The 228335-nt window shown below is 66.6% G+C and carries 198 protein-coding genes and 1 tRNA gene (1 of these 199 running past the window's edge); 124 read left to right on the top strand and 75 right to left on the bottom strand.

The features are described from left to right. From ACF8ML_RS14815 to ACF8ML_RS14765, 11 genes are all read right to left on the bottom strand, one after another. Positions 1-804 carry the 5' end (the start) of a pilus assembly protein gene (locus ACF8ML_RS14815; RefSeq protein ID WP_392407313.1) on the bottom strand. The gene continues 2733 nt to the left of window position 1, outside the view, so the window shows 804 of its 3537 coding nt (coding positions 1-804); the start codon lies at positions 802-804; its stop codon lies off the left edge, out of view. 16 nt (positions 805-820) lie between these two features. Next, positions 821-1591, bottom strand: a complete 771-nt coding sequence (locus ACF8ML_RS14810; protein ID WP_392407312.1) for a pilus assembly protein PilX — start codon at positions 1589-1591, stop codon at positions 821-823. Then, positions 1588-2490 carry a PilW family protein gene (locus ACF8ML_RS14805; RefSeq protein WP_209801646.1) on the bottom strand — a complete coding sequence of 301 codons (903 nt, stop codon included), beginning with the start codon at positions 2488-2490 and terminating at the stop codon, positions 1588-1590. The genes ACF8ML_RS14810 and ACF8ML_RS14805 overlap by 4 nt, the downstream gene beginning before the upstream one ends. Positions 2491-2514: 24 nt before the next feature. Beyond that, complete coding sequence (gene pilV, locus ACF8ML_RS14800) at positions 2515-3276, bottom strand: type IV pilus modification protein PilV (RefSeq protein ID WP_392407311.1); 762 nt, start codon at positions 3274-3276, stop codon at positions 2515-2517. Then, complete coding sequence (locus ACF8ML_RS14795; protein ID WP_392407310.1) at positions 3270-3857, bottom strand: GspH/FimT family pseudopilin; 588 nt, start codon at positions 3855-3857, stop codon at positions 3270-3272. The genes pilV (ACF8ML_RS14800) and ACF8ML_RS14795 overlap by 7 nt, the downstream gene beginning before the upstream one ends. 249 nt (positions 3858-4106) lie before the next feature. Continuing rightward, positions 4107-4532 carry a type IV pilin protein gene (locus ACF8ML_RS14790; RefSeq protein ID WP_026062047.1) on the bottom strand — a complete coding sequence of 142 codons (426 nt, stop codon included), beginning with the start codon at positions 4530-4532 and terminating at the stop codon, positions 4107-4109. Between the two features lie 8 nt (positions 4533-4540). Then, positions 4541-7027, bottom strand: a complete 2487-nt coding sequence (locus ACF8ML_RS14785) for a pilus assembly protein (protein WP_392407308.1) — start codon at positions 7025-7027, stop codon at positions 4541-4543. A gap of 15 nt (positions 7028-7042) precedes the next feature. After that, positions 7043-7807 carry a PilX N-terminal domain-containing pilus assembly protein gene (locus tag ACF8ML_RS14780; RefSeq protein ID WP_392407307.1) on the bottom strand — a complete coding sequence of 255 codons (765 nt, stop codon included), beginning with the start codon at positions 7805-7807 and terminating at the stop codon, positions 7043-7045. Then, positions 7804-8679 carry a PilW family protein gene (locus ACF8ML_RS14775; RefSeq protein WP_392407306.1) on the bottom strand — a complete coding sequence of 292 codons (876 nt, stop codon included), beginning with the start codon at positions 8677-8679 and terminating at the stop codon, positions 7804-7806. The genes ACF8ML_RS14780 and ACF8ML_RS14775 overlap by 4 nt, the downstream gene beginning before the upstream one ends. Next, positions 8676-9314, bottom strand: coding sequence for a type IV pilus modification protein PilV (gene pilV / locus ACF8ML_RS14770; protein WP_392407305.1), 639 nt, complete (start codon positions 9312-9314; stop codon positions 8676-8678). Before pilV (ACF8ML_RS14770) ends, ACF8ML_RS14775 begins: the two co-directional genes overlap by 4 nt. Next, positions 9305-9868, bottom strand: coding sequence for a GspH/FimT family pseudopilin (locus tag ACF8ML_RS14765; RefSeq protein ID WP_016451209.1), 564 nt, complete (start codon positions 9866-9868; stop codon positions 9305-9307). The genes pilV (ACF8ML_RS14770) and ACF8ML_RS14765 overlap by 10 nt, the downstream gene beginning before the upstream one ends. Positions 9869-10717: 849 nt before the next feature. Between ACF8ML_RS14765 and rpsO the strand changes: the two genes are divergently transcribed. The 27 genes from rpsO (at position 10718) to ACF8ML_RS14630 (ending at position 36759) form a co-directional block, all read left to right on the top strand. Further along, a complete protein-coding gene (rpsO, locus tag ACF8ML_RS14760; RefSeq protein ID WP_012206984.1) occupies positions 10718-10984 on the top strand; it encodes a 30S ribosomal protein S15 in 267 nt (88 codons plus the stop codon). 206 nt (positions 10985-11190) lie between these two features. Beyond that, a complete protein-coding gene (gene pnp / locus ACF8ML_RS14755) occupies positions 11191-13452 on the top strand; it encodes a polyribonucleotide nucleotidyltransferase (RefSeq protein WP_017404092.1) in 2262 nt (753 codons plus the stop codon). Positions 13453-13571: 119 nt separating this feature from the next. Continuing rightward, a complete protein-coding gene (locus ACF8ML_RS14750) occupies positions 13572-14573 on the top strand; it encodes an NAD(P)H-quinone oxidoreductase (protein WP_392407304.1) in 1002 nt (333 codons plus the stop codon). A 2-nt stretch (positions 14574-14575) separates the two neighbouring features. Beyond that, positions 14576-15322: a triose-phosphate isomerase gene (gene tpiA, locus ACF8ML_RS14745; RefSeq protein WP_017404094.1), complete on the top strand. Its 747-nt coding sequence runs from the start codon at positions 14576-14578 to the stop codon at positions 15320-15322. 58 nt (positions 15323-15380) lie between these two features. Continuing rightward, positions 15381-15773: a preprotein translocase subunit SecG gene (gene secG, locus ACF8ML_RS14740; RefSeq protein WP_016447712.1), complete on the top strand. Its 393-nt coding sequence runs from the start codon at positions 15381-15383 to the stop codon at positions 15771-15773. A 118-nt stretch (positions 15774-15891) separates the two neighbouring features. After that, a tRNA-Leu gene (locus ACF8ML_RS14735) sits at positions 15892-15976 on the top strand. Positions 15977-16049: 73 nt separating this feature from the next. Continuing rightward, a complete protein-coding gene (locus tag ACF8ML_RS14730; protein WP_012206979.1) occupies positions 16050-16409 on the top strand; it encodes an NADH-quinone oxidoreductase subunit A in 360 nt (119 codons plus the stop codon). Positions 16410-16432: 23 nt separating this feature from the next. Beyond that, positions 16433-16912, top strand: coding sequence for an NADH-quinone oxidoreductase subunit B family protein (locus ACF8ML_RS14725; protein ID WP_012206978.1), 480 nt, complete (start codon positions 16433-16435; stop codon positions 16910-16912). A gap of 10 nt (positions 16913-16922) precedes the next feature. Beyond that, positions 16923-17531: an NADH-quinone oxidoreductase subunit C gene (locus ACF8ML_RS14720; protein WP_026062051.1), complete on the top strand. Its 609-nt coding sequence runs from the start codon at positions 16923-16925 to the stop codon at positions 17529-17531. 32 nt (positions 17532-17563) lie between these two features. Next, on the top strand, positions 17564-18817 hold the full coding sequence (locus ACF8ML_RS14715) for an NADH-quinone oxidoreductase subunit D (RefSeq protein WP_016447710.1): 1254 nt from the start codon (positions 17564-17566) through the stop codon (positions 18815-18817). Continuing rightward, the gene (gene nuoE, locus ACF8ML_RS14710) at positions 18814-19305 is read left to right on the top strand and encodes an NADH-quinone oxidoreductase subunit NuoE (protein WP_016447709.1); all 492 of its coding nucleotides are present in this window, start codon (positions 18814-18816) and stop codon (positions 19303-19305) included. The genes ACF8ML_RS14715 and nuoE overlap by 4 nt, the downstream gene beginning before the upstream one ends. Further along, complete coding sequence (nuoF, locus tag ACF8ML_RS14705) at positions 19302-20660, top strand: NADH-quinone oxidoreductase subunit NuoF (RefSeq protein WP_016447708.1); 1359 nt, start codon at positions 19302-19304, stop codon at positions 20658-20660. Before nuoE ends, nuoF begins: the two co-directional genes overlap by 4 nt. A gap of 15 nt (positions 20661-20675) precedes the next feature. Then, positions 20676-22799, top strand: a complete 2124-nt coding sequence (nuoG, locus tag ACF8ML_RS14700) for an NADH-quinone oxidoreductase subunit NuoG (RefSeq protein WP_126310776.1) — start codon at positions 20676-20678, stop codon at positions 22797-22799. Next, the gene (gene nuoH, locus ACF8ML_RS14695) at positions 22796-23872 is read left to right on the top strand and encodes an NADH-quinone oxidoreductase subunit NuoH (RefSeq protein WP_016447706.1); all 1077 of its coding nucleotides are present in this window, start codon (positions 22796-22798) and stop codon (positions 23870-23872) included. Before nuoG ends, nuoH begins: the two co-directional genes overlap by 4 nt. 11 nt (positions 23873-23883) lie before the next feature. Then, positions 23884-24393 carry an NADH-quinone oxidoreductase subunit NuoI gene (gene nuoI / locus ACF8ML_RS14690; protein WP_016447705.1) on the top strand — a complete coding sequence of 170 codons (510 nt, stop codon included), beginning with the start codon at positions 23884-23886 and terminating at the stop codon, positions 24391-24393. A 34-nt stretch (positions 24394-24427) separates the two neighbouring features. Next, on the top strand, positions 24428-25096 hold the full coding sequence (locus ACF8ML_RS14685) for an NADH-quinone oxidoreductase subunit J (protein ID WP_012206970.1): 669 nt from the start codon (positions 24428-24430) through the stop codon (positions 25094-25096). Beyond that, a complete protein-coding gene (gene nuoK, locus ACF8ML_RS14680) occupies positions 25093-25401 on the top strand; it encodes an NADH-quinone oxidoreductase subunit NuoK (protein ID WP_016447704.1) in 309 nt (102 codons plus the stop codon). The genes ACF8ML_RS14685 and nuoK overlap by 4 nt, the downstream gene beginning before the upstream one ends. A 29-nt stretch (positions 25402-25430) precedes the next feature. Next, positions 25431-27479, top strand: a complete 2049-nt coding sequence (gene nuoL / locus ACF8ML_RS14675) for an NADH-quinone oxidoreductase subunit L (RefSeq protein ID WP_026062052.1) — start codon at positions 25431-25433, stop codon at positions 27477-27479. Positions 27480-27495: 16 nt separating this feature from the next. Continuing rightward, entirely contained in the window at positions 27496-28971 is a 1476-nt protein-coding gene (locus ACF8ML_RS14670) for an NADH-quinone oxidoreductase subunit M (protein WP_392407303.1), read from the top strand. A 24-nt stretch (positions 28972-28995) separates the two neighbouring features. Further along, the gene (nuoN, locus tag ACF8ML_RS14665; protein WP_016447701.1) at positions 28996-30489 is read left to right on the top strand and encodes an NADH-quinone oxidoreductase subunit NuoN; all 1494 of its coding nucleotides are present in this window, start codon (positions 28996-28998) and stop codon (positions 30487-30489) included. A gap of 55 nt (positions 30490-30544) precedes the next feature. Further along, positions 30545-30850 carry a DUF2818 family protein gene (locus tag ACF8ML_RS14660; RefSeq protein ID WP_016447700.1) on the top strand — a complete coding sequence of 102 codons (306 nt, stop codon included), beginning with the start codon at positions 30545-30547 and terminating at the stop codon, positions 30848-30850. A 38-nt stretch (positions 30851-30888) separates the two neighbouring features. Beyond that, entirely contained in the window at positions 30889-31398 is a 510-nt protein-coding gene (locus ACF8ML_RS14655; RefSeq protein WP_209801637.1) for a DUF1178 family protein, read from the top strand. 613 nt (positions 31399-32011) lie between these two features. Further along, the gene (locus ACF8ML_RS14650; RefSeq protein WP_016447698.1) at positions 32012-32782 is read left to right on the top strand and encodes an ABC transporter ATP-binding protein; all 771 of its coding nucleotides are present in this window, start codon (positions 32012-32014) and stop codon (positions 32780-32782) included. Position 32783: 1 nt separating this feature from the next. Further along, the gene (locus ACF8ML_RS14645) at positions 32784-33494 is read left to right on the top strand and encodes an ABC transporter ATP-binding protein (RefSeq protein ID WP_016447697.1); all 711 of its coding nucleotides are present in this window, start codon (positions 32784-32786) and stop codon (positions 33492-33494) included. A gap of 100 nt (positions 33495-33594) precedes the next feature. Continuing rightward, on the top strand, positions 33595-34791 hold the full coding sequence (locus tag ACF8ML_RS14640) for an ABC transporter substrate-binding protein (RefSeq protein WP_016447696.1): 1197 nt from the start codon (positions 33595-33597) through the stop codon (positions 34789-34791). Positions 34792-34848: 57 nt separating this feature from the next. Further along, the gene (locus ACF8ML_RS14635; RefSeq protein ID WP_012206960.1) at positions 34849-35733 is read left to right on the top strand and encodes a branched-chain amino acid ABC transporter permease; all 885 of its coding nucleotides are present in this window, start codon (positions 34849-34851) and stop codon (positions 35731-35733) included. A gap of 27 nt (positions 35734-35760) precedes the next feature. Next, positions 35761-36759, top strand: coding sequence for a branched-chain amino acid ABC transporter permease (locus ACF8ML_RS14630; protein ID WP_016447695.1), 999 nt, complete (start codon positions 35761-35763; stop codon positions 36757-36759). Positions 36760-36820: 61 nt separating this feature from the next. Here the strand turns inward: ACF8ML_RS14630 and ACF8ML_RS14625 are convergent, their stop codons facing one another. The 6 genes from ACF8ML_RS14625 to ACF8ML_RS14600 are packed head-to-tail and all read right to left on the bottom strand — an operon-like array spanning position 36821 to position 44568. Further along, positions 36821-37945, bottom strand: coding sequence for a lipocalin-like domain-containing protein (locus ACF8ML_RS14625; RefSeq protein ID WP_392407302.1), 1125 nt, complete (start codon positions 37943-37945; stop codon positions 36821-36823). Positions 37946-37948: 3 nt separating this feature from the next. Further along, positions 37949-39016: a PLP-dependent cysteine synthase family protein gene (locus ACF8ML_RS14620; RefSeq protein WP_046239121.1), complete on the bottom strand. Its 1068-nt coding sequence runs from the start codon at positions 39014-39016 to the stop codon at positions 37949-37951. Between the two features lie 16 nt (positions 39017-39032). Then, entirely contained in the window at positions 39033-41600 is a 2568-nt protein-coding gene (locus tag ACF8ML_RS14615) for an FtsX-like permease family protein (protein WP_392407300.1), read from the bottom strand. 19 nt (positions 41601-41619) lie between these two features. Beyond that, complete coding sequence (locus ACF8ML_RS14610) at positions 41620-42336, bottom strand: ABC transporter ATP-binding protein (RefSeq protein ID WP_013801071.1); 717 nt, start codon at positions 42334-42336, stop codon at positions 41620-41622. Positions 42337-42352: 16 nt separating this feature from the next. Beyond that, positions 42353-43342, bottom strand: a complete 990-nt coding sequence (gene miaA / locus ACF8ML_RS14605; protein ID WP_392407299.1) for a tRNA (adenosine(37)-N6)-dimethylallyltransferase MiaA — start codon at positions 43340-43342, stop codon at positions 42353-42355. Between the two features lie 29 nt (positions 43343-43371). Beyond that, on the bottom strand, positions 43372-44568 hold the full coding sequence (locus tag ACF8ML_RS14600) for a multidrug effflux MFS transporter (protein WP_312840762.1): 1197 nt from the start codon (positions 44566-44568) through the stop codon (positions 43372-43374). A gap of 214 nt (positions 44569-44782) precedes the next feature. Here ACF8ML_RS14600 and ACF8ML_RS14595 point away from each other — a divergent pair, with 214 nt between their 5' ends. From ACF8ML_RS14595 to ACF8ML_RS14580, 4 genes are all read left to right on the top strand, one after another. Next, positions 44783-45748, top strand: coding sequence for a sulfurtransferase (locus ACF8ML_RS14595; protein ID WP_288896355.1), 966 nt, complete (start codon positions 44783-44785; stop codon positions 45746-45748). Positions 45749-45921: 173 nt separating this feature from the next. Then, entirely contained in the window at positions 45922-47187 is a 1266-nt protein-coding gene (locus tag ACF8ML_RS14590) for a YeeE/YedE family protein (RefSeq protein ID WP_392407297.1), read from the top strand. Between the two features lie 333 nt (positions 47188-47520). Next, positions 47521-48276: a hypothetical protein gene (locus ACF8ML_RS14585; protein ID WP_047217353.1), complete on the top strand. Its 756-nt coding sequence runs from the start codon at positions 47521-47523 to the stop codon at positions 48274-48276. A 39-nt stretch (positions 48277-48315) separates the two neighbouring features. Next, positions 48316-49404, top strand: a complete 1089-nt coding sequence (locus ACF8ML_RS14580) for a type VI immunity family protein (RefSeq protein ID WP_160852130.1) — start codon at positions 48316-48318, stop codon at positions 49402-49404. A 68-nt stretch (positions 49405-49472) separates the two neighbouring features. Here ACF8ML_RS14580 and ACF8ML_RS14575 read toward each other — a convergent pair whose 3' ends face one another. After that, complete coding sequence (locus tag ACF8ML_RS14575; RefSeq protein ID WP_392407296.1) at positions 49473-51134, bottom strand: ankyrin repeat domain-containing protein; 1662 nt, start codon at positions 51132-51134, stop codon at positions 49473-49475. A 311-nt stretch (positions 51135-51445) separates the two neighbouring features. Here ACF8ML_RS14575 and ACF8ML_RS14570 point away from each other — a divergent pair, with 311 nt between their 5' ends. After that, the gene (locus tag ACF8ML_RS14570) at positions 51446-52885 is read left to right on the top strand and encodes an alpha/beta hydrolase family protein (protein WP_392407295.1); all 1440 of its coding nucleotides are present in this window, start codon (positions 51446-51448) and stop codon (positions 52883-52885) included. Positions 52886-52912: 27 nt separating this feature from the next. On the opposite strand, the gene ACF8ML_RS14565 is transcribed toward ACF8ML_RS14570, so the two are convergent. Continuing rightward, the gene (locus ACF8ML_RS14565) at positions 52913-53815 is read right to left on the bottom strand and encodes an alpha/beta hydrolase (protein WP_392407294.1); all 903 of its coding nucleotides are present in this window, start codon (positions 53813-53815) and stop codon (positions 52913-52915) included. 149 nt (positions 53816-53964) lie between these two features. Between ACF8ML_RS14565 and ACF8ML_RS14560 the strand changes: the two genes are divergently transcribed. Together ACF8ML_RS14560 and ACF8ML_RS14555 are read left to right on the top strand one after the other, a co-directional pair. Then, positions 53965-54837 carry a methylglyoxal synthase gene (locus ACF8ML_RS14560; RefSeq protein ID WP_016447679.1) on the top strand — a complete coding sequence of 291 codons (873 nt, stop codon included), beginning with the start codon at positions 53965-53967 and terminating at the stop codon, positions 54835-54837. A gap of 121 nt (positions 54838-54958) precedes the next feature. Continuing rightward, positions 54959-56293, top strand: coding sequence for a serine hydrolase domain-containing protein (locus ACF8ML_RS14555; RefSeq protein WP_392407292.1), 1335 nt, complete (start codon positions 54959-54961; stop codon positions 56291-56293). 84 nt (positions 56294-56377) lie between these two features. Here ACF8ML_RS14555 and gdhA read toward each other — a convergent pair whose 3' ends face one another. Both gdhA and ACF8ML_RS14545 read right to left on the bottom strand, forming a co-directional pair. Further along, the gene (gene gdhA / locus ACF8ML_RS14550) at positions 56378-57721 is read right to left on the bottom strand and encodes an NADP-specific glutamate dehydrogenase (RefSeq protein WP_016447677.1); all 1344 of its coding nucleotides are present in this window, start codon (positions 57719-57721) and stop codon (positions 56378-56380) included. A 351-nt stretch (positions 57722-58072) separates the two neighbouring features. Next, on the bottom strand, positions 58073-58987 hold the full coding sequence (locus ACF8ML_RS14545) for a LysR family transcriptional regulator (RefSeq protein ID WP_392407291.1): 915 nt from the start codon (positions 58985-58987) through the stop codon (positions 58073-58075). A gap of 175 nt (positions 58988-59162) precedes the next feature. Between ACF8ML_RS14545 and ACF8ML_RS14540 the strand changes: the two genes are divergently transcribed. The 4 genes from ACF8ML_RS14540 (at position 59163) to ACF8ML_RS14525 (ending at position 66276) form a co-directional block, all read left to right on the top strand. Next, the gene (locus ACF8ML_RS14540) at positions 59163-60023 is read left to right on the top strand and encodes an alpha/beta hydrolase (RefSeq protein WP_016451230.1); all 861 of its coding nucleotides are present in this window, start codon (positions 59163-59165) and stop codon (positions 60021-60023) included. A 121-nt stretch (positions 60024-60144) separates the two neighbouring features. Beyond that, positions 60145-61428 (top strand): efflux RND transporter periplasmic adaptor subunit, encoded by a 1284-nt coding sequence (locus ACF8ML_RS14535; protein ID WP_016447674.1) that lies wholly within the window; start codon positions 60145-60147, stop codon positions 61426-61428. Positions 61429-61514: 86 nt separating this feature from the next. Continuing rightward, positions 61515-64766, top strand: coding sequence for an efflux RND transporter permease subunit (locus tag ACF8ML_RS14530; RefSeq protein WP_016451232.1), 3252 nt, complete (start codon positions 61515-61517; stop codon positions 64764-64766). A gap of 28 nt (positions 64767-64794) precedes the next feature. Then, positions 64795-66276 (top strand): efflux transporter outer membrane subunit, encoded by a 1482-nt coding sequence (locus ACF8ML_RS14525; RefSeq protein ID WP_047326653.1) that lies wholly within the window; start codon positions 64795-64797, stop codon positions 66274-66276. A 7-nt stretch (positions 66277-66283) separates the two neighbouring features. Here ACF8ML_RS14525 and ACF8ML_RS14520 read toward each other — a convergent pair whose 3' ends face one another. Beyond that, positions 66284-67303 (bottom strand): LysR substrate-binding domain-containing protein, encoded by a 1020-nt coding sequence (locus tag ACF8ML_RS14520; protein WP_026062125.1) that lies wholly within the window; start codon positions 67301-67303, stop codon positions 66284-66286. 116 nt (positions 67304-67419) lie between these two features. On the opposite strand from ACF8ML_RS14520, the gene ACF8ML_RS14515 reads away from it, so the two are divergent. Together ACF8ML_RS14515 and ACF8ML_RS14510 are read left to right on the top strand one after the other, a co-directional pair. Beyond that, positions 67420-68643 carry a M20 aminoacylase family protein gene (locus ACF8ML_RS14515; protein WP_160852141.1) on the top strand — a complete coding sequence of 408 codons (1224 nt, stop codon included), beginning with the start codon at positions 67420-67422 and terminating at the stop codon, positions 68641-68643. 52 nt (positions 68644-68695) lie between these two features. Further along, the gene (locus tag ACF8ML_RS14510) at positions 68696-69700 is read left to right on the top strand and encodes a Bug family tripartite tricarboxylate transporter substrate binding protein (protein ID WP_392407290.1); all 1005 of its coding nucleotides are present in this window, start codon (positions 68696-68698) and stop codon (positions 69698-69700) included. Between the two features lie 43 nt (positions 69701-69743). On the opposite strand, the gene mutL is transcribed toward ACF8ML_RS14510, so the two are convergent. Together mutL and ACF8ML_RS14500 are read right to left on the bottom strand one after the other, a co-directional pair. Then, positions 69744-71789, bottom strand: a complete 2046-nt coding sequence (gene mutL / locus ACF8ML_RS14505) for a DNA mismatch repair endonuclease MutL (RefSeq protein ID WP_047326656.1) — start codon at positions 71787-71789, stop codon at positions 69744-69746. Positions 71790-71961: 172 nt separating this feature from the next. Beyond that, positions 71962-72252, bottom strand: a complete 291-nt coding sequence (locus ACF8ML_RS14500) for a glycine zipper 2TM domain-containing protein (protein ID WP_016451238.1) — start codon at positions 72250-72252, stop codon at positions 71962-71964. A 273-nt stretch (positions 72253-72525) separates the two neighbouring features. Here ACF8ML_RS14500 and ACF8ML_RS14495 point away from each other — a divergent pair, with 273 nt between their 5' ends. Beyond that, the gene (locus ACF8ML_RS14495) at positions 72526-73176 is read left to right on the top strand and encodes a DedA family protein (protein WP_016447666.1); all 651 of its coding nucleotides are present in this window, start codon (positions 72526-72528) and stop codon (positions 73174-73176) included. Positions 73177-73261: 85 nt separating this feature from the next. Here ACF8ML_RS14495 and ACF8ML_RS14490 read toward each other — a convergent pair whose 3' ends face one another. The 3 genes from ACF8ML_RS14490 to tsaE form a co-directional block, all read right to left on the bottom strand. Next, positions 73262-73486, bottom strand: coding sequence for a glycine zipper domain-containing protein (locus ACF8ML_RS14490; protein WP_016447665.1), 225 nt, complete (start codon positions 73484-73486; stop codon positions 73262-73264). Positions 73487-73697: 211 nt separating this feature from the next. Then, positions 73698-75194 carry an N-acetylmuramoyl-L-alanine amidase gene (locus ACF8ML_RS14485; protein WP_392407289.1) on the bottom strand — a complete coding sequence of 499 codons (1497 nt, stop codon included), beginning with the start codon at positions 75192-75194 and terminating at the stop codon, positions 73698-73700. Further along, positions 75191-75718 (bottom strand): tRNA (adenosine(37)-N6)-threonylcarbamoyltransferase complex ATPase subunit type 1 TsaE, encoded by a 528-nt coding sequence (tsaE, locus tag ACF8ML_RS14480; protein WP_016447663.1) that lies wholly within the window; start codon positions 75716-75718, stop codon positions 75191-75193. Before tsaE ends, ACF8ML_RS14485 begins: the two co-directional genes overlap by 4 nt. 12 nt (positions 75719-75730) lie before the next feature. Here tsaE and queG point away from each other — a divergent pair, with 12 nt between their 5' ends. The 3 genes from queG to ACF8ML_RS14465 all read left to right on the top strand — a co-directional run bounded on the left by queG (position 75731) and on the right by ACF8ML_RS14465 (position 81199). Beyond that, positions 75731-76786: a tRNA epoxyqueuosine(34) reductase QueG gene (gene queG / locus ACF8ML_RS14475; RefSeq protein WP_034399415.1), complete on the top strand. Its 1056-nt coding sequence runs from the start codon at positions 75731-75733 to the stop codon at positions 76784-76786. 115 nt (positions 76787-76901) lie between these two features. Continuing rightward, positions 76902-79949: a diguanylate cyclase gene (locus ACF8ML_RS14470; protein WP_209671979.1), complete on the top strand. Its 3048-nt coding sequence runs from the start codon at positions 76902-76904 to the stop codon at positions 79947-79949. Between the two features lie 224 nt (positions 79950-80173). Further along, entirely contained in the window at positions 80174-81199 is a 1026-nt protein-coding gene (locus ACF8ML_RS14465; RefSeq protein WP_193726196.1) for a helix-turn-helix transcriptional regulator, read from the top strand. Here the strand turns inward: ACF8ML_RS14465 and speB are convergent. Together speB and ACF8ML_RS14455 are read right to left on the bottom strand one after the other, a co-directional pair. Then, positions 81196-82266: an agmatinase gene (speB, locus tag ACF8ML_RS14460; protein ID WP_016451242.1), complete on the bottom strand. Its 1071-nt coding sequence runs from the start codon at positions 82264-82266 to the stop codon at positions 81196-81198. The genes ACF8ML_RS14465 and speB overlap by 4 nt on opposite strands. 14 nt (positions 82267-82280) lie before the next feature. Next, positions 82281-83669 (bottom strand): sodium:solute symporter, encoded by a 1389-nt coding sequence (locus ACF8ML_RS14455; RefSeq protein ID WP_392407288.1) that lies wholly within the window; start codon positions 83667-83669, stop codon positions 82281-82283. Between the two features lie 230 nt (positions 83670-83899). Here ACF8ML_RS14455 and ACF8ML_RS14450 point away from each other — a divergent pair, with 230 nt between their 5' ends. Then, positions 83900-84793: a LysR family transcriptional regulator gene (locus ACF8ML_RS14450; RefSeq protein WP_183020919.1), complete on the top strand. Its 894-nt coding sequence runs from the start codon at positions 83900-83902 to the stop codon at positions 84791-84793. A 21-nt stretch (positions 84794-84814) separates the two neighbouring features. Here the strand turns inward: ACF8ML_RS14450 and ACF8ML_RS14445 are convergent, their stop codons facing one another. Then, the gene (locus tag ACF8ML_RS14445) at positions 84815-85723 is read right to left on the bottom strand and encodes an AEC family transporter (protein WP_183020918.1); all 909 of its coding nucleotides are present in this window, start codon (positions 85721-85723) and stop codon (positions 84815-84817) included. 327 nt (positions 85724-86050) lie between these two features. Here ACF8ML_RS14445 and ACF8ML_RS14440 point away from each other — a divergent pair, with 327 nt between their 5' ends. The 3 genes from ACF8ML_RS14440 (at position 86051) to ACF8ML_RS14430 (ending at position 89204) form a co-directional block, all read left to right on the top strand. Continuing rightward, positions 86051-87013: a tripartite tricarboxylate transporter substrate binding protein BugE gene (locus ACF8ML_RS14440; protein WP_016447654.1), complete on the top strand. Its 963-nt coding sequence runs from the start codon at positions 86051-86053 to the stop codon at positions 87011-87013. 104 nt (positions 87014-87117) lie between these two features. Next, entirely contained in the window at positions 87118-88074 is a 957-nt protein-coding gene (gene xerD / locus ACF8ML_RS14435) for a site-specific tyrosine recombinase XerD (protein WP_392407332.1), read from the top strand. A 131-nt stretch (positions 88075-88205) separates the two neighbouring features. Continuing rightward, a complete protein-coding gene (locus ACF8ML_RS14430) occupies positions 88206-89204 on the top strand; it encodes a tripartite tricarboxylate transporter substrate binding protein (RefSeq protein ID WP_016447652.1) in 999 nt (332 codons plus the stop codon). A gap of 97 nt (positions 89205-89301) precedes the next feature. Here the strand turns inward: ACF8ML_RS14430 and ACF8ML_RS14425 are convergent, their stop codons facing one another. The 3 genes from ACF8ML_RS14425 to ACF8ML_RS14415 form a co-directional block, all read right to left on the bottom strand. After that, positions 89302-90591 carry an EAL and HDOD domain-containing protein gene (locus ACF8ML_RS14425; protein ID WP_016447651.1) on the bottom strand — a complete coding sequence of 430 codons (1290 nt, stop codon included), beginning with the start codon at positions 90589-90591 and terminating at the stop codon, positions 89302-89304. A gap of 58 nt (positions 90592-90649) precedes the next feature. Next, positions 90650-91927, bottom strand: coding sequence for an EAL and HDOD domain-containing protein (locus tag ACF8ML_RS14420; RefSeq protein WP_016451246.1), 1278 nt, complete (start codon positions 91925-91927; stop codon positions 90650-90652). Positions 91928-92115: 188 nt separating this feature from the next. Next, positions 92116-92922, bottom strand: coding sequence for a ferritin-like domain-containing protein (locus ACF8ML_RS14415; protein ID WP_046240924.1), 807 nt, complete (start codon positions 92920-92922; stop codon positions 92116-92118). A 54-nt stretch (positions 92923-92976) separates the two neighbouring features. Here ACF8ML_RS14415 and ACF8ML_RS14410 point away from each other — a divergent pair, with 54 nt between their 5' ends. Together ACF8ML_RS14410 and ACF8ML_RS14405 are read left to right on the top strand one after the other, a co-directional pair. Continuing rightward, complete coding sequence (locus tag ACF8ML_RS14410; RefSeq protein WP_392407286.1) at positions 92977-93501, top strand: gamma carbonic anhydrase family protein; 525 nt, start codon at positions 92977-92979, stop codon at positions 93499-93501. Positions 93502-93536: 35 nt separating this feature from the next. After that, positions 93537-94529, top strand: a complete 993-nt coding sequence (locus ACF8ML_RS14405; protein ID WP_017404370.1) for an Hsp33 family molecular chaperone HslO — start codon at positions 93537-93539, stop codon at positions 94527-94529. Between the two features lie 12 nt (positions 94530-94541). Here the strand turns inward: ACF8ML_RS14405 and ACF8ML_RS14400 are convergent, their stop codons facing one another. The 7 genes from ACF8ML_RS14400 to ACF8ML_RS14370 form a co-directional block, all read right to left on the bottom strand. Further along, a complete protein-coding gene (locus ACF8ML_RS14400; protein ID WP_235434593.1) occupies positions 94542-94796 on the bottom strand; it encodes a hypothetical protein in 255 nt (84 codons plus the stop codon). Positions 94797-95061: 265 nt separating this feature from the next. Next, the gene (locus tag ACF8ML_RS14395) at positions 95062-95784 is read right to left on the bottom strand and encodes a hypothetical protein (RefSeq protein ID WP_047326663.1); all 723 of its coding nucleotides are present in this window, start codon (positions 95782-95784) and stop codon (positions 95062-95064) included. 168 nt (positions 95785-95952) lie between these two features. Continuing rightward, positions 95953-96231: a cell division protein FtsB gene (gene ftsB / locus ACF8ML_RS14390; protein WP_012206908.1), complete on the bottom strand. Its 279-nt coding sequence runs from the start codon at positions 96229-96231 to the stop codon at positions 95953-95955. Between the two features lie 64 nt (positions 96232-96295). Further along, the gene (gene eno, locus ACF8ML_RS14385) at positions 96296-97582 is read right to left on the bottom strand and encodes a phosphopyruvate hydratase (RefSeq protein ID WP_012206907.1); all 1287 of its coding nucleotides are present in this window, start codon (positions 97580-97582) and stop codon (positions 96296-96298) included. Positions 97583-97820: 238 nt separating this feature from the next. Beyond that, positions 97821-98111 carry a DUF1330 domain-containing protein gene (locus ACF8ML_RS14380; RefSeq protein ID WP_016447644.1) on the bottom strand — a complete coding sequence of 97 codons (291 nt, stop codon included), beginning with the start codon at positions 98109-98111 and terminating at the stop codon, positions 97821-97823. Positions 98112-98114: 3 nt separating this feature from the next. Then, positions 98115-98972, bottom strand: coding sequence for a 3-deoxy-8-phosphooctulonate synthase (kdsA, locus tag ACF8ML_RS14375; RefSeq protein WP_017404374.1), 858 nt, complete (start codon positions 98970-98972; stop codon positions 98115-98117). Between the two features lie 41 nt (positions 98973-99013). Then, the gene (locus ACF8ML_RS14370) at positions 99014-100672 is read right to left on the bottom strand and encodes a CTP synthase (RefSeq protein WP_016447642.1); all 1659 of its coding nucleotides are present in this window, start codon (positions 100670-100672) and stop codon (positions 99014-99016) included. Positions 100673-100774: 102 nt separating this feature from the next. On the opposite strand from ACF8ML_RS14370, the gene coaBC reads away from it, so the two are divergent. The 4 genes from coaBC to ACF8ML_RS14350 all read left to right on the top strand — a co-directional run bounded on the left by coaBC (position 100775) and on the right by ACF8ML_RS14350 (position 103957). Further along, positions 100775-101998: a bifunctional phosphopantothenoylcysteine decarboxylase/phosphopantothenate--cysteine ligase CoaBC gene (gene coaBC / locus ACF8ML_RS14365; protein WP_047326664.1), complete on the top strand. Its 1224-nt coding sequence runs from the start codon at positions 100775-100777 to the stop codon at positions 101996-101998. Positions 101999-102015: 17 nt separating this feature from the next. Continuing rightward, positions 102016-102549 carry a hypothetical protein gene (locus tag ACF8ML_RS14360; protein WP_047326665.1) on the top strand — a complete coding sequence of 178 codons (534 nt, stop codon included), beginning with the start codon at positions 102016-102018 and terminating at the stop codon, positions 102547-102549. Between the two features lie 70 nt (positions 102550-102619). Then, positions 102620-103069: a dUTP diphosphatase gene (dut, locus tag ACF8ML_RS14355; protein ID WP_016447639.1), complete on the top strand. Its 450-nt coding sequence runs from the start codon at positions 102620-102622 to the stop codon at positions 103067-103069. A 63-nt stretch (positions 103070-103132) separates the two neighbouring features. Next, complete coding sequence (locus ACF8ML_RS14350) at positions 103133-103957, top strand: hypothetical protein (protein ID WP_047326666.1); 825 nt, start codon at positions 103133-103135, stop codon at positions 103955-103957. Between the two features lie 25 nt (positions 103958-103982). Here the strand turns inward: ACF8ML_RS14350 and ACF8ML_RS14345 are convergent, their stop codons facing one another. The 3 genes from ACF8ML_RS14345 to ACF8ML_RS14335 are packed head-to-tail and all read right to left on the bottom strand — an operon-like array spanning position 103983 to position 106412. Continuing rightward, positions 103983-105431: an ATP-binding protein gene (locus ACF8ML_RS14345; protein WP_047326667.1), complete on the bottom strand. Its 1449-nt coding sequence runs from the start codon at positions 105429-105431 to the stop codon at positions 103983-103985. Further along, positions 105428-106099: a response regulator transcription factor gene (locus ACF8ML_RS14340; RefSeq protein WP_047326668.1), complete on the bottom strand. Its 672-nt coding sequence runs from the start codon at positions 106097-106099 to the stop codon at positions 105428-105430. Before ACF8ML_RS14340 ends, ACF8ML_RS14345 begins: the two co-directional genes overlap by 4 nt. Before the next feature lie 7 nt (positions 106100-106106). Then, on the bottom strand, positions 106107-106412 hold the full coding sequence (locus tag ACF8ML_RS14335; RefSeq protein ID WP_016447635.1) for a PepSY domain-containing protein: 306 nt from the start codon (positions 106410-106412) through the stop codon (positions 106107-106109). A 280-nt stretch (positions 106413-106692) separates the two neighbouring features. Between ACF8ML_RS14335 and ACF8ML_RS14330 the strand changes: the two genes are divergently transcribed. Next, complete coding sequence (locus ACF8ML_RS14330) at positions 106693-107073, top strand: PepSY domain-containing protein (protein ID WP_043789865.1); 381 nt, start codon at positions 106693-106695, stop codon at positions 107071-107073. 145 nt (positions 107074-107218) lie between these two features. Then, complete coding sequence (locus ACF8ML_RS14325; protein ID WP_047326669.1) at positions 107219-107794, top strand: glycine zipper 2TM domain-containing protein; 576 nt, start codon at positions 107219-107221, stop codon at positions 107792-107794. Positions 107795-107861: 67 nt separating this feature from the next. On the opposite strand, the gene ACF8ML_RS14320 is transcribed toward ACF8ML_RS14325, so the two are convergent. Together ACF8ML_RS14320 and ACF8ML_RS14315 are read right to left on the bottom strand one after the other, a co-directional pair. Beyond that, positions 107862-108383 carry a peptidylprolyl isomerase gene (locus tag ACF8ML_RS14320; protein ID WP_043789867.1) on the bottom strand — a complete coding sequence of 174 codons (522 nt, stop codon included), beginning with the start codon at positions 108381-108383 and terminating at the stop codon, positions 107862-107864. Positions 108384-108535: 152 nt separating this feature from the next. Continuing rightward, the gene (locus tag ACF8ML_RS14315) at positions 108536-109987 is read right to left on the bottom strand and encodes an aldehyde dehydrogenase (RefSeq protein ID WP_047326670.1); all 1452 of its coding nucleotides are present in this window, start codon (positions 109985-109987) and stop codon (positions 108536-108538) included. 260 nt (positions 109988-110247) lie between these two features. On the opposite strand from ACF8ML_RS14315, the gene ACF8ML_RS14310 reads away from it, so the two are divergent. The 3 genes from ACF8ML_RS14310 (at position 110248) to ACF8ML_RS14300 (ending at position 113117) form a co-directional block, all read left to right on the top strand. Then, complete coding sequence (locus tag ACF8ML_RS14310) at positions 110248-111207, top strand: helix-turn-helix domain-containing protein (RefSeq protein WP_047326671.1); 960 nt, start codon at positions 110248-110250, stop codon at positions 111205-111207. A 103-nt stretch (positions 111208-111310) separates the two neighbouring features. Beyond that, the gene (locus ACF8ML_RS14305) at positions 111311-112441 is read left to right on the top strand and encodes a cupin domain-containing protein (RefSeq protein ID WP_047326672.1); all 1131 of its coding nucleotides are present in this window, start codon (positions 111311-111313) and stop codon (positions 112439-112441) included. Positions 112442-112826: 385 nt separating this feature from the next. Further along, positions 112827-113117 carry a hypothetical protein gene (locus tag ACF8ML_RS14300; protein ID WP_074920994.1) on the top strand — a complete coding sequence of 97 codons (291 nt, stop codon included), beginning with the start codon at positions 112827-112829 and terminating at the stop codon, positions 113115-113117. A 212-nt stretch (positions 113118-113329) separates the two neighbouring features. On the opposite strand, the gene bamC is transcribed toward ACF8ML_RS14300, so the two are convergent. From bamC to ACF8ML_RS14275, 5 genes are all read right to left on the bottom strand, one after another. Further along, positions 113330-114442: an outer membrane protein assembly factor BamC gene (gene bamC / locus ACF8ML_RS14295; RefSeq protein ID WP_016447628.1), complete on the bottom strand. Its 1113-nt coding sequence runs from the start codon at positions 114440-114442 to the stop codon at positions 113330-113332. Between the two features lie 41 nt (positions 114443-114483). Further along, entirely contained in the window at positions 114484-115380 is an 897-nt protein-coding gene (dapA, locus tag ACF8ML_RS14290) for a 4-hydroxy-tetrahydrodipicolinate synthase (protein WP_016447627.1), read from the bottom strand. Positions 115381-115455: 75 nt separating this feature from the next. Then, positions 115456-116025, bottom strand: a complete 570-nt coding sequence (locus ACF8ML_RS14285) for a bifunctional 2-polyprenyl-6-hydroxyphenol methylase/3-demethylubiquinol 3-O-methyltransferase UbiG (protein ID WP_047219397.1) — start codon at positions 116023-116025, stop codon at positions 115456-115458. Between the two features lie 67 nt (positions 116026-116092). Beyond that, entirely contained in the window at positions 116093-116242 is a 150-nt protein-coding gene (locus tag ACF8ML_RS14280; RefSeq protein WP_016447625.1) for a hypothetical protein, read from the bottom strand. A gap of 1 nt (position 116243) precedes the next feature. Further along, on the bottom strand, positions 116244-117470 hold the full coding sequence (locus tag ACF8ML_RS14275; protein WP_017404391.1) for an MFS transporter: 1227 nt from the start codon (positions 117468-117470) through the stop codon (positions 116244-116246). 170 nt (positions 117471-117640) lie between these two features. On the opposite strand from ACF8ML_RS14275, the gene ACF8ML_RS14270 reads away from it, so the two are divergent. The 4 genes from ACF8ML_RS14270 to ACF8ML_RS14255 all read left to right on the top strand — a co-directional run bounded on the left by ACF8ML_RS14270 (position 117641) and on the right by ACF8ML_RS14255 (position 124835). Further along, on the top strand, positions 117641-119623 hold the full coding sequence (locus ACF8ML_RS14270) for a DNA topoisomerase IV subunit B (RefSeq protein WP_016447623.1): 1983 nt from the start codon (positions 117641-117643) through the stop codon (positions 119621-119623). A 5-nt stretch (positions 119624-119628) separates the two neighbouring features. Continuing rightward, the gene (locus ACF8ML_RS14265) at positions 119629-120510 is read left to right on the top strand and encodes a lytic transglycosylase domain-containing protein (protein WP_277848830.1); all 882 of its coding nucleotides are present in this window, start codon (positions 119629-119631) and stop codon (positions 120508-120510) included. Positions 120511-120549: 39 nt separating this feature from the next. Next, positions 120550-122937, top strand: a complete 2388-nt coding sequence (gene parC / locus ACF8ML_RS14260) for a DNA topoisomerase IV subunit A (protein WP_016451257.1) — start codon at positions 120550-120552, stop codon at positions 122935-122937. 128 nt (positions 122938-123065) lie between these two features. Beyond that, positions 123066-124835 (top strand): methyl-accepting chemotaxis protein, encoded by a 1770-nt coding sequence (locus tag ACF8ML_RS14255; protein ID WP_392407284.1) that lies wholly within the window; start codon positions 123066-123068, stop codon positions 124833-124835. A gap of 40 nt (positions 124836-124875) precedes the next feature. On the opposite strand, the gene ACF8ML_RS14250 is transcribed toward ACF8ML_RS14255, so the two are convergent. Beyond that, positions 124876-125334 (bottom strand): RidA family protein, encoded by a 459-nt coding sequence (locus ACF8ML_RS14250; RefSeq protein ID WP_047326676.1) that lies wholly within the window; start codon positions 125332-125334, stop codon positions 124876-124878. 174 nt (positions 125335-125508) lie between these two features. Here ACF8ML_RS14250 and ACF8ML_RS14245 point away from each other — a divergent pair, with 174 nt between their 5' ends. From ACF8ML_RS14245 to ACF8ML_RS14235, 3 genes are all read left to right on the top strand, one after another. Beyond that, positions 125509-128028 (top strand): DNA internalization-related competence protein ComEC/Rec2, encoded by a 2520-nt coding sequence (locus tag ACF8ML_RS14245; protein ID WP_392407281.1) that lies wholly within the window; start codon positions 125509-125511, stop codon positions 128026-128028. A gap of 143 nt (positions 128029-128171) precedes the next feature. Then, the gene (locus tag ACF8ML_RS14240) at positions 128172-129641 is read left to right on the top strand and encodes a circularly permuted type 2 ATP-grasp protein (protein ID WP_016447617.1); all 1470 of its coding nucleotides are present in this window, start codon (positions 128172-128174) and stop codon (positions 129639-129641) included. Continuing rightward, positions 129642-130610: an alpha-E domain-containing protein gene (locus ACF8ML_RS14235; RefSeq protein WP_016447616.1), complete on the top strand. Its 969-nt coding sequence runs from the start codon at positions 129642-129644 to the stop codon at positions 130608-130610. Positions 130611-130672: 62 nt separating this feature from the next. On the opposite strand, the gene ACF8ML_RS14230 is transcribed toward ACF8ML_RS14235, so the two are convergent. Next, positions 130673-131215 (bottom strand): ureidoglycolate lyase, encoded by a 543-nt coding sequence (locus tag ACF8ML_RS14230; RefSeq protein WP_209671958.1) that lies wholly within the window; start codon positions 131213-131215, stop codon positions 130673-130675. A 216-nt stretch (positions 131216-131431) separates the two neighbouring features. Between ACF8ML_RS14230 and ACF8ML_RS14225 the strand changes: the two genes are divergently transcribed. The 3 genes from ACF8ML_RS14225 (at position 131432) to ACF8ML_RS14215 (ending at position 134974) form a co-directional block, all read left to right on the top strand. Then, positions 131432-132766 (top strand): MFS transporter, encoded by a 1335-nt coding sequence (locus ACF8ML_RS14225; RefSeq protein WP_016447614.1) that lies wholly within the window; start codon positions 131432-131434, stop codon positions 132764-132766. A gap of 86 nt (positions 132767-132852) precedes the next feature. After that, complete coding sequence (locus ACF8ML_RS14220; RefSeq protein WP_392407279.1) at positions 132853-133578, top strand: FadR/GntR family transcriptional regulator; 726 nt, start codon at positions 132853-132855, stop codon at positions 133576-133578. A 97-nt stretch (positions 133579-133675) separates the two neighbouring features. After that, a complete protein-coding gene (locus ACF8ML_RS14215) occupies positions 133676-134974 on the top strand; it encodes a sensor histidine kinase (protein WP_016447612.1) in 1299 nt (432 codons plus the stop codon). Between the two features lie 94 nt (positions 134975-135068). Here the strand turns inward: ACF8ML_RS14215 and bfr are convergent, their stop codons facing one another. Then, on the bottom strand, positions 135069-135545 hold the full coding sequence (gene bfr / locus ACF8ML_RS14210) for a bacterioferritin (protein ID WP_016447611.1): 477 nt from the start codon (positions 135543-135545) through the stop codon (positions 135069-135071). Positions 135546-135913: 368 nt separating this feature from the next. On the opposite strand from bfr, the gene ahpC reads away from it, so the two are divergent. The 5 genes from ahpC to ACF8ML_RS14185 all read left to right on the top strand — a co-directional run bounded on the left by ahpC (position 135914) and on the right by ACF8ML_RS14185 (position 142277). Continuing rightward, positions 135914-136477, top strand: coding sequence for an alkyl hydroperoxide reductase subunit C (gene ahpC, locus ACF8ML_RS14205; RefSeq protein ID WP_016447610.1), 564 nt, complete (start codon positions 135914-135916; stop codon positions 136475-136477). 103 nt (positions 136478-136580) lie between these two features. Beyond that, positions 136581-138137 (top strand): alkyl hydroperoxide reductase subunit F, encoded by a 1557-nt coding sequence (ahpF, locus tag ACF8ML_RS14200; protein WP_016451263.1) that lies wholly within the window; start codon positions 136581-136583, stop codon positions 138135-138137. A 309-nt stretch (positions 138138-138446) separates the two neighbouring features. Beyond that, positions 138447-140735, top strand: a complete 2289-nt coding sequence (locus ACF8ML_RS14195; RefSeq protein ID WP_392407278.1) for a TonB-dependent hemoglobin/transferrin/lactoferrin family receptor — start codon at positions 138447-138449, stop codon at positions 140733-140735. 70 nt (positions 140736-140805) lie between these two features. Next, positions 140806-141159: a hypothetical protein gene (locus ACF8ML_RS14190; protein WP_392407276.1), complete on the top strand. Its 354-nt coding sequence runs from the start codon at positions 140806-140808 to the stop codon at positions 141157-141159. Continuing rightward, entirely contained in the window at positions 141156-142277 is a 1122-nt protein-coding gene (locus ACF8ML_RS14185; protein WP_016447605.1) for a hemin-degrading factor, read from the top strand. The genes ACF8ML_RS14190 and ACF8ML_RS14185 overlap by 4 nt, the downstream gene beginning before the upstream one ends. A gap of 36 nt (positions 142278-142313) precedes the next feature. On the opposite strand, the gene ACF8ML_RS14180 is transcribed toward ACF8ML_RS14185, so the two are convergent. Continuing rightward, positions 142314-142595 (bottom strand): DUF2798 domain-containing protein, encoded by a 282-nt coding sequence (locus ACF8ML_RS14180; protein ID WP_016447604.1) that lies wholly within the window; start codon positions 142593-142595, stop codon positions 142314-142316. 144 nt (positions 142596-142739) lie between these two features. On the opposite strand from ACF8ML_RS14180, the gene ACF8ML_RS14175 reads away from it, so the two are divergent. Further along, positions 142740-143684, top strand: coding sequence for a LysR family transcriptional regulator (locus ACF8ML_RS14175; protein WP_043791855.1), 945 nt, complete (start codon positions 142740-142742; stop codon positions 143682-143684). 8 nt (positions 143685-143692) lie between these two features. Here ACF8ML_RS14175 and ACF8ML_RS14170 read toward each other — a convergent pair whose 3' ends face one another. Next, entirely contained in the window at positions 143693-144514 is an 822-nt protein-coding gene (locus ACF8ML_RS14170) for a pyruvate, water dikinase regulatory protein (protein WP_016447602.1), read from the bottom strand. A gap of 208 nt (positions 144515-144722) precedes the next feature. On the opposite strand from ACF8ML_RS14170, the gene ppsA reads away from it, so the two are divergent. The 4 genes from ppsA (at position 144723) to ACF8ML_RS14150 (ending at position 150283) form a co-directional block, all read left to right on the top strand. Continuing rightward, complete coding sequence (gene ppsA / locus ACF8ML_RS14165) at positions 144723-147113, top strand: phosphoenolpyruvate synthase (protein ID WP_016447601.1); 2391 nt, start codon at positions 144723-144725, stop codon at positions 147111-147113. Between the two features lie 17 nt (positions 147114-147130). Continuing rightward, a complete protein-coding gene (locus tag ACF8ML_RS14160; protein ID WP_313280739.1) occupies positions 147131-147493 on the top strand; it encodes a DUF4212 domain-containing protein in 363 nt (120 codons plus the stop codon). After that, on the top strand, positions 147486-149576 hold the full coding sequence (locus tag ACF8ML_RS14155; RefSeq protein ID WP_016447599.1) for a VC_2705 family sodium/solute symporter: 2091 nt from the start codon (positions 147486-147488) through the stop codon (positions 149574-149576). The genes ACF8ML_RS14160 and ACF8ML_RS14155 overlap by 8 nt, the downstream gene beginning before the upstream one ends. Before the next feature lie 191 nt (positions 149577-149767). Continuing rightward, positions 149768-150283, top strand: coding sequence for a hypothetical protein (locus tag ACF8ML_RS14150; protein WP_016451268.1), 516 nt, complete (start codon positions 149768-149770; stop codon positions 150281-150283). Between the two features lie 131 nt (positions 150284-150414). On the opposite strand, the gene ACF8ML_RS14145 is transcribed toward ACF8ML_RS14150, so the two are convergent. From ACF8ML_RS14145 to ACF8ML_RS14135, 3 genes are all read right to left on the bottom strand, one after another. After that, positions 150415-150768, bottom strand: coding sequence for an FKBP-type peptidyl-prolyl cis-trans isomerase (locus tag ACF8ML_RS14145; protein WP_012206859.1), 354 nt, complete (start codon positions 150766-150768; stop codon positions 150415-150417). Between the two features lie 79 nt (positions 150769-150847). Next, a complete protein-coding gene (locus ACF8ML_RS14140; RefSeq protein ID WP_012206858.1) occupies positions 150848-151153 on the bottom strand; it encodes a helix-turn-helix domain-containing protein in 306 nt (101 codons plus the stop codon). 220 nt (positions 151154-151373) lie between these two features. After that, the gene (locus ACF8ML_RS14135) at positions 151374-152450 is read right to left on the bottom strand and encodes a Bug family tripartite tricarboxylate transporter substrate binding protein (protein WP_392407274.1); all 1077 of its coding nucleotides are present in this window, start codon (positions 152448-152450) and stop codon (positions 151374-151376) included. 371 nt (positions 152451-152821) lie between these two features. On the opposite strand from ACF8ML_RS14135, the gene ACF8ML_RS14130 reads away from it, so the two are divergent. From ACF8ML_RS14130 to ACF8ML_RS14105, 6 genes are all read left to right on the top strand, one after another. Continuing rightward, the gene (locus tag ACF8ML_RS14130; protein WP_026062185.1) at positions 152822-153460 is read left to right on the top strand and encodes a PepSY-associated TM helix domain-containing protein; all 639 of its coding nucleotides are present in this window, start codon (positions 152822-152824) and stop codon (positions 153458-153460) included. A 20-nt stretch (positions 153461-153480) separates the two neighbouring features. After that, complete coding sequence (locus ACF8ML_RS14125; protein ID WP_016447595.1) at positions 153481-154008, top strand: DUF2271 domain-containing protein; 528 nt, start codon at positions 153481-153483, stop codon at positions 154006-154008. Between the two features lie 186 nt (positions 154009-154194). After that, on the top strand, positions 154195-155013 hold the full coding sequence (locus ACF8ML_RS14120; RefSeq protein WP_016451270.1) for a DUF4198 domain-containing protein: 819 nt from the start codon (positions 154195-154197) through the stop codon (positions 155011-155013). A 41-nt stretch (positions 155014-155054) separates the two neighbouring features. Beyond that, positions 155055-156131, top strand: coding sequence for an FAD:protein FMN transferase (locus ACF8ML_RS14115; RefSeq protein ID WP_016451271.1), 1077 nt, complete (start codon positions 155055-155057; stop codon positions 156129-156131). A gap of 45 nt (positions 156132-156176) precedes the next feature. Beyond that, the gene (locus ACF8ML_RS14110; protein WP_392407272.1) at positions 156177-157562 is read left to right on the top strand and encodes a sulfite reductase subunit alpha; all 1386 of its coding nucleotides are present in this window, start codon (positions 156177-156179) and stop codon (positions 157560-157562) included. Between the two features lie 229 nt (positions 157563-157791). After that, entirely contained in the window at positions 157792-159972 is a 2181-nt protein-coding gene (locus ACF8ML_RS14105; RefSeq protein ID WP_047326686.1) for a TonB-dependent receptor domain-containing protein, read from the top strand. Here ACF8ML_RS14105 and ACF8ML_RS14100 read toward each other — a convergent pair. The 3 genes from ACF8ML_RS14100 to gabT all read right to left on the bottom strand — a co-directional run bounded on the left by ACF8ML_RS14100 (position 159960) and on the right by gabT (position 163860). Further along, complete coding sequence (locus ACF8ML_RS14100; RefSeq protein WP_047326687.1) at positions 159960-160937, bottom strand: ketopantoate reductase family protein; 978 nt, start codon at positions 160935-160937, stop codon at positions 159960-159962. The two genes, ACF8ML_RS14105 and ACF8ML_RS14100, sit on opposite strands and share 13 nt — an antisense overlap. A gap of 105 nt (positions 160938-161042) precedes the next feature. After that, positions 161043-162500, bottom strand: coding sequence for an NAD-dependent succinate-semialdehyde dehydrogenase (locus ACF8ML_RS14095; RefSeq protein WP_392407270.1), 1458 nt, complete (start codon positions 162498-162500; stop codon positions 161043-161045). 31 nt (positions 162501-162531) lie between these two features. Then, entirely contained in the window at positions 162532-163860 is a 1329-nt protein-coding gene (gabT, locus tag ACF8ML_RS14090) for a 4-aminobutyrate--2-oxoglutarate transaminase (protein WP_392407269.1), read from the bottom strand. Between the two features lie 156 nt (positions 163861-164016). Between gabT and ACF8ML_RS14085 the strand changes: the two genes are divergently transcribed. Continuing rightward, positions 164017-165525: a PLP-dependent aminotransferase family protein gene (locus ACF8ML_RS14085; RefSeq protein ID WP_047218195.1), complete on the top strand. Its 1509-nt coding sequence runs from the start codon at positions 164017-164019 to the stop codon at positions 165523-165525. A gap of 78 nt (positions 165526-165603) precedes the next feature. Beyond that, entirely contained in the window at positions 165604-166110 is a 507-nt protein-coding gene (locus ACF8ML_RS14080; protein ID WP_244387914.1) for a GNAT family N-acetyltransferase, read from the top strand. A 114-nt stretch (positions 166111-166224) separates the two neighbouring features. Here the strand turns inward: ACF8ML_RS14080 and ACF8ML_RS14075 are convergent, their stop codons facing one another. From ACF8ML_RS14075 to ACF8ML_RS14055, 5 genes are all read right to left on the bottom strand, one after another. Next, positions 166225-166704 carry a CYTH domain-containing protein gene (locus ACF8ML_RS14075; RefSeq protein WP_016451277.1) on the bottom strand — a complete coding sequence of 160 codons (480 nt, stop codon included), beginning with the start codon at positions 166702-166704 and terminating at the stop codon, positions 166225-166227. A 151-nt stretch (positions 166705-166855) separates the two neighbouring features. Next, positions 166856-169291, bottom strand: coding sequence for an RNA polymerase sigma factor RpoD (rpoD, locus tag ACF8ML_RS14070; protein ID WP_016447584.1), 2436 nt, complete (start codon positions 169289-169291; stop codon positions 166856-166858). Between the two features lie 260 nt (positions 169292-169551). Next, complete coding sequence (dnaG, locus tag ACF8ML_RS14065; RefSeq protein ID WP_016447583.1) at positions 169552-171588, bottom strand: DNA primase; 2037 nt, start codon at positions 171586-171588, stop codon at positions 169552-169554. A 41-nt stretch (positions 171589-171629) separates the two neighbouring features. After that, positions 171630-173846, bottom strand: coding sequence for a sensor histidine kinase (locus tag ACF8ML_RS14060; protein WP_392407266.1), 2217 nt, complete (start codon positions 173844-173846; stop codon positions 171630-171632). Beyond that, positions 173843-174568, bottom strand: a complete 726-nt coding sequence (locus tag ACF8ML_RS14055) for a response regulator transcription factor (protein WP_016447581.1) — start codon at positions 174566-174568, stop codon at positions 173843-173845. The genes ACF8ML_RS14060 and ACF8ML_RS14055 overlap by 4 nt, the downstream gene beginning before the upstream one ends. Positions 174569-174834: 266 nt before the next feature. On the opposite strand from ACF8ML_RS14055, the gene ACF8ML_RS14050 reads away from it, so the two are divergent. The 3 genes from ACF8ML_RS14050 to ACF8ML_RS14040 all read left to right on the top strand — a co-directional run bounded on the left by ACF8ML_RS14050 (position 174835) and on the right by ACF8ML_RS14040 (position 179766). Continuing rightward, a complete protein-coding gene (locus ACF8ML_RS14050; RefSeq protein WP_016451278.1) occupies positions 174835-176172 on the top strand; it encodes an SPFH domain-containing protein in 1338 nt (445 codons plus the stop codon). A gap of 3 nt (positions 176173-176175) precedes the next feature. Continuing rightward, on the top strand, positions 176176-177648 hold the full coding sequence (locus ACF8ML_RS14045) for a hypothetical protein (protein ID WP_047326692.1): 1473 nt from the start codon (positions 176176-176178) through the stop codon (positions 177646-177648). A gap of 471 nt (positions 177649-178119) precedes the next feature. Continuing rightward, positions 178120-179766, top strand: a complete 1647-nt coding sequence (locus tag ACF8ML_RS14040) for an acyl-CoA synthetase (RefSeq protein ID WP_047326759.1) — start codon at positions 178120-178122, stop codon at positions 179764-179766. 27 nt (positions 179767-179793) lie between these two features. Here the strand turns inward: ACF8ML_RS14040 and ACF8ML_RS14035 are convergent, their stop codons facing one another. From ACF8ML_RS14035 to ACF8ML_RS14025, 3 genes are read right to left on the bottom strand one after another with little or no spacing between them, the layout of a single operon-like run. Further along, entirely contained in the window at positions 179794-180129 is a 336-nt protein-coding gene (locus ACF8ML_RS14035; protein ID WP_012206837.1) for an SMR family transporter, read from the bottom strand. A 2-nt stretch (positions 180130-180131) separates the two neighbouring features. Beyond that, entirely contained in the window at positions 180132-180938 is an 807-nt protein-coding gene (gene map / locus ACF8ML_RS14030; protein WP_046240831.1) for a type I methionyl aminopeptidase, read from the bottom strand. Beyond that, positions 180935-181210 (bottom strand): ParD-like family protein, encoded by a 276-nt coding sequence (locus ACF8ML_RS14025; protein WP_016447576.1) that lies wholly within the window; start codon positions 181208-181210, stop codon positions 180935-180937. The genes map and ACF8ML_RS14025 overlap by 4 nt, the downstream gene beginning before the upstream one ends. Before the next feature lie 397 nt (positions 181211-181607). Between ACF8ML_RS14025 and ACF8ML_RS14020 the strand changes: the two genes are divergently transcribed. Then, positions 181608-182930 carry an NAD(P)/FAD-dependent oxidoreductase gene (locus tag ACF8ML_RS14020; protein WP_016447575.1) on the top strand — a complete coding sequence of 441 codons (1323 nt, stop codon included), beginning with the start codon at positions 181608-181610 and terminating at the stop codon, positions 182928-182930. 16 nt (positions 182931-182946) lie between these two features. On the opposite strand, the gene ACF8ML_RS14015 is transcribed toward ACF8ML_RS14020, so the two are convergent. The 5 genes from ACF8ML_RS14015 to ACF8ML_RS13995 form a co-directional block, all read right to left on the bottom strand. Next, positions 182947-184560: a phospholipase D family protein gene (locus tag ACF8ML_RS14015; RefSeq protein ID WP_392407262.1), complete on the bottom strand. Its 1614-nt coding sequence runs from the start codon at positions 184558-184560 to the stop codon at positions 182947-182949. Between the two features lie 23 nt (positions 184561-184583). Next, positions 184584-185813 (bottom strand): sodium/glutamate symporter, encoded by a 1230-nt coding sequence (gltS, locus tag ACF8ML_RS14010; RefSeq protein WP_016447573.1) that lies wholly within the window; start codon positions 185811-185813, stop codon positions 184584-184586. A 137-nt stretch (positions 185814-185950) separates the two neighbouring features. Then, complete coding sequence (locus tag ACF8ML_RS14005) at positions 185951-187585, bottom strand: alkaline phosphatase (RefSeq protein WP_047326694.1); 1635 nt, start codon at positions 187583-187585, stop codon at positions 185951-185953. Between the two features lie 60 nt (positions 187586-187645). Next, entirely contained in the window at positions 187646-189244 is a 1599-nt protein-coding gene (locus tag ACF8ML_RS14000) for a GGDEF domain-containing protein (RefSeq protein WP_047326695.1), read from the bottom strand. 58 nt (positions 189245-189302) lie between these two features. Next, a complete protein-coding gene (locus ACF8ML_RS13995; RefSeq protein WP_016447570.1) occupies positions 189303-190283 on the bottom strand; it encodes an NADPH:quinone oxidoreductase family protein in 981 nt (326 codons plus the stop codon). A gap of 117 nt (positions 190284-190400) precedes the next feature. On the opposite strand from ACF8ML_RS13995, the gene surE reads away from it, so the two are divergent. From surE to ACF8ML_RS13835, 32 genes are all read left to right on the top strand, one after another. Further along, positions 190401-191204, top strand: coding sequence for a 5'/3'-nucleotidase SurE (gene surE / locus ACF8ML_RS13990; protein WP_016447569.1), 804 nt, complete (start codon positions 190401-190403; stop codon positions 191202-191204). Further along, entirely contained in the window at positions 191201-191989 is a 789-nt protein-coding gene (locus tag ACF8ML_RS13985; RefSeq protein ID WP_016447568.1) for a protein-L-isoaspartate(D-aspartate) O-methyltransferase, read from the top strand. The genes surE and ACF8ML_RS13985 overlap by 4 nt, the downstream gene beginning before the upstream one ends. A 13-nt stretch (positions 191990-192002) precedes the next feature. After that, positions 192003-192920, top strand: coding sequence for a peptidoglycan DD-metalloendopeptidase family protein (locus ACF8ML_RS13980; RefSeq protein ID WP_046984217.1), 918 nt, complete (start codon positions 192003-192005; stop codon positions 192918-192920). Continuing rightward, complete coding sequence (locus ACF8ML_RS13975) at positions 192920-194008, top strand: RluA family pseudouridine synthase (protein WP_016447566.1); 1089 nt, start codon at positions 192920-192922, stop codon at positions 194006-194008. Before ACF8ML_RS13980 ends, ACF8ML_RS13975 begins: the two co-directional genes overlap by 1 nt. 110 nt (positions 194009-194118) lie before the next feature. Continuing rightward, positions 194119-195045, top strand: coding sequence for an SMC-Scp complex subunit ScpB (gene scpB, locus ACF8ML_RS13970; protein ID WP_047326696.1), 927 nt, complete (start codon positions 194119-194121; stop codon positions 195043-195045). Beyond that, complete coding sequence (locus ACF8ML_RS13965) at positions 195042-196439, top strand: pseudouridine synthase (protein ID WP_392407261.1); 1398 nt, start codon at positions 195042-195044, stop codon at positions 196437-196439. The genes scpB and ACF8ML_RS13965 overlap by 4 nt, the downstream gene beginning before the upstream one ends. Before the next feature lie 124 nt (positions 196440-196563). Further along, positions 196564-196989, top strand: a complete 426-nt coding sequence (gene ndk / locus ACF8ML_RS13960; RefSeq protein WP_016447563.1) for a nucleoside-diphosphate kinase — start codon at positions 196564-196566, stop codon at positions 196987-196989. Between the two features lie 92 nt (positions 196990-197081). Further along, a complete protein-coding gene (gene rlmN, locus ACF8ML_RS13955) occupies positions 197082-198206 on the top strand; it encodes a 23S rRNA (adenine(2503)-C(2))-methyltransferase RlmN (protein WP_017404144.1) in 1125 nt (374 codons plus the stop codon). Between the two features lie 28 nt (positions 198207-198234). Continuing rightward, complete coding sequence (gene pilW / locus ACF8ML_RS13950; RefSeq protein WP_174538864.1) at positions 198235-199095, top strand: type IV pilus biogenesis/stability protein PilW; 861 nt, start codon at positions 198235-198237, stop codon at positions 199093-199095. Continuing rightward, positions 199088-200050 carry a RodZ domain-containing protein gene (locus tag ACF8ML_RS13945; RefSeq protein WP_016447560.1) on the top strand — a complete coding sequence of 321 codons (963 nt, stop codon included), beginning with the start codon at positions 199088-199090 and terminating at the stop codon, positions 200048-200050. The genes pilW and ACF8ML_RS13945 overlap by 8 nt, the downstream gene beginning before the upstream one ends. Before the next feature lie 2 nt (positions 200051-200052). Then, the gene (gene ispG, locus ACF8ML_RS13940; protein WP_016451290.1) at positions 200053-201336 is read left to right on the top strand and encodes a flavodoxin-dependent (E)-4-hydroxy-3-methylbut-2-enyl-diphosphate synthase; all 1284 of its coding nucleotides are present in this window, start codon (positions 200053-200055) and stop codon (positions 201334-201336) included. Between the two features lie 184 nt (positions 201337-201520). Further along, the gene (gene hisS / locus ACF8ML_RS13935; protein WP_235434603.1) at positions 201521-202780 is read left to right on the top strand and encodes a histidine--tRNA ligase; all 1260 of its coding nucleotides are present in this window, start codon (positions 201521-201523) and stop codon (positions 202778-202780) included. Positions 202781-202850: 70 nt separating this feature from the next. Beyond that, the gene (locus ACF8ML_RS13930) at positions 202851-203534 is read left to right on the top strand and encodes a tetratricopeptide repeat protein (protein ID WP_016447557.1); all 684 of its coding nucleotides are present in this window, start codon (positions 202851-202853) and stop codon (positions 203532-203534) included. 20 nt (positions 203535-203554) lie between these two features. Beyond that, positions 203555-204712, top strand: a complete 1158-nt coding sequence (gene bamB / locus ACF8ML_RS13925) for an outer membrane protein assembly factor BamB (protein ID WP_047326698.1) — start codon at positions 203555-203557, stop codon at positions 204710-204712. 15 nt (positions 204713-204727) lie between these two features. After that, entirely contained in the window at positions 204728-206074 is a 1347-nt protein-coding gene (gene der / locus ACF8ML_RS13920) for a ribosome biogenesis GTPase Der (RefSeq protein WP_016447555.1), read from the top strand. A gap of 102 nt (positions 206075-206176) precedes the next feature. Continuing rightward, positions 206177-206428, top strand: coding sequence for an RNA chaperone Hfq (gene hfq / locus ACF8ML_RS13915; RefSeq protein ID WP_012206813.1), 252 nt, complete (start codon positions 206177-206179; stop codon positions 206426-206428). Positions 206429-206495: 67 nt separating this feature from the next. Beyond that, positions 206496-207710: a GTPase HflX gene (gene hflX / locus ACF8ML_RS13910; protein WP_016447554.1), complete on the top strand. Its 1215-nt coding sequence runs from the start codon at positions 206496-206498 to the stop codon at positions 207708-207710. Between the two features lie 71 nt (positions 207711-207781). After that, the gene (gene hflK, locus ACF8ML_RS13905; protein WP_016447553.1) at positions 207782-209176 is read left to right on the top strand and encodes an FtsH protease activity modulator HflK; all 1395 of its coding nucleotides are present in this window, start codon (positions 207782-207784) and stop codon (positions 209174-209176) included. 12 nt (positions 209177-209188) lie between these two features. Continuing rightward, a complete protein-coding gene (gene hflC / locus ACF8ML_RS13900) occupies positions 209189-210079 on the top strand; it encodes a protease modulator HflC (RefSeq protein ID WP_016447552.1) in 891 nt (296 codons plus the stop codon). Between the two features lie 201 nt (positions 210080-210280). Then, positions 210281-211429, top strand: a complete 1149-nt coding sequence (locus tag ACF8ML_RS13895; protein WP_016447551.1) for an ATP phosphoribosyltransferase regulatory subunit — start codon at positions 210281-210283, stop codon at positions 211427-211429. A 39-nt stretch (positions 211430-211468) separates the two neighbouring features. After that, positions 211469-212845, top strand: a complete 1377-nt coding sequence (locus tag ACF8ML_RS13890) for an adenylosuccinate synthase (RefSeq protein ID WP_016451293.1) — start codon at positions 211469-211471, stop codon at positions 212843-212845. A 43-nt stretch (positions 212846-212888) separates the two neighbouring features. Further along, positions 212889-213413 (top strand): phosphoribosyltransferase, encoded by a 525-nt coding sequence (locus tag ACF8ML_RS13885; protein WP_012206807.1) that lies wholly within the window; start codon positions 212889-212891, stop codon positions 213411-213413. A gap of 287 nt (positions 213414-213700) precedes the next feature. Then, positions 213701-214837: a beta-propeller fold lactonase family protein gene (locus ACF8ML_RS13880; RefSeq protein WP_331428950.1), complete on the top strand. Its 1137-nt coding sequence runs from the start codon at positions 213701-213703 to the stop codon at positions 214835-214837. Beyond that, positions 214837-215655, top strand: a complete 819-nt coding sequence (locus ACF8ML_RS13875; protein ID WP_017404151.1) for a polysaccharide deacetylase family protein — start codon at positions 214837-214839, stop codon at positions 215653-215655. Before ACF8ML_RS13880 ends, ACF8ML_RS13875 begins: the two co-directional genes overlap by 1 nt. A gap of 39 nt (positions 215656-215694) precedes the next feature. Continuing rightward, the gene (locus tag ACF8ML_RS13870) at positions 215695-216675 is read left to right on the top strand and encodes a sterol desaturase family protein (RefSeq protein ID WP_016447547.1); all 981 of its coding nucleotides are present in this window, start codon (positions 215695-215697) and stop codon (positions 216673-216675) included. 15 nt (positions 216676-216690) lie between these two features. After that, complete coding sequence (locus ACF8ML_RS13865; RefSeq protein ID WP_016447546.1) at positions 216691-217590, top strand: EI24 domain-containing protein; 900 nt, start codon at positions 216691-216693, stop codon at positions 217588-217590. Next, positions 217587-218405, top strand: a complete 819-nt coding sequence (locus ACF8ML_RS13860) for a molybdopterin-binding protein (RefSeq protein ID WP_212646520.1) — start codon at positions 217587-217589, stop codon at positions 218403-218405. The genes ACF8ML_RS13865 and ACF8ML_RS13860 overlap by 4 nt, the downstream gene beginning before the upstream one ends. Positions 218406-218630: 225 nt before the next feature. Then, positions 218631-220046, top strand: a complete 1416-nt coding sequence (gene glnA, locus ACF8ML_RS13855; protein ID WP_016447544.1) for a type I glutamate--ammonia ligase — start codon at positions 218631-218633, stop codon at positions 220044-220046. A gap of 180 nt (positions 220047-220226) precedes the next feature. Beyond that, on the top strand, positions 220227-220730 hold the full coding sequence (locus ACF8ML_RS13850; RefSeq protein ID WP_017404153.1) for a hypothetical protein: 504 nt from the start codon (positions 220227-220229) through the stop codon (positions 220728-220730). Positions 220731-220760: 30 nt separating this feature from the next. Beyond that, complete coding sequence (glnL, locus tag ACF8ML_RS13845; protein ID WP_016447543.1) at positions 220761-221837, top strand: nitrogen regulation protein NR(II); 1077 nt, start codon at positions 220761-220763, stop codon at positions 221835-221837. Positions 221838-221882: 45 nt separating this feature from the next. After that, positions 221883-223451, top strand: coding sequence for a nitrogen regulation protein NR(I) (gene ntrC / locus ACF8ML_RS13840; RefSeq protein ID WP_392407259.1), 1569 nt, complete (start codon positions 221883-221885; stop codon positions 223449-223451). A gap of 143 nt (positions 223452-223594) precedes the next feature. Beyond that, positions 223595-224407 (top strand): hypothetical protein, encoded by an 813-nt coding sequence (locus ACF8ML_RS13835; RefSeq protein ID WP_227469501.1) that lies wholly within the window; start codon positions 223595-223597, stop codon positions 224405-224407. Positions 224408-224422: 15 nt separating this feature from the next. Here the strand turns inward: ACF8ML_RS13835 and xth are convergent, their stop codons facing one another. Beyond that, positions 224423-225199 carry an exodeoxyribonuclease III gene (gene xth / locus ACF8ML_RS13830; protein ID WP_133072403.1) on the bottom strand — a complete coding sequence of 259 codons (777 nt, stop codon included), beginning with the start codon at positions 225197-225199 and terminating at the stop codon, positions 224423-224425. Between the two features lie 132 nt (positions 225200-225331). Between xth and ACF8ML_RS13825 the strand changes: the two genes are divergently transcribed. Continuing rightward, entirely contained in the window at positions 225332-228178 is a 2847-nt protein-coding gene (locus ACF8ML_RS13825; protein WP_235434596.1) for a site-2 protease family protein, read from the top strand. Positions 228179-228335: the final 157 nt, after the last annotated feature.

The following is a 228335-nucleotide window of genomic DNA, read 5'->3' as shown; positions in this document are numbered from 1 at the left end:
GCTGATGGTTTGTTTTTTCGTGCCCCCACCATAGTTGTCTCGATATATCTTGGTCTGGTCGCTTGTCGTGCTATAGGTCAGTGTGGGACCATATTTCGATGCATCCGGCTGTGGAAGTGCCTTGCTTGTTCCATCTGAATTTCCAATGGCCTCCGCATGGGTGCTGATCATCTTGGTTTGAAAGTCGAAAGCATCAAAGCTGGTGCTTGGCAGATAACTGTTCCAGCCACCATCGGTCATGAAGACGTGGTATGCCCTGCGGCATGAAATGGGCCTGCTATCGGCCACGCCAGGAGTCGCATTCCACGGGCTATCCTTGCCAGTGGTCTTCATATATTGACCTGCATTCCACATCATCGTATGAGATGGTGTGCCACCACTGGCGGATATGGAGTCCACCCATGTGGAAAAATTTGTTTTGTGCGTGCCGGAGAAAACTGCCATGGCATTCTTGCCATCGCATCCTGACTGGCTGCTGGGGATATCATTGCATCGCCACATTGACTGCCATGCCAGACGAAACTGGTTGTCATACTTGCTGGTATTGATCAGGACATTTTTCAGACCGTTCTTCAGTGAAGAGATGCGTGACGGCTGACTGCTCGTTGCACTGCCTCCCGCATCATTCCAGGCCATACTTCCCGAATCATCAACCGACAACACCACGTTCGGTATGGGCATTTTGTGTGCCGAACCTGCAGGGTACTGTGCAAGCGGGATCTCTGCGGAAAATGCTGATGGATTCGTGAATGCGGAGATCAAGGCGCAGACGAGGGCTTGCTGTGGAAATGAAGGACGTTTCATGATTTTCTCCGTCTATTTATTCGGCCAAGCTGAGGGAAAGGGCAGATTGGAGTACAACCTCTGTTCCGGGTTTTAGTCCTCTGGCCAATGCCGTAATGCGATATACCCATCTTTTCTTCCGGGAGGGTGAAAATGTTTCCACGTTGGAGCCAGGTGGAACTCCACCTAGCAGGGAAATGTTGGGGTCTACATAGGGAAGGACTTCAACCCAATACCAGGCTCCACGCCTTTGCCTCATATCGCTTGGAGTGGCTGTGATGTTGAGTATCGGGTTTCCTGCGTCGCCAGTTTTTGCTCCCGTAAACTGTCCATAGCGTGCGCCAACATCTGCTGCAGTCATCTGAGCAAGGCGGTCAGGGTCATGCCAAAAATCCTGTGGATCTTTGAACTTCTGGCAGATGCCTTTGTAGCATTTTGAATCCTGGGTATCCAGGAAATTAATGAGCTTAGGGAGATCCTTTGTCTCTATGTCGAAATACGCGGAAGTTGTTCTGCGACAAATATCTCCTTTGGAAGAGTCTGGGACACAGAAGGAGCCGTCAGTGTTGACGCCGCGTATATCCATTTCTGCATCTTGCAGCATGGCTTGTGCTGCCTCGAATGCTCGACGGTAATCTGCATCATTGCCGACAATCATTTCGTTAAGTAATGTGGTTCGCGATGCCCACAAAGCCAAAAGCATGGATAGAAGAACCAGCACGATGATGACGTATAGCGAGATGCCCTGCTGCCTGGACCTTCGAAGAAGACCGGAGGGTGAATGGTGAGGATGGGGCGTGCCATTCATGATTGCACCTGGCCTTGGCTACGAATTTGAAAAGTGTTTTTGAAGACCATACGCAGGCGATTCCCTCGAGAAACAGAGCTGCCATCGCATTTCGTGTAGTTGGCTCCCGCTGTATCTAGGGTTTCTGTGCCTTCCAACTCCAGGCAGACTTCGATTGCATATACATCGCGCCAACCGTTAGGCGATGAAGAGGCTGTGGAGGCATTGGCATATATGGTTTTGGGAAACCCAGTTTTTGCACTGGTAGGTTCCTGTATGAGATAGCGAATCTTCATGTCTTTGACATTGCGGATTATTGGTTTTGCAGTGCCGCCGACACCTTCGCAGACAAGCTCGTTATCGCTAGATATTCGAAATTTGCTCTCTATAACATAGTTTGATGACACGCCCTTGTTTTCACCAAGGCAGTCTCGCAACTGATTCCCGGAAACCAGAGCCGTTGCAGGGGGAGGAGGTGTTATTTGTTCTTGATAATTTTGATATCCAATGCTCAAGGCATACTCGCTGCTGCTGGGGGTGTCAATGCCTTTAAGCATTTTCTCTCCTCTGCTAAACATCGGGCGTTGTCCAGCAGGATCTGGGGGGTCGAATGCTACGGGCAGCATGGCATAGGACGTCTCTGAAGGTGTGAATGCAGTGGCATCAAGGCTCAGTTGAATGGTGCCCGCTTGGCGAACCTGTGAGCCAATTACCCGAAAGGCATAAGCGGCTTGCTGTTGCATGTTACTGGCATCGCTGACTGTTCCTGAGACACCCCGAGAAATCATCAAGGCACCGATGCCTACTGCCACCGTCAAGAGTCCTATGGTGATGCCTACCAACAGCTCAAGAAGTGTAGCTCCCGCCTGAAGCAACGGAGGAGCTAATTTTCTGGTTGAGTGGTGTGTATTTGTTCTCATGAACTATCTCTTTAGTTTCTGGATTCAGCCTGGGCAATAAACGGGTACGTTGCCATTTAACGATCCCATGGGGAAAGGGGTGCAGCGCTGGTTAGGTTGAATATATTGGAGGTGGCATATCAACCCATCTGGGCAGCTTATGCGGGCACTCCCTGTATTGGCTGGTGCAAATGGCTCGGTATATTTTTCATCGTTGCTTCCATCGGCTGCCTTGTGTTCCTTTTCATTGGCCTTCCAGGCAACCATCACACCCAGTTGTCGGCGGTTTTCAGCGGCGCTGTCTACCGCGCTGATAAAAATGGCCGCGTCTCCCTTGGGGAGAGTTGCTTTGACAGCCTCTTTCCATTGTTTGACGTCGTAGGCACCCATCTCCGACAAGGCGCATCCGTCTGTTGCGCACGTGCCTGTAGGTGTGTCATTCCAGGTGCTTTCATATGCACTCAGACTGCCCAGTCCATTGGGGTTGGCTTGAATTTTCTCGCTCAAATCCTCTATCAGTCGAATGGCTTGGGCGCGGTTGAGGCTGGTTTGGGTATCTGCGAGATTTCGCAGTTGCAAGCCGAGAATCCCAAGAATGCCCAACGACATCACGACAATGGCAACAAGAGATTCGATCAGGCTGATGCCAGATTGAATATTGGCCGCACGTATTGTTTTCATGGTGGTTCTTGGTACTGTTGCTGCATCGCAGATCTGCAAGCCATGATGGATATTCATGGAAAGCAAAGGAGGTAGCCCGATTTTGGCAACGCGGGATTGAAAGAAGGATTTTTTGGGATTCAGCATGTGCCATCCCCCGTATTCAATCGGCGGATCATTCCTCCTGCTGCCACGCAAAGCGTTGCAGCGGCCGAGTTGGTGGCATTTGAGCCTTGGGGGAAGAGGCGGAAATTGAAACTGCTGCTTCCGGCGCTGGCAAGCTGGCCCCAACGGTCCACCGTGATATATCCGTTGCTGCTTGCGAGATTGATTTCCAGCTTGGTAGGGGCAGAAGATGTCTGAAGCGTCAGTTCACCGGAGTCCTGGGTGGCGTTGTTGTTGGCATCGATAAAGACAGTCCAGCCGCAACCCCACTGTGTATTGGCGTCGGCCGCGGTGCAGCCATTGCCACTGGCGATCTTTTTGAGGACGATCTTTCCACCGCGCTTGATGGCTTCTGAGCGCGCGTAATAGAGGGTGGATTGAAGGTCTTCGGTCGCTGCGCGTACACGCCATCGTTCGATGAGTGGCCGAAAGCTGGGTGCTGCCAACGCAGCCAGTATGGTGATGATGGCGATCACAACCATCAGTTCGATTGTGGTGAAGCCACGTGTGGCCAGCCTTAGTTGTTGGCTGGACAGGCTGGATGTGGGAGGGGCAGCGTACATTGGCGCATCCTAGATTTCTGGATGCGCGTTGGGAGTTCATTCCGGATGGATGGCTCAGGCAGCGGGATGAGTGGTGCGCTTTGTAAACCTCCGCTCAGTTCGTCTGGCAGTCACTTGCCGATTGCTGAGCGAGAGGGAGTGAAGGGGCGTAAATCTCCCAGTTAGACGCACTTGCTCGGATCTCCTTGGATCCTTGTGTCGCGGATGCGCAGCAACAGGTCAAGAAGCTGGCACTCTGAACTTGTAAGACTACCGCCCCCAGCACTCCACCGCAGTGGTATTCACACCCAGGCCGAGCGCATCACGCTCGCCCGTATGGGTCAGCGTGAAATCGCCACATCGGTCACCGAACTGGGAGCCGCGGCGTGTGGCGATCAGGGTGTAGGTGTCGTCGTCGTGGCCGCTGGTTGACAGGAAGTCGATGGTGTAGCGCTTGCTGGAGTCGTGGGCCCAGGTCAGGTCTGCAGGCAGCTCGGTGGGGTAGGTGCCGTTGGCGGTGGCGGCGCGCTCCAGCCATTGCTGGGCCTGGAGCAGGCCGGCGCGGGCGTCGGCGCGGTGGACTGCGCGGATGTACTCGTTGTAGCTGGGGACGGCGACCGTGCCGAGGATGACGATGACGGCCACGACGATCATGAGTTCGATGAGCGTGAATCCTGGGGATCGAGGGCGGCGCATGTGGTGCCTCATTTCATTTGGCGCCAGCTGGGGCGCAGGGATTGCTCCGGCATGCGGGCGAGTACATTGCGACGGCCTTCGGCGTCGTAGCCGATGGCGTGATGGCCCTTGTGGAGCAAGGCCTGGGATCCCCTGGCGACGCTTGCGCGCGAGACCTCCTCATCTGCCGTGCCGTAGACCCCATCGCCGTTGCTGTCCATCAACGGAACGCCGGGTCGCTTGCCATCCATGATGTTCATGAATGTCAGGAATTGGCGCTCCTCGCTCGCATTGCAGGCGTCGGGCGGGCTTGCGCTTTCGCCGGGGCGTCTGAGGGATCCTGCAGGTATCTGGCTGTAGATCGCGAGGATGTTGCTGCCGTCGTGGAAGCCCATTGGCTTGAGCAGGCGTTCGCCCGGCAGGGGCAGGTCCATGTACCAGCCTTTGTGCCGCGTCCAGTCGAGGTCGGTCGTGGAGTCAACGCGCCAGAAGCCTTGGCCGGCCGCCGCTGCCGGCTGATGGTTCACCGAGCGCCTGGCCAGTTCTCCGATGCCTGAAACGGGTGCCGCTCGCTGTCCGTCAGGCTGCCTGCAGTCCGAATCCTTGCCATCGAGGCAAGCTTGCACTCTGCCGTCCGCGAGCAGCCTGTAGCGGGTGCTGTCGAGGATGGAATAGATGCTCTGGACCGCTGTGTTGCCAGAATCCTGCCGCGTGATGTGGCGTCCGGTACCGAATGCCACCAGCATGCCGCCTGCCGTCAAGCGCTCGCGCCCTTCTTTGGCATTTTTGCTGGCCCTGCGCCGGTCATTGGCGCGTACGGAAGGAGGGGCGGTGATGGCTTGACGCAGGTTGCGAGTGGCCGATGGAGAACTGCCACCCCAGGCTGTGTACAGCGGCCGGCCGTCGAAGGCCACGCCCCAGCGGGAGGAGGCACCGCTGGCGATGAGGAATTTCCACAGATTGCCCTGGATGTCACCTGCGTAGACCACATCGGGCCGGCCGTCTCCATTGATGTCCACAAGGCGCGGGGCGGAGAGTCCGTTGTAGGTGGTCTCGGGGGTGGTGCCGGTTGGGGTATTGCCCGTGGCAACGAGGCGCAACAGCTCCTGGTTGCCATCGAGATACTGGATCAGCAACACGGGCCGCTGGTTGGTGCTGTGGTAGCCGTTGCCCGTCACCAGTGCCCAGCGGTGGTTGTTCAACTGCGTGATCTGAGTGCTGCGTTGCGGGTTGGCATCGTCCAGCACGGGCGCCGCCAAAATATGGCCCAGGTCTTTGTTTTCCTGGCAAGTGGCGCGCTGGCGCATGTCATCCAGGCTGGTGCAGTCGCCGGGATCGCTGTTGCGTGTCTGGGTTCGGTCAAGCAGGACCAGCGAGCTGGCACCGGACTCGCTGAAAGCCTCCGGATGGGTGATGTCCAGCACGAAGTAGCCCTTGGCTCCGGCGCCCGCCATGCCAGCCAGCACAGTGCGCCACTGCGAGGACGCAACGCTGCCCGAGGGGATGTCGCCGCTCATGGCGGAGCCGTCCACAAAGTAGCGATGCCGGGCGTCGTAGTCGGGGTCGGAAAGTCTTGCCAGTCCGGAGATCACGCCTCGTGGGATGTAGGCGATCTTTTCCCTGCCGTCGGTGGCCGAAAAGCCATGCAGCATGCCGTCATTGCCGCCTGCATAGATCATGGGCTGGCGGTTCTGCTGGGCGAGGGTATAGGCGGCATAGCCCGGCAGGGGCCAGTTGTCCACGGGATGACCGGTATGCCAGATCTGGGAGTTGACGATGTCGCCCTGGCGCGAGCTGCGCTGGCGAAAAGGACGGGTGGGGCCAACGCGCGGCGGTTGTCCCGGAGCTTCCATGCGGCGGTCGCCGCGTATGAAGTTGAGCCTGTGCTTGCCCAGGTTGTCTGCTCTTCCTTCGGCATCGATGCCCAGGGAGGCTTTCTGCAGGTGGTCGAGTTCATTCCACTTGAAGGACACGCCTCTTTGCAGTCTGTCGCTCCAGGTCAGGATCAGACGGTCATTGATTGCCTGTTCGTCGCTGAGTGCATCCAGGTGGCCGGCCGTGGTTTTGCCTTGCCAGCCGGCTGTTGCGGAGAGGCTGCCATCGGCCTGGACGGTTTCTGCGCTGATCCAGCCGCTCCAGGCCGCTTTTGCGCTGTAGCGGGCGCTGAATATGTCCGCGCCGGCCCGCGTAATCACGCTGCCGCTGGAGGCCATGGAGCTGCTGCGGCCCTTGGCATCTGCCTGTTGTCCGGCCGGGCAGTCTTCAATGGGCGCGGCGAATTCGGTGCCATCTGCCTGAACCCTGGCAACTGGAGTGTCTGCCTCCGAGACCTGCTGGACCTGGATGGGTGCCGGCAGGCCAGGCTTTATCGTGACCTTGACTCGGGGCCCAAGCGACGACTGAATCATGTCCATTGCCTGGCTGTTTTGCGCGGCCAGGACTGCAGCGGCCATGGCTGCGGCTGTCGGCGCTGGCAGCAGGATGCGCCGGAGCCAGGGAGGGCAGAGGTGGGGCATGTCAGGTGTCCTGAGTCAGTCGCGGCGTTTCTGCCGGGCGTAGGTCTGCTGCATCACCACCTGGGTGTTGCTCTTGCTGCCATGGGCAATGGCCGTGATGCGATAAATCACCTGGGGCTGCATGTAAAGGGCCAGTCGGGGTGAGCCGTTGGCGATGACGCCCGAGTTCCCTGCGTTGACGTCATAGGGCAGGATCTCTATCCAGTACCAGCCTCCCTTTCCTGCCTCACGATTTGCCAGGATGGAGTCGCTCTTTCCGCCAGCGATGGCGCCCGTGAACTGGCCGTAGCGTGCGCCGACGTCAGCGGCAGTCATCTGGCCCAGCGTGATCCCTTGGCCTTCGTCCGCGTTGTTCCAGAAGTCCTGAGGTCCCGTGCGCTTGGTGCACAGGCCATCGCGGCATCCAGTGGGTGTGGCCTCAGCGAGGCTGGCCAGCAGCAGGCCGACTTCCCCGGTTTCCCGGGGGAACTGTGCGATGCCTGCACCGCTGCGGCAGACGGATGGCTGGCTGCTGCTGGCGGCGCAGGCGGCGCCGCTGGCCTGTTCGCCCCGAATATCCAGTTCGGCATCCTGCAGCAAGGCCTGTGCAGCCTCCAGGGCACGCTGGTAGTCGGCATCGTTGCCCACGAACATTTCGTTGAACAGTGCGCTGCGCGACGCCCACAGGGCGAGCAGCATGGACAGCATGACCAGGACCACCACGATGAACAGGGCGATGCCTTTTTGGCGCTGCGCTGCGCAGGTGTGGGCATGTCGCATGCCTGCAGCCTTGTGCGTCATCCGGCCAACCCCTGGCTGCGCAACTGGTACACGCTGCGAAAGACCATGTGCAGGCGCCGCGTCCTGGGCGCAGGCAGCGTGGCCATGTGGATGGATTCGGCCGTACCGTCGCTGTCGGCGCAGTCGGTATAGCTGCTGTTGGCGGGCATGTCGATGGCCTCGTTGCCGAAGAGCACCAGGCAGACCTCGACGCCGACGACGCGAGGCCAGTCCTGGCCTACGGCGGCTGCGTTGACATACTGGATGCGGGCGGCGCCCCCCGGCGCCTGGATCAGGTAGCGCACCTGGAAGTTGGCGACGTTCCTGGCAAGGGGCTGGGCACCCGCGGAGGGCGCTCCGGCGCAGCGCAGGGTGTTTTTACTGGCGTCCAGGACAAAGCGGCTCAGGATGAGGCTGTCGCTGTTGGTCTGCCCCAGGCAATTGCGCTGCAGTGAGGTCTCGATGGCCGATGTGTGCAGCGGCTGCGTGTAGTTGCTGTAGCCCACGGCGAGCTTGTATTGGGAGCGCCCGGGTGCATCGAGGCCCTGGATGGTGTCGTGCGCGGGGTTGAAGTCCAGTGCGCCCGCCTCGAATGCAACGGGGTCTGCCACGTCAATGGCTTCTGTTGCCCTCTTGTGTGATGCAAGAAGCAGCCGCAGGGACCCCGCCTGCCGGATCTGCCGGCCCATGACACGGAAGAGATGGGAAGCCTGCTGTTGCAACTGACTGGCATCGCTGATGGTGGCGGACACGGCGCGTGACGCCATGAGTGCGCCCATGGCCACGCCGATGATCAGCAGTCCCAGGAAAAGTCCGACCAGCAGTTCGACGAGGCTCAGGCCGCGTTGGCGCGGTCTGGCCGCAATGGCGGTGGCGATGCGATGGGGATTCATGGGCCTGCGCAGAAGAGCTGGACTGCGTTGTTTGCAAGGTAGGGAGCGCAGCGAGCGCTGAGTGCGATGTATTGCAGGTGGCAGGTTCTGCCTGCAGGACAGGCCATGGCCTGATCGCCGTGCATGCGATCGCCATTGCCATCAAGCCCGATGGGGTCCTTGTAGTCGGCCTTGCCGGACTTTTCGTTCTCGCGCCAACTGATCATGATCCCCAGCTGGCGCCCATTGCCGGCGCTGGCGGCTGCCTCGTCTCCTGCGAGGAAGACCTTGGCGGCCCCGCCTGGCAGCAGTTGGCGAACGGATGCCTTCCATCGTGCGAGGTGGTAGCTGGCCATTGCGTCCGGGCCGCATGCGGCGGCACTGCAGTCGGCGACGGATTCGGGGGCGTGATTCCAGTCGGAAACGTAGCGGCCGATCTGTCCGAGGGAGTTGGGGTTGGCGTGCGTGCGCTCGCTGAGGTCCTCGATCAGCCGGATGGCCTGGGCGCGGCGCACGCCGCTTTGGTTGTCGGCCAGGGTGCGCATCTGCAGTCCCAGGATTCCCAGAACACCCAGGGCCGTGATGACGGTGGCGACCAGGGTTTCGATCAGGGTAAAGCCATTGGGATGCCGATTGCGGGTACGTGTCAGGCGCATGGAATACCCTCCTGGCCGACCACCCGGATGCGTCCGCCGGACGAGACGCAAATGCCTTGGGTTGCGGCGGAAGTGATTCCGGCCGGAGATGGCGCAATGGCGAAGCCCATGGCGGTGAGTCCGCCCAACTGACCCCAGCGGTCCACACTGATGATGGAGGCAGACCGGGAGCGGGTGACGAGGGTGCGGGCGGGCGTGTCGAAGCGCTGCAGCTCCTCCTTGGGATCCCAGTGCCTGTTGCCATTGCGGTCGACGAACACCACCCAGCCGCAGCCCCAGTCGGCGTGCTGCGCCGCCAGGGTGCAGCCCTTGGTGCCTTGGGGCAGTTTCTGGATGAAAACGCCGCCACCGCGCCGCACGGCTTCGGAGCGCGCGTACTGCAGCGTCGATTGCAGGGCCTCGACGGTCTGGCGAACACGCCAGCGCTCGATGATGAGGTTGAAGCTGGGAGCTGCCAGCGTGGTGAGCACGGCGAGGATGGCGACGACCACCATCAACTCGATGGCAGTGAAGCCTTCGGCGCCCGGGCGAGCCTGAGGCCTGGTCGATGACATGTCTTGAATCCCTCCCCGTCGATTGGCTTGCGCAACGCTGGTTGTTGCTGCTTGTTTCGTGCGCCGCTCAATCTATTGGGGTTGTTCGTGCATGTCTTTCAGACCAATCTGTTTCTTTGGTCAAAAAATAGGAGTTGTGCCGTGAATGGGGCTGAATTCAGGCGTGCCGAGGTACGAGAAAATCCAATGATGGCAAGGCCTTGCCGGATTTTTGGGTATTCGAGGCCGGCCTAGGACTGTTTCTGGGAGCGTGTCAGCGCTGGCGCCTGCCCGGCGGCTGCCCGGTGTATCCGGCGCATGCTCCGGCGTTGTGCCTGCCCTGGCATTCGCGGTAAAGCCGCTTGTCGCGTTGCTCGGGCGACTCGTCTGAGCTGCTGCGCTGCGCCGGCACCCGGACCCGCTGCCCGCCCTTTTTGCGCTTGGAGCCTTGCGCAGCCGATGCGTCGGCGCGATGGGACGCAGCCTGGGCAGGCAGGGCCAGGCCCAGGGCCGCGACCAGGCAGAGCAGGGCGCATTGCCGCAGCTGCGCTTGTCGGGTCGATGGAATGAATGAAAAACGCACTGCCATGGCGTGGCCCTCCCTTGGTGTATGGAATGCCTGCGCACCACATATCCGTGCTTCGTGACGGCATGCCTGTGGCGCGGGCTTTGCGGGATTCTGGGCGGCCAGCAGGCCGAAGTGGCAAAGGGCCGCAAATCAGGTGTGGATGCCGGTCCGGGCGTGCTTGTTATAATCCCAGGGTTTTGCATGGTGCAAGACGCACGTCGGGGCCTTTCCAGTCCCGGCGCAAGTAACCAAGGCTGCCTCCTTGCTTTTGTCTTTGAGGCGCCAATTTCCAAGGAAAAAAAATGATCGCATCTTCCGTGAAGGCTGAAGTCGTCAAGTCCAACGCACGCTCTGCCAACGACACTGGTAGCCCAGAAGTGCAAGTGGCCCTGCTGACCGCACGCATCAACGAGCTGACCCCTCACTTCAAGCAACACGCCAAGGACCACCACGGTCGTCGCGGCCTGCTGCGCATGGTGAGCCGCCGTCGCAAGCTGCTGGACTACCTCAAGTCCAAGGACGCTGATCGCTACACCGCACTGATCGCCAAGCTGGGCCTGCGCAAGTAAGCACGGTGGGAGATCGAAACGCCTGAGTTAGCCTGTCTAGCTCAGGCGTTTTTTACTTCGGAGAAAGCAAGACAGAGCGAAGCTGTGTCATTCCATTGCTGCGGATTTGATAGCAAGAAATCCAGCAATGGAATGGCATCGTGTTCTGAATTGCTCTCCATCATGGCTGGATGAGTGCATCTGGCCAACATTCCCTAGGAGCAACAATGTCCATCTTCAACAAAGTCACCAAGACCTTCCAGTGGGGCCAGCACACGGTCACCATGGAAACCGGCGAGATCGCCCGCCAGGCTTCCGGCGCCGTGCTGGTCAACATCGATGACACCGTGGTGCTGGCCACCGTGGTGGCGTCCAAGCAGGCCAAGTCCGGCCAGGACTTCTTCCCGCTGACCGTCGATTACATCGAGAAGACCTACGCCGCAGGCAAGATCCCCGGCAGCTTCTTCAAGCGCGAAGCCAAGCCCAGCGAACTCGAAACCCTGACCAGCCGCCTGATCGACCGTCCGATCCGCCCGCTGTTCCCCGAAGGCTTCTACAACGACGTGCATGTGGTCATCCACACCGTGTCGCTGAACCCCGAAGTCGATGCCGACATCGCTGCCCTGATCGCCACGTCGGCCGCCCTGTCCGTGTCGGGCATTCCGTTCAACGGACCCATCGGTGCCGCCCGTGTGGGCTACATCAATGGCGAGTACGTGCTCAACCCCGGCCAGACCCAGCGTAAGGATTCGCAGATGGATCTGGTCGTGGCCGGTACTGAAGCTGCCGTGCTGATGGTGGAGTCCGAGGCGCAGCAACTGCCTGAAGACGTGATGCTGGGCGCCGTGGTCTTCGGCCACGAGCAAGGTCGCATCGCCATTGACGCCATCCATGAACTGGTGCGCGAAGCCGGCAAGCCCGTCTGGGACTGGGTCGCTCCCGCCAAGGATGAAGAGCTGATCGCCAAGGTGGCCGCACTGGGTGACGAAGCCCTGCGCGCGGCCTACCAGATCCGCAACAAGCAAAGCCGCACGCAGGCCTGCCGCGAAGCCTACGCCGCCGTGAAGGCCGGCCTGACGGCCCAGGGCGTGGAGTTCGACGGCGTCAAGGTCGAAGGCATGCTGTTCGACATCGAGGCACGCATCGTTCGCAGCCAGATCCTGGCCGGCGAGCCGCGCATCGACGGCCGTGACACGCGCACCGTGCGCCCCATCGAAATCCGCAACTCCGTGCTGCCCCGCACGCACGGCTCGGCCCTGTTCACGCGTGGCGAGACGCAGGCCCTGGTCGTGTCCACGCTGGGCACCGAGCGCGATGCACAACGCATCGACGCGCTGGCCGGCGAGTTCGAGGACCGCTTCCTGTTCCACTACAACATGCCTCCCTTTGCCACTGGCGAAGTGGGCCGCATGGGCTCGACCAAGCGCCGCGAAATCGGCCACGGCCGCCTGGCCAAGCGCGCCCTGGCGGCCTGCCTGCCCAGCAAGGAAGAGTTCCCCTACACCATTCGCGTGGTGTCGGAAATCACCGAGTCCAACGGCTCCTCGTCCATGGCCTCGGTTTGCGGCGGCTGCCTGTCGATGATGGATGCAGGCGTTCCGATGAAGGCCCACGTGGCCGGCATCGCCATGGGCCTGATCAAGGAAGACAACCGCTTCGCCGTGCTGACCGACATCCTGGGTGATGAAGATCATCTGGGCGACATGGACTTCAAGGTGGCTGGCACCACCAGCGGCATCACTGCGCTGCAGATGGACATCAAGATCCAGGGCATCACCAAGGAAATCATGCAGGTCGCCCTGGCCCAGGCCAAGGAAGCGCGCATGCACATCCTGGGCAAGATGCAGGAAGCCATGGGTGAAGCCAAGGCCGAGATCTCGTCCTTCGCTCCCAAGCTGTACACGATGAAGATCAACCCCGAGAAGATCCGTGACGTGATCGGCAAGGGCGGCTCCACCATCCGTGCACTGACCGAAGAGACCGGCACGCAGATCGACATCGGCGAAGACGGCACCATCACCATCGCTTCCAGCGATGCCGCCAAGGCCGACGAAGCCAAGCGCCGCATCGAAGAGATCACGGCCGAAGTCGAAATCGGCAAGATCTACGAAGGCCCGGTCACCAAGATCCTGGACTTCGGTGCTCTCGTGAACCTGCTGCCCGGCAAGGACGGTCTGCTGCACATCAGCCAGATTGCCCACGAACGCGTGGAGCGCGTCGCCGACTACCTGCAGGAAGGCCAGATCATCAAGGTCAAGGTCATGGAGACCGACGAAAAGGGTCGTGTCAAGCTGTCGCTGAAGGCGTTGACCGAGCGTCCTGCCGGCATGGAGCGCAGCGAGCGCCCCGCGCCTGCCGAGCGTGAGTTCCGCCAGCCGCGTGAGCCCCGCCAGCAACGCGAGTACCGCGAGCCGCGTGAACCTCGCGAGCCCCGTGAAGGCGGTCGTCCGGCTGCCGAGGGCGAGCAGCAACAGCAACAGCAGCAGTAATGCCCGGCAAGGCCGTTCCCCAAAAAGGGGGTGGCCTTGCAGGTGCATGCGGTGACTGGAAAAAGCGCTGACCTGTTCAGCGCTTGTGGCATTTTTGACAGGGATTGCGAGGTCGAAAAATGGAAAAGCAAATCATGCGTGCCGTGGAACTCACGGACTTTGGTGGTCCCGAGGTCTTGCGCCTGGGCGAGCGTCCGCTGCCCGTGGCCGGCGCGCAGGAGTTGCTGATCCAGGTCTCGGCCAGCGGTGTCAATCGTCCTGATGTGTTGCAGCGCAAGGGGCACTACGCCCCGCCGCCCGGTGCCTCGGATCTGCCCGGGCTGGAAGTGGCCGGGGTGATCGTGTCGGGTGACGACGACGCCATGCGGCTGGCAGGCCTGCGCGTGGGCGACCGCGTGTGCGCGCTGCTGGCCGGTGGCGGCTATGCGGAGTACTGCGTTGCGCCAGTGGCCCAGTGCCTGCCCATCCCGGCGGGGCTCAGCGAGGTGGAGGCTTCGGCATTGCCTGAAACCTTCTTCACCGTCTGGAGCAATGTGTTCGATCGCGGCGCCTTGCAGGCGGGCGAAACCCTGCTGGTTCAGGGCGGCAGCAGCGGCATTGGCGTGACGGCCATCCAGTTGGCCAAGGCGCGTGGCGCCACGGTCATCGTGACGGCTGGCTCCGATGCCAAATGCGCCGACTGCCTGAAGCTGGGCGCCGACCATGCCATCAACTACCGTACCCAGGACTTTGCCGCGGAGGTGCAGCGCATCACCGACGGCAAGGGCGTGGACGTGATCCTGGACATGGTGGCGGGCAGCTATGTGGCGCCCGAAGTGCAGAGCCTGGCCGAGGATGGCCGTCTGGTCATCATTGCGGTGCAGGGCGGCATCAAGGCGGAGTTCGATGCGGGCCTGGTCCTGCGCCGTCGCCTGCTGGTGACGGGCTCCACGCTGCGTCCGCGTCCTGTCGCCTTCAAGGCGGCCATCGCCCAGGCGCTGCGGCGCGAGGTCTGGCCGCTCATCGAGGCAGGCGGTATCCGCCCTGTGATTCACAGCACCTTTGCTGCCGCTGATGCCGACAAGGCGCACGCGCTGATGGAGTCGAGTCAGCACACCGGCAAAATCGTTTTGACGTGGTAACCATGAAGAAGAAACTCATCGTCGGCAACTGGAAGATGAATGGCAGCCTGGCTGCCAATGCCGTGTTGCTCAAGGCCCTCAAGCAGGGGCTGCCCGAAGGTGGAAATGCGGGTGTGGCGGTGGCCGTGCCGGCCGCCTATCTGGCCCAGGCCCAGGCCGAGCTTGCAGGGTCGTCCATTGGCGTGGCTGCGCAGGATGTGTCGCAGCATGACTCGGGTGCCTACACGGGCGAGCTTTCGGCTGCCATGCTCCAGGATTTTGACGTGCGCTACACCTTGGTGGGGCACTCGGAGCGTCGCCAATACCATGGTGAAACCGATGCCGTGGTGGCCTTGAAGGCGCAGGCTGCGCTGGCCAAGGGCGTCACGCCCATCGTCTGTGTGGGCGAAACGCTGGCAGAGCGCGAGGCGGGGCAGACCGAGGAAGTCGTCAAGCGCCAGCTGGCAGCCGTGATCCATCAGGTGGGGCAGTGCATCAGTGAGCTGGTCGTGGCCTACGAGCCTGTCTGGGCCATCGGCACCGGCAGGACCGCAACACCCGAGCAGGCGCAGCAGGTGCATGCCGTGCTGCGCGCCCAGCTGGCGGCTGCCAGCCGGCAGGCTGACCGCATCCCCTTGCTCTACGGCGGCAGCATGAATGCCTCCAATGCAGCCCAGCTTCTGGCCCAGGCCGACATTGACGGTGGTCTTGTGGGTGGGGCGTCGCTCAAGGCGCCGGATTTCCTGACCATCATCGCTGCGGCCCAGTGAGCCGGAGCAGTTTCTCCATTCGCTTTTTTAGCTCTCGCGTTACTAGCAGGTACAACCAATGAATGCATTCGCAAGCGTGATCCTCGCCGTCCAGATGCTGTCGGCACTCGGCATGATCGGCCTGATCCTGATCCAGCACGGAAAGGGCGCCGACATGGGCGCCTCGTTCGGCAGCGGCAGCTCCGGCAGCCTGTTCGGTGCCTCGGGCAGCGCGAACTTTCTGTCGCGCTCCACGGCAGGCCTGGCCACGGTGTTCTTCGTGACCACGCTGGCGCTGGCCTATCTGAGCAATGCGCGCCCCGTCAGCTCGGGCAGCGTGCTGGAAGGCGCGGCCCCCATCACGGCACCGGCTCCCGCAGTCCCTGGCGCTGCTGGCGAAGTGCCTGCTCCTGCGGCAGGTCAGGCGCCTGCTGCCGGTGCTGAAGGTGCGGCCCAGATCCCCACGAAATAATTTCGAACAAAGCCCTCGGTCCTCCTGGTCCGAGGGTTTTTCAGAGTAGAATCTAGAGATTGTTCGGTAGGCGGAATCTTTGCAACGAAGATAAAGAGCCAGCCGAAATCGAGACGTAGCCGTCGTGGTGAAATTGGTAGACACGCTATCTTGAGGGGGTAGTGGCGAAAGCTGTGCGAGTTCGAGTCTCGCCGACGGCACCAAGATATAACTAAGAGCCTGCCCTGCTGATCAGGCTGATCGGTGCGGGCATGCCTTTCAAGGTAGCCGCACACGATGAACATCGACCAGTATCTTCCCGTTCTCTTGTTCATTCTCGTCGGCATGGGTGTCGGCGTAGTCCCCCTGGTACTGGGGTATGTGCTGGGTCCGAACCGGCCCGATGCCGCCAAGAACTCTCCCTACGAATGTGGCTTCGAGGCCTTCGAAGACGCGCGCATGAAATTCGATGTGCGCTACTACCTCGTCGCCATCCTGTTCATCCTATTTGATTTGGAAATCGCCTTTCTGCTGCCCTGGGCCGTTGCGCTTCGGGACGTGGGTGGGGCTGGTTTCGCCGCTGTCCTGATTTTCCTGACCGTTCTCGTCGTGGGCTTTGTCTACGAATGGAAGAAGGGTGCGTTGGACTGGGACTGATGCGGGTTCACTAAGGAAACACGATGATCGAAGGCGTGATGAAGGAAGGCTTCATCACCACGAGTTACGACTCGGTGGTGAATTGGGCCAAGACGGGCTCGCTGTGGCCCATGACATTTGGTCTGGCCTGCTGCGCGGTCGAGATGATGCACGCTGCGGCGGCGCGTTACGACATTGGCCGCTTTGGCTCGGAAGTCTTCCGTGCCAGCCCCCGCCAGTCGGACCTGATGATTGTGGCCGGCACCCTGTGCAACAAGATGGCGCCCGCCATGCGCAAGGTCTATGACCAGATGTCCGAGCCCCGCTGGGTCATCTCCATGGGCTCGTGCGCCAATGGCGGCGGCTACTACCACTACAGCTATTCCGTGGTGCGTGGCTGCGACCGCATCGTGCCGGTCGATGTCTATGTGCCTGGCTGCCCCCCCACGGCGGAAGCCCTGATCTACGGCATCATCCAGCTGCAGCAGAAGATCCGCCGCACCCATACCATCGCTCGCGTCTAAGGGCTAGATGATGACTGCTATTGCGATTCACCCCGAAGTGCTTCGGGATGTGGTGGCTGCTGCCTTGGGCGACAAGGCGCGCAGCGTGACCGTGGCCCTGGGCGAGGTGACGGTCGAAGTGTCCGCTGCCAACTATCTGGAGGCCATGCAGGTTCTGCACAGCGCCCCGGATTGCCGGTTCGAGGTTCTGGTGGACCTGTGTGGCGTGGACTATTCCACCTATGCGGAAGTCGGCCGCGAAGGGCCGCGCTTTGCCGTGGTGTCCCACCTGCTGTCGATCAGCCTGAACCAGCGCCTGCGCGTTCGCGTCTTCTGTACCGACGACGATTTTCCGGTGGTGGCTTCGGTCACTCCCATCTGGGCCGGCGCCAACTGGTTCGAGCGCGAGGCGTTCGACCTGTTCGGCATTGTCTTCGATGGCCATGACGACCTGCGCCGCATCCTGACCGACTACGGCTTCATCGGCCATCCCTTCCGCAAGGACTTCCCGCTGTCGGGCCATGTGGAGATGCGCTATGACCCCGAACAGCAGCGCGTGGTGTACCAGCCGGTCACCATCGAGCCCCGCGAGATCACGCCGCGGATCATCCGCGAAGACAACTACGGGGGCCTGCACTGAAGGCGCTGCAGGCGCCTTTTTGATGGACGACCATGGCTGAAATCAAGAACTATTCCCTGAACTTTGGTCCGCAGCACCCGGCAGCGCACGGCGTGCTGCGCCTGGTGCTGGAGCTCGACGGTGAAGTGGTGCAGCGTGCAGACCCGCACATCGGTCTGCTGCACCGCGCGACGGAAAAACTGGCAGAGAGCAAGACCTACATCCAGTCGCTGCCCTATATGGACCGGCTGGACTACGTGTCCATGATGTGCAACGAGCACGCCTACTGCCTGGCCATCGAGAAGCTGCTGGGCATCGAGGTGCCCATTCGCGCCCAGTACATCCGCGTGATGTATTCGGAGATCACCCGCATCATGAATCACCTGATGTGGCTGGGCTCCAGCGGCAACGATGCAGGCAGCTCCACGACGCTGATCTATACCTTCCGTGAGCGCGAAGACCTCATGGACATGTACGAGGCGGTCTCCGGCGCGCGCATGCACGCGGCCTATTTCCGTCCGGGCGGCGTCTACCGCGACCTGCCCGACACCATGCCGCAGTACAAGGCCAGCAAGGTGCGCAATGCGCGCTCGGTCGAGGTCATGAACCGCAACCGCCAGGGCTCGCTGCTGGACTTCATCGACGACTTCACGCAGCGCTTCCCCAAGTGCGCCGACGAGTACGAGACCCTGCTGACCGACAACCGCATCTGGAAGCAGCGCAACGTGGACATCGGCGTGGTGACGGCCGAGCGTGCCATGAACCTGGGCCTGACCGGCCCCATGCTGCGTGCCTCCGGCGTGGCCTGGGACATGCGCAAGTCGCAGCCCTACGAGGTCTATGACCGCATGGACTTCGACGTGCCCGTGGGCAAGACCGGCGACTGCTACGACCGCTACCTGGTGCGCGTGGCCGAAATGCGCCAGTCCAACCGCATCATCAAGCAGTGCGTGGACTGGCTGCGTGCCAACCCGGGCCCGGTGATCGTGGACAACCACAAGATCGCCCCGCCGCCGCGCGAAGGCATGAAGTCCAACATGGAAGAGCTGATCCACCACTTCAAGCTCTTCACCGAAGGTTTCCGCGTGCCCGAAGGCGAGGCTTACGCGGCCATCGAACACCCCAAGGGGGAGTTCGGCATCTACATCGTGAGCGACGGGGCCAACAAGCCCTACCGCCTGAAGATCCGTCCGCCGGGATTCGCCAATCTGTCCGCCATGGACGAACTGTGCCGAGGCCACATGCTGGCCGACGCCGTGATGGTGCTGAGTACCCTGGACATCGTGTTTGGAGACGTTGACCGATGATTACCGAAGCGACCAAGGAGCGCTTTGCGCGCGAGGTGGCCAAGTACCCGGCCGACCAGAAGCAGTCGGCCGTGATGGCCTGCCTGTCCATCGTGCAGCAGGAGCAGGGCTGGGTCAGTCCCGAGAGCGAGGCCGTGATCGCCGAGTTCCTGGGCATGGCCGAGATCGCGGTGCACGAAGTCACCACGTTCTACAACATGTACAACCAGCGGCCGGTGGGCAAGTTCAAGCTGAACGTCTGCACCAACCTGCCCTGCCAGCTGCGCGACGGCTACAAGGCGCTGCACCATCTGGAATCCCGCCTGGGCATCAAGATGGGCGAGACCACGCCCGACGGCATGTTCACGCTGCAGCAGTCCGAGTGCCTGGGTGCCTGCGCGGATTCGCCGGTGATGCTGGTGAACGACCGCTGCATGTGCAGCTTCATGAGCAACGAAAAGCTCGACGAACTGATCGACGGCCTGCGCGCCGCGGAGGGCAAGGCATGAACGCCGCCGCACAATCGGTCCTGGCCAGGTTTGCCGCCTCGGGCAGCGAGACCTGCTTCCACGACCGCCACATCAATCCCCAGATCTATGCCGATCTGACCGGCGCCAACTGGTCCATCAAGGACTACGAGGCACGCGGCGGCTACCAGGCGCTGCGCAAGATCCTGGGCAAGGACGGCAGCGAAGGCCTGACGCAGGATCAGGTGATCGCCACCGTCAAGGAGTCGGGGCTGCGCGGCCGCGGAGGCGCAGGTTTCCCCACGGGCCTGAAGTGGAGCTTCATGCCCCGCCAGTTCCCGGGCCAGAAGCATCTGGTGTGCAACTCGGACGAAGGCGAGCCGGGCACCTGCAAGGACCGGGACATCCTGGTGCACAACCCCCACATCGTGATCGAGGGCATGATCATCGCGGCCTACGCGATGGGCATCTCCCTGGGCTACAACTACATCCACGGCGAAATCTTCGAGGCCTATGAGCGCTTCGAGGCCGCGCTGGAGGAAGCCCGCGCTGCCGGCTACCTGGGCGACAACATCATGGGCAGCAGCTTCAGCTTCCAGCTGCACGCGCACCATGGCTTCGGCGCCTACATCTGCGGCGAAGAGACTGCGCTGCTGGAGTCGCTGGAAGGCAAGAAGGGCCAGCCGCGCTTCAAGCCGCCGTTCCCGGCCAGCTTCGGCCTGTACGGCAAGCCCACCACCATCAATAACACCGAAACCTTTGCGGCCGTTCCCTGGATCATCCGCAACGGCGGTGCTGCGTACCTGGAGTGCGGCAAGCCCAACAATGGCGGCACCAAGATCTTCTCGGTCAGCGGCGACGTCAACCTGCCCGGCAACTACGAAGTGCCGCTGGGCACGCCCTTCAGCAAGCTGCTGGAGCTGGCGGGCGGCGTGCGCACGGGCCGCAAGCTCAAGGCCGTGATCCCCGGCGGATCGTCCTCGCCCGTGCTGCCGGCCGACATCATCATGGAATGCACGATGGACTACGACTCCATCGCCAAGGCCGGCTCCATGCTGGGCTCGGGCGCCGTGATCGTGATGGACGACTCGCGCGACATGGTCGAGAGCCTGCTGCGCCTGTCCTACTTCTACCAGCACGAGTCCTGCGGCCAGTGCACTCCCTGCCGCGAAGGCACGGGCTGGCTGTGGCGCGTGGTCAACCGAATCGAGCACGGCGAAGGCCGTCCTGAAGACATCGAGCTGTTGGACTCGGTGTCCGTGAACATCATGGGGCGCACGATCTGTGCGCTGGGCGATGCGGCAGCGATGCCGGTGCGCGCCATGATCAAGCACTTCCGCCACGAGTTTGAAGCGAAGATCCAGAACGCTTCCAAGCAGACGGTCCACGCCGCCTGATCGCGAGAAAAGCATATGGTTGAAATTGAACTGGACGGAAAGAAGGTGGAGGTCGCCGAGGGCTGCATGGTCATGCATGCAGCCGAGAAGGCAGGCACCTACATCCCGCATTTCTGCTACCACAAGAAACTTTCCATCGCCGCCAACTGCCGCATGTGCCTGGTGGACGTGGAAAAGGCCCCCAAGCCCATGCCCGCCTGCGCCACGCCCGTGACGCAGGGCATGATCGTGCGCACCAAGAGCGAGAAGGCGATCAAGGCACAGCAATCGGTGATGGAGTTCCTGCTCATCAATCACCCGCTGGACTGCCCGATCTGCGATCAGGGCGGCGAATGTCAGCTGCAGGATCTGGCCGTGGGCTACGGCAGCTCCGCCTCGCGCTACGAGGAAGAAAAGCGCGTGGTCTTCCACAAGGACGTGGGCCCGCTGATCTCCATGCAGGAGATGAGCCGCTGCATCCACTGCACCCGCTGCGTGCGCTTCGGACAGGAAGTGTCCGGCGTGATGGAGCTGGGCATGATCAACCGCGGCGAGCACTCCGAGATCACCACGGTGGTGGGCGATACGGTGGACTCCGAGCTGTCGGGCAACATGATCGACATCTGCCCCGTGGGCGCGCTGACCAGCAAGCCCTTCCGCTACAGCGCCCGCACCTGGGAGCTGTCGCGCCGCAAGTCGGTCTCGCCCCATGATTCCACGGGTGCCAACCTCATCGTCCAGGTCAAGAACCACAAGGTCCTGCGCGTCGTGCCCTTCGAGAACGAAGAGGTCAACGAGTGCTGGATCGCCGACCGCGACCGCTTCTCCTACGAAGCCCTGAACAGTGACGAACGCCTGACCCGCCCCATGCTCAAGCAGGGCGGTGAGTGGAAGGAAGTCGACTGGCAGACGGCCCTCGAATACGTGGCCAACGGCCTGCGCCAGATCAAGAACGACCATGGCGCCTCCGCCATCGGTGCGCTGGTCAGCCCGCACAGCACGCTGGAAGAGCTGTTCCTGGCAGGCAAGCTGGTGCGCGGCCTGGGCAGCGAGAACATCGACCATCGCCTGCGCAATGCCGAGTTCACCGCCGCCCAGGGCGTGCAGTGGCTGGGCACGCCCATCGCCTCGCTGTCCAAGCTGCAAGGCGTCCTGGTGCTCGGCTCCAACCTGCGCAAGGACCATCCGCTGTTCGCGCAGCGCATCCGCCAGGCGGCCAAACAGGGCTGCACCGTGCTCGCCATCAATGAGCGTGTCTACGACTGGGCCATGCCGGTGACGGCGTCCATCGTGGCAGCCCCGGACTGGGCCCAGGCGCTGGCCGATGTGGCTGCCGCCGTGGCGCAGGAAAAGGGTGTTGCCGCTCCCGTGGCCGCCGCCAACGTGCATGCCGAGGCCCAGGCCATTGCCACCGCGCTGCTGCGCGGCGAGCGCAAGGCCATCTTGCTGGGCAATGCCGCTGCGCACCACGCACAGGCATCGACCCTGCTGTCGCTGGCCAACTGGATTGCCGAGCAGACCGGCGCCTCGGTCGGCTACCTGACCGAAGCCGCCAACACGGTGGGCGCGCAGTGGGTGGGCGCACAGCCTGCCGCTTCGGGCCTGAACGCAGGCCAGATGCTGGCCGGCGGCCTCAAGGCCGTGCTGCTGCTGAACAACGAACCCGTGTTCGACTCCGCTGCCGGCGCCCGCGCCGCAGAGGCACTGGGCAAGGCCGAGATGGTCGTGACCCTGAGCCCGTTCAAGGCCAACATGGAATTCAGCGACGTGCTGCTGCCCATCGCCCCGTTCACGGAAACCTCGGGCAGCTTCGTCAACGCCGAAGGCCGCCTGCAAAGCTTCCATGCCGTGGTCAAGCCGCTGGCCGAAGCCCGTCCGGGCTGGAAGGTGCTGCGCGTTCTGGCCAACCTGCTGGGCGTGCAGGGCGTGGACTACGAGACGTCGCAGGACGTGCTCGCAGCCGCCACCGCCGGCGCCACCAGCGTGCCGGCCAACCTGCTGGGCAATGGTGCGCCTGCCGTGAATTCCATCGCCAACGGCGCTGGCCATGCCGCGCCCGTGGTGGCCAGCATTTATCAGCTCGACAGCATCGTGCGCCGCGCGACGTCGCTGCAACTGACGGCAGATGCACGTCAGGCTCGTGAGGGAGGCGCCGCATGATTGACGCACTCAAGACGGCCGGTGCCGGCCTGATCGCCGCCCCCTGGTGGACCGACGTGGCCTGGCCCGTGCTCTGGATCCTGCTGGGCATCGTCGCCATCGTCGCCCCGCTGATGGGCGCCGTGGCCTACCTGACGCTGTGGGAGCGCAAGCTGCTGGGCTTCATGCAGGTTCGCATGGGTCCCAACCGCGTGGGTCCCTTCGGCCTGCTGCAGCCCCTGGCCGATGGCCTGAAGCTGCTGACCAAAGAACTGATCCAGCCCACGGCTGCCGCCAAGGGCCTGTTCTACGTGGGTCCCGTGATGGCCATCATGCCCGCCCTGGCGGCATGGGTGGCGATCCCCTTCGGTCCCGAAGTGGCGCTGGCCAACGTCAACGCCGGCCTGCTGCTGATCATGGCCATCACGTCCATCGAAGTCTATGGCGTGATCATTGCCGGCTGGGCCTCCAACTCCAAGTACGCCTTCCTGGGCGCGCTGCGCGCCTCGGCGCAGATGGTCAGCTACGAGATCGCGCTGGGCTTCTGCTTCCTGGTGGTGATCATGGTCACGGGCAGCATGAATCTGACGCAGATCGTGCTGAGCCAGGGCCAGGGCCAGTTCGCCAGCATGGGTGCCAGCGTCCTGTCGTGGAACTGGCTGCCGCTGCTGCCGATCTTCGTGGTGTACCTGATCTCGGCCGTGGCTGAGACCAACCGCCACCCCTTCGACGTGGTCGAAGGCGAAGCCGAAATCGTGGCCGGCCACATGGTCGAGTACTCGGGCATGGGCTTTGCCATCTTCTTCCTGGCCGAGTACGCCAGCATGTGGCTGGTGTCCATCCTGGCCGTGATCATGTTCCTGGGCGGCTGGCTGCCTCCGTTCGACTTCCTGTCGTTCATCCCCGGATGGATCTGGCTGGCGGCGAAGACTTTCCTGGTCGTGTCCATGTTCATCTGGATCCGTGCCACCTTCCCGCGCTTTCGCTATGACCAGATCATGCGTCTGGGCTGGAAGATCTTCATTCCCGTCACCCTGGTGTGGCTGGTCATCGTGGGTGGCTGGATGCACTCGCCTTGGAACATCTGGAACTGAGCGGAGCAAGAATGTCTGCGGTTGCTGCTACCCCATTTTCGATCAAAGATTTCTTCAAGAGCTTCATGCTCTGGGAACTGGCCAAGGGCATGGCCCTGACTGGCCGCTACACCTTCCGCCGCAAGGTCACGGTGCAGTTCCCCGAAGAAAAGACACCTCTGTCGCCGCGTTTTCGCGGACTGCACGCCCTGCGCCGTTATGACAACGGCGAAGAGCGCTGCATCGCCTGCAAGCTGTGCGAAGCGGTCTGCCCGGCCATGGCCATCACCATCGAGTCCGATGTGCGTGACGACGGCTCGCGCCGCACCACGCGCTACGACATCGACCTGACCAAGTGCATCTTCTGCGGCTTCTGCGAGGAAAGCTGCCCGGTGGATTCCATCGTCGAGACGCATATCTTCGAATACCACGGAGAAAAGCGCGGCGACCTGTACTTCACCAAGGACATGCTGCTGGCCGTTGGCGATCGCTACGAACCCGAGATTGCCGCCGCCAAGGCTGCGGACGCCAAGTACCGCTGAAGCGGCTCCTTGATCACTTGAAAAGATTCGATCCATGGACGCCAAAACTGGTTTCTTCTATCTGTTCTCGGTCGTGCTGCTGTTTGCAGCCTTCCGGGTCGTCACGGCGCGCAACCCCGTGCACGCCGTGCTCAACCTGATCCTGGCCTTCTCGCAGGCTGCCGGCATCTGGCTTTTGCTCAAGGCCGAGTTCCTGGGCGTGACCCTGGTGCTGGTCTACCTGGGCGCCGTGATGGTGCTGTTCCTGTTCGTGGTGATGATGCTGGACATCCGCATCGACGCCGTGCGCCAGGGCTTCTGGAAGCATTTCCCCTTCGCTGCCCTGATCGGCGCACTGATCGCCTTTGAAATGGGCATGGTGCTGATGGGCGGCTTCAGCGGCGTCGAGGAGCCCAAGGCCATTGCGGCCACGGTCAACGCTGCCGGCCAGACCGTGCAGTACTCCAACACCCAGGCCCTGGGCAAGCTGCTGTACACCGAATACCTGTACCCCGTCGAGATCGCTGCCGTGATCCTGCTGGTGGCCATGATCGCCGCCATCGCCCTGACCCTGCGCAAGCGCAAGGACAGCAAGGCAGTGAACCCGGCCCAGCAGATCCGCGTGCGCGCAAAGGATCGCCTCGAGCTGGTCAAGGTGCCGGTCACCCAGGCGCCGCAGGCACCGGCCGCCGAGGCAACCCCCGCCGTGGAGACAAAAGCATGACGCTGACTTTGGGCCATTACTTGACGCTGGGCGCCATGCTGTTCGCGCTCTCCGTCGTTGGCATCTTTCTGAACCGCAAGAACCTGATCGTGCTGCTGATGGCCATCGAGCTGATGCTCCTGGCCGTCAACATGAACTTCGTGGCCTTCTCCAGCTATCTGGGTGACATGCACGGACAGGTGTTCGTGTTCTTCATCCTGACAGTGGCAGCGGCCGAGTCGGCCATCGGTCTGGCGATCCTGGTGCTTCTGTTCCGCAACAAGACCAGCATCAATGCGGAAGATCTCAACTCCCTCAAGGGTTGAGTCCGCCGTAACTTGCAAGGTTCTTAAGAATGAGTCAAACACTCTCTGCATCCATGCTCCTGGCGGTGCCGCTGGCACCGCTGGCGGGTTCCGCGCTCGCGGGTATCTGGGGCACGGCCTTCGGCGGCAACAAGATCGGTCGCGGCGGCAGCCATTCCCTCACGATTTTGGGCGTGCTGATCGCCTTCATCCTGTCGGCCATCACCTTCAACAGCGTGATCTTCGACGGGGCGCGCTTCGACCAGTCCATCTACACCTGGATGGAAATCGGTGGGCTGAAGATGGAAGTCGGTTTCCTGATCGACAGCATCACGGCCATGATGATGTGCGTGGTGACCTTCGTGTCGCTGATGGTGCACATCTACACCATCGGCTACATGCAGGAAGATGACGGCTACAACCGTTTCTTCTCCTACATCTCGCTGTTCACCTTCTCCATGTTGATGCTCGTCATGAGCAACAACCTGCTGCAGCTGTTCTTCGGCTGGGAAGCCGTGGGCCTGGTGTCGTATCTGCTGATCGGCTTCTACTACAACAAGCCCTCGGCCATCTTCGCCAACATGAAGGCCTTCCTGGTCAACCGCGTGGGCGACTTCGGCTTCATCCTGGGCATCGGCCTGATCGCTGCCTACACGGGCACCATGAACTATGGCGAGATCTTCGCCAAGCTGCCCGAGATCCAGAACACCCTGCTGCCGGGCACCGGCTGGCTGCTGGTGACGGTGACGGCCATCTGCCTGTTCATCGGCGCCATGGGCAAGTCGGCCCAGTTCCCGCTGCATGCCTGGCTGCCCGATTCGATGGAAGGCCCGACCCCCATCTCGGCACTGATCCACGCCGCCACCATGGTGACGGCCGGCATCTTCATGGTCTCGCGCATGTCGCCGCTGTACGAGCTGTCGGACACCGCGCTGAGCTTCATCCTGGTGATCGGCTCCATCACGGCGCTGTTCATGGGCGTGCTGGGCATCATCCAGAACGACATCAAGCGCGTGATCGCGTACTCCACGCTGTCGCAGCTGGGCTACATGACCGTGGCCCTGGGCGCCTCGGCCTACTCGGTGGCCGTGTTCCACCTGATGACCCACGCCTTCTTCAAGGCCCTGCTGTTCCTTGGCGCCGGCTCGGTGATCATGGGCATGCACCACAACCAGGACATCCGCTGGATGGGCGGCGTGCGCAAGTACATGCCCATCACCTGGATCACGTTCCTGCTGGGCAACCTGGCGCTGATCGGCACGCCGTTCTTCTCGGGCTTCTACTCGAAGGACGCCATCATCGAGGCCGTGCACGCCACCAACCTGCCGGGTGCTGGCTTCGCCAACTTCGCGGTGCTGGCCGGCGTGTTCATCACGGCCTTCTACTCCTTCCGCCTGTACTTCATCGTCTTCCACGGCAAGGAGCGCTACGACCAGAATCCCGATGCGCACCACCATGGCCACGATGACCACCACGCCCATGACGACCACCACGGCCATGGCCACGATGCCAAGCCGCATGAGTCGCCGCTGGTCGTGACCGGCCCGCTGATGCTGCTGGCCATCCCCTCGGTGGTGATCGGTGCCCTGGCACTGATGCCCATGCTGTTCGGTGATTTCTTCAAGGGCGTGATCCACGTCGATGGCAGCAAGCACGGCGCCATGGCCGAGCTGGCCGAGAAGATCCACGGCTGGGTGCCCATGGCGCTGCACGGCTTCACGGCCGCGCCGTTCTGGCTGGCACTGGCAGGCGTCGTCGTCTCCTACCTGTTCTACATGGTCAAGCCCGAAGTGCCTGCCGCCATCAAGTCGTCCATGCAGAAGATCGGTGTCTACCAGGCACTGGAAGGCAAGTACGGCGTGGACTGGGTCTACGAGAACATCTTCGCCCGCGGCGCACGCGCCTTCGGCAGCTTCTTCTGGAAGGTCGGCGACCAGGCCATCATCGATGGCGGCATCGTCAACGGCTCGTGGAAGCTCATCGGCCGCATCGGCCAGTGGGTGCGCAAGCTGCAGTCGGGCTATCTCTATCACTACGCGTTGGTCATGCTGCTGGGCGTGTTCGCTCTCATGACGTATTTCGTGTGGCTCAACAAGTAGTAGGGGAAGAACAAAAATGCATTGGTTGAGTCTTTCAATCTGGGTGCCGATCGCCTTCGGCGCCCTCCTGCTGGCCCTGGGCCGCGAGGATCAGGTCAAGGCAGTGCGCTGGCTGGCCCTGGTCGGCGCGCTGGCAGGCCTGGCCGTCACGCTGCCGCTGATACAGCAGTTCGACAACAGCACGGCTGCCATGCAGTTCGTGGAGAAGGCGCTGTGGATCGAGCGCTTCAACATCCACTACCACCTGGGCGTGGATGGCATCTCGTTCTGGTTCGTGCCGCTGACCGCCTTCATCACCGTGATCGTCGTGATCGCGTCGTGGGAGAACATCACCGAGCGCGTGAACCAGTACATGGGCGCCTTCCTGATCCTGTCCGGCCTGATGGTCGGCGTGTTCAGCGCGCTGGACGGCCTGCTGTTCTACGTGTTCTTCGAGGCCACGCTGATCCCGATGTACCTGATCATCGGCATCTGGGGCGGTCCCAACCGCATCTATGCGGCCTTCAAGTTCTTCCTGTACACGCTGATGGGTTCGCTGCTGACCCTGGTCGCCGTGATCTACCTGTACACCCAGTCGGGTGGCAGCTTCGAGATCCTCGACTGGCACAAGCTGCCGCTGTCCATGACGGCCCAGACGCTGATCTTCTTCGCCTTCTTCGCGGCCTTTGCCGTGAAGGTGCCGATGTGGCCGGTCCACACCTGGCTGCCCGACGTGCACGTGGAAGCGCCCACCGGCGGCTCCGCCGTGCTGGCCGCCATCATGCTGAAGCTGGGCGCCTACGGTTTCCTGCGCTTTTCCATGCCCATCGCACCCGATGCCTCGCACAAGTGGGCCTGGCTGGTCATCGCCCTGTCGCTGATCGCCGTGATCTACGTGGGCGTGGTCGCTCTGGTGCAAAAGGACATGAAGAAGCTGGTGGCCTACTCGTCCGTGGCCCACATGGGCTTCGTGACCCTGGGCTTCTTCATCTTCAACCCGCTGGGCGTTGCTGGCGGCATCGTGCAGATGATTGCCCACGGCTTCGTGTCGGGCGCCATGTTCCTGTGCATCGGCGTGCTCTACGACCGCGTGCACTCGCGTGAAATCGCTTCCTACGGCGGCGTGGTCAACACCATGCCCAAGTTCGCGGCCTTCGCTCTGCTGTTCGCCATGGCCAACTGCGGCCTGCCCGCGACGGCCGGCTTCGTCGGCGAGTGGATGGTGATCCTGGGCGCCGTGCAATACAACTTCTGGATCGGCCTGGGCGCTGCCACGGCGCTGATCTTCGGCGCGGCCTATACGCTGTGGATGTACAAGCGCGTCTACCTGGGTCCTGTCACCAATGACAATGTGCGCGGCCTGACCGACATCGGCAACCGCGAGTTCCTGGTGCTGGGTCTGCTGGCCATCGCCGTGCTGTACATGGGCCTGTATCCCAAGCCCTTCACTGACGTGATGGATGTGTCCGTGGCCGAGCTGCTCAAGCATGTGGCCATGAGCAAGCTGCAGTGACCAGACTGAAACGAGAGAATCGAGATGATTGACAACATCAGCTGGCTGGCCATCTATCCGGAGATCCTTCTCCTGGTCATGGCCTGCGTGATCGCCCTGGTGGACCTGGGCGTCAAAAGCCCACGCCGCACGGGCACCTATGTTCTGACACTGCTGACCCTGGGCGTGGTGGCCGTGCTGCAAGGCATGTATGCCTCCAGTGGCAACACGTTCTATGGCTGGGGCAACATGGTCGTCTCCGACGCCATGGGCAACTGGCTCAAGTGTTTCGCCACCGTGGCCATGATGGTCACCCTGGTCTACGGCCGACCCTATGCCGCCGACCGCGACATGCTGCGCGGCGGCGAGCTCTTCACGTTGGCCATGCTCGCGCTGCTGGGCATGTTCATCATGATCTCGGGCAACAACTTCCTGGTCATCTACCTGGGCCTGGAGCTGCTGACGCTGTCCAGCTACGCCCTGGTGGCGCTGCGCCGCGACCACACGGCTTCGGTCGAGGCCGCGATGAAGTACTTCGTGCTTGGCGCCATGGCCAGCGGCTTCCTGCTGTACGGCATGTCCATGCTCTACGGCGCGACCGGTTCGCTGGACATCGGCCAGGTGTTCAAGGCCATCAACTCGGGCGAAATCAAGCACCAGGTGCTGGTGTTCGGCCTGGTCTTCGTGGTCTCCGGCCTGGCCTTCAAGCTGGGCGTGGTTCCCTTCCACATGTGGGTCCCCGACGTGTACCAGGGCGCTCCCACGGCCATCACCACCATGATCGGTGGCGCGCCCAAGCTGGCGGCCTTCGCCATCGTCATCCGCCTGCTGGTGGACGGCCTGCTGCCGCTGGCCATCGACTGGCAGCAGATGCTGGCCGTGCTTGCCATTGCCTCTCTGCTGGTCGGCAACCTGGCCGGCCTGCAGCAGACCAACCTCAAGCGCATGCTGGCCTACTCGACCATCTCGCAGATGGGCTTCGTGCTGCTGGGCCTGATGTCGGGTGTGGTCGACGGCAAGGTCGATCCGGCCACCGTCGAGAACGCCTACAGCTCGGCCATGTTCTACGTGGTGACCTATGTGCTGACCACGCTGGCCGCCTTCGGCGTGATCCAGCTGCTGGCCCGCGAAGGCTTCGAGAGCGAAGAGGTCGCCGACTTTGCCGGCCTGAACCAGCGCAGCCCGCTGTATGCCGGCGTGATGGCGATCTGCCTGTTCTCCATGGCCGGCATTCCGCCCCTGGTCGGCTTCTACGCCAAGCTGTCGGTGCTGCAGGCGCTGGTGGCTTCGGGCCACAGCCTGTACATCGCCCTGGCCGTGTTCGCCGTGGTCATGTCGCTGATCGGTGCCTTCTACTACCTGCGCGTCGTCAAGGTCATGTACTTCGATGAGCCCATCACCGCCACCAGCGTTTCCGCTTCGCTGGACGTGCGCGTGGTGCTGACCCTCAATGGCGCCCTGGTGCTGGGTCTGGGCATCCTGCCCGGCGGCCTGATGGCCCTGTGCGCCGACGCCGTCGTGCGCGCCCTGGCTTCCTGATCCACTTTCCCTGTGCAGGGCCTTGCGCGCAAGGCCCTGCGGTGAGGACATCGGCTTGTCGCAAACCGCTTCGATCTGGCTCGTGATATTGGCTGCCCTTGTGGCAGCCAATTTGCCTTTCTTCAACCCCCGCTGGCTGCAGCTGGGGCCGCTGCGCACCCAGCGCAAGCCGCTGGCCCTGTGCCTGCTGGAGATGGTGCTGCTGTACTTCATCGTCGGCGGCGTGGCGCTGCTGCTGGAGCGCCGCGTGGGGCAGATTGCACCCCAGGGCTGGGAGTTCTATGCCATCACGGGGGCGTTGTTCCTGACACTGGCATTCCCGGGTTTCGTCTATCGTTTCCTGATTCACCGCCGCGGCTGAGGCCGCGGTGCCGGTTGCTTCATGGATGAGGGTGCGCGATGAAAGTGCTCGACCTCCATTGCCCGCAGGGCCATCTCTTCGAGGGCTGGTTCGCCTCGGAAGAGGATTTCCAGAGCCAGCTGCAGCGCCAGCTGGTGCTGTGCCCCGTCTGCGGCCACAGCGACATCACCAAGCGCCTGAGCGCCCCCCGCATCAATCTTGGCGCCAAGCCTGCAAGCTTGCCCCCGGCTGCGGCGGCAGAGCCTGCTGCAGCCGCCTCGGCCGCCAGCTCGGCAGCCGCTGCTTCAACGGCCATGCCGCCCCAGGCGCGTGAGCAATTGCAGGCCATGCAGGCCGCCTGGCTGCAGTGGTCGCGCAAGGTCGCGCAGCAGACCGAGGACGTGGGCGAACGCTTTGCCGATGAAGCCCGCCGCATGCACTATGGCGAGACCGAAGAGCGCGCCATCCGCGGCAAGGCCAGTCCCGAGCAGGCCATGCAATTGCTGGACGAAGGCATTGCCGTGGTTCCATTGGCCTTGCCGCAAGGCAGCAAGGAAACGCTGCAGTAACTCGCTCCGGGCACATGCTGTCTTGGCGGCGACAATTGCGCTCATGGCGATCGATCGCCAATTCCCATGCCAGGCAATCACCTGGTGCTATTAATTGAATAGCGATTTGAGTCGCTTTGTCGCCATTCAATTGATGGGGCGACAAACCCAAGCATATCCGCGGCTTTTCGCATAGTGACTGAGCAGGCCACAGGGAGATTGCCCACCTGGGTGTTTCCCGTAAGGCAGCAGACATTGGTCGCTGTCTGCCAAGCCGCAAAAAGGGTAGTTTGCTATCTCTTTGGAAGCGCTCTGGCCTTCCGCGTGGGCGTCGCCGGGCCGAGGTGATGGAGAACCCTAGGGCCCGCCTGCAGCCGCGGCGCCTTGCAGCCCCGTGACTGCTTGATTATTTCAAGTGTGAGTGGTTGCTTCTTGTTTTTGCGGCGACTCGTCTTGATGCGCCATGCTGCAGTGCGGGGCAGGGCCTGTGCTTAGGAGCACCTACGTAGGCGTTTTCCCGCTGCGGTGCACAACGTCGGCAAGCCTACGATGCGTCCGACCCTGCACAACGCCCACCAGAGCCTCTGGCGACGCGTTGGCGGCTGGCAGCATCAACGGAGCAGGCGAAGCGCACATGAGCGACGTTATTCTCGAAACCCGGAACCTGACCAAAGAGTTCAAGGGATTTACGGCGGTGAGCAAGGTGGACCTTTCGGTGCGCCGCGGCTCCATCCATGCCTTGATCGGCCCCAATGGCGCAGGCAAGACCACCTGCTTCAATCTGCTGACCAAGTTCCTGGAGCCCACCTCCGGCACCATCCGTTTCAACGGCGAGGACATCACGCAGGAGGCGCCGGCGCAGATCGCGCGCCGTGGCGTGATCCGGTCCTTCCAGATCTCGGCCGTCTTCCCGCATTGCACGCTGCTGGAGAACGTGCGTATCGGCCTGCAGCGCAAGCTGGGCACCGAGTTCCATTTCTGGCGCAGCGAAAAAAGCCTGTCCATGCTCAATGACCGCGCCATGCAGCTGCTGTCCGAAGTCGGCCTGCAGGACCTGGCCGACGAGGTCACCGTCAACCTGCCCTATGGCCGCAAGCGCGCGCTGGAGATCGCCACCACTCTGGCCATGGAGCCCGAGCTGATGCTGCTGGACGAGCCCACCCAGGGCATGGGCCACGAAGACGTGGACCGCGTGACCCAGCTGATCAAGAAGGTCTCGGCAGGCCGCACGATTCTCATGGTGGAGCACAACATGAAGGTGATCTCCACCATCGCCGACCGCATCACGGTGCTGCAGCGCGGCGCCGTGCTGGCCGAGGGGCCATACGAGGAAGTTTCGCGCAACCCGCAAGTGATGGAAGCGTATATGGGCACCACCGACGGCCAGTTGCAGGGAGCGCATTGAGATGACTGCACCGGCATTGGAAATCAAGGGCCTGCAGGCCTGGTACGGCGAATCCCATGTGCTGCACGGCATGGACCTGGTGGTCCAGCCCGGCGAGGTGGTCACGCTGCTGGGACGCAACGGCGCGGGCCGCACGTCCACGCTGCGCGCCATCATGGGGCTGACGGGCGCACGCAAGGGCTCGATCAGGATCAATGGCGTGGAGGCCATCCACCTGCCCACGCACCGCATTGCCCACCTGGGCGTGGGCTACTGCCCGGAAGAGCGCGGCATCTTCTCCAGCCTCTCGTGCGAGGAGAACCTGATGCTGCCGCCGCCGCTCAAGACCGGCCAGCAGGGCATGAGCGTGGACGAGATCTACGCCATGTTCCCCAACCTGGCCGAGCGCCGCCACAGCCAGGGCACGCGCCTGTCGGGCGGCGAGCAGCAGATGCTGGCGGTGGCGCGCATTTTGCGTACCGGCGCGCGGCTGCTGCTGCTCGACGAGATCTCCGAAGGCCTGGCCCCCGTCATCGTGCAGGCGCTGGCCCGCATGATCACCATGCTGCGCACCAAGGGCTACACCGTGGTGATGGTGGAGCAGAACTTCCACTTCGCGGCGCCGCTGGCCGACCGCTTCTACGTGGTCGAGCACGGCCATGTGGTCGAGCGTTTCGGCGCGGCCGAGCTGCAGGCCAAGATGCCCGTGCTCAACGAACTGCTCGGAGTCTGACCCGGATATCCATCGTGGCTGGCGCCTGGGGCTCGCCGGCTGCATTCCTGCCATGGCCCTGTGACAAAAAACCCAAGACATCAACGCGAAGGAGACACCAATGAAAGCAAAACTGACCGCACTGTCGTGCATGCTGGCCGCCGCCGGCCTGGCCAGCCCGCTTGCCATGGCACAGGAGAAGGTGAAGATCGGCTTCGTGACCGACATGTCCAGCCTCTATGCGGACGTGGAAGGCAAGAATGCCGTCACCGCGATGCAGATGGCCATCGATGACTTCGGCGGCAAGGTGCTGGGCCAGCCCATCGAGCTGCTGAGCGCCGACCACCAGAACAAGGCCGACATCGCCGCCTCCAAGGTGCGCGAGTGGGTGGACACGCAGGGTATCTCGCTGGTGTTCAGCGGCACCAACTCCGGAACGGCCCTGGCGGTGTCGCAGGTGGCCAATGAGAAAAAGCGCGTGCACTTCAACAGCGGCGCAGGCTCGTCGGCGCTGACCAACGAGCAGTGCAATCCCTACACCGTGCACTACGCCTATGACACCGTGGCCCTGGCCAAGGGCACGGGCACGGCCGTGGTGGAGCGCGGCGGCAAGGACTGGTTCTTCCTGACGGCAGACTACGCCTTCGGCCACGCGCTGGAGAACGACACCACGGCGGTGATCAAGGCCAAGGGCGGCAAGGTGGTGGGCGGCGTCAAGCATCCGCTCAATGCCTCGGACTTCTCGTCCTTCCTGCTGCAGGCGCAGGCCTCCAAGGCCCAGATCCTGGGCCTGGCCAATGCCGGTGGCGACACCATCAACGCCATCAAGGCGGCCAAGGAATTCGGCATCAACAAGAGCATGAAGACCGTGGGCCTGCTGGTGTTCCTGACCGACATCCACAGCCTGGGCCTGAAGAACACCGAAGGCATGCAGTTCACCACCAGCTGGTACTGGGACCAGAACGACGCGGCGCGCAAGTTCGCCGAGCGCTTCTTTGCCAAGACCAAGCGCATGCCCACCTCCATCCAGGCCGCCGACTACTCGGCCGTGACCAGCTACCTCAAGGCCGTGCAGGCCGTGAAGTCCACGGATGCCGACAAGGTCATGGCCCATCTCAAGAGCACGCCCATCGACGACTTCTACGGCAAGGGCTCGATCCGTCCCGACGGCACCTTTGCCCACGACATGTACCTGGTCGAGGTCAAGAAGCCCGCCGAGTCCAAGAAGCCCTGGGACTACCTGAAGGTCGTGGCCACGCTGCCCGCCGACCAGGTCTGGACCACCAAGGCCGAGACCAAGTGCGCGCTGTGGAAGTAACGCCGCGCCGCCACTGACCCCCAACCGCCACCCGGCCAACCACGACAGCTGCATCCCATGGAAATCTTTGGTGTTTCCCTGCCAGGCCTGATGAGCCAGCTCCTTCTGGGGCTGGTCAACGGCTCGTTCTACGCCATCCTCAGCCTGGGGCTGGCGGTGATCTTCGGCCTGCTCAACGTGATCAACTTCGCCCACGGCGCGTTGTTCATGCTGGGCGCCATGGTCACCTGGATGGCCATGAGCTACTTCAACATCAACTACTGGGTGATGCTGGTGCTGTCGCCGCTGCTGGTGGGCCTGCTGGGGGTGCTGATCGAGCGCTTCCTGTTGCGCTGGATCTACAAGCTCGACCATCTCTACGGCCTGCTGCTGACCCTGGGCCTGTCGCTGCTGATCGAGGGGCTGTTCCGCTCGGTCTACGGCGTCTCGGGCCTGGGCTATGACACGCCCGAGCTGCTGGAGGGCGCGACCAACCTGGGCTTCATGATCCTGCCCAACTACCGCGCATGGGTGGTGCTCGCCTCCATCGTGGTCTGCGTGGCCACCTGGTTCATGATCGAGAAGACGCGCATCGGCGCCTACCTGCGGGCCGGCACCGAGAACCCGCGCCTGGTCGAGGCCTTCGGCGTCAACGTGCCCGTGATGATCACGCTGACCTATGCCTTCGGCGCGGCGCTGGCGGCGTTTGCCGGCGTGCTGGCGGCGCCCGTCTACCAGGTCACGCCGCTGATGGGGCAGAACCTCATCATCGTGGTCTTCGCCGTGGTGGTGATCGGAGGCATGGGCTCCATCATGGGCTCCATCCTCACCGGCCTGGGCCTGGGGGTGATCGAGGGCCTGACCAAGGTCTTCTGGCCCGAGGCATCGTCCACCGTGGTGTTCTTCATCATGGTCATCGTTTTGCTCATCCGCCCCGCCGGCCTGTTCGGCAAAGAGAAATAACAAGAACGAGGACAAGGGGCCGACCACATGAAATCCAAGACTCTCGTTCAACGCATTGCCCCCTGGGGCTATGGCCTGCTGCTGCTGGGCCTGCTGGCGGCGCCCCTGCTGGGCGCGTATCCGGTGTTCGTGATGAAGCTCATGTGCTTCGCACTGTTCGCCTCGGCCTTCAACCTGCTGCTGGGCTACACGGGCCTGCTGTCCTTCGGCCACGCGGCCTTCCTGGGCGGCGCGGCCTATGTGACGGGCTACGCCATCAAGGGCTGGGGCTTCACGCCCGAGCTGGCCATGCTGGCCGGCACGGCCGGCGGCGCGCTGCTGGGGCTGATCTTCGGCTGGCTGGCCATCCGCCGCCAGGGCATCTACTTTTCCATGATCACGCTGGCGCTGGCCCAGATGCTGTTCTTCGTGTGCCTGCAGGCGCCCTTCACGGGCGGCGAGGACGGGCTGCAGGGCGTGCCGCGCGGCAAGCTGTTCGGCCTCATCGACCTGGCCAGCGACATGACCATGTACTACGTCACGCTGGTCATCGTGGTCCTGGCCTTCCTGCTGATCGTGCGCACCATCCACTCGCCCTTCGGCCAGGTGCTCAAGGCCATCAAGGAGAACGAGCCGCGCGCGACCTCGCTGGGCTATGACGTGGCGCGCTTCAAGCTGCTGGCCTTCGTGATCTCGGCCGCGCTCACGGGCCTGGCCGGTTCGCTCAAGACCGTGGTGCTGGGCTTTGCCACGCTGTCGGATGTGCACTGGACCACCTCCGGCCACGTGATCCTGATGACGCTGATGGGCGGCCTGGGCACGCTGTCCGGCCCCATCCTGGGCTCGGCCGTGGTGGTCATGCTGGAGAACAAGATCGGCGAGTTCGGCCTCTTCCTGCAGCGCCTCACGGGCGTGGAGTGGTTCTCCACGCTGGGCGAGTCGGTGACCATCGTCACGGGCCTGATCTTCGTGGTCTGCGTGCTGCTGTTCCGCAAGGGCATCATGGGCGAGCTGATCGTCCGGCTGCAGAAAAAGCGTACCCCTTGAGAGCCGGGTTGGGACGGTTTCAAGGGGGTGGGCTACGTGCCCATGCTGTTGACTGCCATAGCTACAACTGCAGCGGCCGGGCGTAGCCCGTCATCTCCAGATATCCCTGACCGGCTCGCGCCTCCTGGCCCGGGCCGGTGGGCTTTTGCAGGCTGCACAGGCCCTCCCAGTAGATGGCGCCGGTGGAGGCGCTGCTGTCCAGCTCCTGGTCATCGACCAGGGCGTTCACCGAGAAACGGCCAGCGGGCGTGTCCACCTGCCATTGCACGGGGTAGCGCGCGCCGCTGACGGGGCTGCTCCAGTGGCGCCGTGGTGTGAACTGCACGGCATCGTGGGCGAAGACCTGTACCTTGCCATCGGCGCCGCGCAGCGAGCCTCCGGCCCACAGCGCGCTGCCATCGCTGCGGCGCACTCGGAAGGCCGTGAGCGCGCCGCCGTCGAACAGGTTCATGCCTATCCAGTCCCAGCCCACGGCCTCGGGGTGCAGCAGGGCCTGGCTCCATTCATGGTCCAGCCAGGCGCGGTTGTCGCCGGGCTCGCGTGCGGCTTCTATCGCCATGCGCTGGCCTGCCAGCTCCAGCGTGCCGCTCACCTGCAGTTGCGGGCGGCTGTAGTAGTAGCTGGCCTGATCGGGTTCGGGACCCTTGCGCGACAGGCCGGCGCGGCCCTGCAGCAGCGGGTGCTCGCGGGTCTCGAAGCGCAGGTCCAGTGCGAATGCGGTGCTGCGTATGCGGGTGGTGTAGCGTTCGGCCTCGCCGTTACCGGTGCCTTCATCGGTGCGCCGCAGCGACCAGTCCTGCAGCCGCACGTCGGCATCGGTCTCGCTGGCCTGGGCAATGCCAAAGCCTGCGCGCGCGATGCGCTGGTCGTGGTGCAGGCGGGCGCCCTGCACATCGCACAGCGCCGCATGGGCAAACAGCAGCTGGCGCGCCGCAAAGGCGGAGCGCAGCTCCTGCGTGGCCTGCACGCGCGAGCGGAAGAAGGTGATCTGGAAACCCCAGGCCCGGCCCGCCGCGCGTGCCTGGCCGGTGATGTACCACCACTCGGTGCGCAGCCCGGGGTGGCTGCCATGGTCGCGCGGGAAGACCAGCGTGCGTGGCGGCAGTGCCTGGGCGGGCAGTCCTGCCGCCGCCAGGCCCAGGCCGGCAGCCAGGCCCAGCAGATGGCGGCGGGGCAGGGCATGCATGGATCAGCCTTGCAGCTGCGCAATGCGTGCCTGGGCCGGGCCGCAGTCGCCGATGCGCTGCATCACCCAGTCCGCATCGTGGTAGGTGGGCAGGTAGCGTTCGCCCGCATCGCACAGCAGCGAAAGAATGGAGCCCTGCTCGCCGCGCTGGCGCATCTCGCTGGCCAGCCTGAGCATGGCCACGTAGTTGGTGCCCGTGGACGGCCCCACGCGCCGGCCCAGCAGTGCGGACAGGCTGCGCATGGCGGCCAGGGAATCGCAGTCCGCCACTTCCTCCATGCGGTCCACCAGCGTGCGCACGAAGCTGGGCTCCACGCGCGGGCGGCCTATGCCCTCGATGCGCGAGCCCGGCGCGGTGAGGGTGGCATCGCCCGTGCGGTGGTAGGCGGCGAACACCGAGCCCTCGGGGTCGGCCACGCAGATGCCCGTGGCATGGCGCTGGAAACGCACGTAGCGGCCGATGGTGGCACTGGTGCCGCCCGTGCCCGCGCCCACCACGATCCAGCGCGGCACGGCATGGCGCTCGCGCCGCATCTGGGTGAACATGCTCTCCGCAATATTGTTGTTGCCACGCCAGTCGGTGGCGCGCTCGGCATAGGTGAACTGGTCCATGTAGTGGCCGCCGGCCTGCGCGGCCACGGCGCGTGCCTCGTCGTAGACCTGGGCGGCGCTGTCCACCAGATGGCAGCGGCCGCCGTAGAACTCGATCAGTGCAATCTTCTCCACCGAGGTGCTGCGCGGCATCACGGCCACGAAGGGCAGGCCCAGCAGGCGCGCGAAGTAGGCCTCGCTCACGGCCGTGGAGCCGCTCGATGCCTCGACGATGGTCGAGCCCTCATGCACCCAGCCATTGCACAGCGCATAGAGAAACAGCGAGCGCGCCAGCCGGTGCTTGAGGCTGCCCGTGGGATGGGTGGATTCGTCCTTGAGGTAGAGATCGATCCCCAGGCCGGCAAAGCCGGGCAGGGGCAGCGGTATCAGGTGCGTGTCGGCACTGCGCTGGTAGTCGGCCTCGATGCGGTTAATGGCTTCATGCAGCCAGGGGGAGGTGGTGTGCGGCATGGTGGCCATTGTCGCAGGCTGCCTCTTACCAATCCTCCTTGACCGCCAGCACTGCCTCGCGCCCTGCAGCCGCACGCCCGGCCAGCCAGGCCGTCAGCGTGCCTGCCGCGATCACGCTGGCAGCCAGCGCCAAAAGGCGGGGCCAGGGCAGGGACAGCTCCATGGTCCAGTGAAAGCTTTGCGGATTCACCACATGCACCAGGATCGCGGCCACACCCAGGCCCAGCAGGCTGCCCGCGATGGCGCCCGCCGTGGTCCAGGCCATGCCTTCGCCGGCCACCACGGCCAGGATGTCGCGCCGCGTCAGGCCCAGGTGGGCGAGCAGGCCGAATTCCTTGCGCCGTGCCAGCACCTGGGCGCTGAAGCTGGCCGCGATGCCGAACAGGCCGATGCCGATGGCCACGGCCTGCAGCCAGTAGGTCACGGCAAAGCTGCGGTCGAAGATGCGCATGGAGCGCTCGCGCAGCGCGCCGCTGCTGGCGAACTCCAGTGCCTGCGCGGCGCCCGGCCCGGCCATCAGCGACTGGATGCGCGCCTGCAACTGCTGCGCCGTGGCCGTGTCGTCGCCGTCCGGCCAGATGGCGATTTCGGTGGGGCCTGCCGTGGTGGCGCTGCCGTCGGCAAGCCGTTGGTAGTCGTCCCAGTCCATGGCGATGGCGCCGAACTGGCGCACATAGTCGCGCCAGATGCCGGCCACAAACACGCGGGAATCTTCCGACGGCAGGGCCTGGGCCAGCAGCGGCCACTCCTGGCCCGGCCGCACGCCATAGAGTTGGGCCACGGCTTCACTGACATAGACGGGCGTGCTGCCAGCGGGCGCTTGCACGGGGCCTTGTATCCACGGCAACTGCTGGCCCTGGGGGCCATGCAGCGGACGCAGCAGCAGGCTGACGGCAGGGCGATCCGGGCTGAGCCACAGGCTGGTGCTGCGCATGGGCTGGGCGCGCTGCACGCCAGGCAGGGCGGCAATGCGCGCGGCCAGATCGGCGGGCAGGGGCGCGGCATCGGCACGGCCTGCGCTGCCGGCCGTGCGCAGGTACAGCGGGGCGGGCAGCACGGCATCCAGCCAGGCGATCATGCTGTCCCTGAAGCTGGCCACCATCACGGTCAGCGCCACGGCCAGGCTCAGGCTGGCCACCACGCCGCCCACGGCCACCGTGGTGCTGCGGCGCATGCGCCGTGCGCGTTCCACGGGCAGCAGGGCCAGCGGCTGGCGCAGCAGCGATTGCGGCACCAGGCGCAACAGCTGGCCCAACAGCCAGGGCAGGGCGGCCATGCCACCCAGAAGCAGCAGGGCCACGGCGACATAGGCGGCCAGGGGAATGCCGGCCACGGGCGGCACAAAGGCCAGGGCCACGCTGGCTGCCATCAGCAGCAGGGCCGGCAGGCCGCGCGCCGCGCGTTCGGAGCCCGCACCCTGGCCCTTGAGCGTGGCCGCAGGCGGCAACTCCATGGCCTGGCGCGCCGGCCACCAGCCGCCAGCCACGGTGGCGGCCACGCCCAGCAGGCCAAAGGTCAGCGCGGCGCTGGCGCTCCACTGCAGCGCGGGCTGCACGCCGGCAAAGTAGCCGCCGCCCAGGTCACCGCCCAGCAGGTGCAGGGCCAGCCAGGCCAGTCCCGCACCCAGCGCAATGCCGGCCGCGCTGCCCACCATGCCCAGCAGCAGCGATTCCAGCAGCACCAGGCCCAGGCGCTGGCGCGGTGTCAATCCCAGCACGGCCAGCAGGGCGAACTGCGGCGCGCGCTGGGCCACGCTGAGCGCCAGCACCGAGAACACCAGGAACGCCCCCGTGAACAGCGCCACCAGGGCCAGCACCGTGAGGTTGACGCGGTAGGCGCGCGACATCTCGGCTATGCGCTGCTGGTCGTCGCCGGGGCGGCTGGCCAGGGCCTGGGCGGGCCAGTCGGGCAGGCGGCGCAGTTCGGCCAGCAGGGACTCGCGCGTGGCGCCTTCGGCCAGCAGCACATCGATGCGGTCCACCTGGCCCCAGCGCTGCAGGCTGTCCTGCAGCGCACCGATGTCCATCACGGCCAGCGGCGGGCCGGATGCGGCCACCGTGCCCGCGATGCGCAGGGTCTGCGCGCGCCCGCCCAGTTGCCATGGCAGGGGCGTGTGCCGCGCCTGCTCCGGCGTCAGGCCCAGGGCTTCGAGTGCCGTTGCATTGAGGAAGACCGCATCGGGCGCGAACAGGTCCAGCCGCCCGCCGCCATCGAACAGCCGGGGCATGAGCGCAGGCGCCACGGGCGCCAGCCGCAGCGCATCGCCGCCCAGCACGCGCAACTGCACCGGCGTGGCGGTGCCGGCCAGGGCCGTGGCTTCGATCCAGGGTGCGGCCAGGCTGACCTGGGGCTGCTGCGCAACACGGCCATACAGCGATTCGGGCAGGCCGCCCTGCATGGCACGCAGCTCCAGGTCCGGCTGGCCGCTGACCGTGCGCACGGCGCGCGAGAACTCATCGAGCGCGGACTGGTTGATCACGTGCACGGCAAAGCCCAGGGCCACGCCCAGCATGATGGCCACCAGGGCGGTGGCCGTGCGCCAGGGATGCTGGCGCAGTTCCTGCCAGGAAAAGGTGCGAAGCAGGGCGAGCATGGGCGGATGGTCTCTGGCGCTAGGCGGGCTGCATGCCCTGCGCGGTCAGGCGCAGCACGCGGTCGGCACGGCGCGCGGCCTCGATGGAGTGCGTGACCAGCACCAGGGCGGCCTGGTGTTCCCGGGTCTGCTGCAGCAGCAGTTCCATGACCTGGGCGGCCGTGCCGGGGTCCAGGTTGCCGGTGGGCTCGTCGGCCAGCAGCAGGGCCGGGCCGTGGACCAGGGCACGCGCAATCGCCACGCGCTGCAGCTGGCCGCCGCTGAGCTGCCAGGGCAGGCGCTGCTCCAGCCCCTGCAGCCCGACGGCCTGCAGCAGTTGCTGCACGCGCTGGCGGCCCGCCGCATCCAGCCGCTGCAGCAGCATCAGCGGCAGGGCCACGTTGTGCCAGACATCCAGGTGCGGCAGCACATGGAAGGCCTGGAACACGAAGCCCACATGGCTGCGCCGCCACAGCGCGCGGCCGGTTTCATCCAGGGCCGACAGGTCCTGGCCTTCGTGCAGCACGCGGCCCTGCTGCCACTCATCGAGCCCGGCCAGGCAGTTGAGAAAGGTGGACTTGCCCACGCCCGAGTCACCCACGATGGCCACGAACTCGCCGCGCGCCACGCTGCAGTCCACGTTCTCGAAGACGGCGGTTTCCGTGCCGCCGTCGTTGCGGTAGCGCCGCGCCAGGCCCTGGACCTGAAGCAGCGGCGGCTGAGTCAGCGGCGTGTTGTCCCGGGGCGCGGCAGTCATGAAGGCGGTTTCCTGTTCAGCCGTTGCGGGCCTGGTTTGCTGCAGCCACCACGGCCATCGCTGCCTGCAGCAGTTGCTGCTGGGCATCGGGCGTATCGCAGGCAATGGCATGGCGGGCGGGCATGCTGCGCAGCCAGGTGATCTGGCGCTTGGCCAGCTGGCGCGTGGCGGCAATGCCGCGCTCGCGCAGCGAGTCCATGGGGTACAGGCCGTCCAGCGATTCCCAGGCCTGGCGGTAGCCCACGCAGCGGATGGAGGGCAGGTCCAGGTGCAGGTCGCCGCGCGCGCGCAGTTGCTGCACTTCGTCGATGAAACCGGCGTCCAGCATGGCGTCGAAGCGCTGGGCGATGCGCGAATGCAGCCAGGCGCGGTCCTGCGGCTCCAGCGAGAAGAAGCCGCCGGGGCTGACCAGTCCCTGTTCGGCATTCTTGCCACTGCGCGTATGAAAGCTGGACAGCGGCTTGCCCGACACCTGCCAGACCTCCAGCGCGCGCTGTATGCGCTGGCTGTCGGCCGGCGCCAGGCGTGCGGCCGTGGCGGGATCGACCTGGGCCAGCAGCGCATGCATGGCGGGCCAGCCGATCTCGGTGGCCTGGGCGTCCAGCCGCTCGCGCACGGCGGGGTCGGCGGCCGGCATGTCGTCAATGCCATCCTGCAGGGCCTTGAAATACAGCATGGTGCCGCCCACCAGCAGCGGCAGGGCGCCGCGCGCGTGAATCTCGGCCACCAGGCGCTGCGTGTCCTGCACGAATTCGGCCGCGCTGTAGGCCTGTAGCGGGTCGCGGATATCGATCAGGTGATGGGGGCACGCAGCCAGTTCTTCGGGCGTGGGCTTGGCCGTGCCGATGTCCATGCCGCGATAGACCAGGGCCGAGTCCACGCTGATGATTTCTGCGGCCTGGCCGCGTTCGGCCAGCAGCCTGGCCAGGGCCAGGGCGGCAGCGGTCTTGCCGGAAGCGGTGGGGCCGGCGATGGCCAGGCAGGGGAGCGTGGAAGCGGTGGACATTCAAAAAACGCAAACGCAGGAAATGAAAATCAGCGGTGGCCATCGACCCGGCCGTGGCGGCGCACCAGCCCCCAGGCGACCAGGGCCGTGCACACGCCCCAGAACCAGATGCCGAAGGCCATGGGCCGGGTGGACTGGCCGTCCAGGTGCAGGCCCAGCCAGTGTCCCATGGCAAAGGCGATGAGCATCATGGTGAAGCCGTTGAGCGCCGAGGCCGTGCCCGCCGACTGCGGAAAGGGCGCGATGGCATTGCTCTGGCCGCAGGGCATGTGCACGCCATGGGCGATCTGGAAGATATAGAAGGGCAGGGCATAGGCCCAGAGGCTGCGCGCATCGGCCAGCGCCGCAATGCCGATGGCCGTGGCCGACAGCAGGCTGGCCAGCCCGGCAATCTGCACGGCGCGCCGCACATCCATGCGCTGCAGCAGCCAGCGGCACAGGAAGGTGCCCGCGATGTAGCACAGCGCATTGCTGCCCATCAGCAGGCCGTAGCCCGTGCGGCTCACGCCCAGCACATGGATATAGGTGAAGGAAGATGCGGCCAGGTTGGTGAACAGGGCCGCATAGGTGCAGCAGGTCAGCAACTGGTAGGACTGGAATCCCGGGTGGCGCACGATGGTGATCCAGTTGCGCGCCAGGGCCAGCGGCTGCAGCGCCGTGGGATTGGTGCGGGCCAGTGTCTCCGTGAAGCGCAGGGCCACCAGCAGCAGGGCCAGCGCACCCATCACGGCCTGGGCCAGCATGGTCGAGCGCCAGCCCAGCGAATCCACCAGCAGGCTGCCGCTGACGGGGCTCAGGAAGGCGATCACGCCCAGCCCGGTCAGCGCCTTGGACATGACCTGGGCACCCAGGTGCGGCGCGAACAGGTCGCGCACCATGGCGCGTGCGCACATCACGCCGGCGCCCAGCGATGCCCCCTGCAGCGCGCGCCAGGCAATCAGCGATTCCATGGTCTCGGCGCTGGCGCTGCCCAGCGCGGCCAGCACATAGATGGACATGCCTGCCAGCAGGATGGGCCGGCGCCCGAAGCGGTCGGACAGCGGCCCCCAGGCCAGCTGCGAGCAGCCGAAGGCCAGCAGGAAGGCCGTCAGCGTGAGCTGCACCTGGGACACCTGGGTGGAGAAGGCCGTCTGTATCGAGGGCAGGGCGGGCAGGTACAGATCTGTGGCCAGCGGCTGAAGCCCCAGCAGCAGGCCGAGCAGGATGACGACCAGGACGGGGGACATGGCCGGCGGCGCTTGCGCGACGGCGGGAGACAGGGGCGCTGACATAGGCGCCCGAGGGTAGCAGAGAACCCGGGGTGCCGCTGTCCATGCCTTGGCGGCGCATATCCATCTGCGGATTGCGCAGTTGGGAACCGGCCCGCCCCTGCCTACATTGCATTGCAGAGCAACCCGACCCCAACCGAGCAATCAACGCAACTGCGAACAAAGGACCGTGATGGCAACGCCGACCGCTTTCTCCACCATCCCCGCCACCCTGCGCCAGGGTGCCTGCACCGTGCTGTACGTCGCGGCCCTGATCGGCGGCACGGCCCATGCCAATGCGCCCGTTCCCGAAGGTCCGCTGGTCAGCACCGAATGGCTGGCGGCCAACCTCAACCGCGCCGACGTGCGCATCGTCGAGGTCAGCGTCAACCCCGGCCTGTACGAGCGCTCCCATGTGCCGGGCGCGGTCAATTTCTCGTGGCACAACGATCTCAACGACAAGGTGCGCCGCGACATCGTGGGCAAGGAGCAGTTCGAGAAACTGCTGTCGCAGGCCGGCGTGAAGGACGGCACCACGGTTGTGCTGTACGGCGATACCAACAACTGGTTCGCGGCCTGGGGGGCCTGGGTCTTCGACATCTATGGCGTGCAGAACGTCAAGCTGCTGGACGGCGGCCGCAAGAAGTGGGAGGCCGAGAACCGCCCCCTCAACAACCGCGCCCCGGAATATGCGGCCACCACCTACCGCGTGGGCAAGGTCAACACCGCGCTGCGCGCGCGCCTGACCGATGCGCTGGCCTCGGCCGAAGGTCGCAGCGACGCCAGGCTCGTCGACATCCGCTCGTCCGACGAATACCAGGGCAAGGTCTTCGCCCCGGCCGGCGTGCCGGAGCTGGCCATCCGCGCCGGCCACATCCCCGGCGCCGTCAACGTGCCCTGGGGCCAGGCCGTGCGCGAGGACGGCAGCTTCAAGTCCGCCGAAGAACTCAAGAAGCTCTATGCGGGCGTGGGCATCGACGGCAGCAAGCCGGTCATCACCTACTGCCGCATTGGCGAGCGCTCCAGCCACACCTGGTTTGCGCTGTCCAAGATCCTGGGCTACCAGGTGCGCAACTACGACGGCTCGTGGACCGAATACGGCAACTCCGTGGGTGTGCCGATCAACAACCCGGCCGGCACGGTCTGGGCCGCGAAATGAACCTGCAGTCGATCAACCTGTCTTGAAGGCGGGGGCCGGGCGAGGGGTGTCGGTGCTCTTGGTTTGACGGATCAGGGGTGGTGACGAGTGGCTTTGGCAAAAGCTCGGCTCCTTTGGGGCCCGCAGACTGCGGGCCCCTTTTTTATGCGTGGATGACAACAAAGGGGGCAGGAATGACAAGCGTGACCGGTGAGCACACGCAGAACGTGAATGGCGGGCACAGGGCAAGGGACTGGACCAGATGGCTGCCCTTGGCCGCCGTGCTGGCCGCAGCCTGGCCTGTGGCGGCGCAGCTGCAGCTGCAAGGCGGCGGGCGCACCCTGGTCTTTGCGCTGGCGCTGGGCCTGCTGCTGGGGCTGGTGCTGCAGCGCTCGCGCTTTTGCTTTTACTGCCATGCGCGCGACTGGTTCGAGTTCGGCGACCCGCGCGGCGTGCTCTCCATCCTGCTGGCGCTGGCCGTGGGATCGGCGGGCATGACCGTGGTGCTGGGCAGCTGGGTGGCCGTGCCCCAGCCCGGGCAGTTGCCGCCCGACATGCACATAGGTCCCGTGAGCTGGGTGCTGGTCCTTGCGGGCCTGGCCTTTGGAGCGGGCATGTCGGTCTCGGGATCGTGCATCAGCGCCCACTGGTACCGGCTGGGCGAGGGCTCGCCCGTGGCGCCGTTTGCCCTGGTCGGCACGGGCCTGGGCTTCGTGCTGGGGTTTCGCAGCTGGAACCCGCTGTACAGCCTGGCCATTGCCGATGCGCCCGTCATCTGGCTGCCGGCCCATCTGGGCTATGGCGGCGCGCTGGCGCTGCAACTGGCCGTGCTGGGCCTGCTGGCGGCCTGGGTCTGGCGCATTCATGGGCGCTCGGGCCGCGCACGGCCCCGGCCTGCGGCAGAACCGGCGCAGCCACCGGGCCTGTGCCAGCTGTGGCTGTCACTGTGGCAAGACCGCTGGAACGCCGCGCTGGGCGGCCTGGCCGTGGGCCTGATCGCGGCCGCCGCCATCGTGCGCATGCGGCCGCTGGGCGTGACCACCACGCTGGGCAGCACCGTGCGTGGCTGGGCCCAGGCAGGCGGCTGGGTGCCCGAGCGCCTGCACGGCCTGGACACCCTGGGCGGATGCGCCACGGCCGTGCTCAACAGCCTGCTCACGCCCCATGCCGTGCTGCTGCTGGGCCTGGTGGCCGGTGCCTGGGGCGCTGCCGTGGCCAGCCGCCAGTGGACGCCACGCCGCCCCACCTGGCGCGATGCGGCACGCGGCCTGGCCGGTGGCGCCTTGCTGGGCTGGGGCGCCATGATAGGGCTGGGCTGCACCATAGGCACGCTGCTGTCGGGCAGCATGGCGGGCGCGCTGTCGGGCTGGGTCTTTGGCGCGGCCGTGTTCACGGCGCTGTGGCTGGGATTTGCGTTTCGGCGCTGGCTGCACGAGCGTGCGGGAGCGCAGGGGCTTTGACCTGCAGCAGGAGATGATGGCCGAGTGACAGGCGAGCGCGGCACCTGAAACAGGCTTTCTGGCCATTGCTTGTCCTAGGCTTTTTTCTGCCAGTTTTCAGAGGAGACCGCTGCCAATTGCGGGCAGCTCAGTCCTGGAAATCTCTGAAAAATAGGATTTACGTGCCCAATTCATTGCTCCTATTATTTTCCTTTCAGAAGGAAGGGAGCGCCTTTCACAGGCGAAGGAGCCAATGACATTCAGGATAGACATCCATGCGCCATTGAGCCGCGCAGGGCGTTTCCACGAGTTGAATGGGGCAGTGGAGCGGCCACCGGCCATCCGCTCGGATACATGAGCTGCGGGCAACTGGTTCCCGCCTTCATTGCCCTCAATCGCCTGAAGCGGTCCAGGGACCTGTGCAAGGCTGTCGTGCTTGTGGGCTTCAACAAGGTATGCGGCACCCGGGACTTCGACAACGAACTGGACCGCAGGGCGCTGTGCGAGCTGTTTTGCTGCTGCATGACCGGCGGCCTGGGCCAGCGCTGCGTGGCCGGCGTGGTCATGCAGGCCGATGGGTTTGAAGGCTACCGGGGCTACTACAAGCAGGAAGTGCCTTACCTGAACAGAGCACCTGTCATGTCGCGCAACGAGCCCGTGCGCCCCACGCGCAGCCGGCCTGCGGGCTCGCGCATTCCGGATGTGGTCGTGGTGAAGAACCCGCGCCTGCCGCCTGTGCTGGACAACGTGCAGCGGGTCTATGAGATGAAGTTTCCGGGGGATGGCTTTTCCAATGCGGAAGGGACAGACGGCAGGACACAGCATCAGGCCTATTCACATATTTTTGAAGACAAGTTTCTCAAGGATGCCTTGGACGCCGGAAGCTGCGCTTGCGACAGCGATGGAGAAAGTGCGAACGAAGGCGTGTTGAACCAGGCAGCGCGATGGCAGGCCAACAGGGAAAAGGCCATCTCTTTGGCAGAGCGGGTGAACAAGGATACGGCGGCGGCCGTCGGGGCTGCGGCCGGTGCATCCGCACTGGGGAGGGCACTGCGAGGTGTTGGTGCGGTAGGGAGCGCACTGGCGAGATTCCTCGGGTTGTCATTCTGAAGTTGATGGATTGGATTGAGTGAAATATGGAGGATGGATATGGCAAAAGACTTCAACAAACCTTTGAGCACCAGAGAACTGCAAAAAGCCACCGTGGCGACGATGGATATTCTCAAGGCGCTGGTATTACAGAATCAATTTGGACGTATTTGTGCAAGAGCAGGCTGGACGATCGAGATGGTGTTCCATGACGGGGATTCATTGGCCGTGCGTGAGCGTGCATGGGAAGTGGTCGATCTTTTTTGTGAGGCTGTAGGGAAGGAGAAACTGGTTTATTGGTACGACGGAATGCCTGCCATGCTGACCAGCGCGATAGCACAAAGAAAGTTGGCTGCAAAGAAGCAGAAAAGCTTTGATAACCCAAAAGGTTATGCCCTGATATTTCATATGGCTTCGGGTAAGCCAAATCCTCCTGAGGTGTGGGAGAATAATGCGCAAGACTTTCGCCTTTATTGCCGTATTGAGAATGATGAAGGTATTTGGTATCGTGAGAGATATGGGTCGATAAAAAAGGGCCCGGCCATGTCTTTCATTCGCATGGCATTTCCCGCGTGGTGGATTATGGATCAACCGCCAGAGCGCAATGTGGGCCGCCTCACCACCCAGATTGTGGAGTTGATGCAGCCCTATTGGGCCATTGCAGGTTGGGGCGTCATGCCCGCAGTGGAAGAACGCAATATCGGACCCGACGGCAAAGGGCAGCAAATACTGTATCCCTACCTGCAGCGTTTCCCGGGTTTGAATGCCCTGGGCAGTCTTGCGCTGATGAGCCATGACTTCAACAACGCCATGTACAGCATCAACTGGCTGAGTTTTGTGAGTGATGCCTTGCTGGAAAAGCTGGGTGGTCGGGATGCGGTGCGCAAGCAGGTTCAGGCCAGCCAGTATCTTTCGGCTGGGGATGTAGGCAACTGTCTGGGGATACGGGCAGGAGATTTCCCAGGACTGGGGGATATGGACCAGGGGCTGACGCTGCCCGCCTTTGGCGAGGCGGCACGCCTGCTCAAGCCTTTGCGCGCCAGATCCCGGCTCAACAACTTCATCGGCCCGCCGCCTTCGGGGTCCAATGATGAACATGCGTGGCTGCTGGCATGCGATGCCTACATGAGCCGGTTTGATCTGTTCTGACCCATGCAGGCACTGCAGCTGAATCCTGCCGGGCCAGCCGGCAGGACGGGTTTTCGGGTCGGGCGGACCTAGTCCGCGTCAACCCCTAGCAGCAGATCCGCGATCTCCTCCGGATACCGCTGCCGACGTCCGTCGATGAGCACGCAGCCGGGCGCCTCGGGGTCGGGCCTGGCCAGGGGCATGCCGTGGTCGATGAGGGCCTGGGCGCAGCCCAGCCACTCGCCGCCGCCGGGTTCCGTGGATTCGGGCCGGTTCAGCGATGCCCAGCACAGGGTTCCTGCGCAGTTGTCGCCATAGGCGTGGCGTTCGGTCCACTGTGCGCCGTGCTCCAGCAGGAAGCGCGCCATGGCGGCATCGCCACGGAAAACGGCCTGGTTCAGTGCGGATGCATCCCAGTCGCCGCCGCGCGCAGCGATGGGCCAGCCCAGTTCCACCATGCAGCGCACGGCCTCCATGCGGCCCAGGGCTGCCAGTTCGGGCAGCATGCGCAGCTGCTCGTGAGACAGTCCTTGCAGCAGACCCGGGTGGGACGCGAGAAGCCCTCCGGCCCGGGCCCGGTCGCCCATGGCGCAGGCGGCAACGAACTGTTCTTCGGGCGTGGCGGGTTCAGCGCCCGTGGCCTGTTCCAGCAGGACGGCCACGTCGGCCAGGCCAAAGCGCCGTGCCAGGCGGGCGGCGCCCAGGCCTTGCGGTGTGCGGGTGGCCGGGTCGGCTCCTGCATCCAGCAAGGCCTGCACGTGGGCGGGCGAGCGCAGCCGGCGTATGGCCCACAGCAGCGGGCGGCCCCATTCGCCCTGGCCGTTGTCCTCGTTCGGATCGGCGCCGTGGTCCAGCAGCAGGCGCAGGGCCTGCACATCGTCCATGTCCAGCACGCGGAACAGGGCATTGCTGCCCTCCACGCGCGCGCCCGCCTGCAGCAGCAGCCGCGTGCATTCGCGGCTGGCCGGCGTGCCTTCCAGAGAGTGGTAGAGCGATTCGCCGTCGTTGGGGTCGGCCCCGGCCTGCAGCAGCATCTGCGTCAGTTGCGCATCATGGTTCTGGCCTGCTGCGCCATAGAGTGCTGACAGCCGCTCGGTCTCGGAGGGCGCCTGCAGCGAGGCCGGCGGCCAGCGATTGCCCACGGTTTGCAGCGGGTCGGCTCCCGCGTCCAGCAGCCAGCGCGCGCAGGCGCGCAGCGGCTCGGCGAACTCGGGCAGGCGCAGCAGGCACGAGTGCGTGACGGCCACCAGCGGCGGCAGTCCCAGCGGCCCGCCTGCGCGCTGCAGCCAGCCGGGATCGGTGTGCGTGGCTTCGCGCAGCGCGGCCAGGTCGCCGATGGCGCAGGCCATCCAGGGATCATTGCCCGGCAGCTCCGGCCGCTCGTCCAGCAGGCGCCGGGCCAGCGCGGGCTGCGCGCGGTGCGTGCCGCCCGCCACATCGCCGGCATAGACCAGGGCCAGCCAGTGCAGCCGGGATGTCTCGGGGTCCGCTGCCAGGCGCTGGCATGCCTCGACGTAGCCTGACAGCTCGCTCCATGAGGCGAAACCGTGCTCGCGCGCCACGGCGGACTGGGCGTCGTGCAGCCGCAGGTCCATGGCGGCCAGCGCTTCATCCGTGCGGCCCCGGGCAGCGGGCAGGTGGGCGCGCAATTGCTCCATGGCCTGGGCCGAGCCTGCGCGATAGGCGGCCAGCAGTTGCTTGGCCTGTTTCTTGAGATGGCCCATGTCGGGCCGGGCGGGGATGCGTTTCACAGGGATACCTCCGTGCACGAAGGCCAATGACCTGCAGCTTGGCGCACAAAGGCATGTGGCAAGAGAAAAACGCCGAGAGGCGCATACAGGTGGGTTCAACCCTTCCCGCAGGTCCGGGTGCGGCCTGCACCGCAAGCGCGGATGTTAGCGCAAGGCGACAGTCATCTGGGTGACAGCCGGCAGCCCCTGCTTGCGGGTTCCTACCCGCATGGCGGGCCAGTTGTCTGGCATAGGCTGCGTCGGCACTCCCCCTTGAAACGGATTTTTTGCGCGCGTTCCCCTTCAAACCTTCATCCCAAGGAGACAGTCTTATGCGAGCCCTGCGTTGGAATCGTTGGAAGTATCTCGGTCTGCTGGCGGCCACGGGCCTTGCGGCCTGCGGCGGGGGGGACGGTGATGCGCCCGAGGAGACGCGGGCACAGGACAGCCGCAGCTTTGCGCCGGCCAATCCTTCGGCCACCAGCTTCGACGCGCTGGCCGCCGCTTCGGGCGATGTGGTCGACAACGCCAGCACCAGCCGCTGGGCCGGTGTGCTGGAAGGCGCGGCCTACCGCATCGAGGTGCCGGCCAACTGGAATGGCCGCCTGGTGATGTATGCCCACGGCTATGCGGGCGAGGGCAGTGCGCTCAACGTCACCAACCCGTCCATACGCCGGTACCTGATCCAGAACGGCTATGCCTGGGCGGCGTCCAGCTACAGCAAGAACTACTACGACGTGCGCGCCGGCGTAGAGGACACGAATGCGCTGGCGCTGGCCTTCAACCGCCTGGCCGCATCCCACGGCCGGCCGTTGGCGCAGCCGCAGCGCCTGTACATCACCGGCCATTCCATGGGCGGCCATGTCACGGCGGCGGCCATCGAGGCCGAAGCCCAATCAACGGCCCGCAACAAGGTGCGCTACCAGGGCGCCGTGCCCATGTGCGGCGTGATGGGCGATACCCAGCTGTTCGACTACTTCGCGGCAGCCCAGGTCACTGCCCAGGCCCTGGCGGGCGAGGCCCGGCATGCCGTCACCGACTGGGCGGCCATCCAGGGCAAGGTGACATCGGCCCTGTTCACGACCTTCCCGTCTGCACCTACCGCGACGGGCCGCGCCTATCTGTCGGTGATCCAGAATCTCACGGGCGGTCCGCGCCCGCTGTTCGACCTGGGGGTGGCCGTGGGTGGCTCGTTCGCTCCGGTCTGGGGCGTGTTCGGCAGCGACGGCTCGGTCAACGGCATCCTGAACCGCAACGTGACCGATACCAACCGCTTCACCTACCGCATCGATGGGGATGCAGCGGCCTCGGCCGCGCTCAATGCCGCCGCGCAAAAGCGCACGGCCGCGCCCGATGCCAACCGGCTGCGCCGCGACGGCCTGCGCTGGATTCCCGTGAGCCCAGGCGACATCGGCATTCCCGTGGTGACGCTGCACACGCTGGGCGACCTGTATGTGCCGTTCAGCATGCAGCAGATCTACCAGCGACGCGTGGCTGACAAGGGCAAGGACCGTTGGCTGGTGCAGCGCGCCATCCGCGGCGCATCGCACTGCGACTTCACCGTGGCCGAGCAGGTGGAGGCCTTCGATGCCATGGTGCAGTGGGAGCAGGGCGGCGCCAAGCCGGGCGGTGACGATGTGCAGACGGCCGCCACGGTGGCCGCGCCGACCTATGGCTGCCGCTACACGCGCAACACCCTGGGCCCGGATGACAGCACCACCACGCGGCAGTTGCGTGCCGTGATCTCGCAGAACGCGGCAAGCTGCCCGTAGCGCGGAAGGCGGCGCAGGCTGCGCCGCTCAGCGCGGGCTTGCAGGCGCGGTGGACGCCTGTGCGAGCAGGCGCAGCCCGAACAGCTCGTCCAGAGCCTGCCGGTACTGCTCCATGGCGCGCGACTGGGTGTTGTGGTGGTTGCCGCCTTCGATGAGCACGAAGCGCTTGGGCTCGCTGGCAGCGTCGAACAACTGGCGGCCCAGCGTGGCGGGGATCAGCGGATCGGCGCTGCCGTGCACGACCAGCAGCGGCGAGCCTATGCCGGCCACCTTGTCGATGGAGGCAAAGCGCTGGGTGATCAGCGGCCCCACGGGCAGCCAGCCCCAGCGGAAGCTGCGGACCACGTCGGGAATGCTGGTGAAGGTGGCCTCGACCATGACGCCGGCCTCATCCTGGACGCTGCGCGCCAGGTCGATGGCGATGGCGCCGCCCAGCGAATGGCCGAAGATGAAGCGCGGCCGGTCCGGAGCGTGCCGGCCCAGCCAGTCCCAGCCGGCGCGTGCGTCCTCGGCGGCCGATTCCTCGGACGGCAGGCCGGCGCTGCTCTTGCCGAAGCCCCGGTAGTCGATGGCCAGCACCGAAAAGCCCAGCTCGTGCAGCCGCCGGATGCGCGGCGAGGAGCCGGCAACGTTCCAGCGCGCGCCATGCAGGTACAGCAGCACGGGGGCGTTGCCGGCCGTGGCCGGCTGGGGCAGCCACAGCGCATGCAGGCGGGCGCCGTCCTGCGTTGGCATGTCGATCCAGACATCTTCCATGCCGGCCGTGTTGGCGCCGGGCCAGCTGCGGTCGCTGGGCTGGAAGATCCATTCGCGCTGCTTGGTATCCAGAACGGAGCAGCCGCTGGCCGCCAGCAGCGCGGCCACGCCCAGCGCTGCCGTGAGCCGGTGCAGGCGCCGTCGGGGCCACAGGTGGGAAAGCAGTGAGGGCATGACGCAACAATGGATGCACGGGTCGGCCAAAAGTTCAGCGCCGCCGCCGAGCCGGCCGGCGTTGTCATGGATTGGCGCTATTCTTGCCGCTGGTCCGCAGGCTGTCCTGGCTGCACGGGCCTCTCCCCACTGTTGATGAGTGAACCTGTATGCCGATACGCCTGGGCCTGGCCGCCAACCGAATCCACCACCAAACCGAGGATGCCGCACTGTTCGGCTGGCTGCGCGCCTGCGAGTCCGGCATCCGCGAGCTGCAGCTGGGCCTGCATGCCGTGGGCCGCACCTTCGATGCCATCCAGGCGGCCGGCATGCTGGCGTCCTATCGGGGCCTGCGCCGCTATCCCTATGGCCGCGAAGGCGGGCTGATGAAACTGGTGGCCGAGGTGGTGGGCGTGGAAGGTGACGAGCGCACCATCGACGGGGCCATCTATTTCACCGACCCGGTGGATCCGTCCTCCATCTTTCCCGAGGCCGTGGCGCTCAAGCGCCAGTGCGTGATCCATGGCAAGCCCTTCCTGTCCACCGTGGCCTCGGCGCGGGACTGGGTCGAGATGGAGCGCATCCAGGCAGGTCTGCCCAAGGATGCCGGTGCGCAGCGCTTTCACGACTACGCACAGCAGACGCTGGCGCTGATCGCCCACGATGCGCTCAAGCCCACCATGCTGGATTTCGCGGCGCGCAACTTCGAGCTGCTGTCGCGCTTTGGCCGGCGCGTGGGCACGGGCACCACGGGCCAGCGCCTCAACGAAATGGCCTGGAGCCGTGGCTGGCCCGAGGACCGGCCCTGGGTGGACCGCTACAACAGCGGCCCGCTGGGCGGCGATGCGCAGATCGCCGACCTGGTGCTGGACCGCCGCTGCCAGCGCGTGATCTTCTTCGAGGACCCGCATGTGGCGCGCCAGCACGAGGCCGACATCCAGCTGCTGGAGCGCGCCGTGACCACGGTGACGCACGACACGGTCTGCACCACTTCTCCGGCCGTGGCGCAGCGCTGGTGCGATGCGGCCTTGATGCGCCGCTGAATGCCCCACTAAAACCTTCGTCGCGCAGACGACAGCCTTGCGGCCTGCGGGCGGGCGAACACCCGTGACCGGCCGGGGGCTTTCTGCAAGACTGGCCGTTTCCAAAACCAAGGAGACAACGATGGTCAGTCCGCTCTTTCGGCGTTCCCGGCATGCCATGGCCCTGCTGGCCCTGCTGGCGCTACAGCCCGGCTGGGTGGCGGCCCAGGCACAGGCCCCCGCAGCGCCCGCGCTGCCGCCGCCCGACAGCGTGCGCCTGGAGCAGCTTGGGCTGATGCAGGGCTTTCCGCCGGCCGCCGACAAGCGCGTGGACGTGTCCAACGGCTACCGCTATCCACAGCTGCGCTGGGTGGTGCAGCACCTGCGCGAAATCCAGCCCACGCAGAACATCCGGCGTGGCGCGGCGGCGCCCTCGGCCCTGCCCGAAGCGCCCATGGCCCTGGGCGGCCTGCGCTTTGACGACGACAAGGGCCAGCCCGTCACCGTGGACCAGTGGCTGGACCGCACCTATACCGACGCCATCGTGGTGCTGCACAAGGGACGGGTGGTCTTCGAGCGCTACCAGAACCAGATGCAGGCCAGCTCGCCCCACCTGCTGTTCTCGGTCACCAAATCGTTCACCGGCCTGATGGCCGCGCAACTGGCCCACGACGGGCGCATCGACCCCCAGGCGCTGGTGACGAAGTACGTGCCTGAGCTGGAAGGCTCGGCCTGGGGCGACATGACGGTGCGCCAGGTCATGGACATGACGGGCGCCGTGCGCTTTCGCGAGGACTACACCGACCCCAGGACCGAGATCTTCGGCTACTCATGGGCCTCGGGCATGCTGCCGCGTCCGCCCGGTTACGCGGGGCCGACCAATGTCTACGACTTCCTCAAGACGCTGCCCCAGGAAGGCACGCATGGCGAGGGCTTTGTCTACCGCACCGTGCACTCCGAGGTGCTGGGCTGGATCGTCTCGCGCGTCACGGGCCGGCGCTGGAGCGATCTCATGAGCGAGAACATCTGGCAGAAGCTGGGCATGCAGGAAGACGCCTATGTGATGGTGGACAGCACCGGCACGCCGCTGCAGGGCGCGGGCCTGAACGCCACGGCGCGTGACCTGGCGCGCGTGGGCGAGATGCTGCGCCTGGGCGGCAGCTTCAACGGCCAGAAGATCTTCGACAAGGCGGTGCTGGACGACATTGCGCGCGGCGGCGACCGCGAGCAGTTCAAGTTCCGCGGCATCCAGGCCGCGCGGCCCGGCTACAGCTACCGCAACCAGTGGTGGGTACTGCACAACGCCGATGGCGCCTACGAGGCCGCCGGCATACACGGCCAGTTCATCCACGTGAACCCGGCCGCGCAGATGGTGGTGGTCAAGCTGTCATCGCACCCGGTGGCGGGCGCGGCCTTCACGCATGCGCTGACGCTCAAGGCCTGGGCGGCGCTGGCCGATGCGGTGCGCGACAGGTAAGGCGCGCGAATCCATCTCTTTCCATGAAAAAAGCCCATGCAGCAGGCTGCATGGGCATTCGTCAGGGGTGGGAAGCGCTGACGCTCAGATCACGCCCTGGGCCAGCATGGCATCGGCTACCTTGACGAAGCCGGCGATGTTGGCGCCGTCGATGTAGCTGACCGTGCCGTCCTCGCGCTTGCCGTACTTCAGGCAGGCGGCGTGGATGCCTTGCATGATCTGCAGCAGGCGGGCATCGACTTCCTCGGCGGGCCAGGACAGGCGGGCCGCGTTCTGGCTCATCTCCAGGCCCGAGGTGGCCACGCCACCGGCATTGCTGGCCTTGCCCGGTGCGTACAGCACGCCGGCCTTCTCGAAAGCCTTGGCGGCTTCGATGGTCGAGGGCATGTTGGCGCCTTCGGCCACGCAGACCACGCCGTTGGCGATCAGCACCTTGGCATCTTCCTCGGTCAGTTCGTTCTGAGTGGCGCAAGGCAGGGCCACGTCCACCTTCAGGTGCCACGGCGTCTTGCCGCGCAGGAACTCTGCGCCCACCAGCTTGGCGTACTCGTCCACGCGGCCGTAGCGGTGGTTCTTCACGTCCATCAGGATGGCCAGCTTCTCGGTGGTGAAGCCGTCCTGGTCATACACGGTGCCCGAGGAGTCGGAGACCGACACCACCTTGGCGCCCAGCTGCATGGCCTTTTCCACGGCGTACTGGGCCACATTGCCCGAGCCGGAGATGGAGACGGTCTTGCCTGCGAAGGACTGGCCGCGCGTGGCCAGCATTTCCTGGGCGAAGTAGACGGTGCCGTAGCCGGTGGCTTCGGGGCGGATCAGCGAGCCGCCGAAGGACAGGCCCTTGCCCGTGAACACGCTGGCGGCGCTGTTGGACAGCTTCTTGTACATGCCGGCCATGAAGCCCACTTCGCGGCCGCCCACGCCGATGTCGCCTGCCGGCACGTCGGTGTCCGGGCCCACGTGGCGGAACAGCTCGGTGACGAAGGCCTGGCAAAAGCGCATGACTTCAGCGGGGCTCTTGCCCTTGGGATCGAAGTCCGAGCCGCCCTTGCCGCCGCCCATGGGCAGCGTGGTCAGCGCGTTCTTGAAGGTCTGCTCGAACGCCAGGAACTTGAGCACGGACAGCGTGACCGAGGGGTGGAAACGCAGGCCGCCCTTGTAGGGGCCGATGGCCATGCTGTGCTGGATGCGGAAGCCGCGGTTGACCTGCACCTGGCCCTTGTCGTCGGTCCAGCTCACGCGGAACATGACCACGCGCTCGGGCTCGACCAGGCGCTCCAGCAGTCCGTGCTCGGCGTACTTGGGGTTCTTCTCGATGAAGGGCCACAGGCTTTCCATCACTTCGGTGACGGCTTGCAGGAATTCGGGCTGGCCGGGATTGCGTTGCGCGACTTCATCAAGGAACTGGCCGACGGACTCGTACTTCATGGAAAAAACCTCTGACTAAAAACGGCTGCGGGAAGGGGTGAGTGCAAACCAAGATTATGCCTAAAAGTTATGCCGTCATGCATCGTTTTGGTGAACGGCGCCCGAGCTTGGTGCCTTCGTGCCGTGTTTCGGTGCATCTTCAGAGGAGGTTGACGGTATTTGGTGCATGGCAGAAAGCTGCGTGCAGCAGTGGGCGGGCAGGCAGGCTCCTGGATCGGCCGTATCCGGTGGCGTGCATGGTCATGGCGAATGGGAATGGCTGGCGCCATGCCCGCTGACATGAAGAGTGGCTAGGAAGGCCTTGCAGCCGGACGGGGCTTGGGCCCGCCCAGCCATCCCATCGCCGGCCTTTCAGCTGCGCTGCAGCTGGGGATGGCGCGCGAACAGGTCGGCCGCCCAGTCCACGAAGGCCCGCACCTTGGCGCTGAGGTGGCGGTTGGGCGGGTAGACCACGTGAATGGGCAGCGGCGGCTGGGTCCAATCGGGCAGGACCTCGACCAGTGCGCCGCTGTCGATCAGCGGCTGGGCAAAGGCCGTGACCAGCTGCGCGATGCCAAAGCCCGCCAGCACGGCGGCAGTGTAGGCATTGCTGTCGTTGGCCGCGATGCGGTAGTTGCCCGCCACCTCGATGGATTCATCGCCCCGCTGGAATTCCAGCGGGTACATGCGCCGCGTATGGCCCGAGAAGAAGGCGACGATCTGGTGCTTCGTATCCAGCTCGGAAGGATGCTGGGGCACGCCATGGCGTGCCAAGTAGGCGGGCGAGGCCACGGTGACCCAGTTCATCGAGCCGATGCGCCGCGCCACCAGAGATTGGTCGCTGAGTTCGCCCCCGCGGATCACGCAGTCCACGTTGTCGCTGATCAGGTCCACCAGGCGGTCGCCCACGCCCAGGTCGATCTGTATGTCGGGGTAGCGTTCGCAGAATTCGGTCAGCGCCGGAATGATGATCAGCCGGGCCATGGAGCTGCCCACGTCCAGCCGCAGCCGCCCGCTGGGCGCGGTCTGGGTGTTGACCATGCTGGCTTCGAGATCGTCGAAGTCGTTGAGCAGGCGTGCCGCGCGTTCGTAGTAGGCCGCGCCATCGGGCGTGACGGTGACGCGCCGCGTCGTGCGGTTGAGCAGCTTGACGCGCACGCGCGCCTCCAGCGCCTGTATCTGTTTGGTGACCGTGCCCTTGGGCAGGTCCAGCGAATCGGCGGCGCGGGTGAAGTTGCCGGCTTCCACCACGCGAACGAAGACACGCATGGCCTGGATCTGGTCCATGGAAAGATGCTCCTGCAGCGCCCGGCAAGGGAATGCCGGCTCGGCGGAATTCTCACACGCGCCGTGTCGGGCGATTGTTCGTGAAACGGAAACAGAGCGATGGCTGCGTTGCTATTTCAGACATGGCCGGCGCCGCCTATATTCCAACCATCGACCATTGCCGCAGGTTCGCGCCATGTCCACTTCCTCGTCGCCTCCGAACGGCCCCGCCGTCGGGGCGCAGATTGCCGAAACAGAATTCTCCATCGAGCTGCCCGAGCACGGCACCGTGGCTGCGCGCGCCTATGGCCAGCGCAGGCCCGGCACGATTTCGCCTCTGGTGCTGCATTTCCATGGCGGCACCTTTGTCTGCGGCACGCTGGACAACGGGCGCTACATCGGCCGGCTGCTGGCCGAGGCGGGCGCCGTCGTGGTGTCGCTGGCCTATCCGCTGGCGCCCGAGCATCCGTTTCCCCAGCCCATCGAGGTGGGCTACGCCGTGCTGCAGTGGCTGTACAAGCACCGCGTGAAGATGGCGGGCAAGGGCGCGCCGCTGTTCCTCGCGGGTGAAGAAGCCGGCGGCAACCTGGCCGCCGCCGTGGCCGTGATCTCGCGAGACCGGGGCCACCCTCCGCTGGCGGGCCAGATCCTGGTGTCGCCCATGCTCGATCCCTGCACCGGCACCGCCTCGCAGCGCGAGGCCACGCCCGAGGCCGGCGAATGCCGCTGGGCCACGGGCTGGCGCGAGTACCTGAGCTGCCCCAAGGACGCCATGCATCCCTATGCCGTGCCCGGCAGCTCGCTGCGCCTGGCCCAGCTGCCGCCGGCCCTGGTGCTGGTGGGTGGCGACGACCCGCTGCGCGACGAGGCCCAGGCCTATGCGGCCCGCCTGCGCGCGGCCGGCGTGACGGCCAGCAGCCATGTGCTGCCCAGCGCGTCGAACTGGCCGCAGGCCCTGTCCGAGGCCGAGGCCTGTACGGCCTGCAGCGCCGCCGTGTTCCAGCATGTGCATGACTTCTTCGAGGCCACCATGAACAAGCCCGCAGCACCGGGCTAGGCCCCGCGCCGCCGCAGCCGGCGAACCTTGCTGCCCCCGTTTTCCCATTTCGATTCCGCCTTCCCGGCGCGTTCAGGCGCCGGGCGGGCATCGTGTTCCCTGAATTACGCAAAAAAACACCATGTCCACCCAATCCACCTCATCCTCCTCACCCTCTTCTTCCGCCTCGGCCCAGCGCAAGGGCTGGAAGCTGCCGGCCGCCGCTGCGGCCATCCTCGCCGTCAGCGCCGGCCTGTTCGGCCTGCACGGCTTCGATGCCAAGGCCGATGACGCGCCCGCCAGCGCCCAGCCCGCCGCCACGCCTGTGTCGGTGGCCACGGTCGCCGAAAGCGAGGTCACCGCCTGGGACGAGTTCTCGGGCCGCCTTGAAGCCGTGGAGCGCGTGGACATCCGCTCCCGCGTGGCTGGCGCCGTGCAGGCCGTGCACTTTCGCGAGGGCGCGCTGGTCAAGCAGGGCGATCTGCTGATCACCATCGACCCCGCACCGTATGCGGCCGAGGTCGAGCGTGCCGAAGCCCAGGTGGCCTCGGCCCAGGCACGCCAGTCCTATGCACGCAGCGAGCAGGAGCGCGCACGCCGCCTGTGGGACGAGCGGGCGATTGCCCAGCGCGAGCTGGACGAGCGCATCAACGCAGGCAGCGAGGCCGAGGCCAATCTGCGCGCGGCCCAGGCGTCCCTGCAATCGGCGCGGCTGAACCTGGGCTACACCCAGGTGCGCGCCCCCGTGTCGGGCCGCATCGGCAAGCGCGAGATCACCGTGGGCAACCTGGTGGCCGCAGGCCCGGGCGCGCCGGTGCTGACCACGCTGGTCTCGGTCAGCCCCATCTATGCGAGCTTCGATGCCGATGAGCAGGTCATCACGCGCGCGCTCAAGGAGCTGGGCGGCGGCGCGGGCAACCGCGCCAGGATCGACAGCATTCCCGTGCAGATGGGCACGGCCACGGCCGGCAGCACGCCCTTCGAGGGCCGGCTGCAGCTGATCGACAACCAGGTCGATGCCCGAAGCGGCACGGTGCGCGTGCGCGCGGCCTTCGACAACAAGGACGGCGCCCTCATGCCCGGCCAGTTCGCCCGCATCCGCATGGGCCAGGCGCGCGACAGCAGCATGCTGCTGGTCAGCGAGCGCGCCATCGGCACGGACCAGAGCAAGAAGTACGTGATGGTGGTGGGCGGCGACAACAAGGCCGTCTACCGCGAGGTGGTGCTGGGCGCCTCGGTCAACGGCCTGCGCAACGTGACCCAGGGCCTGCAGCCCGGCGAACGCGTGGTCGTCAACGGACTGCAGCACATCCGCCCCGGCGCCCTGGTCGCGCCCAAGGAGGTGTCCATGGATGCGCGGGCCGATGCCCGCCAGCCGGGCACCCGGCAGGCAGCCGAACAAGTGGCTGACGCAACCAAGTCCTGATCTAGCCGCACACCTTTCCTGCCTCTGAAATGCCGCCTGACCGCAGGCGGCATGGGCCGCGCTTTGCCGTGGCGGAGCCAAACACCATGAACCTATCCAAATTCTTCATTGACCGGCCGATCTTCGCGGGCGTGCTTTCGCTGCTGATGCTGATCGCCGGCCTGATCGCCATGGGCGGGCTGCCGATCTCGGAATACCCCGAGGTCGCGCCGCCATCCGTGGTGGTGCGCGCCCAGTACCCGGGCGCCAATCCCAAGGTGATCGCCGAGACCGTGGCCACGCCGCTGGAAGAGCAGATCAACGGCGTCGAAGGCATGCTCTACATGGGCAGCCAGGCCACCAGCGACGGCGTGATGACGCTGACCGTCACCTTCCGCCTGGGCACCGACCCCGACAAGGCGCAGCAGATGGTGCAAAACCGCGTCTCGCAGGCCGAGCCGCGCCTGCCCGAGGAGGTGCGCCGGCTGGGCATCACCACGGTCAAGAGCGCACCCGATCTGACCATGGTGGTGCACCTGGTCTCGCCCAACCAGCGCTATGACATCAACTACCTGCGCAACTACGCGGTGCTGAACGTGAAGGACCCGCTGGCGCGCATCGAGGGCGTGGGCCAGATCCAGATCTTCGGCGGTGGCGACTACGCCATGCGCGTGTGGCTGGACCCGCAGAAGGTGGCGCAGCGCGGCCTGTCGGCCAGCGATGTGGTGGCCGCCATCCGTGGCCAGAACGTGCAGGCTGCGGCCGGCGTGGTCGGCGCCTCGCCGGGACTGCCGGGCGTGGACATGCAGTTGTCCATCAACGCCCAGGGCCGCCTGCAAAGCGAGGAGGACTTCGGCGACATCATCGTCAAGAGCGGCGCCGACGGCGCCGTGACCCGCCTGCGCGACATCGGCCGCCTGGAGATGGGCGCGGCCGACTATTCGCTGCGCTCGCTGCTGAACAACGACCCGGCCGTGGGCATGGGCGTGTTCCAGGCGCCGGGCTCCAATGCGCTGGAGATCTCGGCCAACGTGCGCAAGACCATGGAGGCCCTGAACAAGAACATGCCCGAGGGCCTGGAGTACCGCATCGCCTACGACCCCACGCAGTTCGTGCGCGCCTCCATCGAATCGGTGGTGCACACGCTGCTGGAGGCCATCGTGCTCGTGGTGCTGGTGGTGATCCTGTTCCTGCAGACCTGGCGCGCCTCCATCATCCCGCTGCTGGCCGTGCCGGTGTCGGTGATCGGCACCTTTGCCGTGCTGCATCTGCTGGGCTTTTCCATCAACGCGCTGAGCCTGTTCGGCCTGGTGCTGGCCATCGGCATCGTGGTGGATGACGCCATCGTCGTGGTCGAGAACGTGGAGCGCAACATCGAGGCCGGTCTCACGCCGCGCAACGCCACCTACCGCGCCATGCGCGAAGTGTCCGGGCCCATCATCGCCATCGCCCTGGTGCTGGTGGCGGTGTTCGTGCCGCTGGCCTTCATCAGCGGCCTCACGGGCCAGTTCTACAAGCAGTTCGCGGTGACCATCGCCATCTCCACGGTGATCTCGGCCATCAACTCGCTGACCCTGTCGCCCGCGCTGGCGGCCCTGCTGCTGCGCGGCCACGATGCGCCCAAGGACGCGCTGACGCGCGGCATGGACCGGGCCTTCGGCTGGCTGTTCCGCGGCTTCAACCGCATGTTCCACCGGGGCTCCGAGGCCTACAGCGGCGGCGTGGGCCGCGTGATCTCGCGCAAGGCGCTAATGCTGGCCATCTACCTGGCGCTGATCGCCGTGACCTTCGGCCTGTTCAAGGCTGTGCCTTCGGGCTTCGTGCCCGCGCAGGACAAGCAGTACCTGATCGGCTTTGCCCAGTTGCCCGACGGCGCCACGCTGGACCGCACGGACGAGGTGATCCGCCGCATGGGCGAGATCATGAAGGACAACCCCAACGTGGAGGACACCATCGCCTTCCCGGGCCTGTCCATCAACGGCTTCACCAACAGCTCCAACTCGGGCATCGTCTTCGCCACGCTCAAGCCCTTTGACGAGCGCAAGCGCGCCGACCAGAGCGGCGGTGCCGTGGCCGGCCAGCTCAACCAGGCCTTCGCAGGCATCCAGGACGCCTTCATCGTCATGTTCCCGCCGCCACCCGTGGCGGGCCTGGGCACGACGGGCGGCTTCAAGCTGCAGCTGGAAGACCGCGCCTCCCTGGGCTATGACCAGATGGACGCGGCCGTGAAGGCCTTCATGGCCAAGGCCTACCAGACGCCCGAGCTGACCGGCATGTTCACCAGCTGGCAGGTCAACGTGCCCCAGCTGTATGCCGACATCGACCGCACCAAGGCGCGCCAGCTTGGCGTGCCGGTGACGGACATCTTCGACACCATGCAGATCTACCTGGGCAGCCTGTATGCGAACGACTTCAACAAGTTCGGCCGCACCTACAGCGTCCGCGTGCAGGCCGACGCGCCCTACCGCGCGCGTGCCGAGGACGTGGGCATGCTCAAGGTGCGCTCCAGCTCGGGCGAGATGATTCCGCTGTCGGCGCTGATGAAGGTGGATTCCAGCTTCGGCCCCGAGCGCGCCATGCGCTACAACGGCTACCTCACGGCCGACATCAACGGCGGTGCCGCACCGGGCTTCTCTTCGGGCCAGGCGCAGGACGCCATCAAGCGCATCGCGGCCGAGACCCTGCCCAAGGGCATCGACTTCGAATGGACCGACCTGACCTACCAGGAGATCCTGGCCGGCAATTCGGCGGTGCTGGTGTTCCCGCTGGCCATCCTGCTGGTGTTCCTGGTGCTGGCCGCGCAGTACGAAAGCCTGACCCTGCCGATTGCCATCATCCTGATCGTTCCCATGGGCCTGCTGGCGGCCATGACCGGCGTCTGGCTGTCGGGCGGCGACAGCAATGTCTTCACGCAGATCGGGCTCATCGTGCTGGTGGGGCTGAGTGCGAAGAACGCCATCCTGATCGTGGAGTTCGCACGGGAGCTGGAGTTCGAGGGCCGCACGCCCATACAGGCCGCCATCGAGGCCAGCCGGCTGCGCCTGCGCCCCATCCTGATGACCTCGCTGGCCTTCGTCATGGGCGTGCTGCCCCTGGTGCTGTCCACAGGCGCGGGCTCTGAAATGCGCCGCGCCATGGGCGTGGCCGTGTTCTCGGGAATGATCGGGGTGACGGCCTTCGGCCTGTTCCTGACGCCCGTGTTCTACGTGCTGATGCGCCGCCTGGCAGGCAACCGGCCGCTCAAGCAGCATGGGCCCGAGATGGAGCAAGAGGCCCCTGCACAGGCACCCGCCCACGGCCATGCCTCGGGTGGCGGCGCGCTGCCCATGCCCTCTGCTGCGCGTGGCGAGCATGAATGAGCCCACACCACAAGAACAGGAACCGATCATGAAGATCCCATCGCTTTCGAAACTGTCCAGGCGTCTGCTGCCCCTGGTGGCGGCGCTGGCCCTGGCCGGCTGCGCCAGCGTGTCCCAGAGCCTGCCCGAGCTGCCGGCCGCCCCCGCCTTCAAGGAGCAGGGCGCCGCGCCGCAGGCGGGCTGGACCCAGGCCCTGCCCGCCGAAGCCCAGGCACGCGGCCAATGGTGGCTGGCCTTTGCCGATCCGGCGCTGGACGCGCTGGTGGACAAGGCCACGCTGGACAACCAGAGCATCCAGGCCGCGGCCGCACGCCTGGCCGAGGCCCGCGCCCTGGCGCGCAGCGCCAATGCCGAGCGCCTGCCCCAACTGGGCCTGGGCGCAGGGGCCACGCGCGGCGCGGGGCTGGACAAGGCCTCGGGCACGCGGCCTGCCACCCTGGTCAATGCGGGGCTGAACCTGTCCTATGAGGTCGATCTGTTCGGCCGCATTTCCCAGGCGGCCGACGCATCGCGGCTGGACGCCGAGGGCCGCGAGGCCCTGCTGCAAAGCACGCGGCTGGCCGTGCAGGCCGAGGTCGCGCAGACCTATCTGCAGCTGCGCGCGCTGGACGCCGAGCGCGCCCTGATGCGCGAGACCGTGGAGGCCTACCGCGACACGCTGCGCCTGTCGGAGCGGCGGCTGCAGGCCGGCGACATTGCCGAGCTGGACGTGGCGCGCATCCAGGCCGAGCTGTCGGCCACCGAATCGGACGCGCTGGCGCTGGACCGCCAGCGCGCCCAGGTCGAGCATGCGCTGGCCGTGCTGGTGGGCGACTCGGCCTCGCGCTTCGGCCTGGGCGAAGGCGCCTGGACCACGGCACTGCCTTCTATTCCCGCCGGAGTGCCGGCCACGGTGCTCATGCGCCGGCCCGACATCTCGGCCGCCCAGCGCGCCGTGTTCGCCGCGCAGTCGCGCGTGGGCGTGGCGAAGACGGCATGGTTCCCCAGCATCTCGCTGACCGGCGCGGCCGGCCACGCCTCGCCCGAGGTCGGTGACCTGTTCAAGTGGTCCATGCGCTCCTGGGGCGTGGGCGCCCTGCTGTCGCTGCCGCTGTTCGACGGCGGCCGGCGCGAGGCCGGCGTGCAGGCCGCAGGCGCGCAGCTCGATGCCGCGCTGGCCGCCTACCGCCAGCAGGCGCTGGTGGCCTTCCAGGAGGTGGAGGACCAGCTGTCTTCCATCCGCATCCTGCAGGAGCAGTCCACCGTGCAGGGCCAGGCCGTGGTGGCCGCCCAGCGCGCCACCAGCCTGTCGGACACGCGCTACCGCAACGGCTACGTCAGCCAGCTGGACCTGCTGGATGCGCGCCGCAGCGAGCTGCGCAACCGCCGCCAGGCACTGCAGGTGAAGTCTGCGCAGTACCAGGCCGCCGTGGGCCTGATCCGCGCGCTGGGCGGGGGCTGGGATGTGCCGGCTGACGTGCCGGCCGGCGAATCGGCGAACGTGCCGGTGGCCCAGGCCACGTTGCGCTGAGGCACCCTCAGGCCAGCACGTCAATGGAGCGGAACACGCGCTGCAGCACCGGGTCTGGGCTGTGGCGGCAGGCGTGGACCTGCTCCATGAGGTGGTGCACGAAGCGCTCGGCCACCCAGGGCAGGGGGCCGTGGCCGCGCTGGACCACGCCCACCGTGTGGGGCTCGAACTGCTCGCGCAGGGACAGCGGCACCAGGGTGCCCTGGGGCACGCCCGATTCGATCAGCGGCCAGGGGCAGAACGAGAGCATGTCGCTGTGCGCGATCAGGTGCAGCAGCAGTGATGCCGAATGCACCAGGTGGATGTGGCCCACGGGCACGGGCAGGCCGTGGCGCAGGAACAGGCGCCGCACCAGGTCGTCTTCTTCAGGCGGCGTGTAGTTGAGCAGCCAGTCGCAGTCCATCAGCTCGGCCAGCGAGCGGGCGCCTGCCAGCGGATGGCCCGTGCGGGCCACGACGGTGGCGTCGTAGCGGAACAGCGGCGTGCCATGCAGGTCGCCGCCCGAGGGGCCCGAGGGCACGCGGCCGATCAGCAGGTCCAGCGTGCCTTCGCGCAGGCGCGGATGGGCCACGGCCGACAGGCCCTCGAACAGCTCCAGCCGCACCTGGGGCAGTTCGGCGCGGAAGGCGCGCAGCACATGGGGCAGCAGGCTCTGGCCCACCCAGGGCGTCACGCCCACGGACAGGCGCGCCACGGCGCAGGTGTCGCGCAGGCGGGCCATTTCATCCTCGGCCTGGGCCATCTGCCCGGTGATCAGCTGGGCATGGCGCAGCAGCGTGCGCCCGGCCGGCGTGAGGACGATGCCGCTGCTCTGGCGCTCGAACAGCGCAAGGCGGTGGCCTTCCTCCAGCTCGCGCAGGGCCTGGGTGATGGCCGACTGGGTGATGCCCAGCGCGCGTGACGCGGCGCGCACGCTGCCGCAGCCGGCCACGGCGACGAGGTAGCGCATCTGGTGCAGCTTCATGGCGGGACCGGCATCGAGGTGGGGCTGGGAATTCATGGGCCGATCTTGCAGGTTTCGTGCCATGGCCGCCATCCCTGCCATTGCTGTGATCGGCGCATGCCGGGGGATGACAGGCAATGCCTGGCAGGGCAGGCGCTGGCGGTCTTCCGCCCGCTGCCCACGCTTCCTAGACTGCGGGCATGAACATTGACCCGCCCGTTTCCACCACGGCCGAAGCCGCCGATCCGGTGCTTGCCGGCATTCGTGCCACGCAGGCCGAGATGGTGGCCCTGCGCCATCACCTGCATGCTCATCCCGAACTGGCCTTCGAGGAGTTCGCCACCAGCGACTTGGTGGCCGAGCGCCTGGCCTCCTGGGGCTATGAAGTGCATCGAGGGCTGGGAGGCACGGGCGTGGTCGGCACGCTGCGCTGCGGTTCGGGCACGCGCCGGCTGGGCCTGCGCGCCGACATGGATGCGCTGCCCATCCACGAGCAGACCGGCCTGCCCTACGCCAGCCGCCATGCGGGCCGCATGCATGCCTGCGGGCACGACGGCCATACCGCCATCCTGCTGGCCGCCGCGCGCGAGCTGGCCCAGGCACGCGGCTTCGACGGCACGCTGCACCTGATCTTCCAGCCGGCCGAGGAGGGCCTGGGCGGCGGCCGCAAGATGGTTGAGGACGGCCTGTTCGAGCGCTTCCCCTGCGATGCCATCTTTGCGCTGCACAACATGCCGGGCTTTGCCGAGGGGCAGTTCGGCTTTCGCGAGGGCTCGTTCATGGCCTCGTCGGACACGGTGATCATCACCGTGCGCGGCAAGGGCGGCCATGGCTCGGCGCCCCACCTGTCGGCCGACCCGGTGGTGGCGGCGGCCCACCTGGTGCTGGCGCTGCAGACCGTGGTCTCGCGCAATGTCGATCCGCGCGACATGGCCGTGGTCAGCGTGGGCGCCATCCATGGCGGCGATGCGCCCAACGTGATCCCTGGCGAGGTGGAGCTGCGCCTGTCCGTGCGCGCCTACCGGCCCGAGGTGCGTTCCCTGCTGCGCGAACGCATCACCGCGCTGGCCCATGCCCAGGCCGCCACGCTGGGGGCCGAGGCCGTGGTGGACTACCGCTGGCGCTATCCGGCCCTGGTCAACGATGCGGCCAGCACGGCCTTCGCCCGCGAGGTGGCGCGCGACTGGCTGGGCGAGCAGGCGCTGATCCCCGGCCTGCAGCCGCTGACGGGCAGCGAGGACTTCTCCTTCATGCTCGAACAATGCCCGGGCAGCTATCTGATCGTGGGCAACGGCGTGGGCGACACCCATGGCACGGGCGGCTGCATGGTCCACAACCCCGGCTACGACTTCAACGACCGCATCCTGCCGTTGGCCGCCACCTACTGGGTGAAGCTGGCCCGGCGCTTTCTGTCCGCCGCCTGAGGCGCTGCGCCCGCACCGGATTCCTTTCACGACTTCACCTGCGATTGCCACCATGCGCACTGCATTTCCTCTCTTCTCCGAGGCCCGCCAGGTCCTGAGCCGCCGCAGCCTCCTGGGCGCGGCCGCGCTGGGGCTGGTCCTGCCGGCCGCTGCTCAGGGCAGCTTTCCTGCCAAGCCCTTGAAGCTGGTCGTCGGATACCCGGCCGGTGGATCGGTGGACCTGGCGGCGCGCGTGGTGGGCGATGCGCTGGCCGCGCGGCTGCGCGGCACGGTGGTGGTGGACAACGTGGGCGGGGCGGCGGGTGCCATTGCGGCACAGCGCGTGACCTCGGCACCGGCCGATGGCTACACGCTGCTGGTGGGGGCCAGCAACGAGCTGGTGGCCACGCGCATCGTCAACCCCGCGCAGCGCTACGACGGCCGCCGCGATTTCACGCCGCTGGGCCTGGTGGCCACCGGCCCGCTGATCCTGGCCGCACGCCCGGGCCTGGGCGTGAAGACCCTGGCCGACTTGCTGGAGCTGGCGCGCCGCCAGCCCGGCAAGCTCAGCTACGGCAGCTCGGGCGTGGGATCGACCCTGCATTTCGCGGGAGAGCTGTTCAAGCAGCGCGCCGGTGTTTCCATCACCCATGTGCCCTACCGCGGCGTGGCGCCGTTGACCAGCGACCTGGCGGGCGGCAGCCTGGACCTGGCCATGCTCTCGCCCACGGCGGCGCAACCGTTTTTGCAGAGCGGGCGCATCGTGCCCCTGGCGGTCACCAGCGCGCAGCGCCTGTCCGCCTTGCCCCAGGTTCCGGCCATGGCCGAGCTGGCGCCGCTGCGCGGTTATGAATTGGTGGGCTGGTTTGCGCTGATGGCGCCGCGCGGGCTGCCCGCCGCCACCGCGCAGCACATCACGGCGGCCCTTCAGGAGGCGCTGGCCGAGCCCGCCGTGCGCAAGCGCCTGGAAGATGCCGGCATGGTGCCGGCCTCGGGCCGCGAGGACCTGGCGCGCCTGATCGCCGAGGAAGACCGCAAATACGAGCAGCTGGCGGCCTTCGCGAACATGCGCGACTGACGGTGTAGACGGCTCTGACGGCGCTGGCGGCAGCCTCGCAGGTTCAGCGACCGCGCAGGAACAGCGCGTCCAGTTCCTTCATGCTCATCTGCCGCCAGGTGGGGCGGCCATGGTTGCATTGGTCGGAGCGCTCGGTGACTTCCATCTGGCGCAGCAGGGCGTTCATCTCGTCCAGCGTCAGGCGGCGGTTGGCGCGCACGGCGCCGTGGCAGGCCATGGTGGCCAGGATCTCATTGCGCGCGCGCTGCACCACGGTGCTGGCGTCGTGTTGGGCCAGCTCGGCCAGCACGCTGCGCGCCAGCTCCACGGCATCGCCCTGGGCCAGGGTGGCGGGCACGGCACGCACGGCCAGGGTCTTGGGAGAGAAGGGCGAGACTTCCATGCCCAGCGCCTGCAGCGTGTCGCCATGGGCCTCGGCCGTGGCCACTTCCTCGGGCGTGGCGGCGAAGGTGGCGGGAATCAGCAGCGGCTGGCTGGGGATCTGTTCTGCCGCATTGACGGCATTCTTGAGCTGCTCGTAGACGATGCGCTCGTGCGCCGCATGCATGTCCACCACGACCATGCCCTGGGCGTTCTCGGCCAGTATGTACACGCCGTGGATCTGGGCGACGGCGCGGCCCAGGGGCCAGACGGGCTCGTCGGACGCTGCCGGGGCCGCTGCGGATGATGTGCGGGGCGCAGAGAAATCCGCAGGAGCAGGCTCGGCAACGGCAACAGTCGGGGACTGGACGGCCGGCGCGTAAGCCGGGGGCGCGTAGCTGACGGGGGCCAGGGCAGCAGTGGGCACAGCGGGTACAGCGAGCACGGCTGGCTGCTCGGCGGCCAAGGCCTGGGCCGGACTTGCAACCGTTGCGGCTGCGGCCTCGCGCATGGGGGCCCACAGCCCCGCCATATTGCTGACCTTGTGGCCGCCTTGCTCATCGCCAAAGCTCATGCGGGCCTGGGGCCAGGCGGGCATGGATGCCTTGGGCGCCGTGGCCGGCGCTGCCGCAGCGGTGGGCGCAAGCTCGGGCGTGCGCGCGGCCTCTTCGGCAGCCGCAGCGGCTGCTGCGGCGGCACGCGGTGCGGCCAGCGCGTTCTCTATGGCGTGGCGCACGGCCTGGTGCACCTCGCGGCTGTCGCGAAAGCGTACTTCGATCTTGGTGGGGTGCACGTTCACGTCCACGCGCGCGGGGTCGATCTCCACATACAGCGCATACACGGGCTGCTTGTGGCCGTGCAGCACATCCTCGTAGGCGCTGCGCGAGGCGTGGGTCAGCACCTTGTCGCGCACGAAGCGGCCATTGACGTAGCAGAACTGGTGGTCGGGCCGGGAGCGCGCCGCATCGGGAATGCCCGCGCGGCCCGTGACATGGACGGCGCCCGACCAGTGCTCCACGGTCACGGAGTTCTGCACGAAGGCGTCGCCCAGCACATCGCCCAGGCGGCGCGCAAGGGCTTCATCCGACATGCTGCCGGCGGCACGCCACTGCTCGACCAGCTTGCCTTCGTGCCAGATGGCAAAGCCCACGTCGGGCCGGGCCAGGGCATGGCGGCGCACGGACTCTATGCAGTGGGCCAGCTCCGTGGCATCGCTCTTGAGGAATTTGCGGCGGGCCGGCGTGGAGAAGAACAGCTCCTTGACCTCGACCGTCGTGCCCTGGTTGCGCGCGGCGGGGCGCAGCTCGCCGCTGCGCGCGTCGAGCAGATAGGCCGAGTCCTGGCCCGCAGGGCGCGAGAGAATGGACGCCTCCGACACCGAGCAGATGGCCGCCAGCGCCTCGCCGCGAAAGCCCATGGTGGCCACGGTCTCCAGGTCGTGCAGATCGGTGATCTTGCTGGTGGCATGGCGGCGCAATGCCACGGGCAGCTCATCGCGCGGGATGCCGCCGCCGTCGTCCTCCACCGAGATCAGCCGCACGCCGCCGGCCAGCAGCCGCACGTTGATCTGGCGGGCACCGGCATCCAGGGCGTTGTCCACGAGTTCGCGCACCACCGAGGCAGGACGCTCGACGACTTCGCCGGCCGCGATCTGGCTGATCAGCTCGTCGGGCAGGTCGCGGATGGGGCGGCGGGGAAGGGTGTCGGGGGAGGGGGTGGATGCGTTCACAGGGCAATTCTAGGGGCTCGCATCCACCGCTTGAGGCCTGTGGGAATGGGGTCGGAGTGCCTTGGGCACGCGCAAAAAAAGGAGCCGCACAGGCGGCTCCAAGAGGCGTCCCCGGCCACAAAGGCCAGAGCCGGGGGCACTCTTTGATGAGGGCGGCCGGGGCCGCGCGGCCTCAGCGGCGGCGGCCGGCACGGTCGCTGTTGCTGCCCATCTGGTTGCCGACCAGCGCACCGGCGGCCGCGCCGCCCACGGTTCCCAGCGTGGTGCCGAACAGGGCACTGCCCAGCACGCCACCGGCCACGGCACCCACGCCCGTGCCCAGCTGCGCGTTGTTGGGACGGTGGGCGCAGCCGCCCAGGGCCAGCGCGCCGGCCACAAGGGCGGCGACGGCCAGGCTGCGGCCCATGGTGGTGCCCGACTTGCGTTCAGTCATGCGCTCGAAGGTGCGAAGGGTCTTGTTCATGGCTTGCTTCCTTTTGTCCTGATGATGGTGGTGAGGCCGGGCCGGCGGTGCCGACGGCATGCAAGGACTTTGCCTGCAAAAAGCTGACGCACTCGTGAGTTTTTCGTAGAGTTTTATCAAGTTGTGTAACAAAACAGGCGCGATTCCAAGCATTTGTAGTTCCATGCAAGCGCCGGTGTGCGCGGCGGTGCGATCGGCTCTGGCTCGGCTGTGGGGGCATGCCGGCGAAGTACAGTACGGGCCGGTGCGGCGTCCGCCGCGGAGGACCTTCTTTTGGAAATCATTCAGTTCCTGATCGACTTCATCCTGCACATAGACAAGCACCTGGAGGCCTTCGTCGTGGCCTATGGACCCTGGGTGTACGCGCTGCTGTTTCTCATCGTCTTCGTGGAGACGGGCGTGGTGGTCATGCCCTTTCTGCCCGGCGACTCGCTGCTGTTCATCGTCGGCGCGCTGTGCGGCGTGGGGCTGATGGACTATTCGATCGCCTGCACCGTGCTGCTGGTGGCGGCCGTGCTGGGCGACCAGTGCAACTACACCATAGGCCGCTACATAGGGCCCAAGGTGTTCCAGTGGGAGGATTCGCGCTGGTTCAACCGGCGTGCCTTCGACCAGGCCCATGCGTTCTACGAGCGCTACGGCGGCATCACCATCGTGCTGGCGCGCTTCATGCCGTTCATCCGCACCTTTGCCCCCTTCGTGGCCGGTGTGGCTGCCATGGACCGAGGCAAGTTCACGGCGTTCAACGTGGGCGGAGCCATTGTCTGGGTGTTCGGCATCAGCGCCGCCGGTTATTTCTTCGGCAACCTGCCCTGGGTGCGCGAGAACCTGGAGAAGATCATCTGGGGCCTGATCCTGGTGCCGGGCCTGATCGCCATCTTCGGCGCATGGCGCGCGGGCCGCGCGCCCAAGACGGCTTCCTGAGCCTTCAGCGCACAGCAAAAAGCCCCTTGCGCCGTGATGGCGCAAGGGGCTTTTTCGTTCAGTGGCCGAACGGCGGCGGCAGGGGTCAGCGGCGGTCGTTGCGCTTGCCCACCTCGTTGCCGATGAGTGCGCCGGCGGCTGCGCCGCCCACGGTGCCCAGCGTGCTGCCGAACAGCGCGTCACCCACCACACCACCGGCCACGGCGCCGACGCCGGTACCGATCTGGGCGTTGCTGGGGTTGGTGGAACAGCCGGCAGAGAACAAGGCAATGGCGGCAGCGGCGGCAATGGAATAAAGGCGTGTCTTCATGTTCATCTCCTGTCGTGGCCTGCGTTGCTTCGGCGGATGGATGGTGGCGCAAGCATTGTGTGGAACATGTTGGCATGCTCTCATTCACGGCCTGCGGCCGTGGTAGGAGAGTTGCCCGAGCTGGGGCCGGGCGGTTTGGAAGCGTCCGGTCCTGCCTGTCCGACAGCGGCGGCGGACGGCATGCCGCCGTGCCTGTGGCAACCCTCGCGGCTCAGACGGAGCGGCTGCGGGCCAGCGGCGGGTTGTGCGCGAAGTAGTTGCGGATGCCGCGCATCAGCGCGTCGGCCAGCTGCACCTGGTAGGCGCTGCTGCGCAGCCGGGCTTCTTCCTCGGGGTTGCTGATGAAGGCGGTCTCCACCAGCACGCTGGGGATGTCGGGCGCCTTGAGCACGGCAAAGCCGGCCTGCTCCACGCGCGGCTTGTGCAGCTTGGCCATGTTGCCGATCTCGCCCAGCAGGGCGCCGCCGAGCTTGAGGCTGTCCTTGATCTGGGCCGTGGTGCTCATGTCCAGCAGCATGCGCTGCACGTGCTGGTCCTGCGAGCCCATGTTCAGCCCGCCCACGAGGTCGGACTGGTTTTCCTTGTTGGCCAGCCAGCGCGCGGCCGTGCTGGAGGCGCCCTTGTCGCTGAGCGCAAAGACGCTGGCGCCACGCGCAGCTGGCGTGGTGAAGGCATCGGCATGGATGCTGATGAAAAGGTCGGCCTGAACGCGCCGGGCTTTCTCGACGCGGGTGGCCAGCGGCACGAAGAAGTCGGCGTCGCGCGTCATGAAGGCGCGCATGGGGCTGCCGCCGATGCGGGTGTTGTTGATGCGGTCGCGCAGCAGGTGGGCGATCTTGAGCACCACATCCTTCTCGCGCGTGCCGCTGGGGCCGGTGGCGCCGGGGTCCTCGCCGCCGTGGCCCGGGTCCAGCGCCACGATGATGATGCGGTCGGTCTGGCGCGAGGTGGCGATGTTGGGCGCGGCAATGGGGGCAGGGGCCGGAACGGGCGCAGGCGCTGGGGCAGGAGGACGCGGCGCAGCCGCGGGAGCCGGCGCCTGCGCGATCACGGCAGGCGGCGGCGCAGGCGTCTTGCCGCCCGGGCCGCCGCTGTGCTGGGCGATCAGGTCGCCCAGGGGGTCGGGGGCCGGCGCCGCGGCGCCTGGGGGGCGGGGCATTGCGGGTGCAGGAGGTGGTGGAGGTGCCGCCGCCACGGCGGTGTCGTCGCTGGAGGCATCACGCAGGCGCTCGCTGATCAGCGCTTCCAGCGGGTCCACGGCCTTGGCCGGGTACAGGTCGAACACCAGCCGGTGCTTGTAGGCCGCCACCGGCTGCAGGGTGAAGACCTGGGGCTTGGCGGGCTGCTTGAGATCGATCACCAGGCGCACCACGCTGGGCGAGTTCTGGCCCACGCGGATGGATGCGATGTTGGGGTCGTCGGAGCGCACCTTGGCGACCAGCTCGCGCAGCGCGGGATTGAGGTCGATGCCTTCGATGTCCACGGCCAGCCGAGGCGGCTGGTCCACGAAGAACTGCTTGGCAGCCAGCGGCCGGTCGGACTCGATGGTCACGCGCGTGTACTCTGGCGCAGGCCAGACGCGCACGGCCACGATGGTGGCGCCGTGCGCAATGTGCTGGCGGCCCAGCAGCAGCACGATGGAGCCCGCCTGCAGCAGGTTGCGGCGCGACAGGCCGGACGGATAGGAGAAGGGTTGGGCGTCGCTCATGCCTTGAGTGCTTCGATCACGGCGCGTCCGACGGGCGTGCCGGCGATCAGGCTCACCTGGCGCTGCGTCTCGTCGATTGCTTCGATATGAATAGCTATATCTGCCGCAGGCGTAAGCGCTGCGGCCTTTTCGGGCCATTCTGCCAGCTTGAGACCGGGGCTGGCGAAAATATCGCGAAATCCTGCATCCTCCCACTCGCGCGGATCGTCGAAGCGGTAGAAGTCGAAATGCCAGATGGACAGGCCCGGCGCCTCGTGCGGCTCCACCACGGCATAGGTGGGGCTTTTGATGCGGCCCTGCACGCCCAGTGCGCGCAGCCAGTGCCGCACCAGCGTGGTCTTGCCGGCGCCCAGGTCGCCGTGCAGCGTGACGTAGGCATTGCGCAGCGCCGGATGGTCCGCGAGCTGCTGCGCAAACCGCTGCGTGTCTTCCTCGCTGCCCCATATCCAGCGATGGCCCGCAGTTTCCGCATCCTGCGGCCGGGCGCTTTCTACAATCGAGGGAGTATGTTGTGCAGCAGTCAATTGGTTCCTTTGATGCAAGGCTGGGCCCGCGAACTGGGATTTTCCCAAATTGGCGTGGCTGGCGTGGATTTGTCGTCTGCGGAGCCGGGTTTGATGCAGTGGCTGGCCCAGGGGTTCCATGGCGAGATGGACTATATGCAGGCCCACGGACTGCGCCGCGCGCGGCCTGCCGAGCTGGTGCCAGGCACCGTGAGCGTGATCACGGCCCGCATGGACTACCTGCCGCGCGACACGCCCGCCGACGCGCCCGGCGCCTGGCAGGCCATGGAGTGGGAGAGGCTGCAGCGGCCCGCCGAGGGCATCGTCTCCGTCTATGCCCGGGGCCGTGACTACCACAAGGTGCTGCGCAACCGGCTGCAGAAGCTGGCAGAGCGCATCGCCCAGGAGGTCGGCCCCTTCGGCCACCGCGCCTTCACCGATTCCGCTCCCGTGCTGGAGGCCGAGCTGGCCCGGCGCAGCGGCCAGGGCTGGCGTGGCAAGCACACGCTGGTGCTCAACCGCGAGGCAGGCTCCATGTTCTTCCTGGGCGAGATCTATGTGGACCTGGCGCTGGAGCCCACGGCGCCCGTGACCGCGCACTGCGGCAGCTGCGCAGCCTGCATCACGGCCTGCCCCACGGGCGCCATCGTGGCGCCGCACCGGGTGGATGCGCGGCGCTGCATCTCCTACCTGACCATCGAGCATGCGGGCGCCATTCCCGAGGAGTTGCGGCCGCTGATGGCCAATCGCATCTATGGCTGCGACGACTGCCAGCTGGCCTGCCCCTGGAACAAGTTTGCCCAGCCCAGCCGCCTGCCTGATTTCGATGCGCGCGAGATCCTGGCTGGCGGGCAGCTGGTGCACTTCTTTGCCTGGGACGAGGCGACCTTCCTGCGCCTGACCGAAGGCAGTCCCATCCGGCGCATAGGCCATGCGCGCTGGCTGCGCAACGTGGCCGTGGCGCTGGGAAACGCCTGGCGTGAAACCGGCGATACGGCACTGCGCCAGGCGCTGGCCAGCCGCGCCGAACATCCCGACGCCATGGTGCGCGAGCATGTGGCCTGGGCACTGTCGCAAAGATCGGATTGAGCTGATAAGACCAGGGCGCTTGTGTGTGAAACAATTGTTGCGCTCTGTCGGAGTGCCCCCCGGCGGCCTGTTGCGGGCCACTGCCCTTGAAGGCGCGGGGCCTGTGTGACTCAACATGATGTTTGATATGCGCGCAAAGCCTCCCCGCAGCCTGTCCCGCCTGCTGAACGCAGAACCGCTGACCCAGACCACGGTGGCCGTCTGGGTGGGCCTGTGCTGCGTGCTGCTGGCCACGGTGGCGTACTGGACGGTGCTGGTGGACAGCCACCGCACGCAGCGCAGCTTTACCGAGTCCCAGTCCTGGCTGCGGGTGGGGCAAATGTCGCATGCGGTGTCGGTGCAGGTGCAGACCCTGCTGTCCGGCCTGGACTACACCATGCGCGGCCTGGAGTCCGACTTTGCCGATGGCGATGTCGACGGGTTTCGGCGTGCCGTGCAGACCACGTTCGACGCCTACCCGGCCGGCACCTTACTGCAGATCGCCGTGGCCGACGAGAAAGGGGACATCGTGTACTCCAACCTCCAGCAGGAGGTGCAGACGCGGGCTGCCAAGGTCTCCATCCGGGACCGCGAGCATTTCCAGGTGCATGCCAACCGCGAGAACATGGGCATGTTCATCGGCCGCCCCGTGCAGGGGCGTGTCTCCCACAAATGGACCATACAGCTGAGCCGCGCGCTGTACCGCCAGGGGCAGTTCTCGGGCGTGCTGGTGCTGTCGCTGTCGCCCGAATACATTTCGCGCTATTTCCAGTCCATCTTCGATGGCGCCAAGGACGTGATCTTGCTGCTGCGCACCGACGGTGTCTATCTGGCGCGCTCTCAGGGACAGGACGAGGTGATGGGGCGTTCGGTCTCCGATGTGCGCGTGTCACAGTTCGCGCCGGCCATGGAGCGCGGCACCTACGAGGCCGAGTCCTCGGTCGATGGCGTGCTGCGCATGTATGCCTGGAGCAGGGTGGAGGGCTATCCGCTGATCGTCAGCGCAGGGCTGGACAAGAAGGCCATCTTCGAATCGCTGGAGGAATCGCTGGAGCGCGGCCTGCTGCGCAATGGCATAGGCACGGCGGTGCTGCTGCTGGCCGTACTGCTGACGTTGTGGCTGGCGCGCCAGCGCCAGCTCAGCGAGCGCATGCGGCTGCAGGGCGAGCGGCGCTTCGCGCGGCTGGCGCAGGAGGTGCCCGGGGGGCTGTTCCAGTTCCGCATCGGCGCGGATGGCCAGTTCCAGTTTCCCTTCACCAGCCCGGGGTTCTTCGAGCTGCATGGCGCAAGGGCCGACGCCGTCCGGTTCGCCGACCATGAACTGCTCAAGCGCGTGCACCCCGAGGATCTGCCCGCCCTGGCGACCTCGGTGCAGGACAGCGTGGGGCGCAAGGATGTCTGGGAGCACAAATACCGCGTCTACGGGCCTGGAGGCGAGCTGCGCTGGCTGCACGGCCACGCCCGGCCGCAGCAGGAGGAAGACGGCTCGCTGCTGTGGCATGGCTATGTGCACGACGTCACGCAGGACCAGGCCATACAGGAATCCATACGCCACAGCGAGGAGCGCCTGCGCCTGACGGTGGGCGCCGTGCGTGACGGCCTGTGGGAGTGGGACTGCCGCAGCGGCCATGTGGAGTGGGATGCGCGCTGCTACCAGATGCTGGGCTTCGAGCCAGGCCAGTTCCCCATGAACTACGACGCCTTCTGCGCGATGGTCCATCCCTCGGACAGGGCGCGCGTGCTGGCGCGGCTGCAGCGCCATGCCGAGGCCGGTGCCGACTTCCGCGTGGAGATGCGGCTGCGCAGCTCGGCCGACAGCTGGCTGTGGGTGGAGTCGCGCGGCGAAATCACCCAGCGCGATGCCGACGGCAAGCCCGTGCGCATGCTGGGCACGCACACCGACATACAGCAGCGCGTGGAGCAGTCCCGCCTGATCAAGGCCTTGCTGGACCGGGGAAGCGCCCTGATCGTCATGGCCGGTCCCCAGCGCGAAATCCTCTATGCCAACGAGCGCGCGGTGCAGACCTTTGAGATCGAGACAGACCGGCTGCCCGGTGGCGTGAACCTGCGCTCGCTGCATGTCAGCGACGAGAGTTTCGAACGCTTCGGCCAGCTGTACGGGCAGCTCAACGCACGCGGCACGGTGCGCACGGAATGGATCCTGCGCATGCCGTCGGGCTCGGGCCACTGGTTCGACATGCAGGGCTCGCTGCTGGACCCCGACGAGGACGACGGCCGCGTCATCTGGACCATGATCGATACCGACGCGCGCCGGCGCGCCGAGACCGCGTTGGCCGAGACCCAGCACCGGCTGGAGGCCATCATCGACCGCTTTCCCGCAGGCATTCTGGTCACCGACGCCCAGGGCCGCCAGGTGCTGGCGGCCAACCGCATGCTGGCCGCTGCCCTGCAACTGGACATGGCGCCTGCCGCCCTTGTGGGGCTGGGCATGCCGGCGCTGATCCAGCTGCTGCCGGCGTCGGTGGCAGGCGTGCTCAGCGCAGGGCCCGTGGCCGGCCGCTCCCTGCATGCGCTGCCCGATGGCCACTATGTGGAGATCGAGGGCATGCAGCTGCGCGACGGCGACCGCTCCATCGGCCATTGCTGGGTCTTCCACGATGCGACGGAGAGGCAGCAGCGCGAATCCCAGCTGGAAACGCTGGCGCTGACCGATGCGCTGACGGGCATTCCCAACCGCCGCGCCTTCCTGGAGCGGCTGGCGATGGAGCTGGACCATCTGCGCAGCGGCCTGGTCGCGCATTCCACGCTGATCATGCTGGACATAGACCACTTCAAGCAGGTGAACGACGGCTACGGCCACGCGGTGGGCGACATCGTGCTCAAGGAACTGCTGGCCTCGGTGGCGCAGGAGATGCGCAGGGAAGACATGGTGGGCCGGCTGGGCGGCGAGGAGTTTGCCGTGCTGCTGTCCGACACCGATGCCGAGGTGGGCCTGCGCCGCGCCGAAAGCCTGCGCGAAACCGTTGCCGCGCGCGCCATCGATGCGGGCCTGGCCGGCGACCTGCGCATCACCATCAGCCTGGGCGTGTACGAGCTGCAGCGCAGCGATGCCTCGGCCCAGGGCTGCCTGGAGCGTGCCGACGCCGCGCTGTACTACTCCAAGCGCAACGGCCGCAACCAGTCCACGCTGTGGAGCGAGCGGCTGCCTGCCATCGCGCGGTGATCCGGGCCGCTTTGGCGCAACGGCCTAGGAATTCATCCCGGTCGACTGCCGATTTTCAGAATGGTCCAATGGCCTGATGGCACCGGAATCCCGAAAATCCAGGGTTCATGCTGCCGCGTGGCCCTGTCGTCGGTCCGTCTGCCCGAGTCCCCGGGGCGCGATCGACTTCCCCGCACAGCCCCTCACAAAAACAGGCCGCGCGCTGCGCGCCGGGCGAGGAATGTATGACATACAACCGGTGGTCCACGATGCATGTCGCCCCCCTGGGGCGAGCGCAATTCTGGAGCGATGCCAGCCGTGAGGCGCAGATGCCGCACACGCCCCTGGTGGCGCGGCCCGAGCGCTTCGACGCCGTGCTCACATCGCGTGGCGTGGGCGCGGTGGTGTTCAACCGCATCCAGATGGCGGCGGGCCACGGCATGCAGCGCCTGCAGGCGGGTTGCCAGCGCGCGAGCCCGGCCAGCCTGCTGTGCCTGCTCTACCTCAAGGGTCGCGCCCGGGTGTCTGCGCTCGATGGGCCGGGCGCGGCGGTTGCGGGCGGCGAGTCGCATGCGCAGCCCGGCCAAATGTTCCTGCTGGACGAGCGGTGCGGCTACCGCATCTGGCAGGACGAAGCCGTGGACCTGCTCGTGCTGGCCGTGCCGCTGGCGCTGATCGATTCGTGCGCAGGCATGGCTTCGCAACTGCTGGCACGCAGCCTGCCTGACTGCGCGTCGTTGCAGCTGCTCGTCCAGCAGATGCAACTGATCCATGCATGGCAGGCGCCCCTGCCCGAGGGCGAGTCCGCGCAGCTGTCCGATCTGGTCATCAACACCTTGAAGACCGTGCTGCAGGCCGGGGCCGAAAGGGCTGCAGCCCGGCCTGACGCGCCCATGCACGTGCTGTTGTGCCGGGTGCGCCAATTGATCGCCCGCCAATATCCGGACCCGGCGCTGGGGCCGGAGCGCGTGGCATCGAGGCTGGGACTTTCCGTGCGCTCGCTGCAATCGCGGCTGTCGCGCGAAGGCACCAGCCTCAGCGCCGAACTCATGGACTATCGACTGGAGCGCGCCCATGCGCTGCTGCGCGCAGCGAAGCCGGGAACGCTGGGCGTCACGGAAATCTCGCAGCGCTGCGGCTTCAACTCGCTCGCGCATTTTTCCCGGCGCTTCAGGGCACGCTACGGCAGCACGCCGCTGGAGCTGCTGCGTGAGCCGGGGGCGGAGGGCATGGGGTCGTCCACCTGGCACGGGGACGGGGCGGGCACCTAGACAGGGCTTGCGGCGCCTCGGTCGGCGTGGCGTGCGCAGATCAGGCTGAGGATTTCGAACAGCATCTGCGCGCCCGCATGGGCGGTGTTGGTGGTGGCGTCGTAGGCGGGCGAGACCTCGACCACGTCACCGCCCACGATGTGGATGCCGGCCAGGCCGCGCACCATGGCCTGGGCTTCGCGCACCGTCAGGCCTCCCACCTCGGGCGTGCCCGTGCCGGGCGCAAAGGCCGGGTCCAGGCAGTCGACGTCGAAGGAGACGTAGACGGGCGCATCGCCCACCACCTCGCGTGCGCGGGCAATGACGCCGTCCACGCCCAGCGCGGGAAGGTCCTCTGCGTGGATCACCGTCATGCCCGACTCGTAGGAGAACTCCCAGAGATATTCGGCCGCACCGCGTATGCCGATCTGTATGGTCCGCGTGGGGTCGAGCACGCCATCCAGCACGGCCTGGCGAAAGGGGCCGCCGTGGTGGAAGCGGCTGCCGTCGAAGGGGCCGCCAGTATCGCAGTGGGCATCGAAGTGGACCAGGGCCAGTGGCCGGTCGCGGCCCAGCGCGCGCAGTATGGGCAGGGTGATGGAGTGGTCTCCGCCCGCAGACAGCGGAATCACGCCGGCCGCATGGATCTTCGCGAAGGCCGACTCTATGTCGCGGTGCGACTGCTCCAGGCTGTAGCGGCTGGACAGCGGCACGTCGCCGATGTCCGCCACGCGCAGCTCGCGCGTGGGCGCGGATCTGAGTACATGGTTGTAGGGGCCCACGCGCTCTATCGCGCGCAGCGCCCTGGGCCCGAAGCGGCAGCCGCTGCGGTTGCTGATGCCCAGGTCCATGGGCACGCCGATCAGCGCGGCCTGCAGTTCGCCGAAGTCCGGGCGGCTCCAGTCCATGGGGTGCATGGGGGCATCCAGCAGCGTGGGAATGCCTGCGTAGGGTGCGCTGCGCGTGCCGCTGGCGTCGATGATGTGGGCGGCCACGGTGCGGAAATGCGGATCGTGGATGACGGACTCGTTGTCTCCGCCGAAGCGCGCACGCAGCGCCGCCAGCCTGTCTGCAGTAAAGAGGGTCATGGGTGTCCCTTGGTTCAGGATTGGATGCCCGACAGGGAGCGCTGCTGCGAGCGCTGCGCCAGGCTGATGAGGATGAAACTGGCCGTGCTCATGGCCAGGCTGGCGTAGATCGGCGTGTTGGCGGCCAATCCGTCGCGGACCATGAAGACCACTGCCGTGGCGCAGCCCAGCAGCATGCTGGCGATGGCGCCGGCCGTGGTGGCCCGGCGCCAGTAGATGGCGCCGATCAGCGGCACCAGCATGCCGCCCACGAGCAGGTTGTAGGCGGTGGTCAGGGCGTTGAGCACGTCGTCCACCACCAGGGCGATGCCGAGCACGGCAAGGCCCACCAGCAGCGTCAGCAGCCGGTGCCAGCGCACATCGGCCAGAGGCTTGCCTTGCCGCAGCAGGGGCACGAGGTCTTCGGCCAGCACGGTGGAGCCCGCCAGCATGGCCGCGCTGGCGGTGGACATCATGGCGGCCAGCGCGGCAGCGATCACCAGGCCGCGGATGCCGTCCGGCAGGCTGGCCTGCACGATGGCGGCAAAGGCATTGTTGGCGTTGTCCAGGTCCGGCAGCAGCACGCGCGCTGTCATGCCCACCAGGGCGCCGACCAGTCCGTAGACCACGCAGTACACGCCGGCGAGGCTGCCGGCCACGGCGGCCACCCGTTCGCTGCGGGCCGTGAACACGCGCTGCCACACGTCCTGGCCGATCATGATTCCGAAGAAATAGATGACGAAGTAGGTGGCGATGGTGTCCCAGCCGATGTGGGTGACATCGAAGCTGGACGCAGGCAGCCGCGCTACCAGCTGGTCCCAGCCGCCCACGCGGTACAGGCAGATGGGCAGCAGGATCAGCATCAGGCCCGCGGTCTTGATCACGAACTGAACGATGTCCGTAAGCGTCAGCGACCACATGCCGCCCACGGCCGAGTAGATGACCACGACGCCACCGCCCACCAGGATGGAGATCCACAGAGGCAGGTCGAACAGCACCTCCATCACGGTGCCGATGGCGATCACCGACGTGGCCGCCAGCATCAGAGCATAGGCCAGCATCACCAGTGCGCTGGCCTGTTGGGTGCGGGCGCTGTAGCGCCGCTCCAGCACCTGGGTCACGGTGCAGATGCGCAGCCTGAGCAGGGGCTTGGCCAGGAACAGGTTCAGCACCAGCAGGCCCGCGCCCAGCGCCGCGCAAAGCCAGAATCCGGAGATGCCGTACACATAGCCCAGGCGCACCGTGCCCACGGTGCTGGCGCCGCCTATCACCGTGGCGGCCATGGTGCCCATGTACAGGCCCGGCCCGAGGTTGCGGCCGGCCACGAGAAAGTCCTCCTGCGTCTTCGCGCGGCGCATGCCGTACCAGCCCAGCAGCAGCATGGCTGCCGCGTAGATCACCACGACCGAGATATCGAGCAACATGGTTTGTCTCCCTTTTGTTGCGGCCCTGTTGGCAGGGGCCTCTTGAAACAGCGGTATCCATGGAAGTGAATTCCCTGGCCCGCCCCTCTTGTTCTGTATTGCAGTCCCTCTTTGTTCAATCCAGATGTGCTGCAACAGCCGTGGATGCTAGACAGCAGCCCGGATTGCATCCATTTCAAGTTCCATTTACAAACATCGATAAGAATCGATCTTTCCCGAGTGAAAACCCCATGCTCCATACCGTTTCAGATCTGGACCTGCGGCTGCTGCGCGTGTTTCTGGCCATCGTTGACGCGGGCGGCGTGTCGGCGGCGCAGGCCAGCCTTGGCGTAGGGCAGTCCACGCTCAGCAGTCAGCTGTCCACACTGGAGACGCGGCTGGGTTTCAGTTTGTGCGAACGGGGGCGCGGCGGCTTTCGCCTGACGGCCAAGGGCCGGCGCTTCGTCGATATGGCTCGCACGGCCCTGCAGGGACTGGAAGGCTTCAGTGCGCAGGCGCGCAACATGCACCGGCAGCTGGTCGGCAGCCTGGCCATCGGCCTGATCGGCAATGCACCCATGGAATACAACGCGTTGATGGGGCGGGCCATACAGCGCTTTCGCCAGCGCGACGAGGCCGTGCGCCTGTCGGTGCTGGTGCGCGGGCCGCGCGAGCTGGAGGAAATGCTGCTGCGCGACGAGCTCCAGGTCGCCGTGGGCTATTTCCTGCACCGTGCGCCGGCGCTGGAATACACGCTGCTGTTCAGCGAAAGGCAGGTGGCCTATTGCAGCGCCAGCCATCCCTTTGCCGCACGCGCGGGCCGCATCGGCGCGCAGGAGGCGGGCGAGGCCGACTGGACCTGGCGCACCTATCCACTGCCGCAGGCGCCGCTGACGGGGCGCCCGCGCCATGTCACCTCGGAGGCGGACAACATGGAGGCGGCCGCCATCCTCATCCTGTCAGGCGCCCACCTGGGCTACCTGCCAGAACATTACGCAGCGCCCTATGTGGCTGCCGGCCTGCTGCATGCGCTGGACGAATCCCTCTTCAGCTATGACGTGGACATCACCATGGTGGCCAGGAAGCGCGCACGCCAGGACGACATCACGGCCGCCTTCACGGACGACATGCGTGCCGTGCTGTAGGGGCGCCGCGGCACAGCGGCATCAGAACTGCAGCAGGCTCAGCGCAAAGGGCAGGCTGAGCACGCCCAGCAGCGTGGACAGCGTGACCAGCCCCGCCACATACGAGCCGTTGTAGCCCATGCGCGCGGCCAGCACATAGCATGACGATGCGGTGGGCAGGGCCGAGAAGGCCATGAGGATCAGCGCCTGCGCACCGCTGAGGCCAAATGCCCGCACCATGGCATAGGCGATCAGCGGCTGCACCAGATGCCGCACGGCCAGCAGGCACACGGCCAGCAGCTTGCCGGCGGCCAGCGCGCCGAACTGCATGCCGGCGCCGGCCGACATCAGGCCCAGCGCGATGGAGGCTGCGCCTATGCGGGAGATCGACGGCTCGATCAGCGCGGGCAGCTTCAGCCCCAGCGCGCTGAACACCAGGCCCGACAGCGTGCCCACGATCAGCGGATTGCGCACCAGTTGCCCCAGGAAATGCTGGTTGCTGCCGCGCGCCATGGGCCAGACGGCCGCGATATTGCACAGCGGCACGCTCACGCCGATCAGCACCGAGATGAACAGCAGGCCCTCAGGCCCTGCCAGACGGCTGGCCAGCGCCAGGCCGATGAAGGAGTTGAAGCGAAACGCCACCTGCACGGCGCCGGCATGCTCGCGCACATCGATGCGGCCGCGCAGGCCCGGCCACCAGGGCAGGCTGTAGGCCAGGCCGATGCCGACCAGGGCCGCACACACGCCAGCGGCCAGCAAGTGGGAGGTGGCACCCCAGTCCACCGGGCTCTTGACGATGGAGTGGAACAGCAGCACCGGAAACAGCAGGTAGTACACCAGCGCCTCCACCGCCTGCCAGACCGTGCGATTGAGCTGTGTGAAGCGGCACAGCACGTAGCCAAGCACGATGAGCGAAAAATCGGGGAAGAGCAGCACGGCGTAGTTCACGGGGGCTGAGCATAAGCGCAACCCCGCAGTCGCCGCGTCTCCCGAGAAACCATGGCGCGAGGCTAGGGGTAAACACCGGGAAATCAGTGCTGCGACAAACTGTGACAACCGGGCCCCGGGCCTTAGCATCGCTGGGGTCCACACAGCCGATCCGAAAGCGCAGGTCCTGACGACCGTCAAGCGCGCAGCGGGCTCCAGGCCCCAACATGGCTGTTCCGTGGCAGCGTTTGCGAGCCTTCATTTCGCAGACCATCCATCCGCAGGCACGGCCTTGCGGATGTCCATGAAAACCTCTTCGTCAACACGACCCCCAAAAGGAGATCCTGTATGAATCGTCGCAGCTGGATGGGACTGACCCTGGTCCTCGCAAGCACCGGAGCCCTGGCCCAGGCCTACCCCACCAAGCCGATCAAGCTGGTGGTGCCCTTCGCCCCCGGTGGCACGACCGACATCATCGCCCGCGTGATCGCCGAACCCCTGACCAAGGAACTGGGCCAGCCCGTGGTGGTGGACAACCGCGGCGGCGGCGGCGGCGTCATCGGCGCCATGGAAACCGCGCGCTCGCAGCCCGATGGCTACAGCCTGGGCATCGCCACGGTCTCGACCACGGCGACCAACCCCGCGATCAATCCCAAGATCTCGTACAACACGCTGACGGACTTCACGCCCATCATCAACGTGGCGGCCACGCCCAACGTGATTGCGGTGAACCCCAAGTTCCCTGCCAAGGACTACAAGAGCTTCGAGGCCGAACTCAAGAAGTCCCAGGGCAAGTACTCCTATGCGTCCTCGGGCACGGGCGGCATCCAGCACATGCTGATGGAGCTGTACAAGAGCCTGACCAACACCTTCGTCACCCACATCCCCTACCGCGGCGCGGGCCCTGCGCTCAACGACGTGGTGGCGGGCCAGGTGCCCATGGTGCTGGACAACCTGCCCTCGGCCCTGCCCTTCATCAAGGACAACCGCCTGGTGCCCATCGTGGTGGCCGCGCCCCAGCGCCTGGCCGTGCTGCCCAATGTGCCCACCTTCAAGGAAGTGGGCCTGGAGCCGGTGAACCGCATGGCCTACTACGGCATCCTGGGCCCCAAGAACATGCCCAAGGATGTGGTGGACAAGATCAACGCCGCCGTGCGCAAGGTGCTGCAGGACCCGGCCGTGCGCAAGCGCATCGAGGACACGGGCTCCCTGGTCATCGGCAACTCGCCTGAAGAGTTCGCCAAGCAGATCAAGGAAGAGTACGAGACCTACAAGAAGGTGGTTGCCCAGCAAAAACTCACGCTGGAGTAAGCACCGCCCAGAGCGGTTGGATCAGAACCCGAGGCTTCTTGCGGACCTCGGGTTTTTTTCGTTGTAGGCTTGATGGGATGTCCCAAGTGCCTGCCGCTTCCATCATGTCCCCCTCGGTTGCCGAAGCCGAACCTGCTGCCGATCCTGCATCCTGGCCCGCGCCGCTGCCGGCCAGCCTGGATGCGCTGGACCTGTTCATGGATGCGCTGCTGCTGGAAGACGGGCTGTCGCGCAATACGCTGGCGGCCTATCGCCGCGATCTGATGGCCTGGGGCCGGTGGCTGGCGCACCAGCGGCCGCCGCTGGCGCTGGATGCGGCGGGCGAGCTGGAACTGCAGGGCTATTTCGCGGTGCGGGTGGAGCAGACCAAGGCCAGTTCTTCCAACCGGCGGTTGACGGTGCTGCGCCGCTACTACCACTGGGCGCTGCGCGAGCAGCGCATTGCGGCCGATCCCACGGTGCGCATGCTGGCGGCACGGCAGCCGCCGCGCGTGCCGCATACGCTGACGCAGGCTCAGGTGGAGGCGCTGCTCAAGGCGCCCGATGTCGATACGCCGCTGGGCCTGCGTGACCGCGCCATGCTGGAGCTGATGTACGCCAGCGGCCTGCGCGTGAGCGAGCTGGTGGATCTGCCGATGCATGGCATCGATCTGCGCTCGGGCGTGCTGCGCGTGACCGGCAAGGGGCAAAAGGAAAGACTGGTGCCTTTCGGCCAGGAGGCGCACTGGTGGCTGGAGCGCTACATGGCCACGGCGCGCGGCGCCATCCTGGGCGGGCAGCGCAGCGATGCGGTCTTCGTGACCCAGCGCGGGGCTGCGATGAGCCGCGTGATGTTCTGGGTCATCGTCAAGCGCTGCGCGCAGGTTGCGGGTGTCACGGCACCGCTGTCGCCGCACACGCTGCGCCATGCCTTCGCCACGCATTTGCTCAACCACGGCGCTGACCTGCGCGTGGTGCAGATGCTGCTGGGCCATGCCGATATCTCCACCACCACCATCTACACCCATGTGGCGCGCGAGCGGCTCAAGGCGCTGCACGCTTTGCACCATCCGCGTGGTTGATTGGATGTGGTCGGTTCGCCGGATTGCCTATTTCTGGCGTTGAAACCGTCGAAGTGGCAAAGCCCGCCTCGGGGATATGCGCTTTGCACAACAATCACCGCCGTGTTCGATGTGTTTCTGCGGAGTTCTCGATGACTGATTTCCTGCGCCGGCATGTGCTGGTGACTTCCATGCTGGCGGCGACGGTGGCTGCCGCGGCCCTGCCGATGTCTGCGTCGGCTGCCGATGCGGCCTGGCCCAGCCGGCCCATCCGCGTGGTGGTTTCCTACCCGGCCGGCGGCGTCAGCGATGTGGTGGCCCGCGCCCTGGGCGAGAAGCTGGCCGCCCGCCTGGGCCAGCCCGTGGTGGTGGACAACAAGGCCGGCGCCGGCGGCGCCATCGGCCTGGACCTGGTGGCCAAGGCCGCACCCGATGGCTACACGCTGGGCTTTTCCTCCATCAGCCCGCTGACGCTGAGCCCGCACCTGGGCAAGCCCCTGTTCGATCCGCAGCGCGACCTGGTGCCCGTGACCAGCGTGATGTACTCGCCCGTGCTGCTGCTGGGCACGGCCCGCTCCACGGCGGCCGACTTCAATGCGCTGGTGGCCCAGGCCAAGGCGCAGCCCGGCGAAGTGCGCTGGGCCACGGCCGGCCTGGCCTCGCTGGGCCACATCATGCTCGAGCAGATCATGCATGCCTCGCAGGTCCGGATCACGCACATTCCCTACAAGGGCGGCGGGCAGCAGCTCAATGACGGCCTGAGCGCGCAGTTCGAAGTGCTGTCCACCAATGCCGGCCCGGCCGTTTTGCAGCACATCAAGGCGGGCAAGTTCAAGGCCCTGGCCGTGGGCGCACCCCAGCGCCTGGAGTCGCTGCCCGGCGTTCCCACGCTGGCCGAACTGGGCTACAAGAGCGCCAACATGACCTCGGTGTTCGGCATCTTCGCGCCCGCTGGAACGCCTGCGCCCGTGCTGCAAAAGCTCAATGCCGAGATCAACCAGGTGCTGGCCCAGCCGGACATGCGCGCCAAGCTGGAGGCCACCGACAACGTGGCCATGGGCGGCAAGGCCGAGGACTTTGCACGCCAGATCGAGGCCGAGTCCCAGTCCAACGCGCGCATCATTCGCGCAGCCGGCATCAAGCTCAATTGATGGAGCGCAGGGGCGCCACCGGCGCCCATGCAAAAAGGGCTTGCAGCCGTCATGGCCGCAAGCCCTTTGTCTTTGGTGCCGGATGTGCAGGGCCCGCCTATGCCATGGGTTCGTCCGCCGTGAGATTGTCGGCCCAGGCCAGGGCCTGCAGATGCGCCCAGTTGACCTGGTGGTTGGACAGCTGCAGTGCATTGGCTGCGCGCGCGAAGCCTTCGTCATCGCCGCTTTCGCAGGCACGCGTCAACTCCAGGAAGGGCGCGAACACGCCCTTGTTGTGCACCAGCGCATCGATCACGGGCTGGGGCAGGGCGATGGACTCCAGCGCCTTTTCCATGGGCTGGCCCAGCATCACGTCCAGCAGCGAGAACACGCCGACCACGAAGGCGTTGTCGCACTCCTCGGGCGAGAGCAGCTCGGCCGTCAGCAACTCCATCAGGCGCCCGCGCACCACGGCGGTCTGGCCCACGGCCGGCGGCGTGCCGCCCGCGCGCGAAGTGGTCAAAAGCAGGGCCGCCCAGCGGAACAGCTTCTTGAGGCCCAGGATCATCACCGCGTGGCGGAACGAGGTGATCTCGCACGACAGGCCGAAACCCGAGGAGTTGATGAAGCGCAGCAGGTTGAAGGACAGCGTGGGATCCTTCTTGAGCAGGGCTTCGATCTCGTCCGTGCTGGCCTGCTGGCGCACTAGATTGATCAGCTGGATGATGGTGGCCTGCGTGGGGCGGATGGTGCGCGCCTGCACGAGTTGCGGCTGGGCGAACCAAAAGCCCTGGAACAGCCGCACGCCCAGGTCGCGCATGCGCTCGAACTGCTCGGAGGTCTCGACCTTTTCGGCCACGATCTGGGCATTGGTATGGGCGCGCGCGAACTTCACCAGGGTCTCGGCATCGGCCAGTGCGAAGGTCTGCATGTCCAGCTTGATGAAGGCGGCCGCAGGCAGCCAGCTGGCATAGGCGCGGCGCAGCAGGTGCTGGTTGAAGGCCAGGCGGAAGCCGCGCTGGCGCAGGGCCTGGAAGGTGGGCAGGCGTTCCTCGATATCGGCAGCCGTGGCGTTCTCGCCCAGCGTGGGTACCTCCAGCACCACCTTGTCGGGGTGGATCAGTTCCAGGTGGCCGCCGGCCAGGCTGTCATGCGTGCAGTTGATGAAGACTGTCTTCTTGCCCACCAGCGCTTCGGCGCCCGCATACGACAGCGCGTTGAAGAGCAGGGCGGCATCGGAGGCAGCCGTGTGCGCATGCTGGGCCGTGGAGCGGTCGAAAAGCTCATAGCCGAAGACATCGCGCGCCTCGTTGACGATGGCCTGGCGCGCAATGACGGCCACCTGCCCGTCCTCCACCCCGGCTGGCAGGGGGGGCGGCGGAGCGGAGGAGTTGTCGTTGGTAGTCATTTGGAAGCTGAGAAAGATGGATGAGCGATGGCTTTCGATGGCGTTCTATAGCTTATAGCTATAGCGAGCTGTCTGCCAGTTGGTCGGTCCAGGCCAAGGCCTGCAGATGGGCCCAGTTGATCTGCTGGCTGCTCAGGCGCAGCGCGCCTGCGCTGCGGTGGAAGGCTGCATCGTCGCTGGCTTCGCAGGCCTGGGCCAGGATCAGCAGCTCGCCCAGCACGCCTTCGTGGCGCAGCACGGCGGCGGAGACGGCGTCGGGCACGGGGATCAGGCTCATGGCCACGTCCTGCGGCAGGTCCAGCATGCTGCCCAGCAGCGAGAAGATGCCGACGACAAAGGCCTGGTCGGAGTCTTCCTCGCTCAGCGATTCCTGGGCCAGCAGCTCCATCAGTCGCCCGCGGATCACGGCGGTCTGGCCGATGGCCGGCGGCGGGCCGCCGTTGCGCGATGCGGTCAGCAGCATGGCCGCCCAGCGGAACAGCTTCTTGAGGCCCATGAGCATCACGGCCTGGCGGAACGAGGTGATCTCGCGCTGCACGCCGAAGCCCACGGAATTGATCAGGCGCATCAGGTTGAAGGCCAGGCCCGCATCCTTCTTGAGCACATCCTCGATGGCATCGGTGCTGGCCTGCTGGCGCACCAGATTCAGCAGCTGGACAATGCTTTGCTGCGAGGGCGACAGCAGCTTGGTGCGCACCACCGTGGGCCGCGCGAACCAGAAGCCCTGGAACAGCTGTATGCCCAGGCGGCCCACCTGCTCATGCTGCTGGGCGCTTTCCACCTTCTCGGCGATCAGCTCGGCGCGCGTGTGGCGGCCGGCAAAATTGACCAGCACGGCCAACTGGTCAGGGGCCAGCACGGACAGGTCGAACTTGATGTAGTCGGCCAGGGGCAGCCAGGCTGCATAGGCGGACTCCAGCACCGTGTGATTGAAGGCCAGGTTGAAACCGCGTGCGCGCAGATTGCTGAGGATGGGCAGGCGGGCCTGTACCTCCTGCTGGGCGGCCAGGCCCAGCGGCGGTATCTCCAGCACCACCTTGTCGGGGTTGAGCAGCTCCAGATGCCCGCCGGCCAGGCTTTCATGCGTGCAGTTGACGAACATCAACTTGGTGCCAACCAGATCTTCTTCGCCCGCATGCGACAGGGCCGTGAACACCAGGGACACATCCGAGGCCGCCGTATGGTCCGGGTAGGCGCGCGAACGGTTGAAAAGCTCATAGCCGATGATCTGCTGCACCCCGTTGACGATGGCCTGGCGCGCAATCATTCCCCGATCCGTGGACGCGGGGCTGGCCACAGGGGCATCGTTGAAGAGATGGACAGGCAATTCGGTCATGGAGTGTTCGGTCGAAGGGACACGGGAAGCAGCAGATCTGATTGTAGGAATGTTCTGAATAAATATGCCGACAGGCAGTGTCTGCTGGGACAAGTCCGATTGCGGAGTCGGACCCATCCTAGTTTGTAAACCATTGTGTGGCTTCACGAGCGGCCTGGGCCTGTCCGCACGGCGCAGGCAGGCTTTCTTCAGACCTGCTGCAACCAGGCCAGTTCAGTATCGGTGAAGCCTGCGGCGCGGCGTGCGCGTTCGTTGAATGGCGGGCGCAGGCGCGGCGCCTCGTAGCGCAGGGTCAGCGCCTGGTAGTGGGCCTCGGGCTCCAGGCCTTCGCGCTCGCACAGCCAGCGGTACCAATGATTGCCTATGGCCACGTGGCCCACTTCCTCGCGCAGGATGATGTCGAGGATGTCCACCGCCGCCAGCGCATCGGGCGCACGCGTGTTGCGCAGCTTGTTCTGGATCTGGGGCGTGGCGTCCAGGCCCCGTGCCTCCAGCGTGCGCGGCACCAGGGCCATGCGGGCCACCACGTCATGGGCGGTCTTCTCGCACATGGTCCACAGGCCCTGGTGGGCCGGGAAATCGCCGTAGTCGTGGCCCAGGTGCGCGCGCAGATGCTCGCGCAGCAGGCGAAAGTGCTTGGCCTCCTCGGCGGCCACCTGCAGCCAGTCCAGGTAGTACTGCTGCGGCATGCCGTCAAAGCGCCAGACGGCGTCCAGCGCCAGATTGATGGCGTTGAACTCGATGTGGGCTATGGCGTGGATCAGCACGGCCCGGCCTTCCGGCGTCGCCGGCGAACGCCTTGCAACGGCGGTGTGGTGGCGCAGCTCGGGCCGCAGCGGGCGGCCCGGCAGGTCCGGCGCGGGATCCGGCAGGGCCGGTGCCTGCGGTGCTATTGAATAAAGCGCCTGCCGCGCATACATGTCCAACGCGGCGGCGGCCTTTTCTTCGGGGTCCGTGAGGCACAAGACCTCAAGGGCGCGGTGACGTAACTCCATCCCTACAATTCTAGGTTTCCTGCCATCACCAAATATTGACGGAGACAAAGACCCATGGCGATCTATGAACTGGATGGAGTGGCCCCTGAAGTGGCGGCGTCGGCCTGGGTGGCCAACAGCGCCGAAGTGATGGGCAATGTGCAGCTGGCCGAAGACGCCAGCATCTGGTTCGGCGCCGTGCTGCGCGGCGACTGCGAGAGCATCACCATCGGTGAGGGCAGCAACATCCAGGACGCGAGCGTGCTGCATGCCGACCTGGGCCAGCCGCTGGTCGTGGGGCGCCACGTGACCGTGGGCCACCAGGTCATGCTGCATGGCTGCACCATTGGCGACGAGTCGCTGATAGGCATCGGTGCCGTGGTGCTCAACGGCGCGAAGATCGGCCGCAACTGCCTGGTCGGCGCAGGCGCCCTCATCACCGAAGGCAAGGAATTTCCCGATGGCTCGATGATCATCGGCAGCCCGGCCAAGGCCGTGCGCCAATTGACGCCCGAGCAGATCGAGGGCTTGCGCCGCAGCGCCCAACACTATGTCGACAATGCGCGCCGGTTCAAGACCGGGCTGCGCAAGCTGGGCTGAGCGAGGCCCGGCACTTTTTTACGGAATCCATCAGCGTGTCTGAACTGCATAAATTCATCTTCGAAGGCCTGCCCGTGCGCGGCTCCATCGTTCGCCTCACCGATGCCTGGCAGGAAATCCTGCAGCGCCGCGCGGGCAACGGCGAGACCGGCGCCTACCCCGCTGCCGTGAGCGAACTGCTGGGAGAAATGGCGGCTGCGGGCGTGCTCATGCAGTCCAATATCAAGTTCAACGGCGCCCTGGTCTTCCAGGTCATGGGCGATGGCCCGGTCAAGCTGGCTGTGGCCGAGGTGCAGTCCGATTTCGGCCTGCGCGCCACCGCCACCCTGATCGGCGACCCTCCCGAAGGCGCCACGCTGGAACAACTGCTCAATGTGCACGGCGGCGGCCGCTGCGCCATCACGCTGGACCCCAAGGGGCGCCAGCCGGGCCAGCAGCCCTACCAGGGCGTGGTGCCGCTGCAGGATGCGCAGGGCCGGCGCTTCACCAAGGTGTCCGACGCGCTGCAGCACTACATGCTGCAGTCGGAACAGCTGGACACCGTGCTGGTGCTGGCGGCCGACGACCAGGTGGCCGCCGGCCTGCTGATCCAGCGCATGCCGGTCAAGGGTGAGGCCAACCTGGCCGCTGCCACCGAAAGCGAGCAGTCGGGTCAGGATGCCATCGGGCTGAACGAGGACTACAACCGTATCGCCACGCTGGCCTCCAGCCTCACGCGCGACGAGCTGCTCACGCTGGATGTGGAGACCATACTGCGCCGCCTGTTCTGGGAAGAGAAGCTGATGCGCTTCGTGCCCCAGCAGGACGAGGAGCATCCGCGCTTTGCGTGCACCTGCAGCCGTGACCGTGTGGCGTCCATGCTGGTGTCGCTGGGCTCCGAAGAGGTGGAGAGCATCCTGGAGGAGCGCGGCAGCATCGAGGTGGGCTGCGACTTCTGCGGCAAGCAGTACGAATTCGATCCCATCGACGCAGCCCAGCTGTTCACCGAGGCCGGCAAGCAGCCGCCGACCTCGACGAACGTCCAGTAAATACGCCCGGCTTCAGTCTCGCCCGCTGCGCAGCGCGTCGAACAATCGCCGCTCGCAGTCCGGGTCGCTGCATTGCTCGCAGCCGTAGGGGCGAAGGCGGGCGGTCTGACAAACGGGTTCATGGGGCAGCCAGGCCCAGTCCAAAGCAGGCGCCAGCGACCGCAGTGATCGCGTCAGCTGGTGCCATTGCTGCGCCGTGTCGCCATAGAGCACCACATAGTCCCTGGCCTCGGCATGCAGCAGTTCTCGCCAGTGATGATGTTGCATCGCAGAGTCCGGATTGTTGCAGCGCCAATCCCGTCCCAATAGATAGATTGCCGTATCTCTGGGCAAGGGCTGTCCTGCCCCAAGTATGAGGCATTTCCATACGGACTCGCTCCCATGCTTCCGCCAAGCTTGGTGTAGTGCTTCCGCCATGGAGTGGGCCTGCATGGGCATTGTTTCGACCAAGGTAATGCAGGGGTAAGAGGGGGAGGGGGGCAAGTGGACTCTGGATTCTTTTCCAAGGCCATTACCTGCTATGTGCAAGCTACTAATAGTCTTGACCGTTGCGTGTGAGTTTGGTAGTTGCCATGTCGATGTTTTTGCCATCGCCGCTGCTTTGAATGACAAAGCCTTTGTATATCCACTCATAGCCTGTGCTACTGCCGCTGCCGGTCTTGAATTTGCAGGCTGTGATGGTGCGGTTGCCAATGGTCAGGTTAGCGTCCTCCAGGTAGCTGGAGTTTCTGATAAATGTGTGGGGTGCAATGGTGCCAGGAGGCAGCATCCGCAAGGTGCCTGTGGCTTGAAGGCTCTGGGTTTGGCCAAGCTCCAGTGTCGCGCTCCGGTCTATCATGGGTGGAGAGTACGTATATTGCTGGAGCCTTGGCATAGTGCCGGAGAATGAGGTGACATTGGAACCGTATTCCTCATAGACATGTGCCGTCACTGGGGCGATATAGGTCTCTGTCTCCACATAGCTGGCGGATAACTGGCCGCTAGGCAGAATTTCTCGACTGATCTTCTTGTGCATGATCAAGTTGTCATGGCCGTTGAAGCTTTGGGGGATGTAGTTACTGTATGTGATAGAGTAGTTACGGTTGAGCGCTGGGAAGCTGTTTTCCTGCAGAAAAATATTGCCGCTCTGGTATTTTTTGTCATCAAAGCAGTGCTCTGCAGTCTGCGTCATTTTATCTCCGCCGCCGCAGGCAGTTAGCAGCACTGATATCCCCAGTGTGATGGAAGCAGTGGCAGTGGTTTGAATTGTTGCCATGGATATTCCTTGTTGATAGTTTGGTGACGAATACTTTTTAATCATATACCCCGTTCTTAAAAGAGTCCATCTGGACGTTTCAATGGTGTGGAGACTAGGCGTACCAAGACGTCATCAAAAAACTATGGGCCGGCATGAAGCCGGCCCTGATGCAAAGAATCCCAACCTTCAGCGCCGCACGATCTGCACAAAGATCTCGTTGGGCTTGACCATGCCCAGTTCGCTGCGGGCCTTTTCCTCGACCATGGCCAGGCCGTCCTTGAGATCGTTGACCTCGGAGGCCAGGCGGTCGTTCTCGGCTTTTTCCAGGGCATTGGCCACGTTCTGGTCGTGGATCTGCTGCTGCAGTTCCTTGACGTAGGCCACGCTGCCATGGCCCAGCCACAACTGCGCGTGCACGGCGGCGAGCAGGGCGAGCAGGACAAGGGGGACGACGCGGTTGACCATGGCAGCAGATGTTGCGGAAAGGAAAAAGGCTTGCAGGCCCGATGGCTTGCAAGCCTAACGCTTTTCAGCGCAGGTTGTAGAAAGCCTCGCGGCCGGGGTAGTGGGCGATGTCACCCAGGTCTTCCTCGATGCGCAGCAACTGGTTGTACTTGGCGATGCGGTCCGAACGGCTCAGCGAGCCGGTCTTGATCTGGCCGGCATTGGTGCCCACCGAGATGTCGGCAATCGTCGAATCCTCGGTTTCACCGGAGCGGTGCGAGATCACGGCCGTGTAGCCTGCGCGCTTGGCCATTTCGATGGCGGCGAAGGTTTCGGTCAGCGTGCCGATCTGGTTGATCTTGATCAGGATGGAGTTGGCGATCTTCTTGTCGATGCCTTCCTTCAGGATCTTGGTGTTGGTGACGAACAGGTCGTCGCCCACCAGCTGGACCTTGGCGGCCAGACGGTCGGTCAGGATCTTCCAGCCATCCCAGTCGCCTTCGGCCATGCCGTCCTCGATGGAGATGATGGGGTACTTGTCGCACCAGCCGGCCAGCATGTCGGTCCACTGGGTGGCGGTCAGCGTCAGGTTGCCTTCACCGGCCAGCACGTACATGCCGTCCTTGTAGAACTCGCTGGCGGCGCAGTCCAGGCCCAGGGCGATCTGTTCGCCGGCCTTGTAGCCTGCGTTCTCGATGGCCTGCAGGATCAGCTGGATGGCGGCTTCGTGGTTTTCCACGGAAGGCGCAAAACCGCCTTCGTCGCCCACGGCCGTGCTCATGCCCTTGTCGTGGATGATCTTCTTGAGCGCGTGGAAGACTTCGGCGCCCCAGCGCACGGCTTCGCGGAACGAAGGCGCGCCCACGGGGATGATCATGAATTCCTGCAGGTCCAGGCTGTTGTTGGCGTGCGCGCCGCCGTTGATGACGTTCATCATCGGCACGGGCAGCTGCATGCCGCCCATGCCGCCCAGGTAGCGGTACAGCGGCAGGCCGGCCTCTTCGGCAGCGGCGCGGGCCACGGCCATGGAGACGGCCAGCATGGCGTTGGCGCCCAGGCGGCCCTTGTTGTCCGTGCCGTCCAGGTCGATCAGGGTCTTGTCCAGGAAGGCTTGCTCGGAGGCGTCCAGGCCCAGTACGGCTTCGGAGATCTCGGTGTTGATGTGCTCGACGGCCTTGAGCACGCCCTTGCCCAGGTAGCGGCTCTTGTCGCCGTCACGCAGCTCGATGGCTTCGCGCGAGCCGGTGGACGCGCCCGAAGGCACGGCCGCGCGGCCCATCACGCCCGATTCCAGCAGCACGTCGCACTCGACGGTGGGGTTGCCGCGGCTGTCCAGCACTTCGCGGCCTACGATGTCAACGATTGCACTCATGGCATTTCCTTTGCGGTTTTTGAAATCGGTGTGCAGGCGGGTTCCGGTGAGGTTGCGCCCTGGTGCTTGCCGGGCAAGCGGTATGGGTGGTCGGTGGCGTGGCAGGCTGCCGCGCCACCGTGCACGGCCATGCTCCGCGGCGCAGTATCTGCGATCGGGCGGCGGCCATTGTGCACAAATTGGGTGGATGGCTTTGTATGCGCTGCGCTCTTGACGGGCCGGGTATCGCTGGCCGCGGTCAGACGCCCTCGACGCAGACCATGCGCATGATGGCCGCGCCTTCGCGGGCTTCGCGGGCACGCAGGTACTCGGGCGTGTCGTAGAAAGCCTTGGCGGCCTCGAAGCTGGGGAACTTGAGGATCACGGTGCGGCCGGGATTCCAGTCGCCTTCGAGCACTTCGACCTTGCCGCCGCGCACGCAGACTTCGGCACCATGCGCGCGCATGGCCTCGGTGCTCCACTTGCGGTACTCCTCGTACTGCTCGGGCTTGGTGACGGTGACGGACGCAATGATGTAGCCGCTGGCCATGGGTCAGACTCCAAAATCGTTTTCGAGGAAGCCGTTCTTCTTGGTCACGTCGTCGAGCGCGACCAGGGTTTCGAGCAGGGCCTTCATGTGCTTGAGCGGCACGGCGTTGGGGCCGTCGCTGAGGGCGCAGGGAGGATTGGGATGGGTTTCCATGAACAGTCCGGCCACGCCCACGGCCACGGCCGCACGCGAGAGCACGGGCACCATCTCGCGCATGCCGCCGCTGCTGGTGCCGTTGCCGCCGGGCAGCTGCACGCTGTGCGTGGCATCGAAGACAACGGGCGCACCGGTCTCGCGCATGATGGACAGGCTGCGCATGTCCGAGACCAGATTGTTGTAGCCGAAGCTGGCGCCGCGCTCGCAGGCCATGAAGCTGTCCTCGGGCAGGCCGGCCTCCTTGGCGGCGGCGCGGGCCTTGTCGATGACATTCTTCATGTCATGCGGGGCCAGGAACTGGCCCTTCTTGATGTTCACCGGCCGGCCCGACTGGGCCACGGCACGGATGAAGTCGGTCTGGCGGCACAGGAAGGCCGGCGTCTGCAGCACGTCCACGACCTGGGACACGGCCGGTATCTCGGCCTCGGTGTGGACGTCGGTCAGGATGGGGACCTGCAGGTCCTTCTTCACCTTGGCGAGGATCTCCAGGCCCTTGTCCATGCCCGGGCCGCGAAAGCTGGCGCCCGAGCTGCGGTTGGCCTTGTCGTAGCTGCTCTTGAAGATGAAGTGGATGCCCAGGGCCGCCGTGATTTCCTTGAGCTGCCCCGCCACGTCCATCTGCAGCTGCTCGGACTCGACGACGCAGGGACCTGCAATGAGAAAGAAGCGCCGGTCGAGGCCGACGTCGAAGCCGCAGAGTTTCATGGTGGGGATTCCTTGGGAAATGGTGGGCGGCGTTGCGGGGCTCAGGACTTGCGCGGTGCCTTCTGGCGCTCGATCGCAGCCTTCACGAAGGCATTGAACAGCGGGTGGCCGCTCCAAGGCGTGGACTTGAACTCGGGGTGGAACTGCACGCCGATGTACCAGGGGTGAACTTCCTTGGGAAGTTCGACGATCTCGGTCAGCTGCTCACGCTGGGTCAGCGCCGAGATCACCAGGCCCGCTTCGCGCAGCTGGTCCAGATACTGGACGTTGGCTTCATAGCGATGGCGGTGGCGCTCGGTGACCACGTCACCGTAGATGCTGTGGGCCAGCGTGCCGGCCTGCACGTCGGAGGACTGCGCGCCCAGGCGCATGGTGCCGCCCAGGTCGGAGTTCTCGTCGCGGGTCTTGACCGTGCCGTCGGCATCCTTCCACTCGGTGATCAGGGCGATCACGGGGTTGGCGGACTTGGGGTCGAACTCGGTGGAGTTGGCGCCTTCGAGGCCGGCCACATGGCGGGCGTATTCGATGGTGGCCACCTGCATGCCCAGGCAGATGCCCAGGTAGGGCACCTTGTTTTCGCGGGCGTAGCGGGCCGTGGAGATCTTGCCTTCCACGCCGCGCGAGCCGAAGCCGCCGGGCACGAGGATGGCGTCGTACTGCGAGAGCTTGTCGCGCGCATTGGCGTCGCTGATGGTCTCGGAGTCCACATGGGTGATCTTCACGGCTACATGGCTTTGCATGCCGGCGTGCTTGAGTGCCTCGTTGACGGACTTGTAGGCGTCCGACAGCTCGACGTACTTGCCGACCATGGCGATCTTGACCTCGCCCTGCGGGTGCTCGGTCTCGTGGACCAGGTCATCCCAGCGCTTGAGGTTGGTGGGCGGCGTGTTCAGGCGCAGCTTGTCGCAGATCAGGCCGTCCAGGCCCTGCTCGTGCAGCATGCGGGGCACCTTGTAGATGGTGTCCACGTCCCACATGGAGATCACGCCCCATTCGGGAACGTTGGTGAACAGCGAGATCTTTTCCTTTTCCTCGTCCGGCACGCGGTGCTGGGCGCGGCACAGCAGGGCGTCGGGCTGGATTCCGATCTCGCGCAGCTTCTGCACGGTGTGCTGCGTGGGCTTGGTCTTGAGCTCTCCAGCCGTGGCGATCCAGGGCAGGTAGGTCAGGTGCACGAAGGCCGTGTTGTTGGGGCCCTGCTTGAGGGCCAGCTGGCGCACGGCTTCGAGGAAGGGCAGGGACTCGATGTCGCCCACCGTGCCGCCGACTTCGCAGATGGCCACGTCCACGGCATCCGGCGTGCCGATGCCGGCGCCGCGCTTGATGTACTCCTGGATTTCATTGGTCACGTGAGGAATCACCTGCACGGTCTTGCCCAGGTAGTCGCCGCGGCGCTCCTTCTCCAGAACGCTCTGGTAGATGCGGCCGGTGGTGAAGTTGTTGGACTGCTTCATGCGCGTTTCGATGAAACGCTCGTAGTGGCCCAGGTCCAGATCGGTCTCTGCGCCATCGTCGGTCACGAACACTTCACCGTGCTGGAAGGGCGACATGGTGCCCGGGTCCACGTTGATGTACGGGTCCAGCTTGATGAGAGTGACTTTGAGGCCGCGCGATTCGAGGATCGCAGCAAGGGAGGCTGAGGCGATTCCCTTGCCCAGGGAAGACACCACACCGCCTGTGACGAAGACAAATTTGGTCATGTCTTTTATTGGTGGTGGTAAAGCAGGATTATAGATGCGCCGCCGAATTCGCCGCGCCGCGCGGGGCTGCTCGGACGTTGCGGCTCTGCTAAATTGCGCGCCATGACTGAAGTGTTCGCTGGTAAACATCTGGTGCTCGGCCTCTCCGGAGGCGTGGCTTGTTACAAATCTGCCCAGCTGGTGCGCCTGCTGGTACAGGCCGGGGCCACCGTGCAGGTGGTGATGACCGAGGCGGCCGAGCAGTTCATCACGCCGGTGACCATGCAGGCGCTGTCGGGCCGCCCCGTCTATGGTTCGCAGTGGGACGCGCGCGAGCCCAACAACATGCCCCACATCAACCTCAGCCGCGAGGCCGACGCGATGCTGATCGCGCCCTGCAGCGCCGACTTCATCGCGCGCCTGGTGCAGGGCCGCTCCGACGAGTTGCTGAGCCTGATGTGCTTGGCGCGCCCCATGGACCGCGTGCCCCTGCTGTTGGCGCCGGCCATGAACCGCGAGATGTGGGCACACCCGGCCACGCAGCGCAACCTGGCGCAGGTGGCCGCCGACGGCGCGCTGGTGCTGGGCGTGGGAACGGGCGACCAGGCCTGTGGCGAGGTGGGCGACGGCCGCATGCTGGAGCCCGAGGAAATCATGGAGGAGCTGGCTGCCTTCTTCACGCCCAAGCTGCTGCAGGGCCGGCAGGTGCTGGTCACGGCGGGCCCGACCTTCGAGGCCATCGACCCCGTGCGCGGCATTACCAACCATTCCAGCGGAAAGATGGGCTTTGCCGTTGCGCGCGCCGCACGCGAGGCGGGCGCCCAGGTGACCCTGGTGGCCGGGCCCGTGCACCTGCGCACGCCGCGCGGCGTGCAGCGCATCGACGTGCAATCGGCGCAGCAGATGTTCGATGCCGTGCAGCAGCAACTGCCCCAGGCTGGCGTGTTCATCGCCACGGCGGCCGTGGCCGACTGGCGCCCGGCCACGGCGTCAGACCAGAAGATCAAGAAGGACGGCTCGGGCCAGACCCCCACGCTGACCTTCGTCGAGAACCCCGACATCCTGGCGGCCGCCGCGCAGTCCGAGCCCGCACGCAGCGGACGGCTGTACTGCGTGGGCTTCGCCGCCGAAAGCCATGACCTGCTGCAGCACGCCAGCGCCAAGCGCCTGCGCAAGCAGGTGCCGCTGCTGGTGGGCAATATCGGTCCCGCAACCTTTGGGCGGGATGACAATGCCCTGCTGCTGATCGACGAGTCCGGCACCCAGGAGTTGCCGCACGCCTCCAAGTCCCTGCTGGCGCGCCAGCTGGTGGCCGAGATCGCCCGGCGCCTGCCGCCCGCCCCTTGACACCATCGAAGGCCCGCATGTCACAGAACACCTACGAAGGTCCCCGCCACGGCGACTATGTGCGCTATGTGGATGAGCTGCTGCGCGCCAGCCCCCTGTACCGCTCTGCGGCCCATGGCTGGATGGCGCAGGGACGCAGCGATTTCACCGACTCGGTGGCCACGCCGGGCGCGCAGTCCCAGTCCGTGGTCGAGCGCGTGCGCGAGCAGGTGCAGGCTGCGGCCGAGAAGGCGCGCATCGCCGCGCAGCAGGCTTCGGTGCCTGCCCTGCCGGGGCGCCCGCCGTCTGCAGGCGACAGGAACGGCGATAGAAATGGTGGCAGGGCCGATCGCGGCCGGCAGGCGGCGCGGGCACAGCAAGCCCAGGCCTCCTCCGCCGCCAAGGCTGTCAAGAAGACGGTCTTCAAGATAGGTCCGGGCCAGTTGCTGGGTATCGTGATCGGCCTGATCCTGGCCGTGGTGATTCCGGGCGTCGGCCCCTTCATCCTGCTGCTCACCATCATCAATGCCATCGTCAAAGGCTTTCGCAGCGGGCTCAAGTCGTCCGGGTGACGGCGCGGGGCACAATGCGCGCTTTGCTTTTCAAGAGAGCCTGCCGTGAGGCGCTCCCCAGATTGTTTCCATGAACGTTGATATCAAGATCCTTGACGCGCGCCTGCGCGAGAACATGCCCGCCTACGCCACGCCGGGAAGCGCGGGCCTGGACCTGCGCGCCTGCATCGATGCGCCTTTGATGCTGGAGCCCGGCCAATGGCAACTGGTGCCCACGGGCATGGCCATGTACCTCAAGGACCCCGGCTACGCCGCCATGATCCTGCCGCGCTCGGGCATGGGCCACAAGCACGGCATCGTGCTGGGCAACCTGGTCGGCCTGATCGACAGCGATTACCAGGGCCAGCTCATGGTCAGCGCCTGGAACCGCTCGGCCACGGCCTTCACGCTGCAGCCCATGGACCGCCTGGCCCAGCTGATCATCGTGCCCGTGGTGCAGCCCAGCTTCAATGTGGTCGAGGAGTTCGAGTCGGCTTCCGAGCGCGGCGCGGGCGGCTACGGCTCTACAGGCAAGCAATAAGGCGCTCAGCCAGAAAACGCCCGCAGCCGCGCTGCCCGGGCATCGCTCCAGGGAGGAATCCGCATGGCCAGGCCATCCCGGCGCACGCGCCACCGCCCATCCGCGTCATGGACGCGCGTGATGCTGACGCAGGAAGACCGCATGCGCCGCCGCCTGCAGCAGCGCCACTGGCTGCGCCTGCATGCGGCACTGACGGGCGGGTTGAGCCTGGCCGGCATGTCGCTGTTGAGCCTGGGCCTGCTGCACGCGGGCATGCACAGCATGGCGCTGCGCTATGGCGTGGCCTTGGCCTGCGGCTATCTGCTGTACCTGCTGCTGCTGCGCCTGTGGGCCGAATGCATGCTGCGCCGCGACTGGGAGGTGTCCGATGTTCCCGATGTGACGCCCGGCGGCAGCGGTTCTTCACCGGCCCGCACGCCGGAGGCTGGCGGATTCGACAGCGGGCAGGGCGGTTCGTATGGTGGCGGTGGCTCCAGCGGCAGCTGGGATGACGGCGGCGCCATGTCCGAGGCCGCTTCCTCGGCCTCGCAAGGCTTTGATCTGCCGGGCATCGATGGGCTGGACGAAGGCGCGGTCGTCCTGGTCCCCGTGCTGCTGGTGTTTGCGGCGCTGCTGGTCGCGGTCACGGGGGCAGGGTCGCTGCTGTGGCTGGTCTTTGGGGCCGACCTGTTCCTGGCCGTGGCGGTGGAGGTGGCCTTTGCGCTGCTGATGGCGCGCACGCTCTACGTGGTGGAGCGCGAAGGCTGGCTGCTGGCCGCGCTGCGCCTGAGCTGGAAGCCGGTGCTGGGCGCGCTGGTGGCCGCCGTGGCGCTGGGCGCTGCGGCCGACTGGCTGTTTCCCCAGGCAGACACCCTGGTGCAGGTGCTGCGTGCGCTGAGAGGGGGGTGAGCCGCTGCCCTGCGGCCTCCCGCGCTCATGCCTCTCGTCGCGCTCCGGGCAGGTGCAGCTGCATGCGCAGGCCGCCCAGCGGCGAGCGGCTGGCTGCGATGCTGCCGCCATAGGTCTGCACCAGGTCACGCACGATATCCAGGCCCAGCCCTGCGCCGGGCCTGCGCTCGTCCAGGCGCTCGCCGCGCTCGAAGATGCGGTCGAGGTCGGCGTCTTCGATGCCAGGGCCGTCATCGTCCACCGTCAGCAGCAAGGGGCCGCCGGCCTGATCGTGCTCCAGGCCCTGGACTTCCAGGCTCACGGCCTGGGCTGCCCACTTGCCGGCGTTGTCCAGCAGGTTGCCCAGGATTTCCATCAGGTCCTGGCCATCGCCCAGAAAGTCCCAAGGCTGCGCATCGCCCTTCAGCGCGAAGCGGATGCCGCGGCCGGCGTGCAGCCGCTCCATGGTGCGCACCAGCGAGGCCAGCGGCGGCTGCAGCGGCGTGCGCAGGCCTGTGGCCTGGCGGGCCGCAGCGCGGGCGCGTGCCAGATGGTGGTCCACCTGGCGGCTGGCGCTGGCGACCTGCTCGCGAACCAGTTCGGCCAGCGCCCCGCCTTCCTGCGCGGCGGCATTGCCGAGGATGGACAGCGGCGTGTTCACCGCATGGGCCAGGTTGCCGGCCTGCGTGCGCGCGCGCTGCACCATGTCGGCGTTCACATCCAGCACATGGTTGAATTCCTGCACCAGGGGGCGCAGTTCCTGCGGAAACCGGCCTTCGAGGCGCGGCGTTGCCCCCTTGCGCACGTCGGACAGGCCTGTGCGCAGCAACTGCAGCGGCCGCAGCGCCAGGCGCAGCTGCAGCACCACTGCCAGCGCCAGCCCGGCCGCCAGCGTGCCCAGTGCGGCGATCAGCATGGTGGTGAAGCGCTGCATGGGCTCGGCCAGCAGGGCGCTGTCGGCCGCAACGATCAGGCGCAACGGCGGCGCGTCGGCTTCGGGCAATTGCAGGGGGCGTGCCACGGCCACGAGCGGGTGGCCCTGACCATCGGGCAGCATGCCCGTGCTCAACGCCGTGTCTTCCTGGTGTTCGCCGGGATTGCCGGCATCGGCACGGAACTGGCGCCAGTCCAGTGTCTGGTCCCACAGCGAACGAGAGCGCAGCAGGCCGGCCTTCTCGGGCGGGCCCGCCCCATCGCTCACCTGGTCGATCTGCCAGTACAGGCCCGACAGCGGCTGCGCCAGGCGCGGATCGCCCACGGCCAGTCCTACCTCAATGCGCCCGCCGGGCAGGCTGTTGACGGCTGCGCTGAGCTGGTCGAGCTGCAGCACCAGCTGCGCCTGCAACTGCTGCGCGATGTGATCGCGGAACAGTCCGCGCAGTCCCCAGCCGGCCAGCAGCACGGCCGCCAGCACCCAGGCCAGCGTGCCGGCCAGCAGGCGCAGGCGCAGCGAATCACCGAGCCGGGATACCTGTCTTTCCTGTGGTGCGTTCATGCAGCGGGCGCGCCTTCCACCAGCCGGTAGCCCAGTCCGCGTACGGTCTCTATGCTGCCGGCCGGCAGTTTCTTGCGCAGGCGGCCGACGAAGACCTCGATGGTGTTGGAGTCGCGGTCGCTGTCCTGCGGGTAGATGTGTTCGGACAGCTCGGTGCGCGATATCACCTGGCCCACGCGCTGCATCAGCAGGGCCAGCACCTTGAATTCATGGCTGGTCAGCGTGAGCGGCTGGCCCGCCACGCTCACACGCGCCTGGCGCGAGTCCAGCACGATGGGGCCGCATTGCCACTGGGCGCTGGCGTGCGGGCTGAGCCGGCGCAGCAGGGCGCGCAGGCGGGCCATCAGCTCTTCCATGTGGAAGGGCTTGGCCAGATAGTCGTCGGCGCCGGCATCCATGCCGGCCACCTTCTCATGCCAGGCGCCGCGCGCCGTGAGGATCATCACCGGCATGACCCGCCCTTGGTCGCGCCAGGCGCGCAACACCGTCAGGCCATCGCGCACGGGCAGGCCCAGGTCCAGCACGGCGGCATCGAACTCCTCGACCTCGCCCAGGTACTGGGCCGTTGCGCCGTCGGCCGCCGTCTCCACCGTATGCCCGGCCTGCTGCAGCGCCTGCACGAGCTGGCTGCTCAGCGTGGGCTCGTCTTCCACCACGAGGATTCGCATCTTTTTCCTAGTCCTTGCGCTTGAAGCTCAGCACCTTGCCATCGCGTGCATCGATCTTGAGCTTGGCCACGCGGCCGCCCGATTGCAGCAGCCGGATCTCGTAGATGAAGCGGCCGTCGTCATGCTCGAACTCGACCTTGATGACCTGGCCCTGGTAGTCGCGCTCGACCTGGTCGAGCACGGTGCGCAGCGGCAGCACGCGGCCTTGCTGCAGGGCCTGGCGCGCGAGTTCATGGTCGCTGTCGCCGGCATCCGAGGGCGTGGTCCAGGAGGCCAGGGCCGCCGCCATCAGCAGCAGCGAGGCCAGCAGCATCCAGGACCTGCGAGGAATGGAGAAGGATGGAGTGGGCATGGAAAACTTTATAGCCCAGCGTGGATGAACCTCGGATGAACGGCTGCTTCAGCTTGCGTTCATGGCCTGCATCGAACAATGGCTGCACGCCGTCGCAATCCACCGGAAACGAAGGCGCAGCAGCCGGCAGATGCGGCCTTTTCAGATGCATCGCCAGCCCAATCGCCGACCCAATCGCCGGCCCAGTCGCCGGCCCAGTCGCCGGCCCAGACGCCGACCTTCACATGCCAAGGAGAACCTCATGCCTTCCATCCGACAACTGATTTCCCGCGCTGCACGCCATGGCCTGACGGGCCTGGGCATTGTTCTGATCGCCACTGCCGGGCTGGTCGCCCAGGTGCAGGCCCAGGCCGCCGCCACGGGCGGTCCTTCGGTGACCGTGCAGGCCGGCGAAGCCGTGGCCACCACGGTGGCCTCCGTGCGCGGCGCCTTCCAGGGGCCGGGGCTGAGCATCCGCGAAGTCTTCGAGCGCATGGAAGGCCTGGGCTACCGCGACCTGCGCGAGATCGAGTGGGAAGACGGCCTCTACCAGGTCAAGGGCCAGACCAGCGATGGCCGTCCCGTGAAGCTCTATGTCGATGGCAACAACGGCAACGTGCTCAGCATCCGAGCACGCAATTGAGGCCGGGCCGGCGGGCTGATTTTTGTCAGCAAGTGTTCAGTCCGGTCGGCGCACATGCAGCCTGGGGCGTTGCAGTGGTATGCAGCCGCAGGCCGGGTCGGCGGCTGCCCTTGATCGATCCACGGACAGTACACAGGAGATTTCCATGCCCCCTTCCATTCATCGCTTAGGCGCCATCGGCACCAGCTGCATTGCAGCGCTGATGCTCAGCGCCTGCGCGGGCTATCCACAGCAGGGCGGATATCCGGGTGGCGGCTACCCTGCAGGTGGCTATCCCGCTGGCGGATATCCCACCGGGGGCTACCCCAGCGGGGGCTATCCCGCCAGCGGCCAGCCCGGCACGGCCTACCCGGGCGGCGGTGGCTATGTGCAGCAGGGGCGCGTGACCAATGTGCAACTGGTTCAGATCCAGCAGCCCAGCGGCATCGGTGGCTCGGGCATAGGTGCCGGGGCAGTGGTGGGTGGCGTGGTCGGCGGGGTGCTGGGCCGTCAGGTGGGCAAGGGCAGCGGGCGCGACATCGCCACCATTGCGGGCGTGGTGGGCGGTGCCATGGCGGGCAATGCCATCGAGAAGAACACCGGCCCTGGCGACCTGCGCGATGTCTACCGTGTCACCGTGCAGTTGAACGACGGCAGCACGCGCGTGTTCGACTACCAGAGCAATCCGCAGCTGCGCGTAGGCGAGAGCGTGCGCGTGGACAACAACCAGCTGCTGCGCTGAGTACCAGGCTCGCTCCATGCAAAAGGGCTCCCCGAAGGGAGCCCTTTGCCATTTCAGCGCGGCAATTTCAGTGCAGCGTGTCGTTGCCCGGTGCCATGGGCTGGATGCGGAAGAAACCGGTGCCGGCCGAGCCGCGGCCGATTTCCTCCTCGGTGGCTTCGCGCACGCCTTCGACCTTCAGGTGCAGGCGCAGCGCGATGCCGGCCAGCGGATGGTTGCCGTCCAGCACCACATGCTCGGGATAGATTTCGGTCACCGTGTAGAGCAGGTCGGGCGGCACGGCGCTGCAGCCCTTGGGCAGGGCGCTGGCCTCGAAGCTCATGCCTTCTTCCAGCTCTGCCGGGAACAGGGCGCGCGGCTCCAGGAAGATCAGGCTTTCGTTGTAGTCGCCGAAGGCTTCCTCGGGCTCCAGGTGCAGGTCCAGGACCTTGCCCTGGCCGTGGCCCTGCAGGGCCTCCTCGATGCGCTTGAGCAGGTCGTCGCCGCCGACCAGGAACTCCACGGGCTCATCGAGCACGTCCAGTTCCTCGCCCAGGGTGTCCTTGAGAGTCCAGGTCAGAGCGACCACGCATTGTTCTGTGATTTCCATGGTGTGCAGCTTGTGCGGCCCATGCCGCGGTGGGGGAAAAGAAAGACCGCCGCGCGCGCCCTTATTTGACGAAGGCGTGCCGGCGGCCGCGTTGGCGCGATTTTCCCACGGCGGCCCGGCTGCTGCGCAGGCCGGGCGGCGAGTCCTGCCGATCAGAACGGATAGTGGCGGGGCGCGGTCTGCATGGTGATCCAGCGCGTCTCGGTGAAGGCGTCGATGCCTGCCTGGCCGCCGAAGTGGCCGTAGCCCGAGTTTTTCACGCCGCCAAAGGGCATCTGTGCCTCGTCATGCACGGTGGGGCCGTTGACGTGGCAGATGCCGGCCTCGATGCGCGCGGCCACGCGCCAGCCGCGTGCGGTGTCGCGGGTGTAGACGGACGAGGACAGGCCGAACTCGTTGTCGTTGGCCATGGCGATGGCCTGCTCCTCGCCGCGTACGCGCACGATGGCCTTGACGGGGGCGAAGGTTTCCTCGCGGAAGATGTCCATCTCGGGCGTGACGCCGTCGATCAGCGTGGCGGCCATCAGGGTGTTGGTGGCCTTGCCGCCGCACAGCAGCTTTGCGCCCTTGGCCAGCGCGTCGTCGATCAGGCGGTTGGCGCGCTCCACGGTGGCCATGTCCACCACCGAGCCCAGCACCACGGGACCCTTGCGCGGATCGCCCAGCGGCAGCGAGGTGGCACGGGCCGCCAGCTTGTCCAGGAAATCCCCGGCCACGGCCTCGTCCACGATGATGCGTTCGGTGGACATGCAGATCTGGCCCGAGTTGGCGAAGGCACCGAAGGTGCAGCCGGCCACGGCGGCGTCGATGTCTGCATCGTCCAGCACCACGAAGGGCGCTTTGCCGCCGAGCTCCAGGATGGCGGGCTTGAGGTACTTGGCGCAGGTCTGGCCGATGATGCGGCCCACGCGCGTGGAGCCTGTGAAGTTCACGCGGCGCACGGCCGGGTGGGCCACCATGGCCTCGACCACGGCGCCGGCATCTTCGGGCGCATTGGTCACGAAGTTGACCACGCCGGGCGGCAGGCCGCCTTCCTGCAGGGCCTCGATGATCAGGCCGTGCGTGGCGGGGCACAGCTCCGAGCCCTTGAGCACCACGGTGTTGCCGCAGGCCAGCGGCGTGGCGATGGCGCGCACGGCCAGGATGACGGGTGCATTCCAGGGCGCAATGCCCAGAACCACGCCAGCGGGCTGGCGCACGGCCATGGCCAGGCTGCCGGGCACGTCCGAGGGAATGATCTGGCCATTGATCTGGGTGGTCAGCGATGCGGCCTCCAGGAACATGTTGGCAGCCAGGTGCACGTTGAAGCCGGCCCAGATGCCCGAGGCGCCCGTCTCGGCGGCCATGGCGGCGGCAAAGGCCTCGGTCTTGGCCTCCAGCGCCTGCGATGCCTTCATCAGCATCTGGCGGCGCTCGGTCGGGCCCAGCGCGGCCCAGGCGGGGAAGGCCTTTTGCGCGGCCTCGACGGCGCGCACGGCATCTTCGGGCGTGGCGGCCGGGGCGCGCGTGGCCACCGATCCGTCCAGCGGATTGCGGCGCTCGAAGGTGGCGCCGTTGCCGGCCTGGACGGCCTGGCCTGCGATGAGCATGGTTTGTTCGATCATGACTGTCTCCTTGATATGCGGTTGTGGCCTGGGCGTTGGCGCAGCCGGGCGTGCCGGTCATCGTAGAAGCAGGCGATGGCGCAGGCAGCCCGCTGGGCGCACAAAGCGCATGACGGATCGTGCACGGGCTCCGGGGTTTACCCTTGTCCTGGCTGTCCGCGGGGAAAGCCATGGGGCGCGATGGGCCTGCACTTTCCCATAATCACGTCCATGGCCGCACACAGATCCTTCACCCGTGCGGCGATCAGGAGAGACCGCACATGACCGATGCCATGGTGTTGAGCACCGACGGACTGCCGCCCGGCGAGACGGCGTCGGCCTGGCATGCCTGGATGTCGAGCCTGTTTGCGGGCCTGGATACCGATCTCTATGGCGAACGCCTGTTCGAAGGCCATGTGCGCGTGGCCAATGCCGGGGATGTGGTCCTGACCCGGCTGGAGGCGGGCCGCCACCGCGTCATGCGCAGCATGCAGGGCCTGCGCGCCCATGAGTCGCCCTATCTGAAGATCGTTGCGCCCTGGGAGGGCGTGGCCAGCGTGCGCCAGCACAACCGCGAGGCCAGCGTGCGCAAGGGCAGCTGGGTGATCTATGACACGGCGCAGGAGTACGAGGTGGCCAATCCCGAATGGTCGGAGCACCTCATCGTGATGCTGCCGCGCCAGGCCATCGTGGAACGGGGCATCCGGCTGGAAGGGCTGATGGGGCGCAATGTGGGCGGCAGCTCGGGCATCGCCCGCATCGCGCTGGAGACCATGCGCAGCACCTACCAGGAGCTGCCCGGCATGGCTCCGCACCTGGCGCGCCGCGCGGGCGAGCTGCTGGTGGACATGGTCCATCTTTCGCTGCAGGAGCTGGCCGGGCAGGGCACGGCAGGCACCCAGCAACTGGCGCTGCAGGACCGCATACGCGCCCATGTGGTGGCCCATCTGCGCGATCCGGGCCTGTCGGTGGAGTCCGTGGCCGCCGCGCTCAACTGCAGCAAGCGCCATTTGCACAACGCCTTTGCGGACAGCCAGACCAGCCTGGGCGCCTTCATACAGCACAGCCGGCTGGAGCTGTGCATGCGCGAGCTGCTGCTGCCCGAGCACGCGCAGCGCACCATCACCGAAGTCGCCATGGACTGCGGCTTTGGCAGCAGCGCGCATTTCAGCCGGGCCTTCAAGGCCTATACGGGCCTGGCGCCCTCGGATTTCAGGGCCATGCGCAAGGCTGCGGGCTGAGCGTCGTCCGGCCATTTCGGGCCGGCTTGCGCTGGCGCCAGGACAGGGCAATGGCCGCATAGGACAATGCCGCCCTGTCTTTCTGCTCATTTCGGACCATTCCATGGACACCAACACCCCGCTTGCCCTGCTGGGCGGGCTTACCGCTTCCCAATTCATGCGCCGCCACTGGCACAAGAAGCCCTTGCTGGTGCGCCAGGCGATCCCGGGCTTCAAGCCCCTGATTCCGCGCGCCAGGCTGCTGGCCATGGCAGGCGAGGACGGGGTGGAATCGCGCCTGATCCAGCAGCACGATGACGGCAGCTGGAAGCTCAGTCACGGCCCGCTGTCGCGCCGCAGCCTGCCTTCGCTGCAAAAGCCCGGCTGGACCGTGCTTGTGCAGGGCGTGGACCTGCACGACGACGGCGTGCACCAATTGATGCAGCAGTTCCGCTTCGTGCCCGAGGCGCGGCTGGACGACCTGATGATCAGCTTTGCCACCGACCAGGGCGGCGTCGGCCCGCATTTCGACAGCTACGACGTCTTCCTGCTGCAGGCCCATGGCCGCCGGCGCTGGCGCATCGGCCGCCAGAAGGACCTGTCGCTGCAGCCCGATGTGCCGCTGAAGGTGCTCTCGAATTTCGAGCCCGAGGAGGAGTTCGTGCTCGAGCCCGGCGACATGCTCTACCTGCCGCCCAAGTGGGCCCATGACGGCATCGCCGAGGGCGAATGCATGACCTACTCCATCGGCTTTCGCTCGCCCGCGCGCGACGAGCTGGCCCGCGAGCTGCTGCTGCGCATGTCCGACGAGCCCGATGAGCCCGAAGTGCCGGTCGTCTACCGTGATCCCGACCAGCCGGCCGTCGAAGCCCCGGGCGAGATTCCCGCCAGCCTGCACGATTTCGCCCGCAAGTCGCTGGAACGCGCGCTGGCCGAGCCGCTGGCGCTGGAGCGCGCTCTGGGCGAGTACATGACCGAGCCCAAGGCCAATGTGTGGTTCGAGCATGGCGAGGAAAACGGCATGTTCGAGAGCGTGGTCCTGGACCGCCGCACCCGCATGATGTATGACGCCAGGCACATCTTCATCAACGGAGAAAGCTATCTGGCCGGTGGCCGCGATGCCACGCTGATGTGCAAGCTGGCCGACACGCGCGCGCTGTCGCGCACCGATCTGGCCAAGGCCAGCGACGATGCGCTGGAGCTGCTGTCCTCGTGGTTTGACGCAGGCTGGGTGCGTGGCGGCAAGCTGTCCTGAACCGGGTAGACGCTGCGCCACAGGCATGCTAAGTTCGGGCATTCACTGTTGACAGCGTGCTGCTGAACAAGGGCGGACTTCGTTAGATTTGTAAAGAATTGTCTTGAGTCCGTCAGTAAATTGACAGCCACCTGCTTTTGTTACACAGTGCATGTCAAGGCAGTCAATCCACTGCCCCATCCGGACTTTGCAAGAGGATTTGTGCGGAATTGTTCTGAGGCTGTCAGTTTCGGTCAGCTTCTGGAAAACCTCCCTATAATCTGACGCGAGTCGAATGAATGTTTTGACGCGGCTTGGCCGTAGCGCTCCGGTTGCCTGCATCCGGTGTCGCAATGGCGGGGCCCTCCTGTTTACTGTCTTCTTACCTACTCTCTAGGAAACTGTGATGAAGAACTCTCTGATCCTGGCTACCGTGATCGCTGCTGCAGCTCTGGCCGCTTGCGGCAAGAAGGAAGAGGCTCCGGCCCCCGCTCCCGCTCCTGCTGTTGAAGCTCCTGCACCGGCAGCTCCCGCTCCTGCAGAAGCCGCTCCTGCTGCTCCCGCCGCCGACGCAGCTGCTCCCGCAGCGCCCGCCGCTGACGCAGCTGCACCTGCCGCTCCCGCTGCTGACGCTGCTGCTGCAGACGCCGCCAAGGCTGCTGCCGACGCTGCCGCCAAGGAAGCCACCAAGCAGTAATCCGGCCTTCGCCGGTGGCACAGGCTTAGGCTTGTGCTGCGAAAAAACCGCATCCTTCGGGCTGCGGTTTTTTTTCGTCCACCAGGGCCCGGTCATGCATATCCATGGTCTATGCACGACGGCCCGTATGCAAAAAAGCCACCGGCAAGTGAATGCGCGGTGGCTGCAGGCGAGGGCGGCGGCTGCCGCCTCAATCCCGACGTGAGGATCGCCTACTTCATGTCGTCGGTGATGACGCGCACGATGCGCTGGGCATTGGCCGAGGTCTCTGGCTGGCCCTGGGTGTTGAGCACGGTGACCGTGGACTTGTCGCCCTCGCTGCGCACCTGGATCTGGTACTTGACCGGCGCGGCCGCGTCGGGCGAGCGGCTGAACAGCTTGCTGAAGAATCCCTTGGGCTCGACCTTGGCATCGGGCGCCACATAGCGCACGAAGTAGATGCCGCGGCTGCGGTCGCGGTCTTCCACGGTGAAGCCCGTGCGGTCCAGGGCCACGCCGACACGGCGCCATGCGCGGTCAAAGCCTTCGTCGATCTGCAGCACGGGCTGTCCGTTGGCGGATTCCATGCGCACGCTGCCGGTGGCGGCTGCCGTGGTGGTGTTGGCCTTGGCCACGGCGTCGGCCTGCTCCTGGCTCACGCCGAGCTTGACCATCAGGCGGCGCAGGAATTCGGTTTCCAGTTCCGGATCGGAGGGGCGCGGCTGCCAGATGGTCTGGTCCTTCTGGGCGCTGGTGTACACCTCCTGCATGCCGCGGTGCGTGATGTAGACCTCGGTGGAGCCGTCGGCCGAGCGCTCCAGGCGGGTGCGGAACCTGTCGCGCTCGCTGGTGGAGTACAGGCCGTCGAAGACCTTGCCCAGTGTCTTGCGGATCACGTCCTGCGGGATCTTGGCGCGGTTCTCGGCCCAATCGGTTTCGATGATGCCGAGCTGGCGGTCTTCGGTGGTGAAGATGAAGCCGTTTTCCAGCCAGAAGTCGCGCACGGGCTCCCACAGCTGGTCGGCCGGACGCTTGATCACCAGCCAGCGCTGCTCGCCATTGCGCTCGATGCGCACATCGCCCAGGGCGGCGGTGGCCGTTCGGCCCTCTGCCGGCTTTTGCGCCTTGGAGTTGGCTTCCATGGCGGCGGCGGAGACCACGCCGCCGGGCACGGCGTAGCGGGAGTCCGTGGACAGCTGTGTCAGGTCTGGCGGGACTTCCAGGGTGGGCGCCTGCTGCTTGCCGGCGCTCTTGTAGTCGATCTTGCTCTCTTGGAACGTGGTCGTGCAGGCTGTCAGGCCGATGGCCAGGCTCAGCAGGCTCAGACGTGCAATGGGCTGTTTCACGCGAATATCCTTGGTGCGTTCGGTCGGTGGGGCGGGGCGCCTCACAGCAGGCCAGCGGAGCTCAGGGCGGCTTCCACGGTGGCTTCCAGATTCTTGCTCAGGGGTGTCATCGGCAGGCGCATGGCCGGGCCGCAAAGGCCCAGGCGGGCTGCGGCCCACTTGACGGGAATGGGGTTGGCCTCGACGAAGAGGTTCTTGTGCACAGGCATCAGGCGCATCTGGATGTCCATGGCGGTGCGCACGTCGCCGGCCAGGGCCGCCTTGCACAGATCGCTCATCAGGCGCGGCGCCACGTTGGCCGTGACGCTGATGTTGCCGTGGCCGCCGCACAGCATCAGTGCCACAGCGGTCGGATCATCGCCGGAGTACACGCCGAAGCCTTCGGGCACTTCACGGATCAGCCACTGGGCGCGTTCGATGTTGCCCGTGGCTTCCTTGATGCCGATGATGGCGGGGATCTGCGCCAGGCGCAGCACGGTGTCGTGCTGCATGTCGGCCACCGAGCGGCCGGGCACGTTGTAGAGCACCACAGGCAGGTCGCCCACCGCTTCGGCAATGGCCTTGAAATGCTGGTACTGGCCTTCCTGCGTGGGCTTGTTGTAGTAGGGCACGACCTGCAGCTGGCTGTCGGCACCGACCTTCTTGGCGTAGCGGGCCAGCTCGATGGCCTCGTGCGTGCTGTTGGCGCCGCAGCCGGCCATCACGGGAACGCGGCCCGCAGCCTGCTCGACGGACACGCGGATGATTTCGCAGTGTTCCTCCACGTTGACGGTGGGGGATTCGCCTGTCGTTCCCACCACGCCGATGCAGTCCGTGCCCTCGGCCACATGCCAGTCGATGAGTTTTCGCAGCGCCGGGTAGTCAACACTACCGTCCTCGTGCATGGGCGTGATGAGGGCAACGATGCTGCCAGTGAGAGCGACGGAGGAGGATGTCATGTCCGCAAGAAAAAACGGGAAAGGATCATTCTAACGAGTGTCGGAGGCAGGCCCAAGGCGGTCGCCTGTAGGGATTCAGGCGATTGCAGAGCCTGACGCCTTCTGATGCGCCAGCATGGCCACGGGTTCCCGGCCTGTTGCATCGGGGCGCAGTGCCGCAATGCGCTGGACCACGCGATCGGGCTCGCCCAGCTGGCCGTGCTCGTAGGCCACGATGTGCCAGCCCGCGCAGGCCTGCAGCAGCTCGCCGGGCGCCAGCAGGAAATCGGGCCGGGAAGGCTTGCCGAAGGCCTCGTTGCCCTGGGCAAAGGTTTCGTACAGCAGCACGCCGCCGGGGGCCACGCTGTCCAGCAGCGACGGCCACAGCGGGCGCCACAGATAGTGGGTCACGACCACGGCGCCGAACTGCCTGCCGGGCAGGGGCCAGGGGCCGTTTTCAATGTCGGCGCACAGCAGCTCGCCCACGCCCTGCAGGCCGGCCAGGGCCTGGGCGTCGCGGTCCACGCCCGTCACTGCATGGCCGCGTGCATGGAACCAGCGCATGTGGCGGCCAGGGCCGCAGGCCACGTCGAGCACGGTGGCCTCGGGTGCCAGAAGATGCGACCAGCGTTGGATCCAGGGCGAAGGCGGCGTGGCTGCGTGCATGTGAAATTTCGGAAATGAATTGAAAGCGGCCGCCATTGTGCCGCCAGGCCTTTGCCGCGCTTCAATTTCAGAAGCAGGCCCAGAGCTGGTCGGCCATGCCCAGCATGAACTCGGGCTGCAGATAGAGCATGAAGACCAGGCCCAGCACCAGCAGCACGGCGGCCCACAGCGCCAGCCTGCGCAGCAGCTGTGGGCGGGGCGTGGTGGCTGTCGTCATGTCAGGCCGCCGCCTGCGCTGCACGCGGCCTTGCCACCGGGGCTTCGCGTATCGGCAGGTTCAGCAGGCCGGCGGCCACGCCCAGGCCGATGGCCAGGTACCACACCACCTGGTAGCTGCCCGTGTGGTCATACAGATAGCCGCCCAGCCAGACGCCCAGGAAGCTGCCGACCTGGTGGCTGAAGAACACCATGCCGCTCAACATGGACAGATGCTGCACGCCGAAGATCTGGGCCACGGTGGCGTTGGTCAGCGGCACGGTGGACAGCCACAGCAGGCCCATGGCGGCAGAGAAGATGTAGACCGACCAGGGCGTCAGCGGCGCGAGCAGGAAGAGCACGATCACCACCGAGCGCGTGAAGTAGATGGTGGACAGCAGGTAGCGCTTGGGCAGGCGCTGGCCCAGGTTGCCGGCCACGTAGGTGCCAACGATGTTGAACAGCCCCACCAGCGCCAGCGAGATGCTGGCCACCTGCGGTGCCAGGCCGTAGTCCTTGAGGTAGCTGGGCATGTGCACGCCGATGAACATCACCTGGAAGCCGCAGACGAAGTAGCCGGCCGTCAGCAGCACGAAGCTGGGCGTGCGCAGCGCTTCGGCGACGGCCTGGCCCGCGCTCTGGTCGCGCACGGGTCGGGTATTGCCGGCCGTGAAGCCCGGCTCGCGCAGGCCGAAGGCCAGTGGAATGATCATCAGGGCGCACAGCGACAGCAGCAGCAGGGCGTTGGACCAGCCGAAGTTCGAGATCAGGCTGCCTTCCACGGGCACCATGAAGAACTGGCCGAAGGAGCCCGCCGCCGCCGTCACGCCCATGGCCCAGCTGCGCCGCGCCACGGGAATCTGGCGGCCCAGCACGCCGTAGATCACGGCATAGGTGGTGCCGGCCTGGGCTGCGCCTATCACCACGCCGGCCGTCAGGGCGAACCAGGTTGTCGTGGGCGCCATGGCCATGCCGGCCAGGCCCAGCGCATACAGCAGCGCGCCCACCAGGAGCACGCGGAAGGCGCCGAAGCGGTCGGCCAGCATGCCGCCGAAGATGCCGAGCACGCCCCAGGACAGGTTCTGGATGGCAATGGCCAGCGCGAAGGACTCGCGCGTCCAGCCCATCTCCTGGGTGATGGGCTGCAGCCACAGGCCGAAGCCGTGCCGGATTCCCATGGACAGCGTCACGACTGCGCCCCCGCACAGCAGTATCTGCACCATGGACATGGGTTGGTTGTTTTTGTGCATGCGGCAAACTTTAGCGAAACTCCGGGTTTTGCGCTGCGACGCGTGGGTCGCCCATGCGCCAGCGCGGCACTTCGTAGCCCTTGGCGGCACTGGCTTTTTCGGGATAGTCAATGTCAATGACTGTGAATGTATCCAGCACTGAGCCGGGCTGCGCACTACAATCCGCCCCCATGGCAGTCAAACCATCTCCCACTTCCGCCAGCGAATACTCCGAAGGCTCGATACGCGTGCTCAAGGGCCTGGAGCCCGTCAAGCAGCGTCCCGGCATGTACACGCGCACCGACAACCCCCTGCATGTGCTGCAGGAGGTGATCGACAACGCGGCCGACGAGGCGCTGGCCGGCTTCGGCAAGAAAATCCGCTTCACCCTGCATTCCGACGGCTCCTACAGCGTCGAGGACGACGGCCGGGGCATCCCCTTCGGCATGCACCCCGAGGAAAAGGCGCCCGTGGTGGAACTGGTCTTCACCCGCCTGCATGCGGGCGGCAAGTTCGACAAGGGCAAGGGCGGCGCCTACAGCTTCTCGGGCGGCCTGCATGGCGTGGGCGTCTCGGTCACGAATGCGCTGGCCACGCGCCTTGAGGCCTGCATCCACCGCGAGGGCAAGGTGGCCACCATCGCCTTCTCGGGCGGCGACGTGGTCGAGCCCCTGCAGTCGCGGCCGCTGGCCGCGGGCGAGCGCAAGCAGGGCACGACCGTGCGCGTGTGGCCCGATGCCCGCTACTTCGAATCCTCCCAGCTGCCCATGGGCGAGCTGATGCATCTGCTGCGCAGCAAGGCCGTGCTCATGCCCGGCGTGTCGGTGACCCTGGTCAACGAGAAGACGCGCGACACCCAGACCTGGCAGTTCAAGGGCGGCCTGCGCGACTATCTGCAGCAAAGCCTGCATGGCGAGGCCGTCATCCCCCTGTTCGAAGGCGAGGGCTTTGCCGACCGCAACCACGACAGCTTTGCCGAAGGCGAGGGCGCCGCCTGGTGCGTGGCCTTCACCGAGGATGGCGCGCCGCTGCGCGAAAGCTATGTCAACCTGATCCCCACCACGGCCGGCGGCACGCACGACAGCGGCCTGCGCGACGGCCTGTTCCAGGCGGTCAAGGCCTTCATCGAGATGCATTCGCTGCTGCCCAAGGGCGTCAAGCTCATGCCTGACGACGTCTTCGCGCGCGCCAGCTACGTGCTCAATGCCAAGGTGCTGGACCCGCAGTTCCAGGGCCAGATCAAGGAGCGCCTGAACTCGCGCGATGCCGTGCGCCTGGTCAGCGGCTACGTTCGCCCTGCGCTGGAGCTGTGGCTCAACGAGCATGTGGAATGGGGCCGCAAGCTGGCCGAGATCGCCATCAAGGCCGCCCAGACCCGCCAGAAGGCGGGCCAGAAGGTCGAAAAGCGCAAGGGCTCGGGCGTGGCCGTGCTGCCCGGCAAGCTCACCGATTGCGAAAGCCGCGACCTGAGCCTGAACGAGGTCTTCCTGGTCGAGGGCGACTCGGCCGGCGGCAGCGCCAAGATGGGACGCGACAAGGAAACCCAGGCCGTGCTGCCCCTGCGCGGCAAGGTGCTCAACACCTGGGAAGTCGACCGTGACCGCCTGTTCGCCAACAACGAGATCCACGACATCTCGGTGGCCATCGGCGTGGACCCGCATGGCCCCCATGACACGCCCGACCTGTCCGGCCTGCGCTACGGCAAGATCTGCATTCTTTCGGATGCCGACGTGGACGGCTCGCACATCCAGGTGCTGCTGCTCACGCTGTTCTTCCGCCACTTCCCCAAGCTCATCGAGGCCGGCCACATCCATGTGGCGCTGCCGCCGCTGTTCCGCGTCGATGTGCCTGCGCGGGGCAAGAAGCCAGCAGCCAAGATGTACGCGCTGGACGAGGGCGAGCTGACCGCCATCCTCGACAAGTCCGCCAAGGATGGCGTGCCGCGCGAGAAATGCCAGATCAGCCGCTTCAAGGGCCTGGGCGAGATGAATGCCGAGCAGCTGTGGGAAACCACGCTCAACCCCGACACGCGCCGCCTGCTGCCCGTGCAGTTCATGAATCTGGACTTTGCGGCGGCCGAGCAGGTCGTCACCAAGCTGATGGGCAAGGGCGAGGCTGCGGCGCGCCGCGAGCTGATGGAGTTGCACGGCGACGCCATCGAAGTGGATATCTGATCCCCATGCCCCTGCGCCCGGCTGCCCCACAGCACCTTCCGCACCGCCCGCACCCTGCGCGCGCCGCTGCCGCGCGCGCGCTTGCAGCGCTGGGCGCGGCCCTGGCGCTGTGGGGGGTGGCGCAGCCCGCGCATGCCGATCTCTGGGCCTTCGTGGACGAGCGCGGCATCACGCACTTCGCCGCGCAGGCGCTGGACGAGCGCTACAAGCTCTACTTCCGCGGCTCGCTGTATGACAGCACCGAGCAGGGACTCAAGCCCCCGCTGGTGGAAGCCGAGGCCGCTGCCGACGATGACGGCGGCAGCGATGCCGGGCGCAGGCTGCAGGCGAGCACGCGGATGCAAAGCTTCTTCGACATCTCGCCGCGCTACAAGAGCGTGCGCGGCCACCTGCGCAAGGCGGCGGACCACACGGGGGTGGACTACGACCTGCTCAAGGCCGTGATTGCCGTCGAGTCGGGCTTTGACGCGCAGGCCATCTCGCCCAAGGGCGCAGTCGGCCTGATGCAGCTGATGCCCGCCACGGCCCAGCGCTTCGGCGTGGAGGCCAGCCGCCAGCGCAGCGTGCAGCAGCAACTGGCCGACCCGGCCGTCAACGTGCCGGCCGGCGCGCGCTACCTCAACCATCTGATGGGGCTGTTCCCCGGGCGGCTGGACCTGGTGCTGGCCGCCTACAACGCGGGCGAGGGTGCCGTGCGGCGTGCGGGGCAGGCCATTCCTCCCTATCAGGAAACCCGCAATTACGTGAAGGCCGTGCTCGGTATCTACGAGCAGCTGCAGGGCGGGCGCCAGCGTGCGGGCCAGGCAGCGCCTGCGGTGGCGGCACAGCCTGGCACAGCGCCCCGGATACGGATGACCTTGTCCACAGGGCTGCCATCGCCGCGATGAGCGGCCTTCACTGCATTTATTGAGATCACGAATTTCTTCATGAGCGATCAAAACACTCTGGATCTGGCCCAACAGGCGGCCGGCGATGCCCTGGACCTGGGCCAGTACGCACAGCGCGCCTACCTTGAATACGCACTGTCTGTCGTCAAGGGCCGGGCACTGCCCGATGTCACCGACGGCCTCAAGCCCGTGCAGCGGCGCATTCTGTACGCCATGGACCGCATGGGCCTGAGCTACAGCGGCCCCAACCACAACACGGCGGCCAAGCCCGTCAAAAGCGCGCGCGTGGTCGGCGATGTGCTGGGGCGCTTTCACCCGCACGGCGACCAGTCGGCCTACGACGCGCTGGTGCGCATGGCCCAGGACTTCAACCAGCGCTATCCGCTGGTCGATGGCCAGGGCAATTTCGGCAGCCGCGACGGCGACGGCGCAGCGGCCATGCGCTACACCGAGGCGCGCCTGTCCAAGATCACGGGCCTGCTGCTCGACGAGATCGACATGGGCACGGTGGACTTCGTGCCCAACTACGACGGCAGCACGCAGGAGCCGCAGCAGCTGCCCGCGCGCCTGCCGTTCGCCCTGCTCAACGGCGCCAGCGGCATTGCCGTGGGCCTGGCCACGGAAATCCCCAGCCACAACCTGCGCGAGGTGGCCGACGCCTGCGTGGCCCTGATCAAGCGGCCGCAGCTCAGCGACGAGGAACTGTTCCAGATCATCCCCGGCCCCGACTATCCGGGTGGCGGGCAGATCATCAGCAGCGCCTCCGACATCCAGGATGCCTACCGCACGGGGCGCGGCAGCCTCAAGCTGCGCGCGCGCTGGAAGATCGAGGAGCTGGCGCGCGGCCAGTGGCAGATGGTGGTGACCGAGCTGCCGCCCGGCGTCTCGGCGCAGAAGGTGCTCGAAGAGATCGAGGACATCACCAATCCCAAGGTCAAGACCGGCAAGAAGGCCTTGAGCCAGGAACAGACCCAGCTCAAGGCCAGCATGCTAGCCGTGCTCGACGGCGTGCGCGACGAGTCCAGCAAGGATGCGCCCGTGCGCCTGGTCTTCGAGCCCAAGACCGGCAAGGTGCCGCAGCAGGAGCTGGTCACGGCGCTGCTGGCGCACACCAGCCTGGAGTCGTCCAGCTCCATCAACCTGACCATGATCGGCCTGGATGGCCGGCCGGTGCAGAAAAGCCTGCGCCTGATGCTCGAGGAATGGATCGCCTTCCGCCAGACCACGGTCACGCGGCGCAGCCAGCACCGGCTGGCCAAGGTGCTGGACCGCATCCACATCCTCGAAGGCCGTCAGGCCGTGCTGCTGAACATCGACAAGGTCATCGCCATCATCCGGGCCAGCGACGAGCCCAGGCAGGCGCTGATCGATGCCTTTGCGCTGTCCGAGCGCCAGGCCGACGACATTCTGGAAATCCGCCTGCGCCAGCTGGCGCGGCTGGAGGCCATCAAGATCGAGCAGGAACTCAAGGAACTGCGCGTCGAGCAGGGCAAGCTCGAAGACATCCTGGGCAGTGATAGCGTCATGCGCCGCCTGATCTGCAAGGAGATCGAGGCCGACGCCAAGCAGTTCGCCGATGCGCGCCGCACGCTGATCCAGGAAGAAAAGAAGGTGGTCGCCGAAGTCAAGGTGGTCGATGAGCCCGTGACGGTCATCATCTCGGACAAGGGCTGGGTGCGCACGCGCCAGGGCCATGGCGTCGATGCGGGCACGCTCAGCTTCAAGGCCGGCGACAGCCTGCACGGCACCTTCGAGTGCCGCACGGTGGACCAGCTGCTGGCCTTCGGCAGCAATGGCCGGGTCTATTCGGTGCCGGTGTCGCAGCTGCCCGGCGGGCGCGGCGATGGCCAGCCCGTGACCACGCTCATCGAGCTGGAGGCCGGCACCCAGATCCTGTACTACTTCGCGGGAGCCGAAGGAACGGCGCTGCTGCTGTCGGGGTCGGGCGGCTACGGCTTCGTGGCCATGGTGGGCGACATGGTCTCGCGCCAGAAGGCGGGCAAGGCCTTCGTGACGCTGGCCGACGGCGAGACGCTGTGCGCCCCGTCCACGGCCTACGGCGTGCCCATGGGCGCACGCGCCGAGCCGCAGGAAGGCGAGCAGGGCGCGGGCCTGCTGCTGCCGGCCACGCATGTGATCTGCGCCTCCACGGGCGGCCGCATCCTCACCTTCGAGATCGCCAGCCTCAAGCACATGGCCAAGGGCGGTCGCGGGCTGATGCTGCTCGATCTGGAGGACAAGGACACCCTGGCGGGCGCTGCCGCCTACACGCGCAGCATCCGCATCGATGGCCTGGGCCGCGGCGGCAAGGAGCGCAGCGAGACGCTGGAGATCCGCAGTCTCAACAATGCCCGTGGCACGCGCGGCCGCAAGGGCAAGTCGGCCGACCTGGGCTTCAAGCCGCAAAGCGTGACGCGCGTGGAGTAAAGAGCGCAGCTGCCCCTGCAATGCCTTTCGCGAAAGGGGCGGATCAGGGGTTTTCTCTGGGTTTTTCCGGCCTCCGGGCCCTGCTGCAGGCCTCAACATGGAGTCTTCCAACATGAGGGAGACTGGATATGCTGCGACTTCGCATGGCACACAAGCTGTGGCTTGCCGTGGCCGCCATCGTGGTGGCGCTGGTGGGCGTGGTCGGCTTGTCGGGTTATCGCTCGGCCCAGGTCCAGGCCCGGTCCGAGGCCGTCACCCAGGAGATGCAGGCGCGGGTCCAGGCCGCCGTGCGCTGGATGGGGCTGACCGAAACCAATGCGGCCCGCACCCAGGCCCTGGTGGTCAGCAGTGATGCTGCCGTCGAGGCCGAGTTCAAGGACGTGATCAGCGCCACCTCGGCGCGGATCACCGAGGTGCAGAAATCACTGGAAGCCATGCCCCTGTCCGACGCAGACAAGGCGCAGATGGCCAGGATTGCGGCAGCCCGCAAGACCATGATCGAACTGCGTGCCCAGGCACGCCAGCTCAAGGCCGATGGCCGGCAGGAGCAGGCGTTGGCCTTGGTCAAGCAATCCTACAACCCTGCCGTGGATGCCTATCTGCAGTCGCTGCGCGACTTCGTGCAGATGCAGGAGCAGGTGGTGCGCAGCAGCCAGGAAGAGACGGCAGCCTCGCGCAGGCTCACCGTGGGTTTTGCCGCTGCGGCCGTGGGCGTGCTGCTGCTGTGCATCGTCATCGGCGCCCATTTCCTGATTGCCAGCATCCGCCGTCCCCTGGCCCAGGCCAGGGAACTGGCCGAACGCATTGCCGCAGGCGACCTGAGCGCAGCGGCGCAGGGACAGACACAGCGCGCTGACGAATTCGGCGACCTGCTGCGCTCGCTGCAGGCCATGAGCGAATCGCTGTCGGGCATGGTGCAGCAGGTGCGCCAGAGCACGGACAGCATTGCCATCGCCAGTGCCGAGATTGCCACCGGCAACCACGACCTGTCCGTGCGCACCGAGCAGACCTCCAGCAACCTGCAGGAGACCGCGGCCGCCATGGAGCAGTTCACCAGCACGCTGCAGCAAAGCGCCAGCAGTGCGCAGCAGGCCAGCAGCCTGGCGGCGGGCGCGTCACAGGTGGCCCAGCGCGGCGGTGAGGTCGTGGCCCGGGTGGTCGAGACCATGAAAGGCATCAACGACAGCAGCAGGCAGATTGCCGACATCGTCGGCGTCATCGACTCCATTGCCTTCCAGACCAATATCCTGGCGCTGAACGCCGCCGTGGAGGCGGCCCGCGCCGGCGAGCAGGGCCGGGGTTTTGCCGTGGTGGCCAGCGAGGTGCGCACGCTGGCCCAGCGCAGCGCGGCGGCTGCCAAGGAGATACGCCAGCTCATCGGCGCTTCGGTGGAACGGGTGGAGGACGGTGCCCGCCTGGTGGGCGATGCCGGCACCACCATGGAGGGCATCGTGCAGTCCGTGCAGCGCGTGGCCGACACCATCGGCGAGATCACGGCGGCCTCTTCGGAGCAAAGCGCGGGCGTGGCCCAGGTCAATCAGGCCGTGGGACAGCTGGACCAGATGACGCAGCAGAACGCGGCCCTGGTCGAGCAAAGCGCGGCCGCGGCGCAAAGCCTGCGTGAGCAGGCCGAGCAGCTGTCGCGGACTGTGGCGGTGTTCAAGGTGGCGCACCTGGCGCCCTCGCCGACGACGCTCGCAAGGCAGGCTGCGCCGGCGGCGCGCACTGCGCACAGCGAGGCCGCAGCGCCAAGGCGGCCGGCAGCAGCCGTGGCGCCTGCGGCTGTCGGGCCGGTTGCCGCGCGGCCTGCCGCCGCAAGGGAGGCGGCGCCCAAGCTGGCCTCGGCGCCCCGGCCCGCCGCACCGGCAGCCGAGGATGGCCAATGGGAGAGTTTCTAGCCGCCTGCGAGCACGGCGGCGCCGTGCGGCGGCATGCCGATCAGGCCAGTTCGGCGATCAGCTCGATTTCCACGCAGGAGCCCAGTGGGATCTGGGCCACGCCGAAGGCGCTGCGCGCATGCGTGCCGGCATCGCCGAAGACCTGGCCCAGCAGCTCGCTGCAGCCGTTGGCCACCAAATGCTGCTCGGTGTAGTCGCCCGTGGAGTTGACCAGGCACATCAGCTTGACGATGCGGCGCACGCGGCCCAGGTCGCCGCCGGCGGCGTGCTGGAGCGTGCCCATCAGGTCGATGGCGATGGCGCGCGCGGCCTGCTGGCCGTCGGCAGTCTGCAGATCACGGCCCAGCTGGCCTGCCCAGACCTTGCCTTCCTTGCGTGCGATATGTCCGCTCAGGAACACCAGATTGCCCGTCTGCACATAGGGCACGTAGGCTGCCGCCGGGATGGCAGGCGACGGCAGTTCGATGTTCAGGGCCTTCAGTTGTTCGTAAACGCTCATCGTTGATTCCTTCGAGACAAGAAAAATCCGGCGCCAGTGCCGGGGTGGCGGACAGTGTGACACAGCCCCCGTGCACCCTGGCATGTCAGGGCCTGGGCTTCCGTCAGTCTGATTGTTGTCTGAATCCGAGGCGGTGCATGGTGGCTGCGCGGCATCCGCTCCTAGCATGTGTGGATGCACCCTGCGGCAGCTGCCCAAACTCTCTCGCCGTCTTCCTGGACGCCCCTGCTGCTCGGCTGCGTGGCCGGTGCGGCCTGGCAGGTCACGCAGCCGCGCCTGTGGCCGCTGTGGATGTATCTGCTCTTGGCGTGCATGGGGCTGGCAGGCCTGGCATGGAGGGCGTGGCGGGCATGGGCAGGCCGGCGCTGCCGTGTTGTGCAAGGCCTGTGGGCCGCTGTCTGCGCCGCCTTGCTGGTAGGCGGGTTGACAGGCTGGCGTGCCCAGGACTTTGCGGGCCACGCGCTGTCGCCGCAGCTGGAAGGGCGTGACCTGCGCATCGTCGGCGTCGTGGCATCGCTGCCCCAGAACATGGCCCAGGGCGTGCGCTGGCGCATGGCCGTGGAGCAGGCGCAGATCGCGGGCAGCGAAGAGGCCCTGGCGCCGTTTCCCGGGTTGATCGAGCTGTCCTGGTACGCAGCCCGGGGCCGGGCGTCCAAGGGCGCCGCAGCGTCGCTGCCCGTCCTGCGCCCGGGCCAGCGCTGGGCCCTGACCGTACGGCTCAAGCGCCCGCATGGCGCGCGCAATCCCCACGGTTTCGACTATGAGCTGTGGCAGTGGGAGCAGGGCGTGCAGGCCACGGGCTATGTGCGCGAACAGCCAGCGGCGAGCCTGCTGGCCGACACCGGCGCCTACGCCCTGCAGCGCTGGCGCCAGCAGATGCGCGAGGCCATCGTGAACCGGGCAGCCGCACTCGCGCAAGCCATGCAGCGCGTAGGCATGGACCCCGCGCAGTCGCCGCGCATGCTGGGCGTGGTGGCCGCCCTGGCCATGGGCGATCAGCAGGCCATTGCGCGTGACGATTGGACGCTGTTCCGCCATACCGGTGTGGCCCATTTGATGAGTATTTCCGGACTGCATATCACCCTGTTCGCATGGCTGGCTGCGCTGGTCGTGGGGCGACTGTGGCGTTGCAGTGCCCGGGCCTGCCTGTGGTGCCCGGCGCCGCAGGCGGCCCTGCTAGCTGGCGTGCTGCTGGCGGGCGGCTATGCCCTGTTCAGCGGCTGGGGTCTGCCGGCGCAGCGCACGGTGTGCATGCTGGCAACGGTGGCCGCGTTGCGCGTCACAGGGCTGCGCTGGCCCTGGCCCGCAGTGTGGTGCCTGGCGCTGGCCGTGGTTGTCGTGCTCGATCCCTGGGCCCTGTGGCAGGCGGGCTTCTGGCTGAGTTTTGTCGCCGTGGGCGTGCTGCTGGCGACCGATGCACGCATGCAGGGCGCGGTGCGGCCGTCGCTGCCCGCCCGTGCCCTGGCGTTGTGGGGTGAGCAGTGGCGCATCACTCTGGCGCTGGCGCCGCTGGGGCTGATGCTGTTTGGCCAGCTGTCGCTGTCGGGGCTGCTGGCCAATCTGGCCGCGATTCCCTGGGTGACTTTCGTGGTCACGCCACTGGCCTTGCTGGGGGCCTTGTGGCCCCCGTTCTGGACGGGCGCGGCGCTGGCGCTGGCGCCGCTGCTGGAACTGCTGCAGTGGCTGGACCGGTGGGGCTGGGCCGTGTTGCAGCTGCCGCAGCCGCCGCTGTGGGCGGGGCTGGCTGCGCTGGGTGCAGGCCTGGCGCTGGTGGCTCCTGTGCCGGCCGGATGGCGTTGCTGGGGCCTGGCCATGTGCCTGCCGGCCCTGTGGTGGCCGCCGGCCGCACCGGCACATGGCGAGTTCGATTTGATGGCCGTGGACATAGGCCAGGGCAATGCCGTGCTGCTGCGCACGGCCCGGCACGCCCTGCTGTATGACACGGGTCCGCAGTACGGCATGGACAGCAATGCCGGCGAACGGGTGCTGGTGCCGCTGCTGCAGGCCCTGGGGCTGCGCCTGGATGCGCTGTGGCTCAGCCACCGCGACGGCGACCATACGGGCGGCGCCTTGGCCGTGCATGCCGCGCAGCCGCAGGCCGAGGTCTGGGGATCGGACTCCGTGATCCTGGACCCCGCTCTGGCCGGCCTGGGCGCCGTGCGCCGCTGCGAGGCCGGCCAGCAGTGGGAGTGGGATGGCGTGCAGATGCAGGTGCTGCATCCACCCGCGGGCGAACCGCTGCCGGCCGCGCAGGCCCTGGCCCACGCCAATGCGGGCAGCTGCGTGCTGCTGCTGCGTTCGGCATCCGGGGTGCAGGCCTTGCTGGCCGGCGATATCGAGGCTGCACAGGAAAGGGCGCTGGCGCAGGCCGGCGCCCTCACGCCCGTGCAGTGGCTGCTGGTGCCGCACCACGGCAGCCGCACCTCATCGAGCACCGCTCTGGTGCAGGCCCTGGCACCGCGCTGGGCCATGGTGCAGGCGGGATACCGCAGCCGTTATGGACACCCGGTCCCCGAGGTGGTGCGGCGCTATGAGGCCAACGGCTCCAGCGTGGTGCAGTCGGCCCGCTGCGGCGTAGCTCATTGGCGCTCTGCCGATCCCGCACAGCTGGTCTGCGAGCGGGAGCGGGCGCGCCGTTACTGGGACATGCATGTCACGCACGTCAGGCACATCACGCAGAGGCAGGGCGGATAGGACGGGTGCCGATGGCCGCGCAGCCGGTATATGCTGGATACCGCTTGTCCGGATTGAGGTTACCTATCGCTACACTGGTGCGATACGAGGGCTGGCCCGCAGCTTGCTTTACCTCGTACACATGCAGCGACAGGAGGTGACGAATGCATCCATTTGACGAGATGTACACGATGACGCCGTTCGACGGCAGCGATGTGCGCCTGCACTACAAGGACTATGCGCAATGGCTTGCGCGCCAGTCCGAACAGACGCTGCGAGCGCGCAGCGCCGAGGCCGAGATCATCTTCCGGCGCGTAGGCATCACGTTCGCCGTCTACGGCGACAAGGATGAAAGTGGCGCCGGCACCGAGCGCCTCATTCCCTTCGACCTGATTCCGCGCGTCATCCCGTCCCATGAATGGGAGCGCATGCAGGCAGGCCTGGTGCAGCGCGTGACGGCGCTCAACCGCTTTCTGCACGACGTCTACCACGACCAGGAAATCCTGCGCGCGGGCCTGCTGCCGCGCGAGCTGGTGCTGAACAACAGCCAGTACCGCCCCGAGATGCGGGGCCTTGCCGTGCAGGGCGGCATCTACGCCCACATCGCCGGCATCGACATCGTGCGTGCCGCCAATGCCCAGGGCGAGGGCGTGTACTACGTGCTGGAGGACAACCTGCGCGTGCCTTCGGGCGTGTCTTACATGCTGGAGAACCGCCGCATGATGATGCGGCTGTTCCCCGACCTGTTCTCCCGTCATCCCGTGGAGCCCGTGGCCCACTATCCCGACATGCTGCTGGAGACGCTGCGCGCCAGCGCTCCGGCCGGCACGCCCGAGCCCACGGTGGTGGTGCTCACGCCCGGCATGTACAACAGCGCCTACTTCGAGCACGCCTTCCTGGCCCAGCAGATGGGCGTGGAGCTGGTCGAGGGCCAGGACCTGGTGGTGGACAAGGACGTGGTCTACATGCGCACCACGCGCGGCCTGCAGCGCGTGGACGTGATCTACCGGCGCGTGGACGATGATTTTCTGGACCCCGAAGTCTTCCGTCCCACCTCCACGCTGGGCTGCCCCGGCCTCATGCGCGCCTACCGTGCGGGCAACGTCAGCATCTGCAATGCGGCGGGCACGGGGGTGGCCGACGACAAATCGGTCTATCCCTATGTGCCGGAGATGATCCGCTTCTACCTGGGCGAGGAACCCATTCTGCAGAACGTGCCGACCTGGCTGTGCCGCAAGCCCGACGACCTGCGCTACGTGCTCGACCACCTGGATGAGCTGGTGGTCAAGGAAGTCCATGGCGCCGGTGGCTACGGCATGCTGATCGGGCCTGCCGCCTCGCGCGGCGAGATAGAGGATTTCCGCCGCGCGCTCATCGCCAATCCCGGCGGCTACATCGCGCAGCCCACGCTGGCGCTGTCCACCTGCCCCACCCTGGTGGAGCAGGGCATCGCGCCAAGGCATATCGACCTGCGTCCCTTCGTGCTCAGCGGCAATCAGGTACGCATGGTGGCCGGCGGCCTCACGCGCGTGGCGCTCAAGGAAGGCTCGCTGGTGGTCAATTCATCACAGGGCGGCGGCACCAAGGACACCTGGGTGCTCGGGGCCGGTGAGTCAAACGAGGGAGGACATTGAATGCTCAGCCGTACTGCCGATCATCTGTACTGGATGTCCCGCTACACGGAGCGTGCGGAGAACACTGCCCGCATGCTCAACGTCTCCTATGACACTTCCATGCTGCCCCAGGCGCCTCAGGCGGCGCGCAAGGCCTGGCAGGGCGTGCTGTCCATCAGCGAGCTGATCCCCGCCTATGCCTCCCGCCACGGCGAGGTGCAGCGAGAGGCCGTGCTGCACTTCATGGTGCGCGACGAGAGCAACTCATCGTCCATCGCCTCCTGCCTGCGCGCTGCGCGGGAGAATGCGCGTGCCGTGCGCGGGGCGCTGACCACCGAGGCCTGGGAGACCCAGAACCAGACCTGGCTGGAACTCAAGCGCCTGCTGGCCGAGGGGGACTGGGAGCGCGATCCGGGCCAGTTCTTCGAATGGGTCAAGCACCGCTCGCACCTGTCGCGCGGCGTGACACTGGGCACCATGCTGCAGGACGAGGCCTTCCACTTCCTGCGCCTGGGCACCTTCATCGAGCGCGCCGACAACACGGCGCGCCTGCTGGACGTGAAATTCCACGCCATCGAGCGCGACTACCATGGCAGCGCGCGCAACGGAGCGTCGGGCAAAGGGGCCACGCCCTTCGACTTCTACCACTGGAGCGCGCTGCTGCGCAGCGTCTCGGCCTTCGAGGTCTACCGCAAGGTCTACCGCGACGTGATCACGCCCGAGCGCGTGGCCGAGCTGCTGATGCTGCGCAGCGACATGCCGCGCTCGCTGCTGGCCAGCATGCTGGAAGTGGTGGCCAACCTGGAAAGCGTGGCCAACGACCAGTCGCGCGAGACCCAGCGCAAGGCGGGCCGCCTGCTGGCTGACCTGCGCTATGCGCGCATCGACGAAATCCTGGCCACGGGCCTGCACGCCTATCTCACGCAGTTCCTGGATCGCGTGCACGACCTGGGTCAGGGCATCAGCCGCGACTTCCTGGTGCCTGCCTGAGCCGCCGTCGCCCAATGAACAAAGCCGCCCTCGGGCGGCTTTGTTCATTGGGGCAGGGCCATTCAGTCCTGCGCGCTGTCCAGCTCCAGCACAACGCCTTCGGCATCGCCGATGGGCACCACGTCGCAGTTGTCGCCAGGGCCTCCCCGGTCCACCACGATGAAGCGCGCGGGCGCGTTCAGGGCAATCAGCGAGTGGTGCCAGACGCCGCGGCGGTAGTTCACGCCCTGGCGTCCGTTGGTGATGAAGGCGCGCAGGTCGCCGGGCGCCACCTGCTCTCCCAGGGGCGCAACCACCACGATGAAGGGCTGGGCGTCCAGCGGCATGAAGGCCTGGCTGCCCAGGGGATGGCGCTCCATGCTCGTCAGCTGCAGGGGCAGCGTATAGGGGCGGGCGTGGAACAGGTTGATCAGCGCGTGGCCCTCGCTGCCGCCCGTGTCCACGCGGGCCAGGGCATGGTAGCGCTCGGTCATGCCGTCATTGATCAGCAGCGGCGTGTGGCCTGCACTGTCGATGACCTCGCCAAACTCGGCAAAGGCTTCGGCGGTCAGCGGTTGGACGCGCAGGCGAAGGCGGGCGGGGCGGGTCTCTGACAAGGTATTCACGAAGTACTGCCTCTTGTTTTCATACTGGTATTACCAGTTTGCTGTTGCCTGGGGATTTTGTCAAATCTGAGTGACGCCAGCCTATGCCCTGCGCGTCATTTGCGGTGGTTCGGGTAAATGCGAGTGTGCATTGGCCGGCGGGAAGGGCAACATTCGCTCCGTATTTTCAGACCGGTCATACCAGTTGATCGCAACCCTTCAACCAAGGACTTCCTGATGTCATCACTTCCCGCATCCGCCGAGGCCGCCGGCGCGGCCCCGGCGCTGTCCAGCGAAACGCCGGCCGAGGCAGCCGTCTACCGCAAGGTGGCCTGGCGCCTGCTTCCCTTCATCATGGCCTGCTACGTGGCGGCCTATCTGGACCGGGTGAACGTGGGCTTTGCCAAGCTGCACATGCTGGCCGACCTGCAGTTCAGCGAGGCCATGTACGGCCTGGGCGCGGGGCTGTTCTTCATCGGCTATTTCTTCTTCGAGGTGCCCAGCAACATGCTGATGCACCGCATAGGAGCCAAGGCCACCATCTCGCGGATCATGATCATGTGGAGCCTGATCTCGGCGGCCATGATGTTCGTGACCACGCCCACGCAGTTCTACGTGCTGCGCTTCCTGCTGGGCGCGGCCGAGGCCGGTTTCTACCCCGGCATGATCCTGTACATGACCTACTGGTTTCCCTCGTACCGGCGCGCCCGCATGGTGGCGCTGTTCATGTGCGCGATCCCGGTCTCGGGCATCCTGGGCGGACCGCTGTCGGGCGGCATCATGGACCTGATGCAGGGCGTGGCGGGGCTGCGCGGCTGGCAATGGCTGTTCCTGATCGAGGCCATTCCCTCGCTGATCCTGGGCCTGGCCGTGCTCTGGTACCTGGACAACAGCATCCGCGCAGCGCGCTGGCTGACCGAGGCGGAAAAGACCCTGCTGGAGCGCAACATCGCTCGCGAGAACGCCAGCAAGAGCGACAGCCACGTCACGCTGCGCGCACTGTTTTCCGACCCGCGCATCATCAAGATGGCCATGATCTGCTTTTGCACCGTCATGGGCCAGTACGGGCTCACGTTCTGGCTGCCCAGCCTGATCCGCCAGTCGGGCGTGGAGGGTGCCTTCCAGATCGGCCTGCTGACGGCCGTGCCGTTTTCGGTGGCCGTGGTGTCCATGAACCTGGTCAGCCGCAGCTCGGACCGCATGCGCGAGCGCCGCTGGCACCTGATCGTTCCGTTCTGCGTGGGCGCGGCGGGCCTGATGCTGTCGGCCATCTTCAGCGGCAACGTCTACCTGTCGCTGGCCGCCCTGGCGCTGGCCGCGGGCGGCAGCCTGGCAACCTCGCCACTGTTCTGGAGCCTGCCCACGGCCATCCTGTCCAGCGCAGGCGCTGCGGCCGGCATTGCGCTGATCAACTCCTTCGCCAACCTGGCCGGCTTCATCAGCCCCTACATGATCGGCCTCATCAAGGATGCGACGCAGAGCACCAATGCGGCCATGTTCGTGCTGGCCGGCGTGCTGCTGTTCGGGGCCTTCCTGACCTATACCGTGCCCGCCAAACTGGTCAACAAGTAGCGCCGGACAGGGCGCGTGAACCGGCGGGCGAGGCGCGCAGTCGCTAAGATCGGCGCACCGCCCCCGGGCCAGAGATCCGCCAACGCATGGAACCCAGCACCGCCATCAGCACACCCGCCGGCAACCCTGCCAGCACCGCCGTTGCCGGCAATGCCGCCCGCGTGATCCGCGAGTGGATCGAGGGCGGCGTGTATCCTGTGGGCTCGCTCCTGCCTTCGCAGCGCGACCTGTCGGAGCAGTTGGGCATCAGCCGCACCTCGCTGCGCGAGGCGCTGTCCACGCTGCAGGGGCTGGGCCTGGTCGTGGCCCGGCCTGGCAAGGGCATGTACGTGACCGAGGCGCCCGAGGCTGCGGCCGCAGACGCCTGGCGCTTTGCCGACTCGCATGCGCTCACCGATGTCTATCAGCTGCGCTACGCGCTGGAGGGCTTTGTGGCGCGCCTGGCGGCCCTGGTGGTGCAGCCTGAGGATGTGCAGGCCCTGCAGGCCAATCTGCAGGCCATGCAGCAGAGCATAGAGCTGGCCGATTTCGTGCAGGCCACGCGACTGGATTTCGAGTTCCACCTGCAGATCGCCACAATCTCGGGCAACCATGCCATCGCCGACGTGCTGCGCGGCAGCGGCGAGGTCATGCAGGAAAGCCAGCGCCTGCCGTTCTACAAGCGGGGCGCACGGCATGCGACCACCGAGGAGCATGCGGCCATCATCGATGCCCTGTCCCGCGGCCATCCCGAGCTGGCCCAGCAGGCCATGGCCACCCACATCGTGCAGGCGGCCCAGCGCGCGGGCGTGCACTTTCCCACCGGCCTGTAGGCACGCCAGCCCGTGCCTGATCGGCCGGGTTTTTGGCCTTACCATCATCGGCGCAGCGCATTTTTTCCCTATCTACAGACCGCCCGGATGCCGATCCATGACAAGCCAAGGAAATGAACTCTGCATACTGGCAGACGCCCTAGAGGCGCAGCGCGAAGGACTCTTGCAGACATGGCGCAAGGCCGTCAGGCGGGACCCGGCGCTGACCGCTGGTGAGGCGCTTCCCCGAACCCAGCTGAACGATCACATCCCGGCCGTGCTGGCCGCGTTCGAGCAGCAACTGCGGACCCTGGGTGGTGCACCGGCAGACACCGCCGAGCCGCCGGGCGATGGCGAGCAGGCCGCCGCCCACGGCCTGCACCGCTGGCAGCAGGGCTATGACCTGCATGAAGTCGTGCGCGAGCTGGGGCTGCTCAACGAAGTCATGGTGGCGCAGCTGGAGGACTATGCCCAGGGGCGCCCTGATGCGCACGTCGCCATGCCCGTTGCGCGCAAGGCCTGGGCCGCCACCTATACCCGCGACGTTCAGGACAGCAGCACCCAGTATTTCCGCCTGCAGCAGCAGGAGGCCGAGGGCCATGTCCGGGACCTGGAAGCGGCGCTGCATGACCTGAGCGCGCTGGACCTGCAGCGCTCGCAACTGTGGGAGCAGGTTGCGCATGACCTGCGCAGCAACGTCGGCGTGGTGGCCAATGTGACGCATGGCCTGGGCATGCAGCATGCGCCGGCGCAGTCCCGCGAGAAACTCCTGCGCATGCTGGACCGCAACGTCCAGTCGCTGCGACATCTGCTGGATGACGTGACGGAGCTGGCCAAGCTGCATGCCGGGCGCGAGCATCGCCAGCTGACCTCCTTTGACGCAGCCCAGGTCATCACCCATCTGTGCGAGGGACTGCAGGCCCTGGCCAACGATCGCGGCCTGTACCTGCACCTGCAGGGGCCGGGGACGATGCCGGTGGAGGGGGATGCCTTGAAACTGCGCCGCATCGCGCAGAACCTGGTGCTCAATGCGCTCAAGTACACCCAGGAGGGCGGCGTCACGGTGAAGTGGGCCCTTGGTGATGGGGAGGACCAGCGCCGCTGGATGCTCTCCATCGGGGATACGGGCCCCGGCATGGAGCCGGCGGCGCCCCTGGTTGCCGCCCTCAAGCACGCCACGGACCTGGACCCTTCGGGCCATCTGACGTCGGCGGCCTCCGCAGAGGTCCGCGCCGGGGGCGAGCCACGGCCCGGCGTCGCGGCGGCCCGCTACCGCAGCGGCGCAGGCGAGGGGATAGGCCTGTCCATCGTCAAGCGGCTGGCGGAATTGCTGGACGCCACGATCGAGGTGCAGTCGGCCGCGCAGACCGGCACGACCTTTCTGCTTCTGTTTCCGCTGCGATATGCCGACGAGTGACCGATAGCTGGGCCATGAGATGAAAAAACGGGCACACAGGCCCGTCGTTTCGCGTGCGGGGCGCGGCCTGTGCCGCCGCCCCTGAGTCCGGTGCTCAGGACTCTTCGTCCATCTGCGACTGCAGATAGTTCTGGATGCCGACCTTGTCGATCAGGTCCAGCTGGGTTTCGAGGTAGTCGATGTGCTCCTCGGTATCGTCCAGGATCTTTTGCAGCAGGTCGCGCGAGACGTAGTCGCGCACGCTTTCGCAGTGGGCGATGCCGTCCTTGATGGTCTGCTGCGCGGTTTTCTCGCTGCTCAGGTCGCAAGCCAGGGCTTCGGGCACGTCCTCGCCGACTTGCAGCTTGCCCAGGTCCTGCAGGTTGGGCAGGCCGTCGAGCACGAAGATGCGGTCCATGAGCCAGTCGGCGTGCTTCATCTCGCCGATGGACTCCTTGTATTCCTTCTTGGCCAGCTTGTCGAAGCCCCAGTGCTTGTACATGCGGTAGTGCAGGAAGTACTGGTTGATGGCCGTCAGCTCGTTCTTGAGCTGGGCTTGCAGCCAGGTGATGACTTGTGCGTCGCCTTGCATGGGGAACTCCTTTGTTGTACGTGGGGGACCGCGCCGATCGCCGGCCGCTATAGGGGTGGATTGTCTAGGGTTTCTGCGTCAGATCAAGCAAACCCCTGTTATCACGCATTGGCTGCTTATGAGGCGCGTTCTCGTTTGCGGGCCGGCATGCTGACGCGGCTGCGGGGTTGCTGCATTGCCTTGTCATATTTCGGCCCAAAATAGCCTCTTCAGGCCGGTGGCGGGCTGGTCAAGCCCGCAGGCCTGGAGACAAGGATGTTCACATAGTTTTTGGCAATCGTATGAATTCAATCAATTCATTGGATCAATCGATGGCCTGGGCCTAGACTTCGTCCTGTGTTCACTCACCAACCACAAAGGAAACAGCAATGTCCGTGATCAACACCCAAATCAAGCCCTTCAAGACGCAGGCCTTCAAGAATGGCAAGTTCATCGAAGTGACCGAAAAGGACGTCCTGGGCAAGTGGGCCGTGTTCTTCTTCTACCCCGCTGACTTCACCTTCGTGTGCCCCACCGAGCTGGGCGACGTGGCCGACCACTACGACGAACTGCAAAAGCTGGGCGTGGAAGTGTTCTCCGTGTCCACCGACACCCACTTCGTGCACAAGGCATGGCACGACGCGTCGGACACCATCCGCAAGATCAAGTACACGATGCTGGGCGATCCCACCTGGGAAATCAGCAACAACTTCGAAGTCCTGCGTCCCGGCCAGGGCCTGGCTGACCGCGGCACCTTCATCGTCGATCCCGATGGCGTGATCCAGGCCGTGGAAATCACCGCCGAAGGCATTGGCCGCAACGCCGTCGATCTGCTGCGCAAGGTCAAGGCTGCCCAGTACGTCCGCAACCACCCCGGTGAAGTCTGCCCCGCCAAGTGGGAAGAAGGCGACAAGACCCTGGCTCCTTCGCTCGACTTGGTCGGCAAGATCTAAGCGGTACACCGCTTCCTGTTCACAGTTGAACTGTTGAAGACGCCCGGGTGCCTGGCGCCCGGGCTTTTTTTTCCGAAAATTCGTATTTCCCTAGGAGTCCGACATGCTTGACAACAACCTGAAAGCCCAATTGCAGGCCTACCTGGAGCGCCTGCAGCGTCCGGTGGAGCTGGTGGCTTCGCTGGATGACAGCCAGGGTGCGCGCGAGCTGAAGGAACTGCTGCTGGAAATCCGCGAGCTGAGCGACAAGATCACCGTCGTCGAGCACAACGACGCCGAGGTGCGCAAGCCCTCGTTCCTGATCACCAATCCCGGCGTGGACAGCGGCGTGCGTTTCGCAGGCGTCCCCCTGGGCCATGAATTCACCTCGCTGGTGCTGGCCCTGCTGCAGGTCGGCGGCCATCCGTCCAAGGAATCGGCCGAGTTGCTGGAGCAGGTGCGCAACATCGACGTGCCGCTGCACTTCGAGACCTACTACTCGCTGTCCTGCCACAACTGCCCGGACGTGGTGCAGGCGCTGAACCTGATGTCCGTGCTCAATCCCAAGATCAGCCACACCGCCATCGACGGCGGGCTGTTCCAGAAGGAAGTCGAGCAGCGCGAAGTCATGGGCGTGCCCACGGTCTTCGTCAATGGCGAGCGCTTCGGCCAGGGCCGTATGGAGCTGGCCGAGATCGTCGCCAAGGTCGACACCGGCGCCGCTTCGCGTGAAGCGGCCAGGATTTCCGCCAAGGACGCCTTCGACGTGCTGATCGTCGGTGGCGGCCCCGCCGGCGCGGCCGCTGCCATCTATGCGGCACGCAAGGGCATCCGCACCGGCATTGCCGCCGAGCGCTTCGGCGGCCAGGTGCTGGACACCGTGGACATCGAGAACTTCATCTCGGTCTCCAAGACCGAAGGCCCTCAGCTGGCCGCCGCCATGGAGCGCCATGTGCGCGACTACGAGGTGGACATCATGAACCTGCAGACGGCCTCCAAACTGATTCCGGCTGCCACGGAAGGCGGGCTGATCGAGGTGCAGACTGCCTCGGGCGCCAGCCTCAAGGCCAAGACCGTCATCCTCTCGACCGGCGCGCGCTGGCGCAACATGAACGTGCCCGGCGAGGACAAGTACCGCACCAAGGGCGTGACCTACTGCCCGCACTGCGACGGACCGCTGTTCAAGGGCAAGAATGTGGCCGTCATCGGCGGCGGCAACTCGGGCGTGGAAGCGGCCATCGACCTGGCCGGCATCGTGCGCAGCGTGACGCTGCTGGAGTTCGCCAGCGAGCTCAAGGCCGATGCCGTGCTGCAAAAGAAGCTCAAGAGCCTGCCCAATGTGACCGTCATCCTCAACGCCCAGACCACCGAGGTCAACGGCGACGGCAAGAAGGTCACCGGCCTGACCTACAAGGACCGCACGACGGAAGAGGTCAAGACCGTGGCGCTGGAAGGCATCTTCGTGCAGATCGGCCTGCTGCCCAACACCGACTGGCTCAAGGGCACGGTGGAGCTGACCCGCTTCGGCGAGATCGTGATCGATGCCAAGGGCCACACCAGCGTGCCTGGCGTGTTCGCCGCAGGCGACTGCACCAACGTGCCGTACAAGCAGATCATCATCGCTGCCGGTGCCGGCTCCACGGCGGCGCTGTCGGCCTTCGACCACCTGATCCGCCACTGAGCTGAACAGGCGTGAGAAAGGGCCCGGATGCCTCGGCATCCGGGCCTTTTTTCATTCCGGCGCTGTCAGGCGCGTGCCTTGCCGGCGCAGGTGGCACACAGATGGCTGTCCAGCAGCCCGGTGTGCCAGCAGGGATTGCTCCAGGGCCTGTGCGCCAGATCAAATCAATGAATGAGAACTATTCGCATATAATTTTTCTTCATCCAGCCAGCACATGACGCGCCAACGGCTGGCGGGCCAACCGCCAGCCGCTGCAACCAGAAGCCAGCTCTCGCACATCCATGTTGATCAGAGAGAGAGGGCTTCGCAATGGCTTACGACTTCGCAATGCAATCATGCGCCCGGCGGGCGCGCCATCCCCTGGCCGCCGCCTGCGCGCTGCTGTGCGCCTCCGCTGCCCTGGCCCAGGAGCCGGGGCAGGCCGCCGCAGACGCGGCAAATGCCGCAAACGCCGGAGATGCCGACACGCAATTGCTGGCGCAGGCCGCACCCGGGGCACGGACCCGTGCCCCGGCCCTCAAGGAGATGGTGATCAGCGCCTCGCGCGAGGTGCAGGACCCTGACACCCTGCCCATGAGCATCGACGTGATCGACGCCGGCCGCATGGAGCGCGAGCAGGCCAGCGACATCCGCGAGATGGTCAACCTGCTGCCCAATGTCGATGTGCCGCGCGCCCCGGCGCGCTTCTCGCTGGCGACCTCGTCGGCCGGGCGTGACCAGAACAGCGGCTTCAACATCCGTGGCCTGGATGGCAACCGCGTGCTCATGCTGGTCGATGGCGTGCGCCTGCCGCGCAGCTACAGCTTCAGCGCCAACAGCTTCGGCCGCGACTACCTGGACCTGGGCCTGGTGCAGCGCGTGGAAATCCTGCGCGGCTCCACGCCCGCGCTGTATGGATCGGACGGCATGGGCGGCCTGGTCAACTTCGTGACCGTGCAGCCAGACGATCTGCTGGGCAGGGGCAAGCGCATCGCCGGCCGCGTGGCTGCCGGCTATGACGGCTCGGACAACGGCCGCAAGCTGGGCGCCACCGTGGCGGGCCGAGCCAGCCCCGAATGGGCCTGGCTGCTGTCGGCGGGCCTGGGCCGCTCCCGTGCGCTGGAGAACATGGGCACGAACAACGTGACGGGCGCGGCGCGCACCACGCCCAATCCCGAGAAAGACCGCAGCGAATCGCTGATGGGCCGCCTGGTCTTCACGCCCAGCGCCGTGCAAAAGCATGTCTTCACCTTCGAGAACGTGGACAAGCGCGCCGACTATGCCCTGCTGTCCGCGCGCTCGGCCACCGTGGCCAATTCCGACTCGCGCACCGACATGAAGCGCTGGCGGGCCAGCTGGCAGGGCCAGTGGCAGCAGCTGGGCACGGCGCTGGCCGACGAACTGCAGCTGATGGCCAGCTACCAGAAGTCCGACGCGCGCGAATTCGTCACCGAGACGCGCATCGGTCTGCCGTACCGCGAGCGCGACGTGACCTATGACGAGGACGCGATCCAGCTGCACGCCCAGGCCAGCCGCCTGCTGCGCTGGAGTTCCTCGGCCAGCGGCAAGTTCACGTACGGGCTGGACTACCTCCGCAACAAGGTGGTCAACGTGCAAAACGGCATCACGCCGCCCGTGGGCGAGAGCTTCCCGCTCAAGCGCTTCCCCGACACCACCGAAAGCGCCACCGCCCTGTTCGCCCAGGCCGAACTGCACAACGGCCCCTGGAGCGTGACCCCGGGCCTGCGCGCCGAGCACTACAGCATCAAGCCCCGGCAGAACGGCTTTGTGCCCACCGTGGTCAGCAACTCGGACTCCGCGCTCTCGCCCAAGCTGGGCGTGATGCTGCAGGCCAGCCCGGTCTGGTCCGTCTATGGCAACTATGCGGCAGGTTTCCGGGCGCCCAACGCCGGGCAGATCAACGCCTTCTTCGAGAACCCGGTGGCGTTCTACCGCAACATTCCGAATCCCGACCTGCGGCCCGAAAAGAGCCAGACCTTCGAGCTGGGCCTGCGCGGGCGCATGGACAGGCTGCGCCTGGACGCCGCCGTGTTCACGGGACGCTACAAGGACTTCATCGTCGACCAGCAACTGGTTGCGGGCCAGCCCGGCAACGCGGCCAACCCCGCCATCTACCAGTCCATCAACGTGGGCCGCGCCCGCATCAGCGGCTTCGAACTCAAGGCCGACTACGACTGGGGCCGCTGGGCCGGCGGCGACTGGCAGACGCGCCTGGCCTACGGCTACACCGACGGCAAGGACACGCAGTCCGACAAGCCGCTGGACACCATCTCGCCCCAGCAACTGGTGCTGGGCGTGCGCTATGAGCGCTCTGTCGTGGGCGTGCAGTTCAACGTCTCGCACTGGAGCGGCAAGAAGGCCGGCGACGTGTCCAACGGCAGCACGGCCTGGCTCAGCCCCTCGGCCACGGTGCTGGACCTGAGCGCGCAATGGCGCATCCGTCCCGACCTGCGCCTGAACGCCGGCATCTACAACCTGACCGACAGGAAGTACTGGCGCTGGTCCGATGTGCGCGGCCTGCTGGCCACCACGGCGATTGCCGACGCCTACAGCCAGCCGGGGCGCCATGCGCGCGTCTCGCTGATCAAGGATTTCTGAAGCCCGGCGCCTGAAGGCCAGGCGCCGCGACCCGTGTCCCAACGATGTTTTGCAACGCAAGGAGAGCCCCATGCACCGTACCGAGAGTGAAAGCCTTGCCCGTGACGAGGAATACCTGCTGGCCGAAGGCGAGGCCCAGCTGGCCGCCACGCTGGCGCTGATGACCGGCTTCGGCCACGGTTGCTGCGAGGCCCACCGGTCCGCCATTGCCGGCAAGGTGGCCGATCAACTGCAGGGCCTGTCCGGCGACAGCAGCTTTTCGCCGGACATGCGGGCCTTGCTGCAACGCCTGCAGCGGCGCTGGCAGGCGGTCTCCGAGGCCAGCGCCGCGCAGCGCGCACCCCGGGCCGAGGCGGCGGCCGAGACCCGCCATCCCTCCGTTGCCCACGCGCTCTGGCATGCCCCTTTGGAGACCCTGCAATGATCACCACCGCCGCCGCAGCCTGCGATGACCTGCTGATTCCCGTCAATGCGCCCGACGTGCGCCAGCGCTTTGCCCAGGCACGCCAGAGCGGCCTGCGTGCCAAGGAGGCCGCCGAATCCATGGGCCTGCCCGAAGGCGCCGCCATCGGCGCCCACGCGGGCCTGCATGACGGCGGCCTGCAGGTCGTGCCGCTGCGCGCGCAGTGGCTGCAGGTGCTGCGCGCGCTGCAGGACTGCGGCACCGTGATGGCGCTCACGCGCAATGAATCCACGGTGCATGAGAAGACGGGCGTGTACCAGAAGCTCTCGGCCAGCGGTGGCGTGGGATTGGCGCTGGGCCGCGAGATCGACCTGCGCCTGTTCTTTGCCCAATGGCATGCCGGCTATGCCGTGACCGAGCAGCCCGCCCAGGCTGGAAGGCCGGCCACGCACAGCCTGCAGTTCTTCAATGCCCACGGCCGCGCCGTGCACAAGGTCCATGCGCGCGAGTCCACCGACATGGCAGCGTGGGATGCGCTGGTACGGCGCTTTGCCGAGCCCAGCGCGGGCTACCTGTTTCGCCATGCCCGGCCCAGAGCGCTGCCGCAGTCCGACAAGGTCATCGACGTGCACGGCCTGAGCGCCGCCTGGGATGCCCTTCAGGACACGCATGAATTCTTCGACCTGCTGCGCCGGTTCGGCGTGGAGCGCCAGCAAGCCTTCCGCCTGGTCCCCGGCCATTGCGCGCGGCTGGCACCCGAGTCCGTGGCCCAGTTGCTGGGCGATGCGGCGGTGGACGGGCTGCCCATCATGGTCTTCGTGGACAGCGGCGGCTGCATCCAGATCCATACCGGCCCCGTGCACAACATCCAGCCCATGGGCACGCCCGGCGGCGCGCAATGGATCAATGTGCTGGACCCGGGCTTCAACCTGCATCTGCGCTGCGACATGATCGCCAGCGTCTGGGCCGTGCAAAAGCCCACGGCCGATGGCGTGGTCACCTCGGTCGAGGCCTTCGACGCGCAGGGCGATCTGATGGCCATGTTCTTTGGCGAGCGCAAACCGGGCCTGGCCGAACTGCCGGGATGGCGCGAGCTGGTGGCGGGCTTGCCGCGCTTGGCAGTGCAGGCACTGGCCTGAGCGGCCCAGGCCCTGGAAAGAGCCGGCCGGGCCGCCTCAGAGATGCACGGTGGCGGCCACCAGCCTGCCCACCAGCGGACGCACCACCATCACGCAGACAAAGGCCACGGGCATGGCCAGCACATAGGTCTGCATCACGCGCCGCAGGTAGTCGGCGCCCAGGCCGCTGTTGGCGCCGACGATGGCGCAGCACATCAGAAACGCCATGATGGCCGACATGTAGAAGGCAAAGACGATGGGCGCGAAGCGGCGGTGCAGCTTGCGGCTGCGCGGCGCCGCAGGGGTTGCGGGAGCGATGGAGGCAGAGGTATCGGGCATGAAGGCGTATCCGGTCAGGCCGCTTGTCGATTCGGCGCGGCAAGTGCGCAACTGTAGGCAAGGCCTGGGCCGCCGTGTAGAGGGCTGCAGCTTGGTGCACTCGTAAGCTATATTGATGAATTGATTTTTCATCCATAGGTTTTTGTGCCTAATCTGCGCTCCATCGAGACCTTCGTCAAAGCCCTGGAAGGCGGCTCCATCGCCTCGGCCGCGCGCCAGCTGGGTATTTCTCCTGCAGCGGCCAGCCAGAACATCGCCCGGCTGGAGCGCGAACTGGGCACGCGCCTGATCACGCGCACCACGCGCTCCATGGCGTTGACCGAAGCCGGCGAGCGCTATCTGGCGCGCGTGGGCCCTGTGCTGCAGGAGCTGGAAAAAGCGCAGTCCGACCTGTCGCAGCTGCATGGCGAACTGCAGGGCCGGCTGCGCATCGCCTGCATGGCCGCCTTTGGCCGCCATGTGCTGGCGCCGCTGCTGCCGGCCTTTGCCGCGCGGCATCCCCGGCTGGAGCTGGAGTTGCTGGTGGTGGACCGGCAGGTGGATGTGCTCAAGGAAGACGTGGACATCAGCGTGCGCTACCGCGATGTGCTGGAGCCCGGCATGGCCGTGCGCCAGCTGGCGGCCGTGCCGCGCGTGCTGTGCGCCTCGCCGGCCTACCTGCAGGCCCACGGCAGGCCGCAGACCGCGCAGGACCTGCTCGACCATGCCTGCCTGCTGTACCGGCGCGAGGCCGATGGCCGCTTCATGCGCTGGCCGTTTTCACGCGACGGCAAGCGCGTGGACCCGCAGCTGCGCGTGACCGCCATCGCCAGCGATGTCGATGCACTCACCGAAATGGCCGTGGCCGGTGGCGGCATCGTCTGGATCGGCAGCTTCATCGCCCACCGGTACATGCGCGAAGGGCTGCTGCAACCGCTGGCCCTGGGCCCGGCGCGCAAGGGGCAGCTGCACTTCGATGACACCACGCTGGATTTCTTCGCCTGCTTTCGCGACCGCCAGTACGTGCCGACCAAGGTGCGTGCCCTGGTGGACTATCTGGTCGAGACGCTGCCGCAGCAGCCCATGCTGCGCTGGAACGCCTCGGCCTGAGACCGGGTTCAGTGCCCCAGGTGCTGGGGCAGGACTTCCTGCAGGATCGTGGTGGCGATTTCCTCGATGGACTTGGTGGTGCTGGACAGCCACTGGATGCCGCTGCGGCGCATCATGGACTCGGCCTCGGCCACCTCGTAGCGGCAGTTGGCAAGGCTGGCGTACTTGGAGTCGGGCCGGCGCTCGTTGCGGATGCTGGACAGGCGCTGGGGGTCGATGGTCAGGCCGAACAGCTTCTTGCGGTAGGGCACCAGGGCGGGCGGCAGCTGCTTGCGCTCGAAATCCTCGGGAATCAGCGGGTAGTTGGCCACCTTGAGACCGAACTGCATGGCCAGGTACAGGCTGGTGGGCGTCTTGCCGCTGCGCGAGACGCCCACCAGGATCACGTCGGCGCCCGTCAGGTCCTGGTGGGTCTGGCCGTCGTCATGGGCCAGCGTGTAGTTGATGGCCTCCATGCGCTCCAGGTATTCCTTGCTTTCGCTGATGTCGGCGAAGCGGCCCACGCGGTGCAGCGACTTCTGGCCCAGCTCCAGCTCCAGCGGCCGCACGAAGGTGCCGAACATGTCGAATACCTTGCCCTTGCATTGGCTCTCGATCAGGTCGAGCATGTCCTGGTTGACCAGGGTGGTGAAGACGATGGGCTTGTGGCTTTCCGACTCGGCCACATGGTTGATCTGCCGCACGGCCTGGTGGACCTTGTCCATGGTGTCCACGAAGGGGATGCGGACCAGGCGCGACTTGGTGTCGAACTGGGCCATGATGGCCGTGCCAAAGGTCTCGGCTGTAATGCCAGTGCCATCGGAGATGACGAAGATGGTGTGGGTGTGCATGGTGGTCGGGCTCTGGACAGGGGGCTGCCGTCGGTTCACGGCAAACGCCTACAATGGCGCCCATTATTCCCAATTTCCCATCCATGCTCGCTGCCGGCCTCCAACCAGAACAGCAAAGCCTCGCGCACGCCTGCGTGGGTGGATCGACCGTGCCCGGCTTTGGCAGCCGGGGCGGCGCACTACGGTTTTCAACTTCTGGAGCTTTCCCATGTCTCAACTGTTCGAGGCCACCGCCCTCGTCGTTCCGTTTGAACAACTGAGGATGACCGATGTCGAGTCCGTAGGCGGCAAGAACGCCTCGCTCGGCGAAATGATCTCGCAGCTGCCGCAGGGCGTGCGCGTGCCCACGGGCTTTGCCACCACGGCCCATGCCTTCCGCCAGTTCCTGGCCCACGACGGCCTGGCCGACAAGATCAGTGCCAAGCTGGCCGCCCTCGACGTGGAGGATGTCCGCGCCCTGGCCCAGGTCGGTGCTGAGATCCGTGCCCTGGTCGAGAACCAGCCCTTCCCGGCCGATCTGGAACAGGCCATCCGCGAGGAATTCGTGCGCCTGCAAGGCGGCAACGAGGCAGCCTCGTTCGCCGTGCGCTCCTCGGCCACGGCCGAAGACCTGCCCGACGCTTCGTTCGCGGGCCAGCAGGAAACCTTCCTGAACGTGGTGGGCATCGAGTCGGTGCTGCACAAGATGAAGGAGGTGTTCGCCTCCCTGTACAACGACCGCGCCATCTCCTACCGCGTGCACAAGGGCTTTGCCCATGACGTGGTGGCCCTGTCGGCCGGCGTGCAGCGCATGGTGCGTTCCGACCTGGGCGCGGCCGGCGTGATGTTCACCATCGACACCGAATCGGGCTTCGAGGACGTGGTCTTCATCACCTCCAGCTACGGCCTGGGCGAGACCGTGGTGCAGGGCGCCGTCAATCCTGACGAGTTCTATGTGCACAAGCCCATGCTCAAGGCCGGCAAGAAGGCCCTGATCCGCCGCAACCTGGGCTCCAAGCTGATCCAGATGGTCTTTGCCTCGCCCGAGGAAAAGGCCGCCAGCGGCAAGCTTGTCAAGACCACCGACGTGGCCCATGAGCTGCGCAACCGCTACTCGCTGTCCGACGAGGACGTGCAGCAGCTGGCCCACTATGCCCTGGTCATCGAGCAGCACTATGGCCGCCCCATGGACATCGAGTGGGGCAAGGACGGCACGGACGGCCAGCTCTACATCCTGCAGGCCCGCCCCGAGACCGTGAAGAGCCAGGCCAAGGGCCAGGCCGAGCAGCGCTACGCGCTCAAGGGCACGGGCAATGTGCTGGCCGAAGGCCGCGCCATCGGCCAGAAGATCGGCACGGGCCCGGTGCGCCTGGTCAATGACATCGCCAACATGGACCAGGTCCAGCCCGGCGACGTGCTGGTGACCGACATGACCGATCCCAACTGGGAGCCGGTGATGAAGCGCGCCTCGGCCATCGTCACCAACCGTGGCGGCCGCACCTGCCACGCGGCCATCATTGCGCGCGAGCTGGGCATTCCGGCCGTGGTCGGCTGCGGCAACGCCACCGATCTGCTCAAGGACGGCACCCTGGTCACCGTCAGCTGCGCCGAAGGCGATACCGGCAAGATCTATGACGGCCTGATCGAGACCGAGGTCACCGAGGTGCAGCGCGGCGAGATGCCCGCCATCAAGACCAAGATCATGATGAACGTGGGCAACCCCCAGCTGGCCTTCGACTTCGCCCAGCTGCCCAACGAGGGCGTGGGCCTGGCCCGCCTGGAGTTCATCATCAACAACAACATCGGCGTGCACCCCAAGGCCATCCTGGACTATCCCGCCGTGGATGCCGACCTCAAGAAGGCCGTGGAGTCCGTGGCCCGTGGCCATGCCTCGCCGCGCGCCTTCTACGTGGACAAGGTCGCCGAAGGCGTGGCGACGATTGCCGCCGCCTTCTGGCCCAAGCCCGTGATCGTGCGCATGTCGGACTTCAAGTCCAACGAGTACCGCAAGCTCATCGGCGGCAGCCGCTACGAGCCCGAGGAAGAGAACCCCATGCTGGGCTTCCGTGGCGCGGCGCGCTACATCTCCGAGGACTTCGGCGAGGCCTTCCGCATGGAGTGCGAGGCACTGCGCCGCGTGCGCGAGGACATGGGCCTGACCAACGTGCAGATCATGATTCCCTTCGTGCGCACGCTCAAGCAGGCCGAGCGCGTCACCCAGCTGCTGGCGGCCAACGGCCTCAAGCGCGGCGACAACGAACTCAAGCTCATCATGATGTGCGAGGTGCCCTCCAACGCCATCCTGGCGGACGAGTTCCTCGAGTTCTTCGACGGCTTCTCCATCGGCTCCAACGACCTGACCCAGCTCACGCTGGGCCTGGACCGCGACTCCGGCCTGGAGCTGCTGGCCGCCGACTTCGACGAGCGCGACCCCGCCGTGCGCAAGATGCTGTCGCGCGCCATCAAGGCCTGCCTGGACCAGGGCAAGTACGTGGGCATCTGCGGCCAGGGCCCGTCCGACCACCCTGACTTCGCCCAATGGCTGGCTGACGAAGGCATTGCCTCCATCTCGCTGAATCCCGACAGCGTGGTCGCCACCTGGCAGCGCCTGGCGCAGTAAGGGCTGGCAGCGTCGCCATGCATACGCCGGACGCGCACTTGCATGACGACGCAGTCGGGGGACCGTCCGAAGGCGAGACCTTCGCCCCCGACCTGCACGACATCCACCATCTGTGGCTCAAGGCCGTGCTGCTCGCGGTCTGGGTCGCCGTCTCCTTCGGTGCCTGCTACTACGCACGCGACCTGCAGGCGCTGGTCCCCGACTGGCCGCTGGCCTACTGGTTCGCGGCCCAGGGGGCAGTCCTGATGTTCCTGGCCATCGTCATCGTCTATTGTCTGTCCATGGACCATTTCGAGCGCCGCGAGGCCCGGGCCGCTGCCCCGTCTGAACCCGCCGCCCCGCAACCGTCCGCCCCGCCGTCGCCTCCCGGCCATGGCTGAGCGCTCGCTGCTGACGGCCGCCTCCCGCTGGCGGCTGCACCGCATCGTGGCCCTGTACACGCTGGGCGTGCTCGGCTTTCTGGCCCTCATGTTCTGGGCCGAGCAGCAAGGCCTGTCGCGCCACTGGATAGGCCCCATCTTCCTGTTCTTCACCGTCATGGTCTACGCGGCCATCGGCGTGTACCTGCGCACCAGCGATCCCGAGGAGTACTACGTTGCGGGCCGGCGCATCCCGCCCTTCTACAACGGCATGGCGGCAGCGGCGGACTGGGTCAGCGCGGCGTCCTTCATCAGCCTGTCGGGGGCGCTGTACCTGCAGGGCTTTGCCGGCGTGCCGGGGCAGGCCGGCGGACTGGCCTACCTGCTGGGCTGGACGGGCGGCTTTTGCCTGGTCGCCATGCTGATCGCGCCGCACCTGCGGGCGATGAAGCTCTACACCATTCCCGACTTCTTCCAGCAGCGCTACGGCGGGCGCTGGCCGCGCGTGATCGCGGCGCTGGCTGCCGTGACCTGCTCGTTCACCTACGTGGTGGCCCAGATCTACGGCGTGGGGCTCATTGCCTCGCGGCTGACGGGCGTGCAGTTCGAGATCGGCATCATGCTGGGCCTGGGCGGCGTGCTGCTGTGCTCCTTCCTGGGCGGCATGCGTGCCATCACCTGGACCCAGGTCGCGCAGTACGTGGTCATCCTGCTGGCCTTTCTGATCCCCGTGTCCTGGCTGGCCTACCGGCAGATGGGCAATCCCGTGGCGCCGCTGGCCTATACGGCCCAGCTCGGCCAGATTGCGGAGATGGAGCAGCGCCTGCTGGACTCGCCGGCCGAACAGGAAGTGGTCGCCGCCTACCGCCTGCGCGCCGAGGTGCTGGAGGACAAGCTCAAGGACGTGCCGCGCGTGCTGGCCGCCGAGCGCCAGCAGCTTTCCGAGCGCATACGCGATCTGCGCACGCGCAGCGGCGACATTGGCGCCATCATGGCGGCCAGCCGCGAACTGGCCGCCATGCCGCGCGACGAAGCGACTGCGCGCGCCCTGTGGACACGCCAGCTGCAGGAGATGCGCGAGCGCGAGAAGCCGCTGGGCGGCATTCCGCTGCACAGCCTGCCCTTTGCCGGCAACCCCGATGGATCGGCCGAGGAACGTCAGGTCTACGAGGACAGCCGGCGCAACTTCCTGGCGCTGATGTTCTGTCTCATGGCCGGCACGGCAGGCCTGCCGCATTTGCTCACGCGCTACTACACGGCGCCCTCGGTGTCGGGGGCGCGGGCCTCGGTGGGCTGGACGCTGTTCTTCATCGGCGTGCTGTACATGAGCGCGCCGGCCCTGGCCGTGCTGGTCAAGTTCGAGGTCATGAACAATCTGGTGGGCATACGCTTCGACGAATTGCCCACCTGGATGGCACAGTGGGCCCGGGTCGATGCCTCGCTGCTGGCCGTGGAAGACGTCAATGGCGACGGTGTCCTGCAGTTCGGCGAGATCCGCATGGGCGCCGACCTCATCATGCTGGCCACGCCCGAGCTGGGTGGCATGCCCTACGTGGTCTCGGGCCTGGTCGCGGCGGGCGGCCTTGCCGCCGCGCTGTCCACGGCCGATGGCCTGCTGCTGACCATCAGCAATGCGCTGGTGCGCGACTTGTACTTTCGCGCGCGGCGGCGCCGCGCCTCGCCCGAGCAGCGCGTGATCCTGTCCAAGTTCGCGCTGCTGGTGGTGGCGCTGTCGGCCGCCTTCGTGGCCTCGCGCCGTTCCTCGGACATCCTGCCCATGGTCACGGCCTCGTTCTCGCTGGCGGCATCGGCCTTTGTTCCGGCCATGGTGCTGGGCATCTTCTGGCGCGGCACCACGCGTCGCGGGGCGGTGGCCGGCATGCTGGCCGGCCTGGGCATCACCGTCTACTACATGGTCTCGCACGTGCCCGCGCTGCAGCCTGTGTTGCCCGAGGCGCTGCATGCCCGCCTGTGGTGGGGCATACAGCCGATTTCCTCGGGTGTCTTCGGCGTGCCGGCGGGCCTGCTGGTGACCTGGCTGGTCAGCTGCCTGGACCCGCGCCGGCGCGCTGCGGCGCGCTCCGTGCCAGGGCGCGTGGCCTGACGCGGCATGGGCTCCATGGGCCGACGTCATTGCCAACGAAATTGCCAATTTTTGTCTTGATGGCAGATCTGGATCAGTCCCGGCCCAACTGAAGCCCGCGCGTGCTGGAAAACCCGCTTTTGGGAGCCGGAGGCTCATGACACGCTGCGAGCCGTGTCCGATCCGATCCCCTGCAGAGAATTGCGTCCGCCATGCATCTTGTGAAAACGTCCGCCGGCCAACAGGCATTCAAGGAACGCCATGCCGATCTCTCTCCCCGGCTGCGCTCGGCCTTTTTGCTGTTTGACGGCCAACGCAGCGTGGCGCAGGTGCTGCAGGCCGTTGCCGGCATGGGCGTGACCCAGGACGAAATCCTGGCGCTGGTGGAGCGCGAATGGCTGGCGCCCCGCGATGCAGCCGAACCCCGGCTGGGCGTGGTGGCCGTTGCGGCGCCCGCCGTCACTGCTGCCGCCGCATCGCCGGCCCAGCCTGCCGGCGATGCGTCTGCGCCATCCGAGCCTTCGCTGGCCGTGCGCTACCGCAACGCCTATCCGCTGGCGGTGGCCATCACGGCCAATATGGGGCTCAAGGGATTCCGGCTCAACCTGGCCGTGGAGGCGGCCATGGGCTACGACCAGCTCGTGGCGCTGGCCCCGCGCCTGCGCGAGGCTGCCAGCCCCGCCAGCTATGTGCCGCTGCACGAGGCGCTGTTCGGCAAAGCCCCCTGAGCGAGAAGCCGCCCCCACGCTGTCCTTGCCGCGCAAGGTCAGATGCTCCTGGGGGCTCTTTGGACGCTCCGGAAATGAAAAAAGCAAGGCGCCTTCGCGCCTTGCCCTTGCGTGGGCCAGCGGGTGCAGGCTCAGACGGCCAGCAGCTCCACATCGAACTTCAGCGTGGCGTTGGGCGGGATCACGCCGCCAGCGCCGCGTGCGCCGTAGCCCAGTTCGGCCGGGATGATCAGGGTGCGCTGGCCGCCCACCTTCATGCCTTGCACGCCTTCGTCCCAGCCCTTGATCACCATGCCGCCGCCCAGGGGGAAGACGAAGGGATCGTTGCGGTCCTTGCTGGAGTCGAACTTCGCGCCTTGCACGCCGTTGTTGTAGAGCCAGCCCGTGTAGTGCACGGTCACGCTGCGGCCGCGCTGGGCCTCGGCGCCGTCACCCACGACGGTGTCTTCATACTGCAGGCCGGATGCGGTGGTGGTGAAAGCCATGGTGGTATTCCTTGAGAGAGAAACGGTGGGGGAAAAAGACTGTCCGGCGGCAAGAGGGCGAAGGGCCTGGCCGCAAGAATCACTTCTTGGCGCGCGCGGCCACCCAGCGGTTGGCGAATGCCTGCACATCGGACAGGCGCTTGAGCAGGTCCTGGCCGGCCAGCGTCACGGTATAGCCGTCGGAGCCATGCTCCAGCAGCCCGCATTCGCGCAGTTCCTTGATGCGGGTGTTCAGCGTGTTGGGCGTGATGCCGCCCACGCTGTCTTGCAGCAGTCGAAAGGTCTGAGGATGGCCGTCACGCAAAGCCCACAGCACGCGCAACGCGTAGCGGCATTCGAGTTTCTCGAACAGCTGGTTGATGGCGGCGTTTTCCTTGGAGCTCATGACGCTTCTCCTTGCGCAATGGTGTGTGTGAGCCGGCGGGGGCATCCGGGTGGGACGCGCGCCGAGCCAAGTCCCGGGGAACTATAGCTCTGGATCCATTCTGCTACAAGTTTGGTAGCTCAAAACCCACAGCGGCAATGCGCTTCGCTAGAGGAATACGCGAATCTCCGAACCAGTGTTGCAGGCCCGCCACGCAACCTGCCCGCTGGACTTCGGTTTCTCAGCTCTTGAGTTTGAGCAGATAGGTCATGACGCTGGCCGTGGTGTGCTCCAGCTCCAGAAAGCCGCTGAAATCGCGGCCTGCCTGCCACGAAGGCTCCCAGCGGTTCTGCCGCAGGGCGCGCTGCCAGCTTTCGTGCTGGGTCGCCTGCTCCACGGCGCCCAGCAGGGCCTGGGCGCGTGCGGCGCTGACCTGCTTGCCCGTGAAGACGGCGCGCCAGTTGGCCATGTCGGCATCCAGTCCCTGTTCGCGGAACGAGGGCAGGCCGAACAGGCTGCGGCGCGAAGACACGCCAATGGCGCGCAGCCTGCCGCTGGCCAGGGCTTCGCTGAACTCGCTGTAGCCGGACACACCCATGCGCGCATCGCCCTTGAGCAAGGCCTCCACCACCTGGGCGCCGCCCGGAAAGGGCTGGTAGACCAGTTGCTCGGGCGCCGCCTTGGCGGCGCGCGTGAGCAGGCCGGCAAACATATGGTCCACGCCGCCGGCCGAGCCGCCCGCAAACGACTGGTGGGCCAGATCGCTGCGCAGCGCGGCGACCAGGTCCTTGGCATTGCGGATGGGGGAGTCGGCAGGCACGGCCACTACCAGATAGTCGCTGGTCAGGCGGGCAATCGGCTGCACGTGCGACATGTTCACGGCCGGCTTTTGCAGCGCCACGGCACCGACCATGACCATGCCGCCGATCAGCAGCGCATCGGGGTCCTGGCCATGGCGCTCGACAAACTGTGCCAGGCCGATGGTGCCGCCCTTGCCGCCCAGGTTTTCATACTCCACGCGATCTGCCGCGCCGCATGCCACCAGGGCCGCGCCCAGTGCGCGGCCGGTCTGGTCCCAGCCGCCCCCGGCATTGGCCGGAATGACGATGCGCAGGCTGGCGGCCACGCGCTGGCCACCGGCGGCAGCGCGCGGCGCATGGGCCGCAGGCGTTGCAGCGGGCGGCGCGGCATGGGCCAGCGGGGAGCACAGCATGGCCAGGGCTGCACCCTGTGCCAGCAGCTGGCGGCGGTTCTGGCGCGTGCCGTCACCGGAGTGGGCGGCGTTGGCAGTGGTTTGCGAAAAGCTCGGAAGGCGCATGCAGTCTCCAATCGGGTTCGCGCGCCATTGTGGGCGCAAATGAATCAGAAAAGCAGATTATGTAAGCATGTGCGTCAGCTAGTTGACATAACGCAGGCTGTCTGGCGGCATGGGTGCCAGACGCTTCAGGAGAGGGCCCACCGACGGTGCATCGCTGTCCCGGGATGCGTGGGGGCATGCGCGCCCGGGGGCAAGGAGCGGAGATGGAGCGCCGTGACACAGATGTCGATTAAGCCGGTAAAGCTTGTGTAAATGCGATCAATTCTTATTCGTGGGCGGTAGAATCCCCCGGCCTTTTTCTTTCCTGTGCTCCCCGTGGCCGCCGCCGTGATGGTTGTGGCCGCGTGGTGCTGCCGCCTGCCTCTGTTGCGATGACATCCCCCAAACCGGACCCTCGGCGCCGTTCCTACTGGCTCAAGACACTGCACGAGTGGCATTGGGTCAGCTCTGCGCTGTGCCTGATCGGCATGCTGCTGTTCGCCGTCACGGGGTTCACGCTCAATCATGCGGGGCAGATCGAGTCCAAGCCGCGCATCGTGCGCGGCGAGGCGGCATTGCCGGACGCGCTGCGCGTGCAGCTGGTCCGGCAGCAGGCCAGCCAGTCGCGCGACCGTGCTCCCGTGCCTGCGCCATTTGCGGACTGGGTGCGCGGCCAGTGGGGGCTTGAAGCCGAGGGCCGCGAAGCCGAATGGACGGCCGACGAGCTGTATGTGTCCCTGCCTCGCCCCGGCGGCGATGCCTGGGTGCGCGTGGGCCTGGCCGATGGCGAGGCCGAATACGAGCGCACCGACCGGGGCTGGATCGCCTATCTGAACGATCTGCACAAGGGCCGCAACACGGGCGCTGCCTGGAGCTGGTTCATCGATATCTTTGCCGCAGCCTGCCTGGTGTTCACCGTCACCGGGCTGTTCATCCTGAAGATGCACGCGGGCAACCGTCCCTTCACCTGGCCCATGGTCGGCATGGGGCTGGTGATTCCCATGCTGCTGGCCCTCCTGTTGATCCACTGAGAACCGAAAGAGCCTTGCCAATGAATCCGCACTTCTCTCTGCGCTACACCATGGCGCTTGGCGCCTGCCTGGGCGCGGCCCCGGCCTTTGCCGCCGGCCTGAACGTGGGCGTGGAGGTCCCGCGCCTGGATGTCGCCGAGTACCACCGCCCCTATGTGGCCGTGTGGATCGAGCGCGCCGACGCCTCGGTGGCCGCCACGCTGTCGGTCTGGTACGACGTGAAGATGCGCAATGCCGAAGGCACGAAGTGGCTCAAGGACATGCGCCAGTGGTGGCGCCGCACGGGCCGCGACCTGACGCTGCCCATCGATGGCGTGACCAGCCCCACGCGTCCCGTGGGCAAGCACCAGCTGAGCTTCACCGAAGGCGCCAACCCCTTCGCCAAGCTGCCGCCCGGCGAGTACAAGCTCGTGGTCGAGGCCGCGCGCGAAGTCGGCGGCCGCGAAGTGGTCACCGTGCCCTTCAAGTGGCCTGCCGCCAAGGCCGAGCAGCTGAGCGCCAAGGGCAGCAGCGAGCTGGGCGAGATCAGCGTCGAGCTCAAGCCTTGAAATTGAAACCCCCTGAGGCCTTGCGCGTCCTCCCCCTCACGAGGCGGGTGACGCCATCGCTGCGGGGCGGCGCGGCCGGCCAGGCCCTTGCCCGGCATCCCTGAACTGGGCCCTGCATGTGGGCGGGCCACGCATCTTGCGGGGCACCCATGTGCCAGCCCCATCCACGAACCAAGGAGAATCTTCATGAAGTCCAAGACCCGCTTTGCCATCCGTCTGGCGGCCAGCCTCGCCATTGCCTGCGGCGCCTTCCAGTCCGCCCAGGCCCACAACCTGTGGCTGCTGCCCTCGACCACGGTGCTGTCCAAGGCCGAATGGATCACGGTGGATGCCGCCGTTTCCAACGACCTGTTCTTCTTCAACCACGTGCCGCTGGGCCTGGACAACCTCGTTGTCTCGGCACCGGACGGCTCGGCCGTCGCGCCGCAGAATGCCCATCGCGGCAAGCTGCGCAGCGTGTTCGACCTGGACCTGCAGCAAAGCGGCACCTACCGCCTGGCCATCGTCAACGACGGCCTGTTCGCCTCCTGGAAGGACAAGGCCACGGGCCAGAACCGCCGCTGGCGCGGCTCGCCCGAGAAGTTCGCCGCCGATGTGCCCGCCGACGCGCAGGACCTGAAGGTGACCCAGTCCGTGGGCCGCATCGAGACCTTCGTGACCGTGGGCAAGCCCAGCGCCGTCAAGCCTTCGGGCAAGGGCCTGGAGCTGGTGCCCGTGACCCATCCCAACGACCTGGTCAAGGGCGAGAAGGCCACCTTCGCCTTCCATGTGGACGGCAAGCCCGCCGCCAACCTGGAAGTCGTGCTGGTGCCCGGCGCCACGCGCTACCGCGACAGCAAGGGCGAGATCAAGGCCACGACCGACGCCAAGGGCGAGTTCAGCGTGACCTGGCCCACCGCCGGCATGTACTGGGTGGACGCCGACGCCCAGGACAACAAGACCTCGCTGCCCCAGGCCAAGGAGCGCCGCCTGTCCTATGTGGGCACGTTCGAGGTGCTGCCCTGAGCCTTGCGTCCCCACCCGGGGTCCCGCCCGCGCCTGCGCCCGTGCGCGTGAGCTTCGCGCCCGCCCTGTTGCAGGGCAGCGCAGGCCGGGGCCTCGCCGCGCCTGTGCCCACGGGCGTGGCGTCCTTTGCCGTCTCCGGCTACGCGCCGCAGGCCGTGCGGCGGGCAGACCCCGCCGCGCTGCAAACACTCACCGGCGAGGCCATGGGCACGACCTGGAGCGTGCGCCTGCACAACCCGGGTTTCCGCCCGCTCGATGAGGCGCGCCAGGCCATAGAGGCTGCGCTGGCCCTGGTCGTGCGCCAGATGAGCAACTGGGAGGCTGATTCCGACATCTCGCGCTTCAACCGCGCAGAGGCGGGCAGCTGGCATGTGCTGCCTGCCGAATTCTTCACCGTGCTGACCTGTGCATTCGATTGGGCGCAGGCCAGTGGCGGCGCCTGGGACCCCACCGTGGGGCCGCTGGTCGAGCTGTGGGGCTTCGGCCCGCGTGCGGAAAAGGCGCAGGGCGCCAGCATCCCCGATGCCGATGCACTGCGGCGGGTGCGCGAGCGCGTGGGCTACCAGCGCATCGTGCTGGACCTGAAGGGCCGGCGCGCGCTGCAGCCCGGCGCCGTGCATGTGGACTTCAGCGGCATTGCCAAAGGCTATTCGGTGGACCTGGTCGCCGAGCGCCTGCAGGCGCTGGGCCATACCGATTTCCTCGTCGAGGTGGGCGGCGAGCTGCGGGCCTGCGGTCAGCGCCCTGGCAACCAGCCCTGGCGCGTGGCCGTGGCCAGCATGGCGGACCAGTCCACGCCGCTGGCGCTGCCGTTGCGCGACATGGCCATCGCCACCTCGGGCGACCACTGGCATGCCTTCGAGCAGGGCGGGCGCCGCTACTCCCACACCATCGATCCGCGCAGCGGCGAGCCCGTGGCGCACGGCCTGACCAGCGTCACCGTGCTGCATGCCGAATGCATGCAGGCCGACGCCCTGGCCACCGTGCTCACCGTGCTGGGGCCGCGTGCGGGCCTGGACTTTGCCGAGCAGCACGGCGTGGCCGCACTGCTGTGCGAGCGCACGGCGCAGGGCCCTGCCATGGCGATGACCACGGCGTTTGCCGCGCTGGCGCCGTGAGCGCCCCTAACCTTTTCTGCGCCGTGTAGATTTTCCGGTCACGCCATGTCCCTGTCCGAATCCTGGCTGCGCATACTCGCAGCCGCTGTCCTGGTACTGCTGTATGTGGCCATGTGCGCCGCCATCTGGTGGCGCGAGCGCCGCCGGCGCGCGCGGGCGCAGCACGAAGCCGCGGCGCTGGCCTCGGCGCGCGAGGGCGCGCTCCCCCTGCTTGTGGCCTATGCCAGCCAGACGGGCCAGGCAGAGGAGCTGGCACGCGAGACTGCGCGGCTGCTGCATACGGCCGGTGAGAGCGTGCATCTGTGCGCCCTCGATGCCGTTGATGTGAAGCTGCTGGCGCAGACCCAAAGGGCGCTGTTCATCGCCAGCACCTATGGCGAGGGCGATCCGCCCGACAACGCAGCCCTGTTCCTGGCGCACTCCATGGCGCAGGCGCAGGACCTGTCCCATCTGCAATACGGCCTGCTGGCGCTGGGCGACCGGCAGTACGCGCAGTTCTGCGGCTTTGGCCGCGCGCTGGACGGCTGGCTGCGCGCCGCAGGCGCCAGCCCCTGGTTCGAGCGCATCGAAATGGACAACGGCGCGCCCCAGGCGCTCACCGCCTGGCAGCACCAGCTGACCCAGATCAGCAGCCTGGGCGACATGCCTGCGTGGGAGACGCCGATATTCAGCGAATGGACGCTGGCCGCGCGCCGGCATATGAACCCGGGCAGCGCAGGCGAGCCGGTGTTCCACATCGAGCTGCAGCCCCCTGCAACCGAGGCCGCGCTGTGGGAGTCCGGCGACCTGGCGCAGGTCTGCATTCCTGCGGACCCGCAGCATCCGCGCGAGTACTCCATCGCCTCCATCGCCCAGGATGGCTGCGTGCACCTGCTGGTGCGCCAGGCGCGGCGCGAGGATGGCTCGCCGGGCCTGGCCTCGGGCTGGCTCACGCAGGGCGCGCCCCTGGGTGCAGCCATCACCCTGCGGCTGCGTGCGCACCGCAATTTCCGGCTGGAAGACAACCTGCAGCGCCCGCTGGTGCTGATCGGCAACGGCACGGGTCTGGCCGGCCTGCGCAGCCACCTGCGTGCGCGTGCCGCAGCAGGCCTGGGGCCCAACTGGCTGCTGTTCGGCGAGCGCAATGCCGCGCATGACCGGCTCTATGGCGACGAGCTTCAGGCCTGGTGCGAGGGCGGCGTGCTGCAGCGCCTGGACCTGGCTTTCTCGCGCGATCGCAGCGAAGGCGCGCCGCGTGCCTATGTGCAGGACCTGCTGGCGCAGTCCGGCGATGTGCTGCGCCAATGGGTGGCGCAGGGCGCAGCCATCTACGTGTGCGGCAGCCTGCAGGGTATGGCCCAGGGCGTGGACCAGGCGCTGCACGCCGTGCTGGGTGAGGCGCAAATGGACCAGCTGGTGCGCAGCGGCCGCTACCGGCGTGACGTGTATTGAGGTGGTGAGAGCAGCTTGCGCCAGCGCAAGCATTGGTGCCGTCAGCGCTTTCTGCTCCTAGGAACGTAGCATCCGTGCGACAGATAAATCCTATTGTGATCATGAGAATGGAAATGATTCTCAATGTTCATATAATTTCGTTACATATCCCCATCCCATCGCATAACCAAAGATTTCAAAGCGAGTTGCACGGGCCTCACAGCCCGTTTTCCGTTTCTGGAGTGTTTGCATGTCGTATCGCGATCTGCGCGGCGTTCTTCCGTCGCGTCCTTCCCCTCTGGCCCTCCTGGTGGCCGCCATCTGTGCTTCGGGTGCCGCATCGGCACAGACCCCATTGCAAAGCAATGCGGCTGCCGCCACCGAGTTGCGCGAAGTCGTGGTCTCTGCCTCGGGCTTCGAGCAGGACATCAAGGAGGCGCCGGCCTCCATCACCGTCATTCCGCGCGAGGAACTGGCCAAGGGCCGCTTCGGCAGCCTGACCGACGCGCTGGAGAGCGTGGAAGGCATCGACGTAGGCGCCCCCGCGGGCAAGACCGGCGGCTTGAACATCAGCATCCGTGGCATGCCCAGCGACTACACGCTGGTGCTGATCGACGGGCGCCGCCAGAATTCGGCCGGCAATGTCACGCCCAACGGCTTTGGTGAGACGCAGACCAGCTTCATGCCGCCCATCGGCGCCATCGAGCGCATCGAGGTCATCCGCGGCCCCATGTCCACGCTCTACGGCTCCGACGCCATGGGCGGCGTGATCAACATCATCACGCGCAAGGTCGGCAAGACCTGGACGGGCAGCGTCAGCGCCGACTACACGCTGCAGCAAGAGTCGGAGTTCGGTGATATCAAGTCCGGCAAGTTCTACCTGAGCGGCCCCATCAAGGAGGACCTGCTGGGCCTGTCGATCCGCGGCAGCACCCAGCGCCGGGCCGCTTCGGACATCACCTATGCGGGCGCCAACGGCCAGCCAGCCGTTCCCATCATGGGCGGCAACCCCGTCAAGTCCGAGATCAACAACCTGGGCCTGCGCCTGGCGCTCACGCCCAACAGGTACCACGACATCACGCTGGACCTGGACTCGGGCCGCCAGACCTATGACAACTCGCAGGGCCAGTTGGGCACGCTGGGCACGGGAGGCTACAGCCCCGAGCAGAAATACAACCGTGACCAGCTCACGCTGGCCCATACCGGTCGCTACGGCTTCGGAACCTGGGACACCAGCTTCATGGTCAACCGGACCGAGACCATCGGCCGGACCATTCCCCGGGGAACCCCGGGCGCGACGCCAGGTGCCGCGCGCACGCTGGAGGTGGAAAGCAAGGTGCTGGACAGCAAGCTGGTCCTGCCCTGGGGTGCCCACCTGACCACGCTGGGCGGCCAGTGGTGGGATGCCGAGATGAAGGACGGCGTGGCGCCGAACAAGTTCGCCTTCACGCAGAAGGCCCTGTTTGCCGAGGACGAATGGAGCCTGACCGACGCCTTCAAGCTCACCATGGGCGCGCGCTATGACCGCCACAGCCTCTTCGGCGGCAAGCTCAGCCCGCGCATCTACGGCGTGTGGAATGCCGCGCCGCAGTGGACCGTGAAGGGCGGCGTCAGCAACGGCTACAAGACGCCGCGCGTGGAGCAGCTGGCGCCCGGCATCAACGGCTTCGGCCAGCAGGGCCGCCTGCCGCTGGTGGGCAGCCCCAACCTCAAGCCCGAAACCAGCCGCACCACCGAACTGGGCGTCTATTTCGACAGCCCCACGGGCTTTGCGGGCAGCGCCACGGTGTTCAACAACGAGTTCAAGGACAAGATCACCAGCGGCCCGGGCCTGATCAACTGCGACTTTGCGGCAGCGCCCAACCGCCCCGGCTGCGTGAGCTTCGGCGACTGGCCGCTGGTGGATGCCTTCGGCCAGTCCATCAACGTGGACGAGGCCGTCACGCGCGGCCTGGAGCTGAGTGCGCGCATGCCGCTGGCGCGCGGCTGGAACGCCAGCGCCAACTACACCTTCACCAAGAGCGAGCAAAAGAGCGGCCCCAACCGTGGCAACCCGCTGAGCGACACACCCAGGCATGCGCTCAACGCCCGCCTGAACTGGGAGCCGGGTGCCCAGTGGAACCTGTGGCTGCGCGCCGAGTACCGCAGCGAGCGCTACCGTGACCCCGGCACCAGCGCCAGCTCCCAGGCCGCCAAGGCCGCGCTGGGCAACTACAAGGCCTATACCCAGTTCCACCTGGGCGGCAGCTACCGCGTGAGCAAGCAGTTCACCATCAACGCGGCCATCTACAACCTGTTCAACAAGGATTTCGTGGACTACCAGCCTTACAACGTACCGGGCCAGGTCCAGGGTACCGTGATCTTTGGCAACCGCTACGCGAACAACCAGGAAGGCCGCCGCCTGTGGGTGTCCGCCAACTACGAGTTCTGAGGCGGGTTACGGGGCGCCTGGCTGGCCTGCATGCGTGAAGGGGCCAGCCTGACCAGCACCTGCAGCGTGCGGTTCAGCGGCACGGGCACGCCCAGGGCCTCGCCGCGCCGCACCACGTAGCCGTTGAGGTGATCGATTTCGCTGGGCTTGCCCAGCGCCAGGTCCTGGGCGGTGGACGAAAACTGGCCCGGCATGGTGGCCGGCAGGCCGCGCACGGCAGCGGGCACGTCGCCGGGCAGGGCCACGCCGTCGGCCCTGGCCACGGCCAGGCATTCGGCCACCACGTCGTCCACCACGTCCGTCACGCCGGGCGACTGCACCAGCGGGCCGTAGGGCAGCTGGCACAGCGCCGACAGCGCGTTGTAGGCGCAGTTGATCACCAGCTTGGCCCACAGCGCGCCGCGCACGTCGGGCGATACCTGCACGGCAATGCCTGCCTTGCCAAACTGCAGGGCCACCCGTTCACTGAGTGCAGACGGCGCAATGACCAGCTCGCCGCGGCCGAAATGGCGCACATGGCCGGGGCCGGCCATGGCCGTGGCCACGTAGACCACGGCGGCGGCCACGGCCACGGACGGGCCCAGCACGGCGCGCACGCGCTCGTCGTTGTCCACGCCGTTTTGCATGGTCAGCACCAGGGTGCCCGGCGCCAGGTGCGGCTGCATCTCGCGGGCCGCTTCCTCGGTGGCCGTGGACTTGACGCAGAACATCACCACATCGGCATCGCGCACGGCGCTGGCCTCGGTCGATGCCTGCATGGGCACCTGGATGTCCAGCGCCGCCGTCTCCAGCCGCAGGCCATGCTGCTGCACGGCCTGCACATGGGCGGGGCGGCCGATCAGCGTGACCTGGTGGCCGGCGCGCGCCAGCAGCGCGCCGAAATAGCAGCCCACGGCGCCTGCGCCCATGACGGCGATGCGCAGCGGTTCGGAAGGAGAGGGGAGGCGGGCGGAAGAAGCGTCCATGGTGCAGATCGGATGGGCCTTTGATGGCGCCCAGTCTAGCCAGGCTGCCGTCGAAGGCCCATGCCGTCTTCCCTGCCGGGTGCCATTGCGGACGTCAGGCAGCCCTCATGCCGTCTGCAGGCACAGGTACTTGGTCTCCAGGTATTCCTCGATGCCGTGGCGCGAGCCCTCGCGGCCCAGGCCGGACTGCTTGACGCCGCCGAAGGGCGCGACCTCGTTGGAGATCAGGCCGGTGTTGATGCCCACCATGCCGTACTCCAGCGCGCGCGACACGCGCCAGATGCGGCGGTTGTCGTTGGTGAACAGATAGGCGGCCAGGCCGTAGATGGTGTCGTTGGCGCGGCGCACCACCTCGTCCTCGTCATGGAAGCGGAACAGCGGCGCCAGCGGGCCGAAGGTCTCTTCCTCGCAGACTTGCATGCTGTCGTTCACATCGACCAGCAGCGTGGGCTCGAAGAACAGCTGGCCCGGCACCGGGCGCCTGCCGCCCGCCAGCAGGCGCGCGCCCTTGGACAGCGCATCGGCCACATGGCTTTCCACCTTCTGCACGGCCGCCTCGTTGATCAGCGGGCCATGGGTCACGCCGGGCTCCAGCCCATTGCCGACCTTGAAGCCCGCCATGGCACGGGCCAGGCGGCGGGCCAGTTCGTCGTGGATGCCGTCCTGCACATAGATGCGGTTGGTGCACACGCAGGTCTGGCCCGCGTTGCGGAACTTGGAGGCCACGATGCCGGCCACGGCCTGGTCGATGTCGGCATCGTCAAACACGATCAACGGTGCATTGCCGCCCAGCTCCAGCGACAGCTTCTTGACCGTGTCGCTGCACTGGCGCATCAGCAGCCGCCCGGTGGCCGTGGAGCCCGTGAAGCTGAGCTTGCGCACCACGGGGCTTTGCGTCAGCGCCTGGCCGATGTCCTGCGGATGGCCGGTCAGCACCTGGAAGACGCCGGCGGGAATGCCGGCCTCCTCGGCCAGCACGGCCAGGGCCAGGGCCGTGAAGGGCGTGCTTTCGGCCGGCTTGACCAGCATGGCGCAGCCGGCGGCCAGCGCCGGGCCGGCCTTGCGCGTGATCATGGCGGCCGGGAAATTCCAGGGCGTGATGGCGGCGCACACGCCAATGGGCTCGCGCAGCGTGAGCAGCTGCTGGCCTGCGTTGGGCGACTGCAGCAGCTCGCCGTCCACGCGCTTGCCTTCCTCGGCAAACCATTCGATGAAGGAGGCCGCATAGGCGATCTCGCCGCGCGCCTCGGCCAGGGGCTTGCCCTGCTCCAGCGTCATCAGCCGCGCCAGATCGTCCTGGTGCGCCAGCATCAGGTCGAACCAGCGGCGCAGGATGCCGGCGCGCTGCTTGCCCGTCAGCGCGGCCCAGGCGGGCAGGGCGCGCTGTGCGGCGGCAATGGCGGCCTCGGCCTCGCCGGCCTGCAGGGCGGGTACCTGGCCCAGGCGTTCGCCGGTGGCGGGATTGAAGACATCGATGGCGGGGCCGGAGCCCACGGGGTGCCAGCCCTGGGCAAGCAGGCAGGCCTGGCGGAAAAGATCGGGGCGTTGCAGTGAAAGACTCATGGTGCGGGAAGGCTCAGGCTGTGGAATGGATTCAGGCCGCGACCGGCTGGGGCGCGGTCTGGGTGATGGCGTTGGCGATGATGTCCAGCGCCTTGCCGAACAGCGGCTCTGGAATCGTCAGCGGATAGAGGAAGCGGATGGCGTTGCCGTACAGGCCGCAGGTCAGCAGCAGCAGGCCTTGCTGCTGCGCACGCTGGACGATGGCGGCCACGCGCTGCGCGTCCGGCGCACCGCTGCCGGGAATGTGGAATTCCACGGCCAGCATCGAGCCCAGGCCGCGCACTTCGGCGATGCCGGCATCCTGCGTCTGCAATGCCTGCAGGCGCGAGCGCAGCTGGCTGCCCAGTGCCAGGGCCCGCTCGCACAGGCGCTCTTCATCGATCACATCGAGCACGGCATGGGCAGAGGCCACGGCCAGCGGGTTGGCGGCGTAGGTGCCGCCCAGGCCGCCGGGATGGGGTGCGTCCATGATGGCCGCGCGGCCGACCACGCCCGAGATCGGCAGGCCGCCGCCCAGGCTCTTGGCCATGGTGATCAGGTCGGGCCGCACGCTGTAGTGCTCCATGGCAAACAGCTTGCCCGTGCGTGCAAAGCCGGTCTGCACCTCGTCGGCGATCAGCAGCATGCCGTGCTGGTCGCACAGCTGGCGCAGGCCCGTGAACAGCGCGGCAGGCACGGGGTGGAAGCCGCCTTCGCCCTGTACGGGCTCCACGATGATGGCTGCCACGCGCTGCGGGTCCACCGAGGTCTTGAGCAGCATGGCAATGGCGTCCAGCGACTGCTGCACGCTGATGCCCTGCACATCGCTGGGAAAGGGCGCGTGGAAGACTTCGCCCGGCATGGGGCCGAAGCCCTGCTTGTAGGGCGCCACCTTGCCCGTCAGCGCCATGCCCAGCTGGGTGCGGCCGTGGAAGGCGCCCTGGAAGGCGATCACGGCCGAGCGGCCCGTGGCATGGCGGGCGATCTTGACGGCGTTTTCCACCGCCTCGGCGCCCGTGGTGAAGAAGGCGGTCTTGGCCGGGCCGTCGATGGGCGCCAGTGCATTGATGCGCTCGGCCAGCGCAATCGCGCTTTCATAGGGAACGATCTGGAAGGCCGTGTGCGTGAAGCACTCCAGCTGGCGCTGCACGGCCTGCACCACGCGCGGATGGCGGTGGCCCGTGTTGAGCACGGCAATGCCGGCCGCGAAGTCGATGTACTGGCGGCCCTCGGCATCGGTCAGCAAGGCGTTGTCGGCCTGCACGGCGTGGAAGCCGCACATCACGCCCACGCCGCGCGGCATGGCGGCGGTGCGCCGGCTCTGGAGTTGCTGGTTGACGGACGAGGCTCTGGTGGTGTCGTTGGTGGCGGCGCTGGACATGGGAAGGTCTCCGTTGAGGTGGCTGCAATGCTTACGGTTATAGTGGCGATTGGTTCCATGAATGGAGCCATCTTTTGAAAAGATGATGGTGCCAATCGAGTTCGCCACCATCGCTTCCACAAGGCAGGCAACGCAGGCAACGCAGGCAAGGCAGACATGGCAAAACCTTCCGTGTGCGCGGACCTCATCCTCCAGATGGACTGGCGCGGGCTGGGCGGGGACCGCGTCCGCCTGAACCGGGCCCTGTACCTGGCGCTGCGCCAGGCCGTGGACAGCGGGGCCCTGTTGCCGGGCAGCCGCCTGCCGGCCTCGCGCGACCTGGCCCGCGAGCTGGATGTGTCGCGCAACACCGTCAACCATGCCTATGAGCAGCTGCAGGTGGAGGGCTATGTGCGCAGCCAGGTCGGGCGTGGCACGCAGGTGGTCGACACCCTGCCTGCGGCCATGCTGCTGAGCGGCGGACGTGCACCTGCCCGCCGCGCTGCCGCCGCAGCGCCTGCGCCTGGCGGCGGCCTGTCCGTGCAGGCACAGGCCCTGCTGAAAACCGCCCAGGCTTCGGAGCAGCAATGGGGCGCCTTCATGCCTGGCGTGCCCGACGTGACGCAGTTCCCGCGCGCCGCCTACGCGCGCATCCACAACCGCCTGCTGCGACACGCCGGGCCGCAGCTGCTCACCTATGGCACGCGCGGCGGCGTGGAGGCGCTCAAGCAGGCGCTGGCCGATCACCTGCGCGTGGCGCGCTCGGTGAACTGCGCGCCCGACCAGGTGCTGATCACAGAAGGCGTGCACCAGGCCATCGACCTGGTGGTGCGCAGCCTTGCCGACCCTGGCGACTGCGTCTGGATGGAGGAGCCGGGCTACTGGGGCATCGCCAACGTGTTGCGCATGCAGCACGGGCTGAGCCTGCACAGCGTGCCAGTGGACGAGGAGGGCATGCATCTGCCGGACGGCCTGCCCGTGCCGCGACTGATCTTCGTCACTCCCTCGCACCAGTACCCGCTGGGCGCCGTCATGAGCATGGCGCGGCGCCGCGCGCTGATCGCCTACGCGCGCCGGGTGGGTGCCTGGATCGTCGAGGACGACTACGACAGCGAATTCCGGTTCTCCGGCAGCCCCGTGCCCAGCATGCAGGGCATGGAGGAGGACGCGCCCGTCATCTACATAGGCACCTTCAGCAAGACCCTCTACCCGGGACTGCGCATGGGCTACATGGTGCTGCCCCCGACCCTGGCCGAGCCGCTGCGCCGCATCCATTCCGAGCTGTACCGAGAGGGTCACCAGCTGCCGCAGCAGGTCATCGCCGAACTGATCGTGGAAGGCCACTACGCCGCCCACATCCGCAAGATGCGCCTGCTCTACGGCAAGCGCCGCCGCATGCTGATGGCCTTGATCGAGCGCTATCTGGGCGCCGACCACCTGCCCTGGGTGGACAGCGGCGCGGGGCTGCATTTCGTGATGCAGCTGCCCGGGCAGGACGATGATGTCGTGCTCGCCGAGGACCTCCGGCAGGCCGGCATCTTCGTCAAGCCGCTGTCGCGCTACTACGCGGGTCCGCACCGGCGGCGTGGCCTGCTGCTGGGGTACGCCTGCGTTTCCGAGGAAGAGATAGGCGCAGCCTTCTTCCGCATGCTGGCAGTGCTCGGAGCCCGGCATGGCCGGCGCTGAGGCCCGGGCCGGACCATCCGGCCGGGCACCGCCTTGGCTCCCGATGCCAACCCTTTTTTGTCTGCCTAAGGACGCACCATGATCTCCATCCGCCCCGTTGAACCCCATGAATGGCCGCAGTACCGGGATATCCGCCTGCGTGCCCTGCGCGATGCGCCCGACGCCTTCGGCAGCACCTGGGAGTCGGAGGCCGCAAGGGTTGACGCGGACTGGGCTGTGCGGCTGCAGGCCGCCGTTGCCGGCGGCTGGGACAGGGTGCTCTTCGCCGTCAACGGCGGCCAGGCCTGCGGCCTGCTCTGGTGCAAGCTGTGTGCCCCCGAGCCCGGCGTGGCCGATCTCTTCCAGATGTGGGTCGATCCCGCCGTGCGTGGCCGGGGTGCGGGCCAAGCCCTGCTGGCCCAGGCCGTCGCCTGGGCCTGGCACAAGGGCATGCAGCGTGTGCGGCTGGGTGTGACCGATGCCGACTCTCCCGCCATGCGCCTGTACCTGGCGAACGGCTTCCGGCCTGTGGGCGGGCTGCAGCCGCTGCGCGAGGGCTGCGAACTGCGCGTGCAGACGATGGCCCTGGACCGGGCCGGCGGCTGAGCCGCTGCACAGCGCAGGAAGTTCCGGCAGTCAGTCCCTGCGGCCTCTGTCGCCCCCTGGTGGCCTCCGTGTAGCCTCCCCGTAGCCCCGGGGCGTCCACAAGGCCGTCCTGCATCAGCCCGGCAGCACGGCCGGTGAAGGCACCTGCCGGGTCTTGGCCAGTTGCGCGTTGCTGTAGCGAAGATCAGCGGTGACCTCCGCTCCCAGCCAGGCGGGCGAGGGCGGCTGGATATCCTCGCTGGCCAGTTCGATCTCGGCCGTGACCAGCCCGGCCAGCGGGCCTTCGAATACATCGACCTCGAAGTCGAAGCCGTCCACCGTCACGATGTAGCGCACCTTTTCGAGTGCGCCATGCGCGCAGTGCTGGGCCAGCAGCGTCTCGGCGTCGGCCAGCGGAATCCGGTATTCGAATTCGGCGCGGCTCATGCCGCGTGCCGGCCCCTTGAGCGTGAGAAATCCGGTGTCCCCGGCGATGCGCACCCGCACCCACATGCCGTTGTCGGCGATGTATCCCTGCGCCATGCGCACGCCGGTCAGGCCGGTCACGACGCCGGGGTCGGCCACAAGGTATTTGCGTTCGATTTCGAGAGCCATGCTGATGCCCTTGCAGACAAAGGCGGCAGTCTATCGCGCCACCATCGCCCTGCCCGGCAGATGGCCGGCCACAAACAAAAAGCCCCGCAGGGGAGTGCGGGGCTTTCCTGAGGGCGGTTGCCGGCCCGGGGGGGGCGGCATCCACAGCGCCTTACAGCGAGTCGATGAAGCTGCGCAGCTTGTCCGAGCGGCTCGGATGCTTGAGCTTGCGCAGGGCCTTGGCCTCGATCTGGCGGATGCGTTCGCGCGTGACGTCGAACTGCTTGCCCACTTCTTCCAGCGTGTGGTCGGTGGACATTTCGATGCCGAAGCGCATGCGCAGCACCTTGGCTTCGCGCGGGGTCAGGCCGTCGAGGATGTCCTTGACCACGTCGCGCAGGCCGGCCTGCATGGCGGCGTCCACGGGAGCGGTGTTGTTGGTGTCCTCGATGAAGTCGCCCAGGTGCGAATCGTCGTCGTCGCCGATCGGCGTTTCCATGGAGATCGGCTCCTTGGCGATCTTCATGATCTTGCGGATCTTGTCTTCCGGGATCTCCATCTTGGCCGCCAGGATGGACGCATCGGGCTCGAAGCCGAACTCCTGCAGATGCTGGCGCGAGATGCGGTTCATCTTGTTGATGGTCTCGATCATGTGCACCGGGATGCGGATGGTGCGCGCCTGGTCGGCGATCGAGCGCGTGATGGCCTGGCGGATCCACCACGTGGCATAGGTCGAGAACTTGTAGCCGCGACGGTATTCGAACTTGTCCACGGCCTTCATCAGGCCGATGTTGCCTTCCTGGATCAGGTCCAGGAACTGCAGGCCGCGGTTCGTGTACTTCTTGGCGATGGAGATCACCAGGCGCAGGTTGGCCTCGATCATCTCCTTCTTGGCGTCACGGCTGGCGCGCTCGCCGTCGTTCATGCGCTTGTTGATGCGCTTGAGCTCGTCCAGCGGCACGACCACGCGCGATTGCAGGTCGATCAGGTTCTGCTGCAGTTCCTGCACGGGCGGGACATTGCGCTCCAGCACGCTGCTCCAGGGCTTGCCGGCCGCGACCTGCTCCACCACCCACTGCAGGTTCAGCAGGTTGGGCGGGAACTGGGCGATGAAGGTTTCCTGCGGCATGCCGCACTTGTCCACGATGATCTTGCGCAGCTCGCGTTCCTTCTTGCGCACGTCATCGACCTGGGCACGCACGAGGTCGCACAGCTTCTCGATGGTCTTGGCCGTGAAGCGGATGGTCATCAGCTCTTCGGTCAGGGCCTTCTGCACCTTGATGTACGTGGGCGTGCCGTAGCCTTCCTTGTCGTACACCTTGTGCATCTTGTCGAAGTTCTCGCGCATGGCGTCGAAGCGGCGCAGCGCCTCATTCTTGAGTTCTTCGAGCTTCTTGGTCAGTGCCTTGGAGCCGCCCTTGCCGTCGTCGTCGTCCTCTTCGTCGTATTCGTCGAAGTCTTCTTCGGCCACGTAGTCGTCGTTCTCATTGGCGTTGACGAAACCGTCGACGATGGTGGAGATGACGACCTTGCCTTCGCGGATTTCCTCGGACATGGCCAGGATTTCGGCGATGGTGGCGGGCGAGGCCGAGATAGCCTCCATCATGTCCATCAGGCCGCCTTCGATGCGCTTGGCGATTTCGATCTCGCCTTCGCGCGTCAGCAGCTCCACCGTGCCCATTTCGCGCATGTACATGCGCACGGGGTCGGTGGTGCGGCCGAATTCGGAGTCCACCGTGGACAGGGCGGCTTCGGCCTCTTCCTCGGCTTCCTCTTCGGTGGTGGCGGACTGGCCCGTGTTGTTCAGCAGCAGGGTTTCCGCGTCGGGGGTCTGCTCGTAGACGGCCACGCCCATGTCGTTGAGCATGGAGATCACGACTTCCAGCGTCTCGGCATCGACCAGCTTGTCGGGCAGGTGGTCGTTGATTTCGCTGTGCGTCAGGTAGCCGCGCGTCTTGCCCAGCTTGATCAGCGCCTTCAGGCGCTGGCGGCGGGTGGACATTTCCTCTTCGGTCAGGACGGTTTCGTCCAGGCCGAATTCCTTCATCAAGGCACGTTCCTTGGCCTTGCTGATCTTCATGCGCAGGGGCTTGACCTTTTCAGCCGGGGCCGAGGAGGCCTCGACCTCGACTTCCACTTCGGTCTCGACTTCGCCTTCCACTTCGCCATCGATGTCGCCATCGATGTCCGACAGGTCGGCGTCGTCCATGTCGTCGCCCGCTTCCTTGGCCTTGGGCTTGCGGCCGCGCTTGGCGGGGGTCTTGGCTGCAGCGGTGGAGGTGGCGGCCTTGGCCGGCGCCTTCTTGGCGGCAGCAGGCTTCTTTTCTGTCTGGGCGGGGGCGTCGTCGCCTTCGGCTGCCTTCTTGCGGCCACGCTTGGGCGTCGCGGCGGCGAGCAGTTCGTCGGCCATGGCTTTGAGTTCGGCTTGGGACTTGGTTACCACGTCGGTATCTTTCTTTGCTTTGGCCGCAGATGCGGCGCTCTTCGGTCCTGCAGCGGCTTTGCCGGCACCGGCCTTGACGGCCGGGGCTGAAGAGGTTGTCGAAGTCTTGGGCTTCGCTGGAGCTTCGGGGGCCTGCTTGGACTTCACGGACTTTGAAACGGGCATGAGCACCTCACGGTCGGGAGCGAACACACACAAAGGGAAACTCAAACAAGCGCCGCCTAAGCGCGCGCGGACGGACTAGGCCCGCCAGGGAAGCGTACATATTCCAGGCAAGATGTCTGGGCGATCATTTGGTGTGCAGTCCTTGCGGGAAATTGGGCCGTGCAGTTGCTGCAATCACGTGAGTTCGTCACGGGGCCCGGTCCGGAGGTGCTGCTGTCGCTCTTGCCGATAGCCCCCAATTATATCTGCTTACCTCGATTTCAAGAGGAAGTGCGCATCTGGTTTTCCAGGGCCTGCTGTCGGGCAAAGAGATCGCGATAGCGCTGGGCGGCGCTGGGGTCCCGTGCCATGTCGCGCAAGGCTTCGTCGATCTGGGCCTTGATGTGGACGATGACCATGCGATTGAGGACATCACGCAACTCACGGCGCAGCTCGGGCAGTTCGCCCTCGGGATGCGCGTGGGGGCCGCTCATGAGCCTGTCTGCCAGCGTTTCGTGAGGCAGGCCGCGCAGTTGTTCGCGCAGCACGGCAAAGGGCCGGGCCCCGGATTCCTGGAACTGTGCCTCCATCCAGCGGAACATGGCGCCATGTTCGCCTGAGCAGTGCGCCAGTGCCTCGAAGTCCTCGTGGGTGAGTTCTTCCATGAATTCCATGTGCGCCATGAGCAGGCGTGCCGCCTGGTCGGTGCGTGTGGCTGGCGCGCCACGCGGGCCCATGGGGGGCGGGTTGAAGTCGGCCCGGCCATTCTTGTCCCAGGGTTTGCGCGGCCAGGGCTTTTTGCCGCCGCGCCCGGGCTCGCCGCTGCGCCAGCCGCCCGCGCCGCTTCCATGGCCGCCACGCTCGTGCCAGCCCGAAGGCGCGCCGTATTCGACAGGCTGGCCCCAGTCGGGCGCGGCCGGTGCATGGCCGGCCTGCTGGCCCGGATGGGAAGCACCGCCGGCCATGGAGCCCCGCGCCGGGCCGCTGCGAGCGGCTTCCTGCGACCACAGGTCGGAGAGGTCGCGCGCATCGAGCTGCACGAGTTCGGCGATCTCGCCCAGCAGCTGGCGCTTGAGCGCGCCGTCAGGCAGGGCCGTCCACAGGGGGCGGGCATTGCTGGCCATGTGGGCACGGCCTTCGGCCTGGCCCAGGTCGCAGCCTTCGCTGGCCGCCTCGATGAGAAAGCGGCTCAGCGGCAGCGCGTCGCCCACGTAGCGGGCAAAGGCTTCGCTGCCGTATTCGCGGATGAAGCTGTCCGGGTCGTGTTCGGCGGGCAGGAAGAGGAATTTGACGCTGCGCGTGTCGCTGGCATAGGGCAGGGCCGCATCGAGCGCCTTGCGCGCGGCGCGCCGGCCCGCCCCGTCGCCGTCGAAGCTGAAAACGACGGCGTCAGTAAATCGAAACAGTTTGTGAATGTGATCGGGCGTGCAGGCCGTGCCCAGCGTGGCGACGGCGTTGGCAAAGCCCAGCTGGGCCAGGGCCACCACGTCCATATAGCCTTCGGTGACCAGCGCATAGCCCATGTCGCGCAGGGCGGTGCGGGCCTCGAACAGGCCGTAGAGTTCGCGCCCCTTGTGAAACACCGGGGTTTCGGGCGAATTCAGGTATTTGGGCTTCTCGTCGCCGAAGACGCGGCCGCCGAAGCCTATGCACTCGCCCTTGACGTTGCGGATGGGAAACATCAGCCGGTCGCGGAAGCGGTCGTAGCGCTTGCCGTCGTCCTCGCCGACGATGACCAGGCCCGATTCTTCGAGCTGCGGATCGTCGTAATGCGCAAACACGCTGGCCAGGTTGCGCCAGCCGGCGGGCGCATAGCCCAGGCCGAAGCGCCTGGCGGTTTCGCCCGAGACACCGCGGCGCTTGAGGTATTCGATGGCCTGGGGGGAGGCTTTCAGGTGCTTGCGGAAAGATTCACCGGCCTTTTCCAGCACGTCGGTGAGGGTGGCCTGTTTCTGCTTCTGGGCGGCCTGGCGCTCGCGCTCGGCCGGGCTGATGTCGTCCTGCGGCACCTGCAGGCCGACCTGGCCGGCAAGATCCTGCACGGCCTCAACGAAGCCCATGCCGGCATGGTCCATCAGAAAACCGATGGCGTTGCCGTTCTTGCCGCAGCCGAAGCAGTGATAGAACTGCTTGCTGGGGCTGACGGTGAAGGAAGGCGACTTCTCGCTGTGGAAAGGGCACAGGCCCATGAAGTTGGCGCCGCCCTTCCTGAGCTGTACGTAACGGCCCACGATGTCGACCACGTCGACGCGCGCGAGCAACTCCTGGATGAACGATTGGGGAATGGACACCCGCGTATTGTGCCTTCGCGGGGCCATCCGGCCGTGCCCCGGGGGCACTGGCCGGCAGCGCCCGGCCCTCAGCCCAGGCGCTGGAAGGTCAGCGTGAAGGCCACGCCATCGCGCGTGTTGTGGGCCCTGATCGTGCCGCCCATCTTGGCCATGTAGGTCCTGGCCACGAACAGGCCCTGTCCCCGGTGCTCGGCGCCGCTGGCGGCAGAAGGCTCCTGGGGCGCGGACACCCCCAGCTCGAAGATGCGCTCCAGCAGGTCCTCCGCAATGGTGGCGCCCTGGTTGTGCAGCGTGGCGCTGGCGGTGGACTCGGAGGCCGACAGCGACAGCGTGATGGCCGTGCCGGCCGGACGGTAGCTGTCGGCATTGCGCAGGATGTGGGTGACCACGTCCTCCAGGGCAAATTCGTCGGCGCGCACGATCACGGCGCCGGCGGCTCCCGCGCTCCCGCTCTTGTTCCCACCTTCGTAGACCACATCGGCAATGCCCGCATAGTGCGCGTTGGCTGCCACGTGGCTGAGGAAGGCGTCCAGGTCCAGCCGGCCCTCCGGCACGGGGGCGGCCTGCAGCGCCTCGGCCGGCGATGCCGTGCCGTAGAGCACATGCACGGCCTGCTGCATGCGCTGCACATAGCGGTGGCCGGGGTCGTCGGGGCCGTACAGCACCATCAGCGATTGCAGGGGCGACATGATTTCGTGGCCCACGGCATGCCACATGTCGCGTTCCTGCTGGGCGCGCAGCTGCTCGCGCTGCAGGTCGTCCTTCACGCGCTGCAGCAGGTCGGCCAGGCCGCCGGCCAGAATGCCCAGCTCGTCGGAACCACGCAGGTCCGACACTTCGAGATCGCCCAGGCGTGGCCCGACATGGCCGTCCTGCACGTTGTAGGAGACGGCGGCGGCGCGCCGGGTGAGGGCGGTCACGCGGCGGATCAGCCCCAGCTCGACGATCAGCCAGGCCAGCGCAATGGCGGCCAGCATGGCGCCCAGGTACCAGGACAGGCGCGTGGCCACGGCGGCCAGGCCCTGCTCCACATCGCGCGGGTGGCCGGTGAAGCTGACGGTGTAGTTGCCCGTGGGCGTGTCCAGAATGTCCTGGCCCGTGGGCACGGCCGGGGTCATGGTGGCGGCGGAGACGCCGGCCGCATGCAGCGGCAGCCAGCTGATCAGGCGCAGCAGCCAGGGCGCCGACGGCGCGGCCTGCACATCCACGCCCTTGAGGGTGATGGCGCTGGCCTCGTCGGCACCCACCTTGCGGATCTGCACGCGCTCGCCGGGCAGCAGGCTGCGCGAGATGTCGTTGAGCGAGGCGGCCAGCTGCGCCCCCGGCGCATTGCTGTCGAACAGGGGCGCGGCCGCTTCGCCCGGGGCCAGCATTTCCACGCGCACACGCATGCTGCCCAGGTCTTCGGGCGGCCAGACGGGGCGCACGTCCCTGCGGAACAGGGCCTCGCGGAACAGCTCGACCGGCAGGCGGATGGAGTAGTGCGTGCGGCGCAGGCAATCGGCTGCAGGGGGCGTCTTGTCATTGCCCGCATGGCCCTGCACGCCAGGCGGCAGGTCGCGGCAATGGCCGTTCTGCCAGAGCCAGCCACGGAAATCGCGCACGGGCCGCGCGCGGGCGTCAAGCTGGGGCGTGCCGTTGTCCACAAAGCCGGTGAGCCGGCCGTGCTCGCCGTTGCCGGCCCTGCTGCCCTGCTGCGGCATGGCCTCATAGGGGGCGATCCAGCGGTAGGTGCTGCCGCGCATGTCCAGCGTGATGCGGGCGCGGTGCGCCTGGGCGGGCTCGCGCGAGCCGCGTTCGCGCGGTGTCAGCTCGCCTGCGAAGAAGCTGCCCACCAGATAGATGAAGCCGCCTGCGTAGGGATTGTTGCCGATGGCCGCGCACAGCGAGGCGCCATCGGGATACTGCACCGAGCAGCCAGCCATCTCCACGGCCTGCTGGGACTTTTGCGGATCGTCGAAGTCGATGGCCGCATAGGGCAGCAGCAGCGGCGCCAGCGGCGTCACGCCCTGGCCCAGGTGGCCGGCGTTGAGCAGGGCCAGCCGGCCCGAAGGATGGCGCAGCCGCGCCATGACCTCGGCCTGGCTGCGCACAAAGCCGTGCTGGTAGGCCTGCCAGGCGCGATCCTTCTCGTCCTTGAGCACCACCACGCTCAGCGCCACCGTGGCCACGGCCAGCAGCACGAACACGCCGCGCAGCAGGATGCGCTGGCGGAAGGCGGCCAGGCCCAGGCGCGGAACTTCCAGCCGGGGCAGCTCCAGTTTGGGGTTGAGCAGGCGCTTCATGCGCGGGCGGCGGCGCCGGCCTGGCCCACCCAGCGAAAGCCGCGCATGGGCACGTTCTCTATGCCTTCGAAGCCCGGGTCCACCTCGCGCAGGGCCTCGCGGATGGTGCTGACGTGCTTGCGCACGTTGTCGCGGTTGCGGCCGCTTTTGACCACCTCGAACAGCTCGTCGTAGGACACCACTTCGCCGCTGCGCTGGTGCAGCGTGGCCAGGATGCGCTGGGCCGTCAGCGGCAGGTTGATGCGCTCTCCGCGCCAGGTGGGCGTGCGCTGCCACAGCGGGTCCAGCACCAGGGCGTCGCCTGCAGGCGCTGCGGCGGCCTGCGCGGCCACGGGCGCTGCGCGCTGCGTGGTGCGCAGGATGTCGAGGAAAGTCTCGATGAAGTCGGCCTCCTCGAACGTGGTCTTTTGCAGGTAGTCCCAGGCGTCCAGCGCTTTCATGATGCTGCGGTAGATGGCGGCCGGCATGGCCGACACCACCAGCACCGGCGTGCCCTGGCCCAGCTTGTTGATGGCGTTGATCAGGGCCACGCCGGCATGGCGCTCGCGGCCCAGCTCGATGTCCAGCACCACGGCGTCGTAGTGCTCGCGCGCCAGGGCGGCCTCGGCCTCGTCGCGCGTGAACCACTGGTCGATCACGATGCCGCTGCGCGCACTGCGTATCCATCCCGCCAACTGGTTGCTGGTGGGAAGGTCGTCTTCGATCACGGCGATACGGGTCATGGGGCTGTGCAGGGGTGGGGTCGGGGGAGGCCGCCGTGGCGGTGTTCGCGGGATTATCTCGGCCCTGCGCCGGCCCGGGTGTGAGTTTTTCTTCCGGGGCCGGAGCGTTTGCGCCGCCGGTGTGAGCGCTTTGGTCCGTGCGCTGCGTTGTTGCTTCCGGGGTGGATCCGAACAATCGGTCCTCAATGAGCCACCCCTGTTTCCGGTGCCTCAGAAACAGCCAACAACAGCCAACAACAGCCATCACAGCCGAGAGAGAGAACACCATGAAAGCCACCTGGAACCGCATCATGCAGGCCCTGACGGGCCGCAAGTCCGCCCGCCTGGACGGAGCCGGCACCGCCGATTTCTCCGAGCCTGCAGCCGACGCCGGCACGCTGCCGGGCAACGCGCCCCGCCGCCAGCCCGTGGACTGGGCAGTCCTGCTGCCCACGGCACGTACCGTGCGCTGGCTGGCCATCGGTGCCGTGGTGGTGGCGGCCGGCCTGGTGGTGGTGCGCAACCCGCCCGTGCAGCACCTGGAGCAGGGCACGCTGGGCGTGCGCCTGAACCAGTTCACGGGCTCCGTCAGCCTGTGGCGCGATGGCAGCGTGTGGGTGGTTCCGGGCCTGCACACGGTGCGCGTGTTCTCTCTGCGCGACCAGAGCTACCGTCCGGAGGCCATGCGCCAGGCCAATGGCAGCGCACCCCTGCAGTCGGTCGAGGGCCTGTCCCTGGGTCTGGACCTGAACGTGCGCTATGCGCTTGATCCCGCATCGCCCGCCGTCAAGGCCGGCAACCTGCCTCTGGACATAGGCGGCGACATCGTGGAGCCCGCCGTGCAGGGCCTGGTCTACAAGGTGTTCGCACGCTACACCGTGCGCGAGATCTTCTCGACCAAGCGCGCCGAGATCGCCCAGATCATGGAAACCGAACTGCGCACGCGCCTGGCGGCCGACGGCGTCACGCTGCGCAGCATCCAGATCGGCAAGGTGGACCTGCCCGCCGAGTACCGCCGCGGCATGGACAGCCTGCTGGCCGAGGAGCTGGCCTCCGAGAAGATGCGCTACACGCTGGAGCTCAAGGACAAGCGCGTCAAGGAAACCGAGCTGGACGCCAATGCCGACAAGGTGCGCCGCGAAGTGGCCGCCGAAGCCGCCGCACGCGAGCAGGTGATTGCGGCGCGTGCCCAGGAAGAGGCCATGAAGCATGTGCTGCCCTTCAAGCAGCGCCAGATCGAGCAGCGCCAGCTGGAGGCCGAGGCCGAGCGCGTGGCCCGCGTGAAAGCTGCCGAGGGCAGCGCCCAGGCCCGCCGCATCGAGGCCAATGGCGAAGCCGATGCACGCCAGAAGCTGGCCGAGGCCGAGGCCTTCCGCATGGACCGCCTGGGCAAGGTCAACGCCGAGCAGATGGCGCGCGAAGGCACCCTGGTCACGCGCTACCCGCTGCTCATCCAGAAGACGCTGGCCGACAAGCTCTCGGACAAGATCCAGGTCATCATCGCGCCCCCGCCGACCAATGGCGACTTCATCGGCGCGGCCCTGCTGGGCGGCAGCCGCAATGCACAGGCCGGCGCAGCCTCCGTGGCGGCCGAAGATGCCAACGCAGCCGTTCAGGAGCAATAAGCCATGCTGACCGTATCGACCTTGGCCGCCGCAGCGCTGGCCACCGGCATGGGCAGCGCCATCGTGGTGCAGGACCAGGCCAGCCTGCGCGCCGCGCCGCGCGATGGCGCCCAGCAGCAGGCCAGCCTGTGGCAGGGCGAGGTGCTGGAGATCAGGGGCGAACGCCTGGACTACCTCCAGGTCTGGGACCACAAGCGCGAGCGCGGCGGCTTCATCCGCGCCAGCGATGTGCGCCGTGTGGCCCTGACAGAGGCCGATGCCCCCCCGCTGCTGGCCGTGCTGCGCTTCGTGCAGGACACGCCCGGTGCCGAGGCGCTGGGCATCGGCCTGGCGGCCGCCTACCTGCAGGCCGCGCCCGCCAGGACCCTGGCTGGCGCCGAAGGCGCGCAGGCCTTCGACGCACTGGGCGGCTTTGCCGAACGGCTGGCGCGGCGCGCCTCCGCCGCTGCGCCCGGCAAGACCTCGGGCGCCACGCTGTCGGCCCACCTGGATGTGGCCAGCGGCTACGGCCTGCGCTTTGCGACCTATGAGGTCGAAGGCCGCATGCAGGTCTGCTACGAAGGGGAATTCTTCCGCCGCGTGCTCGCCATGCCGGCCGCCGACGCGCCGCAGCGCGCCCGCGCCGCCCTGGCGCTGACACGGCCCGAATGCGTGGACCCCGATCTGCCGGCCCATGAGCGCGCCCGCCTGTACGCCTGGCAGGCCGATGTGCTGGAGCGCGTGGATGTGACCGGCCTGCCGCCCTACCTGCGCGGCCGCGTGCAGATGCGCCGCGCCAGCGTGTGGGGCGCGCTGGCCTTTCAGCAGGCGCGCAAACGCATGGCCGACCCTGCCGTGGCTGCATCGGCCGCCCGGGCGCTGGCCGAGTTCACGGGCGTCAGCAAGTCCGAGCTGCCCGATGAAGACCAGAGCGCCTACAACGACGCGGCCATGCGGGTGAGCGCCGTGCGCTGGGCGCTGGCGCCTGTTGCTGCTGCGGCTCCTGCTGCCGGAGCCCGCCCGACGCTGCTGACCGAGCCCGGTGCTGCCGGCGAAACCTGCGTGCTGCTGGTGGACGCCCAGCACGGCGCCAAGGCCCCTTTGCTGCGCCGCTGCACCTATGGCCTGGTGTGGGCTGCATCGGCCAGCACCAACCGCGAGGGCACGGCCGTGGCCCTGGCCGTGCAGCCGCTGGAAGGCTGGCGCGAACTGTGGGTGCTGCGCAAGACCGAAGGCGGCTGGCTGGCCGATGTGCTTCCCCCCGCCGCCACCGCGCCGGAGACCGGCGTGGCCGAATGGGCGGGCTGGGTGCCTGGCGGCCAGCTGATGCTGGTGGCGCGCGAGGCCCGTGGCCAGGGCCGCTACCGCAAGAGCTTCGAAGTGGTGCGGCTGGACGGCCTGGCCACCGAGCGCGTGACCGGCGATGTGTCCGCCCTGCCGCTGTTCCAGCGCTGGCAGGACCCGGCCTGGAAGCGCCAGTCCCTGAGCCTGCGCTGAAGCAAAAAAAAGCCTGCACCGGTGGGGTGCAGGCTCGTCTCCAACGATGCCTGGAGCGTTGCCAGGCGACTCCTCTAGGAACTCCTTATTCGCCTTCCAGCGGTGCTGGCCGGCGAATCCAAGCGGCGATTCTACGAGTGAAGCCGAGGCCGTGCGGCCGAGTCATCTGATAAATGATGTCTTATAGAGGACTGTGGTTGTGAAGTCGCCTTGGGGACAGGCTGGGGCGCGTCTGCAGGCAGGTCAAGTGATTGTTTTGCATGAGTATTTTCAATTTCCATGAAATTCTGAAAGTTGTGATGCCCTGCAAAGACCATGCATGCCGCTTTGGTTATCCGGGCCTGTGCGGTGGCGCGCCCGGTGGTCGCGCATCAAGCTTGTGTAAGCCTGTCTTGCTATATCTTCAGGTTTCGCCAGTCTGCAATGGCAGACCTGCATCACACCAAGAACCCCAGCGAACCGGAGACCACGATGACCCACATTTACGACCAGCACCTGGACCGCAACAGCGCCAACCATGCGCCGCTCAGCCCCTTGGGCTTCATCGCCCGCACGGCCGAGGTCTATCCCGAGCGGCTGGCCGTGGTCCACGGCACGCTGCGCCGCAACTGGGGCGAGACCTATGCGCGCTGCCGCCAACTGGCCAGCAGCCTGCACAAGGCGGGCGTGGGCAAGAACGACACCGTGGCCGTGATGCTGCCCAATACGCCGCCCATGGTGGAGGCGCATTTCGGCGTGCCCATGGCGGGGGCCGTGCTCAATGCGCTGAACACGCGGCTGGATGCGGAAACCATCGCCTTCATGCTGGACCATGGCGAGGCCAAGGTGCTGATCGTGGACCCGGAGTTCACGGGCGTGGTGGCCAAGGCGCTGAAGCTGCGCCAGCGCAGCGCGCCGCTGCTGGTGATCCAGGTCGAGGACACGCTGTACGGCCCGGCCGCCGAGCAGGTGGGCAGCCTGGACTACGACGATTTCGTGGCCGGCGGCGATGCCGGTTTCGACTGGCAGCTGCCCGCCGACGAGTGGGACGCCATTGCGCTGAACTACACCAGCGGCACCACGGGCAACCCCAAGGGCGTGGTCTACCACCACCGGGGTGCGGCCATCAATGCCATCAGCAATGTGCTGGAGTGGGACATGCCCAAGCACGCCGTCTACCTGTGGACCCTGCCCATGTTCCATTGCAACGGCTGGTGCTTTCCGTGGACGGTGGCGGCACGCGCCGGCGTCAACGTCTGCCTGCGCCGGGTGGAGGCGCAGGCCATCTTCGACGCCATCCGCAACCACGGCGTCACGCATTACTGCGGCGCGCCCATCGTGCACGGCCTGCTGGTCAATGCGCCGGCCGCCATGAAGGAGGGCGTGCCCGCCGGAGTCAAGGCCATGGTGGCAGGCGCCGCGCCACCGGCCTCGATGATCGAGGGCATGGAGCAGCTGGGCTTCGACATCACCCATGTCTACGGCCTGACCGAGGTCTACGGCCCGGCCACGGTCTGCGCCAAGCATGCAGCCTGGGATGGGCTGGACATCGGCGAACGCGCGCGCCTCAATTCCCGCCAGGGCGTGCGCTACCACCTGCAGCGCTCGGCCAGCGTGCTCGATCCCGAGACCATGGAACCCGTGCCCCATGACGGCCAGACCATGGGCGAGATCATGTTCCAGGGCAACATCGCCATGAAGGGCTACCTGAAGAACCCGCAGGCCACGGACGAGGCCTTCCGCGGCGGCTGGTTCCACACGGGCGACCTGGCCGTGCAGCATCCGGACGGCTATATACAGATCAAGGACCGCAGCAAGGACATCATCATCTCGGGCGGGGAGAACATCTCGTCCATCGAGGTCGAGGACGTGCTCTACCGCCACCCGGCCGTGCTGGCCGCCGCCGTGGTGGCCAAACCCGATCCCAAGTGGGGCGAGACGCCCTGCGCCTTCATCGAGCTGAAGGCCGGCGCGCAGACCACGGCCGAAGACATCGTGGCCCACTGCAAGAAGCACCTGGCCGGCTACAAGGTGCCGCGTGCCGTGGTCTTTGGCGAGTTGCCCAAGACCAGCACGGGCAAGATCCAGAAGTTCGAGCTGCGCCGCCAGGCCGGATCGGTCCAGGCCATCACGGGCTGATGGCCAGGCCGCAGCGCGGGCAGCGGCTCAGTGTCCGGCCGTCTTGGAAAACAGCTGGATGACCAGCACGCCCGCCACGATCAGGCCCATGCCCGCCAGCGCGGGCAGGTCCAGCGTCTGGCCCTGCCAGAGCCATCCGACCAGGGAGATCAGCACGATGCCCGCGCCCGACCAGATCGCATAGGCCACGCCCGTGGGCACGGTGCGCAGCGTCAGCGACAGGAAGTAGAAGGCCAGCGCGTAGCCCAGGACCGTGACCACGCTGGGCCACAGCCGCGTGAAGCCTTCGGACTGCTTGAGGCAGGAGGTGGCCGCCACCTCGGCGACGATGGCCAGGCCCAGGTACAGGTAGTTGGACGCCATGCTCAGATGGCCGCGTAGCTGCCCGTGCCCTCGGGCCAGCGCGTGAGCACGTCGAAGCCCGTGTCGGTCACCACCACCATGTGCTCCCACTGGGCGGACAGCGACTTGTCGTTGGTGATCACCGTCCAGCCGTCGGCCAGTTCGCGCGTGGCTGCCTTGCCGGCGTTGAGCATGGGCTCGATGGTGAAGATCATGCCGGCCTCCAGCACCATGCCCTGGCCGGGCTGGCCGTAGTGCAGCACCTGGGGGTCGTCGTGGTAGACCTTGCCGATGCCGTGGCCGCAGTACTCGCGCACCACGCTGAAGCGCTCGCGCTGGGCCACGGTCTGGATGGCATGGCCGATGTCGCCCAGCGTGGCGCCGGGGCGCACGGCGCGGATGCCGGCCAGCAGGGCCTCGTAGGTGGTCTCCACCAGGCGGCGCGCCTGGTTGGAGGGCTGGCCCACGTAGTACATGCGGCTGGTGTCGCCGATCCAGCCCTCGGGCGTGGTCACGGCCACGTCGACGTTGAGGATGTCGCCCTCGCGCAGGATCTGACGGGCGTCGGGGATGCCGTGGCAGACCACGTGATTGGGCGAGGTGCAGACCGTCTTCGGAAAGCCGTGGTAGCCCACGTTGGTGGGCACGCAGCGCAGTTCGTCGACGATGAAGTCATGGCAGAGCCTGTCCAGGTGCTCGGTGCTGACGCCTGGCTGCACGTGGGGCACCAGCATCTGCAGGACGCGGGCGGCCAGGCCACCGGCCTTGCGTGATTGCCCGATATCGAGGGCATCGTGCAGCGGGACGCTGCGCAGCTTGGCGCCCCTCATTGCAGGCCTTCCGACAGGCGCACGGGGCGCGGGCGGCGTGCTGCCGTATCGGCGGGAGCCGGCGCTGCTTCGGGCTCGCCCAGCTTCAGCGTGGCCGCGGCCTCTTGCAGCAGCAGGGCGCAGATGCCTGCGTAGTCGAGATGGGGATGGTGTTCGGCCAACTGGCCGACACGCAGCCAATGCTCGGCCTGGGCGTTGATGGATCGACCCAGGGCCGCGCTGGACAGGCGGATCTGGTCGTGCAATTGGTCGGATATTTTGACGATTCCCATGGGGTGGCGATCATACGGGGAATATACGTTTCGTATATTGACAATCGCAAATCGCGGGCTCTGCGGCGGGACATTCGTGCAGGTCTTCAGATGCAGGCCGCCATGTCGTCGGCAAGACTGCGCGAAGTACGGTGTGAATGCTCTTGTGTTGATAGCGTAATGATCAGGTCCGGCTGGCCATCCGGCAAGGATGATGTTTTTCCTGCAGCGCGGTCCTGCACAAGACGGGGCCTTGCGCGATCGGCGGTCTTCTATCAGATATCTGTTGCAGATCTGGGGCTTACCCCTAGCAAGTCGCCTGCTACCCAAACTGACAAGAATCAAGACTGTCTGGAAGCGAATGTCCTGCAAGCCGGCGCATGGTGCGGCCGGCCGGGCCTTCCGGCAGGGAGCAGCAATGGGCAAGGAACAAGAAGCGGGTTCGGCAACGGGATCGGGCGGGGCGCGCATCGTCGTCGTGGGCGGTGGCGTGGCGGGGCTGGAGATTGCCACGGCGCTGGGCAAGGGGCGCACGGGGGCCATCGGCTCCGTGACCCTGGTGGACAGCGATTCGGCCCATGTCTGGAAGCCCATGCTGCACACCATTGCCGCCGGCACGCGCGACCTGGCCCAGCAGCAGACCACCTACCTGGCCCAGGCCAGCGACGCCAGCTTTGCCTACCAGCCCGGCGAAATGTGCGGCCTGGACCGCGAGGCCCGCGAGGTGCTGCTTGCCCCCATCGAGGCGCCTGATGGCCGCGAGATCGTGCCGGGCCGGCGCATTGCCTACGACAGGCTGGTGATCGCCGTGGGCAGCGGCGCCAATGATTTCGGCACGCCGGGCGTGGACGAGCACTGCTTCATGATCGACTCGCGCCGCAAGGCCGATGCCTTCAACAGCGAGATCCGCTTGCGCATGGTGCGCTGCATGACCAGCGGCGAGCAGTTGCGCGTGGCCATCGTGGGCGGCGGCGCCACGGGCGTGGAGCTGGCGGCCGAGCTGGTGCAGCTGGCCGAGAGCGCCCGGGCATACGGCGCGCTGGGCGAGGCCGCGCGCTTCGGCATCGTGCTGATCGAGGCCGGGCCGCGCCTGCTGCCCGGTTTTCCTGAAGAGATTTCCGAAGCCACGCGTTTGCGGCTGCAGGCCCTGGGCGTTTCGGTGATCGTCAACGGCCGCGTGCAGTCGGCCAGCGAAGAGGGGTTCGTGCTGGCCAGCGGCGAGTTCGTCCCCGCAGGCCTGCGTGTCTGGGCAGCGGGCGTGAAGGCCCCGGCCTTCCTGGCGCAGCTGGGACTGGAGACCACGCAAGGCAACCAGCTCAAGGTCAACGGCCAGTTGCAGACCAGCGACCCCCATGTCTACGCCGTGGGGGATTGCGCCAGCTTCACCCTGCCCGGTGCCAGCGTGCCGCTGCCGCCCACCGCCCAGGTGGCGCACCAGCAGGCCCGCTATCTGGTGGAGACGCTGCCGCGCCTGCTGAAGGAGCCGGGTTTCCGTCCCGAAGGCTTTGCCTACCGCGACTTTGGCGCCCTGGTGTCATTGGCCCATTACGACGCCTATGGATCGCTGGGCAAATTCGGCCTGTTCAACGGCGGCGTGATCCGCGGGCGCATGGCCATGCTGAGCCACATCATGCTGTACCGCTCGCACCAGGCCCGCATCTACGGCTTTTGGCGCGGTGGGCTGCTGTGGCTGATCGATTTGATGAATTCGCGCCTGCGCCCGTCGATCCGGCTGGACTGAGCGGCGGGGCCCGGCATCAAAGCAGCCCCTCGATGGGAAGCCAGCCCAGCACGCGCAGCATCAGGCGCTTGAATGCACTGCTGCCGGGCTCGGTGGTGGTGGTGAGTGGCTCAGGCGGCGTGCCGCTTTCCGTGGTCCAGCTCAGGCGGCCCTGTGCATCGATCTGCACATGGTAGGCAGCCGCTGGCAGGCTCTGGTCGAGCATGCGGCTCATCTGCGAAGCCATCTCGGGGCTGTCGATCAGCAGGCCCATTTCGGTGTTGAGGTGGGCCGAGCGCGGGTCGAAGTTGAACGAGCCCACGAAGATGCGCTCGCCATCGACCGCAAAAGTCTTCGCATGCAGGCTGGAGCCCGAGCTGCCGGGGCGGCTGCCTGAGCCCACCCCCGCTTTCCCTGCCGATGCCGCTGCGGGCGAACGCGGGCCTGGGCTGGGTTCGTCGTCCTGCCTGCCGATCTGCCGGCGCAGCTCGTACAGCTGCACGCCTTCCTCGATCAGCGGGCGCCGGTAGCGGGCATAGCCGGCATGGACCACGGCCACGTCGGTCGCCTCCAGGCTGTTGGTGAGCACGCGCACGGCAATGCCCTGGCGGCGCAGGCCGGCCAGGGCGCGCACGCCGGCCTCGGTGGGCACTAAGTAGGGCGAGACCAGGTCCAGCTGGCGCTGCGGCTGGCCGATGGCCGGGGTCAGCTGGGTGATCAGCAGGCCCTCCTTGGGCACCTGGCCCAGCACCTTGGCCGGGTCGTCGCTGACCAGGGTGGCGCGGGCCCATTGCAGTGGCAGGCGGCCGGCCAGCAGCTCGCGCGTGAATGGGCTTTGCGCCACGGCGCGCACATAGGCCTGGGCTTCGGGGCGCTGCACTTCGGTGGCCAGGGCCTCGTAGGCGCGCGCCACCGCATAGTCGGGCAGCGGCGGCAGCAGGCTGGCCGCGGGATAGGCCGACGCGCTGGCCCAGTACTGGTCGAAAGCATGTGAAATGTCGGCCACCACCGGCCCCATGGCCACCACGTCCAGGTCGGCGAACAGCACACCGTCGGTGGCCGCGAAGTACTCGTCGCCTATGTTGCGTCCGCCCACGATGCTGGCCTGGCTGTCGGCCGTGAAGCTCTTGTTGTGCATGCGCCGCTGGGTGCGCGAGAAATCCGTGACATAGCCCAGCGCCTTGGGCGTGCGCTGGGCAAAGGGGTTGAACAGCCGCACCTCGATCTGCGGATGCTGGTCCAGGGCGCCGAGCTGGGTGTCCAGTCCTGCCGTGCCGCCGTCGTCCAGCAGCAGGCGAACGCGCACGCCCCGGTCGGCGGCGCGGCGCAGTTCGTCGAGCAGCAGATGGCCCGTGGTGTCGCCGCGCCAGATGTAGTACTGCACATCCAGCGTGCGCTGTGCCACGCGGGCCAGCAGGGCGCGCGCGGCGTAGGCATTGCGTGCGTCGGATAGCGCGTGGATTGCGGTGAGCCCCGGATGCTGGTCCAGCAGCGGTGCCAGCGCCTGGCCCAGCAGCGTGGCCTGGGCGGCCTCGGGCGGCAGTGCCGTGGATTCGCTGCGGCCGGCCAGGGGCGGCAGGCTGCAGCCTGCCAGCAGCAGGGTCAGGACGAGCGCCTGGGTGGCGGCAAGGGCACGGCGCAGCAGGGGCATGGTGCGTTCGGTGTTCGTAGTGGTCAGTGCAGCCAGCGTATGAACAGCTGGATCACGGTGGCATTGACGATGTCGACGAAGAAGGCGCCCACCATAGGGACGATGAGAAAGGCCTTGTGCGATGGGCCGTACTGGTTGGTGATGGCCTGCATATTGGCCACGGCCGTGGGCGTGGCACCCATGCCGAAACCGCAGTGGCCGGCGGCCAGCACGGCCGCATCGTAGTTGCTGCCCATGATGCGGAAGGTCACCAGCGCGGCATACAGGCCCATGACCAGCGTCTGGGCCGCCAGGATCACCATCAGCGGTGCCGCCAGCCCCGCCAGCTCCCACAGCTTGAGCGACAGCAGGGCCATGGCCAGGTAGATGGACAGCGAGGCATTGCCGAAGACGTCGATGGCCCGGTCGAATACCTGGAAGTGAAAGACATAGTCCAGCGTGTTGCGGATCAGGACGCCACCGGCCAGCGCCCAGACGAAGGTGGGCAGGGAGAACAGGGTGCCGGCGGTGAACTGCGTCATGAACTCGGCAAAGCCCAGGCAGCCCGCGAACAGGGCCAGTGTTTCTATGGCCGCGCTGGTGGTGATCAGGCGCGTCTGCTCGGGGTTCTCGAAGCCGCCGTGGCTTGCGCTTTCGCCCAGCGGGGGCTGTTTTTCGGGGGCGGCTGCGGGGTCATGCACGGCAAGCCTGCGGCGCGTGATCAGGGCCTTGGCCAGCGGGCCGCCGATCAGGCCGCCGATCACCAGTCCGAAGGTGGCACAGGCAATGCCCAGGGTGACCGCGCCCTGGATGCCGTATTCGCGCTCGAAAACCTGGCCCCAGGCACCTGCCGTGCCATGGCCGCCCGTCAGGGTGACGGAGCCTGCGATCAGCCCGAACAGCGGATCGAGCCCGAGCATCTTGGCCAGGCTCACGCCGACCAGATCCTGCAGGCTGATGAAGACGGCGACCACGGCCAGGAACAGCAGCAGCGAACGGCCGCCTTCGCGCAGCTTGGCGAAATTGGCGCTCAGCCCGATGGACGAGAAAAACACCAGCATGAAGGCCATCTGCAGCTCGCTGCTGAAGCTGAAGGTGCAGCCCAGGGTCTGGTTGAGCACGAACAGGGCGACGGCCACGACCAGGCCGCCGGCCACGGGCTCGGGGATGTTGAATTCGCGCAGCAGGCGCAGGTGCCGTACCAGCCATTTGCCCAGCAAAAGGACGAGGGCGGCGAAGATCAGGGTGTAGTAGGCGCTGAAAGTCAGGTGCATGGCTTCCGTTTTCCGGTGGGCGGGGCAAGGCAGCGCACCATACGATAGGCGGCATGCCGGGGGGCGATGTCAGGATAGCCACTGATTGCCAGGCCTGCTGAAAGTGCCCTTTGGTCGTGCCCTGCGTCAGTGCCCTGTCAGCTGGCTATGGGGCCGGGCCGCCTGTCCTCGACGGTGAAGCGGGCCAGCGTGTAGATGCGGCTGTCGGCTCGCATCGGGTTGGCCACGGCGCGCAGCTCGCTGGTCCAGCGCTCGGGCGTGATGTCGGCCAGCCCGTAGCCGCGTTCCTCGCAGCGTGCGTACAGCACCTGCGGGTTGTGGTCGACGATGGCATCGACCTTGGCCTGGGTGGTGCCGCTGCGCGAGGTGATGGAGGTGCTGCAGAACTCGCTGGCCACGACGGGATTGCGCCGCTCGGGCGCGGCCTCGGGGTCTGCGTGCACGGCACAGACATAGTTCTGGTGCAGGTCGCCGCCCAGCAGCACGCTGTTGCGCGGCGTGGGCTGGGCGCCCGGCGTGAGGTGGCTCACCAGGCGCTGGCGCGCGGCCGGGTAGCCGTCCCAGCTGTCCGTGGCCTGCGATCCCGAGGGCGGCCGGTGCGCGGACACCAGGGTGGGCTGGGCCAGGATGCTCCAGCGCGGCCCCTCGCTTGCATGCTGGCGGGCATCTTCGGCCAGCTGGCGGTACAGCCACTGCTCCTGCGTCCAGCCCAGGAAGCTGCGCGCCGTATCCGACAGGGCTGCGCATTGCGCAGGGCGCACGCTGCCCTTGTCTGCCGCTCCCTCGGCGCGGCAGGCCTGGGCGCTGCGGTACTGGCGGCCGTCCAGAAAATGCAGCCGGGCCAGCCGGCCCCACTGCAGGCTGCGGTACAGCTGCAGCCCGCCGCCGCCATGCTGGGCGCCCGCGCCGGTCAGCGCGCTGGCGCGCAGCGGCATGTTCTCGTAGAAGGCCTGCCAGGCAGCCATGCGCCGGGCCAGGAAGCGCCCGGCATCGCCCTGGCCCTGGTCGCCGGCGTAGTTGTTCTCCACCTCATGGTCGTCCCAGCCCACGGACCAGTTGCACATGGCGTGCGCTGCCTGCAGCAGCGGGTCGCTCTTGTGCAGGGCGTAGCGGTCCCGGTAATCCTGCAGGCTTTGCGCGGCCCGCAGGTTGTGGGTGCGGGCCAGGCCCAGCGTCATGGCGGGCGTGGCGTACTCGTAGATGTAGTCGCCCAGGAAGAGCACCAGGTCCGGCGCGTCCTGCACCACCTGGCGCCAGGCCGCGTAGTAGCCGTGCTCCCAGCGCTGGCAGGAGGCATAGGCCAGGCGCAGCCGCTGGGGCAGGCTGCCGGGCGCGGGCGCCGTGCGGCAGCGGCCTGTGCTGCTCACGGCCTGGCCCAGCATGAAGCGGTAGTGGTACCAGCGGTCAGGCGCCAGCCCTCCCACCTGCACATGCACGCCGTGGCCCCATTCGGGCTGGGCCATGGCCTCGCCGCTGCGCACGATCTGGCGGAACAGCGGGTCGTGCGCCAGCTCCCAGCGGATCTTGAGCGCAGGCATGGCTGTGGTGTCGGTCTCGCCCAGCTGTGCAAGCGGCGGCGTCAGCCGCGTCCACAGCAGCACGTTGTCGGGTTCGGGGTCGCCGCTGGCCACGCCCAGCGTGAAGGGGTTGTGCGCAGGCCGCTCGCCCAGGCGGGCCCAGGCGGGCAACTGGCCCAGCGCCGTGGCCAGGCCCGCTGCGACCAGAAACTGGCGCCGCGGTGCAGGGACGGGGGCGCTGAAGGGCAGGGGCATGGCGGTTCGGGGGCAGGTGGCGCAAGAAAGCGGGGAGATACGGAGCGTGGCCTCGGTGGATCAAAGGCCGGCGCCTGCATTTCCAACTGGCTGCCATTGTGCGCCTGATGCCGTGGCAATGCTGTGCTTGCCGCGCTCCTTGGCCTGCAGCATGGCGGTATCCGCGCGGCGCAGCACGTCCATGCCGTTTTCGTGGCTTTGCAGCTGGGCCACGCCCGCACTGAAGCTCAATGGCCGGGGGGCCGGCTGGCCTGGCGTCTGCGAAGAGGCTGGCAAAGGCGTCTGCTCCAGCAGCTGCAGCAGGCGCTGCAGCGCCTGGGCGCCCGCAGTCTCCGGTGTCTGGGGCAGCAGCAGCACGAAGGCCTGGCCCTCGTATCGGCCCACCACGTCCTCGGGGCGCAGTCCCTGGCGTGCCAGCTGGGCCACATGGATGAGGGCGGCATCGCCCGTGGCATGCCCCAGCTCGGCATTGAGGGCCTGCATGCCGTCCATGTCGAGCAGGGCAACGCTCAGCGGCTGGCCATGGCGCTGGGCGCGCGCCACCTCGCGGTCCAGCGCCTCGCTCACACCCAGGCGGTTGAGCTGGCCGGTCAGCGGATCGTGGCGTGCACGGCGCGCGGCCTCGTCCAGTTCCTGCTGCAGGGCCTCTATGCGCGCCTCGCAGGCATCGACATGGCTGCGCAGCGATTGCAGCTCTTCCTGGGCCACGCGGCTGCCGGCGGCCATGGTGCGGGTGGCCTCCAGCACCTGTTGCAGCAGCGGGGCGGCATCCTCCAGGCGCTGGATGCCGTCCAGCTGGCGCGCGGCTTCCTCCATGCGGGCGCCCAGTGTTTCGTTGCTGCTCGTGATCTTTGCCAGATGCTGGACGAAGCCGCCCAGCATGTCCTTGAGCGCCTGCTGCGCGGCGGCCATGCCGTCCTGCAGCTGCATGCGCCGGTGGATCACGGTCTGCAGCTCGCGCCGCGCATCCACCAGGGGCGCGGGTGACAGCGGCGGCGTGATGGCCTGCTCGATGGCCGTGAGCTGCGGCACCAGCCAGCTGCCGTGCGTGGGGTCCTGGGCCAGATGCTGGATCAGGGTCTGCAGCAGCTCCTGCACCAACTGCAGGACCTGGAGCTGGTCGGCAATGGAGAACGACAGCTGGTAGTGCTGGTCATGCAGGCGCCGCGCCAGGGCCTTGGCGTCCACGGGCGGTGCCTGCAGCTGTTCCATGAGCTGCTGATGCAGTTGCCGGGTCTTGGCTTCCTGGGTGTTCAGCAGCGTAAAGAAGGCCTCGAAGCGCCGCGCCAGCTGCTGCGTCAGATCCTCGGGCAAAGCCTGCAGGGGCGGCGGCACGGGCAATTCCACGGGCCTGGCCTCATGGGTTGGCGGCTGCAGGGCCGCGTTGGCATAGGCGGTGATGACCTGCTGCAGGCCCTGCCAGTCGCTGCGCTCTATGGCGGCGCCCAACTGGTCGCGCAGGCGCTTCTGTCCGGGCGTCTGCGCAGGCAAAAGCGCATGGACGTGGCGCAACGGCCCCTGGGGAAAGCTGGCGGGGCCGGGTTCGCCGGCTGCCTGCTCATAGAGGCGGGTGTAGTTTTCCGGGGTGGGCGGCAGGCGGTTCAGCGCCAGTTGCCGCAGGGTTTCGCGTGCCAGTTCGGAAGCGGAGCGCTCGGCCATGGGTGGGCAGTTGTTTCAGAATGCAATGCCCTCCAGTGTGGCATGGCCGGCGCCCGGTTCACTGCTCGTTGACCATGACCAGCTTGCCCTGGACCTGGCGCGATCCCATGCGTGCGTAGGCCGCGTGCAGCTCGGCCATGGGCATGGTGCGGTCGATCACGGGCTTGATCTTTCCCTGGCCGTACCACTGGGCCAGCTCCTGCATCATGGCCGCGTTGGCCTTGGGCTCGCGCCGGGAGAACTCGCCCCAGAAGACACCCACCAGCGATGCGCCCTTGAGCAGCGGCAGGTTCAGCGGCAGGGCCGGGATGGGGCCTGCGGCAAAGCCCACGATCAGATAGCGGCCGCGCCAGGCGATGGAGCGGAAGGCGGGCTCGGCGAAGTCGCCGCCCACGGGGTCGTAGACCACGTCGGGGCCCTTGCCGTCGGTGGCCTCCTTGATGGCCGCGCGCAGGTCGCCCTGGCTGTAGTTGATGGTGGCATCGGCGCCCTGGGCCTTGCACAGCGCGCACTTTTCGTCGGTGGAGGCTGCCGCGATCACGCGTGCGCCTGCCGCCTTGGCGATCTGGATGGCGGCCGTGCCCACGCCGCCTGCCGCGCCCAGCACCAGCACGGTCTCGCCCTCGCGTAGCTGGCCACGGTCGATCAGCGCATGGTGCGAGGTGGCATAGGTCATGATGAAGGCCGCTGCATCGACGAAGCTGAATCCATCGGGCAGCGGCATGCACAGCGCGGCCGGTGCCAGCGTATGGGTGCCAAAGCCCCCGGTGCCCGACAGGCAGGCCACGCGCTGGCCCACGCTGAGGTGGCTCACGCCTTCGCCCACGGCCTGGACCACGCCCGCGTATTCCGAACCCGGCACGAACGGCAGCTCAGGCTTCATCTGGTACTTGTTCTGCACGATCAGCAGATCGGGGAAGTTCAGGCTGGCCGCCTTCACTTCGAGCAGTACCTGTCCAGGGCCCGGTGCGGGTGTGGGCAGCTGCGTCCACTGCAGTTGATCGACGCCCGTGGGCGTTGTGCAAAGCCAAGCGTGCATGGTGGTTGTCTCCTGTGATTGAATGCCTGGCCGATGATAGGAGTGTGGCGGGAATGCCTCCTGTCCCTCGGGCGACGAGACGCCCGCCTACAATCGCCCGCAATCCCTGCTGTATCCATGAAGATTCTCATTTGTAACGACGACGGCTACCAGGCGCCCGGCATCCAGGCCTTGTACGAGGCGCTGCGCACGGTGGCAGACGTCGAGGTGGTGGCGCCGGAGCACAACAACAGTGCCAAGTCCAACGCCCTGACGCTGAATGCACCGCTGTACGTGCACCAGGCCCACAACGGTTTCCGCTATGTCAACGGCACGCCGGCAGACTGCGTGCACATCGCCCTGACCGGCCTGCTGGGCTACCGGCCCGACCTGGTGGTCTCCGGCATCAACAACGGCGCCAACATGGGCGACGACACCATCTACTCGGGCACCGTCGGCGCGGCCATGGAGGGCTTTCTTTTCGGCATTCCCGCCATTGCCTTCTCCCAGGTGGACAAGGGCTGGTCCGAGATTGAGGCTGCCGCCGCCGCCGCGCGCCAGCTGGTCATGGACATGCAGTCGCAGGAACTGATCGGCCTGTCGCCCTGGCTGCTCAACGTGAACATTCCCAACATGCCGCTGTCCGCGCTCAAGCCGCTCAAGCTGTGCCGGCTGGGCCGCCGCCATGCGGCCGAGCGCGTCATCACCCAGGAGAGCCCGCGCGGCGAAATGATGTATTGGATAGGCAGCGCAGGCGCGGCCATGGATGACTCGGAGGGCACGGACTTCCACGCCACGTCCCACGGCCACATGTCTGTCACGCCGCTGAAGGTGGACCTGACCGACCATGACAACCTGGGCTACTGGGCGCAGACGGCGGCCAGGCTGGCATCGGCCAGTCAGGCCGTGCTGCCTGCCCAGGGCGGGGCGGTGCAACCGTGAGCGAGCGCCGTCCCGGAGTTCCCTCGTGGGTGGCGCGCTCGGTGCAGAACCCTGCGCCGGCCTCGCGCGCGGTGCCTGCGCGCTCCGCGCTGGCCACCGCCGCCGCCCGTGCCCCGCAACAGCCCTCGGGCATCGGCATGGATTCGGCCGCCGTGCGCGCGCGCATGGTGCAACGGCTGGCCGCCACCGGCATCCAGTCGCCGGCCGTGCTCGCTGCCATGGGAGCGGTGGAGCGCCACCGCTTCGTGGACAGCGCCCTGGTCAACCAGGCCTATGAGGACACCAGCCTGCCCATCGGTCTGGGCCAGACGATCTCCAAGCCCAGCGTGGTCGCCCGCATGACCGAGCTGCTGCTGGGTTCGGAGGCCGCGAAGTCGGGCCTGGGCCGCGTGCTGGAGATCGGCACCGGCTGCGGCTACCAGGCGGCCGTGCTGGCGCGCGTGGCACGCGAGGTCTATTCGATCGAGCGCCTGCGCGGCCTGCACGAGAAAGCGCGCAGCAACCTGCGGCCCTGGCGCCTGACCAATGTCCATCTGATCTTTGGAGACGGCATGGAAGGCTATGGCAGCGGCGCTCCGTACGCGGGCATCATCTCGGCCGCCGGCGGCGAGAGCATGCCCTCGGCCTGGTGCGACCAGCTGGCCGTGGGCGGGCGGCTTGTCGCGCCCATGGTGGTTACGGGGGGTAAGCAGGCACTGCTGGTGATTGACAAGAGTTCACACGGGTTTACGCAATCGATTTTGGAGGCTGTGAACTTTGTCCCCCTAAAATCGGGCATCGCCTAGAAGGGAATAACTTATGTTGGTATCGCGAAGTCTTGGGGCTTGGGGAACGGTGGTGCTGGCCGGCATGGTTCTGGCAGGCTGCACATCCCAAGTGAACAGGGCTCCCGTGGAGGACCGCGGAACATCCACCTCCACTTCCACCTCTTCCTCGCCATCGGCGGCCGTCAAGCCGCTGCCCGGCGTCGAGAACGCCGGCAAGCCCGGCTACTACACCATCAAGCCTGGTGACACGCTGATCCGCATCGGCCTGGAGACCGGCCAGAGCTGGAAGGACATCGCGCGCTGGAACAATCTGGAGAACCCCAATCTGATCGAAGTCGGTCAGGTGGTTCGCGTCGTGCCGCCGACCAGCTCGTCCATGGCAAGTTCGGACAGCGGCAGCACACGTTCTTCGTCGTCGTCCTCGTCCTCGTCCTCCTCTTCCACGCCCAGCGGCTCGCCGGTGGTGGCAACGCCGCTGCCGCCCGTGGCATCCTCGGCGTCGTCTGGCAGCTCCACCGCAACGCCTGCACCCGCGCCGACCCCGGCACCGGCTCCTGCACCCGCAGCCGGCAAGGGAGCCGACGATGTGGACTTCATCTGGCCTGCCTCGGGTAGCCTGATTGCCGGCTTCGACGAGGCGCGCAACAAGGGCTATGACATCGCAGGCAAGGCCGGCGACCCCGTGATGGCCGCTGCCGATGGCCGCGTGGTCTATGCCGGCGCCGGCCTGCGTGGCTATGGCAACCTGATCATCCTCAAGCACAACAACACCTACCTCACGGCCTACGCGCACAACCAGACGCTGTTGGTCAAGGAGGACCAGACCGTGCGCAAGGGCCAGAAGATTGCCGAGATGGGCAGCACCGACGCCGACCGCGTGAAGCTGCACTTCGAGGTGCGTCGCCAGGGCAAGCCTGTCGATCCTTCGCGCTACCTGCCTTCGCGCTGATGAGCCGCAGCACCAGGCAAACCGGACAAGCCCCTGCCCCGCAGGGGCTTGTTTCTTCTGCGCCCGGCGAACCGCTGCCGGAATCGGTCGAGGACCAGGACCAGGACGAGGCCGACGCCGAAGGTGGCGAGGTCGAGGCCGCCGCCGCCGAGCTGCGCGAAATCACCGTGCCGCCCGCCCAGCACGGCCTGCGCGCCGACAAGGTGCTGGCCGAATGCGTGGCCGAGTTCTCGCGCAGCTATCTGCAGCAGCTGCTTGCGCAGGGCGCGGTCACCCTCAACGGGCGTGTGCTGGGCAAGCCTTCCGCCAAGGTCGCGGCCGGCGACCGCATGGTGCTGGAGATGCGGCCCACGCAGCAGAGCATGGCCTTCCAGCCCGAGGACATGGCGCTGGACGTGGTGCATGAGGACGAGCACCTGCTGGTCGTCAACAAGCCGGCTGGCCTGGTCGTGCACCCGGCGCCCGGCAACTGGACGGGAACCCTGCTCAACGGCCTGCTGGGGCGCGACCCCAAGGCGCGCGAGGTGCCGCGCGCCGGCATCGTCCACCGCCTGGACAAGGACACCAGCGGCCTCATGGTCGTGGCGCGCAGCCGCGCCGCCATGGATGCGCTGGTGGCCATGATCGCCGCACGCGATGTCAGCCGGCAGTACCTGGCGCTGGCCCACAAGGCCTGGGGCCCGCGCAAGCACCGCGAGGTCGATGCGCCCATCGGCCGCGATCCGCGCAACCGCCTGCGCATGGCCGTGGTCGACCTGGCCCAGCATGCCGGCAAGACCGCGCGCACCGACATCGACCTGCTGGCCGGCAACGACGAAGTCAGCCTGGTGCGCTGCACGCTGCATACGGGCCGCACCCACCAGATCCGCGTGCACATGGCCTCTCTGGGTCATCCGCTGGTGGCCGATGCCGTCTACGGCGGCAAGGACGCTGGCGGCATGACGCGCCAGGCCCTGCACGCCTTCCGGCTGGCCTTCACCCATCCCATGACGGGCCAGGCCCTGGTGCTGCATGCGCCGCTGCCCGCCGACATGGCGCAGGCACTGGAAAATTGGGGGCTGAGCTACAATCCCGCCGAAAGCCTCTGACCATCTCTCGCATGGCATCTGTGGAGCGCTTGCTTCCTCTTCTTTGATTCGGCGCACCCTGGCTGCCACCCCTGGTGGCACGCGCGCCTTTGTTCCCGAGACGCTGAGCCATGAATACGGTAGATGCCAAGCGGGTCCTGGAAACTGCATTGATCTGCGCGCCGCAGCCTGTCACGCTGCGTGAGCTGCGCTCGCTGTTCGATGACGTGCTGGGCTCCGACACGCTGAAGGACCTGCTGCTGGACCTGCAGAAGGACTGGGCGCAAAAGGGCGTGGAGCTGGTACAGGTGGCGTCCGGGTGGCGCTTCCAGAGCCGGCCCGAGATGCGGGTGTACCTGGACCGGCTGCATCCTGAAAAGCCGCCACGCTACACCCGTGCGACCCTGGAGACGCTGGCCATCATCGCCTACCGTCAGCCGGTGACGCGCGGTGATATCGAGGACATACGCGGTGTGACGGTCAACAGCCTGCTGATCAAGCAACTGGAAGACCGGGGCTGGATCGAGGTGATTGGCCACCGGGAAACCGTGGGCCGGCCCTCTTTGTTTGCCACCACGCGCCAGTTTCTGGACGACCTGGGCCTGCAGTCGCTGGACCAGTTGCCCATGCTTGAGGAGCCTGAATCCCAGCAAAGCCTGTTCAAGGCGCTGGAGGAGTCGGGCGAGCCTGAGGTGCAAGAGAGTGCGCCAGCCGGTGACGCCCCGCCGACCGAAGGCTGGGGTCCCGACGAAGTGCCGCCAGTCATCGGCGCGCAGGACGTGGGCGAGGAATTGCTGGATCAGGTGCCGTTGCAGGCCGATGAGACGGAGCTGCCGGAGCTGGTCGAGGATGGTGAGGACGGTGAGGACGACGCCCTTGCCGCTCTCTTGCCAGAGGCGCCCTCGGGCGAGGCTGAGACACCGGATGGGACAGATGCCGCGAGTGCCGCAAAAGCTGCGCAGACCGCAGACACAGCGGAAAAAGCGGACACCGCGGATACGACAGACACAACGGATACGGACGGCGCTGCACTGCAGGCCGAAGAAGGAAAGCCATGACGGGTAGTGATATCTCCAAGGACCAGGACGCCCAGCCGGCGTCCGACGAGGCTGGCGCACAGCGCAAGGCCCGCCCCGCGCGCTCGCGCGCTCCCAAGGCCGAGTCCCGGCCTGGCGCCAGGCCTGCGCGCAAGCCGCGCCCGGCGGCCGAGGCGGTGCCTGCCGAAGACACCGTGCAGGAGCTGGTGACGGCTGATGCATCAGAGTCAAGCGACTCAGGGTCTGCCGAAGGCTACGGTTTTGCGGACGTCATCTCGGGCGAGCTCGACGCCGCCGAAGAGCGCGACGATGCCGCGCCTGCCAAGCGCGTGCTGCTGCCCCAGGTCGATTCGCCCAAGCTGCACAAGGTGCTGGCCCAGGCCGGGCTGGGATCGCGCCTTGAAATGGAGCAGCTCATTCTTGAAGGCCGCATCTCGGTCAACAACGAGCCTGCCCACGTGGGCCAGCGCATCCAGTTCGGCGACCAGATCAAGGTCAACGGCCAGCCCATCCGCTTTCGCATCGATCCGCCGCCGGCGCGTGTCATCGCCTATCACAAGCCCGTGGGCGAAGTCGTCACGCACGACGATCCCCAGAACCGCCCCACGGTGTTCCGCAAGCTGCCGCGCCTGCAGCATGGCAAATGGCAGTCCGTTGGCCGCCTGGACCTGAACACCGAAGGCCTGCTGCTGTTCACCAGCTCGGGCGAGCTGGCCAACTCCCTGATGCACCCGCGCTTCGGCCTGGAGCGCGAGTACGCGGCCCGCGTGCTGGGCGCGCTCAGCAAGGAAGAAAAGCAGCGCCTGACCGATGGCGTGCAGCTGGAAGACGGCGTGGCCGCCTTCGGCTCCATCGAGGATGGCGGCGGCGAAGGCGCCAACTGCTGGTACCGCGTGACCATTTCCGAAGGCCGCAACCGCGAAGTGCGCCGCATGTTCGAGGCGGTGGGCCATGCCGTGAGCCGGCTGATCCGCATCCGCTATGGCGCCATGGTGCTTCCGCGCGGCCTCAAGCGCGGCGCCTGGGTGGAGCTGGACCAGGCCGACATCCAGTCCCTGGCCTCCGCGGCAGGCATGCAGGCGCGTGCGCCTGCTGCACCCAAGCCTCCGGCCGGAGGCCGCCGTGGTGGCCCGGCCGACCGCAACACCGTCCGCCGCGAAGGCGGCGGCCGCTATTTCGACGGCAATCGCCCGGCACCCAATGCCATGCTGGACGGCCCGCGTGCCAAGCCCGCTCCCAAGGGTGGCAAGGCGGACGGCGGCCAGGGCAGAGGGCAGGGCGGTGCAGGCGGGCGGGGCAAGACAGGTGGCAGCCAGCAGCCCGATCCGATGCGTACATCGGTGGGCTACATCGGCTCCGACAGCCTGTCGCGTGCACGCCAGAACGCCAAGCGCAAGCCGGGAGGGCGCCGCTGAAATACGGCGGTCAGCCTCCCCTTTGGCAGCACCATGTCATCAAGGACTTTGATGGCACAGCTAGAATCAACGGTTTTGTCCAATTGACAAAAATCCATAGTAACCCTGATTAGGAACCATTCAAATGGCCATCGAACGCACTCTTTCCATCATCAAGCCCGACGCCGTTGCCAAGAACGTGATCGGCCAGATCTACGCTCGCTTCGAGGCCGCCGGCCTGAAGGTCATCGCCGCCAAGATGGTGCACCTGTCGCGCGGCGAAGCCGAGCAGTTCTACGGCGTCCACAAGGAGCGTCCCTTCTTCAAGGACCTGGTGGACTTCATGATCTCCGGCCCCGTGATGATCCAGGCCCTGGAAGGCGAGAACGCCATCCTGAAGAACCGTGAACTGATGGGCGCCACCGACCCCAAGAAGGCTGAGAAGGGCACGATCCGCGCCGACTTCGCCGACAGCATCGACGCCAACGCCGTGCACGGCTCTGACGCCGCTGAAACTGCAGCCGTGGAAGTGGCATTCTTCTTCCCCGGCATGAACGTCTACTCGCGCTGATCCCCGCGTCTTCCGCGGCCGTCATGGTCTGTCCGGTGCAGGCCATGCCTGCCGCGGAAGAGCCGAGAGCGGCGTGGCACCGGCCTGCCGACATGAATACCAATTTGCTAGATTTTGATCTCGACGGACTGGCCGCTTATTGCGAACAGCTCGGCGAGAAGCGTTTCCGCGCAACGCAGCTGTTCCGCTGGATCCACCAGCGAGGCGCCAGCGATTTCGACCAGATGAGCGATCTGGCCAAGTCCCTGCGCGAAAAGCTCAAGGCGCGTGCCCACATCACGGCCCTGCCGGTTCTGACCGAGCATGTGTCTGCCGATGGAACGGTCAAGTGGCTGTTCGACGTGGGGGGCGGCAATGCCGTCGAATCCGTTTTCATTCCCGAAGATGACCGGGGCACGCTGTGCGTGTCGTCCCAGGCCGGCTGTGCCGTGGGCTGCCGCTTCTGCTCCACGGGTCACCAGGGCTTCAGCCGCAACCTCAGCACGGGCGAGATCCTGGCCCAGCTCTGGTATGCCGAGCATGCGCTGCGCAAGCGCCTGGGCACGGGTGGCGAGCGCGTCATCTCCAACGTGGTGATGATGGGCATGGGCGAGCCGCTGCAGAACTACACGGCCCTGGTGCCGGCGCTGCGCGTGATGCTGGATGACCATGGCTACGGCCTCTCGCGCCGCCGCGTGACCGTGTCCACCTCGGGCGTGGTCCCGATGATCGACAGGCTGTCGCAGGACTGCGCCGTGGCCATGGCCGTGTCGCTGCATGCGCCCAACGACGAGCTGCGCGACCCGCTGGTGCCGCTGAACCGCAAGTACCCCATCCACGAGCTGCTCGATGCCTGCGAGCGTTACCTGGAGTTCGCGCCGCGCGATTTCATCACGTTCGAATATTGCATGCTCGATGGCGTCAATGATCAGCCCGAGCATGCGCGCCAACTGATAGAGTTGGTCCGCGCACGTGGCGACGGCCGCAGCTGGTGCAAGTTCAACCTGATTCCGTTCAACCCCTTCCCGGCCTCGGGCCTGCTGCGTTCACCTGCAGCGCGGGTGACGGAGTTCGCCAGCCTGCTGAGCAATGCCGGCATTGTGACCACGGTGCGCAAGACACGTGGCGACGACATCGACGCAGCCTGCGGACAGCTGGCTGGCGATGTCAAGGACCGCACGCGCGCTGCCGAGCGCATGGCAAAGCAGCGCACCATTGTTCTCAAGCAGATGCCTTGAGAGGACCTACGGAACAAAGGGACAGTTCATGAAGTCAGTGGCTCGGCGGCTGCGATCGGGGGGTATCGGTGGATGCATGCGCTGGGCAGTGCCGGTGCTGGTCCTTGCCTTGGCCGGTTGCGCCGGCAAGCAACCTTTGGTGCCTTCGGCGAATTCAGGCTCCGGCAATGCTTCGTCCGTCTCCAATGCCTCGATGGCCTCGGCCGCCGAGGTCGATCCCCGTCGCCGCGCGGCCATTCGCCTGGAGCTGGCGGCTTCCTACTTCCAGGCCGGCCGCATCGATGTGGCCCTGGAAGAGGTAAACCAGGCGCTGGCCTCCGACCCCGGTTCCGCCGATGGCTATGGACTGCTGGCCCTGATCTACATGCGCAACCAGGACTGGGACCAGGCCGATGCCAGCCTGCGCAAGGCCATGTCGCTGCGCCCTCAGGATGGTGACCTGCAGCACAACTACGGATGGCTGCTGTGCCAGCGCAAGCAGTATGTGCAGGCCCAGGAATGGCTGGACAAGGCACTGGCCCAGCCCGGCTACCTGGAGCGTCCCAAGACATGGATGGCCAAGGGCCTGTGCCTGCAGCAGGCCGGCCTGCTGGTCGAGGCCCAGCAGGCGCTGCTCAAGGGCTATGAACTCGATGCCGCAAACCCGGTGATAGCCTATCACCTGAGCAATGTGATGCTGCAGGGGGGCGACGCCAAGAGGGCGCAGTTCTATATCCGCCGCCTCAACAGCAGCCCCCAGTCCAACGCGGAAAGCCTGTGGCTGGGCATCAAGATAGAGAGGGCGCTGCAGCAATCTGCAGCGATGCGGCAGCTGGCCGACCAGCTGCACCAGCGCTTCCCGGAGTCCCGCCAATGGCTGGCCTACGAGCGTGGAGCATTCAATGAGTGAGGTGTTGGCGGTGCATGACGAAGCAGGTACGCAAGGCGAGAACGCCAAAACTTCCATGACGGCGGGCACGCTGCTGCGCCAGGCGCGCGAGGCGGCAGGCCTGTCGCTGGCCGGACTGGCGGCGGCGCTCAAGGTGCCGGCCCCCAAGCTGGAGGCCCTGGAGGCGGATGACTATGCCGCCTTCCAGGACCATGTCTTCATGCGGGCCCTGGCACAAAGCGTCTGCCGCACGCTGCGCGTGGACTCGGCCTCGGTGCTGGCCCTGCTGCCGCGCACCCAGCTCAAGAGCCTGGCCGATGATCGCGGCAGCATCAATGCCACGTTCAAGGAGCGCTCCTTCAAGGCCACCGGAACACCGCTGGGCCGCGAAAACGGTTCGCGCAAGGTCGCCATCATCGTGCTGCTGCTGCTGGCGGCCGCCGCCGCCGTGTACTTCCTGCCCAAGCACGAAGGCGATGCCGAGGAGCCGCAGGCCGGCTCTTCCGACGCCGCTGCCCTGGTGTCGCCGGCCGCAACCGTGTCCGAGCCCGTGGCTGCCCAGGAGCCTGTGGCGCCCGCAGTGACGGCGCCAGCCTCCGAAGGGGCGGCGCCTGCAGCGCCTGCAGCCACGCCAGCCGTCCAGGCGCCTGCAGCAGCGGCTCCCGCAGCCGGCGTGCCTGGCGATGTGCCCGCCGATGCCGCAGCGGCGACTCCTGTAACCCAGGCCGCGCAAACGCCTGGTGGCGTGCTGGTCATGAAGGCCAGCGCACAATCGTGGGTGCAGGTCAAGGATGCCAACGGCCGCGTGGTGCTGCAAAAGACGCTGGCGGCAGGTGAGTCGGTTGGCGCCGAAGGTGCGCTGCCGCTGTCTGTCATCGTCGGCAATGCCAGCGGCACCGAAGTGCGCGTCCGTGGTGAGCTGCTGGAAGTGGCCAAGACCACCCGTGACAACGTGGCCCGCTTTGAGGTGAAGTGACCGTGCAAGATTTCCTATCCACGCAGCAGCCGATAGCGATTGCCTCGCCGCTGCCGCGCAAGTCCCGCCAGGCCCGCGTGGTCTGGCGCAACAATGTCGTCACCGTGGGCGGCGATGCGCCTGTGCGCGTGCAGTCCATGACCAACACCGATACGGTGGACGCGGTCGAGACGGCCATACAGGTGCGCCAGCTGGCCCAGGCCGGCTCGGAGATGGTGCGCATCACCGTCAACACGCCCGAGGCAGCCGCTGCCGTGCCCTACATCCGCGAGCAGCTCGACCGCATGGGCGAGTACGTGCCGCTGGTGGGCGACTTCCACTACAACGGCCACCGCCTGCTCACCGAATACCCGGCCTGCGCCGAGGCGCTGTCCAAGTACCGCATCAACCCCGGCAACGTCGGCAAGGGCGAGAAAAAGGACAAGCAGTTCGGCCAGATGATCGAGGCGGCAGCCCGCTACGACAAGGCCGTGCGCATCGGTGTCAACTGGGGTTCGCTGGACCAGGAGCTGATGGCGCGCCTGATGGACGAGAACTCGCGCCGCGCCCAGCCCTGGGATACGCGCCAGGTCATGTTCGAGGCGCTGATCTCCTCGGCTGTCGATTCCGCGCGCCTGGCCGAGTCCATGGGGCTGAACGGCGACAACATCATCCTGTCGTGCAAGGTCAGCGGCGTGCAGGACCTGATCTCGGTCTACCGGGCCCTTGCGCAGCGCTGCGACTATGCGCTGCACCTGGGCCTGACCGAGGCCGGCATGGGCACCAAGGGCACGGTGGCCTCGGCTGCCGCGCTGTCCGTGCTGCTGCAGGAAGGCATTGGCGACACCATCCGCGTCTCGCTCACGCCCCAGCCCGGCGAGGCGCGCACGCAGGAAGTGGTGGTTGCCTCCGAAATCCTGCAGGCCCTGGGCCTGCGCGTTTTCGTGCCCAGCGTCACGGCCTGCCCTGGCTGCGGCCGCACCACCAGTACCACCTTCCAGGAGCTGGCCAAGCGCATCGACGACTACCTGCGCGGCCAGATGCCGCTGTGGCGCATGAAGTACCCCGGCGTCGAGGCCATGAAGGTGGCCGTGATGGGCTGCATCGTCAACGGCCCTGGCGAGAGCAAGCACGCCAATATCGGCATCAGCCTGCCCGGGACGGGCGAGGCGCCCGCTGCCCCCGTCTACATTGACGGCGAGAAGGCGTTGACGCTGCGCGGCGAGCGCATTGCCGAGGAATTCCAGACCCTGGTCGAAGACTATGTGGCGCGCACCTATGGCACCACCGCTGCCGCACCCGCCTGAGCGGCTGCGCCAGGCATTGCAGTTATTGCAAAATAGATAGCACACCACGCTTTTTTTCATGGGGTCTCACGCGGGATGCGCGTGGGAGCATGGAGCGCAAAAGGCGGGGTCCGCTCCTGTTTCCGAGCATTCATCGAACGAGAACAACGTGGCCAAACCCGAAAAACTCTCCGCCGTCAAAGGCATGAACGACATTCTTCCCGCCGAGTCCGCTCGCTGGGAATGGCTGGAGGCGCAGGTGCGCGAGCTGATGGCGCGCTTTGCCTACCGCAACGTGCGCACGCCCATCGTCGAGCACACGCAACTGTTCGTGCGCGGCATCGGCGAGGTGACGGACATCGTCGAAAAGGAGATGTACTCCTTCGAGGACAAGCTCAATGGCGAGCGCCTGACGCTGCGCCCAGAAGGCACGGCGAGCCTGGTGCGCGCCACCATCGAAAACAACCTGCTGTACGACGGCGGCAAGCGCATGTGGTACATGGGGCCCATGTTCCGCCACGAGCGCCCGCAGCGCGGCCGCTACCGCCAGTTCCACCAGATCGGTGCCGAGGCCCTGGGCTTTGCCGGCCCCGATGTCGATGCCGAGCTCATTTTGCTGGCCGTCTCCCTGTGGAAGCAGCTGGGCCTGACGCAGTGGCGCCTGGAAATCAACAGCCTGGGCCAGCCCGAGGAGCGCCAGGCCCACCGCCAGGCCCTGATCGCCTACCTGGAGCAGCACCAGGACGTGATGGACGAAGAGGCCAGGCGCCGCATGTACAGCAACCCGCTGCGCGTGCTGGACACCAAGAATCCCGCCATGCAGGCCATGGTCAACGGGGCGCCGCGCCTGCTGGACTTCCTGGGCGAGGGCTCGCTGGCCCACTTCGACGGACTCAAGGCCATCCTGGACGCCAATGGCGTGCCCTGGACCGTGAATCCGCGCCTGGTGCGCGGCCTGGACTACTACAACCTCACGGTGTTCGAGTTCATCACCGACATGCTGGGCGCGCAGGGCACCATATGCGCCGGCGGCCGCTACGACTACCTGATCGAACAGGTGGGCGGCAAGAGCGCGCCGGCCGTGGGCTGGGCGCTGGGCGTGGAGCGCGTGCTGGAGCTCGTCAAGGAGCTGGGCACCGACATCCCCGCGCCCACGCTGCATGCCTACGCCATCGTTCCCGACGTGTCGGCCATGCCCGTGGCCCTGCGCACCCTGCAGCAACTGCGCGAGGCCGGCGTGCGCGTGCAGATGCATGCGGCCAGCGCCGAAGGCCTGGGCAGCATGAAGTCGCAGTTCAAGAAGGCCGACGCCAGTGGCGCGCATTTCGCATTGATCTTCGGCTCCGACGAGCTGCAGCAGGGCCTGGTCACCGTCAAGTCGCTGCGCGACGGCACGGGCCAGCAGGTGCAGCAAGCCCTGGCCGATGCGGCCCAATGGGCTGCCACCCTACAATCGGCGGTTTGACCGTCATCCGCAGCTTTCCAGGCCACCGCTCCAGCGGCGTCCTCCATACACAAGGCGACACAGGCGATTCATGGCAAACCATTTCGATCTCGAAGAACAAGAGCAGATAGAGCAGCTCAAGCATTTCTGGAATACCTGGGGCACGTTGATCACGGGTGTGCTCGTGGTCATCTTTGTCGGCTTTGCCGGCTGGAATGGCTACCAGTACTGGGAAAAGCGCCAGGCCACCCAGGCTGCGGCTCTGGCGCATGCCGTCGATGTGGCGCTGTCAGGCAAGGATGCGGCGCGCGCCGGCCAGGCCTTTGCCGATCTCAAGGACAAGTACGCCGGCACCACGCAGGCAGCCCAGGCCGGCCTGCTGCTGGCCAAGGCTGCAGTGGACGAAGGCAGGCTCGATGATGCCAAGGCAGCCCTGACCTGGGTGGCCGACAAGGGCGACGAAGGCTACAAGGCCCTGGCCAAGCTGCGCCTGAGCGCCGTGCTGGAGCAGCAAAAGCAGTACGACGAAGCCCTGAAGGCGCTGGATGGCAGCATGCCCGAATCCTTCGCCGGCATCGTGGCCGACCGCCGCGGTGACATTCTTGCGGCCCAGGGAAAGACGGCCGAGGCCATCGACGCCTACCAGCGCGCCCATGCGCTCCTGGACAAGGGCGTGGACTACGGACGCCTGATCGAATTCAAGCTCAACGCCCTGGGCGCCACGCCCACCGTGCTGGCACAGGCCAAGACTTCGACCTCGGAGAAGCAACCTTGAAAACTTCGGCAGATCAACTGATGGCAATCTCGCGCCCGCGTGGCGTTGCGCGCTGGATGGCTCTGGGCCTGCTGGCCGGTGCCCTGGGCGGCTGCTCCACGGTCTCCTCGTGGTTCAGCAGCGACACCAAGCCCAAGCCCAAGGAACTGGGGGCCAACCCCGGCCTGCTGGCAGTGCACCAGGCCTGGACGGCCAAGCTGGGCGCCGAAGTGCCGCTGGCCACCGACATCCATGTGCAGGGTGACACGCTGCTGATCGCGGCCAAGGACGGCAGCGTCACGGCCCTCGATGCGCGCAATGGCAGCCAGCTGTCGCGTTTCACCGTTGGCGAGCCGCTGACTGCCGGCGTGGGTGGCGACGCCCAGCGCCAGGCCGTGCTCACGCGCAGCAACCAGGTCATCGTCTACTCGCAAGGCAAGCAGCTGTGGAAGCAGCCGCTGCCCGCAGCCGCCTACACGCCGCCCCTGGTGGCGGGAGGCCGCGTCTTCGTGCTGGCGGCCGACCGCTCGCTGGCCGCATTCGATGCCGCCAACGGCCGCAAGCTGTGGACCACACAGCGCCCGGGCGAGCCCCTGGTGCTGCGCCAGCCCGGCGTTCTGATCGCCGTGGGCAACACCCTGGTGGCCGGCCTGTCGGGCCGCATGGTGGGCATCGATCCCGACACGGGTGCCGTGCGCTGGGAGGCCCCGCTGGCCAGCCCGCGCGGCACCAATGACGTGGAGCGCCTGGTGGACCTCGTCGGCCGCGTCAGCCGTGTCGGCGACAGCGTCTGCGCGCGCGCCTTCCAGGCTGCCGTGGGCTGTGTGGATACGCAAAATGCATCGGTGCGCTGGACCCAGCCGTCCAAGGGTGCCGACGGCATCGACGGCGATGGCGAGACCGTGTTCGGCGCCGAAAGCAATGGCACCGTCCAGGCCTGGCGCCGCGGCGACGGCTCGCGCGTGTGGTCCATCGACCAGTTGCAGCACCGCCGCCTGACGGCGCCGTTGATGCTGGGCCGTTCGGTGGTGTTTGGTGATGACTATGGTGTGGTGCACCTGCTGTCCAAGACGGACGGACAGGCGCTGGCACGATTGAAGACGGACGACTCCGGTGTGGCCTCGCCCCCGGTATCGGCTGCCAATACGCTGGTGGTGGTAAGCCGCAGCGGAACTGTGTACGGCTTCCGGCCGGATTGATAGGTATTTTCGGGAATGAAGCCAGTTATTGCCCTGGTAGGGCGACCCAATGTGGGCAAATCGACGCTGTTCAATCGGCTGACCAAGTCGAGGGATGCAATCGTCGCGGATTTCGCGGGCCTCACGCGTGACCGCCACTATGGACAGGGCCGCCAGGGCAAGCACGAATACATCGTGATCGACACCGGCGGCTTCGAGCCTGATGCATCCAGCGGCATCTTCAAGGAGATGGCGCGCCAGACGCAGCAGGCCGTGGCCGAGGCCGACGTCGTGGTCTTCGTCGTCGATGCGCGCCTGGGCATGTCTGCCCAGGACCATGACATCGCCAAGTACCTGCGCCGTCTGGGCAAGCCCTGCGTGCTCGTGGCCAACAAGGCCGAGGGCATGAAGGAAGGCGTGCAGCTGACCGAGTTCTACGAACTGGGCCTGGGCGAAGTGCTGCCGGTTTCCGCCGCGCACGGACAGGGTGTGCGCGGCCTGGTCGACCTGGCCCTGGGCCAGCTCAACCTGCCCGAACCCGAGGAAGACGACCCCTTCGACGATGTGGCCCAGAAGCCCATTCGCCTCACCGTGGCCGGCCGCCCCAACGTCGGCAAGTCCACGCTGATCAACACCTGGCTGGGCGAGGAGCGACTGGTCGCCTTCGACATGCCGGGCACCACGCGCGATGCCATCTCCGTGCCCTTCGAGCGCGCCGGCCAGAAGTTCGAACTCATCGACACGGCAGGCCTGCGCCGCAAGGGGCGGGTGTTCGAGGCCATCGAGAAGTTCTCCGTCGTCAAGACGCTGCAGGCCATCGAGAGCGCCAACGTCGTGCTGCTGCTCATCGATGCCACGCAGGGCGTGACCGATCAGGATGCGCACATTGCCGGCTATGTGCTGGAAAGCGGCCGCGCCGTGGTGCTGGCGGTGAACAAATGGGATGCGGTGGACGACTACCAGCGCCAGATGCTGGAGCGCTCGATCGAGACGCGCCTGTCCTTCCTGAAGTTCGCTCCCATGCACTTCATCTCGGCTGAAAAGCGCCAGGGCCTGGGTCCGCTGTGGAACTCCATCATCCAGGCGCACAAGGCAGCCACCTGCAAGATGCCCACGCCGGTGCTCACGCGCCTGCTGATGGAAGCCGTGCAGTTCCAGACGCCCAAGAAGACAGGCATCTACCGACCCAAGATGCGTTACGCGCACCAGGGCGGCATGAACCCGCCGGTCATCGTCATACACGGCAATTCGCTCGAGCATGTGACGGAGGCCTACAAGCGCTTCCTCGAAGGGCGGTTCCGCAAGGAATTCAATTTGGTCGGCACGCCGTTGCGGATCGAGTTGAAAACCTCTCATAATCCTTTCGCCGACAAGGACAAATAACAAGCCACGGAATTTGGGGAAAACCCTTGTGCAGACAGGGGGCCCAAAACACTGTGGTAAGGTGTCGGTTTACAACAACACTCTTCGAACACGGAGAATATCGTGAGCAACAAAGGCCAACTCCTCCAAGACCCGTTCCTGAACGCGCTGCGCCGCGAACATGTGCCGGTGTCCATCTACCTCGTCAACGGCATCAAGCTGCAAGGCCAGATCGAATCCTTCGACCAGTACGTGGTTCTGCTTCGCAACACCGTCACCCAGATGGTTTACAAGCACGCCATCTCCACCATTGTTCCCGGCCGCGCCGTGAACTTCTCCACGGCCGAAGCTGCCGGCAGCGACGCCAGCGCTTGAGTTCGCTGCGCCCTGATGCCTCCCCGCACAGCCGGGGAGCTTCCTCACCCTTCGGGAGAGGTTTTTCTTGAGTTCTGAATCTTTTGACCGGTCCACGCCAACGCCAGTGCTGCTGGTGGGCGTGGATTTCGGCTTTCCCCATTTCGATGGCGAGTTGGAAGAGCTGGGCCTGCTGGCCGGCACGGCCGGCCTGCGTCCCGTTGCACGCCTGACCTGCAAGCGCAAGGTGCCCGATGCGGCGCTGTTCGTGGGCAGCGGCAAGGCCGACGAAATCCGCATGCTCGCCCAGATGCACGGTGCCCAGGAAGTGCTGTTCGACCAGGCCCTGAGCCCGGCCCAGCAGCGCAATCTGGAGCGCCATCTGCAGATGCCGGTCAACGACCGCACCCTGTTGATCCTGGAGATCTTCGCCCAGCGCGCCCGCAGCCATGAAGGCAAGCTGCAGGTGGAGCTGGCGCGCCTGCAATACGTGGCCACGCGCCTCGTGCGCCGCTGGACCCACCTGGAGCGCCAGATGGGCGGCATCGGCGGGCGCGGCGGCCCTGGCGAAAAGCAGATCGAGCTCGATCGCCGCATGATCGACGAATCGATCAAGCGCACCAAGGAACGGCTGCTGAAGGTCAAGAAGCAACGCGCCACGCAGCGCCGCCGGCGCGAGCGCCATGGCATCTTCAACATCTCGCTGGTCGGCTACACCAATGCCGGCAAATCCACGCTGTTCAACGCGCTGGTGAAGGCGCGGGCCTATGCGGCCGACCAGTTGTTCGCCACGCTGGACACGACCACGCGCCAGCTGTATTTGAACGAGGCCCGGCAATCGGTGTCCCTGTCGGACACCGTGGGCTTCATCCGCGACCTGCCGCACGGGCTGGTCGATGCATTCCAGGCCACGTTGCAGGAGGCGATCGATGCCGATCTTCTGCTGCATGTGGTTGACGCCTCCAATCCGAATTTCCCGGAACAAATCCAACAAGTCCAGAAAGTTCTGAAGGAAATCGGTGCCCAGGAGGTGCCTCTGGTACTGGTTTTCAACAAGCTCGATGCCGTCGATGAAGAGCGGCTTCCAGCGCAGTTGCAGGACCAGTACGAGCTTGACGGGCTACCTGTTTCACGGGTGTTTGTCAGCGCCCGCTCCGGTGAGGGGCTGCCGCAGCTGCGGCAGCTGCTGGCCGACCACGCACTGCGCGCAGAAGCGGAATACGCCGAAGCGCATGGTGGTGAAGAGCGGGGCGAAGGGGAGGTGGATGGCGCGATGCCCCCTGGGCAGGACGCCGAATACTAGGGGCTAGCGCCCTGATTGGGCAAAATGCCGATTGGGTCCCTGTCTTTACCGAAGAAACCGAGACTTCTCGCATGAATCTTTCACAACGCGCCCATCGCTGGGCGATGCTGCCGCAGCGCCTTCGCGGGATGTTCAACCTGAATGATCCGCGCTGGGGACGTGGCGACGACAAGAACGACGATGCCTCGCGCCCCGATGCCGACCGTCCCGCTGCGCCGCCGCCTGCGGAACCCGCACGCGACAACCGCGACAGCCGTGACAACCGTCCCTCCTCGGGTGGGGGTGGCCAGCCGCCGGATCTGGACGAGCTGTGGCGTGACCTCAACCGCAAGCTTTCGGGCCTGTTCGGCGGCAAGCCGGGCGGTGGCCGCGGGCAGCCGCCCGTGCGCAATGGCGGTGGCAGCCAGCCGCCGGACATGCGCAGTGCCGGCATGGGCGTGGGCCTGATTGCCGGCATTGCCTTCATCATCTGGATGGGCACGGGCATCTTCATCGTCCAGGAAGGCCAGCAGGCCGTCATCACCCAGTTCGGCAAGTACAAGAGCACGGTGGGTGCCGGCATCAACTGGCGCCTGCCGTACCCGATCCAGCGCCATGAACTGGTGTTCGTGACGCAGATCCGCTCGGCCGACGTGGGGCGCGACACCATCATCAAGAGCACGGGCCTGCGCGAGTCGGCCATGCTCACCGAGGACGAGAACATCGTCGAGATCAAGTTCGCCGTCCAGTACCGTCTGAGCGACGCGCGTGCCTGGCTGTTCGAGAGCAAGAACCCGTCCGAGGCCGTGGTCCAGGCCGCCGAGACCGCCGTGCGCGAAGTCGTCGGCAAGATGAAGATGGATACGGCGCTGGCCGAGGAGCGCGACCAGATCGCGCCGCGCGTGCGCGACCTGATGCAGACCATCCTGGACCGCTACAAGGTGGGCGTGGAAGTCGTGGGCATCAACCTGCAGCAAGGCGGCGTGCGTCCGCCCGAGCAGGTGCAGGCCGCCTTCGACGACGTGCTGCGTGCCGGCCAGGAGCGCGAGCGCGCCAAGAACGAGGCCCAGGCCTATGCCAACGACGTGGTGCCCCGCGCAGCCGGCTCGGCGGCACGTCTGCTGGAAGAGGCCAATGGCTACAAGGCCCGCATCGTGGCCCAGGCCCAGGGTGATGCGCAGCGCTTCAGCTCGGTGTTCACCGAGTACCAGAAGGCGCCCCAGGTCACGCGCGACCGCATGTATCTGGAAACCATGCAGCAGATCTACGGCAACGTGACCAAGGTGCTGGTGGAATCGCGCCAGGGCTCCAACCTGCTGTACCTGCCGCTGGACAAGATCATGCAAGGCGTGAGCGGCAATGTGCCGGCAGCCGATGGCTCGGCTGCCCCCAGCACCCAGGCGCCTGCGCCTGCCGCCATTCCCGGCCTTTCGAACGATGCGCGCAGCCGCGACAGCAGTCGCAGCCGTGACCGCGAAGCACGCTGAGGAGCAGCCCAAGTGAACCGAGTTGGATTTTTCATCACCAGCATTCTTCTGGCGCTGGCGCTGCTCAGCTCCATGCTGTTCGTCGTCGATCAGCGCCAGTTCGGCGTGGTCTATGCCCTGGGTCAGATCAAGGAAGTGATCACCGAGCCGGGCCTGAACATCAAGATGCCGCCGCCGTTCCAGAACGTGCGCTACATCGACAAGCGCCTGCTCACACTGGATAGCACCGACACCGAGCCCATGCTCACTGCCGAAAAGCAGCGCGTGGTCATCGACTGGTACGTGCGCTGGCGCATCTCCGATCCGTCGGAGTACATCCGCAACGTGGGCCTGGATGAGTCGGCCGGTGCCATGCAGCTCAACCGCGTGGTGCGCAACGCCTTCCAGGAGGAAATCAACCGCCGCACCGTGCGCGAGCTTCTGTCCAGCAAGCGCGACGCGCTGATGAACGACGTCAAGCGCGAAGTGCTGGAGACCGTGCGCGGCGCCAAGCCCTGGGGCGTGGACGTGGTCGATGTGCGCATAACGCGCGTGGACTATGCCGAGACCATCACGGAATCGGTCTATCGTCGCATGGAGGCCGAACGCAAGCGCGTGGCCAACGAGCTGCGCTCCACCGGCGCCGCCGAAGGCGAGAAGATCCGCGCCGAGGCCGATCGCCAGCGCGAGATCACCATCGCCAACGCCTACCGCGATGCCCAGAAGCTCAAGGGGGAGGGCGATGCGGAAGCCGCCCGCACCTATGCCGACGCCTTTGGCAAGGACCCGCAGTTCGCGCAGTTCTACCGCAGCCTGGAGGCCTACAAGTCCAGCTTTGCCAAGAAGAGCGACGTGCTTGTGCTCGATCCTTCGCAGACCGACTTCTTCAAGGCCTACCGCAACGGCGGCAGCTCTGGAAAGTAAGAACGCCTGAGCGGCAACGCCGCCCGGCCCATGCACGGCGCCCCTGTTGGGGCGCCGTTTTTTCTTGCGCTGCCGCTGGCGCCCGCACACCGAATTGATTCGGAATACCGAACGCTCCTCGCGGGCCTTGGGACACCCCCAATTTGGGCTGGCCCGCAACAGCCGGTAGAATCACGTTTTTAACAGCCTCCCCCTTTTTCCATGTCTGCTTGGGTCCTGCCGGATCACATCGCCGATGTCTTGCCTTCCGAGGCCCGGCACATCGAAGAATTGCGTCGAGGCCTGCTCGATACCGCACGTGGCTATGGCTATGAACTGGTCATGCCGCCCATGCTGGAATACCTCGAATCCCTGCTCACCGGCACAGGGGAGGCGCTGGACCTGCAGACCTGCAAGCTCATCGACCAGCTGACGGGCCGCACCATGGGCCTGCGTGCCGATACCACGCAGCAGGTGGCTCGCATCGACGCCCATCTGCTCAACCGCAAGGGCCTCACGCGCCTGTGCTACTGCGGCCCCGTCGTCCATGCCCGCCCTGATCGTCCCCGCGCAACGCGCGAGCCGCTGCAGTTCGGTGCCGAAATCTACGGCCACCAGGGCATGGAAGCCGACCTGGAGGCACTGCACCTGGCGCTGGACTGCCTGCGCAGCGCAGGCGTCACCGACATCAACGTCGATCTGGCCGATGTGCGCATCGTGCGCAGCCTGCTGGCTGGCGTGATGGTGGACATGCAGGTGCTGCGCGGCGTGCATGCCGCGCTGGCCGCCAAGGATGCGAGCGAACTCGAGCGCCTCACCCGGGACTTCCCCGTCGCCTCGCGCGAAGGCCTGATGGCCTTGCTGCAGCTGTACGGCGGCATCGAGGTGCTGGACCGCGCCGAGAAGCTGCTGGCGCGCACGGCAGGCGTGCAGCCTCTGCTGGACCAGCTGCGCTGGCTGGCCCAGCGCCTGGAAGGCGTGAACGTGAGCTTTGATCTGGCCGATCTGCGCGGCTATGCCTACTACAGCGGCACGCGCTTCGCCATCTATGTTCCGGGTGCCAGCGACGCGCTGGTGCGCGGCGGCCGTTATGACGAGGTGGGCGCGGTCTTTGGCCGCAACCGGCCCGCCGCCGGCTTCAGCCTGGACATCAAGCAGCTCGTGGCCGTTGTGCCCGAGCGCCCGCTCAAGGCTGCCATCCGTGCGCCCTGGGGCGACGATCCCCAGGTGGCAGCCGCCATCGCGGCATTGCGCCGGCAGGGCGAGACCGTGGTCTGCGTGCTGCCAGGCCATGAAAGCGAAGTGGACGAGTTCCACTGCGACCGTGAGCTCGTGCAGGTTGCCGGGCAGTGGGCCGTGCAAGCCATCTGACGCATTTGTCAATTTCTTCGGATTTCATCGGATTTGAATATGAAAGCTACCAAAGGTCGCAACGTGGTCGTGGTCGGCACCCAGTGGGGTGACGAAGGCAAGGGCAAGCTGGTGGACTGGCTGACCGAAAGCGCCCAGGGCGTGGTCCGCTTCCAGGGTGGCCACAATGCGGGCCACACGCTGGTCATCAATGGTGTGAAGACCGCGCTGCACCTGATTCCCAGCGGCATCATGCGCCCCGGCGTGAAGTGCTATATCGGCAACGGCGTGGTGCTGTCGGCCGCCAAGCTGTTCGAGGAAATCGAAGGCCTGGAGAAGGCCGGCGTGCAAGTGCGCGACCGCCTGCGCGTGTCCGAAGCCTGCCCGCTGATCCTGCCCTTCCACTCGGCGCTGGACGTGGCGCGCGAAGCGGCGCGGGAGCAGGGCGGCACCGAGAAGATCGGTACCACCGGCCGTGGCATCGGCCCCGCCTACGAAGACAAGATTGCCCGCCGCGCACTGCGCGTGCAGGATCTCAAGTACCCCGAGCGCTTCGCCACCAAGCTGCGCGAACTGCTGGCCCTGCACAACCACATCCTGGTCAACGTGCTGGGCTCGAAGAACTTCACCTTCGGTGACGCGCTCAAGCCGTACATCAAGGATGGCGAAGTCCAGTTCGACGCCGTGTACGAAGAAGCCATGCGCCATGCCGAGCAGCTTTTGCCCATGATGGCCGATGTCTCCCGCGAGCTGAACGCCGCGCACGCCGAAGGCGCCAACCTGCTGTTCGAAGGCGCGCAGGGCACGCTGCTGGACGTGGACCACGGTACCTATCCCTATGTCACCTCGTCCAACTGCGTCGCCGGCAATGCGGCTGCAGGCTCGGGCGTGGGCCCCGGCATGCTGCACTACATCCTGGGCATCACCAAGGCCTACTGCACCCGCGTGGGCGGCGGTCCTTTCCCCACCGAACTGGATTGGGAAAAGGAAGGCACGCCGGGCTGGCACATGAGCACCGTGGGCGCCGAAAAGGGCGTGACCACCGGCCGCTCGCGCCGCTGCGGCTGGTTTGACGCCGCGCTGCTCAAGCGCAGCGCCCAGGTCAACGGCCTGTCGGGCCTGTGCATCACCAAGCTCGACGTGCTCGACGGCCTGCAGGAACTGCTGCTGTGCGTGGGCTACGAGCTGGACGGCGAAAAGATCGACCTGCTGCCCATGGGCGCCGACGAGATCGCCCGCTGCAAGCCCATCTATGAATCCATCCCCGGCTGGACCGATTCCACCGTGGGCGTGACCGACTACGACAAGCTGCCGGCCAATGCCCGCCGCTATCTGGAGCGCATCGAGGAAGTAACGGGCGTACCCATCGCCATGGTTTCGACCAGCCCCGACCGGGATCACACCATCCTGATGCAAAACCCCTACGCCGCCCAGTGAACTGCTGGCGTTTGAACCCCAAGATTGAACCAGGAGCCATTCCATGCTGACGGAAGACGGTCAACACCTGTATGTGAGCTACGACGAATACCACGGACTGATCGAAAAGCTCGCGATCAAAGTGCACCAGTCCGGCTGGGAATTCGACACCATTCTCTGCCTGGCCCGTGGCGGCCTGCGTCCCGGTGACATGCTCAGCCGCATCTTCGACAAGCCGCTGGCCATCATGTCCACCAGCTCCTACCGCGCCGAGGCCGGCACGGTGCAGGGCCATCTGGACATCGCGCGCTTCATCACCACGCCCAAGGGCGAGATTGCCGGCCGCGTGCTGCTGGTCGATGACCTGGCCGATTCGGGCCACACGCTGAATGCCGTGATCGCCATGCTCAAGACCAACTATCCGCCGATCACCGAGCTGCGCAGCGCCGTGATCTGGACCAAGGGCCTGTCCGCGTTCACGCCCGACTACTCGGTGGACTACCTGCCGACCAACCCCTGGATCCACCAGCCTTTCGAGCACTACGACACGCTGCGTCCCGAAAAGCTCATGGAAAAGTGGAAGATCTGAGAGCCGTTGCGCTTTCAAGGTCCTTGCCTGCAAAGGGAGCCAACCGGCTCCCTTTGTCGTTGTGGCCTGCGTTTTCATGCGTTGTCGTCATGCCTTGATGCAAGTCATGGGTTGGCGCGCTTGTCGCGATATCTCGGGCCAACGTCGCGTAAATGTCGGTTTTTTGCACAGCTTCAAAAGCCGATGCCCTAGAGCGTCCGAGGGCTGAATGGCGCGGCTACACTGCGCAGATTCTCAGAAGGTGGTGCTTTGTGAAACGTCTTTCCGTCGGGCGCTTGGGCGCGGCTGTGGCTTTGGTTGTGGGCGGCGGTGCGCTGGCCTGGCTGGCCGTGGCGTCCCTGCCCGGATCCAAATCGGCCCGTGCGGCCTCAGCCACGCCTGCAGCCGTCCAGGCGCAGGCTGCATCGGCTCAGGCCGCTGCCGTTCCCGCCGCGCCTTCCGTGCCTGCGGCCTCTGCTGCCCCGGTAGCGCCAGTTGCGCCAGTTGCGCGTGTCACGCCGCCGCCGCAGACCCAGGGCCCCACGCCCATCTTCGTGCTCAACTCGCTCGATGCCAACATCAGCATCGTGGACCCGGTCACCTGGCAGGAGACGGCCCGCATTCCCACGGGCAAGGAGCCGCACCACCTCTACCTCACGCCTGACGAGAAATCGCTGGTCGTGGCCAATGCGCTGGGCGATACCCTGACCCTGGTCGATCCGCGCACGGGCGAGGTGCAGCGCGTGATCCGCGACATCATCGACCCCTATCACCTGCGCTTCAGCCCGGACATGAAGTGGTTCGTCACGGCGGCCAACCGCCTCAACCACATCGACATCTACCGCTGGGATGGCCAGAACCCGCAGTTGGTCAAGCGCGTGCCCACGGGCAAGACGCCCAGCCATCTCTGGATCGATGCCAGGAGCACGACCATCTATTCCACCATGCAGGACAGCGATGCCCTGGTGGCCATCGACATCGCCACGCAGACCATCAAGGCCCGCGTGCCCACCGGCCCCATGCCGGCCGATCTCTATGGCAGCCCGGACGGCACCAAGCTGTTCATCGGCCTGACCGGCAGCGATGGCGTGGAAGTGTTCGACATCACCGGCCCCGAGCCGCGCAGCGTGGCCCGCATCAAGACAGCCGCTGGCGCCCACGCCATGCGTGCCGCCGGCGATGGCCGCCACCTGTATGTGAGCAACCGCGTGGCCAACACCATCAGCAAGATCGACATGCAGACCAACCAGGTCGTGGCCAGCTACCCGGCCCCGGGAGGCCCGGACTGCATGGACGTTTCCGCCGACGGCCGCTACCTGCTGGTCAGCTCGCGCTGGGCGCGCAAGCTGTCGGTGATCGACACCGTCGAAAAGAAGGTGGTCCAGCAGGTCAAGGTCGGCAAGTCGCCCCACGGTGTCTGGACACTGGCCCACGCGCAGCGCTGATGGACCGCAGACTCTTTGCGCAATCGCTGGCTGGCGCCGCCGCCTTCAGCCTGCTGCGCCCCTCGATGGCCGCAGGGCAGGGCACGGGCTGCGCCAAGACCGTGTACCTGACGTTCGACACGGGCCACATGGGCATTGCCGACCTGGTGGCCGAGGTGCTCAAGCGCCATGGCGTGCCAGTGACCTTCTTTGCCGCCAACGAGCGCACGCAGCAAGGCGACGGCAGCCTGGGCGAGACCTGGGCGCCCTGGTGGCGCGCACGCGCCGCCGAAGGCCATGAGTTCGCCTCGCACACCTACGACCACATGTACTGGCGCGGTGATCTGCGTGCCTCGAAGAACGGTCCGGTCACGGGCTTTCGCGTGCGCCCCTCGGCCGGGCCACGCGCCAACGAGAACTTCACGGTCGATGCGGCAGGCTATTGCGACGAGATCCGCAGGGCTGCACAGCGGCTGCAGCAGATCACCGGGCGCAAGCCCCTGCCGCTGTTCCGTGCGCCTGGCGGCAAGACCTCGCCCGCGCTGCTGGACGCCGCGCGGCAGGGCGGCTACATGCATGTGGGCTGGTCCAGCGCAGGCTTTCTGGGCGACGAGCTGCCCAGCGACCGCTACCCGAATGCGCAGCTGCTGGCCCAGGCGCTCAAGAACATCCGCAGCGGCGACATCCTGCTGGCCCATCTGGGCATCTGGTCACGCAAGGACCCCTGGGCACCGGCCGTGCTGGAACCTTTGATCACGGGCCTGCTCAAGCAGGGGTTCTGCTTCCGCACGCTGCGGGAGCATCCCGACTATCGGGATTGGATAGCAAAATTCGCATGACGTCCGCGCGCGCAGCGCGGCGGGCGATGGGAGCGTGGTGTGGACTGGTGGATTCAGTGGTTCGGTAATGCGCAGCAGCGCCTGTTCGAGGGCGTTGTCCAGCCTGTGCTCTTTTGGCTGGGACAGGCCAGCCTGCTGGAGGATGCCTACGACGCCACAGGCTGGCTGCTGGTGGGCCTGCTGCAGATCTTCATCATGGTGGCCGTGATCGCGCCGCTGCAGTACTGGCGGCCCGTCGAGCCCGTTACCGACCGGCGCGCCATCCATGTGGACATCATCTATACCGTGGTGCACCGGCTGGGCCTGTTCAGGCTGGCGCTGTTCTTCACGCTGGACCCGCTGTGGGACGAGCTCATGGGCCGCCTGCATGTCTGGGGCCTGCCGAGCTTTCACCTGGACGGTGTCTGGCCCGGCGTGACCGATCTGGCCTGGGTCAGCCTGATCATCTACCTGCTGGCCTTCGACTTCCTCGACTACTGGATACACCGGGGCCAGCACAGCATCGGCTGGTGGTGGAAGCTGCATGCGCTGCACCACTCGCAGCGCCAGATGACGGTCTGGAGCGACAACCGCAATCACCTGCTCGACGATGTGATCCGCGACACCATCATCGTGCTCGTGGCCCAGTTCATCGGCGTGGCTCCAGGCCAGTTCGTGGCCATCGTGGCCTTCACCCAGCTCAGCGAGAGCTTCCAGCATGCCAACCTGCGCGTCTGGTTCGGCACCATCGGCGAGCGGCTGTGGATCAGCCCGCGCTTTCACCGCCGCCACCACGCCATCGGCATTGGCCACGAGCCCATGGCGCCCGTGCGCAACAAGAAGGCGCATGGCAACAACTTCGGCGTACTCCTGCCCTGGTGGGACATGCTGTTCGGCACCGCCAATTTCGAGCTGCGCTTCGATCCCACCGGCGTGCGCGACCAGGTCCAGCCCAATGCCCAGGGCCAGCTGCGCGACTACGGCCAGGGCTTTTGGGCCCAGCAATGGCGTGGGTTCCTAAGGTTGATGGGTCGCGCTTGAGGCTGGGCTCGGGGTATGCTTGCCGGCATGGGCTTGCTACTCGATTCCTTCTGGCGTGCGACGGCGTATTGCCTGCATAAGCGGGTGATTGCATGGTCGCTGTTTCCCCTGCTCTTCATGGCCATCACGGCCTGGCTGCTGGGTTACTTCTTCTGGGCCGATGCCGTGGTCTGGACGGAAGGAGTCCTGCAGGGCGTGGGCTGGCTGCACACGGTCTGGTCCTGGATGGGCGTGCAATCGCTGCCCGAGCTGGTGGCGCCGGTGCTGGTCGTTCTCTCGGTCACGCCGGTGCTGGTCGTGGTCTCGCTGCTGCTGGTGGCGCTGTTCATGACGCCGGCCCTGGTCGAGCTGGTGGCGCAACGGCGCTTTCCGGCACTCGAGCGCAGGCAGGGTGCCACCCTGATCGGCAGCCTGCTGTGGTCGGCCGGCTCCTCGCTGATCGCCCTGATCGCGTTGCTGGTATCGGTTCCATTGTGGTTCGTGCCTCCCCTGGTGGTGGTGATCCCCCCGCTGATCTGGGGCTGGCTGACCTACCGCGTCATGGCCTTCGACGCGCTGTCTGCCCACGCCAGCAAGCCAGAACGCCGCAGCCTGTTCCTGCGCCACCGCCTGGCGCTGATGCTCATGGGCGTGGTCTGTGGCTACCTGGGGGCGGCTCCGGCCATTGTCTGGGCCTCGGGCGTGGTCTTCGTTGCAGCCTTCTGGATACTGATTCCGGTGGCCATCTGGATCTATGCGCTGATCTTCGCCTTCTCCTCGCTGTGGTTTGCCCATTTCTGCCTGGCGGCGCTGCAGCGCATGCGCGAGGAGGAGCCGGCGCTGCCCGAAGCACCCATCATTCCCTACGCTCCCGACGCGCCGCAAGGCTCCGGCACAGCCCCTGTTCCCCCCACCCCGCAAGAAAAGACCACATGACCCTTCAAGTTGGCGCACTCATCATCGGAGACGAAATCCTGTCGGGCAAGCGTGCCGACAAGCACCTTCCCAAGCTGATAGAGCTGCTGGGCGCGCGTGGCCTGTCCCTGGCCCATGCCGAGTACGTGGGTGACGATAGGGCACGCATCACCGACGCCCTGCGCCGCGCCTTCGCATCGCAGGCCGTGCTCTTCAGCTTTGGCGGGATAGGCGCCACGCCCGACGACCACACGCGCCAATGCGCAGCCGAGGCCCTGGGCGTGCCGTTGGCCCTGCATCCCGAGGCCGTGGCCCTGATCCGCGAACGCATGCGCGATGTGGCCACCGAGGAAGGCAAGCCCTACGAGCCCCAGCGGGCCGACAACCTGCACCGGCTGCAGATGGGCAACTTCCCCGAAGGCGCGCGCATCATCCCCAACGTCTACAACAAGATCCCGGGCTTTTCCTGTTCGGGCGCCAGCGGCACGGTGCACTTCGTGCCCGGTTTCCCTGTCATGGCCTGGCCCATGGTCGAGTGGGTGCTGGAGCAGCGCTACGCCAAGCATTTCCACAGCACGGTGCAGCGGGAGCATTCGGTCATCGTCTACGGCGGCATGGAAGCCACGCTGACGCCGCTGATGGTGGCCATAGAGCGCGACCACCCGGGCGTCAAGGTGTTCAGCCTGCCCAGCGTGGATGATTCCAAGCACGGCCGGCACATAGAACTTGGTGTCAAGGGCGAAGCTGGTGCCGTCACCAAGGCCTGGCCCACGCTGCTGGAAGGTCTGCACTCATTTGGTGCAAGTCTTGGCCCTGAATTGGTGCGCAATATCTGATTTACGGCCCTTCATCCAAATCTGCACCGATTTGGTGAGTGGGCACTCGGGCCGGGCCAGGCTGCAATGTCATCCACAACGCCCACGCAAGGCGGCAGAATCACGGGGCTGGCGCGCCAAGCAGGTGCCAGTCTGCGGGCATGCACTCAATGGATGCAGCCTGGCACGCAAACTGCTTAAGAGTATTTATCTTTTTTGATCAGCCAGATTGGCAGGAGAGATCTGATGGCAAAGACCGTTGCAGACGTGTTGAACATGGTGAAGGAGAACGAGGTCAAATTCGTGGACCTTCGTTTTACGGACACCCGTGGCAAGGAGCAGCACGTCACGGTGCCGGTGTCGCACTTCGACGAAGACAAGTTCACCTCGGGCCACGCCTTCGACGGCTCGTCGGTGGCAGGCTGGAAGGGCATTGAAGCATCGGACATGCAACTGATGCCCGATCCCGCCACCGCGAACATCGACCCCTTCTTTGAAGAGACCACGCTGTTCCTGCAGTGCGATGTGATCGAACCCGGCGATGGCAAGGCCTACGACCGCGATCCCCGCTCGGTGGCCAAGCGTGCCGAAGCCTATCTGAAGGCCTCGGGCCTGGGCGATACCGCCTACTTCGGTCCCGAACCTGAATTCTTCATCTTCGACGGCGTGCGCTGGAACACCGAACCCGGCAGCACCTTCTACGAAATCGAAGAGTACGAAGCCCCCTGGAATTCCGGCGCCAAGTTCGAGTCCGGCAACCGTGGCCACCGTCCGCGCAACAAGGGCGGCTACTTCCCCGTGCCGCCCGTGGACAGCACCCAGGACCTGCGCGCCGAGATGGTGCTGCTGCTCGAGCAGCTGGGCATTCCCGTCGAAGTGTTCCACCACGAAGTGGCTGGCGCCGGCCAGAACGAGATCGGCACCAAGTTCTCGACCCTGGTGGAGCGCGCCGACTGGACACAGGTCATGAAGTACGTGATCTGGAACGTGGCCAACACCTACGGCAAGACCGCCACCTTCATGCCCAAGCCCTATCCGGGCGACAACGGCTCCGGCATGCACGTGCACCAGTCCGTCTGGAAGGATGGCAAGAACCTGTTCGCAGGTGACGGCTATGCCGGCCTGTCCGACTTCGCGCTGTACTACATCGGCGGCATCATCAAGCACGCCCGTGCCCTGAACGCCATCACCAACCCCGGCACCAACAGCTACAAGCGCCTGGTGCCCGGCTTCGAGGCTCCGGTCAAGCTGGCCTACTCGGCCAAGAACCGCTCGGCATCGATCCGCATCCCCTACGTGGCCAACCCCAAGGGCCGCCGCGTCGAGGCACGCTTCCCCGATCCGCTGATGAACCCCTACTTGGGCTTCTCGGCCCTGCTGATGGCAGGTCTGGACGGCGTGGAAAACAAGATCCATCCCGGCGAAGCCGCGACCAAGGATCTGTACCACCTGCCCCCGGAAGAGGACAAGCTGGTGCCCACGGTCTGCCACAGCCTGGACCAGGCCCTGGAAGCACTGGACGCAGACCGTTCGTTCCTGACCAAGGGCGGCGTGTTCTCGGACAGCATGCTCGATGCCTACATCGAGCTGAAGATGGGCGAAGTGACCCGTTACCGTCAGGCCGTGCACCCGGTCGAGTACGACATGTACTTCTCGCTGTAAGGCGGGTCGGCAAAAAGGCGGCGCAAGCCGCCTTTTTTGCTTTCGGCCAGGACCTGGGTATGCTGGGCGCGGAACCAAAAGGGGTTGTCCCGCTCAAGAAATGACGTCCAGCCCGGAAGATGGAGCGATACTTGCCCGGACAAGCCGGGCCCTTCCGATCTGGCTACCCGAGGGAATGGAATGAAGAAACTGTTTGTGTCGCTGCTGCTGCCGCTGCTGTCGGCAGGAGCCTGGTCCCAGGACGTGATCTACCGCTGCGGCAACGAGTACACCAACAACGTCAGCCAGGCCAAGGCCAAGGACTGCAAGCCGGTGGACGGCGGGCATGTGACGGTGATCCATGGCGGCAGCAAGCCGGCGGCCTCGGGCGGCGGCCAGGCGCCGCGCACCTCCGCCGCTCCTGCGGCAGGATCGCCCGCTCCGGCCAAGGTCAACAGCAGCGCCCAGAAGGCCCGCGACTCCGATGCGCGGACCATCCTCGAAAGCGAGCTGGCCCGCGCCCAGGAGAAGCTGACACAGCTGCGTCAGGAGTACAACGATGGCAATCCCCAGCGCACCGCATTGGAGTTGCGCAATCCCCAGGGCTATCTGGAACGTGTCGAGCAGCTCAAGAGCAGCATCTCGCGGCAGGAAGGCGATGTCGCCGGCATCCGCCGCGAACTGGATCGACTTCCCAAGAACTGACGGGCCCGAGCGGCCCATGCGAGCCCGGCCATGATCCAGGACGACCGGCCGGCGCCCCCGGCCTCCTATCAGGCGCTTGATCTGCTGTGCACGCTGATGACCGTGCTCGACGAGCAAGGCGCCGTGCTTTTCGCCAACGCGGCCCTTGAGAACGCACTGGGCCTGTCGCGCCGCATGCTCGAAGGCAGCGAGCTGGCGGCCTGCTTCACCGAGCCGGCCTTACTGGACAAGGCCTTGCGCGGCGCCCAGGACAACGACTTCGCTGCCCTGCGCTTTGAGGCCAGCCTGCACCGCGTGGGGGGCGATGCGCTTCCTGTGCACGTCACGGTTTCCCTGGCCGAGCGGCCCGGCCATGTGCTGGTGGAGTTCTGGCCGCTGGAGCAGCAGGCCCGCCAGGACCGCGAGGAGCGTTTGCGCGAGCAGGCCCAGGCGCACAAGGAGCTGATCCGCAACCTGGCCCACGAGATCAAGAACCCGCTGGGCGGCATCCGTGGCGCGGCCCAGCTGCTGCAGATGGATCTGGACGCGCCCGAGCTGCGCGAGTACACCGAAGTCATCATCCACGAGGCCGACCGTCTGCAGGCGCTGGTGGACCGGCTGCTGGCGCCGCACCGCCATCCGCACGAGGTCGGTGACGTCAACATCCACGAAGTCTGCGAGCGCGTGCGTTCGCTGGTGCTGGTCGAGCATCCTGCAGGGCTGACCATTACGCGCGACTACGACATCTCCATTCCCGAGTTCCGGGGCGACAGCGCACAGCTGATCCAGGCCGTGCTCAACATCGTCCAGAACGCGGCGCAGGCCTTGCACGAACGCATCGCTGCCGGCGATGCCGAGATCATTTTGAGAACCCGTGTGGCGCGCCAGGTAACTTTTGGTCGCCAACGCTACCGGTTGGCATTGGAATTGCATGTGATCGACAACGGGCCAGGCGTTCCCGATGCCATCAAGGAGCGGATCTTCTATCCGCTGGTATCGGGAAGGGATGGCGGTTCGGGACTGGGGCTGACGCTGGCGCAGACCTTCGTGCAGCGCCACCAGGGGCTGATCGAATGTGAAAGCCAGCCGGGCCGCACGGATTTCCGCATCCTCATTCCCCTGCCTTGAGGCCCACGGAAGTCAACACTGCAACAAGGGAAGGAAGCACCACCAATGAAACCGATCTGGATCGTGGATGATGACCCTTCCATCCGCTTCGTGCTGGAAAAGGCACTGGGCCGGGAAGGCTGGGCAACGCGCAGCTTCGTTCAGGCGCGCGACGTGCTCACGGCACTGTCCGATGTCGATGCCAGCGACCCGGCGCGCCAGCCACCACAGGTGCTGGTCAGCGATATCCGCATGCCCGGCGGCTCCGGCCTGGAACTGCTCGAGCAGATCCGCGCCCAGCAGCCCGGCCTGCCCGTCATCATCATGACCGCGTACTCCGACCTGGACAGTGCCGTCTCGGCCTTCCAGCGCGGAGCCTTCGAGTACCTGCCCAAACCCTTCGACCTGCCCAAGGCGGTGGAGCTCATCCGCCGCGCCGTCGAGGAAAGCCTGCGCGAGGACGTGGCCGAGGCACAGGCCCCGCTGCAGGCCGAGATGCTGGGCCAGGCGCCTGCCATGCAGGACGTGTTCCGCGCCATCGGCCGGCTCAGCCAGAGCCAGGTCACGGTGCTGGTCACGGGCGAGTCGGGCTCGGGCAAGGAACTGGTGGCGCGCGCACTGCACAAGCACTCGCCCGTGGCGGGCGGCCCCTTCGTGGCCATCAACACCGCCGCCATCCCCAAGGACCTGCTGGAGTCCGAGCTGTTCGGCCACGAGCGCGGCGCCTTCACGGGCGCACAGACCCAGCGGCGCGGCCGCTTCGAGCAGGCCGAGGGCGGCACGCTCTTTCTCGATGAAATCGGCGACATGCCTTTCGACCTGCAGACGCGCCTGCTGCGTGTGCTGTCGGACGGGCATTTCTACCGCGTGGGCGGCCACCAGGCCGTCAAGGCACATGTGCGCGTCATCGCCGCCACCCACCAGGACCTGGAGCAGCGCGTGCGCAACGGCGCCTTCCGCGAGGATCTGTTCCACCGCCTCAACGTCATCCGCCTGCGCCTGCCCGCGCTGCGCGAGCGCAACGAAGACGTGCCCATGCTGGCACGCCACTTCCTGCAGCAAAGCGCGCGGCAGCTGGGCGTGGAGCCCAAGCGCATGGGGGTCGATGCCATGCAGCGGCTGCAGTCGTTCGCCTTTCCCGGCAACGTGCGCCAGCTGGAGAACATCTGCCACTGGCTGACCGTCATGGCGCCAGCCCAGGTCATCTCGGTCAAGGACCTGCCTCCCGAGGTGCTGGGCGAGGCCACGCCACCCGTGGGCGGCGGCAATGCCGGCGTGCCCGCACCGGTGGTGCTGTCGCATGCGCCGGCCGTGGCGGAAGAGGGAGTGGGCCGCATCGCCATGCCAGCCCCGTCGCTGGCCCAGCCGCATGACGGGGGGCTGGCCACGTCCGACCTGGACTGGGTGCATCTGCTGGGGCAGCAGGCGCGCCAGCTGCTGGAGCACACCCAGGCCCAGGGGCATGGCGAGGTCTGGGACCAGCTGTCCCGCCGCTTCGAGGCGCAGTTGATCCGCTCGGCCCTGGCCGTCACCCACGGCCGCCGGGTCGAGGCCGCCCAGCGCCTGGGCATAGGCCGCAACACCATCACCCGCAAGCTGCAGGAGCTGGGCATGGACGAGGACGCCTTCGAGTAAGGCAAGCCGGCGGGCGGCCGGGCCCTTGCCTTGGCAAGGGTCCGGCTCCTACAGGCCGGCGCCCGGGGTGCTGACGGGCCGTACCGCCCGGGCTTGGGACAATGGAGTCCTCTTCGCTGGAACGGCCTACGTCCCGACCTATCGTGCCCACAGTCCTCTCCAACCTCTGGCAAAAGGCCAAACCCGCCCGCCCGGGCGTGATGTACCCATCGACACCGCGCAAGCTCGGCGAGCCGGTCGATGCGTACTGGCATGACCGCTATTTCCTGGAGCCGTACTTCGTGCCGGGGCGCGGCTACGACCAATACCGGCCCGCCTATGCACTGGGCTGGAAGGCTTCCCTGTCGCCGGAACACGCGCAGCAGGATTTCGAGTCCGCAGAAGCCCGGCTGGAAGAACGCTGGGAGCAGGAACGGGGCGGCAGCCTGCTGCACTGGAACCAGGTGCGTGAGGCCGTGGAGGCCTCCTGGCTGCAGGCGCGCCGGCGCACGCCCGCACAGCCTGCGGCTTCCACGCTGGAACTGCAGACCACGGCGCTGCTCAATGCCGTGCTGGCCCTGGGTCGCCAGGCCCATGTCCGGTTGGGCGAATGCATGGATCCCATGCCCCAGGGACTGATAGGCCAGGTACTGGCGCGCCACTTCAATGCCAGCCAGGTCCTGGTCGATGACCTGGAACGCGCCATCGACGCCAACGGCGGCGTGGTGCTGCCCGTGCGCGACAGCCGTGCCGCACTGCGTCGCAACGCCTTCTGGGACGGGCTGCTGGGCAGGGAAGAGGGCGCGGACTACGTGCTGGACCAGGCCGAGTCCTGCCAGCAGCAATGGCTGAGCGCCTATGAGGCTGCTGAGCAGTCCCGTCTGCCGGCGCCACTCAGCGAAGTTCTGCATCGCCAGTCCCTGATGCTGCGCGGGCAGATCGAGGCCATCCACTGGCTGCGCCGGTACATGCTGTAGCGCAAGTCTGAAAACCTAGCCCAATGTCACGACGACCGGCGCATGGTCGCTGGGCTGAGGGTTCTTGCGCGGCGCGCGGTCCACGATGCAGGCGGTGACGCTGGGACGCAAGGCCTCGCTGACCAGGATATGGTCAATGCGCAGGCCCCGGTTCTTCTGGAAACCCAGCATCCGGTAGTCCCACCACGAATAGCTTTTCTCGGGCTGGTCGAACATGCGGAATGCATCGGTCAGGCCCAGCTGCAGCAGCGCCTGGAAATGCGTGCGCTCTTCCACCGTGTGGTGGATGGTGTCCTTCAGTCCGATCGGATCGTAGGAGTCGCGGTCCTCGGGCGCCACGTTGAAATCACCCACCAGCACCAGGCGCGGGTGGGTCGCCATCTCGCTTTTCACCCAGTCCTGCAGCGCCTGCAGCCAGCGCATCTTGTAGGCGAACTTGTCGGTGCCCGGCGCCTGCCCATTGACGAAGTAGCCGTTGATCAGGCGCACCGGGCCGCCTTCGGCATCGAGGGTGGCGGCAATGATGCGGGCCTGCTCGTCCTCCAGGCCCGGGATATTGCGCACCACGTCGTGCACCGGCGTGCGCGTCAGCCAGGCCACCCCGTTGTAGGTCTTCTGTCCATGGCTGACCGCGTGGTAGCCGGCCTCCTGCAGCGCCTGCAGCGGAAACTTGTCGTCGGTGAGCTTGAGCTCCTGCAGCGCCAGCGCATCGACAGGATTGGCCTGCAGCCAGGCCAGCACCTGCGGCAGGCGCACGGACAGGGAATTGACGTTCCAGGTGGCGATTTTCATTTGAAGAATGGTCCTTTGATTTGATTGTCGCATCACGGGTGGCAAGGCTACGATCCCGATGCTGATCTGCCTGGAGGAGCTTTTGGGAGGGCACATCAGAACCGTCACACTCCATCGACAAGACTATTCAAGATGATGAACTGGCTCTCACAAGCCGCGCCCTGGCTGGCGCTGCTGGGCGCGATTCCCTTGCTGTATGCGCTCTCGCTGCTGCTGGCCACTTTGAACTGCATGCGCCTGCGCCTGCGTGCTGCGCCCATGGCCGTGGTGGAGCGCCAGGCACTGGAGCCCGAATCACGGGCGGTGCTGGATGCCATGCGGCCGGAGTTGCAAGCCTTGGGCTTCACCTGGTGTGCCAGCCTGCAGGGCACGCATCCGCAGGCCATGGATCCCGACCTTCCTCTGGAGGTGGACTTGTTCGTCCATGCCGACGGGCGGGCCTGGGCGATGGTCCAGGCCGAACAGGCGGGAAGCGCCAGGCATGGCCGCACCGTGGGCTCCGTGACCTGGCTCACATTCTTTGCCGACGGGCGCAATTGGATGGGCTTCAATGGCCTACCTCAGACAAGCCTGCCTGCGCCGCCCGGCTGGACCTACCTGGACGATGCCCAGCCCGATACCGCATCGGCCTGGGCCGCCTACGCCGAGCGCCTGTCCGGCGACCGGGCTCCCGTGGTCCAGGGCCTTGACCAGGCGGTACAGCGCCTGGATGAGTGGGGCCGGAGCCAAGTCCCTGCACTGGTGGCCCAGGGCCGTGCGCTGCCTGCCGGGCCCGGGTTCTGGCGGCTCAGCTGGCGCGAGTCGCTGCGGCTGGCCTGGCGTGCCTTGCGCCAGGTGCGCAAGGAAGACAGGGCGGTGCCCGCCAGCCCATCTGCCGGTGCATGCCTTCATGGGCCGCAGGTCCGGCAAGTGTCCGAGGCGCTGCGCTTTCGCTACCAGAAAGCCGTGCAGCGCGGGCTGGGCATGGCGCACAACCGCCACCGCAGTTTCTGGATCACGGCGGCGCTGTTCCTGGCAGCGGGCGCCGTGCTGTTTTCATGGGACATGGCGTGGATGCTTCTGGTGGTGATCGCCGTGCATGAAGGAGGGCATTGGCTGGCCATGCGCTGGGCGGGCTACCAGCGTCAATCCGTCTTCTTCATTCCTGGCCTGGGCGGCATGGCCACCGGAGAAAAGGCGGACGCCACGCCGCTGCAAAAAGTGGGCGTCTATCTGGCCGGTCCCATGCCTGGGCTGTTGCTGGCTGTGGGAGCGCTGGCTGCCGTAGGCTGGGGCCTGCTCCCGCAGCCACCCGCCTGGACCATGCAATTGCTGCTGCTGACCCTGGTCGTCAACGCATTCAACCTGTTGCCCCTCACGCCTTTGGATGGCGGCCGCGTGGTGGAGAGCCTGCTGTTCGCTCGCCTGCCCGCAATGCGGCTGGTGTTCGCACTGGCGGGCATGGCCGCGCTGGGTGGGCTGGCCTGGTTCAGCCGGGACCCCCTGATCTCCATCCTCACCGGCGTGCTGCTGATGGGGCTGCCATGGCAATGGCGTGTGATGCAACTGGAGCGGGCCGTGCATCGCACCCTGCACACGCTTCCTCAACAGGAGGCATGCCAGGCCCCGGTCAGCGAGGCCGATGCCGTACACCGCGCATTCGGCGTGCTGCAGCAACCCGCTTTTGCGCGCTGGCCCTTTGTCCGGCGCGCGGCCGCTGCAGGCGCACTGCTGCCTGCCTTGCAATCGCGTGCGCCCGGTTGGGCCGAAGGCGCAGCGGGCCTGGCAATCTACCTGGCCTGCCTGCTGCTGCCGGTGGCCATGGTCATGGGCATTCATCAAGCTGCGCCGCAGGGGCGGCAGGTTCTTGCTGCGCTGTGGGATGTGGAGCTGTCTCCCCGCCGTGATTACGTACCGGAGCAGCACCTGGCCGCGATCGAGGCCCGCCTGGCCCAGGCCGACCAACTGCCCCCGTCTGCCCAAGAGCAACGGGTGGAGATCTACCTGGAAGCCGCCGGGGAACTGCAACTCATGGACGACCATCCTCTGGCCGAGGCGCGCGCCAAAGCACTTTACCAATCGGCCTGGGCGATGACGCAGTCCCGGGCACAGAGTGATCTGCAGCGTGCCCTTGCATTGAAAGGCATGGCCGACACGGCGGATACCGCCGAGCAGGCAACGAATTTGCGCCAGCGACTGGTGGCCGACCTGCAGGACGTGCCAGGCCCTGCACGCCGGGTGCTGGCCAGCGTGCAGGAAGTTCTTGCGTTCTGGGGACCGCCTGATCAGACCGTGGCGCAAAGGCTTGATCGGATGGTGCAAGCCGTGGAGATCCGCCGCGCCGACGCCGATGCGCCGGACGATTTCCTGCTGCTGCACGCGCGCATCAAGCTCGCCCGGTTGCTGGATGCCAGCGGCCACCCCGAAGCGGCGCAAGCCCAGTTGCAGGCCAATGTGATCGCGCTCCAGGCCGCGCTTCAGGCAGCGCCGCAAGCTGCACATGCCGTGACTGCGGATTCGGCTCAGCGCCGTGAATGGAAAATCTTCTCATTGATGCAGGCCGAAACCCTGCATGCCCGGTTCATGGCCGAGCACGGCCAGACTGGCGCTGCCGTGGCACTGGCCCGCCAAAGCGTGGAGCGCACCCCGCCGAAGAAGGCCGGCCACTACGCCTCCCAGGACAGCTGGATCGCCTGGCTCTGGATTGCCATAGGCATGGGTGATGCCGCTGAAGTGCGCCAGGCCCTGGCGCAACAGCTGCCTGCACCCCGTGCATATGCCGAAATCGGAATCGCCCAGGCCCGGCTGGCCGCCGCGCAACTGCTGAACGACGATGCCCTGCGCCTGCAGGCACTGGCCGCGCTGCAACCGCTGTCCCAGGCGCACCACGTTGCGCTTTGCAGGCGCCCGCGCGTGGCGCGCGACCTTCATAGCGACTGGCAAAACCTGGAGCGCAGGCTCCAGCACGAGTCTGCGCAGGCCGCAGGACTGTGCCCCTGATAGGTATCGTCGGGGAGGGCGCGCGCATGCCGGCAGCGCAGGGCCAGCTATCCGCAGGCCCTGATGAAACCCAACCGAAAGAGAGAGCGCCGGGCCCTGCCCGCAGCATACGCAAATGCTTGATCTACTCGTCATTCACGCCACGCTGCCCGATGGC

This window comes from Delftia sp. WSY_10 (assembly GCF_043104705.1).
Lineage (GTDB): Bacteria > Pseudomonadota > Gammaproteobacteria > Burkholderiales > Burkholderiaceae_C > Comamonas > Comamonas tsuruhatensis.
This window is presented reverse-complemented; position numbering and strand designations above follow the sequence as displayed.

Excerpts from the sequence above, each read along its gene's own strand:
- ACF8ML_RS14810 (WP_392407312.1), bottom strand. The coding sequence starts at position 1,591 with ATGAATGGCACGCCCCATCCTCACCATTCACCCTCCGGTCTTCTTCGA.
- ACF8ML_RS14805 (WP_209801646.1), bottom strand. The coding sequence starts at position 2,490 with ATGAGAACAAATACACACCACTCAACCAGAAAATTAGCTCCTCCGTTG.
- pilV (WP_392407311.1), bottom strand. The coding sequence starts at position 3,276 with ATGCTGAATCCCAAAAAATCCTTCTTTCAATCCCGCGTTGCCAAAATC.
- ACF8ML_RS14795 (WP_392407310.1), bottom strand. The coding sequence starts at position 3,857 with ATGTACGCTGCCCCTCCCACATCCAGCCTGTCCAGCCAACAACTAAGG.
- ACF8ML_RS14790 (WP_026062047.1), bottom strand. The coding sequence starts at position 4,532 with ATGCGCCGCCCTCGATCCCCAGGATTCACGCTCATCGAACTCATGATC.
- ACF8ML_RS14785 (WP_392407308.1), bottom strand. The coding sequence starts at position 7,027 with ATGCCCCACCTCTGCCCTCCCTGGCTCCGGCGCATCCTGCTGCCAGCG.
- ACF8ML_RS14780 (WP_392407307.1), bottom strand. The coding sequence starts at position 7,807 with ATGACGCACAAGGCTGCAGGCATGCGACATGCCCACACCTGCGCAGCG.
- ACF8ML_RS14775 (WP_392407306.1), bottom strand. The coding sequence starts at position 8,679 with ATGAATCCCCATCGCATCGCCACCGCCATTGCGGCCAGACCGCGCCAA.
- pilV (WP_392407305.1), bottom strand. The coding sequence starts at position 9,314 with ATGCGCCTGACACGTACCCGCAATCGGCATCCCAATGGCTTTACCCTG.
- ACF8ML_RS14765 (WP_016451209.1), bottom strand. The coding sequence starts at position 9,868 with ATGTCATCGACCAGGCCTCAGGCTCGCCCGGGCGCCGAAGGCTTCACT.
- rpsO (WP_012206984.1), top strand. The coding sequence starts at position 10,718 with ATGATCGCATCTTCCGTGAAGGCTGAAGTCGTCAAGTCCAACGCACGC.
- pnp (WP_017404092.1), top strand. The coding sequence starts at position 11,191 with ATGTCCATCTTCAACAAAGTCACCAAGACCTTCCAGTGGGGCCAGCAC.
- ACF8ML_RS14750 (WP_392407304.1), top strand. The coding sequence starts at position 13,572 with ATGGAAAAGCAAATCATGCGTGCCGTGGAACTCACGGACTTTGGTGGT.
- tpiA (WP_017404094.1), top strand. The coding sequence starts at position 14,576 with ATGAAGAAGAAACTCATCGTCGGCAACTGGAAGATGAATGGCAGCCTG.
- secG (WP_016447712.1), top strand. The coding sequence starts at position 15,381 with ATGAATGCATTCGCAAGCGTGATCCTCGCCGTCCAGATGCTGTCGGCA.
- ACF8ML_RS14730 (WP_012206979.1), top strand. The coding sequence starts at position 16,050 with ATGAACATCGACCAGTATCTTCCCGTTCTCTTGTTCATTCTCGTCGGC.
- ACF8ML_RS14725 (WP_012206978.1), top strand. The coding sequence starts at position 16,433 with ATGATCGAAGGCGTGATGAAGGAAGGCTTCATCACCACGAGTTACGAC.
- ACF8ML_RS14720 (WP_026062051.1), top strand. The coding sequence starts at position 16,923 with ATGACTGCTATTGCGATTCACCCCGAAGTGCTTCGGGATGTGGTGGCT.
- ACF8ML_RS14715 (WP_016447710.1), top strand. The coding sequence starts at position 17,564 with ATGGCTGAAATCAAGAACTATTCCCTGAACTTTGGTCCGCAGCACCCG.
- nuoE (WP_016447709.1), top strand. The coding sequence starts at position 18,814 with ATGATTACCGAAGCGACCAAGGAGCGCTTTGCGCGCGAGGTGGCCAAG.
- nuoF (WP_016447708.1), top strand. The coding sequence starts at position 19,302 with ATGAACGCCGCCGCACAATCGGTCCTGGCCAGGTTTGCCGCCTCGGGC.
- nuoG (WP_126310776.1), top strand. The coding sequence starts at position 20,676 with ATGGTTGAAATTGAACTGGACGGAAAGAAGGTGGAGGTCGCCGAGGGC.
- nuoH (WP_016447706.1), top strand. The coding sequence starts at position 22,796 with ATGATTGACGCACTCAAGACGGCCGGTGCCGGCCTGATCGCCGCCCCC.
- nuoI (WP_016447705.1), top strand. The coding sequence starts at position 23,884 with ATGTCTGCGGTTGCTGCTACCCCATTTTCGATCAAAGATTTCTTCAAG.
- ACF8ML_RS14685 (WP_012206970.1), top strand. The coding sequence starts at position 24,428 with ATGGACGCCAAAACTGGTTTCTTCTATCTGTTCTCGGTCGTGCTGCTG.
- nuoK (WP_016447704.1), top strand. The coding sequence starts at position 25,093 with ATGACGCTGACTTTGGGCCATTACTTGACGCTGGGCGCCATGCTGTTC.
- nuoL (WP_026062052.1), top strand. The coding sequence starts at position 25,431 with ATGAGTCAAACACTCTCTGCATCCATGCTCCTGGCGGTGCCGCTGGCA.
- ACF8ML_RS14670 (WP_392407303.1), top strand. The coding sequence starts at position 27,496 with ATGCATTGGTTGAGTCTTTCAATCTGGGTGCCGATCGCCTTCGGCGCC.
- nuoN (WP_016447701.1), top strand. The coding sequence starts at position 28,996 with ATGATTGACAACATCAGCTGGCTGGCCATCTATCCGGAGATCCTTCTC.
- ACF8ML_RS14655 (WP_209801637.1), top strand. The coding sequence starts at position 30,889 with ATGAAAGTGCTCGACCTCCATTGCCCGCAGGGCCATCTCTTCGAGGGC.
- ACF8ML_RS14650 (WP_016447698.1), top strand. The coding sequence starts at position 32,012 with ATGAGCGACGTTATTCTCGAAACCCGGAACCTGACCAAAGAGTTCAAG.
- ACF8ML_RS14645 (WP_016447697.1), top strand. The coding sequence starts at position 32,784 with ATGACTGCACCGGCATTGGAAATCAAGGGCCTGCAGGCCTGGTACGGC.
- ACF8ML_RS14640 (WP_016447696.1), top strand. The coding sequence starts at position 33,595 with ATGAAAGCAAAACTGACCGCACTGTCGTGCATGCTGGCCGCCGCCGGC.
- ACF8ML_RS14635 (WP_012206960.1), top strand. The coding sequence starts at position 34,849 with ATGGAAATCTTTGGTGTTTCCCTGCCAGGCCTGATGAGCCAGCTCCTT.
- ACF8ML_RS14630 (WP_016447695.1), top strand. The coding sequence starts at position 35,761 with ATGAAATCCAAGACTCTCGTTCAACGCATTGCCCCCTGGGGCTATGGC.
- ACF8ML_RS14625 (WP_392407302.1), bottom strand. The coding sequence starts at position 37,945 with ATGCATGCCCTGCCCCGCCGCCATCTGCTGGGCCTGGCTGCCGGCCTG.
- ACF8ML_RS14620 (WP_046239121.1), bottom strand. The coding sequence starts at position 39,016 with ATGGCCACCATGCCGCACACCACCTCCCCCTGGCTGCATGAAGCCATT.
- ACF8ML_RS14615 (WP_392407300.1), bottom strand. The coding sequence starts at position 41,600 with ATGCTCGCCCTGCTTCGCACCTTTTCCTGGCAGGAACTGCGCCAGCAT.
- ACF8ML_RS14610 (WP_013801071.1), bottom strand. The coding sequence starts at position 42,336 with ATGACTGCCGCGCCCCGGGACAACACGCCGCTGACTCAGCCGCCGCTG.
- miaA (WP_392407299.1), bottom strand. The coding sequence starts at position 43,342 with ATGTCCACCGCTTCCACGCTCCCCTGCCTGGCCATCGCCGGCCCCACC.
- ACF8ML_RS14600 (WP_312840762.1), bottom strand. The coding sequence starts at position 44,568 with ATGTCCCCCGTCCTGGTCGTCATCCTGCTCGGCCTGCTGCTGGGGCTT.
- ACF8ML_RS14595 (WP_288896355.1), top strand. The coding sequence starts at position 44,783 with ATGGCAACGCCGACCGCTTTCTCCACCATCCCCGCCACCCTGCGCCAG.
- ACF8ML_RS14590 (WP_392407297.1), top strand. The coding sequence starts at position 45,922 with ATGACAAGCGTGACCGGTGAGCACACGCAGAACGTGAATGGCGGGCAC.
- ACF8ML_RS14585 (WP_047217353.1), top strand. The coding sequence starts at position 47,521 with ATGAGCTGCGGGCAACTGGTTCCCGCCTTCATTGCCCTCAATCGCCTG.
- ACF8ML_RS14580 (WP_160852130.1), top strand. The coding sequence starts at position 48,316 with ATGGCAAAAGACTTCAACAAACCTTTGAGCACCAGAGAACTGCAAAAA.
- ACF8ML_RS14570 (WP_392407295.1), top strand. The coding sequence starts at position 51,446 with ATGCGAGCCCTGCGTTGGAATCGTTGGAAGTATCTCGGTCTGCTGGCG.
- ACF8ML_RS14565 (WP_392407294.1), bottom strand. The coding sequence starts at position 53,815 with ATGCCCTCACTGCTTTCCCACCTGTGGCCCCGACGGCGCCTGCACCGG.
- ACF8ML_RS14560 (WP_016447679.1), top strand. The coding sequence starts at position 53,965 with ATGCCGATACGCCTGGGCCTGGCCGCCAACCGAATCCACCACCAAACC.
- ACF8ML_RS14555 (WP_392407292.1), top strand. The coding sequence starts at position 54,959 with ATGGTCAGTCCGCTCTTTCGGCGTTCCCGGCATGCCATGGCCCTGCTG.
- gdhA (WP_016447677.1), bottom strand. The coding sequence starts at position 57,721 with ATGAAGTACGAGTCCGTCGGCCAGTTCCTTGATGAAGTCGCGCAACGC.
- ACF8ML_RS14545 (WP_392407291.1), bottom strand. The coding sequence starts at position 58,987 with ATGGACCAGATCCAGGCCATGCGTGTCTTCGTTCGCGTGGTGGAAGCC.
- ACF8ML_RS14540 (WP_016451230.1), top strand. The coding sequence starts at position 59,163 with ATGTCCACTTCCTCGTCGCCTCCGAACGGCCCCGCCGTCGGGGCGCAG.
- ACF8ML_RS14535 (WP_016447674.1), top strand. The coding sequence starts at position 60,145 with ATGTCCACCCAATCCACCTCATCCTCCTCACCCTCTTCTTCCGCCTCG.
- ACF8ML_RS14530 (WP_016451232.1), top strand. The coding sequence starts at position 61,515 with ATGAACCTATCCAAATTCTTCATTGACCGGCCGATCTTCGCGGGCGTG.
- ACF8ML_RS14525 (WP_047326653.1), top strand. The coding sequence starts at position 64,795 with ATGAAGATCCCATCGCTTTCGAAACTGTCCAGGCGTCTGCTGCCCCTG.
- ACF8ML_RS14520 (WP_026062125.1), bottom strand. The coding sequence starts at position 67,303 with ATGGCACGAAACCTGCAAGATCGGCCCATGAATTCCCAGCCCCACCTC.
- ACF8ML_RS14515 (WP_160852141.1), top strand. The coding sequence starts at position 67,420 with ATGAACATTGACCCGCCCGTTTCCACCACGGCCGAAGCCGCCGATCCG.
- ACF8ML_RS14510 (WP_392407290.1), top strand. The coding sequence starts at position 68,696 with ATGCGCACTGCATTTCCTCTCTTCTCCGAGGCCCGCCAGGTCCTGAGC.
- ACF8ML_RS14500 (WP_016451238.1), bottom strand. The coding sequence starts at position 72,252 with ATGAACAAGACCCTTCGCACCTTCGAGCGCATGACTGAACGCAAGTCG.
- ACF8ML_RS14490 (WP_016447665.1), bottom strand. The coding sequence starts at position 73,486 with ATGAAGACACGCCTTTATTCCATTGCCGCCGCTGCCGCCATTGCCTTG.
- ACF8ML_RS14485 (WP_392407289.1), bottom strand. The coding sequence starts at position 75,194 with ATGAGCGACGCCCAACCCTTCTCCTATCCGTCCGGCCTGTCGCGCCGC.
- queG (WP_034399415.1), top strand. The coding sequence starts at position 75,731 with ATGCAAGGCTGGGCCCGCGAACTGGGATTTTCCCAAATTGGCGTGGCT.
- ACF8ML_RS14470 (WP_209671979.1), top strand. The coding sequence starts at position 76,902 with ATGATGTTTGATATGCGCGCAAAGCCTCCCCGCAGCCTGTCCCGCCTG.
- ACF8ML_RS14465 (WP_193726196.1), top strand. The coding sequence starts at position 80,174 with ATGACATACAACCGGTGGTCCACGATGCATGTCGCCCCCCTGGGGCGA.
- speB (WP_016451242.1), bottom strand. The coding sequence starts at position 82,266 with ATGACCCTCTTTACTGCAGACAGGCTGGCGGCGCTGCGTGCGCGCTTC.
- ACF8ML_RS14455 (WP_392407288.1), bottom strand. The coding sequence starts at position 83,669 with ATGTTGCTCGATATCTCGGTCGTGGTGATCTACGCGGCAGCCATGCTG.
- ACF8ML_RS14450 (WP_183020919.1), top strand. The coding sequence starts at position 83,900 with ATGCTCCATACCGTTTCAGATCTGGACCTGCGGCTGCTGCGCGTGTTT.
- ACF8ML_RS14440 (WP_016447654.1), top strand. The coding sequence starts at position 86,051 with ATGAATCGTCGCAGCTGGATGGGACTGACCCTGGTCCTCGCAAGCACC.
- xerD (WP_392407332.1), top strand. The coding sequence starts at position 87,118 with ATGTCCCCCTCGGTTGCCGAAGCCGAACCTGCTGCCGATCCTGCATCC.
- ACF8ML_RS14430 (WP_016447652.1), top strand. The coding sequence starts at position 88,206 with ATGACTGATTTCCTGCGCCGGCATGTGCTGGTGACTTCCATGCTGGCG.
- ACF8ML_RS14425 (WP_016447651.1), bottom strand. The coding sequence starts at position 90,591 with ATGACTACCAACGACAACTCCTCCGCTCCGCCGCCCCCCCTGCCAGCC.
- ACF8ML_RS14420 (WP_016451246.1), bottom strand. The coding sequence starts at position 91,927 with ATGACCGAATTGCCTGTCCATCTCTTCAACGATGCCCCTGTGGCCAGC.
- ACF8ML_RS14415 (WP_046240924.1), bottom strand. The coding sequence starts at position 92,922 with ATGGAGTTACGTCACCGCGCCCTTGAGGTCTTGTGCCTCACGGACCCC.
- ACF8ML_RS14410 (WP_392407286.1), top strand. The coding sequence starts at position 92,977 with ATGGCGATCTATGAACTGGATGGAGTGGCCCCTGAAGTGGCGGCGTCG.
- ACF8ML_RS14400 (WP_235434593.1), bottom strand. The coding sequence starts at position 94,796 with ATGCAACATCATCACTGGCGAGAACTGCTGCATGCCGAGGCCAGGGAC.
- ACF8ML_RS14395 (WP_047326663.1), bottom strand. The coding sequence starts at position 95,784 with ATGGCAACAATTCAAACCACTGCCACTGCTTCCATCACACTGGGGATA.
- ftsB (WP_012206908.1), bottom strand. The coding sequence starts at position 96,231 with ATGGTCAACCGCGTCGTCCCCCTTGTCCTGCTCGCCCTGCTCGCCGCC.
- eno (WP_012206907.1), bottom strand. The coding sequence starts at position 97,582 with ATGAGTGCAATCGTTGACATCGTAGGCCGCGAAGTGCTGGACAGCCGC.
- ACF8ML_RS14380 (WP_016447644.1), bottom strand. The coding sequence starts at position 98,111 with ATGGCCAGCGGCTACATCATTGCGTCCGTCACCGTCACCAAGCCCGAG.
- kdsA (WP_017404374.1), bottom strand. The coding sequence starts at position 98,972 with ATGAAACTCTGCGGCTTCGACGTCGGCCTCGACCGGCGCTTCTTTCTC.
- ACF8ML_RS14370 (WP_016447642.1), bottom strand. The coding sequence starts at position 100,672 with ATGACCAAATTTGTCTTCGTCACAGGCGGTGTGGTGTCTTCCCTGGGC.
- coaBC (WP_047326664.1), top strand. The coding sequence starts at position 100,775 with ATGACTGAAGTGTTCGCTGGTAAACATCTGGTGCTCGGCCTCTCCGGA.
- ACF8ML_RS14360 (WP_047326665.1), top strand. The coding sequence starts at position 102,016 with ATGTCACAGAACACCTACGAAGGTCCCCGCCACGGCGACTATGTGCGC.
- dut (WP_016447639.1), top strand. The coding sequence starts at position 102,620 with ATGAACGTTGATATCAAGATCCTTGACGCGCGCCTGCGCGAGAACATG.
- ACF8ML_RS14350 (WP_047326666.1), top strand. The coding sequence starts at position 103,133 with ATGGCCAGGCCATCCCGGCGCACGCGCCACCGCCCATCCGCGTCATGG.
- ACF8ML_RS14345 (WP_047326667.1), bottom strand. The coding sequence starts at position 105,431 with ATGAACGCACCACAGGAAAGACAGGTATCCCGGCTCGGTGATTCGCTG.
- ACF8ML_RS14340 (WP_047326668.1), bottom strand. The coding sequence starts at position 106,099 with ATGCGAATCCTCGTGGTGGAAGACGAGCCCACGCTGAGCAGCCAGCTC.
- ACF8ML_RS14335 (WP_016447635.1), bottom strand. The coding sequence starts at position 106,412 with ATGCTGCTGGCCTCGCTGCTGCTGATGGCGGCGGCCCTGGCCTCCTGG.
- ACF8ML_RS14330 (WP_043789865.1), top strand. The coding sequence starts at position 106,693 with ATGCCTTCCATCCGACAACTGATTTCCCGCGCTGCACGCCATGGCCTG.
- ACF8ML_RS14325 (WP_047326669.1), top strand. The coding sequence starts at position 107,219 with ATGCCCCCTTCCATTCATCGCTTAGGCGCCATCGGCACCAGCTGCATT.
- ACF8ML_RS14320 (WP_043789867.1), bottom strand. The coding sequence starts at position 108,383 with ATGGAAATCACAGAACAATGCGTGGTCGCTCTGACCTGGACTCTCAAG.
- ACF8ML_RS14315 (WP_047326670.1), bottom strand. The coding sequence starts at position 109,987 with ATGATCGAACAAACCATGCTCATCGCAGGCCAGGCCGTCCAGGCCGGC.
- ACF8ML_RS14310 (WP_047326671.1), top strand. The coding sequence starts at position 110,248 with ATGACCGATGCCATGGTGTTGAGCACCGACGGACTGCCGCCCGGCGAG.
- ACF8ML_RS14305 (WP_047326672.1), top strand. The coding sequence starts at position 111,311 with ATGGACACCAACACCCCGCTTGCCCTGCTGGGCGGGCTTACCGCTTCC.
- ACF8ML_RS14300 (WP_074920994.1), top strand. The coding sequence starts at position 112,827 with ATGAAGAACTCTCTGATCCTGGCTACCGTGATCGCTGCTGCAGCTCTG.
- dapA (WP_016447627.1), bottom strand. The coding sequence starts at position 115,380 with ATGACATCCTCCTCCGTCGCTCTCACTGGCAGCATCGTTGCCCTCATC.
- ACF8ML_RS14285 (WP_047219397.1), bottom strand. The coding sequence starts at position 116,025 with ATGCACGCAGCCACGCCGCCTTCGCCCTGGATCCAACGCTGGTCGCAT.
- ACF8ML_RS14280 (WP_016447625.1), bottom strand. The coding sequence starts at position 116,242 with ATGACGACAGCCACCACGCCCCGCCCACAGCTGCTGCGCAGGCTGGCG.
- ACF8ML_RS14275 (WP_017404391.1), bottom strand. The coding sequence starts at position 117,470 with ATGCACAAAAACAACCAACCCATGTCCATGGTGCAGATACTGCTGTGC.
- ACF8ML_RS14270 (WP_016447623.1), top strand. The coding sequence starts at position 117,641 with ATGGCAGTCAAACCATCTCCCACTTCCGCCAGCGAATACTCCGAAGGC.
- ACF8ML_RS14265 (WP_277848830.1), top strand. The coding sequence starts at position 119,629 with ATGCCCCTGCGCCCGGCTGCCCCACAGCACCTTCCGCACCGCCCGCAC.
- parC (WP_016451257.1), top strand. The coding sequence starts at position 120,550 with ATGAGCGATCAAAACACTCTGGATCTGGCCCAACAGGCGGCCGGCGAT.
- ACF8ML_RS14255 (WP_392407284.1), top strand. The coding sequence starts at position 123,066 with ATGCTGCGACTTCGCATGGCACACAAGCTGTGGCTTGCCGTGGCCGCC.
- ACF8ML_RS14250 (WP_047326676.1), bottom strand. The coding sequence starts at position 125,334 with ATGAGCGTTTACGAACAACTGAAGGCCCTGAACATCGAACTGCCGTCG.
- ACF8ML_RS14245 (WP_392407281.1), top strand. The coding sequence starts at position 125,509 with ATGCACCCTGCGGCAGCTGCCCAAACTCTCTCGCCGTCTTCCTGGACG.
- ACF8ML_RS14240 (WP_016447617.1), top strand. The coding sequence starts at position 128,172 with ATGCATCCATTTGACGAGATGTACACGATGACGCCGTTCGACGGCAGC.
- ACF8ML_RS14235 (WP_016447616.1), top strand. The coding sequence starts at position 129,642 with ATGCTCAGCCGTACTGCCGATCATCTGTACTGGATGTCCCGCTACACG.
- ACF8ML_RS14225 (WP_016447614.1), top strand. The coding sequence starts at position 131,432 with ATGTCATCACTTCCCGCATCCGCCGAGGCCGCCGGCGCGGCCCCGGCG.
- ACF8ML_RS14220 (WP_392407279.1), top strand. The coding sequence starts at position 132,853 with ATGGAACCCAGCACCGCCATCAGCACACCCGCCGGCAACCCTGCCAGC.
- ACF8ML_RS14215 (WP_016447612.1), top strand. The coding sequence starts at position 133,676 with ATGACAAGCCAAGGAAATGAACTCTGCATACTGGCAGACGCCCTAGAG.
- bfr (WP_016447611.1), bottom strand. The coding sequence starts at position 135,545 with ATGCAAGGCGACGCACAAGTCATCACCTGGCTGCAAGCCCAGCTCAAG.
- ahpC (WP_016447610.1), top strand. The coding sequence starts at position 135,914 with ATGTCCGTGATCAACACCCAAATCAAGCCCTTCAAGACGCAGGCCTTC.
- ahpF (WP_016451263.1), top strand. The coding sequence starts at position 136,581 with ATGCTTGACAACAACCTGAAAGCCCAATTGCAGGCCTACCTGGAGCGC.
- ACF8ML_RS14195 (WP_392407278.1), top strand. The coding sequence starts at position 138,447 with ATGGCTTACGACTTCGCAATGCAATCATGCGCCCGGCGGGCGCGCCAT.
- ACF8ML_RS14190 (WP_392407276.1), top strand. The coding sequence starts at position 140,806 with ATGCACCGTACCGAGAGTGAAAGCCTTGCCCGTGACGAGGAATACCTG.
- ACF8ML_RS14185 (WP_016447605.1), top strand. The coding sequence starts at position 141,156 with ATGATCACCACCGCCGCCGCAGCCTGCGATGACCTGCTGATTCCCGTC.
- ACF8ML_RS14180 (WP_016447604.1), bottom strand. The coding sequence starts at position 142,595 with ATGCCCGATACCTCTGCCTCCATCGCTCCCGCAACCCCTGCGGCGCCG.
- ACF8ML_RS14170 (WP_016447602.1), bottom strand. The coding sequence starts at position 144,514 with ATGCACACCCACACCATCTTCGTCATCTCCGATGGCACTGGCATTACA.
- ppsA (WP_016447601.1), top strand. The coding sequence starts at position 144,723 with ATGTCTCAACTGTTCGAGGCCACCGCCCTCGTCGTTCCGTTTGAACAA.
- ACF8ML_RS14160 (WP_313280739.1), top strand. The coding sequence starts at position 147,131 with ATGCATACGCCGGACGCGCACTTGCATGACGACGCAGTCGGGGGACCG.
- ACF8ML_RS14155 (WP_016447599.1), top strand. The coding sequence starts at position 147,486 with ATGGCTGAGCGCTCGCTGCTGACGGCCGCCTCCCGCTGGCGGCTGCAC.
- ACF8ML_RS14150 (WP_016451268.1), top strand. The coding sequence starts at position 149,768 with ATGCATCTTGTGAAAACGTCCGCCGGCCAACAGGCATTCAAGGAACGC.
- ACF8ML_RS14145 (WP_012206859.1), bottom strand. The coding sequence starts at position 150,768 with ATGGCTTTCACCACCACCGCATCCGGCCTGCAGTATGAAGACACCGTC.
- ACF8ML_RS14140 (WP_012206858.1), bottom strand. The coding sequence starts at position 151,153 with ATGAGCTCCAAGGAAAACGCCGCCATCAACCAGCTGTTCGAGAAACTC.
- ACF8ML_RS14135 (WP_392407274.1), bottom strand. The coding sequence starts at position 152,450 with ATGCGCCTTCCGAGCTTTTCGCAAACCACTGCCAACGCCGCCCACTCC.
- ACF8ML_RS14130 (WP_026062185.1), top strand. The coding sequence starts at position 152,822 with ATGACATCCCCCAAACCGGACCCTCGGCGCCGTTCCTACTGGCTCAAG.
- ACF8ML_RS14125 (WP_016447595.1), top strand. The coding sequence starts at position 153,481 with ATGAATCCGCACTTCTCTCTGCGCTACACCATGGCGCTTGGCGCCTGC.
- ACF8ML_RS14120 (WP_016451270.1), top strand. The coding sequence starts at position 154,195 with ATGAAGTCCAAGACCCGCTTTGCCATCCGTCTGGCGGCCAGCCTCGCC.
- ACF8ML_RS14110 (WP_392407272.1), top strand. The coding sequence starts at position 156,177 with ATGTCCCTGTCCGAATCCTGGCTGCGCATACTCGCAGCCGCTGTCCTG.
- ACF8ML_RS14105 (WP_047326686.1), top strand. The coding sequence starts at position 157,792 with ATGTCGTATCGCGATCTGCGCGGCGTTCTTCCGTCGCGTCCTTCCCCT.
- ACF8ML_RS14100 (WP_047326687.1), bottom strand. The coding sequence starts at position 160,937 with ATGGACGCTTCTTCCGCCCGCCTCCCCTCTCCTTCCGAACCGCTGCGC.
- ACF8ML_RS14095 (WP_392407270.1), bottom strand. The coding sequence starts at position 162,500 with ATGAGTCTTTCACTGCAACGCCCCGATCTTTTCCGCCAGGCCTGCCTG.
- gabT (WP_392407269.1), bottom strand. The coding sequence starts at position 163,860 with ATGTCCAGCGCCGCCACCAACGACACCACCAGAGCCTCGTCCGTCAAC.
- ACF8ML_RS14085 (WP_047218195.1), top strand. The coding sequence starts at position 164,017 with ATGGCAAAACCTTCCGTGTGCGCGGACCTCATCCTCCAGATGGACTGG.
- ACF8ML_RS14080 (WP_244387914.1), top strand. The coding sequence starts at position 165,604 with ATGATCTCCATCCGCCCCGTTGAACCCCATGAATGGCCGCAGTACCGG.
- ACF8ML_RS14075 (WP_016451277.1), bottom strand. The coding sequence starts at position 166,704 with ATGGCTCTCGAAATCGAACGCAAATACCTTGTGGCCGACCCCGGCGTC.
- rpoD (WP_016447584.1), bottom strand. The coding sequence starts at position 169,291 with ATGCCCGTTTCAAAGTCCGTGAAGTCCAAGCAGGCCCCCGAAGCTCCA.
- dnaG (WP_016447583.1), bottom strand. The coding sequence starts at position 171,588 with ATGGCCCCGCGAAGGCACAATACGCGGGTGTCCATTCCCCAATCGTTC.
- ACF8ML_RS14060 (WP_392407266.1), bottom strand. The coding sequence starts at position 173,846 with ATGAAGCGCCTGCTCAACCCCAAACTGGAGCTGCCCCGGCTGGAAGTT.
- ACF8ML_RS14055 (WP_016447581.1), bottom strand. The coding sequence starts at position 174,568 with ATGACCCGTATCGCCGTGATCGAAGACGACCTTCCCACCAGCAACCAG.
- ACF8ML_RS14050 (WP_016451278.1), top strand. The coding sequence starts at position 174,835 with ATGAAAGCCACCTGGAACCGCATCATGCAGGCCCTGACGGGCCGCAAG.
- ACF8ML_RS14045 (WP_047326692.1), top strand. The coding sequence starts at position 176,176 with ATGCTGACCGTATCGACCTTGGCCGCCGCAGCGCTGGCCACCGGCATG.
- ACF8ML_RS14040 (WP_047326759.1), top strand. The coding sequence starts at position 178,120 with ATGACCCACATTTACGACCAGCACCTGGACCGCAACAGCGCCAACCAT.
- ACF8ML_RS14035 (WP_012206837.1), bottom strand. The coding sequence starts at position 180,129 with ATGGCGTCCAACTACCTGTACCTGGGCCTGGCCATCGTCGCCGAGGTG.
- map (WP_046240831.1), bottom strand. The coding sequence starts at position 180,938 with ATGAGGGGCGCCAAGCTGCGCAGCGTCCCGCTGCACGATGCCCTCGAT.
- ACF8ML_RS14025 (WP_016447576.1), bottom strand. The coding sequence starts at position 181,210 with ATGGGAATCGTCAAAATATCCGACCAATTGCACGACCAGATCCGCCTG.
- ACF8ML_RS14020 (WP_016447575.1), top strand. The coding sequence starts at position 181,608 with ATGGGCAAGGAACAAGAAGCGGGTTCGGCAACGGGATCGGGCGGGGCG.
- ACF8ML_RS14015 (WP_392407262.1), bottom strand. The coding sequence starts at position 184,560 with ATGCCCCTGCTGCGCCGTGCCCTTGCCGCCACCCAGGCGCTCGTCCTG.
- gltS (WP_016447573.1), bottom strand. The coding sequence starts at position 185,813 with ATGCACCTGACTTTCAGCGCCTACTACACCCTGATCTTCGCCGCCCTC.
- ACF8ML_RS14005 (WP_047326694.1), bottom strand. The coding sequence starts at position 187,585 with ATGCCCCTGCCCTTCAGCGCCCCCGTCCCTGCACCGCGGCGCCAGTTT.
- ACF8ML_RS14000 (WP_047326695.1), bottom strand. The coding sequence starts at position 189,244 with ATGGCCGAGCGCTCCGCTTCCGAACTGGCACGCGAAACCCTGCGGCAA.
- ACF8ML_RS13995 (WP_016447570.1), bottom strand. The coding sequence starts at position 190,283 with ATGCACGCTTGGCTTTGCACAACGCCCACGGGCGTCGATCAACTGCAG.
- surE (WP_016447569.1), top strand. The coding sequence starts at position 190,401 with ATGAAGATTCTCATTTGTAACGACGACGGCTACCAGGCGCCCGGCATC.
- ACF8ML_RS13980 (WP_046984217.1), top strand. The coding sequence starts at position 192,003 with ATGTTGGTATCGCGAAGTCTTGGGGCTTGGGGAACGGTGGTGCTGGCC.
- ACF8ML_RS13975 (WP_016447566.1), top strand. The coding sequence starts at position 192,920 with ATGAGCCGCAGCACCAGGCAAACCGGACAAGCCCCTGCCCCGCAGGGG.
- scpB (WP_047326696.1), top strand. The coding sequence starts at position 194,119 with ATGAATACGGTAGATGCCAAGCGGGTCCTGGAAACTGCATTGATCTGC.
- ACF8ML_RS13965 (WP_392407261.1), top strand. The coding sequence starts at position 195,042 with ATGACGGGTAGTGATATCTCCAAGGACCAGGACGCCCAGCCGGCGTCC.
- ndk (WP_016447563.1), top strand. The coding sequence starts at position 196,564 with ATGGCCATCGAACGCACTCTTTCCATCATCAAGCCCGACGCCGTTGCC.
- rlmN (WP_017404144.1), top strand. The coding sequence starts at position 197,082 with ATGAATACCAATTTGCTAGATTTTGATCTCGACGGACTGGCCGCTTAT.
- pilW (WP_174538864.1), top strand. The coding sequence starts at position 198,235 with ATGAAGTCAGTGGCTCGGCGGCTGCGATCGGGGGGTATCGGTGGATGC.
- ACF8ML_RS13945 (WP_016447560.1), top strand. The coding sequence starts at position 199,088 with ATGAGTGAGGTGTTGGCGGTGCATGACGAAGCAGGTACGCAAGGCGAG.
- hisS (WP_235434603.1), top strand. The coding sequence starts at position 201,521 with ATGAACGACATTCTTCCCGCCGAGTCCGCTCGCTGGGAATGGCTGGAG.
- ACF8ML_RS13930 (WP_016447557.1), top strand. The coding sequence starts at position 202,851 with ATGGCAAACCATTTCGATCTCGAAGAACAAGAGCAGATAGAGCAGCTC.
- bamB (WP_047326698.1), top strand. The coding sequence starts at position 203,555 with ATGGCAATCTCGCGCCCGCGTGGCGTTGCGCGCTGGATGGCTCTGGGC.
- der (WP_016447555.1), top strand. The coding sequence starts at position 204,728 with ATGAAGCCAGTTATTGCCCTGGTAGGGCGACCCAATGTGGGCAAATCG.
- hflK (WP_016447553.1), top strand. The coding sequence starts at position 207,782 with ATGAATCTTTCACAACGCGCCCATCGCTGGGCGATGCTGCCGCAGCGC.
- ACF8ML_RS13895 (WP_016447551.1), top strand. The coding sequence starts at position 210,281 with ATGTCTGCTTGGGTCCTGCCGGATCACATCGCCGATGTCTTGCCTTCC.
- ACF8ML_RS13890 (WP_016451293.1), top strand. The coding sequence starts at position 211,469 with ATGAAAGCTACCAAAGGTCGCAACGTGGTCGTGGTCGGCACCCAGTGG.
- ACF8ML_RS13885 (WP_012206807.1), top strand. The coding sequence starts at position 212,889 with ATGCTGACGGAAGACGGTCAACACCTGTATGTGAGCTACGACGAATAC.
- ACF8ML_RS13875 (WP_017404151.1), top strand. The coding sequence starts at position 214,837 with ATGGACCGCAGACTCTTTGCGCAATCGCTGGCTGGCGCCGCCGCCTTC.
- ACF8ML_RS13865 (WP_016447546.1), top strand. The coding sequence starts at position 216,691 with ATGCTTGCCGGCATGGGCTTGCTACTCGATTCCTTCTGGCGTGCGACG.
- ACF8ML_RS13860 (WP_212646520.1), top strand. The coding sequence starts at position 217,587 with ATGACCCTTCAAGTTGGCGCACTCATCATCGGAGACGAAATCCTGTCG.
- glnA (WP_016447544.1), top strand. The coding sequence starts at position 218,631 with ATGGCAAAGACCGTTGCAGACGTGTTGAACATGGTGAAGGAGAACGAG.
- ACF8ML_RS13850 (WP_017404153.1), top strand. The coding sequence starts at position 220,227 with ATGAAGAAACTGTTTGTGTCGCTGCTGCTGCCGCTGCTGTCGGCAGGA.
- glnL (WP_016447543.1), top strand. The coding sequence starts at position 220,761 with ATGATCCAGGACGACCGGCCGGCGCCCCCGGCCTCCTATCAGGCGCTT.
- ntrC (WP_392407259.1), top strand. The coding sequence starts at position 221,883 with ATGAAACCGATCTGGATCGTGGATGATGACCCTTCCATCCGCTTCGTG.
- xth (WP_133072403.1), bottom strand. The coding sequence starts at position 225,199 with ATGAAAATCGCCACCTGGAACGTCAATTCCCTGTCCGTGCGCCTGCCG.
- ACF8ML_RS13825 (WP_235434596.1), top strand. The coding sequence starts at position 225,332 with ATGATGAACTGGCTCTCACAAGCCGCGCCCTGGCTGGCGCTGCTGGGC.